We start from the raw sequence: 182898 nt of genomic DNA, 5'->3' as shown, positions 1-182898 counted from the left end.
GGCAAGCCCGCTCCCACAAATTGAGCGCTGAATTCAGGAACTGCGCACTTCTTGTGGGAGCGGGCTTGCCCGCGAAGGGGTGCAAAGCAGCCCCATTGGCCTTAACTGACAAGCATTAGGGTCGGTTGCCGTTCTTCAGGCGATCGTCGATCAAGCATTTCACCGCAAAGCGACGTTCCTTGAGCAGGCGCATATCATCATCTTCGAAATTACCTGCCGAGATGGATTCTGCTGCCAGTATCTGGTTGTCGAGGTCCACATAGGCGTCCAGCAGGCGGTCGAGCTCCTTATCCTGTTGACGGCGCTGCTGCACGATCTCTCGCGGGTAATGAAGATCTTGATAGAGGTCATGTGAAACCGGCATTGGCGCTCTCCTTGAATGGCGCGGGTGGACTTAACTCTTGGAAAGGCGCTGGAGCGGGGAGTTGGCGTACGCCGACAGACGGTAGCCTGAGTCAGGGAAGTGTTCTGTAGAAGCGTCAGGCTAACGGGGCTTACAGCATGAAACAGGACTAACCCGCTGTTTTAAGGAAGTTTTTTTCATAAAGTGCTTCCCACCCGTACAGAAAGTTGGTAAATTGCCGCTCATTCCCGCAACGCAGCTACTCAAGTGGCTTGTCAGGGATGGTTCTCAAGGGTGCCAGCATCCTTCGCAACAGATACAGGGGCGTCGCCAAGCGGTAAGGCAGCAGGTTTTGATCCTGCCATGCGTTGGTTCGAATCCAGCCGCCCCTGCCATTTTTCAAAAATCCCGTCTTTTTCTCTCGCTGGTCTACTCGCGGCGGTTTCGTGTTCCTGTCAGTTTCCTACGGATGTTCCGCGAATCTGCCTACGTCTGTAGCTTTTCAAGGATGACGATATTCTGCAGGATCCATCCGCCGGTTCTTGCAGGCAGCCAAGCGATACGGGTGAGTCCGGGCTGGCGAGCAGCCCGACGCATCGCCAAAAGCATCCCGGTCACGACAGGCTCAGCAGTTCGCTCAATCCCTGGGCCAGCACTTCTGACTTTACCGGCTTCTGGATGACCAGGCTTCCCGGCAGCTCCAGCCCCTGGAATTCCGCATATCCGGTAAGGAATACCACCGGCAAGCGCGGATAGCGCGCGCGCGCTGCCTGCGCCAGCTGCGCGCCAGTAAATTCGGGCATGGCGAAATCGGTAAGTAGCAGGTCGATGTCATCGTCGAGCATGGCCAGCGCCTGTTCGCCGCTGTTCGCCTGCCGAACCTGGTAGCCGTACAGCCGCAGGACTTCGCCGATCATTTCGCGGACCAGGTCATCATCGTCGACCAGCAGCAGTGTGCGATCACCACCGCTCGCCGAGTATGTGTCGATCTGGCTGGTCATCGGCACTTCGGCATTCGGGGCGTTTTTAACGGCCGGCAGATAGACGCTGACCTGGGTACCACGTCCAGGCGCCGTATCGATACGAACACCGCCACCTGACTGCTTTGCGAAGCCGAACACCTGGGCCAGGCCCAGGCCGGAACCTTTGCCGATGTCCTTGGTAGTGAAGAACGGTTCGAAGACCTTGGCCAGCACCTCTTCGCTCATGCCGCAACCGGTATCTCGGATCGACATCACCACATAGTCGCCCGGATCCGGATCCTCGGGGCGACGAGGGCGGGCATTGACCCGAGTATTGCGGGTGGACAGGGTCAGCTGTCCGCCTTCGTTCATGGCATCGCGCGCGTTGATGGCCAGGTTGAGAATGATCATCTCGGTCTGGGTCGGGTCTGTCAGTGCCTGCCAGAGTGCGTCTTCGAGCTCCAGACGCACGGAAATATTGCCGCCCAGGGTTCGACGCAGTAGTTCTTCCAGGCCACTCAAGGTCGTGTTGAGGTTCAGTGGCACAGGCTCCAGACGTTGGCGACGGGAGAAAGCCAGTAGCTGCGCTGTGAGTTTGGCGCCTCGTTCCCCGGCTTCGCGAATGTGCTGCAGGCGCGTTCTCGCCTTTTCGAGATTTTCCCTTTCCAGGTCGCGTTCGAGGAAGCTTGCGCCTGTAAGGATCACGGTCAGCAGGTTGTTGAAGTCATGTGCCACCCCTGCGGTAAGCTGACCCACGGCCTCCAGGCGTTGCATCTGCTGCAGCGCCGCTTCGACACGTTCGCGCTCGGTGATCTGCTCGCGCAGTCGGTTGTTGGCTTCGGCCAGTCCGAGTGCCGCTTCGCGCTCGGTGGTGATATCGCGGGCCACGACGTAGAGCAGGGTATCTTCGGGCACTGCCACCCATGACAACCAGCGCTGCTGGCCGCTGGCATGCTTGATGCGTCCGACGAAGCGAGCGCTGGTGCGACCCATGGCCAGCGCCGCCAGCTCGGCGAGAAAGGAATCCTGGTCCTGTTCGGGCAGCAGTTGCAGCAATGACGTTTGCGCCAGTTGTTCCCGGGTGAACCCCAGTTTGGCTTCCCAGGCCGGGTTGAGCGCAACCGGCGTGAGGTCCTTGTTCAGGACCGCCATCAAGTCCTGGGACAACTCCCAGGCCCTGTCGCGCTCGCGGGTGCGACGCTCCACGCGCTCGCCGAGCATCTCGTTGAGTTGCTTGAGCGCCTGTGTGGCCTGGCGCTGCTGGTGGATGTCCTGCAAAACGCCGGAAAAGCGCACGCAGCGCCCGTCGACCCACTGGCTCTGGCCGCTGCTCAACAACCAGCGCGGCTCCTGGCCTCCCGGTTGCGGGATGCGAAACTCGGACCGGTAGTTGCCATCGCTGCTCGGTACCAGCGCCTGTTCCACCGCTGTCCGGACCTGCGCGACGTCATCGGGATAGATGCCGTCGAAAAACACTTCCATGGACATCTCGATGTCAACCGGCAGCCCGAAAAGCGTCTTGCACCGGTCATCCCAGAGCAGTACATCCTCCACGGGGCGGTAGTCCCAGGTCCCCATGCCCGCGGCATCGATGGCAATTCGGGCGCGTGCCTCGACATCGGCAAGCGCCTGTTCGGCATGCCGCCGTCGCTGACGCTCCTGCACCTCGGTGAGGGCGCGCCTGACGGCCTTGGGCAGCAAGGACAGGTTTTTCTTGAGGATGTAGTCGGTGGCGCCGAGGCGGATCATTTCCACCGCGTGCTCTTCACCATAGACCCCGGACAGGAAGATGAAGGGCACGCCAGGCGCCAAGCGCTGGGCAATGGCCAGCACATCGGTGCCGGAAGAGCCCGGCAAGACGCAGTCGCACAGGATGAGATCGAAGCTGCCGTTGGCCAAGGCATTCTCGGCGCCGACATGGTCGAACACTTGATGGGCATGCACCTGCAGGCCGTTGCGCTCGAGGCGCAACAGGGTCAGTTCGGCATCCATCGAGCTGTCTTCGACGAACAACAGTTTTAGCGGGGTGTGCAACATTGCGCCTCCGTCAGGCAGGGCCTCGACGATTCAGACGCAGGGATCCGGGTGGCGGTTCGTTGAGCACGGCCCAGAACACGCCAAGGTCGGAAATGGCGGTGACGAACTCCTTGAATTCCACCGGCTTGACGACATAGGCGTTGACGCCGAGTTCGTAGGCGCGCAGCAGGTCCGGCTCCTCGCGCGAGGACGTCAGCATGACCGTCGGTATGCTGCGCAGCTCGGGGGTTTCGCGGACCACCTTGAGTACTTGTAGGCCATCGACCTTGGGTAGCTTCAGGTCGAGCAACAGCACGGCCGGGTTGCCGTCGTCGCGGTCGCTGTAAGCGTTGCGGCGCAACAGGTAATCCAGTGCATCGGCGCCATCGCGCAACACGATGACTTCATTGGCCAGCTGGCTGCGTTCGAGCGCGACGAGCGTCAGCTCCAGGTCGCGGGGATTGTCTTCGACCAGCAGGATGGGTTTGAGCATGATGTGTCTGTTTCCTTCAAGTCTTCGAAGGGTGGCGGGGCAGGGCGAAGTGGAACGTGGCGCCATGGTCGATCTGGCCGTCGGCCCACGCGCGCCCATCATGCCGTTCGATGATGCGGCGCACACTGGCCAGGCCTATGCCGGTACCTTCGAAGTCTTCCATTCGGTGCAAACGCTGGAAGACGCCGAAGAGCTTGTCGGCATAGGCCATGTCGAAGCCGACACCATTGTCGCGGATATACAGTTCGATTTCATCCTCATGCTCGAGCGCGCCGATTTCGATTCGCGCCGGATCGCGGCCGCGAGTGTACTTGATGGCGTTGGCGACGAGATTGTGCAGGGCCAGGTTGAGGAACGCAGGATCGGCGATCACCTTGGGCAGCGGTCCGATCTCCCAGATGATTTGCCGATTGGCGTAATCCGGGGCAAGGTCCATCCGCACCGACTCGACCAAGGCACCGAGGTCGACGTCGGACAGGCGCAATGCGGCGCGACCCATTTGCGAGAAGTTCAGCAGATTGTCCACCAGGGTACCCGCGAACCGCGCGGCTTCCTCGATATGACCCAGGAAACGGCGGCCGCGCTCGCTCAGCCCGCCGCCTTCGACTTCGGCCAGCAGTTCGGTATAGCCGGCGATATGCCGCAAGGGCGCGCGCAGGTCGTGGGAAACGCTGTAGGAAAACGCCTCCAGTTCCTTGTTCGAGCGCTGCAGCTCGTCCGCCAGCTGTGCCAGCTCTTCCGCCTTGCGCAGGACGATGCCCAGCACGGCGGTACGTAGCTCCAGCACGCCTTCGATGATCAGCGGGCTCCAGGGAACGCAGAAGCCCCGCACCACTTCCTGCCAGCGTTCGAAGCTGTTGCGTGGGTCGAGCCTGCCTTGTGGCCCGACCTGTTTTTCCGGTCGGCCGGTCCAGGTGACCTCGCGTGTCAGCTCGGGACGGAACCACACCAGGTAATGCGAATGGATCTGCGAAATAGCCACGGCGAGCACTCCGGCGCAATGCGTGCTCAGTTCCGGCAGTTCTTCGATGTCGCGGCGCACATTGTCGGTGTGAAACACGGCGCCGTCGTCGTGCCGCGCCATCCAGTGCACCAAGGCGTTGACCATATAGGCCGGCGGAGTCGCGCCAACCAGTTCGCAACGTTCAGCGGAAATGATCGCCGCGCCCGAGGCACCGGCGAAATCCAGGAGTACTTGTGGCAGGCGCAACAAGCCATCGCTGACGCTGTCCTGGTCGGCCATGGCCGAGAGCATCTGCACGATACGCTGGCGCAGCTGTAGCAAGGCTTGCGTATCGGCATGAGCTTCGCGGGATTCGATCTGCAACGACAGCACGCTGGCCAACAGTTCGCAGGCGGTACGGCTCTGGAAGCTCACTGGGCGAGGCAGATCGTGATGGCATGAAATCAACCCCCAGAGCTGACCGTCGACAACGATCGACAGCGACATGGACGACAACGTACCCATGTTGCGCATGTATTGGAGATGCACTGGCGACACACTGCGCAGGGCGGCAAAGCTCATGTCGAGCGGGCGGCCTGTACGTGGGTTGACGACCGGGATGAGGGGGGAGGGTTCGTAGTCGGCATTCTCGATCACGCGAATGCGATTGATTCGGTACAGTTCACGTGCTTGCTGGGGGATATCCGACGCGGGAAAGCACAGCCCCAGGTACTGCGGGTAGCCGGCATCCGCCGTTTCGGCCAGGACCAACCCATTGCCTTCGGCATCGAAGCGGTACGCCTTGACGCGACCAAAGCCGGTAATGCGTTTGACCTCGTTGACCGAGCGCTGCAGCAGTTCATCGACGCTGGCTGCCTGGTGCATTCTGCTGACGAATGCCCGGATCAGTGGGTAGTAGTCGCTCTGCCCGGTCGTGTGCCGAAAGGGTTCGACTTCCACGAACAATACCTGGTCATGGCGATGGACCAGGACTCGCAACAGTTCACTGCAAGGCGCGCCTTCGCGCAGGCGCACGTCGGCAATATGGAACGGAAAGATTTCTTCATCCGGGAGGTATTGCAGATGCGCGCGCAGGTCGAAGTCTCCCAGGACCAGGGAATCGAACGCGCTGCCCAGCAGCTCTGTAACCGGGATGCCCAGCCAACGCTCGGCATTTTCACTGGCCTGGAGAATGCACAAGTCTGCGTCGTCCAGCGCCAGCAGGAATCCGTGAGGCTGAATACAGCCGGGAATCTGGATCCGCTCTTGGGCGCAGCGTTCTACGGCTTGTTCGAACGCGGTTTCGGCAGTGGTCAAGGGTGTTCTCCAGTTGTATCCATCCCGAGGAAAACGACTGCGTCAGGCACAGGATGTTCCGGGCGTACGGTAACAGATTGTGGTCGTTAATGCCGCCATTTGGCCATCGGAGGAATAGGGCCTGGCAAGTTAGGCCTTAGTCCAGGCTTCTTTTCTCCATTGGGCAGTCAGTTTTCTCGCAACTAGCGGGATGCAATCGCGGTGCGGCAGTGGCTATCAGGTGGAATTCCCTCTGAAGAGGGTGCTTGCGGCAAGCATCGTTCTGGTCGACGGGGCTGGAAAGGAGTTGCCGCTTGGCAATCTTGTCACCCACCAGGAAAGCGGCGCTCGGGCGGTCGTGGGCTGGGACGGATTGACATACCTGGAAAATGTGGTGCCCCTCAACCACCTGCTGGTGGAGGTTGCCGACGCAGGACAGTGTCAGGCCGACTTCGAACTGCCAGAAACCGAAGGCGTCATCCCCTTCCTTTCCCATCACCCGTTGGGGGCCTTCGACTTTGCCCGCAATGGCATCCTCGACCTGCTGGGATTGCTCAACGGCACCACGCCGAAGACCGTACCGCTCTATCTACATACCGCCGCTGGCGGCAACGTTGCCGCCGGCCTCTATCAGGAAACCCTGACCTCGCCTGGGACTGGAATTACTGCGCGGGCATCGGCGCCATCTGCGTGCTGCGCGATGCGAACAGGGCACCGCCACGTTGAACATCAATGTCACCGTGACCAATGATTGCCAGATCACCACGCCCGACAGCGTCTCTGGCCGCGCGGCGGTGGTCGGTAGCTTCAGTACGGTCAATCAGAGCATCAACTTGTCCTGTACCAAGGACAGCAGCTATACCGTGGGTCTGAATGACGGACAGAACGTCCTTGGCGGGCGTCGGCACATGAGTCCGACGCCAATAACTACCTGGTCTACGACATCTTAAAGAGCGTCGGAACCGTGCGCTAGGGCGCCACCGGTAGCGCCCGTCGTGCCAGCAGCGATGCCGATGGGAACCCCGGCGCCGGTACCGGTAGCCGGGTATTCAACTACAACGCAAAGGCCTATGCCGACCAGGCCACGCCCCCGGCGGGGGCTTACCAGGACAGCGTGTTCCTTGATGTGCAGTTCTGACAGGCGGGGCCTTTCTCGATGCGAGTTCTAGCGCAAGGCCCCGGTCATCCCTGCCAGGGTTTCCAGTACGGCCCCGGCCAGTGCCTTCGAGCGCTTGCCCGACCAGCCGGTGACGGCATCGGGTGCATCGTCGTGGTCCTTGAACGGCATCTCCAAAGTCAGCGACAGGCAGTCATGCGTCTCACCGACCGCGTTGCATGCCAATGTCATGTTGGCCTGGCCGGGCTGGTCGCGGGTATAGCCGTAGGTGGTCTGGAAATCCGGCGTGAGGCGGCACAGGGCAGTGCGGAACTGCTCCTCGAGCGCTGCCAGGCGCGGCGTATAGCCAGGGTTGCCCTCGCAGGCGGCAGTGAAGACATGGGGGATCTCTTCGTCGCCATGAACGTCGATGAACGCATCGACCCCGTAACGCTGCATCTGGGTCTGGGCGAAGAACACTTCCGGGCTGGCTTCGACACTGGCGTCCTGCCATGCGCGGTTGAGGTCCTTGCCTTTGAAATTGGTGCGCAGATGGCCATGAAACGCGCCGTCCGGATTCATGTTGGGGATCAGGTACAGATCGGCGCGCGCCAGCAGTTGCCGGATCACCGAATCGTTGCTCTGCAGGCGATCGATGACGCCCTCCATGAACCATTCGGCCATGTGCTCGCCCGGATGCTGCTGGGCAATCAGCCACAGTTTGCGCTTGCCTGGCGCGCCGTCTCCGGCGCGCAGCAGCGCGATGTCGCGGCCCTGCACACTGCGTCCGCTGGCCAGTAGTTCGACGCCTGGCAACTGCAGGGCGCGATCGATGAGCTGGTTATGGCGTGCCCGGGGATAAGGTTCGAAGTAGGCGAACCAGGCCTCGGTTTCACGGGCCTGGATCTCGAAGGACAAGGCTTGACCATTGAACTGACTGGGTACGCGGAACCAATCGTTCCGGTCGTAGGAGGCGACAGCCTGATAGCCGCTCCAGGCATTGCCGTAGGACGACTGGCTGGCGTTGTCCAGGCTGAAGCGGTGAACCTGCCCTGGAGTCAGGCCGCTGACCTTGAAGTAGAACCACTGGAAATGGTCGCTATGGGTATCGGGACGGATCGCCAGGTGGACGCGACAAGGATCGCTGGCATCCAGCACCTGTATATTGCCAGCGTCGAAATCGCAGTCGATGTGAAGAGAGGTCAGCGTCGCGGTCATTGCCAGGCTCCTGCGGCTTTATTGTGTCGCTACTCTACACCGCTTGGCTCACACCCATAACCCAATGGCCAGCAATACCGCGGCGCCAAGGCTGACGGCCACCGAGCAACCGCTCAGCGACAGGGCGGCACGACCCTGACGGTACCAGCCATCGTGTCCCAGCTGCCATGCCGGGGCGAGCAGGCTGCGCCAGCGCAGCTCGATCTCGTGAAACGCTTGCAGGTGCTGGGGCGCGGCATCCAGCCAACGGCGAAAATCGATGCGCTCGCTGGCTGTGACTTCGGGGCTCTGCAAGCGGACATACCAGCGCGCGGCCTGGTCGGCCAGCGCGTCGGCCGACGGTCGAGCGCTGCGCAATACCTGATTGATGCAATGTTCGATACAGGTGGAAGATAGGTCCAGGCGCTTGGCGATGTCGGCAAAGCGCTGTTGGTCAAGACGGTTGAGCAGGAAGACTTGCTGGACTCGACGCGGCAGTCTTGAAAGACCGTGGAGCAGGGCGTCCTGCTGGATGCCGATGTCCGGAGATGAACTGTCTTGATGAGGCAGCGGACGGACCATGTACAAGCTCCTTGCTAGGGTATGGGCGTTTTCCGGGGACATCATCCTTGATGCCGATCAACCTGGACCTAACGAAATTGATTCTCAAGTGCTGATTGAGCAAAATTCTGCAACAACTATTCACCTATCAATAGACGTTTGCTACCATCATGCCATTCCAAGCGGTAATACTTCTTCATTAGCCTGAAGAGTCAAAAAAAGACCCGGCTATAAGCCGGGTCAAAAACCGTGATTAGCCTGATGAGGAGATAATCTGAGAGTCCGACCTAAGGTCTTCAGGTTATCCAGCCGGTCTTGCGACCTGCTGATTGCAATAATAATCGTTATCATTTGACAGTCAAATGATTTTTCATCTCGCCGACGAATATATTGTCGGTGCATCCCTCGGGTTCCCGGCACATGGGGCCTGTGCCGTCATCCGACCATCACGTGATCGCTCTATTTCTGTTGCCGTTGCACCGCTTGCGTGTGCTCGAGCAATGCGCGCGCCATGTTGACCATGTGCATCAAGGCGAACAACAGTTCACGTGAAGAGCCCTGCGCATTGCTTCCGGATTCGAACGCGGTGGTGGCTGCGCAGCGCAGCAGGCTCATGGCATGTTCGCCGGCCTGCTCGGCGCTGACGCCATCGCGCGCCGTCCACAGCAGTTGATCGGGCTCGGTACGAGGCGCGGGCGGGTTGAGGTAGTAATCGAGTGCGCGACGCGCGGCTTCGCTGTCTAAATCCGTTTCTGAATATGTCGATGGTTTCATCCTGTTACCTACGGGTGCTAAGCGGGGAAAAGGGTACGGCTCAATTTTAGTACGTCATGTATTAACTACAATGAAAATAAATACTACAATATGTGTATTGAGCGGCCGTGAGCAGTCCGTATCGTGCCAGCGATGGAAAACTGGATTGCCTTGGTCAAGGCCAAGATGCGTGATCTCGACATCACGCAGGAAAAACTCGCGGAGCGCGTAGGCGTCACTCAAGGTGCAGTCGGTCATTGGCTGCGCAGAGAGCGTCAGCCCAGGCTCGACATGATGAACAGGGTGCTGGCCGAGCTGGGAATGCCCCACCTTCTGGTGCGTTTGCACATCTCCCGAAGGGACCGTGTCGCCGAGCAGGCTGGCGAGTATGAGGCGGAAAATGGTCCTACGCCTATTGAGGAGGATCTCCTACAGTACATATTGTGTTTTCGTTATCCGGTCTTGGCCTGGACAGAGCTGGGCGGTCCCTTGCCCAAGGACAGCATCGTTCAGGAACAGACCGACTACAACGCTCAGGGTAAGGCCTACTGGCTCCGAGTGGAGACCGATGCGATGAATTCGCCGACCGGAGTCAGCGTACCCGAAGGCATGTTGATCCTTGTCGACAACGGTCTGCAGGCTGCCCCTGGCAAGCTGGTGATCGCACGCCAGCCAGGCACGTCCGCGGTATTTCGGCAGTTGGTCGAGGAGGGTGGCCAGCGCTACCTGCGGCCTTTGAATCCGACCTATCCCAAGCTGCTGTGCGTGGAGGGTTGCGAGTTCCTGGGGGTAGTGGTCAGGTCTCACGCGCGGTACTGAAGCGGGGTGCTGGAGGCTGCGCGCTTGTGCCCTCCAGCAAGATCCCGCCCGGCTCACGCTTTCTCCAGCGCCTCCAGTTCGACCAGCGCCGCTCCTTCGCTGACCATGTCGCCTTCCTGGCAGTGCAGCGCCTTTACCTTTCCGGCGTGAGGCGCGCGGATACTGTGTTCCATCTTCATCGCCTCCAGGACCACCAGCGTCGCGCCCGACTCGACGGCCTGGCCCGCTTCCACCAGCACTCTGACGATGCTGCCATTCATGGGCGCCCCGAGATCGTCCTGTTGGCCATGACCGGCCAGCGCAGCCGCAATCGGGTCGAATGCCGTGATTGCGTGCAGTTCGCCCCGCCAACGCAGGTAAAGGGTATCGCCGCGGCGGATGGCCAGGTGCCTGTGACGCACGCCATCCTGCTCATGGATCAACTGGTCACCACACAGGCGAAACCGTGCGGCTGCGTCCTGCTCCAGCGTGATTGCCTGATCATGACCGTTGCAGAGCAGATGGACATGGGTACGTGCGGGCATTCCAAGACGCAGGCCACTGGTGACGGACCAGGGCGAGACAGGGTCCCGCATGTCTTGCACGGGCAGGTGGCTTTGTCGCCAGGCTTGGGCAGCTGCTTGCCAGAAGTCCGATGACAGGTCGCCGACCGGCGGCAGCAGTGAGGCTTGATGTCGGGCGATGAAGCCGGTGTCCAGTTCGGCGGCGGCGAAGGCCGGATGGGCCAGGATACGTCGCAGGAATTTCAGGTTGGTCCTGACACCTCCCACGGCGAACTCATCGAGCATGGCCAGCAGACGCAGGCGGGCCTGCTCGCGGTCCTCGCCCCAGGCGATCAGCTTGCCGAGCATGGGGTCGTAGTAGGGCGAGATGCTGTCGCCTTCGCTGACGCCAGTGTCGACCCGTCGTCCTTCACCCGGCATCGACTCGCGGTACAGCGACAGGGTGCCGGTCGACGGGAGGAACTCGTTGGCCGGATCTTCGGCATACAGACGTACTTCGATGGCGTGCCCACGCAGCGGGACCTGCTCCTGGCTCAGGGGCAGCGCCTCGCCACGCGCGACACGAATCTGCCAGGCCACAAGGTCTAGGCCGGTAATCGCTTCGGTAACCGGGTGCTCGACCTGCAATCGCGTGTTCATCTCCATGAAGAAGAACCCGCCGCGCGAATCGAGAAGAAACTCCACGGTGCCCGCGCCCACATAGCCGATCGCCAGGGCCGCGCGCACTGCCGCCTCGCCCATGGCCTTGCGCAGGTCAGCGCAAAGGCCGGGCGCCGGTGCCTCCTCGACGACCTTTTGGTGGCGACGCTGGATCGAGCAGTCACGTTCGTTGAGGTACAGGCAGTTGCCATGTCCGTCGGCGAACACCTGGATCTCGACATGGCGCGGCTGGAGCACGAACTGTTCCACCAGGATGCGCGCATCGCCAAAAGACGACTTCGCTTCACGCTGCGCCGAAGCCAGTGCTTGCGCCAGTTGGCCCTCGTCCTCCACCACCTTCATGCCCTTGCCGCCACCGCCGGCGCTGGCTTTCAACAGGACTGGGTAGCCGATGCGCCTGGCCGCGGTGCGGAAAGTGTCGTAGTCCTGCGCCTCGCCGTGATAGCCGGACACGACCGGTACCCCGGCTGCCTCCATCAATGCCTTGGCGGCCGATTTGCTACCCATGGCATCGATGGCGCTGGACGGCGGTCCGAGGAAGACCAGCCCGGCCTGCTCCACGGCGCGAGCGAACCCCGCGTTCTCCGAAAGGAAGCCATAGCCAGGATGGATCGCCTGGGCCCCGCTGGCCCTGGCCGCGGCCAGCAACTTGGCGATGTCCAGGTAGCTGTCGGAAGCCTTGGCGCCGCCCAGGTCAACCTGAATATCCGCTTCGCGGCAGTGCCGTGCGTCACGGTCGACAGCGCTGTGCACGGCGACTGTCGTCAGGCCGAGTGCCTTGGCGGTGCGCATGACTCGGCAGGCGATTTCGCCGCGGTTGGCGATCAGGAGCGTGGTCAAGGTCGAATGGTTCATGGGCGCGAGTCCTCGGAGTGGGCAGGGGCTTGCCAGGCCGGGGCGCGTTTTTCCAGAAAGGCGCGCAGCCCTTCCTGGCCCTCGGCACTGACCCTGATGCGGGCAATGGCGGTCTCGCAGTAGTGGCGCAGGGCAGGGGTAAGCTCGCCGTGTCCCACTTCTCGCAGCAATTCCTTGCTGGCTCGCATGGCATACGGGCTGTTCTGCAGCAGGTTGCCCACCCATGCCTCAACCTGGCTCTCCAGGTCGGCGCTGGGGTAGGCCTCGGCGAACAATCCCAGCTCTCGGGCGCGTATGCCGCTGAAACGTTCGGCGGTCAGGGCGTAGCGACGGGCCGCGCGTTCGCCCATGGCTTGGACCACGAAAGGACTTATGACGGCCGGTGCGAGACCAATGCGCACTTCCGACAGGCACAATTGTGCATCCTCGCTGCCGATGGCCATGTCGCAGCAACTGATCAGGCCCAGGGCTCCGCCAAAGGCGGCGCCCTGCACGACGGCCAAGGTGGGGATCTTGAGCCGCGCCAGGTTGTACATCAGCTCGGCCAACTCGCGCGCGTCGTCCAGGTTGGTGTTGTAGTCGAGTTCCGCCGCCTGTTGCATCCAGGCCAGGTCGGCACCGGCGCTGAAGTGTCGACCACGACCGCGCAGCAGCAAGAATCGCAGGGTAGCGTCGTTGTCTACCTGATCGATGGCCAGGATCAGCTCTCGGATCATCTGCGCGTTGAAGGCATTGTTCTTGTCCGCACGGCTCAGCCAGAGGGTGGCGAAACCACGGGGGTCCTTGACCAGTTCAAGGGTGCTGAAGTCGTTCATGGTTACATCCGGAAAATGCCGAAACGGCTTTGTTCGATAGGGGCGTTGAGCGCGGCGGACAACGCCAGGGCAAGCACGTCTCGGGTCTGGGCCGGATCGATGACACCGTCATCCCACAGCCTGGCACTGGAATAGTAAGGGTGGCCCTGGCGTTCGTACTGTTCGAGGATCGGTTGTTTCAGCCTGGCCTCGTCGTCGCTGCCGAAGGCCTGACCGCTGCGTTCGCTCTGCTCGCGCTTGACCTGTACCAGGACGCCGGCGGCCTGCTCGGCACCCATCACGCCGATACGCGCGTTCGGCCACATCCACAGGAACCGTGGGTCGTAGGCGCGGCCGCACATTCCATAATTGCCTGCCCCGAAACTGCCGCCGATGATCACGGTAAATTTCGGGACCTGAGCGCAGGCCACGGCGGTGACCAGTTTGGCGCCATGCTTGGCGATGCCGCCTTCTTCGTATTTCTTGCCGACCATGAAGCCGGTGATGTTCTGCAGGAAGATCAGAGGAATGCCTCGCTGGCAGGCGAGCTCGATGAAATGCGCGCCTTTCTGCGCCGCTTCGGCGAAAAGGATGCCGTTGTTGGCCAGGATTGCCACCGGGTAACCGTGCAAGTGAGCGAAGCCGCACACCAGGGTCGTGCCGAAAAGCGCTTTGAATTCATCGAACACCGAGCCGTCGACCAGCCGGGCGATGACTTCGCGAGCATCGAAAGGCTGTTTGGCATCGGCTGGTACCACCCCATACAGCTCGCCTGCTTCGTATAGCGGGGCGATCGGCGCCTGCTGGCGAAGTTCGCCCAGCTTGCGCCAGTTGAGGTTGGCAACGCAGCGCCGGGCGATGGCCAGGGCATGCTGGTCATCGTCAGCGTAATGGTCGGCTACCCCGCTGATGCGGCAGTGCACGTCGGCGCCGCCCAAGGCTTCGGCGCTGACCACTTCTCCGGTGGCGGCCTTCACCAGCGGCGGACCGGCGAGGAAAATGGTGGCCTGCTCACGAACCATGATCGCTTCGTCGGCCATGGCCGGTACATAGGCGCCGCCAGCCGTGCAGGAGCCCATCACCACGGCGATCTGCGCGATGCCCAGGGCGCTCATGTTGGCCTGGTTGAAAAAGATGCGCCCGAAATGCTCGCGGTCCGGAAAGACTTCGTCCTGACGTGGCAGGTTGGCGCCCCCGGAATCGACCAGATAGATGCACGGCAGGCGGTTCTGCAGCGCAATGGTCTGGGCGCGCAGGTGTTTCTTGACCGTCAATGGGTAATAGGAGCCCCCTTTGACCGTGGCGTCATTGGCCACGATCATGCATTCGACCCCTTCGACCCGACCGATTCCGGCTATCACGCCCGCGGCGGGGACGTCCTCACCGTAGACCTCATGGGCCGCCAGCTGGCCGATCTCAAGAAAAGGCGAGCCTTGATCGAGCAGGCGGCCGATACGCTCGCGGGGCAGCAGTTTGCCCCGTGACACGTGCCGCTCCTGGGCGGCTGACCCACCGCCCTGTCGCACTCGGGCGAGCAGCTCGTGCAAGGCATGCACCTGGGCCATCATGGCCGCGTGATTGCGGGAGAATTCCGCGGACTTGGTGTTCAACTGTGACTTCAAGATCATCGTGATTCCTCACGCGGCAACGGCTGTCAGCCGCCGGATGGATCGGTGTGGAAGGGACGGACAACGCGGGCGGAAAGTTGTGTCCATTCCTGCCCGCAATGCCTCAGCGCGTTTCCTGGAACAGCTCGCGGCCGATAAGCATTCGGCGAATCTCGCTGGTGCCTGCACCGATCTCGTAGAGCTTGGCGTCGCGCAGCAGACGCCCGGCGGGAAACTCGTTGATATAGCCGTTGCCGCCGAGGATCTGGATCGCTTCCAGGGCCATTTGCGTGGCGCGCTCGGCGGTGTGCAGGATGACCCCGGCGGCATCCTTGCGCGTGGTCTCGCCGCGATCGCACGCCTGCGCCACGGCATACAGGTAGGCACGACTGGCGTTGAGCTGGGTGTACATGTCGGCCAGTTTGCCCTGGATCAACTGGAACTCGCCGATGCTCTGGCCGAACTGCTTGCGGTCGTGGACATAGGGCAGGACCAGGTCCATGCAGGCCTGCATGATCCCGGTCGGCCCGCCCGCGAGCACCACGCGCTCGTAATCCAGTCCGCTCATGAGCACTTTCACACCCCCGTCGAGCTGACCGAGGATGTTTTCTTCCGGGACTCGGACGTTGTCGAAATGGAGCTCGCAGGTATTGGAGCCGCGCATGCCCAGCTTGTCGAACTTGGCGCTACGACTGAAACCTTGCCAGTCGCGTTCGACGATGAAGGCGGTGATGCCATGCGCACCCTTGTCCAGATCGGTCTTGGCATAGATCACGTAGGTGCTGGCGTCCGGACCGTTGGTGATCCAGGTCTTGCTGCCGTTGAGCACGAAGTGGTCGCCGCGGCGCTCGGCGCGCAGCTTCATGGAAACCACGTCGGAACCAGCGTTCGGTTCGCTCATGGCGAGCGCGCCGACATGCTCGCCGCTGATCAGCCCAGGCAGGTACTTGCGTTTTTGCGCTTCGGTGCCATTGCGGTTGATCTGGTTGACGCAAAGATTGGAGTGAGCGCCGTAGGACAGCGCGACCGAGGCCGAGCCGCGGCTTATCTCTTCCATGACGACTGCATGCGCCAGATAGCCCAGACCGGCGCCGCCATATTCTTCCGACACCGTGATACCGAGCAGACCCATGTCACCGAGTTTGCGCCACAGATCGGCGGGGAACAGGTTGTCCTGGTCGATCTGCGCCGCGCGCGGCGCTATTTCCTTGGCGACAAAGGCCTGCACCTGTTCACGAAGCATGTCGAGGGTTTCACCCAGGCCGAAATTCAGGGAGGGGTAGTACATTGAGGCACCTTCTTGTTCTTGGTTTTCATGAGGGTGCTGGCACGCCAGCACGGCCCGTTCGATCAGTTACCTTTACGTTAACGTAAACCTGGGTGGGTGGTCTGTCAATGTGGGTTTCGAATAAACATCATGGTTGTGACGTGCTTACCTTGGGTCCCTGAGCTTGCTTTGAATGGCGGTCGATGCAGGGAGCGAACTTCACCAGCAGCCTATCGGGCGGGCGGCACCAGGCTTGCGTTTCGCGAAGGGGTGAAGACGGTCGTACCTGGCTAGTCGCCATGGATGGCGTGGACGAGGCGAGGTACGGTATCGATCCTGTCAGTGCTGAGGTCGATGCCATAGGCCTGGGAGAGTTCTTTGGACAGATCTTCGAGTTCCTGGGAATTCAACAACCGGTTCAATCTCGGTTCATGCTCTACCTGATGTTCGGGCACACCAAATTCCCGAAGCATGCCGAGAATGTGCATGAGAACGGCGGACTGGCTTGTGCCCATGGCCCGAGCTCCTGATGGGAGGAGAGCCTATGGTCGGCAAGATCTTGAAGGTTTGCCACTGACAGAAATATCAGTTTTGAATGCGATTGGGCTGAGCGGTAATTGTCTGCGGCTTTGATTCGGTGGGTGAGTATCCGGGATGTGGTATCGGAATTGGGCGAGGGCCGCCAGGTGCATGGCATTGGTCTTTTAGTGCCCTCAAGATCGAGCGCCGCTTGCGTGGCGCTTCGCGGGTAAACCCGCTCCCACATTTGTTGCAATGTGCCATGGCCTGATAGACCGAGGTCTTAGCCCTTGTTTGTATGGCAAGGATAATGAGGTGCCAACAACAGCCTTGATGCAGACCCCAGCCATGCACCAAGGCTGACAACTCCAATCTCACAGGCCATGGCGCATTGCAACAAATGTGGGAGCGAGTTTACTCGCGAAGCGCCGCTCGCGTGGCGCTTCGCGCGATGCATGTCATGGTATGTGTAGTGTCCTTGAAATCGAGCGCCGCCCGCGCGGCGCTTCGCGGGTAAATCGCATCGGCGAACCGCCGCTCCCACATTTGTTGCACCGTGCCATGGCCTGATAGATCGAGGTCTTAGCCCTTGTTTGTATGGCAAGGATAAGGAGGTGCCAACAACAGCCTTGATGCAGTCCCCAGCCATGCACCTAGGCTGACAACTCCAATCTCGCAGGCCATGGCACGTTGCAACAAATGTGGGAGCGAGTTTACTCGCAAAGCGCCGCGCGGGCGGCGCTCGATCTCAAGGGCCCTACACATGCCATGACATGCACTGCGCGAAGCGCCGCGCGGGCGGCGCTCGATCTCAAGGGCCCTACACATGCCATGACATGCACTGCGCGAAGCGCCGCGCGGGCGGCGCTCGATCTCAAGGGCCCTACACATGCCATGACATGCACCGCGCGAAGCGCCGCGCGGGCGGCGCTCGATCTTGAGGGCAGCGAAGGTCCAGCAGCAGGCCTCGCGATTGTCAGGCAACCGCTTCTATGCGGTCTCGCTCAAGCCTTCACCGGTGGTTCCTCACTGGGCGGATCTCCCACGGTCGGCGGCATCGTCGGCTTCACCGGCAACTCGTCCGGCTCCTCCTTCGGAACGCTGGGTGGCAGGCTCGGATCGTCGATGTTCGGATCCGGTGTTTCCGGGGGCGTCGGGATATTCATGGCCTGGCCTCTCGATGGGAAATGAAACGTCCTGAAAGCATGGACCAGCGCCCCCACCAATCGCTCATTTTTTCTGATTTTTTGAACCCGCGCAGGCAGCTCGGCTCTGACCTCTTACCGTCGCAGTCAAACATCCCTACCGCCTCAGTGAAATGGAGCAAGGTTCGATGTCCCGGAATGAGCCCTTCGAAAGTGTGCCCATGGCCAACGACCATCCAGACCAGGCGATCAGCCTGTCTCAAGCGTTGCTGGCTCCACGTATCGTTATTGAAGACACCCAGCCGGTGCTCGACGGCGGTGCCTACGCCGCCAAGGCTGTCAGCGGGCAGCCCCTGCAGGTCAGCAGCAAGGTCTATGTCGATGGTCACGATCGCCTCGCCGTCATGCTCAACTGGCGCCAGGCGAACAGCCGTCGATGGCACTGCGTGCCAATGGAGCACCTGGGCAACGACCTCTGGCAGGCCGAATTCACCCCAGTAGAGCTAGGGTTGCATGTGTTCGCCATCGAAGCATGGATCGATCCCTTCGCCACGTATTGCTATGACCTCGAGAAGAAATACCATGCCGGTGTCAGCGTGCAACTCGAACTCGAGGAAGGTCGGCTGTTGCTCGGTCAGGGCATGGAGCGCAGCGATGGCCTTTTGCGCGAGCAGTTGCACGATCTCCAGCAACGCTTGCCCGACCAGTCGGTGGAAGAGCAGGTGACGCTCCTGTTGCATCCGGACACCTCGCTACTGATGAGCGAAGCCGAACACCGCAGCTACCTCACGCGTAGCGTCGAACTACCGCTGGACGTGGACCGCGAGCGGGCCCTTTTCGCCAGCTGGTATGAACTGTTTCCCCGTTCGATCACCGATGACCCCGAGCGTCACGGCACCTTCAACGACGTGCATTCGCGATTGCCGATGATCCGCGACATGGGTTTCGATGTGCTCTATTTCCCGCCGATCCATCCTATCGGCACGAGCCACCGCAAGGGACGCAACAATTCGCTGCAGGCCGTACCGGGAGATCCTGGCAGCCCTTACGCGATCGGTAGCCCCGATGGCGGACATGACGCGATCCATCCCCAGCTGGGTACTCGCGAGGATTTCCGCCGACTGGTGGCCGCCGCCGCGTCCTACGGGCTGGAGATCGCGCTCGACTTCGCCATCCAGTGCTCGCAGGACCACCCTTGGCTCAAGGAGCACCCGGGCTGGTTCAGTTGGCGCCCCGACGGGACCATTCGTTATGCCGAAAACCCGCCGAAGAAATACCAGGATATCGTCAACGTCGATTTCTACGCGGCCGATGCAATCCCTTCGCTGTGGCTGGCGTTGCGCGATGTGATCATTGGCTGGGCGGAAGAGGGCGTCAAGACCTTCCGCGTCGATAACCCTCACACCAAGCCACTGCCGTTCTGGCAATGGTTGATCGCCAACGTGCGCAGCCGTTACCCCGATGTCATCTTCCTGGCCGAAGCCTTTACCAAGCCCGCGATGATGGCCCGTCTGGGCAAGGTCGGTTATGCCCAGAGCTACACCTATTTCACCTGGCGCAACACCAAACAGGAACTGAGTACCTATTTCCAGGAGCTCAACCAGCCACCCTGGAGCCAATGCTACCGGCCGAACTTCTTTGTCAACACACCCGACATCAACCCGGCCTTCCTGCATGAGTCAGGTCGCGCCGGGTTCCTCATCCGCGCCGCGCTGGCCACCATGGGCTCGGGGCTGTGGGGGATGTATTCGGGCTTCGAGCTGTGCGAGTCGGCCGCGCTACCGGGCAAGGAAGAATACCTGGACTCGGAGAAGTACGAGATCCGTCCACGTGACTTCACCCAGCCAGGCAACATCATCGCCGAGATCGCCCAGCTCAACCGCATCCGTCGTCAGAACCGCGCCTTGCAGACGCACTTGGGCCTCACCTTCCTCAACTGCTGGAACGACAACATCCTCTACTTTGCCAAGCGCACCGCGGAGCGTGACAACTTCATCCTGGTCGCGGTCAGCCTCGACCCGCACAACGCCCAGGAAGCGCATTTCGAACTGCCGCTGTGGGAGCTTGGGCTGGACGACAATGCCGACACCCTGGGCGAAGACCTGATGAACGGGCATCGCTGGACCTGGCACGGCAAGACCCAATGGATGCGCATCGAGCCCTGGAACCAGCCGTTCGGTATCTGGCGCATCGAAAAAGCCCAGTAGCGAGAACCCACGACACAGGAGTCGCACATGGCCAAGCGTTCACGCCCGGCAGCTTTCATCGATGACCCGCTCTGGTACAAGGACGCGGTGATCTACCAGGTACACGTCAAGTCGTTCTTTGACGCCAACAACGACGGCATCGGTGATTTTTCCGGGCTGATCGCCAAGCTCGACTACATTGCCGATCTGGGTGTGAATACCATCTGGCTGTTGCCGTTCTACCCCTCGCCTCGGCGTGACGATGGCTATGACATCGCCGAGTACAAGGCGGTGCATACCGACTACGGGTCGCTGGCCGACGCCAAGCGATTCATCGCCGAGGCGCACAAGCGTGGCCTGCGGGTGATCACCGAACTGGTCATCAACCACACGTCCGACCAGCACCCCTGGTTTCAGCGCGCCCGGCATGCCAAGCCGGGCAGCAAGGCGCGTGACTTCTATGTATGGTCCGACAGCGACGAAAAGTACGACGGCACTCGCATCATCTTCCTCGACACCGAGAAGTCCAACTGGACCTGGGATCCGGTGGCCGGACAGTACTTCTGGCACCGTTTCTACTCGCATCAGCCAGACCTGAACTTCGACAACCCGCAGGTCATGAAGGCCGTGATCGGGGTGATGCGCTATTGGCTGGACATGGGAGTCGATGGCTTGCGCCTCGATGCCATCCCGTACCTGATCGAACGTGACGGCACCAACAACGAGAACCTGCCCGAGACCCACAAGGTGCTCAAGGCGATCCGCGCGGAAATCGACGCCAACTATCCCGACCGCATGCTTCTGGCCGAAGCCAACCAATGGCCGGAAGACACCCGGCCCTACTTCGGCGAAGGCGAGGGCGATGAATGCCACATGGCGTTCCACTTCCCGCTGATGCCGCGCATGTACATGGCCCTGGCCATGGAAGACCGTTTCCCGATCACCGACATCCTGCGGCAGACGCCTGAAATCCCGGCCAAATGCCAATGGGCGATCTTCCTGCGCAACCACGATGAGCTGACCCTGGAGATGGTCACCGATCGTGAGCGTGACTACCTCTGGAACTACTATGCCGAGGATCGTCGCGCGCGCATCAACCTGGGCATCCGCCGCCGTCTGGCCCCGTTGTTGCAGCGCGACAGGCGGCGCATCGAGTTGCTGACCAGCCTGTTGCTGTCCATGCCGGGCACGCCGACCCTGTACTACGGCGATGAACTGGGCATGGGCGACAACATCTACCTGGGAGACCGCGACGGGGTCCGGACCCCCATGCAGTGGTCGCCGGACCGCAATGGCGGCTTTTCGCGCGCCGAGCCGCAGCGTCTGGTGTTGCCGCCCGTCATGGACCCGTTGTACGGCTACCAGACGATCAACGTCGAAGCCCAGTCCCACGACCCGCACTCGCTGCTCAACTGGAACCGCCGCATGCTCGCGGTCCGTCAGCAGCAGAAGGCGTTCGGTCGCGGCACCATGAAGACGCTGACACCCAGCAACCGGCGCATCCTGGCCTACCTGCGCGAGTACACCGATGCCGATGGCCATACTGAGATCGTCCTCTGTGTCGCCAACGTTTCGCGAGCTGCCCAGGCGGCGGAACTGGACCTGTCGCAGTACGCCGAGATGGTGCCGGTCGAGATGCTCGGCGGCAGTGCCTTCCCGCCCATCGGGCAGTTACCGTTCCTGCTGACCTTGCCGCCCTACGGCTTCTACTGGTTCCTGCTGGCCTCCCGCGAGCGCATGCCGAGCTGGCACAGCGAGCCTTCCGAAAGCTTGCCGGAGCTCACTACCCTGGTGTTGCGCAAGCGCATGGAAGAACTGCTCCAGGCACCCTCGCGCGACATTCTGGAAAACACCATCCTGCCCCAATACCTGCCCAAGCGCCGCTGGTTCGCCGGCAAGGAAGTGGGGATCGACAAAGTGCGCTTGACCTACGGCGTGCGCTTCGGGACAGCGACGAACCCGGTCCTGCTGGCCGAGCTGGAAGTGCAGGGCGGGGGCCAGACAAGTCACTATCAACTGCCGTTCGGCCTGCTCGCCGAAGAGCACATCACTACCGCCTTGCCTCAACAGCTGGCGCTCTCGCGCGTCCGTCGTGGCCCCCAGGTCGGCCTGATCACCGATGGCTTCGTCCTCGAATCGTTCATTCGCGCCGTATTGCGCGGCTGCGTGGACAGGACGCGGCTGCCGATCGGCGATGGAGAGCTGCGCTTCGAGTCCACCGAGCAACTGGCAGCGTTGCAGCTCAACGATGACAGCGAAGTCCGCTACCTCAGCGCCGAGCAGTCCAACAGCTCGGTGGTGGTCGGGGATCGGCTGGTCCTCAAGCTGATCCGTCGGGTCAATCCGGGCGTGCATCCGGAGCTGGAAATGAGCGCCTACCTGACCGCCGCCGGGTTTGCCAATATCTCGCCTCTGCTGGGTTGGGTAAGCCGTGTCGATGGCGCCGATCAGCCGCACCTGCTGATGATCGCCCAAGGTTATCTGAACAACCAGGGCGACGCCTGGGCCTGGACCCAGAATACCCTCGAGCGCGCCATTCGCGACGAGATGGAGCCCCTGACCGTCGAGCCCGAAGCGCATACCGACGCGCTCGAAGAGCTGGCAGGGTTCGCCACACTGCTGGGCCAGCGCCTGGGCGAAATGCACCTGCTGCTGGCGGCGCCGAGCGACGACCCTGCCTTTGCTCCACGCACCAGTGATCTCGAGGACAGCCAACGCTGGAGCGAGCAGGTCGGTGCCGAGCTCGACCACGCATTGAACCTGTTGGCCCAGCACCGCGACACGCTCGATCCCGACAGCCAGGCGCTGGTGGATGACTTGCAGCAACAGCGCGAAGGGCTGGCCAAGCACATCGACAACCTGGCCCGCCAGGCGCAGGGCGGTGTGCTGTTGCGCGTGCACGGCGACCTGCACCTGGGCCAGGTGCTGGTGGTGCAAGGGGATGCCTACCTGATCGATTTCGAGGGCGAACCGTCGCGGCCATTGCAAGAGCGCCGAGCCAAGCACAGTCCCTACAAGGACGTCAGTGGCGTGCTACGCTCCTTCGACTACGCTGCTGCAATGATCTTGCGCAGCGCCTCGGCAGTAGACCTGTCAGAGCCCGCCCGGCAGGCGCGTCAGCGCGTCGCCCGGCAGTATCTGCATCAGTCCCGGCATGCCTTTGTCGAAGCCTATGGCATGGCCACCGCCGCGATGCCGCATGCGTGGGAAGCAACCGAGGGCGAGCGTGCCGCGCTGGAGTTGTTCTGCCTGGAAAAGGCGGCCTATGAAATTCTTTACGAAGCCGAGAATCGGCCGAGCTGGCTGGCCGTGCCCTTGCATGGCCTGCATGGACTGATCAGTACCTGGGGAGAGTCATAGATGAATGCAACCACGCGTGAGAACGGCGAACTACGGCAACGGGACCTGGATGCCCTGGCCCGTGCCGAGCACGCCGACCCATTTGCGGTGCTGGGCCCGCACTCGGACGGAGCGGGTGGACACCTGGTCCGCACCTTTCTACCAGGTGCATTGAGCGCGCGGCTGCTGGCGCGTGACGACGAACGGGTGCTTGCAGAAATGTCCCAAGACAATCTGCCGGGCCTGTTCAGTGGTTCGTTGGACGGTCTCCAGCCCTACCTGCTCCAGATCAACTGGGCAGGCGGCGAGCAGGTTATCGAGGACCCCTACAGTTTCGGCCCTCAGTTGGGCGAGATGGACCTCTACCTGTTCGCCGAAGGCAATCATCGAGACCTGTCGGGGCGCTTCGGTGCCCAACCTTGGGATGTCGATGGCGTTAAGGGAGTGTGCTTTTCCGTCTGGGCGCCCAATGCGCGCAGGGTTTCGGTCGTCGGTGATTTCAACAACTGGGATGGCCGCCGTCATCCGATGCGTCTGCGTCATGACGCCGGCGTCTGGGAAATCTTCATTCCCCGCCTGGGCATTGGTGAAAGCTACAAGTTCGAGGTTCTGGGTCAGCATGGCATTCTCCCGCTCAAGGCCGACCCGCTGGCCCGCGCCACCGAGCTGCCACCCAGCACGGCTTCGAAGGTGGCCGGTCCCCTTGCCCATGAGTGGCAAGACCAGGACTGGATGGGAAAGCGCGAGCATCGCCATGCCGTTAACGCGCCCCTGTCGATCTACGAGTTGCACGCGGGTTCCTGGCAGTGCGAGATGGACGAAGCCGGCGAGGTCGCGCGCTTCTTCAACTGGCGCGAGCTGGCCGACCGGTTGGTGCCTTATGTGCAGCAGCTAGGCTTCACCCATATCGAGCTGCTGCCGATCATGGAGCATCCCTTCGGCGGGTCCTGGGGCTATCAACCGCTCTCCTTGTTCGCGCCTACCTCGCGTTACGGTACGCCTGAAGACTTCGCGGCCTTCATCGACGCCTGTCACCAGGGCGGGATCGGGGTCCTGCTCGACTGGGTCCCGGCGCATTTCCCTACCGACGAGCATGGTCTGGCCCAGTTCGACGGCACGGCCCTGTATGAATATGGCAACCCGCTGGAAGGCTTCCACCAGGATTGGAACACCCTGATCTACAACCTGGGGCGCAACGAGGTGAGTGGCTTCATGCTCGCCTCGGCGCTGCACTGGCTCAAGCATTTCCATATCGATGGGCTGCGCGTCGACGCCGTCGCTTCCATGCTCTACCGCGACTATTCGCGCAAATCCGGCGAATGGGTGCCTAATCGCCATGGCGGTCGAGAGAACCTGGAAGCCATCGATTTCCTGCGCCAGCTCAACGATGTCGTGAACCTTGAAGTACCCGGTGCATTGGTGATCGCCGAAGAGTCCACGGCCTGGCCAGGCGTCAGCCAGCCAACCCAGCAGGCCGGCCTCGGCTTCGACTACAAGTGGAACATGGGCTGGATGCACGACACCCTGCATTACATCCAGAACGACCCCATCCACCGCGCGCATCACCACAACGAACTGAGCTTCGGCCTGATGTATGCCTATTCCGAGCGTTTCATCCTGCCGATCTCCCACGATGAAGTGGTGCATGGCAAGCATTCGCTGATCGACAAGATGCCGGGCGATCGTTGGCAGAAGTTCGCCAACCTGCGTGCCTACCTGACCTTCATGTGGACGCATCCGGGCAAGAAACTGCTGTTCATGGGTTGCGAGTTCGGGCAGTGGCGGGAATGGAATCACGATACCCAGTTGGACTGGTACCTGTTGCAGTACTCCGAGCACCAGGGCGTGCAAAAGCTGATCGGCGACCTCAACGCGCTGTACCGCCAGGTCCCGGCATTACACGAGCAGGACTGCCAGCCGCAAGGCTTCCAGTGGCTGATCGGCGATGATGCGAAGAACAGTGTCTATGCATGGCTGCGATGGAGCGGCACGGGCGAGCCGGTGTTGGTGGTGGCCAACTTCACGCCGGTACCGCGCGAGGGATACCGTATTGGCGTGCCGATCCAAGGACAGTGGCAGGAACTGCTCAATAGCGACGCTCAGGACTATGCCGGTACCAATGTCGGCAACTTCGGTGGCGTGGCGAGCGAAGCGATACCCGCCCATGGACAGCCGTATTCACTCAATCTCAATCTACCGCCGTTGGGCGTGCTAATCATGCAGCCAAAGGCTGTCGAAACCGGTTCGCCGCAATAGCAGTGTCTTTCTCAGGTTCAAGGCATGGGGCGCCTCTCGCGCCCCATCGCACCCTGTGATTACCAGCGCATTCTCACCCCCAGGCTTCCGATCAATCCGTTCAAGTCGTTGTCATCCACGTCGCTGCTGTAATCGGCGCTGACGAATAACGCGACCTTCGGCGTGACCCGTGCCACCAGCCCCAGGCCCAGGTCCACCGTGGTCGAGCTGCGGGAACTGCTGATCTTGTCCACCTGGTCCAGCTTGAGGGTGTCGGCGTAACTGAAGTCGTACCAGACGTTGGTCCGTACGAAGGGCTCCAGTGGCATGCCGCGTACCTCGTAGCGACCCGACAGCCTTGCGCCCACCCGGCCGGTCCAGTTCGGTTGACTGTCAAAGGTCTGCCGCGTATCGGTCAGCGCCTGGGCACCCGGGAAGAATTGCTGGTTGATCAATTGCGCCTGCGGCTCGATGACCCAGTTCGCGCCAAGTCCGATGGGATACCCGCCCTCTACCGAAAAAGTCACCGCATGACCACTGTCCTCCAGACGCTTGCCACTCTCGTCACTGGCATCGTAGCGCGTGCCCATGGCCACTGCGTCGACATGCCAGCCCTGATCGTGGGTCATGCTCCAGTACACGCCCAGGCTCTCGCCAGTGAGCGTGACCCCAAGCCTTTGCTGTTCACCGCGCGATGGGCGCAGCCCGTTGAAGCCGCTTTGCAAAGTGTTCCGGCCCACGAAGACCCCCGCGCGATGGACATTGCCTGCGCTGCTTTCGCGGACGACCAGATCGGGACTGACCTGCAGCTGCTGCCCGGGCGCTTGCAAACGCTCGGGGGAAGGCCCGCCGATGACGCCTGTGTCGGGAAACGAGGCGGACCATTGGCTCGACGTCGGATCAGCCGCGTCTTGCCTACGGCGTTCGCCCAGGCGATCGGAGAAGGCCTCGAGCAACCCCAGGCCAAGACCGCTAGCGTCGGCCGGGTCCAATGACAGCTGTGGCACGAGTGGTTGCTGCAGCGGGAAGGCATAAGTGGCATCGGCTTGTGAATCACGTGCAGTGGCGTGCAGCGGTGCGGTCAGCAGCAATGACGCGGAGACCACGTAGACGACATTTTCCAGGCTCATGGTGGGCAGGGTGTTTTTCACGGGTAGTTCCTCTGGTGGAGTAGCCAATGACCTGGCCTGATGTCACGGGCTCTACAGCACACCGACAGAGGAGCGACCCAAACCAGCACGCCAGCGCAGGTTCGTGCGCAACGACGCGCGCTAGACACGCGCGAAGAGTCTATGCGAGACGTAATTTTCAAGCTAAGGAGAGATGGAAGCGGTCGTCAAGAAGAGGGTGGAGGGCAGGTCTTCTTCCTCTCGCCTGCTAAACCATTGAATAATTGAGTATTAGTGTCTGCTATATCGACTTTCGCTATCAGGGCACTTTCTGCTATGCCGAATCGATGCTAGGGAGGGACGTGGGCAGCCGAGGGCAATAGGGTCCGACAGGGAGTTACCGTCCTGCTAAGCCTGCGCTTGAACGTGTCCCGCGCACGGGACACGTAAGGCCGGAGCTCCTCAGGTTCTTCGCCGGTTCAATCCTCTTCGTGCTGCAGGGCAAACAGCAGGAGCGAACGCCCAGGTACCTCGAACTCCGTCTCGAAGGCCTGCGGCTCGGACTTGCGCAGCTTCGGCTTGTCGGTGTTGACTAGACACTCCCAATGATCCCCTTCAGGCACCGTCGGCAGGGTGAACGGCACCGTGTCATGGTGCGAGTTGACGATCAACAGCAAGGTCGCATCCGAACCCGGCTTGGCGATACCACTGACCTGCGCACGACCGTCCATGACCATGCCCAGGCAGCGACCATTGGGATCTTCCCATTGTTCGACGGTCATCTCGGTGCCATCGGGCGACAGCCAGGTGACGTCCTTGACACCGATCGCCTCGTTGTAGTCCCCGACCAGGAAGCGCGAACGGCGCAAGACCGGATACGTCAGGCGCAGGCGGTTCAGGCGCTTGACGAAGGCCTGCAGTTCCTTGCCTTCGTCATCCACTTCCCAATTGATCCAGCCGATCTCGCTGTCCTGACAGTAGGCATTGTTGTTGCCGTTCTGGGTGCGACTGAACTCGTCGCCGGCGACGATCATCGGCGTACCCTGCGATAGCAGCAGCGTGGCAAAGAAGTTGCGCATCTGACGCATGCGCAAGGCATTGATCTCGGGATCCTCGGTCGGGCCTTCGGCGCCGCAGTTCCAGGAGATGTTATTGCTGGTGCCGTCCTGGTTGTTCTCGTCATTGTCCTCGTTGTGCTTGTCGTTGTACGACACCAGGTCGCGCAACGTGAAGCCATCATGGGCCGTGATGAAGTTCACCGAGGCGTAGGGACGACGACCGCGGTTGTTGAACATGTCACCCGAAGCGGTGATGCGCGCGGCGAAATCGGCCAACTGGCCTTCGTCACCTTTCCAGAACGCTCGCACCGTGTCACGGAAGCGGTCGTTCCATTCGGCCCAACCTGGAGCGAAATTGCCGACCTGGTAGCCGCCCGGCCCGCAGTCCCAGGGTTCGGCGATCAGCTTGACCTGGCTCAGCAATGGGTCCTGGCGGCAAGCGACGAGGAAACTGTGGCGTTCGTCGTAGCCATCGTGATTGCGCCCGAGAATGGTCGCCAGGTCGAAGCGGAAACCGTCCACGTGCATCTCGCCTGCCCAGTAGCGCAGCGAGTCGGTGACCAGTTGCAGCACGCAAGGGTGGCTCAGGTCGAGGGTGTTGCCGGTGCCGGAATCATTGATGTAGTAGCGTTTTTCATCCGGCATCAGGCGATAGTAGGAGGCGTTGTCGATGCCACGCATGGAAAGCGTAGGGCCGAGTTCGTTGCCTTCGGCGGTGTGGTTGTAGACCACATCGAGGATGACCTCCAACCCTGCGTCATGCAGGTGCGCCACCATTTCCTTGAATTCGGCGATCTTGCCGTGCGCCAGATAGCGCGGATGAGGCGCGAAGAAGGCGATGCTGTTGTAGCCCCAATAATTGTTCAGGCCTTTTTCCAGCAGGTGCTGGTCATTGACGAAGGCATGGATCGGCAGCAGCTCGATCGACGACACGCCCAGGTCCTTGATGTGCTTGAGCAGCTCATCGTTCATCAGCCCCGCGAAGGTGCCGCGGTTGGCCTCGGGCACCGCTGGGTGGCGCATGCTGATGCCACGAACGTGGGCCTCGTAGACGATGGTGCGTTCCCACGGGACCTGCACGCGCTGGTCGCGGCCCCAGGTATAGGCCGGGTCGATGACCTTGCACTTGGGCACGAAGGGAGCGCTGTCACGTTCATCGAAGCTGAGGTCGCCGTCCGGGTGGCCGATCGTGTAGCCGAACAGCGCCTCGGACCATTTCAGCTCGCCCACCAATTGCTTGGCGTAAGGATCGATCAGCAGCTTGTTGGGATTGAAGCGGTGACCGTTTTCAGGCTCGTAGGGACCATATACCCGATAACCGTAGATCAGACCCGGATGCGCGTCCGGGAGGTAGCCGTGGTAGATCTCATCGGTATATTCAGGCAACTCGATGCGCTCGATTTCCTTCTCGCCGCTAGGATCGAACAGGCACAGCTCGACCTTCGTGGCGTTGGCCGAAAACAGCGCGAAATTGACACCCAGGCCGTCCCAGGTAGCACCGAGCGGGAAGGGCATGCCTTCGCGAATGCGGGACGGGGCGACTGAACGGGTTTTCTTGGGCGTGCGTGGGCTCATGACAGTCCTCTGATGGCCTGAAACTGATAAAGGTGTTATCTGCAGGAAGGGTTGCCAGTGCCGGGTAGACCGCGACGCCTACTTTGGAACGAGTGGGTCGCTCAAGGTGCCATCGGGGCCTACCAAAGCGCCGATCGACGCTTCTCTGCAAAGGGCAGCTACATGCCGGGAGCTGTGCTCAGGTCGAACCTGTCGCAGACTTCTTGACGGCCCGCGGCTTTTTTGCCTCTGCAGGTTTTTCGGCGGGGCTGGGCACGGCCTTGGTCTGGGCATTGCCCTTGGGCTGGGCCGCGGTCTTGGACGCGGCATCGGCCTTGGGCTTGGCCGCGCTTTTCTTGCGAGGGACAGCCTTGGGCGCCGATGCTTCGGCTTCGGCTAGCTTGCGGGCCATATCCCAGTGCCGCTCTTCTTCACCTTCCGGTTTGCCCTCGGACTCCCATATCTGGTAGGCGAATTCGCGGATACGTTTATCATCGACACTCATCTTGAAGCTCCTGATGTTTAGGCATGTTCAATCAACAGGTTGACCGGAAACTCCGCCAGCAGGCCACTCAGTGCCAGCTCCCTTGTAGAGCTGACCGCGGCGTCGCCAAAAAGTCCCGAACAGTTGGCAGTTGACAGGGTAAACGGCAGAACCACCCGCGTATCTTCCCAGTTCCGGGCCGGGATCAACGGGACCGGACTACTGCCAAGCAAGGTACAGGCCAGACGTGGTGCAACGACAATGGCCCGTTCGCCCTCGCCCAACCGTGCAAAGGCCAGCACCTTGTCAGCGTGACGTCCCTTGACCGTCAGTGGCAGATACGCGCCGCGGCTGAACAGGGCCGGGTGGGCGCCGCGGCAATCCAGGACACGGCTGATCAAGGTCTGCTTGACCCTGCCATCGCGCCAGTGCTGCAGCAGTTCGGCCAAGGAGGTGGAATCGTCCAGCGCTGCCCGCCTGGCAGCGTAGTCGACCGCACGGCGGTTGTCCGGGTCCACCAGGCTGAAATCCCAGAATTCGTTACCTTGGTACAGGTCCGGCACTCCTGGCGCGGTCATGCGCAGCAGGCATTGCACCAAGCCATTGAGCGCGCCGGGGCAGGCAATCAGGCCAGCGGCATCGGCCATCGAATGACGCAACTGGTCGTTTTCGCGATCGAGCAGCAAGCCATCGACGTAGGCGGCGCAGGCCTGCTCGTAGCTCTCGTTGGGTGCGTTCCAGCTGCTGCGCAGCTTGGCTTCGCGCAAGGCTTTCTGCTGCCACTGGCGAATGCGCTCGGCGTACTGGCGCAGGGCGTTGTCATCGTCGGTATCCAGATCCAGCGGCCAACTGCCCAGCAAGGACTGGTAAAGCAGCATTTCGTCGCCAGGACTTGGCGCATGCCCGTCTTCCAGCGTCTGGCGCAGCGGTGCTGCCAGTTCACGCCAATGCTCGACACGACTGGCCAGCCAAGGCGCGCGCTCGCTGAGCACGGCCAGGCGAGCGCGGCAATCTTCCCCGCGCTTGTGGTCATGGGTCGCGGTGGCCAGCAAGCTGTCCGGGAAGTCGCGCAGGCGGCGTTGCGCTTCATTGTGGAACACCTCGGCACCGGCGCTGAAGCGCTCGGCCTCGAAACCTACGTCATTGCGCGACAACAGCCGCGCCGAACGGTAGAAAGCGGTGTCCTCGACAGCCTTGGCCGCGCTCGGCGCGGTGAGTTGCTGGAAGCGTACACAAGCGTGGCGCAATTGCTTGCGTGCCCGGCCTGGGGGCAAGCTACGCCAGCGTTGGCCACCAAGCCAGCGTTGCAGATGGTCGAGCAGGGGCCAGTCGGCTTCACCGAGGGTCTGCCGGGCGCCGCCGAGGGCCTGCTGGAAGAAGCGTTCGTCTTCTGCCGGACGGCCCAGGGCGTTGATGTAGGTGCGATAGACCGGATAGTGCTCGACCAGTGCCTGCAACGCTCGGCGGATCGCGCCCAGGGTCAGGTCGCGGGTCATCAGGTCATTGCGAGCTACCTGGAGCAGGGCCTGGGCCACCGATTCGAAATCTCCGGCCAGGCTGCCATTGAGCACCAGATGGCGTGCCAGTCGGACTTCTTCGTCGAACGCGGGACGTTCGCTGACACGGGTCCATAGCTCGGTCAACGGAACCTCGCCAGCGGGATCATGTTGCAGGAGCGAGACCTGGTTCATGAACTCGTAACCGGTCGTGCCATCCACCATCCAGTCCTGATGCAGGTGCTCGCCCGTGCCGAGGATCTTCTCCACGTAGATCGGGAAGTGTTCAACGGCGGCCTGCGGCGGTCGCGACGACAGCAAGCCTTCGACACGGCGACGCAGTTTGCGGCAATAGCCCCGCGGGTCGGCGAGACCATCGATGTGATCGATCCGCAGGCCATCGATAAGCCCCCGCTCGATGAGTTCGAACAACTTGGCGTGGGTCGCCTCGAACACCGTCGCGCGCTCGACCCGCAGACCGCCCAGCTCGTTGATGTCGAAGAACCGCCGCCAGTTGATATCGTCGGCCGCGGTGCGCCAGCTGGCCAGGCGGTAGGTCTGGCGTTCGAGCAACAGGTGCAAGCGCTTGAAGCCAGCTTCTGTCTGACTGTCGAAGGCCGCCAGGGCCTGGGCGAGGTCTGCCCCGTCGCGCACCGACTGGCGCAGTTGCGCGTGCAGCGGCAGTGCATCGTCGAGTGGGTGTGCTGCGTCCTGCAACGCTGCGAAACGCTGGCCCAGCGCCTGCAAGCGTGGATCTTGCGCGTGTTCGAGGATGCGTGCGTAATCCACCGGGCAGATGGGAAAACGGTGCTCGTAGTGAGCGACCTGCAAGATGCCGTGCTCGTCATCGAACGTCAGGGGGATCTCGCCGTTCTGCAAGGCCAGACCATAGTCCGTGCCCAAGAACGGTAGCAGCAGCTGGCCCGCCAGCAACGGGTCGCTGGAATGCCACTGGATGTCGAAGAATTCCGCGTACGGACTGCGTCTGCCCCAGGCCAGGAGACTCTGCCACCAGGGATTGTCGGCCCCGCCGACGGCCATGTGGTTCGACACGGTATCGACGATCAGGCCCATCCCATGCTGACGCAAGGCGGCCACCAGCCGCTCCAGGGCAGCCTCGCCACCCAGCTCGGGGTTGACTCGGGTGGGATCGACCACGTCATAGCCGTGCCTCGAGCCCGCGCGCGCGCAGAGTACAGGGGATGCATAGAGGTGGCTGATCCCCAGACGGGCGAAATAGGGCACCAGGGGAACAGCGTCATCGAGGGTGAATTCGGAGTGGAATTGCAGGCGTACGGTCGCGGTCAGGGCTTTCATCGGTCACGCTCAAAGGCTTGGTCACGTGCCTGGGCCAGTTGCTCCAGGCGGCGGGCGGCGTCAGGGTCGTCCAACAACTGATTGGCTGGGATCGCGAAACGGCGGCGCCAATTAGGGTGGCCGTCGGTGGTACCCGGCAGATTGGGTTGCTCGTCACAGCCCAGCAGGTCTTCCAGCGGCACCAGCACCAGGGGCGCACGGGTATGGCCGACGTAGCGGATGGCCGCGTCGATCATGGCCTCCTGGCTGTCCAGCGTGCCGTTGTAGTCCTCTTCCAGGGCTTTGCGCAGTCCCTGCCGTTCGACTTCGCGATCGGCACGCCAGCGTTCTTCGACGCTGGCATCGATCAGTTGCAGACGCTGGTTCCAGTCGATGTCACGGTCCTGCAGCCAACCGGCCAATGTCGGCAGGTCATGAGTGCCTGGGGTTGCCAGGGCATCGTCCGGCCATTGGTCAGGGGAGGGGAAGTGGCCGGGCGGATCCTGTTCGAACGGCAGTACCCGCATGCCCAGGATGGCCTTGGCTGAAAGCTTCTCGCGCAGACCGTCAGGCACCGTGCCCAGGTCTTCGCCAAGGACGATGGCGCCATGGCGGACCGATTCCAGCGCCAGCAGACGCAGCATGTCCGGCAATGGGAAGTTGACGTAGGCGCCTTCGCTGGGCTTGCTCCCGCGCGGGATCAGCCACAGGCGCTGCAGGCCCATGACATGGTCGATGCGCAGACCGCCGGCATGGGCAAAGTTGGCTTGCAGCATTTCGATGAAGGCACGGAAACCGTTGCGCCGCAGCCCCTCGGGCGAAAAAGCGCTGATACCCCAGTCCTGGCCCGAGCGATTGAGGATATCGGGCGGCGCCCCAACGGTAAGGCCGGCCAGCAGCTCATCCTGGCGACTCCAGGCCTGGCTGCCCGCGCCGTCGGCGCCCACGGCCAGGTCGGCGATCAGGCCGATGGCCATGCCGCTGCTGCGAGCGGCGTCCTGCACACGTTGCAGGCAGCGTTCGGTCAGCCACTGGCAAAAGGCGTGAAACTCGATCTGCTTGGCGTGCTCGGCGGCAAAACGTTCGACTTCGGGGTTCTCGGGGTCGCGCCATTGCGCAGGCCAGGCGCGCCAATCGGCACCCTTGCCCATTTGCGCGGCTTCGGTCTGGAGAGCTTCGAATCGACAGTGATGTTCCAGGGCCTGGCCGGCCGCCAGACGGTAGCTTTCGAAGTCCGCGCGCTGCGCGTGATCACCGCTGACGAAGTCCTCGTACAGCGCTCGCAACAAGTCCTGGCGCACCGCAGCGGCGCGGGGCCAATCCACCAAGGGCTGGCTGTCCATTTCCTGAAGCGGATTTTCCAGGCCGTGCGCCTCGATGACCAGGCGTACGGCACGGTCTCCCAGAATCACCTCCGGGCTGGCGTAGAGGGTATTGAGCAACAGTCGGCTGGACGGGGAATAGGGGCTGAAATGCTGCTGGTCGATCAGCGACAGCGCATGCATGGGGCTGATAGCCAAGGCATCGGCACCACGTTCGGCGGCGCTGCGGGCCAGTTGCTCCAGTGCCGAACAGTCGCCATACCCGCCGTCACCGGGACGACGCAGGCTGTACAACTGTACGCTCAGGCCCCAGCTGCGCGGGTTCGGCTGCTTCAGGGCGTCGGCCATGCCATAGCATCGGGAGGGCGCCACGGCGAGGATCACAGCCTGCTCACCGATCTGCAGCCTGTGGTAACCGACCGGCACGGGCTCGGCCAGACAGGCCTGGCCATCAAGCGCCACCGCCATTTGTCGACCATCTTCCATTACCAGCTGCACCTGAGTGTTGGCGGCGAAGTAATGCGCCAGCGACAGCGGCTGGCCGACCTCGGCAGTCAGCAAGGGCGGAAGGTGCCGGGCATCATGGGCTTCTTCGAGCGCGGCCAGGCTTTGCTCGATGCTCGCCGAGTCTGCCGCGGGGTAGCCCAGGCCTTCGAGGACCTTGAGCAATACCTCGTCGCTGACTTGCTGCTCGCGACCGTTGGCGTCGACCCAGTCTCGGGAAATGCCGGCCTTTTCGGCCAGACGATACAGCGGGGTTTCGCTCATGGAGCCTCCTGTTGCGCAGGCAGCAAGCTGATCACGCAGCTGTAGGGGGCCAGGGCATCACCGCCAGTGTCTGCATCGGCCGTGACGAACAGACGCAGGTCCCTGGCGGGCAGTCGCGCCGGTTGAGGTTCGGCAGCCAGGTTCAGGTCGATGCGCAGGACCTGACCGTCGCCCAGGCGCCAGCGGGCGCTCAGTGCGTGTTCGCTCAGCACCTCGGCGTCCAGTGCGCGGGTGCCGGGCAGGCGGGGCACCAGGTGTTCCCGGCGCAAGGCCAGCAGCTCCCGATAAAGCGCCTGCCAGGCCTGCGCGTCGTTGCTGTCGGCGGACGGGCGTGAGTTTTCGAAAGTCTCCAGCGCATTGGGGTCCGGGATCCGCTCGCGGCGCTCCGGATCGGCGAAGGCGGCAAAGTGCTTGAACTCTCCGCGACGACCCTCGCGCACGGCGTCGGCCAGTTCATCGTGGAAATCGGTGAAGAACAGGAAAGGTTCCTGACTGCCCTGTTCGTCACCCATGAACAACAGCGGAATCATCGGCGCCATCAGCAGCAGTGCGGTCGCGGCGCGCAGAGCCTGCGGTGGGCAGAGTCGGGTCAGGCGTTCACCGAAAGCTCGGTTGCCGATCTGGTCGTGATTCTGCAGGAACAGCACGAAAGAGGTGGGGGCCAGATGCTCGCTCGGTTCACCGCGTTTCTCGCCATGGCGGTTCTTTTCGCCTTGGAACACGAACCCTTCGCTCAAGCAGCGTGCCAGTTGCTCGATCGGTCGGTCCTTGAAGTCGGCGTAATACCCTTCCGTCTCGCCCGTCAGCAGGACATGCAGCGCATTGTGCCCGTCATCGTTCCATTGAGCGTCGAAGCCCTGTTCGAGCAACGAAGCCTGGTTGTGCTCGTTTTCCAGCACCAACCACACCTGCCGACCGGGCTCGACCGTTTCGCGCACGCGGCGCGCCAGCTCGACGAGAAAGTCAGGCTGATCGATGGCATGCACCGCATCCAGGCGCAAGCCGTCGAAGCGGTAGTCGCACAGCCACATCAGGGCGTTCTGGATGAAGTATTCGCGTACTTCCTCGCGACGGAAATCGATCGCCGCGCCCCAAGGCGTCTGGCGATCCTCGCGGAAGAAATCGCTGGCGTACTGGTGCAGGAAGTTGCCGTCGGGGCCGAAATGGTTGTAGACCACGTCAAGCATGACCATAAGGCCATGACCATGGGCCTGATCGACCAATTCGCAGAGTTGTTCGGGGCTGCCGTAATTGTGCTGGGGCGCGAAAGGCAGGACGCCATCGTAGCCCCAGTTCCGTTCGCCTGGGCATTCGGCCACGGGCATCAGTTCGATGGCCGTGATGCCCAACTCGGCCAGGCGCGGCAGGTATCGTGCAACGCTGGCATAACCTTCCTGTACCCCCACGTGCAGTTCCTGGATCACCGCTTCGTGCCATGGGCGGCCTGTCCAGGCGTTTTGCCATTTGTAAGAGGCGACGTCCACCAGCTCACTTGGACCATGCACGCCTTCGGGTTGAAAGCGGGAGGCCGGATCGGCGACAGGCGGGTGATCATCGACTGCGTACTTGTAATGGCTGCCCGCTTGGCAAGGTGCCGTACCCACGAACCAGCCATCGCCTTGAGCTTCCAGTGCAATCGAATTTTGCTCGAACTCCACGCTCACGCGTCGCGCATCAGGTGCCCAGAGGGCAAAGCGCGCCGACGTGGCGTCCAACAGGTGTGCGCCATGCTTGTGCATTGTCGGCTCCTTGCTCAGTAATGGCTGACCAAGGCCTGCTGTACCAGTTCCTCGTAAAGCCGAGCATAGGGTTCCACGGCTTGGCACCAGTTGAAAGGTTGTGTCATTGCCAGGCAGCGCATGGCATTGAGCAGGTCCTTCTTGCCATAGACATGGAACGCACGGCCGAGCGCCTCGCGATAGCTTTCAAGGGTCGATTCGTTGAAGAGAAAGCCCGTGACACCGTTTTCGATGGTGTCCGCCAAGCCGCCGGTATTACGCGCCACCGGCAGCGAACCGAAGCGCTGCGCGTACATCTGGCTGAGGCCGCAAGGCTCGTAGCGCGAGGGCATGAGCAGGAAATCGCTGCCGGCGAACATGCGACGTGCGTCGGTTTCATTGAAACCGATACGTACACCGACCTGGCCGGGATGGCGCAGCGCCAATTCGCGCATGGCCTGCTCCTCTTCGGGCTCGCCGCGTCCGATGATGGCGATCTGGCCGCCCTGGCTGACGATGTATTCGGCTACACCCAAGGTAAGGTCCAGACCCTTCTGGTAGACCAGGCGCGAAACGACGGCGAACAACGGGCCTTCGGAAGGCGCCAACTGGAACAGTTCACGGACATCCTGAGCGTTACGGGCCTTGCCTTCCCAGTCATTGATGCTGAAGTTGTGACGCAGGTGGGTATCGGTGGCCGCGTCCCAGCTTTCGTCGATGCCGTTGGGAATGCCGCTCAGCAGGCCTTGTTGCGCCTTGCTGTCGAGGAAACCGTCCAGGCCGCAGCCGAACGCCGGCGTAGTGATCTCGCGAGCGTAGGTCGCGCTGACCGTGGTGATATGGCTGGAATAAGCCAGGCCTGCTTTGAGATAGGACAGCTTGCCGTAGAACTCCATGCCCTCCTGCTGAAGCGCATGATCGGGGATGGCCAGCTCCGGGCAGCAGCCACGGCTGTAGACGCCCTGGTAGGCAAGGTTGTGGATGGTAAACAGGGTAGGGGTGCTCAGGCCACGCCAGTGCATGTAGGCCGGCGCCAGGCCAGCGGGCCAGTCATGCGCGTGCACCAGCTCCGGACGCCAGTGGGTCATGCCTTCGCCAGCGGCGATTTCGGCGGCGGCCAGGCCCAGGCGAGCGAAGCGGATATGGTTGTCGGGCCAGTCACGACCGTTGTTGGCACCATAGGGAGTGCCTTCACGCTCGTAGAGTTCGGGGCAGATCAGGACATAGATGACCAGGCCATCGGGCAGGTCCATGCGCCCGATCTTGCAGGGTGGCAACGCCGCATGGCCACCCAGTTCTCCCACCAGATGGATAGGATTGTTGCTCTCCAGTACCTGCGGATAGCCGGGGATCAGCACGCGGACATCGTGCAGGTGGCGCATCGCCCGCGGCAGTGCGGCGGATACGTCGCCCAAGCCCCCGGTCTTGACCAGGTCGGCTATTTCGGAGGTGACGAAAAGGACTTTGCGCTTATTGCGATTCTGCTGGCGCTGGGCGCCGGGTGCCTTGGCTGTCGTCGCGAGCTCGGGCCGAAGCGGCTCGCGGGTGTCCGGGCTGAAAACGTTGGCGTGAGGTTCGACAGCGGCACTGATCATACTTCTCTTCTCCGTCCCTATGTTCGGGTGCTTGCACCCGTTTGCACTACATCGTGTTGGTTCTCTCTATACGTCTTTTCGTCGTGCGCTCCATGCCCCTGGGTCGTGCGCGCACGCACTTCGCGCGACGGCGGTCCGGCCGAAGGCGATTGGACTGATTGGGGTGGGTGGGCCGTGGCGGGTTAAATCCCAATACCGCTGCCTACTTAAATCCTGACCCAAGCGCCTATCAGAAAGTTTCGACTATTTTCTGTCGCGTTTTCCGAACGGTTTGTGGGAAGTGTTTCGAGTGTAGGAGAGAAAGAGATTAAAAGGTGACCCGTTGGTCACTTTCGTTCTGCGGGATGGCGCTATGCCTGACAGGGGCAAAAGGCCGGGCAGGTGCCGGGAGTATCGTCGTGGAAGCCTGTGTCGAGGGTTGTCCAGCCTTTTGTCGCTGAACCCTGAGGCTGTACGCTGGACTAACCTGAAAGCCAGGACCGCCTTGTCATTCACTACATTAAGGAGCATCGGCACATGCAATTGGGAATTGTCGGGCTGGGCCGCATGGGCGGCAACATTGCAAGACGGCTTATGCGCGCCGGGCATCATACGGTGGTGCATGACCGTAATCTTGACGCGGTCACCCTCCTGAGCGGGGAAGGCGCCAGCGGAGTTCACGATCTGGCCGCCCTGGTCCAGCACCTGGACGCCCCTCGCGCTGTCTGGGTGATGCTGCCCGCCGGTGTGCCCACCGAGCAGACCATCGCTCAATTGGCCGATCTGCTCGAACCGGGTGATGTGATCATCGATGGCGGTAATACCTTCTACAAGGATGACATGCGTCGAGCGGCCGTATTGGCCGAACGTGGGCTGCACTATATGGATGTGGGTACCTCGGGCGGCGTGTGGGGACTCGAACGTGGCTACTGCATGATGATCGGCGGGGACGCGCAGGTGTTCCAGCGTATCGAACCCTTGTTCCAGGCACTGGCGCCCGGGGTAGGCGACATCCCTCGCACGCGCGGTCGCACCGGCGAGCCGGGGCGTGCCGAACAGGGCTACATCCATGCTGGCCCGGCCGGCGCCGGACATTACGTCAAGATGGTCCACAACGGCATCGAGTACGGACTGATGCAGGCCTACGCCGAAGGCTTCGACCTGCTGCGCAGCAAGGGCGGCGAAGGCCTGCCGCACGATCAGCGCTTCGACCTGGACCTGGGTGAAGTCGCCGAGGTGTGGCGGCGTGGCAGCGTGGTCACCTCGTGGCTGCTCGACCTCACGGCCGACGCCCTGGTGGAAGATCCGCAACTGGATCTGTTCAGCGGCGCCGTAGGCGATAGCGGTGAAGGTCGTTGGACCATCGATGCCGCCGTGGAGCAATCCGTGCCGGTGCCTGTGCTGTCCAGCGCGCTGTTCGCCCGCTTCCGGTCGCGTCAGCAGCAGGGCACCTACGGTGACAAGCTGCTGTCGGCGATGCGCCTGGGGTTCGGCGGCCATGTCGAGAAACCCGAATGACAGAACACAAGATCCCGACTGCCCCCCCTTGCACCGTATTTCTCTTCGGCGCCAACGGCGACCTGGTCAAGCGCCTGCTCATGCCGGCGCTGTACAACCTCAGTCGCGATGGTCTGCTCGATCGCAACCTACGTATCGTGGGCGTCGACCATAACGCCGCCACCGCGCAAGTGTTCGCCGAGCGTCTGCACGCATTCATGCGCGATCGCGCCGTGGGCGGCGAGGGCGTCAGCCAGACCCTGGACGACAAGGTGTGGGCACGCCTGGCCAAGCGCCTGGATTACCAGACCGGCGATTTCCTCGATCCGGCCACTTATGCGGCCATCGGCAAGCGTATCGCCCAGACAAGCAACGGCAACGCGATCTTCTACCTCGCCACGGCGCCGCGCTTCTTTCCCGAAGTGGTGCAGCGGCTGGGCGAGGCGGGCTTGCTGGATGAGTCCAAGGGCGGCTTTCGTCGGGTCGTGATCGAGAAGCCGTTCGGTACCGACCTGGCCAGCGCCGAAGCCTTGAACGCCTGCCTGTTGCGGGTGATGAGCGAGCGGCAGATCTACCGCATCGACCATTACCTGGGCAAGGAGACAGTACAGAATATCCTGGTCAGTCGCTTCTCCAATGGCCTGTTCGAGGCGTTCTGGAACAACCACTACATTGATCATGTGCAGATCACCGCGGCGGAAACCGTGGGGGTCGAGGGCCGTGGCGCCTTCTATGACGGCACGGGCGCGCTGCGCGACATGGTGCCCAATCATCTGTTCCAGCTACTGGCCATGGTGGCCATGGAGCCACCGGCAGCCTTCGGTGCCGATGCGGTTCGCAGCGAGAAGGCCAAGGTCATCGGCGCCATCCGGCCGTGGTCGCAGAAGATGGCCTTGAAGAACTCCGTACGCGGCCAGTACGCCGTGGGCAAGCAAGGACGCAAGCGGCTCCCGGGCTATCGCGAGGAGGCCAATGTCGAACCGCAAAGCCAGACCGAGACCTACGTGGCGCTCAAGGTCATGGTGGACAACTGGCGCTGGGTCGGCGTGCCGTTCTACCTGCGTACCGGCAAGCGCATGAGCGTACGCGATACCGAGATCGCGATCTGCTTCAAGGCCGCGCCCTATGCCCAGTTCCGCGAGTCGGAAGTGGAGCGGCCCAAGCCCAACTACCTGAAGATCCAGATCCAGCCCAACGAGGGTATGTGGTTCGACCTGCAGGCCAAGCGCCCCGGACCCGAACTGGTCATGGAGGACGTCCAGCTCGGCTTCGCCTACAAGGATTTCTTCAAGATGACGCCGGCCACGGGCTACGAAACCTTGATCTATGACTGCCTCACGGGTGACCAGACCTTGTTCCAGCGGGCCGACAACATCGAAAACGGGTGGCGCGCGGTGCAGCCTTTCCTCGATGCCTGGGCCGCGGGTGGCGAGGTGCACGCCTATCCGGCCGGTGACGATGGCCCGGAGGCAGGCGCCGAACTGCTGACGCGGGACAAACGCGAATGGCACACGCTCGGTTGATCGAATCCAAGGAGATGCAATGCCAGCCCTGATAGAAGACTATTCCCTGCTGGGTAACTGCCGAAGTGCGGGGCTGATCAGCCGCGACGGTTCGCTGGATTGGTTGTGCCTGCCGCGCTTCGATGCTCCGGCGGTATTCGCGGCCTTGCTCGGCAATGAGGAAAACGGACGCTGGCGCCTGGCGCCTAGCGATCCGGTAGAGGAAGTCACCCGGCAGTACCTGGAGGACACACTGGTTCTGCAGACCACGTACGTGACGGCCACCGGCAAGGCTCGCGTCACCGACTGCATGCCGCTGGGCGAACGCAATACCGTGGTGCGTGTAGTCGAGGGTCTGTCCGGAGAGACCAGCTTCGAAATGGACCTGGTGCTGCGGTTCGACTATGGGCGTAGCGTGCCCTGGGTGGAAAAGATCGATCCCTTGACCCTCAGCGCCGTGGCCGGGCCGGATCGGCTCATCCTCCGCAGCAGCGTGGCCAACCACGCACGGGATCACCATACCGTCAGTCGTTTCCGCGTGTGTGCCGGCGAACGCCAGACCTTCAGCCTGTCCCACCAGCCTTCGCACCTTCCGGTCGAGCCGGACTGCGATGCCGATGAGGCACTGGAGCGCACGATCACGCAATGGCAGGTGTTCACCGCGCGCTGTCCCGATGTCGGGCCGTGGTCCGCATTGGTACGACGCTCGCTGATCACGCTCAAGGCCATGACCTATGCGCCTACCGGCGGGATCGTCGCGGCCATCACTACATCGCTGCCGGAACACCTGGGTGGCGAGCGCAACTGGGATTACCGCTATTGCTGGCTGCGCGATGCGACCATGACCCTGCTGGCCTTCATGAACCTGGGCTATTTCGAAGAAGCCGAGGCCTGGCACGAATGGCTGCTGCGTTCGGTGGCTGGCAATCCCGAGCAGATGCAGATCATGTATGGGCTGGCCGGCGAGCGAGACCTGCACGAATATTCGCTGCCCTGGCTGGCCGGGTACGAGCATTCCCAGCCTGTTCGCGTAGGCAACGCCGCCTCGCAGCAACATCAGCTGGACATCTATGGCGAAGTGGCCGACGCCATGAGCCAGGCCATTCGCGGTGGCTTGCCGCGCCATCCGCGCGGCGCCGCCATCGCTCGGCTGATCATGCCGTACCTGGAGCGCATCTGGCACGAGCCGGACGAGGGGATCTGGGAGGTGCGCGGCGGCTGCCAGCAGTTCGTCCACTCGAAGGTGATGGCTTGGGTCGCGTTCGACCGCGCGGCCAGCCTGGCGGAGACCGAGGAAGACCATGAGCGCGCCTGCCACTATCACGAGGTCGCCGAGCGAATACATGAGCAAGTCTGTGCCCAAGGCCTCGACCCACAGGGCAAGCACTTCGTGCAAGCCTACGGCTCGACCGAAATGGACGCCAGCCTGCTGCAGATAGCCCTCACGGGCTTTCTCCCCGCTGACGATCCACGCTTCCTCGCGACCCTGGCTCGGATCGAAGAGCGGTTGCTGCACGAAGGGCTGCTGCTGCGTTACGACACCGACAGCAGTTGCGATGGCCTGGAGCCGGGGGAGGGCACCTTCCTGGTGTGCTCGTTCTGGCTGGCGGACGTCTACGTCCTGCTGGGTCGCCACGATGAAGCACAAACACTGTATGAGCGCCTGGTCGGCCTGTGCAATGACGTAGGGTTGCTGGCGGAGCAGTACGATCCGCGTGGCAAACGCATGCTGGGTAACTTTCCTCAGGCGTTCAGCCATATCGGCATCATCAACACCGCGCTCAATCTGCATCGCGCGCAATGTCCGGTACAGGCCCGCGCGATGGCGTGCGGGCGTAAGGCCACGCCATGAGCGTCCGACCGGGAATCGTCGCCACGACCGGGCGTGCGAGTCCCGGTTTTGGCACAAGTGCGGCGTGGTGGGTGAGTTATAGTCCGGCGCTGTGAACCCACCGACGCAGGAGTGCCCACCGTGTCCGATTACAGCGCGTTCAAGGTCGAGCTGACCGACAACATGGCCCATGTGCAGATAGATCGCCCGGAAAAGCTCAATGCGATGAATGCGGCGTTCTGGCAAGAGATCATCGATATCTTTCGCTGGATCGACGATGAAGATGCCGTGCGCGTGGTGGTCCTGAGCGGCGCCGGTCGACACTTCTCGTCGGGGATCGACCTGATGCTGCTCGCATCGGTGGCCAATCAGCTGGGCAAGGACGTGGGCCGCAACGCTCGCCTGCTGCGCCGGACCATCCTCGGCATGCAGGCCTCCTTCAACGCCGTGGATAGCTGCCGCAAGCCCGTGCTGGCCGCCATCCAGGGTTATTGCATCGGCGGTGCCATCGACCTGATCTGCGCCTGCGACATGCGTTACTGCAGCACCGACGCGCAATTCTCGATCAAGGAAATCGACATGGGCATGGCCGCCGATGTCGGCACGCTGCAACGTTTGCCGCGTATCATCGGTGATGGCATGTTGCGCGAGCTGGCCTATACCGGTCGTACAGTCGAGGCCGTGGAAGCGCTGCGCATCGGCCTGGTCAACCGGGTCTTCGATGACCCTGCCTCCCTGCTGGAGGGCGTCTTTGCCATCGCGACCGACATTGCAGCAAAATCCCCGATCGCTGTGGCGGGCACCAAGCGGATGCTCGACTACATGCGCGATCATCGTATCGATGATGGGCTCGACTACGTGGCTACCTGGAACGCCGCCATGTTGCAGTCCGATGACTTGCGGGTCGCCCTGACGGCCCACATGAGCAAACAGAAACCCGAGTTCGCCGACTGAAGTCTGTGGCGGACGTTTGAAGGAAGTGAAACATGTCTGCACGCTGGACTACCGCAGTTCTGGATCCTCGACAACCGGGTGGCTGGGCGGTCGCTCGCAGCGCCGAGGGGTTCCTGGTCGACGCCAATGGCGCGCTGTTCCCCCGCGACTGGCTCAAGCGCCAGGGGCTGGATGTGCTCTGTGAGCATGGCATCGGACACTTCGATGGCGAGCCGGTGTTCCTGTTGGAGCTGCGTGCTCCGGCCGACGTATCCGGCTGCGGCTGGCGTGGGCTGCGGCAGTTCATGCTCGAAGGCGATTTCGCCATCTACAAAGTGCTTGGCTATGCCGCCCAGATCGGCACCTGGGCGCGCGAGCACCGTTTCTGCGGCAGCTGCGGACAGCCCATGACCCAGGTTCATCTGCAGCGAGCGATGTACTGCCAGCGCTGCGAGCTGCACAGCTATCCGCGTATCTCGCCGAGCATGATCGTGTTGGTGACCCGTGGCGACGATATCCTGCTCGCGCGTTCGCCGCGTTTCGTTACCGGGGTCTACAGTACCCTGGCGGGCTTCGCCGAGCCAGGCGAGTCGGCCGAAGCGTGCCTGATACGTGAAGTGCGCGAGGAAGTCGCTGTCGAGGTCACCAACATCCAGTACGTCGGCAGCCAGTGCTGGCCGTTTCCCCACTCGATGATGCTCGGCTTCCATGCCGAATATGCCGGGGGCGACATCGTCATGCAGCCGGACGAGATCGAGGATGCCCAGTGGTTCAGCGTGCATGACTTGCCGCCCCTGCCAGCGGGATGTTCCATCGCCCGCTACCTGATCGACCTGTACGTGGCCAGGCGTCTAGGCCTGCCCGAACCAGTGCTGCCAGGCTAGGCGTACGGTCAGCGCCAACACGACCGTGATGAACACCGGGCGGATGAACTTGCTGCCGCCACTGATGGCCGTGCGTGCGCCGAAGAACGCGCCGACCATCAGCGACGAGCCCATCGCCAGGCCTACCAGCCAATCCACCTGGCCCGAGAAGATGAACACCGAGAGCGCCGCGGCGTTGCTGACGAAGTTCATGCTGCGCGCCACTCCGCTGGCACGTACCAGATCGATCGGGTAGAGCAGCAAGGTGCTGACCGTCCAGAACGCGCCTGTGCCCGGTCCGGCCACGCCATCGTAGAAGCCCAAGGTAAAGCCCTGAGGGAACTGCCAGGTCTTCTTGATGGGCGCGTCCGCATCCAGCGGTGCCTTTGGCGTGCCGCCGAACAGCAGGTAGATGCCGCACGCGAACACCACCACCGGCAGCATCTTGTTCAGCCATTCGGCGGGCAGGTAGTGGGCGACCACCGCTCCGATGAAGGCTCCGACCAGCGTCCCGAACAGCGCGGGTTTCCACTGCGCCGGATGGAACAGCTTGCGACGGTAGTAGGCGAAGCTTGCGGTGGCAGAGCCGAAGGTGGAGCTCAGCTTGTTGGTCCCCAGCACCAGGTGCGGCGGCATGCCGGCGGTCAGCAGCGCAGGCGTGGTCAGCAAGCCACCGCCGCCGGCGATGGCATCGATGAATCCAGCGACGAAGGCTACCGCGGCGAGGATAAGGAGGGTCAGGGGTTCTACTGAAAGTTCGAAAGGCATGGGCGTTAGGGCTTACCGGCAGGGCGCGAAAGGCGGCGCAGAAGGCTGGGTATGGTAATGCGCGCTGGGGTGGGTTGCCAGCGATAGACGCGGGAAATGGGGAGCGGTAGCACTTGGGATCGAGCCGAGCATTCCTGGAGTGCGCACTGGGCACTGGTCTGCCTTAGTCCCACGCCATTTCTGTGGGAGCGGGTTCACCCGCGAACAATGACGAAGTTCCTGCCGTACACACAGAGATGGCGAGGAAGGGCCTCTTCGCGGGTAAACCCGCTCCCACAGAGAAGGTGGCGGCTTCAGAAGGTCTTATAAGTCGGTCAGGTAAAACTCACGCTATAAGCGCTGTGAGTGCACTTTGACAGGACAGGGCGCAGGTTAATGCGATTCGTTGGTCTCAAGCAGGCGGCAGCGCACAAATCAGGCTGGTTTTTTGGCTGCCTTGCGCTTGCGTGCGGTGCCGCTGTTCGTGCCCGTGCTTTTCGCCTTGCCAGCCGTCCGACGCTTGTTCTTCCAGGGGGCGCCCTTGCCGCCAGCCGGCGCGGGGCCGCTGATGGTCAGTTGCAGGCCGGCACAGCGCTGCACCTGCTTGCTCATCCAGGCCGATTGCTTGGCGACGAACTCGTCCAGGCTCATCTCTCCGTTCTGGACCATGTCCAGGGCCTGCTCCCAGATCGCCGTGGTGCCAGGGTCGGCGATGGCGCGAGGCACGGCATCGATCAGGCTGAACGCGGCAGGCGTGGCGCTCAAGGCCTTGCCTTGCTTGACCAGGTAGGCGCGGTCGAGCAAGCCCTGGATGATGCCCGCGCGAGTCGCCTCGGTACCGATGCCGGTAGTGTCCTTGAGCTTCTGCTTCAGGCGCGGATCGTCCACGAGCTTGGCGACGTTCTTCATCGCCTTGATCAGGTCGCCTTCGGTAAAGGGTTTGGGCGGCTGGGTCCACAGGTCCTTGAGCTGCAGCCCACGCACCGTGCAATCCTGACCTTCGCGCAGCGGCGGCAGGACCTGGGCCGGGGGAGCTTCACGGCCCTTGGCGGGTGTAAGCGCCTCGGGCAGGGCGCGGCGCCAACCAGGCTCGACGATCTGCTTGCCTACCGCGCGCAAGGCATGGCCCGCACAGTCGAAATCGGCCTGGGTGCGGTCGTATTCGTGATTGGGCAGGAACTGCGCCAGGTAACGCGCGCGGATCAGGGTATAGACCGCCTTGTGCTTCGGTGGAAGCCGGGAGGGATCGGCGGCTGCCGCAGTGGGAATGATGCCATGGTGAGCGCCGACCTTGGCGTCGTTCCAGGCCCGTGAGCGACGCTGTGGCTCGAGATGATCGCGCAGGGGCGCGAGGCCGGTGTCCGCCCGCTGCAAGGCAGCAAGAATACCGGGCGCCTCGTTGTGCTGGCTGACGGGCAGGTAGCCACAATCGCTACGTGGGTAGGTGATGAGCTTGTGGGTCTCGTAGAGAGCCTGGGCGATATCCAGGGTTTCCTGGGCGCCAAGGCCCAGCTTCTTCGAGCACAACTCCTGCAGGGTACCGAGATCGAACGGCAGTGGGGCCGCTTCGCGAACGCGCTCGGTGACGACCTTGCATGCGCGCGCCATGCCCGCGCGTTCCATGTCGGCGGCCGCTTGCCGCGCCAAGGTCTGGTTGAGGCAGCGGCCTTGGTCGTCGCAGGCATCGTCCGGCGCGCGCCACTGGGCGTTGAAGACCGTGCCGGCATGCTCCAGCTGAACGTCGATGGCCCAGAACGGTACCGGCACGAAATCGGCGATGCTGCGATCACGATCGACCACCAGGCGCAGGGTCGGCGTCTGTACCCGTCCTACCGGCAGCACACCCTGGTAGCCGGACTGGCGACCGAGCAGGGTGAACAGTCGACTCATGTTCATGCCGATCAGCCAGTCGGCGCGCGATCGACCCAGGGCGGAATGGTACAGGCTGAAGGTCTCGGCCCCGGGACGCAAGCGCGCTAGGGCCTTGCGGATCGAGGCATCGTCCAGCGCGGACAGCCACAACCGCTGGATCGGCCCGCGGTAACGGCAATGTTCCACGAGCTCGCGCGCGATCATCTCGCCTTCACGGTCGGCGTCCGTCGCGATCACCAGTTCGCGGGCTTCGCCCAGCAGGCGCTTGACTGCCTTGTACTGGCTGGCGGTCTTGGGCTTGACGAGCATTTTCCATTGACTGGGAATGATGGGCAGATCGGCCAGCACCCAGCGTTTGTAGCGAGCGTCGTAACTGTCGGGTGGGGCGGTCTCGAGCAGGTGGCCGATGCACCAGGTCACGCAGACATCGGTGCCGCTCCAGCAGCCGTCGCCTTTGCGCGAGGCGCCGAGAACCTTGGCGATGTCCTTGGCTTGTGAGGGTTTTTCGCAGAGAAAGAGGCGCATGGCCGACAACGCTTCATGGGCAGTGATAGGCCCTAGGATGCGCAATGCGCGACGACGAGGCAAGGATTATCTGTATGGATGTACAGTTTTGCCGTGCGCGGAGGTGTCTGGAGGTCCTGGGGGCCGCATGGCGGCCCCAGGGGGTGAGGCGATGAAGCGTGGTCAGTCAGCCTTGCACGAGGTGCGGACCATATCGACATGCGGGATGCCGGCCTCGAGGAATTCCTCGCTGACCACCTTGAAGCCCAGTCGCTCGTAGAACGGCGTGGCGTGCACCTGTGCGCTCAGCATCTGTTGCTGAAAATTGCGCTTCTGCGCTTCGTCGATCACTGCCTGCATCAGCGCGTCGCCGACCTTGAGGCCGCGCCAATCCTTGAGTACCGAGACCCGCCCGATGGTGCCGTCCGACAGCAGGCGGGCGGTACCGACCGGGTAATCGCCTTCCAGGGCGAGGAAGTGCACGGCGTCGTGGTCGTCCGAATCCCACTCCAGCTCGGGCGGCACGCTCTGCTCGGCGATGAACACCGCCTCGCGAATCCGACGGATATCAGCATTGTCTTTCTGCCAGTCGGCCAGGCGGACGCGGATCTTATTCATTGGCGAAACCCAGGCTTCCTTGTTGAACCAGCTGACTGATCAGCATCAGTCCGTCTTCGTCGTTCAGCCACTGCGCAAGGTTCTCGATGTGCAGGGCGTCTGCTGCGCAGATCAGCTTCAACAGCTCGCGCAGGTGGCCTGGAAGCAGTCGGCTCTGGCCGCTGGCGAACAGCAGCAGATTGTCGTCCACCTCGGACCACGCCAGACGCGCGCTCGGGTTGCGGATCAGGATGGCCCCGTTCTCGAGGCTGTCGAGCAGCTCGGCTTCGGTGAGCGCTTCGCCACTGACCAGCTCCGGATAGCGTGGCTCGGTCATGAACTGGCCGAACCAGGTGAGCAGCAGGCGTTCGTCGCCCATGTGCTCGGCCAGCAGGCCCTTGAGCCGGTCCAGGGCTTCGTGCTGGATCTGGTGTGGGTCGCTCACCGGCTGGGCGTCGGCGTCGGTGTAGCGCTCTTCGTCCGGCAGGAACTGGCTGAGGAAGTCGGTGAAGTGGGTCAGTACTTCCGCCGCGCTTGGAGCGCGGAAGCCCACCGAGTAGGTCAGGCAGTCATCTTCAGCCACGCCGTAATGCGCCATGCGTGGTGGCAGGTAGAGCATGTCGCCCGGCTCCAGGGTCCACTGGTCGCTCTGCTCGAAGTCGGCGAGGATGCGCAGGTCGGCGTGCTCGAGCAAAGCGCTGTCGCTGTCGCACATCTGGCCGACCTTCCAGTTGCGCTTGCCATGGCCTTGCAGCAGGAACACGTCATAGTTGTCGAAATGCGGGCCTACGCTACCGCCAGGGGCCGCGAAGCTGACCATCACATCGTCGATGCGCCAGCTTGGCAGGAAGCGAAAATGCTCCAGCAATTCGGCCACTTCGGGGACGAATTGATCGACGGCCTGGACCAGCAGCGTCCAGTCGCGCTCGGGGAGATTAGCGAAGGTGTCTTCGGCGAAGGGACCACGGCGCAGCTCCCATGGACGCTCGCCGTGTTCGAGTACCAGACGCGCCTCGACTTCGTCTTCCAGGGACAGGCCAGCCAGTTCGTCGGCGTCGATGGGGCTTTCGAAGTCAGGGAAGGCCTGGCGCACCAGCAGCGGCTTCTTCTGCCAGTAGTCACGCAGGAATTCACGGGCTGTCAGGCCACCCAGCAGCTGAAGTGGAGTATCTGAATTCATGTTCAACCTATTGAAAAAACGTAGTTTTCATCCGGGAATAAAAACGCCCGGCTCGGCCGGGCGTTATACGCAGGGCATCGATCAGATGCGTTTGGCCTGAGCCGCCGCGTTACCAATGTAGTTGGCTGGAGTCAGCAACTTGAGTTCGGCCTTGGCTTCGGCCGGCATGTCCAGACCGTCGATAAAGGTCTGCAGTGCCTGGGGGCTGATGCCCTTGCCGCGAGTGAGCTCCTTGAGCTTCTCGTAGGGGTTCTCGATGTTGTAGCGGCGCATGACGGTCTGGATCGGCTCGGCCAGGACTTCCCAGCAGGCGTCCAGGTCGGCGGCGATGCGCTGGAGGTTGATTTCCAGCTTGCCGATGCCCTTGAGGCTGGCTTCATAGGCGATGACGCTATGAGCGAAACCGACGCCCAGGTTACGCAGCACGGTCGAGTCGGTCAGGTCGCGCTGCCAGCGCGAGATCGGCAGCTTGCTGGCCAGGTGCTGGAACAGCGCGTTGGCGATCCCCAGGTTGCCTTCGGAGTTCTCGAAGTCGATCGGGTTGACCTTGTGCGGCATGGTCGAGGAGCCGATCTCGCCGGCAACGGTCTTCTGCTTGAAGTAACCGAGGGAGATGTAGCCCCAGATATCGCGATCGAAGTCGATCAGGATGGTGTTGAAGCGGGCGATCGCGTCGAACATCTCGGCGATGTAGTCGTGCGGCTCGATCTGGGTGGTGTAGGGATTGAAGCTCAAGCCCAGCTCGTCTTCGATGAAGGCGCGTGCGTTAGCTTCCCAGTCGATGTCGGAATAGGCCGACAGGTGCGCGTTGTAGTTGCCTACGGCACCGTTGATCTTGCCCAGCAGTGGCACGGCGGCTACCTGGGCGATCTGGCGCTCCAGGCGGTACACGACGTTGGCCAGTTCCTTGCCAAGGGTGGTCGGCGAGGCTGGCTGACCGTGGGTACGCGAGAGCATCGGCACTTCGGCATGCTCGTGGGCCAGGACACGGATGGCCTCGGCGATCTGGCGCATCAGTGGCAGCAGGACGCCGTCGCGGCCGTCGCGCAGCATCAGGGCATGGGACAGGTTGTTGATGTCCTCGCTGGTGCAGGCGAAGTGGATGAACTCGCTGACCTTGGCCAGCTCGGGCAGCTTGGCCGCCTGCTCCTTGAGCAGGTACTCGATCGCCTTGACGTCGTGGTTGGTGGTGCGCTCGATTTCCTTGACGCGCTCGGCATGCTCTAGCTTGAAATCGCTGGCCAGCTCGTCGAGCAGGGCGTTGGCCTCGGCGGAGAAGGCCGGGACTTCGGAAATCTGTGGGTGAGCGGCCAGGCGCTGGAGCCAGCGAACCTCGACCAGGGCACGGAAACGGATCAGGCCGTATTCGCTGAAAATGGGGCGCAAGGCCTGGGTTTTGCCGGCGTAGCGGCCGTCTACAGGGGAAACCGCAGTGAGCGAGGAAAGCTGCATAGGGTGTTCTCGGACAGTCAGGCTTTTGGAAGGGCGCATATCATACATGAAAAACGCGCGCGGGTCGGGTGGCTGACCAAAGGTCCAGCCTGTTGGTCGCTGACATCGGCCGACGCGACCGATGATGGCACAATGCCGCTTTTGTTTCGATTTGTATCCGCGGTCAGGTCCGCATCATGCCGTACAGTTCATTGAGCAACTTGCGCCGGCTGAACACCAGCTGCCAGCGGTGGCCGCCGAGCTGGCGCCACAGGCGCGCCGCGCGAATGCCCGCGAGCAGCAGGGCACGGATCTTGGAAGCATTGTTGGCCTGCTGGAGGAAGCGCATGTCGCCATGCACCTGGATACGCTGGCGCAGCGTACTCAGGGTGTCCTGGTACAGGGCGCCGCTGGAGGCGATGACATTGTCGTGCACCAGGCCGAAATGATCGGCCTGGGATTGGATCTGCGGCAGGCGATTGCCAATGGTCTCCAGGAGGTCGTTGCGCTTGGCCAGCTGACGCTCGAGCCCGAGCATCGACAGGGCATAGCGCAACGGTTCGCGTTGCAGGCTGCTGGGGTCGCGCTCCAGGGCGCCGAGCAGGGCGCGATAGCCGTCGCGCAGATTGAGGTCGTCGCCGCCGAAGACCTCCAGGGTGTCCTTCGGGTCGCGCACCAGCAAAGTGCCGAGCATGCAGCCCAGATCGGTCTCGCTGGCCTGGCCGGTGCGGGCAATCCGGTCGACCAGCACGGCGGCCTGGAAAACACCCCCCAACGCAATCAGCTGTTCTCGAAGGGTGCCGCTCATTGGCGCGGGCTCCAGGGCTCGGCGATCTCGATCACGCCGCCGCCCAGGCAGACCTCGCCGTCATAGAAAACCACCGACTGGCCTGGGGTGACCGCTCGCTGCGGCTCATCGAACACGGCGCGGTAGCCCTCGGCGGTGCGCTCCAGCGTGCAGCCTTGGTCGCTCTGGCGGTAGCGCACCTTGGCGGTGAGGCGGCACGGCGCGGACAGATCGACCGGGTTGACCCAGTAGATTTCGGAGGCCAGCAGCGCGCGCGCGAACAGCCAGGGATGCTCGTTGCCTTGTCCGACCACCAGGACGTTGCGCGCAAGGTCTTTTTCCAGCACATACCACGGTTCGTCGCCCGCATCCTTCAGGCCGCCGATTCCCAGGCCCTGGCGCTGACCGATGGTGTGGTACATCAAGCCGTGGTGGCGGCCGATCACTTCGCCATCGGTGGTCTGGATCTCGCCGGGCTGGGCGGGCAGGTACTGCTTGAGGAAATCGCTGAAGCGGCGTTCGCCGATGAAGCAGATGCCGGTCGAGTCCTTTTTCTTGGCCGTGGCCAGGCCGTGCATCTCGGCGATGGCGCGCACTTCGGGTTTTTCCAGTTCGCCGACCGGGAACAAGGTGCGGGCGATTTCCTTGCCGCCGACCGCATGGAGGAAATAGCTCTGGTCCTTGTTCGGATCCAGTCCCTTGAGCAGTTCGGTGCGACCCTCGCGGTCGCGGCGACGGACGTAGTGGCCGGTGGCGATGAGGTCGGCGCCCAGCGACAGGGCGTAGTCGAGGAAGGCCTTGAACTTGATTTCACGGTTGCAGAGGATGTCCGGGTTCGGCGTGCGGCCGGCCTTGTACTCTTCCAGGAAATGTTCGAAGACGTTGTCCCAGTATTCGGCGGCGAAGTTGGCCGTGTGCAGGGTGATGCCGATGCGGTCGCACACGGCCTGGGCGTCGGCCAGGTCTTCGCGCGCGGTGCAGTATTCGGTGCCGTCGTCTTCTTCCCAGTTCTTCATGAACAAGCCTTCCACCTGGTAGCCCTGCTCCATGAGCAGGAGGGCGGAAACGGAAGAATCCACGCCGCCGGACATGCCGACGATGACGCGGGTCTTTGCAGGATCATGGAGTGCTGGGCTGGACATGGCTACCGGTGTGTATCTGGGGGAAAGGGCCGATTCTATCAGGCCGGGCGGTTGAAGGCTAAGTGCCTGTCAATCACGTAGAAGCTCGAGGCTGTGCAACGGGCCCGCGAGATAATCGTCGATGCAGCGTGGCACCAGTTCGCTACGCCAGCGCGAGGGGTCGACGAACAATTGCTCGCGAGTCAGCCAGAGCGCACGGACGATATCGCTGTCGAGCGCGAGATCGGTATGGTGACGCACCGGGCGAGCGGCGAAGCAGATGCGCTGGTAGGTCACGCCGTTGCTCGGCGCGGTGTACAGATAGATGCCTACCAGGCCGGTCAACTCGACCTCCCAAGCGGTCTCCTCGAGGGTTTCGCGCAGGGCGGCCTGTGCCAGGGTCTCGTCAGGCTCCAGGTGCCCGGCCGGCTGGTTGAATACATGTCGGCCAGCCTTGAATTCCTCGACCATGAGAAAGCGGCCCTGGTCTTCGACGATGGTGGCGACGGTGATGTGAGGTTGCCAGGTCATGTTCGGCTCCTTGAGTGTCCGTGATCCTGTCGGAAGATTTCTTGGGTCATGAAAACGCACGAGCCCCGGTGCGTGGCCGGGGCTCGTGCGTTACCTAAAGCGAACCTTACAGTGCGGAAATCGCGCTGTTGAAGGTCTGGCTCGGGCGCATCACCTTGGCGGTCAGCTCGGCGTTCGGTGCGTAGTAGCCACCGATATCGACCGGCTTGCCCTGGACGGCGTTGAGCTCGGCGACGATGGTCGCTTCGTTCTCGGCCAGGGCCTTGGCCAGCGGTGCGAAGCGCGCCTGCAGGGCGGCATCGTCGTTCTGGGCGGCCAGGGCTTGCGCCCAATACAGGGTCAGGTAGAAGTGGCTGCCGCGGTTGTCGATGTTGCCGACCTTGCGCGATGGCGACTTGTTGCTGTCGAGGAACTTGCCAGTGGCCTGGTCAAGGGTAGCGGCCAGGACCTTGGCGCGCGGGTTGTCGTAAGTCTCCCCCAGGTGCTCCAGGGAAGCGGCCAGGGCAAGGAACTCGCCCAGGGAGTCCCAGCGCAGGAAGTTCTCTTCGACCAGCTGCTGCACATGCTTGGGCGCCGAACCGCCGGCGCCGGTTTCGAACAGGCCACCGCCGTTCATCAGCGGCACGATCGACAGCATCTTGGCGCTGGTGCCCAGCTCCATGATCGGGAACAGGTCGGTAAGGTAGTCGCGCAGCACGTTGCCGGTCACCGAAATGGTGTCCTTGCCTTCACGAATACGGGCCAGCGAGAACTTGATGGCCTCGACCGGCGCCAGGATACGAATGTCCAGGCCGCTGGTGTCGTGATCCTTCAGGTACTTCTGCACCTTCTCGATCATCATGCTGTCGTGGGCACGGGCCGGGTCCAGCCAGAAGACGGCCGGGGTATTGCTCAGGCGGGCACGGTTGACGGCCAGCTTGACCCAGTCCTGGATCGGCGCGTCCTTGGTCTGGCACATGCGGAAGATGTCACCGGCCTCGACGTTCTGCTCCAGCAGCACATTGCCTTTGCTGTCGACTACGCGGACGACGCCATCGGCCTTGATCTGGAAGGTCTTGTCGTGCGAACCGTACTCTTCGGCTTTCTGCGCCATCAGGCCGACGTTCGGCACGCTGCCCATGGTGGTCGGGTCGAAGGCGCCATTGGCCTTGCAGTCCTCGATGACGGCCTGGTAGATGCTGGCATAGCAACGATCAGGGATGATCGCCTTGGCATCCTGCAGTTCGCCCGCGGCGTTCCACATCTTGCCCGAGTCACGGATCATGGCAGGCATCGAGGCGTCGACGATGACGTCGCTCGGTACGTGCAGGTTGGTGATGCCCTTGTCGGAGTTGACCATGGCCAGGGCCGGACGCGTGGCGTACAGGACCTGGATGTCGGCTTCGATCTGTGCCTGCTGTTCGGCTGGCAGGTCCTTGATGCGGGCGTACAGGTCGCCAATGCCATTGTTGGCGTTGAAGCCGACCTGGGCCAGGGCGGCAGCGTGCTTGGCCAGGACGTCCTGGTAGAACGCTTCGACGATGATGCCGAACATGATCGGGTCGGAGACCTTCATCATGGTGGCCTTGAGGTGGACCGACAGCAGCACGCCGGAAGCCTTGGCATCGGCGATCTGCTCGGCGATGAAGACTGCCAGGGCCTTGCGGCTCAGGACGGCGCAGTCGACCACTTCGGCGGCGTTGACGGCGGTTTTCTCTTTCAGGACGGTGGTGGTGCCGTCCTTGCCGACCAGTTCGATGCGCAAGGTGTCGTCGGCTTCGATCAGCGCGGCTTTCTCGCTGCCGTAGAAGTCACCTTCGGCCATGTGCGAGACATGCGAGCGGGAATCGGCTGCCCAGGCGCCCATCTTGTGTGGGTGCTTGCGAGCGTAGTTCTTGACCGACAGCGGGGCGCGGCGGTCGGAGTTGCCTTCGCGCAGGACCGGGTTGACGGCGCTGCCCTTGATGCGGTCGTAGCGGGCGCGGGCTTCTTGCTCGGCGTCGCTGGACGGCGTGTCGGCGTAATCAGGGATGTTGTAGCTCTGGCCTTGCAGTTCCTTGATCGCGGCCTTGAGCTGCGGGACCGAGGCGCTGATGTTCGGCAGCTTGATGATGTTGGCTTCGGGAGTGGTAGCCAGTTGGCCCAGTTCCGCCAGGTGATCGCCTACCTGCTTGTCGGCACCCAACTGCTCGGGGAATGCGGCGAGGATACGGCCAGCGAGGGAAATGTCGCGCGTTTCGACGGCGATGTCAGCCGAAGCGGTGAAGGCTTCGATGATCGGCAGCAGTGAATAGGTGGCGAGAGCCGGAGCTTCGTCGGTGAAGGTATAGATGATCTTGGAACGGGTGGGCATATGCGGGTTAACTCTCTGTTTTGCTGAGCGTGCCCGAAGTCTCGAGGTGCGCAGGGTAGGCGCCACGCCCAGGCGGCGCCATGAGCGAAGGGTCGAGAGGCTACGAGCGGTGATGGTGGATGCATCAGTCGAGCGTCAAGCGGCTGGACTGCGGTAACAGCCCAGACTTTCGTGGCCGGTCGCGGCCGCAGGGCGATCCGGTTTTCCAGCAGGTTCGCCCCGGTGACCTTACAGTCAGCGCAGGAGTATATCAAACCCTTGGTCGTAATCAGCAAGGCTGAGCGATATCGGCCCGTTTCTAAGACCAAAGAAGGGGTGCGAAGCAGCCCCATTGGCCTTAACTGAGCCTATGTTGGGCAAGGCCGACCAAGCGCGAGCAGCCTTGGACGGCCTTTGTCTTTCGGCAGCGGCGACGCGGCGTGTCAAGCCTCGACCGTCCTGCTGGCCGGTGTCGCCTCGGCTGATGACTTTTCGATGGCGCTGGCGATATTCACCGCATGCAGCCCCTTGGGCCCTTGGATGATCTCGAACGTTACCGGCTGCCCCGCCTTGAGCGTCTTGTAGCCGTCCATCTTGATGGCCGAGTAGTGGGCGAAGAGGTCTTCGGTCTTGCCGTCCTCATTGATGAATCCGTAGCCCTTGGCATTGTTGAACCACTTGACTTTACCGCTTGCCATCCTTATGTCCCTCTGCAAAGGACTCCATCACTGGAGTATCATCAACGTCATCCGCAATGAACCTGCGAAAAAATCTGGTTGACTGCGCGGATCTTTATCGCCCACGGTGGGTTCTTATTGGTTGTAACACCGTTTAGCCGATAGTCAAGGTCATGCGGCGGCTGCTTCGACGGCCCGTTTCGCAGGCAACCCACAACCTTAACCTGTCGATATGATGAATTTCTTTCCATGCATGCACACAGCCAGATTCGACTAACATTCAATCAGGATCCTCCGCAGTCGCATGAGGACGACAGTTCCGGTCTGGCCGTGCAGGAAGCCAAACCGATCCTGCAGGCGCCGCCGATGTACAAGGTGGTTTTGTTCAACGATGACTACACACCAATGGATTTCGTCGTCGAAGTGCTCGAGACGTTCTTCAATCTGAACCGCGAGCTGGCGACCAAGATCATGCTGACCGTCCATACCGAGGGACGGGCCGTATGCGGATTGTTTACCCGCGACATTGCCGAGACAAAGGCCATGCAGGTCAATCAATACGCTAGGGAAAGCCAGCATCCGCTACTCTGTGAAATCGAGAAGGACGGTTAATCGCCGACCACTTGGGTATGAGGTGAAGCTATGTTAAACCGCGAGCTCGAAGTCACCCTCAATCTGGCCTTCAAGGAGGCCCGCTCGAAGCGTCATGAGTTCATGACCGTCGAGCATCTGCTCCTGGCACTCCTTGACAATGAGGCGGCTGCAACCGTTCTGCGCGCCTGTGGCGCCAATCTCGATAAGCTCAAGCATGACCTGCAGGAGTTCATCGACTCCACCACGCCATTGATCCCGGTCCATGACGAGGATCGCGAAACCCAGCCGACACTGGGTTTCCAGCGCGTATTGCAGCGCGCCGTTTTCCATGTGCAAAGTTCGGGCAAGCGTGAAGTGACCGGCGCCAACGTACTGGTGGCGATCTTCAGCGAGCAGGAGAGCCAGGCGGTATTCCTGCTCAAGCAGCAAAGCGTGGCGCGCATCGATGTGGTCAACTACATCGCCCACGGCATTTCCAAGGTGCCGGGTCACGGTCCGCAGTCCGATGGCGAGCAGGACATGCAGGACGAGGAGGGTGGCGAAGCCGCTTCCTCGAGCAATCCGCTGGATGCCTATGCCAGCAACCTGAACGAACTGGCCCGCCTGGGGCGTATCGACCCACTCGTGGGGCGCGAGCTTGAAGTCGAGCGCGTCGCCCAGATCCTGGCGCGCCGGCGCAAGAACAACCCCTTGCTGGTCGGTGAGGCGGGGGTGGGCAAGACGGCCATCGCCGAGGGCCTGGCCAAGCGCATCGTCGACGGGCAGGTACCGGATCTGCTGTCCCAGAGCGTGGTCTACTCCCTCGATCTGGGTGCGCTGCTGGCGGGCACCAAGTATCGCGGCGACTTTGAGAAACGCTTCAAGGCGTTGCTTGGCGAGTTGCGCAAGCGTCCCCAGGCGATCCTGTTCATCGACGAGATCCACACCATCATCGGTGCCGGCGCGGCCTCGGGTGGGGTGATGGATGCGTCCAACCTGCTCAAGCCGTTGCTGTCTTCGGGTGATATTCGTTGCATCGGTTCGACCACCTTCCAGGAGTTCCGCGGCATCTTCGAGAAGGACCGAGCCTTGGCGCGGCGTTTCCAGAAGGTCGATGTCAGCGAGCCTTCGGTGGAAGACACCGTGAGTATCCTGCGCGGTCTGAAAGGACGATTCGAGTCACATCACCACATCGAATACAGCGACGAGGCCCTGCGCGCCGCCGCCGAGCTGGCCGCGCGCTACATCAATGATCGGCATATGCCGGACAAGGCCATCGACGTGATCGACGAGGCGGGCGCCTACCAGCGCCTGCAGCCGGAAGGGAATCGCGTCAAGCGCATCGAAGTGGCTCAGGTCGAGGATATCGTCGCCAAGATCGCGCGTATTCCGCCGAAGCACGTCTCGAGCTCGGACAAGGAGCTGCTGCGTAACCTGGAACGTGATCTGAAACTCACCGTCTTCGGTCAGGATCCCGCCATCGATTCGCTGTCGACAGCCATCAAGCTGTCGCGTGCGGGCCTGAAGGCGCCGGACAAGCCTGTCGGTTCCTTCCTGTTCTCCGGCCCGACCGGGGTGGGCAAGACCGAGGTTGCGCGGCAGTTGGCCAAGGCCTTGGGCGTCGAGTTGGTGCGCTTCGACATGTCAGAGTACATGGAGCGTCATACCGTGTCCCGCTTGATCGGCGCGCCGCCTGGCTATGTCGGTTTCGACCAAGGCGGTCTGTTGACCGAGGCCATCACCAAGCAGCCGCACTGCGTATTGCTGCTCGATGAGATCGAAAAGGCTCATCCGGAAGTCTTCAACCTGCTCTTGCAGGTCATGGACCACGGTACCCTGACCGACAACAACGGGCGCAAGGCTGACTTCCGTAACGTGATCCTGATCATGACCACCAACGCCGGTGCCGAAACCGCCGCGCGGGCCTCGATCGGCTTCACTCATCAGGACCACTCGTCGGATGCCATGGAGGTGATTCGCAAGAGCTTCACGCCGGAGTTCCGCAACCGCCTGGACACCATCATCCAGTTTGGCCGCCTCAGCCACGAAGTCATCAAGAGCGTGGTCGACAAGTTCCTCACGGAGCTGCAGGCGCAGTTGGAAGACAAGCGTGTGCAGTTGGAGGTCAGTGACGCGGCACGCAACTGGCTGGGTACCAGTGGCTACGATGCGCAAATGGGTGCGCGGCCGATGGCGCGGCTTATCCAGGACAAGATCAAGCGGCCGTTGGCCGAAGAAATTCTGTTCGGGGAGCTGGCCGATCATGGCGGCCTGGTGCACGTCGATCTGCGCGATGGCGAACTGGTGTTCGACTTCGAGACCACCGCGGAAGTGGCGTAAGCCAGCGGCGCGCCCTGGCGGGTGCGCCGCTCTTTCAAGACATATGAAAAAGCCCGGCGCATTTGGCCGGGCTTTTTCATGACTGGACTTAACGAGCGCGGTAGGTGATACGGCCCTTGCTCAGGTCGTATGGCGTCAGCTCGACGCGGACCTTGTCGCCAGTGAGAATACGGATGTAGTTCTTGCGCATCTTTCCGGAGATATGCGCGGTAACGACGTGCCCGTTTTCCAACTCCACGCGAAACATGGTGTTGGGCAGGGTGTCGACGACAGTGCCTTCCATTTCGAAGCTGTCTTCTTTCGACATGCAGTGTAACCCTCGGTGACCAAAAGACTGGCCCGACACATCAGCGCACCGGGCAAAAAAGTGGCGTGGATTATGCCCGAAAACTGCGGTTCAAGCCAATGCTTTCAGTTGAGGGATACCCAGCGCTGATTGACCAGCAGTTCGATGGGGCGATACTGGGTCTTGTAGTTCATCTTCTTGCAGTTCTTGATCCAGTAGCCGAGGTACACGGCTTCGAGGTCCTGGCGCAACGCCTGGGTGATCTGCCAGAGGATGGCGAAGCGTCCGAGGCTGCGGCGCTCCTCTTGCGGTTCATAGAAGGTGTAGACCGCCGAAAGGCCATTGGGCAGCAGGTCGCAGACGGCCACGGCGAGCAGCCGTCCCTCCAGACGAAACTCGTAGAACCAGCTGAACGGCAGGTCGCGGACCAGGAAGGTAGAGAACTGGTCGCGGCTGGGCGGGTACATGTCGCCGTCCGCGTGGCGTTGCTCGATGTAGCGCCGGTACAGGTCGAAGTACTCTTCCCGGAAGGCGGGCCGAGCGGCAACGACGGTGAGGTCGGCATTGCGCTTGAGGATGCGGCGCTGCTGGCGGTTGGGAATGAAGCGCGCGACCGGGATGCGCGCCGGGACGCAGGCATTGCACTGTTGGCAATGTGGCCGGTAGAGGTGGTCGCCGCTGCGACGAAAGCCCATCTCCGAAAGATCGGCGTAGACATGCACGTCCATCGGCTGGCTGGGATCGAGGAACAGGGTAGTGGCCTGCTCCTCGGGCAGGTAGCTGCACGAATGGGGCTGAGTGGCATAGAACTTCAACCGCGCCAGCTCTGTCATGATCAACCCCTCGGCAAGACTTTGCCTTAAGTGTAAGCCACCTCGGTGAAACTCGCCTAGCGAACCCAGTTGGCGTTGCTGGGCGCGTCGAGATAACGAGCCAGATAGCCGGTAAAGCTGGCCCGGCTGATGGGGCGGGCACCGAAGCTGTGCAGGTGCTCGGTCGGCATCTGGCAGTCGATGAGCACGAAGCCGGCATCGCGCAGGTATTCCACCAGGGTCACGAAGCCGACCTTTGAGGCGTTGTCCGCGCGACTGAACATGGATTCGCCGAAGAACAGGCGACCCATGGCCAGGCCATACAGCCCGCCCACCAGTTCGCCCGCCTGGCGGACCTCGACCGAGTGCGCGATGCCGCGTCGGTGCAGTTCGCAGTAGGCAGCCTGCATCTTGTCGGTGATCCAGGTGCCGTCGGCATAGCCCCGCGGCGCGGCGCAGGCGGCGATCACGGCCGGGAAGTCGGTGTCGAAGCTGACCTGATAGCGGCCCTGGCGTCGCAACTTGGCCAGCGAGCGAGACTGGTGCAGCTCTTCGGGGAACAGCACCGTGCGCGGGTCGGGTGCCCACCACAGGATCGGCTGTCCATCCTGATACCAAGGGAAGCAGCCATGCCGATAGGCCTGCACCAGGCGGTCGGGGCCAAGGTCGCCGCCCACGGCGAGCAGGCCGTTGGGTTCATGCAAGGCCTTTTCCAGTGGAGGGAATGTCAAGGAGTCGCGGCTCAACCAGGTCAGCATCGTTTTTCGCGGCGGGGGAGGGGAGAGCTTCAGGATGGCTTGGCCGGCGAGGAAGGTCAAATGCTGGCATGCGCGAAAACCCCGCGCGGCCGCGCAGACACGAGCCGCGAGTGCCGGTCGGCGTCTGCCGAAGCGCAACTTGGCAGCCCTCCTGCTGTCATACCTGTGCAAAAACACAGCATAAGCCTTTGTCACGAAAGAAAATGCATGCTCAAATTGCACCCTATTGCTTCTTTACCCCGTTTTCGTCCCGTGGGCGTATCGCCATGGCGGCAACGGGCACTAATGTTAAAAGTAGTGATTCATTGACTGGTCACCTGGGTCGATCACTCGTGGACGCGCAGCAAGCGCAGGAATAGACGCGTTTTGAAGAAATCCACCGCAACCCCGCCACCCCTGCCCGTGCCGCTGTGGCGCCAGCATCTGCATTACCGCCTCAAGGAAGGCGCACTGATCGCCGTCGGCGCCCTGTGCCTGTACCTCTGGATGGCGCTGCTGACCTACGACACGGCCGATCCGGGCTTCACCCACACCAGCAACGTGGACCAGGTGCAGAACGCCGCTGGCCGCGCCGGCGCCTATTTCGCCGACATCCTGTTCATGGTGCTGGGTTACTTCGCCTACATCTTCCCATTGCTGCTGGCCATCAAGACCTGGCAGATTTTCCGCGAGCGCCACCAGCCCTGGCAGTGGAGCGGCTGGCTGTTCTCCTGGCGCCTGATCGGCTTGGTGTTCCTGGTGCTGTCGGGCGCGGCGCTGGCGCACATCCACTTCCATCCCTCGGCGAGCCTGCCGTTCTCGGCGGGCGGTGCCCTGGGCGAAAGCCTCGGGGACCTGGCGCGCAGCATGCTGAACGTGCAGGGCAGTACCCTGATGTTCATTGCCCTGTTCCTGTTCGGCCTGACGGTGTTCACCGACCTGTCCTGGTTCAAGGTGATGGACCTGACCGGCAAGATTACCCTCGACCTGTTCGAGTGGGTGCAGGGCGCGGCCAATCGCTGGTGGGAGGCCCGCAACGAGCGCAAGCGCCTGGTGGCGCAGTTGCGTGAGGTGGACGAGCCGGTCAGGGCGCCTGCGATGCCTGAAAAGCGCGAGCCGGCCAAGGCGCGCGAGCGTATGGTCGAGCCTGTACTGGCTTCCGTCGCTCCCGTTTCTGCTGTTCCAGCTCCTGTTCCTGTTCCTGTTCCAGCTCCCGTTGCCACGCTTGCCAAACCCATGGTCGAGCGCGAGCAGAAGGCCGCTCCCGTGATCATGCCGCCGGCCAGCAAAGCTCCTGAACCGGTCGCTCAGGTGGTCAGGCAGAAGCCGGCCCCGGTATTCGTCGACAGCGCCGTGGAAGGTACCATGCCGCCCATTTCCATCCTCGACCCGGCCGAAGAGAAGAAGATCGAGTACTCGCCCGAGTCCCTGGCCAGTGTCGGCAACCTGCTGGAAATCAAGCTCAAGGAGTTCGGCGTCGAGGTGTCGGTGGATTCGATCCATCCGGGCCCGGTCATCACTCGCTACGAGATCCAGCCAGCCGCGGGCGTCAAGGTCAGTCGTATCGCCAACCTGGCCAAGGACCTCGCTCGTTCCCTGGCGGTGACCAGCGTGCGCGTGGTCGAGGTGATCCCTGGCAAGACCACGGTGGGTATCGAGATCCCCAACGAAAATCGGCAGATCGTGCGCTTCAGCGAAGTGTTGTCCTCGCCTCAGTTCGACGATGCCAAGTCGCCGGTCGCGCTCGCCCTGGGTCATGACATTGGCGGCAAGCCTGTGATCACCGACCTGGCCAAGATGCCGCACCTGTTGGTGGCCGGTACCACCGGCTCGGGCAAGTCGGTGGGTGTCAACGCGATGATCCTGTCGATCCTGTTCAAGTCCGGCCCGCAAGACGCGCGACTGATCATGATCGACCCGAAGATGCTCGAGTTGTCGATCTACGAAGGCATTCCCCACCTGCTGTGCCCCGTGGTCACGGACATGAAGGACGCCGCCAACGCCCTGCGCTGGAGTGTTGCCGAGATGGAGCGGCGCTACAAGCTCATGGCGGCGATGGGCGTACGGAACCTGGCGGGCTTCAACCGCAAGATCAAGGATGCCGAAGAGGCGGGAGAGGTGATCCATGATCCACTGTTCCGCCGTGAAAGCATGGATGACGTGCCGCCCACGCTGAATACCCTGCCGACCATCGTGGTGGTGGTGGACGAATTCGCCGACATGATGATGATCGTCGGCAAGAAGGTCGAAGAGTTGATCGCCCGTATCGCCCAGAAGGCGCGGGCGGCGGGCATCCATCTGATCCTCGCGACCCAGCGCCCGTCGGTCGACGTGATCACCGGCCTGATCAAGGCCAACATTCCGACGCGCATGGCGTTCCAGGTGTCGAGCAAGATCGACTCGCGGACCATCATCGACCAGGGCGGCGCCGAGCAATTGCTTGGCCACGGCGACATGCTGTACATGCCACCGGGCACCAGCCTGCCGATCCGGGTACACGGTGCCTTCGTTTCCGACGACGAGGTTCACCGTGTCGTCGAGGCCTGGAAGATGCGTGGCGCGCCGGACTACAACGACGACATTCTCAACGGTGTCGAGGAAGCCGGTAGCGGCTTCGAAGGCGGCGGTGGCGGCGGTGGCGATGGCGATGATTCGGAAACCGACGCACTGTACGACGAGGCCGTGCAATTCGTGCTGGAGAGCCGTCGTGCTTCCATCTCGGCGGTGCAGCGCAAGCTGAAGATCGGCTACAACCGTGCCGCGCGGATGATCGAGGCCATGGAAATGGCGGGTGTGGTCACGCCCATGAACACCAACGGTTCGCGGGAAGTGATTGCGCCGGGTGGCCCGCGCGATTGATGATCACCTTGCCGGGCGGTCGACGCGCCGCCCGGTTCATTCACTGTTCAACGAGGACTCCCATGCGCGCGATTCGCATGCTGTTGGTTTCTGCCCTGGCCCTGGCCATCCTGCCTGCCCAGGCCGATGATAAAGACGTGGCGCGCCTGACCCAGTTGCTGGAAAAGTCGCAGACCCTGACCGCTCGATTCTCCCAGTTGACCCTGGATGCAAGCGGCACCAGCCTGCAAGAGACCAGCGGCCAGATGTCGGTCAAGCGTCCAGGCCTGTTCTATTGGCACACCGATGCTCCACAGGAGCAGGTAGTAGTGTCCGACGGCCAGAAAGTCACGCTCTGGGATCCGGACCTCGAACAGGCCACGGTCAAGAAGCTCGATGTGCGCCTGAACCAGACGCCGGCGTTGCTGCTGTCGGGCGATGTATCGAAGATCAGCCAGAGCTTCGATATCGTGTCCAAGGAGCAGGGCGAAGTCATGGACTTCACCTTGAAACCCAAGACCAAGGACACCTTGTTCGACTCGCTGCGCATCTCGTTCCGCCGTGGCCTGATCAACGATATGCAACTGGTCGACGGCGTTGGCCAGCGCACCAATATCCTGTTCAATGGGGTGAAGGCCAACGAGGCGATTCCGGCGAGCAAATTCCAGTTCAAGATCCCGGAAGGCGCCGACGTCATCCAGGAATAAGTTGCCATCAGAGAATCCGTCATGGACCTGTTTCAAAGCGAACCTGTCGCCCAGCCCCTGGCCGCCCGCCTGCGTCCCTCCAACCTGGACGAATATGTCGGGCAAGAGCACCTGTTGGCGCGTGGCAAACCGCTGCGCGAGGCGCTTGAGCAGGGTGCGCTGCACTCCATGATCTTCTGGGGGCCGCCCGGGGTGGGCAAGACCACCCTGGCGCGGTTGCTGGCCCAGTTCTGCGATGCTCATTTCGAGACGGTCTCGGCGGTCTTGGCCGGGGTCAAGGAGATTCGCCACGCGGTCGAAGTGGCCAAGCAGCAGGCCGGGCAGTATGGCCGTCGGACGATTCTGTTCGTCGACGAGGTCCACCGTTTCAACAAGTCGCAGCAGGACGCCTTCCTGCCCTATGTGGAAGACGGCACGCTGCTGTTCATCGGGGCGACCACCGAGAACCCCTCCTTCGAGCTGAACAACGCACTGCTATCGCGGGCGCGGGTATACGTGCTCAAGAGCCTGGATGAATCCGCCCTGCGCAAGCTGGTCGACCGCGCCCTGAGCGAAGAGCGGGGTCTGGGCAAGCGACAGTTGCGGGTGGGCGACGAGGCCTTTGGGATGTTGATGGCGGCGGCCGATGGCGATGGCCGACGGATGCTGAACTTTCTCGAGAACGCAGCTGACCTGGCCGAGGACGGCACGGAAATCGATGTCGAGCTGTTACAGAGCCTGCTGGGCGATAGCCGCAGGCGCTTCGACAAGGGCGGCGAGGCGTTCTACGACCAGATCTCGGCGTTGCACAAGTCCGTGCGTGGTTCCAACCCCGACGGTGCGCTGTATTGGTACGCGCGCATGCTGGACGGCGGCTGCGACCCGCTCTACATCGCCCGGCGCGTGGTGCGCATGGCCAGCGAGGACATCGGCAACGCCGACCCTCGGGCGCTGAGCCTGTGCCTGGCGGCCTGGGACGTGCAGGAACGTCTGGGGAGCCCGGAAGGCGAACTGGCCGTGGCGCAAGCCATTACCTACCTGGCCTGCGCGCCGAAGAGCAACGCCGTCTACACAGCCTTCAAGGCAGCCGTGCGCGAGGCGGCCGAGCATGGCTCGCTGGAAGTCCCGCTGCACCTGCGCAATGCGCCGACCAAGCTGATGAAGCAGTTGGGCTATGGCGATGAGTACCGTTATGCGCATGACGAGCCCGAGGGTTATGCCGCGGGTGAGGATTATTTCCCGCAGGAGCTCGAGCCCCGGCCTTACTATCAGCCGGTGCCGCGAGGCCTGGAGCTCAAGATCGGCGAAAAGCTGCGTCACCTGGCCGAGTTGGATCGTAGTAGCCCCAAGCAGCGGAGAAAACCTTGATCGGACTGATCCTATCCGTCAGTGTGGCGGGTGTCGCAGGGACCCTGCTGCGTTTTGCGACCGGCCAGTGGGTGACTACCCACTGGCCGAGGCATTTCTATCTCGCGACCCTGGCGGTCAACCTGCTGGGTTGCCTGATCATCGGCATGCTATATGGACTGTTTCTCGTCAAGCCGTCGGTGCCGATCGAAGTGCGCGCCGGGCTGCTCGTCGGCTTTGTCGGCGGCTTGACCACGTTTTCATCCTTTTCGCTGGACACGGTGCGCCTGCTCGAAAGCGGCCAGGCACCCCTGGCCTTCGGGTATGCTGCCGCCAGCGTCCTTGGCGGGCTGCTTGCAACCTGGGCCGGCCTTTATCTGACCAAATTCTGAACACAACGAGAGAACGATATGCTCGATTCCAAACTGTTACGCGGCCAACTTCAGGAAGTGGCGGACCGCCTGGCCTCCCGTGGCTTCAGCCTGGATGTCGCGCGCATCGAATCCCTGGAAGAGCGCCGCAAGGCGGTGCAGACCCGCACCGAGAAATTGCAGGCCGAGCGTAACGCTCGCTCCAAGTCCATCGGCCAGGCCAAGGCCAAGGGCGAAGACATCGCGCCGCTGATGGCTGACGTCGATCGCATGGCTGGCGAACTGGCTGCCGGCAAGACCGAACTGGACGGTATCCAGGCCGAAATGGATGCCATCGTCCTGGGTATTCCCAACCTGCCGGACGCCAGCGTGCCGGTGGGTGCCGATGAAGACGGCAACGTCGAAGTACGTCGTTGGGGCACGCCGCCCCAGTTCGATTTCGAGGTCAAGGATCACGTCGCGCTGGGCGAAGCCAGCGGTGGCCTGGACTTCGAGACCGCGGCCAAGCTCTCCGGTGCACGCTTCGCCGTGTTGCGTGGTCCTGTCGCTCGGCTGCACCGTGCGTTGGCGCAGTTCATGATCAACCTGCACACCGGCGAGCATGGTTACGAAGAGACCTACACCCCGTACCTGGTGCAGGCGCCGGCCCTGCAGGGCACCGGCCAGCTGCCCAAGTTCGAGGAAGACCTGTTCAAGATCACCCGCGAAGGCGAAGCCGACTTCTACCTGATTCCGACCGCCGAAGTCTCCCTGACCAACATCGTGTCCGGCGAGATCCTCGATGCCAAGGCCTTGCCGATCAAGCTCGTCGCGCACACCCCGTGCTTCCGTAGCGAGGCCGGTGCCTCGGGTCGCGATACCCGTGGCATGATCCGCCAGCATCAGTTCGACAAGGTCGAGATGGTGCAGGTCGTCGAGCCTTCCAAGTCCATGGAAGCGCTGGAAGGCCTGACCGCCAATGCCGAGCGCGTTCTTCAGGCGCTCGAGCTGCCGTATCGAGTCCTGGCGCTGTGCACTGGCGACATGGGTTTCAGCGCGGTCAAGACCTACGACCTGGAAGTCTGGGTGCCCAGCCAGGACAAGTACCGCGAGATCAGCTCGTGCTCCAACTGTGGCGACTTCCAGGCCCGTCGCATGCAAGCGCGCTGGCGCAATCCCGAGACCGGCAAGCCGGAACTGGTGCACACCCTCAATGGCTCGGGCCTGGCGGTGGGTCGGACCCTGGTCGCGGTCCTCGAGAACTACCAGCAGGCCGATGGTTCGATCCGTGTGCCTGAAGTGCTCAAGCCCTACATGGGTGGCCTCGAGGTCATCCGCTAAATGGATTACCTGCCGCTGTTCCACAAGCTGCAGGGCAACCGCGTGCTGGTTGTCGGTGGTGGCGAAATCGCCTTGCGCAAGGCTCGCCTGCTGGCCGATGCCGGCGCGGCGTTGCGGGTCGTCGCGCCGGAGGTCGACGGCCAGCTTTCGGCTTTGGCGCATGCGTGCGGCGGCGAGGTCTTGATGCGAGGCTATCGATCAGCCGACCTCGACGGTTGCCGGCTGGTGATCGCCGCTACCGATGACGCCGGGCTCAACGCCCAGGTCTCGGCCGATGCGCAACAGCGCAGCCTGCCCGTCAATGTGGTGGATGCGCCCGCGCTGTGCACGGTGATCTTCCCGGCCATCGTCGATCGCTCGCCGCTGGTCGTGGCGGTTTCCAGTGGCGGCGATGCGCCGGTGCTGGCGCGTTTGATCCGCGCCAAGCTCGAAGCCTGGATTCCTTCCGCCTATGGCGAACTGGCCGGTCTGGCCGCGCGTTTTCGCCACCAGGTGAAAAAGCTCTATCCGGACGTCAATCAGCGCCGTGGATTCTGGGAAGAAGTCTTCCAGGGGCCTATCGCCGAACGCCAGCTGGCCGGACAGGGCGCCGAAGCCGAACGCCTGCTGCAGGCCAAGGTGGACGGTGCCCCGGCGCAGCAGGGCGGCGAAGTGTATCTGGTCGGCGCGGGTCCCGGTGATCCGGACCTGCTGACGTTTCGCGCGCTGCGCCTGATGCAACAGGCCGACGTGGTGCTCTACGACCGCTTGGTAGCTCCGGCGATCATCGAGATGTGTCGACGCGATGCCGAGCGGTTGTATGTGGGCAAGCGTCGTTCCGAACACGCCGTGCCGCAGGAGCAGATCAACCGGCTGCTGGTCGATCTGGCCCGTGAGGGCAAGCGCGTGCTGCGACTCAAAGGCGGAGATCCCTTCATCTTCGGTCGCGGTGGCGAGGAAATCGAAGAACTGGCCGAGCATGGGATTCCCTTCCAGGTGGTGCCGGGTATCACCGCGGCCAGCGGCTGTTCCGCCTACGGTGGCATTCCGTTGACGCATCGTGACTATGCGCAATCGGTACGTTTCGTCACCGGACATCTCAAGGACGGTACCTGCAACTTGCCTTGGAACGATTTGGTCGCACCGGCGCAGACCCTGGTGTTCTACATGGGTCTGGTCGGCTTGCCGACCATCTGCGCCGAGTTGATTCGCCACGGTCGCGCGCCTGCCACCCCGGCTGCCCTGGTGCAGCAGGGGACGACGCGCAACCAGCGGGTGTTCACCGGTACCCTGGCGGATCTGCCCGCGCTGGTCGCCCAGCACGAAGTGCATGCGCCAACCTTGGTGATAGTCGGGGAAGTGGTGCAGTTGCGTGAAAAGCTGGCGTGGTTCGAAGGCAGTCAATGAAGCCTGAGCGGGCCTTGTCCAGGCCCGCTCGCGCGGTCACTCTCCCGTCTTGTGCCAGATACCGCGACCCGTCATACGCTCCCGGTCGTGAGGCAGGCCGAAGTCCTGCTCAGGACCCTTGGGCACGATGCCGTTCGGGTTGATAGTCTTGTGGCTCAGGTAATAGTGGTTCTGGATATGCTCCAGGTTCACCGTCTGCGCGATGCCCGGCCACTGGTACAGTTCGCGTAGCCAGTTGGAGAGGTTCGGGTAGTCGGCGATGCGCCGCAAGTTGCACTTGAAGTGCCCGAAGTAGACGGCGTCGAAGCGCACCAGCGTGGTGAAGAGGCGCACGTCGGCCTCGGTCAGATATTCCCCCGCCAGATAGCGCTGGCCATCCAATAGCTGCTCCAAGCGATCCAGCTCGGCGAATACTTCGTCGAAGGCTTGTTCATAGGCATGCTGCGCGGTGGCGAAGCCTGCCCGGTAGACGCCATTGTTGACCGCCGGGTAGATCCGTTCATTGAGCTGATCGATCACCGGTCGCAGGGGCTCCGGGTAAAGGTCCAGGCGATTGCCGGTAATGCCGTCGAACGCATGGTTGAAAATGCGGATGATCTCGGACGATTCATTGTTGACGATGCGCTGCTCCTGTTTGTCCCAAAGCACCGGCACGGTGACGCGGCCCGTGTATGTCGGGTCATCCTTGGTATAGCGCTGGTGCAGATAGGTTAGACCGTCCAGCTTGTCGCCGGTCGATCCCTGCTGCGCGTCGAAGGTCCAGCCATGTTCACCCATCAGCCAGCTGACGACCGAAACGTCGATCAGCGGCTCGAGACCCTTGAGGGCGCGCAGGATAAGCGTGCGGTGGGCCCAGGGGCAGGCAAGCGAGACATAGAGGTGGTAACGCCCGGCTTCGGCGGCGGGCAGCTGATCGCGACGCTGGGCATTTTCTCGTTGGAAGGTGCCGTCCTTGCTGTTCTCGTACCACTGGTCATGCCAGCGACCTTCGATCAATAAGCCCATATCGTGCTCCTCGAAACCTGTCGTTTGTCATTGGAGCCCAGTGTAGGGTTTATCGTTCGAAGAACTAGCGCAAAGACTGCGCCCTCATTATCGAATCCATTGATGTTTCAACGGTCATTCCAGAAGGTTTGAGCTGTCTGGAAAGCGTGTTCGCGGTCCTGTCCAAGACCTCTCAACGCCAGGGCCATGGTCGCCAGTACCGCCAGTTCGCCGTAGCTGTCCGCCGCCTCACGATTCCACACCGCCAGCAACTGCCGAGGATCCAGGTTGGCCGGCTTGACATGACGCTGGGCGCTGAGCGCTGGCCATTCCTCATCCCAGGCTTCGCCATCCGCCGCGCCATACAGGTGACTGATGACATCCGGGTTGACCTCGATCTCGCCGCCGTCACCCTTGACCACAATCACGCGGTCGCCCAACAGGCGGCTGGCTTCGCGGTGCACGGCCTGGTAGCCAGGGTGGAAGATGCTCTGCAGGCCGCACTTGGCGGACAAGGGGTTGAGTACCCGCGCCAGGGAATGGATCGGCGAACGCAGGCCCAGCGTGTTACGCAGGTCGATCATTCGCTGCAAACCCGGAGCCCAGTCCTGCAGTGGGAAGAATGCCAGGTGTCGGGTATCCAGGGCTTGCTCGACAGCAGGGAAGTCCCGGCACAGCGGGATCTGCAACAGATCGAGCACTTGTTCGGTGTAGAGACGGCCGGCCGTATGGGCGCCACCGCCGTGCATGAGGATCCGCACACCATTGGCTGCCAGGCACTTTGCCGCCAGCAGGTACCAGGGCAGGTGACGTTTCTTGCCTGCGTAGGTGGGCCAGTCCAGGTCGACCGAGATGGCCGGTGCCTTCAGGTGAGCACGCAGCGCCTCGGTGAAGCCTGCCAGCTCTTCGGGGCTTTCCTCCTTGTGCCGCAACAGCATGAGGAAGGCGCCAAGCTGGGTGTCCTCGACCTTTTCTTCCAGCAGCAAGGTCATGGCCGCCCGGGCCTCTTCGCGGTTCAGTCCGCGGGCACCGCGCTTGCCTTTTCCAAGGATGCGCACGAACTCGGCGAAGGGATGTTCGGGCGGGGTTTCCAAGGTCAGGGGAGCTGGCGTCGGCATGCTGTACTCGGTCATATGCAGTTGGTCGGCTTGGGCAAGCCCGCCAGCTTGGCGGCGAGCTTGGCGGGAGTGCCATTGAACAGGCGGTTCAAGTGCGGGCTGTTGCCTTTTTCGGGGCCTAGCCTCAGCGCGGTGTACTTGATCAGTGGCCGTGTGGCGGGTGCGAGCTGGTATTGCGCATAAAAGTCACGCAGCACGTCCAGGATCTCCCAGTGATCCGAGGTCAGCAACAGTTGTTCGCGCTGGGCCAAGGCCTCGGCCACCTCTGGCGACCAGTCGTTCAAGTCGACCAGGAAGCCATCCTTGTCCAGTGCGATGGATCGATCATCGACAGTCAGGTCGTTCATAGCCAGCTGTTGACCTTGTCATGATGGAGCGAGAGCTCGACGAAGGCCGGATAATCCACGGCCTTGGCCAGGCCGCCATCGATGGCGCGTGCCTGCAGGTCCTCTTTCAGGGCGAACAGACGCCCCTCCAGGTTCATGGCCTGCAGGTCGCGTAGCGGCTCGCTGCCAGGGCGCAAGGCATAGACCGCATCGCCGCAGAGCAGTAGCGCATCCTCGATGCCGAGTAGCCGCAGGCAGCTGGCAAGACGGTTGTCCGCGAAGGGGGAGTGGGCAATTACATGCAGTGTGGTCATCAGAGCGTTATCACTTCGTCGAAACGGGCAATCAAGGCCCTCAGGGCTGGGGCGTCGAGCGGTTCGGCCGGCAGCGCCAGGTGGCACAAGTCAAGACCGCGCGCGGCGAGGCTGTGTGCGCAGACGAACAGTTCATCTACGCCGAACATTGGCAGCGCCTGCAGATTGGCGGCGAGATTCTTCTGCTCGAGTACTGCAGGCTGTTGCTCGGCTTGCAGCTGGAATACGCCATCGTCGAGGAACAGCATGCCCAGCGGTAGATCGAATGCACCGCCCGCCAAGGCAATGTCCAGCGCTTCGCGGGCGGACGGCCCTTTCCAAGGTGCCTGGCGGCTGATGATCAGCAGGGATCTGGCCATTTCAATCTCCTCCGAAGCAGACCAGGCGGTCAGCCAGTTGCGCGGCTTCGTGCAATTGACCCAGGCCCGACAACGCCCAGGGCGCCGGCAGGTTAGCCGCGGGACGTTGATAGCGCCTGGACTCCTCGTCATCGAGCACGCCACGGCGCAACGCCGCCGCAATGCAGACCACGGCATCGAGGCCCTGCTCGCTGATGAAGGCTCGCCATCGAGCCGCGACGTCCAGCTCATCCTGCGGCGCGACTACATTGGCCGAGGCACTGTGCACGCCATCCTGGTAGAAGAATAACCGGCTGATCTCGTGCCCACCGGCCAACGCCGCCTCGGCAAAACGCAAGGCGCGACGGGAGGAGGGCGCATGGGGCGGAGAAAAGACCGCAATCGCGAATTTCATGAAAGGCTCTTTTGGGGAACTGTGGTCATGATAAAGCAAAAAACCCGCACCTGTCGGCGCGGGCTTTCGGGGCGCTCGGCAGACATGCGCCGAGCATGAGGCGCGGGCGTCAGGCCGTGCGTGGCTCGCTGTCTGGCAGGAACCAATTCAATACCACCGCGCAGATGCCGCCGGTGGCGACACCGGATTCGAGCACGTTGCGCAAGGCGGCAGGCATGTGGGCAAGGAACTCCGGCACCTGCGCCACGCCCAGGCCAAGGGCAAGGGACACGGCAATGATCAGCAGGGCGCGGCGATCCAGACGCGTGCTGGCCAGGATGTTGATGCCGGAGGCCGCTACCGCGCCGAACATGACCATGGCCGCGCCGCCGAGCACTGGTTCGGGCACCGCTTGAATCACGCCTGCGACACTAGGAAACAGGCCCAACAGCACCAGCATGGCCGCGATCCAGATGCCGATATGGCGGCTGGCGATGCCGGTCAGCTGGATGACTCCGTTGTTCTGCGCGAAGATCGAGCTCGGGAAGGTGTTGAAGATCCCCGCCAGAAGCGAATTGGCGCCGTTGACCAGTACGCCACCCTTGATGCGCTGCATCCACACCGGGCCTTCGACTGGCTGCCGCGACACCTTGCTGGTGGCGGTGACGTCGCCGATGGCTTCCAGCGACGTGACCAGGTAGATCACCAGCATCGGGATGAACAGGGCCCAGGAGAAGCCCAGGCCAAAGTGAAACGGCATCGGCACCTGGAACAGCGCGGCCTCATGCATGCCCGTGAAGTTCAGACGGCCAAGGTAGCCTGCCAGCGCGTAGCCGACCGCCAAAGCGATCACGATCGCGCAACTGCGCATCCATACGACCGGAATACGGTTGAGCACCACGATGATCGCCAGCACCACACCCGACAGCAACAGGTTCTCGCCATTGGCGAAAGTGCCATTACCCATCGCACTGAAGCCCCCGCCCATGCTGATCAAGCCGACCTTGATCAGGGTCAGGCCGATCATCAGCACCACGATGCCGGTCACCAGGGGGGTGATCAGTCGTTTGATGAACGGCAGGATGCGCGACACGCCCATCTCCACGAACGAACCCGCGATCACGACACCGAAAATCGCCGCCATCACCCCTTCCACCGGTGTGCCTTGCTTGACCATCAGCGCCCCGCCGGCGATCAGCGGCCCGACGAAGTTGAAGCTGGTGCCCTGCACGATCAGCAGGCCGGCGCCGAAAGGCCCGAAACGACGGCACTGCACGAAGGTGGCGATGCCCGAAATCACCAGGGACATGGAGACGATCAGATTGGTGTCTCGTGTGGAAACGCCCAATGCCTGACAGATCAACAGGCCAGGCGTAACGATGGGCACGATGATCGCCAGCAGGTGTTGCAAGGCCGCGAGCATTCCGATCAGTGGGCGCGGCTTGTCCTCGAGGCCGAGGACCAGTTCATTGGTAGACGCACTCGCGTCTGGCCCGTGTTCTATCGAACTCATGGGTAAGGCTGCCCCGGAAGAAAAGGAGCGCATTCTACGGGTCGGAGCCGGATTGGGGTAGGGGAATGAGCAGGAAGGCATCGGTGCGTTGTTTCAACCTGTAGTGCGGCCTGTCGCTGATTGCGCCCATATCGCGGTAGCCAGCCAGGCATCCAGTCCAGGCGCCCACAAAAAAGCCCGCCGAAGCGGGCTTTTCATCATCACTCTGGAGATCAGTCGTCTCGACCCATCAGGCCGAACAGTTGCAGCAGGCTGATGAAGAGGTTGTAGATCGACACATACAGGCTGATGGTCGCCATGATGTAGTTGCGCTCACCACCATGAATGATCGCGCTGGTCTGGAACAGGATGCAGACCGAGGAGAACAGCACGAAGCCGGCACTGATCGCCAGTTGCAGGCCGCTGATCTGGAAGAAGAAGCTTGCCACCACGGCGCCCAGCAGGACGAAGAAACCTGCGGTGATGAAGCCGCTGAGGAAGCTCATGTCCTTGCGGCTGATCAGCACGTAGGCCGACAGGCCACCGAACACCAGCGCCGTCATGGCGAAGGCCGAGCTGACCACTTCCGCGCCGCCGCTCATGCCGAGGTAGCGGTTGAGGATCGGCCCGAGGATGAAGCCCATGAAGCCGGTGAGGGCGAAGGTCGAGACCAGGCCCCAGACCGAATCACGCAGCTTGGCGGTCAGGAAGAACAGCCCGTAGAAGCCGATGAGCACGACGAAAACGTTCGGGTAGCCGACCCGCATCTGCTGTGCGACAAAGGCCATGACACCGCTGAAGGCAAGGGTGAGTGCCAGCAGGCTGTAGGTGTTGCGCAGGACCTTGCTGACCTCCCGCTGCTCGACCTGCTGGCCGTGTTGAACGGCGTAATCCTGTTCGCGCATGGCGAGACTCCTGTGGTTTTGAAACGTCTGAATGCAAGGATCATAGCAGAGCACCTGCAACCGGCGACATAGAGAGTTTGACAGCGTGTTTCATTACGGTATTATGGCCGCCGCAAAACGAGGAAGCGTGGCCGAGTGGTTTAAGGCAACGGTCTTGAAAACCGTCGATGGGCAACTATCCTAGAGTTCGAATCTCTACGCTTCCGCCATATTCAAAGCCCTGATTATTCAGGGCTTTTTGCGTTTTGGAGATCTAAAAAGCTGCCTTGGAAACAGCGTCGCGAATACGCTGATCCAAAAGCGCTTCACTATTCGCCTTCTGTTGGTTTCGCTCATAAAGCCGGTCTACTGGCAAGCCATCGCTCGACAAGGCCGTTCTTGCCGTAGCTAGTATCCGGCTGCATTCCCCTGTCTCCTCGATCTCTCCTTTCCCCACGCAACGTGATTGCGTGCCAGCCACCTGTCGCGCCACTTTCGTACCGTTCCGAACAGCGTGAACAGGGCCACGGTCATCTCTACAGGTGCGAACGCGAGCGCAGAAGCACGAGCAGCGCCAAGTCCCTGTAATGCCGTCCCGTGTGGAGACTTCTAATGAGCGACCTTCCAATAGCACGTCCAGCGGTGACCCCGCAGCCTTTCCAGCCTTCCTTTGAGCAAGTCCCCGATGATGAGGCCCAGACCAGCAAGGAGCTGATGGAAACACTCCATGCCATCATGGAAAAGACATTCAAGGATAACGGCCATGCTTACCGGGGCGTCCACGCCAAGGCGCATGGCCTGCTGCGCGGGCAAGTGACAGTATTCGATGACCTGCCTCCGGTGTTGGCTCAAGGTGCGTTCGCCAAACCTGGGATCTTGCCCGTATACCTGCGTTTCTCGACCAACCCAGGTGACATTCTGAACGACAAAGTGTCCACGCCCAGGGGACTCGCGATCAAGATTGTTGGTGTCGAAGGGTCTCGCTTGCCTGGCAGTGAAGGGGCGACCACTCAAGATTTCGTCATGGTCAACGCCAAGGCTTTTACCTCGGCGACACCAAAGGCATTCCTGAAGACCCTCAAGTTGCTGGCCAAGACCACTGACAGGGCACCGAGAACGAAGCAGGTAATTTCGACGATGCTGCGTGGCGCCGAGGCGGCCCTTGAAGCCGTTGGAGGAGAAAGCAGTACGCTGAAAAACCTCGGCGGGCACCCGCAGACGCATATCCTCGGTGAAAGCTTCACCACCGTGGTGCCCGTTCTGTACGGTCCCTATTACGCAAAACTGGCAATGATCCCGGTCTCTCCATCCCTCACGGCGCTGACTGACAGGCATGTCGACCTACAGGACGATCCGGATGGGCTGCGCGCTGCCGTAGCCGAGTATTTTGCCCGGCAGGGGGGTACATGGGAGTTGCGTGTCCAGCTTGCAACGGACATCGAGAAAATGCCGATCGAAGACGCCTCCACGCCTTGGCCGGAAGATCTCAGTCCCTATGTCACCGTCGCCCGGATCGATGTCGAAGTGCAGGCGTCCTGGGATCAGGAGAAAGCCAGGGAAATCGACGACGCAATGGCGTTCAGTCCATGGCATGGTTTAGCGGCCCACAGGCCGCTGGGCGGAATCATGCGTGTGCGCAAACCTACCTACGAGATGTCTGTGGGCTATCGAGCGAACCATAATGGCTGCCCGATTCATGAACCTGGGCAGTGATATCAAGATAATTACTTAAGGCCATCTATCAGTCGCCTTTTTGAAAATTTGAACCGCCATCGCCTTTCTCCTGACTCAAGCACGTAAGCATGAAAAATTCATCTTCCGAGCCTGTCCGATGGAGGCAATACAATGATCAAACCCAATCGGGTATTTGTACTTTCCGTGCTGTGCGCAGCGATAGCGCTTGGTGGATGCGCTCGAGATCCTGAGAAACGCTCAGTGTCGGAGCTTGCCGTGAGCGGCACCAAGAGCATGCTGCGCACCGACGCCGATATGCAGAAGGTGCTGAACAAGTTCGCGAGCTTCGATGCCAAGGCCATCGAAAAGACCACGCCTGCCGAGGCCCGCCAGCAGCCCACCATGGCCGATGCGGTCAAAGGGGTGCTGGCCGATCAGGAGCGCGACAGCACACCCACGGCATTGGTGCCAGGCGTCACCAGCCGTGAGACCACCGTGCCCGGAGCCGCGGGGGCGATGCCCGCAACCGTCTATACGCCCGAAGGCACAGGCCCCTTCCCGGTCATCCTGTATTTCCACGGTGGCGGCTGGGTGATCGCCGATCGCACAGTATATGACGGCGGCGCTCGTGGACTGGCCAAGCAGGCCAATGCGGTCGTCGTGTCCGTGGATTATCGCCGTGCCCCGGAGAACAAGTTCCCCGCTGCCCACGACGACGCGCTGGCGGCTTATCGTTGGCTGACCAGCAACGCCGGCAAAGTGAACGGGGACCCCACGCGCTTTGCCTTGGCGGGCGAAAGCGCGGGCGGCAACCTGGCCGTCGCTACTGCCATCGCTGCGAACAAAGCGGGGCTGACGGCGCCCAAGCACGTGCTGTCTGTGTACCCCGTGGCCCAATCGAGCACCGAGACCGAATCCTACTTGCACTACGCCGATGCCATGCCGCTGAATCGCCCGATGATGCTGTGGTTCATCGCGCAAGTCACCAGTGGCGCAGCCGATGTCAAGGATCCACGTATCGATCTGGTGCATGCGGATCTTCAAGGGCTTGCCCCGGTCACCCTTATCAACGCCGAGATCGATCCATTGCGCGACGATGGCGCTCAACTTGAGCAGGCGTTGAAGAACTCGGGCGTAAGCGTGGAACGCAAGCTTTACTCTGGCGTCACTCATGAGTTCTTCGGTACCGCTGCCGTCGTGAAGAAAGCCCAGGAGGCGCAGGAGTACGCTGGCCAGCGCCTCAAGGCGAGTTTCGCAAAGTAAGCAGCTGACCATCAGGCGCCGCGCTCGTGTGAGCGTGGTTCTTCATGGCTTGTTGGAGCCTATGAATGGGGAAACCGCACCGGACGTCGAGCGTTCGCCGTCCGGTGCGGCTTCCCGGCTCGCTTCAGCTCGCGTCGTGTGAAGACAGCCTGATCGGATGGACAAAGCGATTATTCACCGACACCGCTTTCTATCGAGCGCCGGGGTCCAGAGGTCTTTTCTGCACCGCGGGCAGCATGCTCCTTGCTCTTTTTCGATAGAGACTGGAAAACCGCATCCAGTACAACAATACAGTGCCGAGGTGGGCATGAGCTTGTACTCGGGACGGTGCTCGGGCGGCAAGACGGACAGCCCCGGTCGGACCTCATCGTTATCATAGAAAAGCAGGCTGACGTCGCCGTCGGTTTCCAGAATCGCCAAGCGAATCTGTCCCAGATGTTCCACCCCCTGCTGGCGAAGCTCCATGAATAGCTCGTTGGAGGAAATATTCAGTTTTCCCAAGGAGCGAAGTTCATATAGGCCATCTTGGATAACAGTGATGGGCAGACCGTCTATCCACGCCTCGACTCGCTTGCTGCGCGTCATGAGAAATACGATGAAACGGTACAGCAACAGTAACGTAAGAAAGACCATCGCCACAGGTAGCAATGGTACATCGTGGTAGAAAGACACATCACCCGCGGCCGAGCCTAGTGTGAGAATCACGACCAGTTCAAATAGGGAAAGTTGCCTGATGCCCCGTCGCCCACTGGACTTCAAGAACAAGAAAACAGCTGCAAACGCAAAACTTGCACGGAAGATGACTTCCCAAAGAAACGACAATGGAAATTCGTCTATCAATATGCGATGCCAGTCAAAGGTGGACATATTTTAGCCTGAGTCCTTCTGGTGTGTTCGAATCGGCCGCTTCCCGTGCGACCCCCTCTAACGATTGCGCTCCGATCTTGGCCGGGCACGGCATTGCTCCCGGATTCCCAGCGCTATCACGCTAGAACCCAGGAAGTAGGTCTATACCTACACCAATGATTCGGCGTATGCCACGGTTATATGGTGACGGCGAAGCGGGGAGTTGGCGCAGGCGTTGCCATGAAGAGGAGCGAGCCTGATATGGACAGGATGTATGCATTTGTCGATGAGTCGGGCGATCAGACCGCAGGCACCGCGAAACGTGGAAGCTCGCGTTTCTTCGTCGCGTGCACGCTACTCGTGACCGAACGTGATCTGAACAGCGCCTACGAACGCGCCGAGGCGCTACGCCAGCGGCATTTTCAAAAGGGTACGATCAGATCCAATCGGATTCGGGCCAAAGACGCCGAGCGGCGTATGCGCATTCTGGCTGAACTGGCAGAGCTTCCACTGAAACTTTATTTTACCGTCGTCGATAGGTCGCGTGTGCATCAGGATGGAGGTCTGCGGCTGGAAACCCCGTTCATCGAGCACATCAACGGATTGCTGTACGAACGTCTATTGCGCGATTGCCGTAATCTGCAGTTGATCGTTGGCGAGCACAGCGGGGTGCAATTCCAGGACAGTCTGAGAGCCCGCATTCAGGCGCGATACGACGATGATCTGTTTGGTGACGATCATGCGTTTCAGGTGAAACCCGATCAGGACGATGTCCTGATACAAGTCGCGAACTTTTTTGCCGGGTCGGTCGCCCAGGTCTACGAGGAGAAGGCGGGGGAGCCGGTGCGCCGGCTCTACGAGAGCATCCTGCGTGACCAGACACTTGGCCTTCTGGAGTGGCCTCCCAGGTACAAATCGCTGCTTCCTCCGCCCTTGGACGAGGCCGGATACGCCGATTATCAGGTCCATCAGGAAGCCTTGCGACAAGCCGATCGATTCATCGAGCGGGTGGGCAAGCACCCGGACGAGGACGAGCGCCTGCAGCTCTGCATCCTGGACTACCTGAGGTTTCAGAGCGAGTTCGTGACTCAGGATTACATCGCTACCGGCGAGATAACCAGCCACCTCGCAGCTCGCGGATTTGGCGAACTGAACGAGCAGAAGATCCGCTCGAACGGCATTGCGAAGCTTCGCGATGCCGATGTGATCATTACCAGCGCCGCCAAGGGCTACAAGATTCCCCAGACCCGAGCGGACATCAATGACTTCCTGGGTCTGGCTTCCGGCGTGATCGTTCCGCTCCTGGATCGCATCAGGAAGGCTCGGGATGTCTACAGGCAGAGCAGTGGAGGAGGGTACGACATCGTGAAAGCGGCCAATCTCCCCGCTCTGGAAAAGTTGCTCGCGTCCCTCGAAGCGTTCGCCGATGACGGATCGAGCAGGCACTGACTCGTTCAGTACTGTTTGTGCCGGATAGGTATATTTCTATGCTTGAACTGGTGGTATCCGGTGTAAGGCAGCATGACGGTATCGGCGATACCGCTTAAACCCATGTCCAGCACAATGGTCGGAGCTGCCCAGTGCGCACCTGACCTAGGCGGCCCATCCAGGTTGCAGAATTGGTAGGCCACACCGCTGTATGCACGTGGGAGGGTGTGGCAATTGCTATGCCAGAGGGCCAGGTCGTCTATCGCGCCGGCAGCATCGCTGGTCGTCCTTCGTCCCGCAGCCGGTCAGTGATACCGACAGCATGGCCGCAATCCCTCGCTTCATCCTCGTGACCCTTGTCTGTTCCGGCTCGCCGAATGCGAGCCCGTTAGCGTAAATGCATCCGAATTCTCTGGCTTAGAGCTCGAAGAGTCTGGCGCTGGCGAATACTCGAAAGCGGCGCGGCGCTGACACCTGAGCGCGTCCGGCCGTCCAACTTAGCGTCAGCAAGCTGATGGAAAATGGGTATATGCATTTTCGATATAATCAAGTTACATAAAGTTACTTTTAGAAATAACTCAAGTTGATCATTATCTGCCTGCCCATAGGCGAACTAGAGCGCCTTGTCCTTTTCCATGGATGACAGGAGCAATGAATGAATAACCTCAAGGCTGCCTTGGAGGTGCGGTGGCAGCCGGTGCCAGGAGAGCTGCTCGACCTGGGTCGCGTTTTTCGTGAGCCGCTGGGCCAGTCCCGACTGCAGCGTGCGCCCAAACCTGTACTCGGTAGACGTCAAGCCGTGCTGCTGGGGGCGGTTGCCCTGGTTTTGCATGGTGCGGTGATCTATTGGGTCAGTCAGGCGCCGACGCCTGTATTGCCCATCGTGCCGCCCGAAGTACCACCGATGACCATCGAGTTTTCCCAACCGGCACCGCCTGTCGTGGAAACGCCACCGCCGCCGCCCGAGCCGATCGCGCAACCGGTCGTGGAGCCACCGCCGCCAGTGGAGGATGAGCTGGCCACCAAGCCGCCACCGCCGCCCAAGCCCAAACCCCAACCCAAGCCTAAGCCCGTGGTGAAGGAGACGCCCAAGCCTGTGGCCAAACCGGTCGAACAGCCGCCAGCGCCGCCTCAGCCCGTTGCGCCACCGGCGCCGCCGGCACCCAAGCCGATCACGCCAGCGTCGGCGAGTGCGGGGTACTTGCATAACCCGGCGCCGCAATACCCGTCACTGGCCCTGCGTCGTGGCTGGGAAGGCACGGTGCTCCTGCGTGTGCATGTATTGGCCAGCGGCAAGCCGAGCGAGATCCAGATTCAGAAAAGCAGTGGTCGCACGCAGCTCGATGAAGCAGCCCTGAACGCCGTCAAGCGCTGGAGCTTCGCACCCGCCAAGCAGGGAAACGACCCGATCGATGGCTGGGTCAGCGTGCCGATCGATTTCAAGCTGAAGTAACACACCTGTTTCGCCATATACCGCGGGCTACCTGACAAAAGGCGCATCGCAACACCAAACGCCTTGCTACAGAGAGCCACGCCATGAACCTTCTCTCAGATTCTCCTTTCGCCTCCGTCGAGCACTCGGTCATCTGGCTGCTCATCCTGTTTTCCGTCGCGACCTGGGCCCTGGCCCTGCTCAAGGGTGTGCAGTTCGCCCGTCTGAAAGCGCAGGATCGGCGATTCCACAAGCAATTCTGGGCCGCCTCGAGCCTCGACTCGGCGGCCCATCTGGCCCAGGAACAGCCAGGCGCCGCCGCGCGCGTCGCCCAATCGGGTTACGCCGCTATTCAGGTCAATGAAAACGCCCATGTCGACCTGAGCCAGGCAATCAACCATCAGGACCGCCTGGAGCGCGCCTTGCGCCAGCAGATCGTGCGTGAGCGCCGCTCGCTGGAAACCGGCCTGGCGGTCCTGGCAAGTATCGGCAGCACGTCGCCCTTCATCGGTCTGTTCGGCACCGTGTGGGGCATCATGTCCGCCCTCAAGGGCATCAGCGCGGCCGGTTCCGCCAGCCTGGAAACCGTCGCCGGGCCTATCGGCGCGGCCCTGGTCGCCACGGGTGTCGGTATTGCCGTCGCGGTGCCGGCGGTGCTGGTCTACAACTACTTCCTGCGTCGCCTGAAGCTGACCGCAGCTGACCTGGACGACTTCGCCCATGACTTCTACAGCCTGGCGCAGAAGCATTCGTTCCGTGTGCTGCAACATCCCGTCCTGGCCAAGAGCGGTGCGTCCGCGGCGGGCCATAAAGTGAAGGAGGCATCCTGACATGGCCTTCTCGACCCAAGACAGCGACGAAGTGCTCAGCGAGATCAACGTGACGCCGCTGGTGGATGTGATGCTGGTGTTGTTGGTGGTCTTCATCGTCACCGCGCCGCTGCTGACCAACTCGATCCCGATCAACCTGCCCAAGACCGAAGCCGTAGCCCCCGCCGAGCAGAAGGATCCGCTGGTGGTCAGCATCGATGGCCAAGGCAAGCTGTTCATCAACAAGGACGAGATCCAGCCGGACCTGCTGCAGACCAACCTCCAGGCTGCCAGGGAGAAGGATCCCGAAGTCCGTGTCCAGCTCCAGGCCGACGATGGCGTGAACTACGGAGAAGTCGCCAGGGCCATGGCGTCCATTGAAAAAGCGGGCATCACCAAGTTGGCCGTGATCACTGCCAAGTAGGCTGGCGCCCACCGTTCCGACAGGTGCGGTGGGCGGCTGGCTATCGAAGACGGATTTGGCGAGCGGTCGTCCCGCCCAGGATTTCGGCACGGCCTGCGATCGGGCTGAACATTCACCCCGTCGCGCCTCTCCAACGAAGGACAACTTGTCCCTTGAAGGAGCCGACAATGAATCCCGAGACCGAAGGCACGGAAGAGCAGGGCCCCAACCGGATACCCTACGTGAACGATCCCGGAAAGCGACCACCGGGCGCACCTGTCCCCGACCCGGACTTGGAGGACGAGTCCTATCAAAGCGACGCCCCGCAGGTGGGCACCCTCGAAGAGCCCCCGAAATCCTGAACAGGTAGGCATGCTGGGTAGTCTGGCATGCCGATCCCAGCAGTGGCGGCATCCGCAGACCACGGCTACCTCAGCTCGCAAACGCCAATCCGGCCGAGACAAGCAACAGCAACCCCATTGCCTGATTGAAGCGGCGCATCTGCGTGGGAGAGCGGCACCAGCGCGCGGCCCCTCTGCCAAGCAATGCCCACGTCGTCATGCAGGGGATCGACACAGCGAAGAAGATCAGCGAAAGCCACAAGATACGCGTCACACGATCGGCATCGCTGCCTGCGAAGACCGTCAGGACCGCGAGCGCCATCATCCAGGTCTTCGGATTCACCAACTGAAGCAGTGCTGCCCCTGCCAGTCCAATTCTTGGTCCGGTGTCACGCCGATCGGCCTCGATTCCCTGCGCCGGGGCACTGAAGATCTTCCATGCCAGCCATATCAACCAGGCGATCCCGACCCAAGACATGATCCGCTGAACCTGCCCATGACGTGCGAGCGTCTCGCCCATGCCCGTGCCGACCAGCAGCACGATTGATGCCGCGGCGGCACAGGCACCGATGATGATGGGAAAGGTCGCAGGCACGCCCCAGCGTGAACTGTGGGTCAGAACCAGGATGTTGGTAGGACCGGGCGTGATGGACGCCACGAAGGCAAAGAGTATGAAGGCTGACAGCTGGTCCATGAGCGACTCTGCAGGAATGATCGGAAAAGCGATCATGTCCGGCTGGACGACCCTCGGTCTGGAACAATTGAGCAGAGCGTACGGTAATGCGCGGGTGTCATGCGGTAGGCGCGCCGAAACCAGCGTCCCAGGTGGCTCTGGTCGGCAAAGCCCAGCGCCGTTGCAACGGTGGCAGCCGCTGCGCCGCTTGCCAGCAGGCGTCGGGCTTTCGCCAGGCGCAGCTGGATGAGATAGGCATGAGGAGCCAGGCCGAAGGCTGCCTTGAAGGCACGGGATAGTCGATGCCGGTCGACGCCGCAGATGCTTGCTAGGTCGGTCAGTGCGATGTCTTCATGCAGATGACCATGCAGGTACTCGCGAGCACGTTGCGCGACCAGAGGAAGGCGGGGGTCGGGGTCGATGCGTTTGCGCCAGTGCAGATGCTGTGTCAGTTGCCCTAGCAGGGCGTCCAGCGCAGTGTCCCGAAGCATCCGTATCTCTTCTCCATGCAGACTGGCGAATGCATAGGCAATGGCCGACGCCAATGGCCGATCGGCAGCCAGCGTTCTGTCAAAGCCCAGTTGTCGCTGGTTGGACGCCTCTTCGAACAATGACCGTAGTTCTCGCTCCAGCCAGTCCGGGGCCAGGTATAACGTGCGGTAAGTGAAACCATGCGCCTGGGGCGCGTTTCCATCGTGCAGCTCGCCCGGCTCCAGCAGGAATACGCAGCCAGGCGTGCTGTCGTGTCGTTGGCGTCGACAGTTGAACTGCTGCACCCCTTGCTCGGTGATGCCTACCAGGTAACTGTCGTGCCAGTGGGGGTCATAGGCATGACCTTCGAAATGGGCGTGGATGGTTTCGATACCCGATGCAGCATCCTGCTTCAGGTCGATCCAGTCGGATTCGCGCATGCTGGTTCTTCCTGCAAGGGTAATGTGAGCCAATGATGATGGATCGATGGCGGGAACTGCTCTGATCCTGCTGGAGAGGAGCGAGCCAGTACCGTGACCGAGATCGACCACCCGTGAGCGCAGGGCGCTCTCGAAAGCTTCGACAGTCTACCCAAAGCCCTTAGGGATGCCCATTGTCGGGCAAATGGTGCCGGCAAGGAGATGAATCAGGCGCTAGGCCTTGGTGGCCAGCCGCATGCGCAGGCGGGATCCGGCGTACAGTACCAGCCCGAGTGCGAGCAGCGCCCCCGCGCGTATCCAGGTCTGCGCATCCTGCTGGCTCATCAGTACCAGGCACGAGAGGATGGCGAGCACGGGTACCCAGGAGGGAACGCGAAAGTGTGCCTCGCTCACGGTGTCGCGCCGCAGCACGAGCACGGCGAGATTGGTGCTGAGAAACACCACCAGCAAGAGCAATACGACAGTCTGTGCCAGCACCGCCAGAGAACCGGTAAGCGTAAGAACGATCGCCACCAATGTGGTGACCGTGATCGCCACCCAAGGGGTGCGGCGAACGCTCAAGACCTTGCCCAAGGCCTCGGGCAGCAAACCGGCATGGGCCATTCCGTAGGCCAGTCGGCTTGCCATGATCATCGTCAGAAGTGCTCCATTGGCCACGGCCACCAAGGCGATCAGCGCGAACAGTCGAGGTGGGATGTTCAATCCCGAGGCTTTGACGACCTCCAGCAGCGGAGCGGAGGAGGTAACCAGACGTTCGACCGGCACCACTGACGCAGCGGCCACGCCGACCGCCATGTAGATGGCACCGGCGATGAGCAATGCGCCGAACAGCGCCTTGGGATAGGTGCGGCGTACATCCCTGACTTCTTCGGCAAGGTTTGCCGAGGTTTCGAATCCCACGAATGAATAGAACGCCAGCAGCGCGGCGCCCAGTACCCCGACCACCGGGTTCACGCCGGGCTTGAACTCCAGCGCGCGACCAGGGTTCGCCTCGCCGGTGCCAAAGAACCAGGCCGCGGCGACGACAACCAGGACAAGACCCGTCAGCTCGATGACTGTCATGACGATGTTCGCCCCAAGCGACTCCTTGATACCCCTGGCATTTATCAGCCCGATGACGATCAGGAAGACGAGCGCGGCCACGTGCGCGGGGACGTCGACGAAGAGCGCGAGGTAATCTCCCGCGAACGCCAGCGACAAGCCCGCGGCGCTCGTCACGCCGGCGGCCAGCATGCTGAACCCCACCAGGAAAGACACCAGTGGCGATCTGAAGGCCTTGGCGGCAAAGACAGCGGAGCCTCCCGCGTGCGGGTACTTGGTCACAAGCTCCGCATAGGATCCGGCAGTCAGCATGGCGAAGAACAGCGCCAGCAGCAACGGTACCCAGATCGCGCCACCCACTTCGCCAGCGATGGTGCCGACCAGAGCGTAGACACCCGCGCCCAGCACATCCCCCAGGATGAACAGCACCAGCATGGACGTGGTGACGACTCGTTTGAGCGGGAGGGGGGACGAGATTTCCATGGGCTTGACCTGCCGAGCGTGAAGATAGGAGTGATGCGAATGTCGGAAAATGAGATCGACGAGGGATGGAGTGCTGGCTGTTTACAATAGTTCAGCGCAAGCGCGCCGGGCGTTCGAGAAGAACCAGGACAGGTTGGTGGCGGGCCGAGCGCGAGCTCGGCCACGCCGCAACCTAACGACTCATGCTTGATGTGATGTTCAGGTCGAAGGCACCGCGTCCATGTCGTTGCCCACTGGTTGCGCAATGGTGGTGGACCCCGGCGTCAGGATGATCTTGCGGCAATCCTGCTGTTTCTTGTCGAAGATCTTGTACCCCTCGGCTGCGTCCTCGAGCCCCATGCGATGGGTAATGATGGCCTCGGGGGCCAGCTTCCCGGCTTCGATGAACTCCAGCAATTCAGGCAGGTACTTCTGTACATGGGTCTGGCCCATGCGGAACGTAAGGCCCTTGTCGAACGCGTCGCCGAACAGGAAGCCGTGGATGAAGCCCGCATAGACGCCCGGTACGCTGACCACGCCACCACGGCGTACCGCCGCGATGCACTGGCGCAATGCCTTGCCACTGCTGCCTTCGAGCTTCAGCGCGGCTAGCACCGTTTCTGTAGTGCTGCCCTTGGCTTCGAAGCCCACCGCATCGATCACGCCGTCGACACCGCGCTTTCCCGGGGTCTGCTGGATGATGGTGTCGGCCGGGTCATCGTCCTCATCGAAGTTGATCGGAATCACGCCATAGGTTTTCTGCGCATAGGCGAGGCGGTAAGGATGATGGTCGACCATGAAGATCCGCTCGGCGCCAAGCATCTGCGCCACCGCCGCGCAGAGCAGCCCGACAGGTCCGGCCCCGTAGATAGCCACGCTCGAACCGCTCTTGATCTCGGCGTTCAGCACGGCCTGGTAGGCGGTGGGCAGGATGTCCGACAGGAACAGCACCTTTTCATCGGCCAAGGTGCCCGGCACCTTGAACGGGCCAGTGTTGGCCTTGGGCACGCGCACGTATTCGGCCTGACCACCCGGAACACCACCATACAGATGGCTGAACCCGAAAAGCGCGGCCCCTGGCGGAATGGATTTCTTGTTCAGGATGGCGCCGCGCCCCGTGTTCGTGGTCTCGCAGGCCGCGTACAGGTCCTGCTGACAGAAGAAACAGCTACCGCAGGCAATGACAAACGGGATAACCACGCGGTCCCCCTTGCTCACGGCGGTGACAGCGCTGCCTGTCTCTTCGACGATACCCATGAACTCGTGCCCGAAGATATCGCCACTTTCGACGGTGGGGATCTTGCCGCGATACAGATGCAGGTCGGATCCGCAGATAGCGGTGGCGGTCACCCTCAGGATGATGTCGTCGCTATCTTGCACGGTAGGGTCGGGGACGTTGTCCACTCTGACATCGTGGGCGCCGTGGTAGGTAAGGGCTCTCATGGTTTCCACCTTCTTGATGAGGAATGTAATCAGGAGAGAGATCATTGCCGAAGGAAGTTCAAAGATAGCAGGGAGAAGGTGTCGGGCGGTGCGGGAAATGGCGGTGACGGCGGCGCTTACGTTGAGCCGATTCATATGGCACTGAACTGCAAGGAAGCATGACTGCCAAAGGGACATCGACAGGAGAACATGAACATGACCGAAGAAAAGAAAGAAGAGCGCAAGCCGGACAATGTTCCAGCGCATTCGACCGAGCAGGAGCGCGAGCGATTGAAAGATCGCAACAAGGACGGCATTCCGCCTGGCGCGGAGTAGGGCACGGTGCGGTTGCCGCCGGACAGGCGAGGCACGGAATATTCCACGCTTCAAGAGCGCCAAGCCTGGCGGCAAGCGGCAATGGGATGGATTCTTCTATTCGGGCGTCACGCATCCCCTGAATGAAAACACCGCGAATGCATGGCCCTCGAACATGAAGGTTGCAACCTCTCGCATGCCCATTTTCAAGTGGGCGTGCATGGAGGCCTCATTGTCCTTGCGGATGAACAGGATACCTTCGCGGCCTGGCTCCAGTCGGCACAAGTGTTCGAACATTGCTTGGGCCAGACCGTGCCCTCGCTCTTCCTCGATCACGCATATCGGCCCATAGATGTAAGCGTCCGGCGAGCCGGGATAGGCCTTGAGCATGGCGTTGACCAAGGGGTAGTCGGCATTCATGTAGCGGGTCGCGGTCAATAGGAAGCCGGCCACGCGTCTGTCCCGACGCGCCACGATCAGGGGCATTTCCCGCATCATCGTCAAGATGCGCTCGGGTGGCAGACTTGAAGCGAGCAGACCGCCGCGATCTACCTGGTTCATGGCTTGCAACTCGAGAATGCCGTCCAGATCCATTTCGTTGGCTTTGGTGACAACCGGCTTATCGTGCGTCATCGTCTACATCCCAGGATTCGCTAAAGGGCTGGGTTGATCTAATAGGTCTATAGCACATCGAAGCAGCGCCCCGACCATGGGCGCGGCGTTAAGCTCGTCCTGCGAGCTGTCGAAGATTCGCAGATGCCTCAACCTGTCACCGCCCAAGATCTCGGCATCGACCTGCAGGCCGGTGGCGAAGGCGCGCTGTTCAAATGGATGCTCGCCAGTTTCCTCATGGGCAAGCGCATTCGCGCCGCCACTGCCGTGAACGCAAACCGCGTCATGGTCGATCGATACCGGCATGATACGCCGCGCTCGCTGGTCAAGTGTACCCATCGAGAGCTTGTACGCATGCTCGGCGAAGGTGGCTATGCCCGTTATGACGAGTCCACCGCAAGGCGCCTGCGCGCGCTCGTGGCCAAGCTTGAAAACGAAATATGGCGGAACGCTCGGCGCAATGAAAGAGGCCAGCAGCGACCTTGAAGACTTCGTGCAACGACTGATGGAATTCGAAGGTATCGGTCCGAAGACCGCCGAGATCTTCATGCGCGAGGCACCCGTTGTCCCGCGATAGAACGCTTGCCCGAATCCGCTGCCGGATCCCTGGCTGGCGGCATCGTGCCCGAAGACGCGGGCCTATCATTCGGCCTAGGGATGCGTATTGGCTGTCGTGCCTATCCGTTCATCCTTTGCTGTGGTTGGGAGAGCTCGGTGGCCTGGCGATGCCACGCGGTCCCGCAATACCCCAGATGATCAGCCCTACCAATGGCAGGATGAAGATCAACAGCGTCCACGCCACTTTGGTTCCGGAGCTTTTGGTACTACGCCACACGCTGTTCAATGCCCATAGATCCAGGGCAATGACGACCACGGCTGCGGCAAGCCAGAAGAATGAAGTTTCCATGTAGCGCCTCCTCAAACGATCAAGACGGAAGATCGACGATGCCCCTATGCGGCCTCTCGCTGAAAGCGTCGGTACCGTGTGCTGTCCCATGGAAAAGTGTGCGGTCGTTCCAGTAGCGACCGATTGGCCAGGGATATTCAAGAGAGGTTGCGCGCGCCAGGTAAGTTCAAAGTAAACGCTACCCCCGGTCCTGACCGTTCGGCGGAGAACATTGATCTCAGAGGCACCAAGATTCCAGCCCGAAACTCCCAATTCGGTAGGCACTGCAATTTTTCCGTGAAATCAATGCTTGCGTAACCCGGTCTGGGCAAGACAGAGGCGCGAGGTTATCAGGACAATGCTGGAACCTGACGGCGACCCTGTTGCAGTAGAAGACCCGGGACGCGATTGTTCAGGGCAAAGATGAACGCACAGCAATTCTTTTTGACGGGAGGCGTTATGGTCGGTTCACGCAAGAAAGACAAGGTTGAGCTGCTTCCAAACGGGGATCGCTTTCTGCTCTCGGCCCTGGCAGGGTTCGAGGTGGACTCTCGCCAGGCGTGTCGAGCGCTGAGAGTGTCGATAGCGATGAATGTATTTGGTGTCGGTAGCTTGCTGCCCAATGAACTGCCCGCCGAGCGACCGACTATGGATCGCCGTGGGGCCGCCGATGCTCGAGCAGTGGGTTGAAGTGCGCGAGCCGGCCTTCTGGCCTGGAAAGAAAGGTCGAGCGGCCCGTTGCCCTGCACTAGAGCGATAGTGCAGTCGGCCTATTATGCGTTGTCGGCTAGTCTTGTCTGCCAGATGAACAAGGTATTCGCGTGGGTCATTAGCGCGGCAGATGTAACTAGTCATGTAATTCATTACTTCCTCTCTTATAAGATTTCTGATCCTGCCGACGTGCTCCTGAAACTCTTCGTCTTCACCTGTTCGTCTCGCGGGACATACAGGAAGTGCAAGTGTCGGAAAGACGTTCAACTATTATCCCGCACGGTGCTATGATCCTGTCACGCATTCAATCAACCCCAAAGGAAACGAACATGTCGCGTTTGGCAGAATTTCGCCAGCTTGAGCAACAACTAGCCACTCAGCTCGCCGAGCTGGAAACCCTGAAAGGCAGTTCCGAACTCAAAGCGGAAATCGAATTCGAGAGCAAATTGCGCACCTTGTTGGAAAAGTACGGCTTCAGCCTCCGGGACATCATCAATATTCTCGACCCGCAATCGAGCGCTCGGTCCTCGGCTCCCGCCGCGCCGCAAAAAGCGACCCGCAAGGCGCGTGAAGTCAAGGTCTACAAGAACCCTCATAATGGTGAAACCATCGAAACCAAGGGTGGCAATCACCGCCTTTTGAAAGAGTGGAAAGCGCAGCACGGCGGTGACGAAGTAGAGTCCTGGGTCACCCGATAAGCAGATGGCGCGCCTCGGCCATCGAACGAGGCGCGAGATCGAACATTGCCTGTCTTTGCCGGAATTCAACCGTGGTTTCGGCTGCTTTACTTGAGGCTCTCGAAATCTTCGGCCCCGAGCATTTTATCGTAAAACTTTTGCAATCGACCGATCGTCCCTTTGTCTGAACGTTGTTCCCCGCGTTATCACCAATAGCAACATGCACTTGGCCTGATGGGGTAGCGATGACTGATCTTGAGCATTTCCGGTCCACGTGTATTCAACTGCTTGCTGTCCTGGATGCTGAAACCACCAGGCTGATGCAGCTCGTCTGCGCTCGTACCACCAGTGGTTATATCTGGGACGAAGCTGTCCGGCGTCAGCGTGACGCCTACTCCGCCTGGCTCGATTATCTGAATGAGCCGGTACCCGGCGCATGTGTCTATCCTGCCAGCCCCACGGCGGCTCCCACGGAATCAGGTCACGGCGAGCGGCATCTCTATCTCGCATGGCATAACCCTTCACGCTGATTCGCGAACCTGTTCACGACCGGGCGGCTCTCGACTGCTCGATGGACCAGTCTTATGTGAGTTCGGGTGCAAATGCAGCCTGGACCATGACACCAAGGTTCCCACGCGATATTGAACCCAAGCAGCGCTGCCATGCTCGTAAAGAGAACAATCACCTGCGGAGAACGATGATGAACAAAGATACCGGCGCCACCCCCAGCCAGCAGCATTCTCCTGGAGAGGTGCCGCGTGACAACGACGCCCTGCGGCCAGCCCCTGGGGAAAAGGAAGACGGCAATACTACCGCCCAGCGCACGGGCAAGCGGGAAGGTGAGGCCGAGCAGGGGCGCAAGATTCCTGAGTGATTCCGGCCGCGAAACGTGCGCGTAGGCCACCTTGCGCCAGATGCCTTTCGAATCAGGGCGCAATCGAGGCAAGGACTTCGGCGGTGGTTGCTATCCGTGCGTAATCCAGGGCCAGGTTGGCCAATGACAAGGCGTGCACGTCCTCGGCCCGCCAGAGGCGACCACGGTGATCGCGTTGGTCGAAGGTGTAGCACGCATCCTCCACGACTTGGGTATCGAAACCCAGGTTTCCAGCCGATCGCGCCGTCGACTCCACCGAATTATTGGTGATAAGGCCAGCGATCACCAATCGCGGTATGCCGCGGACATGCAGCCAGCGCTGCAGGCCAGTGTTGGCAAAGGCATCGGGAACGTTCTTTTCGAACACCACTTCGTTCGCCAGAGGCATGAACGCCGGTTGGAACTCGCATCCTGCTTGCCCAGGCGAGAAAACCGAGTCGGCCATGCGCGAGACATGCCGGACATGTACCACTGGATGACTGGCCAGGCGCCAGGCCGCGAGGAGTTCGCCCATGCGTAGCTCTGCTTCGGGATTGTTGCGGGGGCCCAACCGTGGATGGTTGATGCCGACCTGCATGTCGATAAGCAGTAGAGCGATGTTGGTTGCGACCTGATTCATGATGGGGGCCGGGTTCTCGATCTGGAAATGGGTGTCATGTGCCTTCCGATGCAACCTGTCAGCAGCCATGGCGTGGCTTGATCAAGGCTGTGCCGTACCTGTCATTGATCCTCGGGCTTATCTGATCTGCTTTTTTACCGCCAACCTGAATCTGTAACCATATCAGCCGAGAATCGACAATACCCATCAAGCCTGGCCATTTTCCAAGGTGGCAAAGGCATGCCGTTTCGCCAATAGAGTGGAGAATATCTGATGGGCAAGCTTACGTTGTTTCTGGGTGGCTTTCTGCTATTGACTATCTTTATCGGCTTGTTGGGGACTATTCCCCCCAGCTGATTCCTACCCTTCGGAGGCTGAGATCATTGCGATTCGCGTGAAGAATTCTGACAGGGAAACTGTCCACAGAAAACGTGGGTAGGTCTGTGGATAAATTGCTGGAGGCCATAATTACAAAGGCCTCTGTCACTTTGAGCAGAAATTGAACAGAGCCTGCAGGCACTCATTCCACTCGCATCACCCTGCGTACCGATGCGGCTCCGCTTGTTCGACGCGGTTGCGACCCTTGGCCTTTGCACGATAGAGCGCCCTGTCGGCGCTTGCCAGCAGGGCATCCAGGCTTGGCGAGGCGCTGCCCGTGGCGCAACCGGCCAGGCCTATGCTGACGGTGATCTGCAGGCGCTGCTCGACTTGGGTGATACACAGATCCTGTACGGCCCTGCGCAGTCGCTCGGCGGTGAACGTGGCCTGTTCCGGTGGCAAGCCTGGCAGCACCACGACAAACTCCTCGCCGCCCAGCCGGCCAAGCAAGTCGCCTGTGTGCAGCTGAGCCTGGAGGCCGTGGGCACACTGGCGCAGCACCTGGTCGCCGATCGCATGCCCGTGCAGATCATTGATCGTCTTGAAGTGATCGATATCCAGCATCAACAACGTCAATGGCAACGCAGGGCTGGTTTGTTCTCGGTTTTCCAGCAAGGCATTGGCCTGCTGGGTGAGAGCCCTGCGCGACAAGGCGCCGGTGAGGTGATCGATCGCGGCGCGATGGGTCAGGCGCGCGAGAAGACTCCGATTCGCGTGACTGACGCAGGCCACCATCAACGGACCCAGCACCAGCATGGCGATGCCCAGGCGCGCCGACGTCAGCGTCGTCGTGCCGAGTTCGCTCTGCACGATGCTGAAATGCATGAGGTTCTGTGCCAGGGCGACGATCAGCGCGCTGCCGGTCATCAAGCTCAACAGGGCTACCAGGAAAGGGGAGTAGACCAGCGCGCACCACAGTAGCGCGGCAATGGGGAAGGCGATAGCGCCGGGTCCGCCGAAGGCTATGCTCAAGGTCAACGAGGCCACCAGGACCAGTAGCGGAGCCACGCCGATCGGGCGACTGCTGCCGCGCCAAAGGGCCGCGGGCGAGGGTACGGTGAGCAGTACAGGGAGGACCAGCATCCCGGTGGAGAACTGTTCGCTGAACCAGGACAGCCAGGTCGAGCGCAGCGATGCGTTGAACCAGGGCGCCGCCATCACACAGGCCAGGCTGGCGGCCACCGCCGCGCCGACAGTGCAGGCTCCGAGCAGGCGCAGGACACCCTGAGGCGTGCGTAACCTGCGGTGAGCCCGGGCTTGTCGCGAGAGAATCTGCCAGAACGTTAACACTGCGCCCAAGTTGCACAGGTTGACCCAAAGCGCCGGCTGCCAGGCACTGCCGCAGGCGACATCCGCGGCAAGCATGGCCACGAATATCACACCGAAGCCGCTGCTCGTCGCCTGGCGCGGATAGCGCAGGAGTATCCCTGTCAGTACCGCGTTGACTGGCCAGAACATGGACAGCGATTCGATCGGCCGTGCCAGGATGCCGATCAGGGTCAAGCCGAACGTCAAGGCAAACAGAATGAAATGAGGTACCAAACGCGAAGAAGCTGCAAACACCATGGGCGTGACCGACTAGCGGAGACAGGATCCAGGCCAACGACCGTAGTCCCTGGGACGATGTGATGCCAGTGTGTGCAACCGGGTAATTGATGTCAATTGGATATTAACGTGCTGCTATCCCCAGATATCATGCTCTTTTCAGGGATTTCATGCTGCGTTGGGAGGGGCTAGAGGCCGTAGTACCAAGGGACCATCACCACGGTCACCAGCATGACCAGTAGCGTGAACGGCACTCCGACTTTGACGAAATCGGCGAAGCGATACTGGCCGGGCCCCAGCACCAGGGTATTGACAGGCGACGACACGGGCGTCATGAACGCAGCCGACGCCGCAAGGGCGACGGTCATGGCAAAGGGGTAAGGGGACAGGCCGAGTTGGGTGGCGGTGCTGATCGCCACGGGCGCCATGAGTACCGCCGTGGCGGTGTTGGAAATGAACAGCCCGATCACTGCGGTAAGGGCGAACAGGCACGCCAGCATGACGCGAGGGTCGGCCGCGCCGAGCGTGCCGACCAGTGCGTCGACGACGAGGTCGATGCCGCCGGTCTTCTGCAAGGCCAAGGCGAAAGGCAGCATGCCGACGATCAGTATCAGGCTCGGCCAGTGGATGGCACGGTAGGCGCTGTTCATGTCGACGCACCGTCCCGCGCCCATCAACAGGCAGCCAATCAAGGCGGCGATGACGTTGGGCACCGCGCCGCTGACCATCAGCCCGACCATCACCGCCAAGCTGACCAGGGCATAAGGCGCACGCGCGCGCGCAGGCGCCACTTGGTCGATTTCTGCCGGCAGGCTCAATACAAGGAAGTCGCGAGGCCTGCCTTGCAACTGGCGTACGGCCTTCCAAGGCCCGACGACCAGCAGGGTGTCGCCCATGCGCAATGTTTCTTCCACCAGCTGCTCGTCGATGGCGTGCTGGTCACGGCGCAGTCCCACCACGTTCAGGCCGAACCGGCTACGGAACGCGAGCTCCAGGATGCTCTTGCCGATCAGCTGAGAGCCGGGTGGCAACGAGATCTCCGCCATGCCCAGCTCTTGTGACTGGTCGATGAAATAGGCCGCCTTGAAGGGCAGCGGTTCCAGGTGCATGGTCTGGCACAGGCCGCGCAGGTCGTCGTGATTGGCAAAAAGGTCCAGCAGCAATATATCGCCGTGCTGCAGGATGCTGTTCGAGTCGGCGGTCATCACGCGGGTGATCAACTTGTGCTGGCGTTCGATGCCGATGACGTTGGCGCCGTGTCGAGTACGTAGGGCGAGCTCACCCAGGGTATGGCCGATCAAGGGAGAGTCGGGGTGCACGCGCAGGCGGCGCTCGCGACCGCTGAGCTTGTAGTCCTGCACCAGGTCCAGCAGGGTGCGTCGAGTCTCGAGGCTGCCATCCTTGCGTACTTCACCTTTGAGCCAGTGGCGGGTCAGCAACATATAGCCGATACCCAAGGCCAGCACGGTCAGGCCGAACGGGGTAAAGCTGAAGAAGCCGAAGCCGGGCTCGCCATGGCGCATGAGCTCACTGTGCACCACGACATTGGGTGGAGTGGCGACCAGGCTGAGCATGCCGCTGATCAGCCCGGCAACGCTCAGGGGCATCATCAGGCGGCTCGGAGACACGCCCTGGCGTGCCGCGATGCTCAAGACCACGGGGATGAAGATGGCGACCACACCGGTCGAGCTCATAACCGAACCCAGCCCGGCAACCGCCAACATGAGCAGGATTAAAAGCCGTGCCTCGCTATGGCCGGCGCGGTCGCTCATCCATTCGCCGATCCGATAGGCAATGCCGGTGCGGACCAAGCCTTCACCCATCACGAACAGGGCCGCTATCAGCACCACGTTGGGGTCGCTGAACCCGGCCAGGGCCTGGTTGACGTCGAGGATGCCGGACACTGGCAGGACTACCATCACCAATAACGCAACGACGTCCATGCGCGGGCGATTGATGACGAACAGGATAATGACGGTAGCCAGCAGGCCGAGGACCCAGAGCAGTTCATGGTTCATCGCGGGGGTGATCCTTCACAAGGAGTGGCACGTACAGTGTGCCAGGGTGCAATGGGAAGGTATTGATGTATCGCGGTTGTCTGGGGGATGAATGTTGGGGGTTGGCCATCAGAGACATTTGGGCAGTCCCGATGGCCAGGCATTACAGGTCGAGAGGCAGACCTGTCAGCGGTGATGACGGTGGCGACGTTTCTTCTTGCCGCCACCGTCGTTATCGCCCAGATGATTGCCGATGGCGCCACCGGCGGCACCACCCAGGCCGGCGCCTACCGTCGAGCCGGTAGAGCCGCCCAGCCTGCCACCGATCAGCGACCCGCCTGCCGAACCCAGGCCGCCGCCCAAGGCGGCTTCGGTACGATTGCCCTTGCGCGCGCCAACGGCGCTGCCCGCGGCACCCCCGACGCCGGCACCGATAGCCGCACCGGTGCTGCCGCCGATCTGTTGACCGACAACGTTGCCCAGAACGCCACCCAGGCCGCCGCCAATGGCAGTGGTACCGTCACCGGCCAATGCGCCCTGGCAGATCAGCAGGCCTAGCGCGAGAGAAGGCAGAGTCAAACGCATGATGTAACCTCGAACGAATCATCAGGTAGAAGTGCCGCAAGTCAGGCGGCAGGTAAGAATGGTGTGCTCAGCGGTAGCCGCGGTCGTTGTAGCGACGCTCATCGTCACCGCGGTCCTGGCGGTGGTGACGCTTCTGGCGATGCTCTTTACGATCATTGTCGCGCCAGCCATCGTCACGGTGGTGATTGCTGTGGCAGCCAGCGAGCAATAGCACTGTGGCGATCAGAGGGATACAGGCGAGGCGGGTCATCATGATATAGGTCCTTGATCCGCATAGGTTTACGGGGTACCACCTAAGACCGGGAATTCTCCTTTTTGTTTCAGTCGTGTAGGAAAAATCGTGATGCGCCAGTGCTGTTCCCAAGTTGTGAGTCAGGGCGCCGAGGCTTGGTCAGAGGGTGAGCGACGTGAACTGTCTCGCCACTCGAGAAGACAGCATGATCTCGGTAGTGAGCGTTGATCGATGTTGGCGAAAGACGGCATGTGCTCGGAAAGCCGAGAGTGCATAGGGCTTTGAAGGAGGGAATATCGGTAGTGCGGGCCAGGCAGCCGAGCGACGAAGCCTGATTTTGATCGTGCCTTCAGGGGCGCCCTGGCAGGCAGGCCCTGGGCCGCAATGCGGTGAACGAGTCACCGCTTGCCGCTTCGGCGGGTGTCAGGATTCGGGCTTGATCTCCAGAATCACCCCATTGGTGATCTGCACCAGCACATATTGGTGACCCATGCGTACCCACTGGCTCACCCCTTCCTCGGGCGCAGGCGTCAACCCCTTGGCTTTCCAGTCAGCGACGACCAGTTCATCGCGCTTGTACTGGTCAGGTGCCTTGTCGCCGACCTTCAGCTCGCGATTATGAGCCTCCGGGCCTTCGACCTTTGCTTCGTCGGCATGGGCAGTCGTCGCCACCATGGGAAGGCAGGCAAACGTGGTGCTCAAGAGTACTGCGGACAGAACATTGCGGTAGTTCATGTAAATCTCCTTCGGCGGGGCGTACCTGTCTGGGACAACGCGCCTGGCCAGAGAATTCACTCGTACTGCTGGCGAATGCTAGAGTCGGCTTCTTTTTGCTCCGAGGGTGCAACATGCGAGTAATTCTGGCGATGGCTGCAACGGTGTTGCTGACCGGATGTGTGTCATCCACCATGGAGGCGACCCGCAGTGGCTCGCCGAGCGCGCAGATGGATTCGCGCAAGAGCGCGGAGCTGATAGCGCAGTGCGTACAGTTCAGTTGGCAGGACGAGGCAGTGTTCGGAGTCGATGCCAGCGGCTATCTGGAATCGCGCGAGCAAGGCGGATTCACCGTGCATTCCCGCGACGCCGAATCCTTTGTCGATATCGTTCCCAAGTCTGCGGGTACCCGAGTGGATTACTACGCGCAGAAGAACGACAGCATGGCCCTGCGCCGCAAGGCCGCTGCCGCTACCTGTCTTTGAAGACGCGAAGGGCGTCGTTCGGGGAAGGGCTGTCCGACCCTTCATCTATGCCAGGTAACCCCCATCGACATTGAGCGCAATGCCAGTGGTGTAGCTGGAGGCATCGCTGGCCAAGTACAGCACCGCGCCGGCCATTTCCTTGGGATCGGCCACGCGCTTGAGCGGGATCTGTTGCAAGGCGACATCGAGGATGGCTTGGTTCTTTACCAGCGCGGCGGCGAAGCGGGTATCGGTAAGGCCCGGTAGCAAGGCATTGCAGCGAATGCCGAACGCCGCGCATTCATTGGCGAACACCTTGGTCATGTTGATGACCGCCGCCTTGGTCATCGAATAGATCCCCTGGAATGCGCCCGGCGACACGCCATTGATCGATGCCACATTGATGATGCTGCCGCCACCGTGCTCGCGCATCAGCTTGCCGGCTTCCACCGACATGAAGAAGTAGCCGCGGATATTGACGTCGACCGTCTTCTGGAACGCGCCAGGGTCGGTGTCCAGCACATTGCAGAACTGTGGGTTTGTTGCCGCATTGTTGACCAGAATATCGAGGCGGCCGAATTGCTCGCCAATGGCTGCGAAAGTCTTCTGGATCTGGTCCAGCTCGCCGATGTGACAGGCGATGGCGGTCGCCTGGCCGCCCGCCGCGACGATGGCGTCGGCCACCTGCTGGCAGCCCTCGAGCTTGCGACTGGATACGATCACATGAGCCCCTTGCTGGGCCAGCAGGTGGGCGATAGCTTCACCGATGCCACGGCTGGCGCCGGAAACGAAGGCGATCTTGCCATCGAGGTCGAACAGGGAGGTCTTGGGCATGGCATTTACCTTGAGGGCTGTCATCAGAGGCTGGACTTGTCGATCACTTGCAGGGTCATGTGCTCCAGCAAGCGGTTCATGTGGATGAACTGGGCGAAGCGTTTGTCCTGGGTCTGGCCGTGGAAGTAGCGGTAATAGATCTGCTGGACGATGACGGCCAGGCGAAACAGGCCGTGGCAATAGTAGAAGTCCAGGTTGTCGATGGTGATACCTGCGCGCTCGGCATAGTAGTCGGCGAACTCGCGGCGGCTGAGCATGCCGGGCGCATTGCTCGGCTGGCGGCGCATCAACTGTACCGGCGCCGGATCATCGGCCTCGATCCAGTAGGCGAGGCTGTTGCCCAGATCCATGAGCGGGTCACCCAGGGTTGCCATCTCCCAGTCCAGCACACCGATGATGCGCATGGGGTTTTCGGCGTCGAGGATGACGTTGTCGAACCGATAGTCGTTGTGCACGATGCCGGAGCGTGGGTGGTCGGCGGGCATTTTTTCACGGAGCCAGTCGATCACTCCCTGCCAGCGTGGCGCATCCGGGGTCAGCGCTTTCTCGTAGCGCGCGCTCCAGCCTTCGACCTGGCGCCGTACGTAGCCTTCGGGCTTGCCCAATTCGCCCAGGCCGCAGGCCTGGTAGTCGATCCGGTGCAGTTCTACAAGACGATCGATGAAGCTTTTGCACAGGGCATTGGTGCGCTGGGAGTCAAAGCCCAGTTGCGCGGGAATGTCCGAGCGCAGAATGATGCCCTTGACCCGCTCCATGACGTAGAACTCGCTGCCTATCAACGACTCGTCGGTGCAGTGCACATACGCCTTGGGGCAGTAGGGAAAGCCGCTGTTGAGTCGACTCAGGATGCGGTACTCGCGACCCATGTCATGCGCCGACTTGGCTTTCTGCCCGAAAGGCGGGCGCCGCAGCACCAGCTCCTGGGTCGGATAGCTGACCAGATAGGTCAGGTTCGAGGCACCACCGGGGAACTGGCTGATCGTCGGCTGCCCGACCAGGTGGGGCAGGTGAGTCTTGAGATAACCGTCAATGACCGCTGCATCGAGTTCTTCGCCCGGACGGACCTGAATGGAGGGATCGGTAAGCGTCATGCGATTTCCTTTGTGGCCGGCGGCAGGGAGCGTTGATTAATCTAGTTCTCGGTCGAGCCTGGAACAAGCGTACCAGCGGCTGTATAGGCGTGGGTGTTGCCGGTCGATCACTGCATCTGATGGTCGGCAAGCCCCGCCGATCATTTGGCGAGCTTCCCTGCACAGGGCTGCTCGCGGATAATTACGAACATTCTTTCAGCAGCTTGTGAGTCGGTATGAGTGATTCGGTAGTCGGCCCCGACCAGCCCGAGGTCGAGGTGGTGCGCAAGTCGCGCAAGAACAACCCGGAAAAGACCCGGGAAGACATTCTCCAGGCCGCCATCAGCGAGTTCGTCCAGCAAGGGCTCGCTGGTGCCCGAGTAGATGCCATCGCTGAACGCATGGCCACCTCCAAGCGCATGATCTATTACTATTTCGGCAGCAAGGAGCAGCTCTACGTCGAATGCCTGGTCAAGCTTTACGGCGATATCCGCAAGACCGAACACAGTCTCGATCTGGAGTCGCTGCCGGCTGACCAGGCTATCCGACGGCTGGTGGAATTCACGTTCGATCACCATGATCGGAATGTGGATTTCGTGCGTATCGTCAGCAACGAGAACATCCATTACGGGGAATATGTGAAGCAGTCCCCGCTCATCCGGGAAATGAGCAGCATGATTCTCGACGGCCTGGCCAAGACCTTGCGCCGAGGCGAGGCGCAGGGCTTGTTCCGGCCCGGGATCGAAGTGATGGACCTGCACATGCTGATGAGCTCCTTCTGCTTCTACCGGGTATCCAATCGTCATACCTTCGGCGAGATCTTCCAGGTAGACCTCTCCGACGAGCAGATCAAGCAACGGCACAAGCAGATGATCTGCGAGACGGTACTGCGGTACATCCAGGCCTGAGGTTTGCAGCGGGCAAAAAAAACCGAAGCGGATCAGGCTTCGGTTGATTCACCGCCAGGGTGAGGATCAGGCGGGGAAGAGCTCGCTGAGCTTCATCGACAGCATCATGTCGCCTTCGACGCGCAGCTTGCCGCCCATGAAGGCCTGCATGCCGTCGGTCTCGCCGCTGACGATGCCCTTCAGGGTCTCGCTGTCCAGTACCAGCGTACAGTTGGCGTCAGGGTTCTCGCCTTCCTGCAGCTCACAGGTGCCATCCTTGACGATCAGCGCGTAGTGCTTGTCTTCATCGGTGATATTGAAGCCGTACACCAGGTCCAGGCCGGCGGCGGCGGACGGGTTGAACTTCTCTTGCATCTTCTTGACGGCATCGGCTACGGAGGTCATGGGCATTCCTTATTCAGTGGTTGTTCAGGCCCCACAAGGGGTAAAGCGGCCGGGCTCATCGATAGGTGACAAGCTCCGGCATCCTCAACAGCTGTACATGGGTCTGGCTGTTGAAGGAAGCCAGCGCCACGTCGCGGCCACGAAACTTCAATTGGCTGAGCGACGTGTTGATGATCTGCCAGTTGAAGGCAAAGGCCTGGCTGGGAGTGATCCCGGTGACCAGGTGAAGCAGGGCGGCAATGGTGCCACCGGACGTAAAGAGAGCGACGTTATCGTCACCGGCGGCGCCGTCCAATATGCGCTGCAGGCCACCATCCACGCGCGCGACGAAAGAGCTCCAGCTTTCCAGGCCGTCATCTGCATGCTTGCCGTCGTGCCACCGCCTTACCATGAGAGCGAACAGGCGCTGGAATTCGCTGCGATTGTGCGAAGCATTGCGGAGGATATGCATGATTTCGGGCTCGTCCGGCAGCAGCCCGGGAGCCAGCGCGCGGATCATGCCCTCGGCATCGAACTCATTGAACGCCGGATCGACCTCGAGCGGCGCGACCGCGTGCCCTGCGGCATGCAGGCAGCCCAGCGCCAGCCGTGCGGTGTCCTGTTGGCGACGCAGGCTGCCGGACAGACAGCGATCGAGTGTCACGCCCAGCTCGGCCAAGTGGCGGCCAAGCGTTTCACTCTGGCGAATGCCGATGGGCGAGAGCACGTCGTAATCGGCGGCACCAAACGAGGCTTGGCCATGTCGGATCAGATAGATGCTGCCCACGTCGCTCGCTCGCCTGGAATTCGGATTGCTGGGAGGTTAGGACGAGGCCGACAGGCTGTCAACGGAAAAACATACAAGCGTTTGAAAAGGTCGTTTGAACTGCGTTTCCGAGATTTGCCTGCTCTGGCAGCGTTGCGGGCGCACCGGTATGCTGCATCAGTTTCGCGTCGTGACGACGCAGGTCTATCAAGGAGTCAACGTGGAGTTTCTTGCAGAATACGCAAGCTTTCTCGCCAAAACCGCTACCCTGGTCATCGCCTTGCTGGTGGTTCTTTCGGCCATCGCCGGCTTGCGTGGCAAAGGCCGTCGCAAGGCTGGCGGACAATTGCAGGTCATCCGTCTCAACGACTTCTACAAGGAGTTGCGTGAACGCCTCGAGGGTGGGTTGCTCGACAAGGCCCAGCTCAAGACCCTGCGCAAGCAACAGGCCAAGGCGGACAAGCAGGGCAAGAAGAAAAAGAGCGAAGAAAAGAGCCGTGTGTTCGTCCTCGATTTCGATGGCGATATCAAGGCATCGGCAACCGAAAGCCTGCGCAACGAGATCACCGCGCTGCTGACGATCGCCACTGCCCGCGACGAAGTGGTGCTGCGGCTGGAGAGCGGAGGCGGGTTGGTGCACAGCTACGGGCTGGCCGCGTCTCAGCTGGCGCGCATCCGCCAGGCCGGCATCCCATTGACCGTGTGCATCGACAAGGTTGCCGCCAGTGGCGGCTACATGATGGCGTGCATCGGCCAGAAAATCGTCAGCGCCCCCTTCGCCGTCCTTGGCTCGATCGGAGTGGTCGCGCAGTTGCCCAACGTCAATCGGCTGCTCAAGAAGCACGACATCGATTTCGAAGTGCTGACCGCGGGCGAGTACAAGCGCACGCTGACGGTCTTTGGCGAGAATACCGAGAAGGGCAGGGAAAAGTTCCAGGAAGACCTGGAGGTGACTCACCAGCTGTTCAAGGACTTCGTGACCCGTTACCGCCCGCAACTGCACATGGACGAAGTCGCTACCGGTGAAGTCTGGCTCGGCGTGGCGGCTCTCAACCTGCAGTTGGTCGATGAGCTTGGCACCAGCGACGAGTACCTGAGCAACCGGGCCCGTGAAGCCAATCTGTTCCATCTGCATTTCGCCGAACGCAGGAGCCTGCAGGAGCGAATCGGCATGGCTGCCAGTGGCGCTGTCGAGAATACCCTGGTCGGGCTGTGGAGCAAATTCAGCCGCATGCGCTAACGCCTTGAACCCCTTGAAGAATTTTATGATCAAGGGGTTGCAAGGCATGTCGAATGCGGACATAATGGCGTCCATCGAAACGCAGCGAACTTTCAAAAAGTCCTGTGATTTCAAGGAGATAGCAAGGCAGTAGGCAGCTGTTTCCGACCTTTGAGGCCGAGTAGCAAAGTGGTTATGCTCCGGATTGCAAATCCGTCTACGCCGGTTCGATTCCGACCTCGGCCTCCATTATTCGAAAGCCCCGCAGATTAACGTCTGCGGGGTTTTTCTTTTGAGCGCAGAAAAGCCTGGAGTTCCGAAACTTTTAGGCAGGAGTTTCGAACTGGCGGGGGCATTGTCCGGCGCCGTGTGAGCGGCCGAGTGAGCACGAGCAGCGTCGACGCGGCGAGAACCGCTGCTATCCAGGGCCTCGGTATCGCGATGATGCATATTGGGATGTTCTCCCTCAGTTGCGCGACGGCTCTCTGGTTGGAATCGAACTGGCGGATGGAGGCATGGAAGAGCTGTCAGTATGGGCTGTCACTCCATCGCGCCGGTATGTCCCGGCACGAGTGAAAGTGTTCCTTCAGAGGCTCGAGGCGGAAATGGCCGAGCGGGGTCGGGAAGGCGCAAGGCCTGCGTGAGCGTTCGCTTCCTGCCCTTCGCGGGCCGCCGCCGCGCACCTACTCCACAGCCTCGGCCACCCCCTGATCCTCACCCAGAAACCCACCACTCTGGTGCTGCCACAGTCGCGCGTATATGCCGTTCTTCGCGAGCAGTTCGGTGTGGGTACCTTGTTCGATGATACGTCCGTCATCCATGACAATGAGCCGATCCATGGCCGCGATCGTGGACAGCCGATGGGCGATGGCGATGACGGTCTTGCCCTGCATCATTTCATCGAGACTTTCTTGGATGGCGACTTCGACTTCCGAATCCAGGGCGCTGGTAGCTTCGTCAAGCAGCAGAATTGGGGCGTTCTTCAGCATCACCCGAGCAATGGCGATGCGTTGGCGCTGGCCGCCCGAAAGCTTGATGCCGCGCTCACCCACCAAGGTGTCGTAGCCGCTATGGCCCTGTCGGTCGCTCAGCTGGCTGATGAAACCGTCGGCCTGGGCATTGGCCGCGGCAGTGCGAATCTGCGCGTCGGTCGCATCGGGCCGGCCGTAGGCGATGTTGTCGCGAATGGAGCGGTGCAGCAGGGAGGTATCCTGAGTGACCATGCCGATGGCGCTGCGCAGGCTGTCTTGCGTTACGTGGGCGATGTTTTGCCCATCGATGCGAATCTCGCCGCTGTCCACGTCGTAGAAACGCAGCAGCAGATTGATCAGCGTGGATTTGCCAGCACCGGAACGGCCCACCAGGCCGATTTTTTCGCCTGGGCGGATGTTCAGGCTCAGTCCGTCGAGCACCTGGCGTTCGCCATTGTAGTTGAAGCTCACATTGTCGAAGGTCACTGCGCCGCCAGAGGTCTCCAGCACGCGCGCGTTCGGCGCGTCCTGTACCTTGGGGCCACTTGTCAAGGTGGCCATGCCATCCTGCACGGTGCCGATGTTTTCGAACAGCGACGTCATTTGCCACATGATCCAGTGCGACATGCCATTGATGCGCAACGCCATGGCGGTAATCGCGGCCACGGCACCCGTGCCGACTTCGCCTTGGTGCCACAGCCAGAGCGCATAGCCGCCCGCTCCAAGGATCAGGACGACCACCAGCGCCTGGTTGACGATCTCGAACTGGCTGACCAGACGCATCTGGCGAAAGCCGGTCTGCTTGAAATCTTCCATGGCCGCGCGGGCGAAGTGTGCTTCGCGTTTGGAGTGCGAGAACAGCTTCACCGTGGTGATGTTGGTGTAGGCGTCCGAAATGCGCCCGGTCATCGACGACCGTGCATGAGCCTGTTCCTGGCCGACTTTCCCCAGGCGCGGCACGAAGTACAGCATGGCCAGCCCGAACAATGCGACCCAGGCAAGGAAGGGCAGCATCAGTTTCAGGGCGAAGCCGCCGGCCAGTGCGATGATCGCGATGAAATACACCCCGATCCCAGGTGCGATCTCGATGACTGTGAACAGCACTTCGCGCACGGCGAGCGCGGTCTGCATCACCTTGGTGGTGACGCGGCCGGAAAACTCATCGGAAAAGAATGAAAGGCTTTGCCGCAGCATCAGCCGATGAAAGTCCCAGCGCAGCCGCAGCGGCAGATTGATCGCCAATATCTGGTGTTGAACCATGGTGCGCAGCGCTACCAGCCCAATGCTGGTGAAGAGCACGATGCCGATACCCCACAGTACGCGACTTTCCTGCCCGTTCGCATCGCCGCCCGCCTGCCAGGTTGAGAGCAGGTCCACGACCTGCCCAAGAAAGGAAAACAGCCAGGCTTCGTAAATCGACACGCTGGCGCTAAGCAATGCAAGCGCGAGGATATAGCCGCGGGCTCCGCGTGTGCAGGCCCACAGGAATCGTACGAGGCCGACAGGTGGTGGTGGGGCCTCGTCGGGCGGGAAGGGGTCGAGCAATCGTTCAAACGCACGAAGCATAGTGCTCTCCGAAATGGTCACGTCAGGGAGATTCTGCCATTTAACGATCGCCTTGAGGGTTTTGTAGGTGGAGGGTGGTGACTTGCCCGCCGCGCGCTGTATCAGCCACGGGGGGGCAGATCGAATGGCTCGGTGAGGCGCGGATTGCCTTACGAAATCGAAATCACGACTTTGCCGAAAGCACCTCGTGCCAGATGCTCGTAAGCCTGGCGTGCTGCTTCGAAGGAATAGGTTCGGTCGATCACCGGACGTATTGCGTGCTCATTCAAAAAGGCATTCATACGGTCGAAAGAGGAGCGAGGCGCGACCGCGATTCCGCGAATGGTGGTCTGGCGGAAGATCAGTGGCATCAAGCCGAGGGTGGTGGTCTGCCCGGTAAGAAAGCCGATCTGCGCAATGCGACCCGCTGCCTTGGTGGCGGCGATGGATTGGTTCAGGCCTTCACCGCCGGCGACGTCCAGCAGCAGGTCAACGCCCTTGCCATCGGTCAGCTTCAGCACTTCTTCTTCCCAGCGTGGGAAGGTGCGGTAGTTCACGCCTGCTACGGCGCCGAGCTCTTCACCGCCTCCAGGTTGGCGTCGCTGCTGGACGTTACGATCACCTTCGCGCCCAGTGCGGTTGCCAACTGCACGGCAAAGATCGATACCCCGCCGGTGCCTTGTACAAGCACCGTTTGTCCAGGCTGGATCTGGCCGTAATCCACCACTGAGTACCAGGCTGTCAGGGCGGCGATGGGCAAGGTCGCCGCTTCTTCGTCCGACATGTTGTCCGGCACGCGCACCGCGCTTTCTTCATGAATGATCATGTATTCGGCCAGGCCACCCGGCAAGGGCATGCCGAAGCAGTGATCCGGTTCGTCAGGTCCAGGCTCACCGTCGAGCCAGCGCGAATACAGGTGCGAGTTGACTCGCTCACTCACCTTGAATCGCGTGACACCTTCACCGACGGCGACGATTGTGCCTGCTGCGTCGCTAACCGGAATCAGCGGCTTGGGCACCAGGTGCGGTTCATAGATGCCGTCCACAATCGCCTTGTCGCGGAAATTGAGGGAAACGGCGCCGACCTTTATCAGCAGTTCACCAGCTTCAGGCTGCGAGGTGGCCGTATCGCCAAGGACGAGGTTGTCGAGTCCGAAATCTTTCAGTAGCCATGCGTTCATGCGCCAAGCCCCCGGCATTACGCTCGACCGTCGCCTGGCCGACGGTTCACTGGTCGAAGTGTTGCGGCGCTTCCGCCCACGGCCTCGACCCGTTTCGGTTCTGTATCCGAGCCGATCGCATGTAGCACCGCAGATCCATGTTTTCGTCGATTGGGTGCGTGAGCAGTTTCCCGCGATTTACAGTCGTTGGTTGCAATAGCGGGAAGGAGAGGGCTGCCATTGCGGTCGCCTCGACAAGCTCTGCATGACGAGAGCTGGAGTAATCCGGTTACCTGAACCAGTCATGATGTACCTGGATTGAAGCTGTCCTGCAAAAAAAGAAAACCCGCCAGGGGGGGCGGGTTCAAGAACGTATCGAAGCCATGTCAGTCTGCCAAACCGTTTGTCAGAATTTTGTGAAGAGGATGTGGTGGGTTTGTCCTTGATCTCTCCCGCATGGTCGGCCGAGAGGTTGACTGAAGTTCTACCAACCATCCATTACGGGCTCGAAAAAGAAGCCCGCTTGAAAGCGGGCTGAAAGTTTGAAGGGAGGATGGCCAGGCTAACGGGTCATCGGTTAAGCGAGCGTTAATTCATCCCGGCATTGACCTGCTGAAGCTATGGGCCTATACAGGCGAGCTTTGACTGGAGAGCCTGCATGTGCGACGACGATATCCCCGAACCCGAGCACGATCACCTGCTCGATCACGAGTTTCTCTACGCCGACAGGGAGAGCGAAGCGGATGCTCAGCCGTTCGACGATCTGCTTGAAGAGGGCGAGGAGTCACTGGATGATCCGGACGAACGAGATCATCCAGCATGGCAGGACGACTACGACGACTGATGCAATCGGCGCGTCTCAGCCGCGATCGAGCGAATAGCGCCCCGCGCCGGTCACGGCGAGCAACAGCATGCCGCCGACGATACTCATGTTCTTGAAGAACTGGGTCAGGTTGGCGCTGCGCTCCGGTTCCGCCATGTTCCAGAACGGGTGCCCGATCAGCGCGGTGCCTATCACGAACAGCGCAAACAGAAAGGCCAATGGGCGGGTATAGAAGCCCAGGATCAGCGCCATGGCGACGAAGAACTCCATGATCACTGCTATCGCCGCCGCAAGGGTTGGCGCTGGAGCCCCCAAAGAGGCCATGTAGCCCACCGTGCCTTCGAAACCGGTCAGCTTGCTCCAGCCGGAAATCAGGAACAGGATCATCAGCAGAACGCGGGCGAGCAGGAGGATGGCGTCGCGTTGACCTACGAACAAGGTATGACGCATGACGATGCTCCAGTGGCGGGCTCAATTCCACTCTAGCAGGTACATCAGGGTTTGGCCGCAGAAGCGAGTGCTCCATGATCCGTTGACAGCCGCTGGCTTGAGCGCTGTGCGCTGGGTAGTCAGGCTGGATCAGGCGAAAAGGAAAGGTTCCAGGAAGTGGTGCCCCGAGCCGGACTCGAACCGGCACACCTTGCGGCGGCGCATTTTAAGTGCGATGTGTCTACCAATTTCACCATCAGGGCACGATGGAAGGCCGGAATTAGACACGAAAAACCGGCGATAATCAACATCTTAAGGCATAGATAGACGAGTCCCAGCCGCTTGTTCGCTACCTCGTCGAGCTCTGGTCCAGTGGTATTTCATTCACGCAAGCGACGGTGTTTCCGGAAAGAGCAACCGCTTCCTTCACGCCAGGGCGCCAACTCATGCAAGCTGGACAAGCTTCATATCTTCCAGGCCCAGCGTCAGGGTAAGATGATCTCGGCAATCTCGCGTAGCTCACTGGCGGTGGCCCGCGGACCGGTTACCTGACTCGTGATGACCTCGGGATCGGCGTCGTGGACCGAGTGCTGCAGATAACGCGCGTGCGCATGGAGGGCTCTGGAAATGCTGGCGAGCTCACTGGCGGTACGTTTCAAGTCGTCTTGGAGGTCTTGCATGCGACGGCTGTCGGCGGGCATTTACGATCCTCGGGCGCCATGGGACGGACCTGCCGCTCGACGATAGGGCAATCCGCCGCGTGCTGGCACCGGATCACTGGTGGATTTGTCATATTCATGGAATGCTGTCCTATCGCCTCCATCAGGTGGCATTGAATCGGAGCAGTACGATCGTCGTCGCACAGTCATCGCTTGCGGCGCTTTTGGCTAAGCTCTATCGGTTGTTGAGGTACCCTGGAGCTTCCATGCCTGTCCCAGACCGCTCTGATCTACCTGTCATGTACCCCAGCCGCTATGAGCAACTGGTTCAGGCAGTTGTCGATTACGCTATCTACATGCTCGACCCCTCTGGGCGCGTGGTGTCCTGGAACGCCGGCGCCGAGCGGATCAAGGGTTATAAAGCCGACGAAGTGATCGGTCAGCACTTTTCCTTGTTCTTCACCGAGCATGACTGCGTTCAGAATCGTCCTAAACGACTGCTCCAGCAGGCTTTGGAAAAAGGTGTCGCCCAGGACGAAGGCTGGCGTATGCGCAAGGACGGAACACAGTTCTGGGCACTGGCCGCGCTGGATGTGGTGCGCGACGAGCATGGCGAGATCATCGGCCTGGCCAAGGTTACCCGCGATATTACCGATCGCCGCGATTCGGCCATGCAGCTGGATGCCATGCGCGCCCAGCTGTTCCAGGCGCAAAAGCTCGAAGCGCTCGGTCAGCTCACCGGCGGGCTGGCCCATGACTTCAACAACCTGCTGACCATCATCATCAGTTCCGCGCGGCTGGCGCTCGACAGTCAGGATTCGAAACGGGTCCCCCGCCTGCTGGAGCACATTCTTGACGCGGGGCAGCGGGGCACCCAGCTTACCCAGCAATTGCTCAGCTTCGCCCGGCACAAGCAGTTGAACGTCGCACAGATCTCGCCGGCGAGCCTTATCGACTCCACTCGCGGTTTGATCGAACATGCATTGCCTCACCACATCGTCGTCGAAGAGCATATCCAGCCCGACCTGCCGTTGATCGAGGTGGATGCCGGACAGTTGCAGATGGTCCTGCTCAATCTGGTCTTCAATGCCCGGGACGCCATCGGAGCCCATGGACGCATCAGCCTCGAAGTGGGTTGTGGCGAAATCGCGGGCGAGATCGACGATCTGCATGGCGAGTTCGTGCATTTCAATGTTCGCGATACCGGACAAGGCATAGATCCTCAGGTCCTGCCGCGGATCTTCGAACCTTTTTTCACCACCAAGTCGTTCGGCAAGGGAACCGGCCTGGGATTGAGTCAGGTCTATGGTTTCGCGAAACAGAGCAATGGGGCCATTCATGTGAGCAGTACGCCTGGTGAGGGAACCTGCATGAGCCTCTACCTGCCGACATGGCATCCAGTGACAGCAGCGGACACTATGGGGAACAGTGATGGTTGAAACACTCAAGCGTCTGGTCACGGGAATCGACGGGCTCGATAAACTGCTCAAGGGCGGTCTGGTGGCGGGCGCCTCATATATCGTCCAAGGGCATCCGGGCTCTGGGAAGACCATCCTGGCCAATCAGATGGCCTGCCATCACGTCATGCAGGGTGGTCGTGTGTTGGTGGCAACGCTACTCAGCGAGTCCCACGAGCGTCTTTTCCAGTACCTCTCTACCCTGGATTTCTTCGATCCTGCATTGGTCGGCAACCAGATCCAGTTCGTCAGTGCCTTCGATACCCTGGAGCGGGACGGCCTTGGTGAAGTGGTCAGGGTCCTGCGTCGCGAGATTGCTCGCCACAAAGCCAGTCTGTTGATCGTCGATGGTTTGCTCAATGCACGATCCCAGGCTGGAACCAGCCTGGATACCAAGAAGTTCATCTCCGAGCTGCACGGACATGCGGCTTTCGCCGGCTGTACGGTCGTGTTGCTGACCAGTTCCAGGCTTGAGGAGGGCAGCCCAGAACACACCATGGTCGATGGAGTGATCGAGCTGAGCGAAAGGCTGGTGGAGGGCCGCGCGGTGCGGCAGATGCAGTTGCGCAAGACGCGAGGTAGCGGGTCCCTTTCAGGCATTCATGAATGCATGATCACCGAGTCCGGCATGCAGGTCTATCCACGTCTCGAGTCGCTTTACAGTCATCCCAGCCATCCGGGTACCGCGACACAAGGTCGGGTACCCAGCGGGATCGCTTCGCTCGATCAAGCGCTTGGCGGCGGGCTTCCGGCTGGCGCGGTGAGCCTGGTCATGGGCCCCTCGGGGATCGGCAAGACTTCGCTGGGTCTCAGCTTCCTGTCTGCTTCCACGCCTGCCGAACCCGGGCTGCTGTTCGGCTTCTACGAAACGCCGGCGCGCTTGCGTCTCAAGGCCGCCGCGCTGGGGCACGACTTCGCGGCGCTGGAGGATGCCGGTGCCTTGCACCTGTGCTGGCAGCCTCCTACCGAAGGCTTGCTCGATCAGGTAGGCGCGCGGCTGCTGGACATCGTCGCGCGCCTGGGCATCAAGCGAGTGCTGCTCGACAGCCTCGGGGCGTTCAGTCGTTTGAGCAACAACCCCGCGCGGTTGAACGCGTTCTTTCGCGCCATTACCGGCGAACTGCGCGCGCGCCATGTGGATGTCCTGCTGACCTGGGAAATGCGCGACATTTTCGGATCGGAAATCAACGCGCCGGCACCGGACCTGTCGAGTATCGTCGACAACCTCTGGTTGATGCGATTCGTCGAGCTGGATTGCAAGCTCAGGCGCGTATTTTCGATCCTCAAGGTACGGGACAGCGATTACGATCCGGCCTTGCACGAGGTTCTGATCGGTAAGCAAGGTATGACCTTGCACAAAACATTTGCCGGTGCCAGTGGCGTCCTGACCGGTACACCCGTACCGGCAGGAGACGGATGATGGGGTAGGTAGCGAGACGATGAGCACCATACTGATCGTCGACGACGAGTACTTGATTGCCGATATTCTGGGATTCGCCCTGGAAGACGAAGGGTATCTGGTAGAGAAGGCGAGCAACGGTCGCAAAGCGCTGGAGGCCTTGCAGGACAAGCGTGTCGAGTTGGTGATCACCGACTACATGATGCCCGTGCTCAATGGCGAGGAGCTGCTCAAGGCGATCCGCGAGGAAATGAAATTACCCGACCTGCCTGTCATCCTCATGAGTGGGGCGCAGGCAAGTCTGGGGCGGATATCTCCGCAAATGTTCGCCGCTGTCTTCGACAAGCCCTTCGACATGGATGAGATGATAGCCAAGGTGCGTGAATTGCTGACGACCTGAGGTAACTGTCTGGTGGATGAACCTACGATGGGCTCACGTTCTTCCGTACGGCCTGAAGCAATCGGGCTTATTGCGGGCCTTCCGTCTTTTCCGGCGCGGCATTGCCTGCCTGGATGCGTTTGAAAATTTCTTCCCGATGGACCTGGACATCTTTTGGTGCATCGATGCCGATCCTCACTTGCATCCCTTTGACGCCCAGAATGGTGACTTTGATGTCATCGTTAATGACGATGCTTTCGCCAACCTTGCGGGTGAGTATCAGCATGTAATTCTCCTTGGTGGTGAAAAGTGCCGTGTCGTCTATGACAGACACGAGCGGGAGTGCCCCTTGGCCTTGTCCCTGTTCCTTCTAATTAAAGACGCTTTCGGCGGTAAGTAATTCCCCCGCAGATAAATCTGTTGCCTGTATTTATGCGCAGGTCCTGGCAGAATCTAGTGCAAGAGCCTGTCAGTGAAGGTGTTCGGGTGCCAAGGATAAGGGGCCGTGGCACAGATGGGAAATTTCTCTACATCATGAAGGGAATAGAGCGCGTCAATCATGCCGCCGCCGCTTCCAGCGCTTGCAGGAATACCAGCAGTGTCACTTCCTCCGGCTCGAGCCCTTTGCGGGCACGCACCTTGGGAAGCTCGGCCAGACGCCCGAGGATGTAATGTTCCAGTACCGCCGGGTGGATGTAGCAACGTCGGCATACCGCCGGTGTATTGCCCAGACGCCGAGCCACGTCCTTGACGATGCTCGCGATCTGGCGCTTGGCCTCGGTTTCCGGTGTCCAGGCCAGAGGGCGCAACAGATGCAGGGCCAGGGCGCTACCGCCCCAGGTGCGATAGTCCTTGGCGGTAAAATCGGCACCGGTCAGTTCGTGCAGGAACTGATTGATATCCCCTGAGCCGATGCTGTGCCGCTCACCATTCTCGTCCAGGTATTGGAACAGCTCCTGGCCAGGGAGCTCCAGGCAACGCTTGAGGATCCCCGCCAGGCGCCGGTCGCGGACGGCCACATCATGCTCGACGCCCCGCTTGCCTCGGAAATGAAAGCGGATGGTGCTGCCCTGAACCTTCACGTGGCGTGTGCGTAACGTGGTCAGCCCGTAGGATTGGTTATCGCGCAGGTACTGCTGGTTGCCGATCCGGATCAATGTGCTGTCGAGCAGGCTGATCACCAGGGCCATGACCTTCTCGCGGTCCAGTCCGGGACGCGAAAGATGGCCGTCGATCTGGCGCCGCAGCTTGGGCAGGGCCTTGGCGAAGGCCAGCATTCGCCCGTACTTGTGCGCATCACGCAGCTCTCGCCATTGCGTATGGTAGCGGTACTGCTTGCGGCCCCTCGCATCGCGGCCCGTTGCCTGCAGATGGCCCTGGGGATCCCTGCAGATCCATACATCGGTGTAGGCGGGCGGGATGACCAGCGCCGCGATACGCGCCAGGGTTTCGCTGTCCTTGACCCTGTCGCCGTCGGCATCCAGATAGATGAAACGGTCGCGCCAGCGACGTCGGCTCAGGCCAGGTTGGGTATCGTCCACATAGTGCAGGGTAGGGGGTAGAACGCAGTCGAGCATGGTAGTGATCCGTTGACCGGGAACCTGATCAATGGACAGCACTCATGCATGGCAGTGCCATCATTCAACCTAGCAGCGCCACCGACTTGATCTGCGCCCAGAGCGCCTGGCCTGGCTGCAATCCCAGTTGATCGGCCGAATAGCGGGTGATACGCGCGAGCAACGGGTTGCCGCTGACCTCCAGGCTGATCAGTACATGCGCCGGATTGTGCGCGGCGCGGCATGCCTTCACGCGTACCGGCAGGCGGTTGAGTATGCTCGATGCACAATCCTGGGTAAGACTCAGGCTGACGTCGCGCGCCTGCACCTTGACCCGCAAGGTACTGCCAGGCGGTCTGGTTGGATGAGCAATGCGCAACAACGGACCGCCTCCGGGCAACTGCAGGTCGAGCAGCTGATAGTGGGCATCGTATCCACGCACCGCGCACTCCAATACCACGCCTGCATCCTCGCCTTGGGCCAGGCTCAGGTCCAGGCGCGCCAGGGTATCGCCGATCGGCCCGCTGGCCATCGCCTTGCCTTCTTCGAGCAAGACCAGATGATCGGCCAGTCGCGCCACTTCATCCAGGGCATGACTCACATAGATCACTGGCACGTCCAGCTCATCGTGCAGGCGCTCCAGGTAAGGCAGGATTTCGCGTTTGCGCGAACTGTCCAAGGCTGCCAGCGGCTCGTCCATCAGCAACAGGCGTGGACTGCTCAGCAGCGCGCGGGCGATACCGACACGCTGCGCCTCGCCGCCGGACAGCGTTGCCGGGCGACGTTCCAGCAGGTGGCCGATACCCAGTAACTGGCAGGCCTGTTCCACGTCGACCTTGCGCTCGCGGGGGGCTACCCGGCGCCAACCGAACTCGAGGTTGCCGCGCACGCTCAAGTGCGGGAACAGGCTGGCTTCCTGGAAGACATAGCCCACCGGACGCAAGTGCGGCGGCAGGAAGTAGCCGCTCGCGCTGTCTTCCCAAACCACGCCGTCGACCTCGACGAACGCCTGGCTGGCCCGTTCCAGCCCGGCAAGGCAGCGCAGGCATGAAGTCTTGCCCGACCCGGAATGGCCGAACAGCGCGCTGATACCTCGGCCCGGCAGGTGCAGATCCACATCCAGAGTGAAAGCGTCGCGTGTCAGCTTCAGGCGTGCACGTAGAGGGGTCATGTCAACTCCAGCCAGTCTTGCCGCGTCGACCGGCATAGAGCACAAGCAGCACCAGGAACGAGAAGAGCAACATCGACCCGGCCAGCCAGTGGGCCTGGGTATAGGCCATGGCCTCGACATGATCGAAGATCTGTACCGAGACCACGCGAGTCTTGTCAGGAATGTTGCCGCCGATCATCAACACCACGCCGAATTCGCCTACGGTATGGGCAAAACCCAGAATGCTGGCAGTGACGAACCCCGGACGGGCCAAGGGCAGTACCACATGCACGAACGTGTCCCAAGGACTGGCGCGCAAGGTAGCGGCGACCTCCAGTGGACGCTGCCCCATCGCATCGAAAGCGTTCTGCAATGGTTGGACCACGAAGGGCATGGAGTAGACCACCGAGCCGATCACCAGTCCGGTAAAACTGAACACCACGGTCCCCAGGCCCATGGCCTGGGTGGCTTGCCCGATCCAGCCATGGGGTCCCAGGGCTATCAACAGGTAGAAACCGATCACCGTCGGCGGCAGTACCAGGGGCAGGGCGATCACTGCCCCCACCGGGCCACGCCACCAGGAGCGCGTACGCGCCAGCCACCAGGCGATAGGTGTGCCCACGATCAGCAGGATTACCGTCGTGAGGCTCGCCAGTTTGAGGGTAAGCCAGATGGCCCCTAGGTCACTGGCGTCGAGCGGCATCAGATTTCGTAACCGTAGGACTTGATCACAGCAGCCGCCTTCGGCCCCTTGAGGTAGTCGACCAGGGCCTTGGCCGCAGGGTTGTCCTTGCCCTTCTCGAGAATCACCGCATCCTGGCGGATAGGCTCATGCATCCGGGCCGGGACGATCCAGGCCGAACCGCTCTGCACCTGGCCATCCTTGTAGATCTGCGAAAGCGCGACAAAGCCCAACTCGGCATTGCCGGTGGAGACGAACTGGAACGCCTGGGTGATGTTCTGCCCCTGGACGATTTTCGGCTGCGTGACTTCGCTCAACTGCAGCTTGTCCAGCACCTGGGTGGCAGCCAGGCCATAGGGAGCGGTCTGCGGATTGGCGATCGACAGGTGCTTGTAGGTGTCGCCCTTGAGTACCTGGCCCTGATCATCGACATAGCCAGCCTTGGGCGACCACAGCGCGAGCGTGCCGATGGCGTAAGTGAAGCGCGATCCCGGGACGATGGCCTTTTCTTCCTCGAGCTTGGCTGGCGTGCTGTCATCGGCGGCGAGGAACACCTCGAAAGGCGCGCCATTCCTGATCTGGGCATAGAACTGTCCAGTCGCGCCGTAGGAGGCCACCAGGGTATGCCCGGTATCCTTCTCGAAATCCTTGGCGATGGCCTGGATAGGCGCGGTGAAGTTGGCCGCCACGGCAACCTGGACTTCGTCGGCCCAGGCGAGGTTGCAGGTCATCGAGGTGGCCAAGGCACAGCCAACCAGATGGGATAGACGAAGACGCATGCGCAGCTCCTTGAAAGGGGTCGTTATGTCGTCGACTATATAGCGATACCCCGCTTCCATGGAAGGGGATTTGCCTGGCGGTTGGCCGTGACCTGCGGGCAGGGAAGCCGTTGCGCTTTTCGCCAGCCGGGCGCGATCGCCTTATCGGCGGATCACGCCGAGCGCTCTCTCGGCCAACTGCCGGGTCAGCTCGCCAGCCGACAGGTGCCGGCACAGGCGCAGACCTTGCCCTGACCACAGATTGCTGAAGTCGGCGCTACGCTGCGGTTCGCTGATGGCCCGCAAGGGCATCAGCGCGCCACCGGCCAGGGGGAAGCGCGGCGCAAAATCGCTCATGGGCCCCAGCTCGCGCATGATGCGATTGTTGATACCGCGCGCAGGGCGCCCGGTGAACAGGTTGGTCAGTGCCGTATCGCTGGCCGATGCGGTGTCGAGGGCCTGGCGGTGCGCTGGCGAGACCTTGGCTTCAGGTGTGAACAGATAGGCGGTGCCGATCTGTGCCGCCGACGCGCCCAAGGTCAGCGCCGCCGCCAGGCCACGGTGATCGCCTATCCCGCCGGCGGCGATGACCGGGATTGTCACCGCGTCCACTATCTGTGGCACCAGGGCGAATGTACCGATCTGGGTGGTGATGTCTTCGGTGAGGAACATTCCGCGATGGCCACCCGCCTCGTAACCCATGGCAATGACTGCGTCACAACCGTGCGCTTGCAACCAGATCGCTTCCTCGACGGTAGTGGCGCTGGAGAGCACCTTGGCGCCGGTAGCTTTCACTCGTTGCAGCAGCTGCGCTTGCGGCAGTCCGAAATGAAAGCTCACCACCTCCGGGCGCAAGGTTTCCACCCACCGACAGCTCCTTTCGTCGAACGGAGCCCGGTCGGATATCGGCGTGGGCGCGCCGAAATCGACGCCCAGTTCGTGATAGTAGGGTTGCAGTGCCTGCTTCCAGCGCCTCTCGCGTTCAGGGTCGGGCGGCGGCGGACGGTGGCAGAAAAAGTTGAGGTTCAGAGGCCCATGGCATGCCTTACGGAACGTTTCGATTTCCGCGCGTACCTGTTCTTCGCCCAGCATGGCACAGGGCAGGGCGCCAAGGCCGCCGGCATTGCCGACCGCGATGGCCATGGCCGAACCGCTCGCGCCTGCCATCGGCGCCTGGAGAATGGGCAGCTCGACCCCTAGAAGATCGAGGATACGACGGTCTGGCCAGGCGCTCATGCGGGCTCCTTGCGTATCGAACAGGTTACAAGGCTTTGCTGACGTGGATCTCGGTGATGTCGTCGGCCTCATCGCCATGGATCTTGCGCAATGCTTCCAGCGCCTGTTCCTGCGAGGCGTCGGGCAGATAGGCGAAATCCCAGCGGCGCGAGCCGTCGAGCTTGTACTTGATCACATACTTGATGGTCTGGGTCATGGTGCCTTTATCTCAGCGCAGACGAGGAGCGACGAATGATCTTGATCGTATGGGTGAAGGTCGGCTTGCTCACCGCCGACAGGGCGCGCGGGCCGACCGTATCGATGGTGATGTTCCAGAAGCCGGTGCTGGGCACGGTGATCTTTGCCGGGAAATCGACGAACGCGCCACCATGGTAAGTGTGCCGACCGCCGTTCTTGAAGCTGCGGAAGTTGGCGTCGTTCATCAGGCGGATGTTGCAGCGCTGGGAGCAGTGGATGACGACGATGTCATCCTCGTTGAGGTGCTCGCGCTGGTGTACGAATTTCATGAGGGTCTCCGCATAGGAAATGTTCGGCAAAGAAGAAAGATTATCACGATTGTCAGGGTAGACTGGCGTCCATGGCGCCCGGCGGAGGTTAAATCTGCCAGTCAAGGGAGCAAATCGGTCTAAGCATAGTCAAAGAACTTTTTCGATAGCATAGGGGAATGAGAATGAAGTGGCTGGTTGCGGCGGCAGCGGTGACGTTGGGGGGATGTGTCAGTGTGTCTGAGCTCGAGCGCTCACACGAAACGATGGATGTCATTTCCGGCAAGACGCCGGAAGAGTATGCCGATTGCGTGAAACAGAGGCTTTCCAAGACCCGCGAAACGCTCGAGCAAGAGCAGCGCGGAGACGGCGTGCGCCTGATCGTGCCACAGAAGCTGGCCGCAGGCCCGGCGGCTCTGTTTGATATCGACAAGCGTGGAAGCGGCAGCAGCATCAAGGTGTATGAGCGTCTCAATAATTTCCCGTTGCGCCTGAGTGACGTCCGTACGGCCGCGACCGAGTGCATCTCAGGTTCTTGACCTAACTCAGTAAATGAGCCACTAGCGGGAAATTTTCCATCTTCTTGTCTTATTCGGCGTTGTTCCGAGTAGGCGGATAGCCCTACTATCCGCAGGCTTATTACCACCAGGTCTAAGCTTATAACAAGGAAATGGAGTTTCGTGATGAATCTATTTGGCCGCTTTTTGATCAGCAGCCTGTTGATCGGGACGTGGCCGACGGTGTATGCCGCCGACGGCCAAAAAATCTTCGCCCAAGGTGGGCAGGACCCCGCGGCCATGGCTTGCCTTGGCTGCCACGGGGCTGACGGCAAAGGTGTAGCTGCCGCCGGGTTCCCGCGCTTGGCAGGTTTGCCGGCCGGCTACCTGAGCAAGCAGTTGGCGGATTTTCGCAGCGGCAGTCGCCAGCATGCGATCATGGAGCCCTTGGCCAAGGCCATGAGCGAGGAGGAAATCCAGGCTGTCAGCATCTTGCTGGCTGGCATGCCTGCCGATCCTGCCCCAAGCGTGCGGCGGCAGCAGATGAGCAGCGATCCCGCCGAGAAAATGGCTCTCTACGGTGACTGGGACCGGCAGATACCAGGCTGTGTGCAATGCCACGGCCCTGGCGGCGGTGGCGTTGGTGAGCATTTCCCACCCTTGGCCGGACAACCAGCGTCCTACCTCATGGCACAGCTCAACGCCTGGCGCGACGGCAGCCGCAGCAATGACCCGAACCAGTTGATGATCGGCGTGGCCAAGTCCATGACCGATGCCGAAGTCAAGGCGCTCGCCGACTACTTTGCCAATCTCGTCAGCCAGGAGGTCACACGATGAAGCGTCTGATTCCCGTCCTTATGGTTCTTGGTTTGGGCAATGCCTACGCCGCAAAGATCGCCATGCAAGATCAGTCTCAGCTCAAGGTGCCCGGCAGCCAGGCTGCTCCCGTGTTCGTCGCGCCGGCCGAAAGCGAACTGCCCGACAATGCCTTCGGCCAGATGGTCCGCGATGGCTACGCGTTGTTCGTCGATACCCGCCGACTCATGCCTGAAGCGGTCGGCAACGGAATGAATTGCAGCAACTGTCATCTTGACCAAGGGCGCATGGCTCATTCCGCGCCACTATGGGGCGCATATCCGATGTACCCGGCCTATCGCAAGAAAAATGACAAGGTGAATACCTTTGCCGAGCGCATCCAGGGCTGTTTCCAGTTCAGCATGAACGGCAAGCCACCGGCTGCTGATAGTGCGCAGATGACTGCCTTGTCGGTCTATTCCTACTGGCTCGCGAACAAGGCGCCGATCGGCGTCGAGGCTCCTGGCCGTGGCTACCCTGAAGTGCCGCAGCCAGCGGGCGGCTATGACTTCAAACGCGGTCATCAGCTCTACCGGACGCAATGCGCGATCTGCCATGGCGAGCAGGGGGAAGGACAGAAGATAGCCGACGACTATGTCATGCCGCCGCTGTGGGGCAAGGACTCTTATAACTGGGGAGCCGGCATGCACCGGATCAACACCGCAGCGTCGTTCATCAAGCACAACATGCCTTTGGGCAAGCCCGGTAGCCTGACTGACCAGCAGGCCTGGGACGTCGCCGCCTGGATCAACCGCCACGAACGACCCCAGGACCCGCGTCTGGTGGACGGCTCGATCGAAAGGACGCGGCTGAAGTTCCACGCCAATGATGGCGTCAATCTCTATGGGCACGAGATCAATGGTGTGCTGATCGGCAAGGGTGTGGATTAGGGGGCCATTCGTCCGCAAACGTAGCCCGTTCTGCAGTATGTTCGATGGTCATAATGTTCATGGTTCCCAGGAACTATCTACACTGGGTTCTCTCTATCATGGGATCGGCCAGGCCGGGACGGGGCATTGTAAGGTAGCCTCCGCCTGATTAGACTGCGCCGAGACTACATGCCAAGCCCCACTGTTAAGGACGAATATGATCAAGAAATGCTTGTTCCCGGCTGCCGGTTACGGCACTCGCTTCCTGCCTGCTACCAAAGCCATGCCCAAGGAAATGCTGCCGGTGGTCAACAAGCCACTGATCCAGTATGGCGTCGAAGAAGCGCTGGATGCCGGGCTCAATGGCATCTCCATCGTCACGGGTCGTGGCAAGCGTGCATTGGAAGACCACTTCGATATCAGCTATGAACTGGAAACCCAGATCAAGGGGACGGACAAGGAGAAATACCTGGTCGGCATCCGTCGTCTGCTCGATGAGTGCACATTCTCCTACACCCGCCAGACCGAGATGAAAGGTCTGGGCCATGCGATTCTCAGCGGTCGTCCGCTGATCGGCGACGAGCCGTTCGCTGTGGTGCTGGCCGACGACCTCTGCGTAAACCCGGACGGCGACGGCGTACTGACCCAGATGGTCAAGCTGTACAACCAGTTCCGCTGCTCGATCGTGGCCATCCAGGAAGTCGATCCGCAGGAAACCAACAAGTACGGCGTGATTGCCGGCGAGATGATCCGCGACGATATCTACCGGGTTCACAGCATGGTCGAGAAGCCTAAGCCCGAAGACGCGCCATCGAACATGGCGATCATCGGTCGCTACATCCTGACTCCGGACATCTTCGATATCATCGAAAACACCGAGCCGGGCAAGGGTGGCGAGATCCAGATCACCGACGCCCTGATGAAGCAGGCGCAGAATGGCTGCGTGCTGGCTTACAAGTTCAAGGGCAAGCGTTTCGACTGCGGTGGCGCCGAAGGCTACATCGATGCGACCAACTTCTGCTTCGAAACCTACTACAAGACTGGCAAGGCCTTCTGAGGCCCACGCTGCCAGGCGCGCCCGCCTTGCGAGCGCGCCTTGTCGCAGCGTGAAACTTGCAGCTTGCAGTCAAAAAGGCCACCCTCGGGTGGCTTTTTTTGTGAGGAGTCCATTGTGGCCTACGATTTTGATCTTTTCGTGATTGGTGCCGGCTCCGGCGGCGTGCGTGCCGCGCGTTTCGCGGCGGGGTTCGGTGCGAAAGTGGCGGTGGCCGAGAGCCGCTACCTGGGCGGTACCTGCGTCAACGTCGGCTGCGTGCCGAAGAAACTCCTGGTCTATGGCGCCCATGTGGCCGACGAACTGGAGCAGGCTCAGGGCTTCGGCTGGACATTGGGAGAGAGCCACTTCGACTGGGGGACGCTCATTGCCAACAAGAACCGCGAGATCGAGCGCCTGAACGGCATCTATCACAATCTCCTGGTCAATAGCGGCGTCACCCTGCTGCAGGGACATGCGCGCATCACCGCCGCACACGAGGTCGAAGTCGATGGGCAGCGCTACAGCGCCGAGCGCATCCTCATCGCCGTCGGCGGCTGGCCGCAGATTCCTGACATCCCGGGCAAGGAGCTGGCCATCAGCTCCAATGAAGCGTTCTATCTCAAGGAACTGCCACGCCGCATCCTGGTGGTCGGCGGCGGCTATATCGCCGTGGAGTTCGCCGGTATCTTCCAGGGCCTGGGCGCAACCACCAGCCTGCTTTACCGAGGCGACCTGTTCCTGCGCGGTTTCGACGGTTCGGTACGCACCCATCTGAAGGAAGAACTGGAAAAGCGTGGCCTGGACCTGCAATTCAACAGCGACATCCAGCGCATCGACCGTCAGGACGACGGCAGCCTCAAGGCCACCCTCAAGGAAGGTCGTGAGCTGCTCGCCGATTGCATCTTCTATGCAACCGGTCGCCGACCGATGCTGGACGATCTGGGCCTGGAGAACACCGGCGTGGAGCTCGACGAGCGCGGCTACATCCGTGTCGATGATCAGTACCAGACGACCGAACCCTCGATCCTGGCGATCGGCGATGTGATTGGCCGCGTACAACTCACCCCGGTCGCCTTGGCCGAAGGCATGGCCGTTGCCCGGCGTCTGTTCAAGCCCGAGCAATATCGCCCGGTCGATTACCAGAACATACCGACTGCGGTGTTCAGCCAGCCGCCGATCGGCACCGTCGGCCTTACCGAGGAAGAGGCAGTCAAGGCCGGGCACGAGGTGCAGATCTTCGAGAGCCGTTTCCGACCCATGAAACTGACCCTGACACAGGTTCAGGAAAAGACCCTGATGAAGCTCGTGGTCGATGCCGAGACCGATCGCGTACTGGGCTGCCACATGGTCGGCCCCGACGCTGGCGAGATCGTTCAGGGCCTGGGCATCGCTCTCAAGGCCGGTGCCACCAAGCAGCAGTTTGACGAGACCATCGGTGTGCATCCGACGGCCGCCGAAGAGTTCGTCACGATGCGTACCCCGACGCGCTGAGCTCACTGACGAATCGGTCGATCACACGGGGGTGGCGCTCAGGCTGCTCCCGTCTCTTCAGTTCAAACCCTTCTATCAACCTCCGCTCCCTATAGCCAAAACCAATTACAAGCATGAGCTTTGCCAATGAGCCTTATGGGACCACCTTGGGTAGGATTCACTCCGTCAACGAATTTCATACCCCTGAAGGAGCGTCTCGCATGCCTATCATCAACAGCCAGGTCAAACCGTTCAACGCTACTGCCTACCACAACGGCGAATTCGTCGAAGTGTCCGAAGCCGACCTCAAGGGCAAATGGGCCGTCGTGTTCTTCTACCCGGCCGACTTCACCTTCGTCTGCCCGACCGAACTGGGCGACCTGGCCGACAACTACGAAGAGTTCAAGAAAATCGGCGTGGAAATCTACGGTGTGTCGACCGACACCCATTTCACTCACAAGGCCTGGCACGACACTTCGGAAACCATCGGCAAGATCAAGTACCCGCTGATCGGTGATCCGACTCACGTGATCTCGCGCAACTTCGACGTGCTGATCGAAGAAGCCGGCCTGGCCGATCGCGGTACCTTCGTGATCAACCCTGAAGGTCAGATCAAGATCGTCGAAATCAACGATGGCGGTGTAGGTCGTGACGCCAGCGAGCTGCTGCGCAAGGTCAAGGCTGCCCAGTACGTTGCCGCTCACCCAGGCGAAGTCTGCCCGGCCAAGTGGAAGGAAGGCGAGGCCACCCTGGCTCCTTCGCTGGACCTGGTCGGCAAGATCTAAGACCGTGCGTCAGCCGCGGGCGGTGAGCAGCCGCCATACCTGAGTTGTTCACTGCCCCGCAAAAACGCCCGGGCATACCTGCCTGGGCGTTTTCATTTCAAGGTTCGAAAAAAGGAATCGCCCGTATGTTGGACGCCACGCTTAAATCGCAACTCAAAGCCTACCTGGAGCGGGTTACCCAGCCGATCGAGATCGTTGCTTCCCTCGACGACGGCGCGAAATCCCGAGAAATGCACGACCTGCTGGTGGAAATCGCCGGCTTGTCGCACCAGATTTCCCTGCGCGTGGACGGTGATGACGCACGTCGTCCATCGTTCTCGATCGATCGCCCAGGCGCCGCGCTGGAGGGCAAAGGCATCGACCTGCGCTTCGCCGGCATTCCCATGGGCCATGAATTCACTTCCCTGGTCCTGGCGCTCCTGCAGGTGGGTGGCCATCCCTCCAAGGCCAGTGCTGAAATCATCGAGCAGATCCAGTCGCTCGAAGGTGAGTTCCGGTTCGAAACCTACTTCTCGTTGTCCTGCCAGAACTGCCCGGACGTGGTCCAGGCCTTGAATCTGATGGCCGTGCTCAACCCGAACGTTCGCCATGTGGCCATCGACGGGGCACTGTTCCAGGACGAAGTCGAAGCACGCAAGGTCATGGCCGTACCGAGCATCTACCTCAATGGCGAAGTCTTCGGTCAGGGCCGCATGGGCCTGGAGGAAATTCTCGGCAAGATCGACACCAGTGCCGGTTCGCGTCAGGCCGAGAAGATCAACGCCAAGGATGCTTTCGATGTACTGGTGGTCGGTGGCGGCCCGGCGGGCGCGGCCGCGGCCATCTACGCCGCGCGCAAAGGCATCCGTACCGGCGTCGCGGCCGAGCGCTTCGGTGGCCAGGTCCTCGACACCATGGCGATCGAAAACTTCATCTCCGTGCAGGAGACCGAAGGCCCGAAGCTTGCGGCAGCGCTCGAAGAGCACGTCAAGCAATACGATGTCGACATCATGAACCTGCAACGTGGCGAGGTCTTGATCCCCGGCACCGAAGGTGGCCTGCACGAAGTACGCCTGGCCAGTGGCGCCTCGCTGAAGGCCAAGACCGTGATCCTGGCGACCGGTGCCCGCTGGCGCGAGATGAATGTCCCGGGCGAGCAGCACTACCGCAGCCGCGGCGTAGCCTACTGCCCGCACTGTGACGGTCCGCTGTTCAAGGGCAAGCGTGTGGCGGTGATCGGCGGCGGCAACTCTGGCGTGGAAGCGGCCATCGACCTGGCGGGTATCGTTGCCCATGTCACGCTGATCGAGTTCGACAGCCAGCTGCGTGCCGATGCCGTCCTGCAACGCAAGCTGCACAGCCTTCCCAATGTGAAGGTAATCACCAGTGCCCTGACCACCGAAGTGCTGGGCGATGGCGAGAAGGTCAGCGGCCTGCGCTACAAGGACCGCGCCAGTGACGAGTTGCATGATCTGTCGCTCGAAGGCATCTTCGTGCAGATTGGTCTGCTGCCCAATACCGACTGGTTGAAAGGTACGGTCGAGCTGTCCCCGCGTGGCGAGATCATCGTTGACGCCAAGGGCCAGACCAACATCCCTGGCGTCTTCGCCGCCGGTGACGTGACCACCGTGCCTTACAAGCAAATCGTCATTGCGGTGGGCGAGGGTGCCAAAGCTTCCCTGTCTGCCTTCGATCACCTGATCCGGACCTCTGCGCCGGCATGATCGAACCCAGGATCACCGCGTGACCTGCGCGGCGATCCTGGACGGCGTCGAGACAGATGCGAATAGTCGGGGCCGGACAGTGGGGATGACACTCACCTGTCCGGTTCCGCGCATCTGCATGCATTGTCCGCACGACCACTGCGATGCGTCCTGTCTATAGTAAGGAAAGGTGTCGTTTCGGAGCGCGTCAGCATGATCCTGATCAGTCGTGAACCCTGGTGGCTGCTACCGCCCAAGCCTGGACAGCGAGAGCAGGACTTGCATTGGGGCTACCTGGAAATCTACGCCGACGGCAGTGCCCGGTTCGTCGACCAGCGCCCTGGCGAGCAGGAGCTGGCCGCGCGCAAGAGCTGCCGCAATTTCCCCGATGAAAAGGCGCCGTGAATCAGCCTTCCAGCTCGGCCAGGCGCGCTTCCAGCGCGGCGATCCGTGCCTCCAGCGCCTCGAATCGTTCCTCCGCCACGTTGCTGGTATTGCTGCGTTCACTGCCTCCCTGCTGACGTGCGGCAAGGATCGTCTCGATTTCAGCCGGATCTCCCAATGCATGGGTATAGCGGTCTTCACGTTGGCCGGACTGGCGTGGCAGGTGGATCGCCAGATCTCGCGAGACGAGACGCTCCAACTGATGCTGGATCTGCTCGGCATCCTCGAAGTCGTGCAGGCGATTGCTGCGCGTCAAAAGCTCATTGATGGTCTGCGGTCCACGCAGGAACATCAGACCGAGCAAGGTCAATTGCGCCGGGACCAGCTCCAGGGCCTTGTCGACCCGGTGCTCCCAGCGGTCCGCGCGGCTGCCCATCTGCAGTCGCGCCATCCCTTGGCCTTCCAGGCTCCGCAGGGCCTGACCGACTTGGCCCTGAGTCAGGTTCATCACCGGTTCACGGCTGGTCTTCTGATTGCAGGCCAGGACCAGGGCATTGAGTGTCAGTGGGTAGCTTTCAGGGCCGGTGGCCTGTTTTTCGATCAGCGAGCCGAGGATACGGATCTCGATGCTGTTCAAGCGTCCTTCGCTAGCAGTTTCGTGTTCGGACATGGCCCTGTCTCATGGCATGGAGAAGCCCCTAATCTAGGGGGCTCCCCAGGTAAAGACAAGCGACGTCAGGCACTCGTGCGTATCTCGCCCTCGCAGGCGGCGGCAGTGAAGAGCACGTCGGTGGACGAGTTCAACGCGGTTTCCGCCGAATCCTGCACCACGCCGATGATGAAGCCGACCGCTACCACCTGCATGGCGATCTCGCTAGGGATGCCGAACAGGCTGCAGGCCAGGGGGATCAACAGCAGCGAGCCACCCGCTACGCCCGAGGCGCCACAGGCACAGATCGCAGCCACCATGCTCAACAATACGGCGGTCGGCAAGTCCACGGGAATGTTCAAGGTGTGCACGGCCGCCAAGGCCAGCACGGTGATGGTGATCGCCGCGCCGGCCATATTGATCGTCGCGCCCAGCGGGATGGAAACCGAATAGGTGTCCTCATGCAGCCCCAGCTTTTCGGCCAGGGCCAGGTTGACCGGGATGTTGGCGGCCGAACTGCGAGTGAAGAAGGCCGTGATGCCGCTCTCGCGCAGGCACAACAGCACGAGTGGGTAGGGGTTGCGGCGGATCTTCCAGAAGACGATCAGCGGGTTGACCACCAAGGCGACGAACGCCATGCAGCCAAGCAGGACCGCCAGCAGGTGCAGGTAGCCAAGCAAGGCGTCCAGGCCGGACTGCGCCAAAGTCGATGCGACCAGGCCGAAGATACCGAGCGGCGCGAAGCGGATGACCACGCGCACGATCAGGGTGACGCCGTTGGACAGGTCATCGACCACGCTGCGTGTAGTCTCGCCTGCCTTGCGCAGAGCGATCCCAAGGCCGATGGCCCAGGTCAGGACACCAATGAAGTTGGCATTCATCAACGCATTGATCGGGTTGTCCACGGCACTGAGCAACAGGTTCTGCAGTACCTCGGCAATGCCCCCGGGTGGGCTCAGGGAGGCCTCCATGGTGCTCAGTACCAGGACCGATGGGAACGCCATACTGGCCACTACGGCGACCACCGCGGCAGCAAAGGTGCCTAACAGGTAGAGCCAGAGGATAGGGCGAATGTGGGTTTCCTGTCCGTGGCGGTGGTTGGCGATCGATGCCATGACCAGCACGAACACCAGTACTGGCGCGACCGCCTTGAGGGCGGTAACGAACACCTTGCCGAGGAACGCCAGGTCCAGGGCCACGCTTGGCGCGAGCAATGCCAGGACGATACCGGCGATCAGGCCGATGACGATCTGGGTCACCAGGCTGGTGCGATTGAGCAGACGAAGCACAGGAGTCATGGCGCAGGGAGTCTCTATTATTAAAAGGCCGCGACTTTATCACAGAGCTTTCTGTGCAGGTCCCATGGGTTGCCCGAGCGGCTTGCGCGACATCTCGTCAGGGAAGGCCAATGTATCCACGCGCAGGCCAACGGCTTACCAGTTGAACAGTTCCTTGCGCGCGCCTTCCGTGATCGCCACGATCCCTGGATGCTTGACTTTGCGCTCCACCGAGATGGCATAGAATGACTCGTTCACCGCTTCGGTCTGCCCGATCAACCGCACGCCATATTGCCGACACACTTCATCGGCAATGACGCTGGGCGCGACGAAAATCCCGCTACCCGATTGGCCAAACGCCTGCATGAGCGCACTGTCATCGAATTCACCGATGATCCGCGGTTGGACCTGTTGCTCCGCCAGCCAGCGCAGCAGTCGACTGCGCACGACGGTTTCCTGGCCCGGGATGAGCATCGGTGCATCGTGCAGGCAGGCAGGGAAGGGGCGGTCATGGCGGCGGGCGAGGGCTGGCGTGGCGAAGAAGCTCAAACCGCATTCGCCAAGTTTCTGGCTATAGCCCTTGATGTCCAGATGGCTTGGCATGGGGCTGTCGGAGATCACCAGGTCCAGACGCTGGATCGCCAGATCCGCCAGCAAGCGCTCGAGCTTGTCTTCCCGGCAACTGAGACGCATGACATTGTCCACTTCCATGGTGGGTGCCAGCAGACGGTAGACGATGGACTTGGGTACTACGTCGGCTACCCCTACCCGGAACAGTATCTGCTGTTCTTCCGGGCGAGCCCTGAGCATCGCCTCGAGTTCGCTGCCGATCTGAAACATCTGCTCGGCATAGGCAAGGGTCTGCCGACCGCTCTCGGTCAGCTCCAGTTGTCGGCCGACGCGCTGGAACAGCTCTATCCCGTAGGTCTGCTCGAACAGGCTGATCTGCCCGCTGATGGTCTGTGGCGTGAGGTTCAGCTGTTCGCTGGCGCGCACGATACTACCGGTCTTGGCCACGACCCAGAAGTAATGCAGTTGACGATAGTTGAGCACAGGTCACCGCCGATTCGTCAAAACCGAAGTATACCCCATGAAAATACGAATTTTCCTGATGTGTCCTCATCTCTAGAATGCCGTCCATCAGGCGCGGTACAGGCGCTGTCGTACAAAAGACAAGTGAGGGATCCATGCTTCAATTGAAATCTATCGGTACACCCCTGGTACTGGTGCTGGCGTTGGTCGCCATGACGGGCTGCGACCAGGCCGAGAAATCCGCTCAACAGATGCTCGACCAGGCCGCTCAATCGGCCAAGCAGGCCATCGATCAGACCAACGAAGCGGCCCAGCAGGCCCTGAACGATGCACTCGGAGCAGGCGGCGAAAAGTCGAACGCGGCCGATGAAAGCAAGACTCAGGACATCTGACCTCTTACCGACTGCAGGATTGATTCATGGAATATTTGCTGGAACTCGCTGCGAGCCCGACCGCCTGGGTTGCTCTGGCTACCTTGGTAGCCATGGAAATCGTCCTGGGCATCGATAACCTGATTTTCATTTCCATTCTGACCAACAAGCTGCCGGAAGCCTATCGCTCCAAGGCACGACGTATCGGTATCAGCATGGCCCTGGTCATGCGCCTGGCATTGCTCAGCACCGTGGCCTGGATCGTGCAGCTGACCGAGCCGGTCATCGATGTCTTCGGCCACGCTTTCTCGTGGAAGGACATGATCCTGATCGCCGGTGGTCTGTTCCTGCTGTGGAAGGCGACCAAGGAGATCCATGAGAGCGTCGATTCCCGTGGCGCCAAGGAAGAAGCCAAGCTGGGTTCGACCGTTACCATCGGCTTCGCTGCCGCCATCGGGCAGATACTGCTGTTGGACATCGTGTTCTCCATCGACAGCATCATTACCGCCGTGGGCATGACCGAGCACTTGCCGATCATGATCATCGCCGTGATCAGTGCCGTGATCGTCATGCTGGTCGCCGCCGATCCGCTGGCCAAGTTCATCAACGACAATCCGACCGTGGTCATGCTGGCGCTGGGCTTCCTGATCATGATCGGCATGACGCTCATCGCCGAAGGCTTTGGCGCTCATGTGCCCAAGGGCTACGTCTACGCGGCCATGGCCTTCTCGACCGCGATCGAAGTGCTCAACATCATGTCGCGTCGTGCCAGGGAAAGGCGCGAGGCGCTCTGAAACGCTCCGCCCTCGAGCTGCAAGCGCGTACCGGTATTCCCGGCCCGCACTTGCAGCTTTTTTGCTTTCCTAGACTCTGGCGTGGTGGCGTTGCGCGGGCGTGGAAGTATCTGGGGTTGCCTCGGATGGCAGCTGATGGGAACGATGGCGCCGATGGACGATGCGCAGAACGCCCCAGAGCATGGCCGCTGCGATGCTAAGCCACATACCTACCAACATGAGGATTGTCGTTGTCAGGTTCATGGTGCCTCTCTCCGCGCAGCAGGCGCCGGACTTGGTGTCCGGGTACCTCTTGAGTCTAGCGCGTTGTCCATGACGATCCAGCGAACACAGGTCGATGGCCCGCGCGATAGGCTGCGACGATGGCGCGAGCTGTACCCCGGCGCGTCGGCAGCCTATGATCGGTGCCCGTGTCCGGGCAGTGCCTGTCTGGCGTCGATACGAGCGAGTGTCCATGTTGCACCTTTTCCCCACGTCTTGCGTTCGCGCTCGGCGCCTGCTGGCTGCCAGTCTCCTCGCTGGCTTGGCTGGATGTGCCAGTCAGCCCCCCGTATCACCGAAAGGTCTGCCTCAGCGGGTCGAGATCAGCAGCGTGCCGTTCTATCGCGGTCATGCCAATCACGGCGGGGCCATGGCGCTGGCGGCTATGCTTTCGCAGCAAGGGGTACGCATCACGCCAGGTTTGCTCGACAAGCCGCTGGGCCTGCCCGAGGCCGCTGATGACTTGGAGGTCGGTATCCCCCGCGTTGCGCGGGATTACGGCATGGTGGTGTATTCCCTCGACAAGCGTCTGCAGGCCTTGCTGACCCAGGTTGCTGCCGGCAATCCGGTATTGGTGCGCTACCGCGACGGCGCGGCGTTCTGGGGAGAGTCGCGTTACGCGGTGATGATCGGCTATGACGCCTACGAGCAGCGCGTGCTGCTGCGCTCGGGCATGAACCGGCGCCAGCGCATGGCGTTCGACGACTTCAACTCGGCTTGGGAAAAGGAGGGCAACTGGGCGGTCCTGGTACAGCCACCGCGGCATTTGCCGGCCCAGGTAGACCGGCAGCGCTGGTTGCGCGCCGCCGAGGAGCTCGCCGGGGCGGGCCAGGAATTGGCAGCGCGTCAGGCGGTCAGTGCGCTGGAGCAATGACCGACCGCCTTTCACGCATCAGATGCCCAGGCGGTCGCGCAAGCTGTAATACCAGGCGCCCAGGGCGCTGAACGGTACGCGCATCATCTGTCCGCCTGGGAAAGGGTAGTGCGGCAGTTCGGCGAAGGCATCGAAGCGTTCGGCCTGGCCGCGCAGGGCCTCGGCCAATACCTTGCCCGCCAGGTGGGTATAGGTGACGCCGTGACCGCTGCAACCCTGAGAGTAATAGATGTTGTCGCCGATGCGACCTACCTGCGGCAAGCGCGACAGCGTCAGCAGGAAGTTGCCGGTCCAGGCGAAGTCGATCTTGACGTTCTTGAGCTGCGGGAACGCCTTGAGCATTTTTGGCCGGATGATCGCTTCGATGTTGGATGGATCGCGCGCGCCATAGACCACGCCGCCACCGAAAATCAGGCGCTTGTCGCTGGTCAGTCGGTAGTAGTCGAGCAGGTAGTTGCAGTCCTCGACGCAATAATCCTGGGGCAGCAGCGTTCGCGCCAGTTCCTCGCCCAGCGGTTCGGTGGTGATCACCTGCGTGCCGCATGGCATGGACTTGGCGGCCAGCTCGGGGACCAGGTTGCCGAGGTAGGCGTTACCAGCAACGATGATGAACTTGGCGCGCACCTTGCCTTGCGGCGTATGGACCACGGGGCTGGCGCCACGCTCGATGCGGACGGCAGGTGACTGCTCATAGATAGTGCCACCCAGTGATTCCACGGCAGCGGCTTCGCCCAGCGCCAGGTTCAGCGGATGGATATGGCCGCCGCTCATGTCGAGCATGCCGCCTACGTAGCTGTCGCACGCCACCACTTCGCGGATGCGTCGCTCGTCCATCAGCTCCAGCTGCGTATGGCCGTAGCGTTCCCACAAGCGCTTCTGCGATTCCAGGTGACCCATCTGCCGCGGTGTCAGCGCAGCGAAGACACCACCGTCCTTGAGGTCGCACTGGATGTTGTAGCGCGCTACACGATCGCGGATGATGCGGCCGCCTTCGAATGCCATCTGACCGAGCAACTGTGCCTGGGCAGGGCCCACGGTACGTTCGATCACATCGATGTCGCGGCTATAGCTGTTGACGATCTGGCCACCGTTGCGGCCCGATGCGCCGAAGCCCACTTTGGCGGCTTCGAGAACGGTCACCTTGAAGCCATTCTCCAGCAGGAAGAGGGCGCTCGAAAGGCCGGTATAGCCTGCGCCGATGACGCACACGTCAGTTTCCACCTCGCCCTGCAGCGCTGGACGTGCCGGTACCGGATTGGCCGACGCGGCGTAGTAGGACTGGGGGTAAGGGGTATTGGCCATGCTTGCGAACCTCTGTTTTATATTTTTAACGAATGTAGCGATGCTATCAATAATAATAAACACCCGCTAGTCGTTCGTTGAAAATGCCTTCCACGAGCGAGGCCCGGCGATTTCGATAAATATTTTTAGATTCAGTGGGTTAGCGCGAAAAAAACAGTTGACAGCATTTTTGGAATGCGTAGAATTGCCGCCACACGACAGGCACATAGCTCAGTTGGTTAGAGCACCACCTTGACATGGTGGGGGTCGTTGGTTCGAGTCCAATTGTGCCTACCAAATCCGAGAAGGGGCGATCTGAAAAGATCGCCCTTTTTTGCATCCCAGCTTCGCGGCATGGGTTGTGACTCAAGTTGCAGGCGGCCCGCAAGCCGATGCAATCGTGTGGTCCGATGTTCTGACCTTGGCGCGCACCGCTGCGCAAAGTTTTTGATTCTTTTGAAGAAAACCGCTTTACAGGGTGTGCTTTCCTCCGTAATATGCGCACCACACGACAGGCACATAGCTCAGTTGGTTAGAGCACCACCTTGACATGGTGGGGGTCGTTGGTTCGAGTCCAATTGTGCCTACCAAATCCGAGAGGGGCGATCTGAAAAGATCGCCCTTTTTGCATTTTCAGCCCGTGCTCTTATGTCGCGTGTGGCGCGCGACGGCCTTGATCGATGCGCTTCAGCCCCTTCTGGCAACCCGATCATGGTCCCGGGCACCCCTCTCCTCATGCTAGAATTCGCCCCTCGAAATCAGGAGGTAGGCACGTGCGCAAAGTGGCGGTGGTAATGGCGATGCTGGTACTGGTCGGCTGTGAGAACGAGGTCGAAGGTGTCCACAAACAGGTTGCCGAGCACCTGCAGAATCCCGAGACAGCCAAGTTTGCCAACGTTCGATTCGATACCCAGGGCTCGATCTGCGGCCAAGTGCGAGGCAAGGACGATGACGGCAAGTACGAGCCGTATCGTAGCTATGTGGCACTCAAGCACGACGGCCAATACCAGGTCATCATCGACGCGACCGGCAATGACCTGCGTCTTCGCGAAGCCTGTGGTGGCGCCGAGCTGCAGCGCCGCGCCGAAGCCGTTGCCGACCAGCCTGCGCCAGCCGGATGGGACGTGGAGGTGATCCAGGGCCCGAATATGGGCGCCGTCAGCGACATGACCGCGCGCCTTATTGAAAAAGGCATTCCTTCATCGGTGGAATACCGTGACAACAAGCCTGTGGTATTGATGGGGCCATTCCCCACCAAGGCCGAGGCCGAGGCGCGCAAGGCCGATGTCATGGCCCGGCAAGGTACGGACTCCATTGTCATCCAGCATGGCGTTGCGCGTTGAGCTGATGAATGCCGTTTCGCCGGGGCGACGCTTCACTCAAGCGAGCCGTCGCGGCAGCTCGTCTTGTGCATGAATCTCATTCACTGCCTATCTGCGTAACATCTGGCCATGATGTTGATGTCAAAGGACATTTACCCGGCTATGATGTGGAGAGCGAACGCTGGAGCAGGAGAGCCGAATGTCTACACTGGAGCGGGCTATTGCAGTGGCTACCAAGGCTCACGAAGGACAGTACGACAAAGGCGGCGCGGCCTATATTCAGCATCCCCTGCGGGTGATGATGCGGGTCTCGACGCCGGAGCAGCGGATTGTCGCCGTATTGCACGATGTGCTGGAAGATACGCCAACGACCCTGGCCGACCTGGCGCGAGCGGGGTTCAACCTGAAGATTCTGGCCGCCTTGTTGGCCTTGAGTCGCAAGCGCGAAGAGAGCTACGAGGATTTCGTCGTCCGCGTGGGCGATGACCCCCTGGCACGAATCGTGAAGCTGGCGGATCTGGCCGACAACAGCGACATGGCGCGCATCGCCATACCGGGTCCGGCGGACATGGCCAGGTTGGCCAGGTACCATCAGGCCAGGGCCTACCTGCAGGCGCTGGCCTGATAGTCAGCCGCAGGCCTTGAGATCGACGGGTCCGACAAACTCATTGCCGCGGCCCATGATGCAGGCTACCCGCTGGTTGCGTTGCCGCTCCCAGACCTGAGGTGGATAGGTCTTGTCCCAAGCGCTGTACAGCTGTCGATCCTGCTTGGAAAGTCGCAGGTTGTACTGTTTGCTCATGTAGAAGTAAGTTCTGGCGATCATCCCGCGGATCGATGGGCGAGGCATGACTTTCCTGGCCTTGAAATCGACCTGCGTCAAGCAGCTGCCATATTGTCCCTGCTTCTCGGGCAGCCAGCCAAAACCATAGTTGCTACGATCGCCGTTGACTTCACCGATACTGGGTACCAGGTTGTGCAGATCGGCTTCAGCGCGTTTGTACGTTTCATCAGTGCGGGTGCAGTTCTTGCGCCCGCCATTCTGCCAGCACTGACGTTGGTGACCGATCTGCCAAGCCGGAACGATGTGCTCCCATTCGATGCGTGAAGCGCGTTGGGCATTCTTGCGCGGTACGTAGCCACACCCTTTCAGGTCGACCTTGTTGCCGTTGTACTTGCAGCCGCAATAGAACTCGGTCGATTGCGGGGCGTACAGGCGCCAGGCGACTTTCTTGGCTTCGCTGAATGTGCGCGGGGCATCGGCGTGGGCGAGGGAGGTGGTGAGTAGCAGGCAGGCGGCAGCAAAAAACGACACTCTCATGCGGGGTCAATCTTCCTTCGGCACGGTCCAGAAAATCTGCACACCGCCATCGTCGCGGTGGGCGAGGGTGACGTTGTCGTTCTCACTGATTTCTTCGAGCAGGGTTTCCCAGTCTTCGGGCGACTCGCTGTCCAGGCGGAAGATCAAGGCGGCGCGGCTGCGCTGGGCGGTGGGGCTGTTGATGATCTTCTGGATGCGCACACCCAATTGTTCATAACGGCTTGGCGTTACTGCGGGGAGACTGGCCACGCGGCTTTTCCTTGTTTTGCTGTATGCGCGTACAGTATTTCACTGTAGGGTTTTTCGCAACAGCTTGTAAGGTGCTGAAAGATGCTTTGTGGCGGACGTCGGTAAGACTTGGTATCAGGCAGAGTCGTGATGCCGGAAGCAAAGCGGTTACAAAGCCTTGCTTCCGTAGGTTGCAATTGAGTTCAAAACCTCCGGTTTACATCTCGAAAATCATATTGATCGATCATTCATAGCGCTGCAGGGAGCCAGGACGCCTAGCGTTCTAGCTCACTTGCTCAAGGATCAGTATTCCCAGAAGATCCGCTGCAGCTCCTTGCTGTCCTGGGTCTTGGTCATCGCGACCATCGCCAGGATTCTCGCTTTCTGCGGATTCAGGTCGTGCGCCACCACCCAGTCATTCTTGTCGTCAGGCTGCTCGGCATTGCGCAGCACGAAACCACCCTGGTTGACGTGAGATGAACGAATGATCTGCACGCCGTTCTTGCGCAGCTCCTGCAGGGCAGGGACCACCCGCGACGATACCGAGCCATTGCCGGTACCAGCATGGATCAGTGCCTTGGCGCCGTTCTGAGCCAGCGCCTTGTAGGCGGTATCGGTCACGTTGCCGTAGCCGTAGGCAATGTCCACTTGTGGCAAGCTGCTGATCTGCTTGATGTCGAACTCGGAGTTTACGGTGTGGCGCTTGGCCGGCAGGCGGAACCAATAGGATTTACCTTCCACGACCATGCCCATGGGGCCCCAGGCGCTTTTGAAGGCTTCAGTCTTGATGTTGACCGACTTGCTCACGTCACGGCCAGACTGGATCTCGTCATTCATGGTCACCAGCACACCCTTGCCACGTGACTGATTGTCGCTCGCCACCGCCACGGCGTTGTACAGATTGAGCATGCCGTCCGCAGACATGGCGGTGCCCGGGCGCATGGAGCCAACCACGACGATCGGCTTGTCGGTCTTTTCCACCAGGTTGAGGAAGTAGGCGGTCTCTTCCAGGGTGTCGGTGCCATGAGTGATGACGATGCCATCGACATCAGGGCTCTCAGCCAGCTCGGCCACGCGCTTGCCCAATTGCAGCAGGTTTTCGTTGCTGATGCTCTCGGAAGCGATCTGCATCACCTGTTCGCCGCGAACGTTGGCCAGGTCGGCCAGTTCCGGCACGCCCGCTATCAGTTTGTCGACGCCAACCTTGGCGGCTTGGTAGGTCGCGCTGTTGGCAGTGCTGGCGCCCGCGCCGGCGATGGTCCCGCCAGTGGCAAGGATCACCACATTGGCCAGCTTCCGTTGTTGTTCGGCTTCCTTGGCGCTGACGCTCATTGGCAAAATGAGCAGGAAAGCAAGCGCACTGGGCGCTAAGGTGTTCAGAGTGGTTTTGATCATTATTCTTTTCTCTTCCTGGTGAGATTCGCTATATCGCCTGATGAGCAGGCAGTTTTCGTACCAGCATTTTCCTATTTGTCGTCAATTGCGAGTATCCCGCAAACGCGGGGCGTATCCTATCGAGGCGGATGGCTACAGGCTTGGTTGCATTCGGGATGTCGAACAAGACCAGAAAAAATGTTCGGAATGCCGTGAAGTTTTTCAGATCATTCCGACGCATGCTGTCGGATAGTTCTTAAAGGCTCGGCTTTGACGACGTCCAGTCCCGTTTCCATGGTAGCCAGCAGTAAAGGTTTGCGATCCGATAAGAATCACAGTCCTCCGCCATTGCCCACGGTCGGTCAGTCGATGCGCGAGCCGGAACAATTGACGCCGAGCTGCCACTGTCGCGTACCGCTTCACCACTGGGTACACATCCCGAACAACGTCATCGCGCCGAAGATCATCCTGCGCGGGTTAACTGACCCGCGTCCCGGCCTGTTCAGTGAGTATCGCTGAGAACGTTTCAGGCGCGGTAAAGCTCTGCAGGGCTCTGCATGGAATGCAGGATCAGCGATGGGCATTCGTCTCAATCGCGCCCGATGCTCCGATCTGCTCAGCGGGCGGCTGTCGCCCCTGCAAGAGACGCATGCGGGGCATAACGCTCCAGAACCTGCTGGACGAAATTACGTGCCGCGTCCCTGCCGCGGTCGCGAACCAGGAGGTCGACGGCAATCAGCAATAGTTCTTCTGGAGTTCCTGGACTATAGGCGCTCTGACCTTCAGCCCATTTGACCTTGATGTCGGCGTCGATGCTGTGGGTGCTCATGGATGATTCTCGCTGCAGGCCGGTACGGAAAATGCGGACGCTTGGCCTTGGTATTCGAAGGGCGGACGTCTCGTGATCCACTTATTACAGTAAATCATGACTTTACGTAAGTGACCCTGCGAGTTAGGCATAAGAAATCCTGACATACAAACCAATCGCGCGAATGCAAAATCCGGTCACGATTGGCTTTTCCCTCTGCGCTGGGATTCAGGCAGACTTGATCGGTTTTGCAACGAACTGTTGGTGCAACTGTCGCATGAGGCAGTTCCCGTGATCGATAGGAGGATTCATGTTCCGTACCCGTGCTTCTCTGGCAACCTTGCTGGTAGCTGCAGTCCTGGCAGGTTGCAGCACTGGCGGCAAGTCGAGCGATAGCGACAACGCTCCGGCGGCCCCGGACGCCAGTGATGGCCGCTGCGAATCCAGTGGCGCCGATTTCACCCTGGGAAAAGTGGCCAGTGCCGAATTGCTCGAGCAGGCGCGCAAGGCCAGTGGCTCCCAGGTCGCGCGTATTCTCAAGCCTCATGATGTCATGACCTTGGAATACCGCTCCGAGCGGCTGAACTTGAACGTCGATGAAAAAGGTGTGGTGACGCGCGTCAACTGCGGTTGAGCGTCTTTCTGCGTCTGGTGTGGCTTCGTCGAGATTGATAGAGGAGGGCGCTACTTCTCGATAGCGCTTTCGCTTGATGAGGGCGCCACCAGTGGCTGTCAGACGACCTGTTCGAGACAGCGCATTTGTTCAGCCCACAAAAAAACCCGCCACGAAGGCGGGTTTTTTTGTAGCTACGCCCGAATTACTCCGGACGAACCTGTGCAGCCTGCATGCCCTTCTGGCCGCGCTCGGCAACGAAGGAAACGGTCTGGCCTTCTTTCAGGCTTTTGAAGCCGTCGGATTCGATGGCCTTGAAGTGAACGAACAGGTCGTCGCCGCCGCCTTGAGGAGTGATGAAGCCGAAGCCTTTTTCATCGTTGAACCACTTGACGGTGCCGGTTTGGCGATTGGACATGGGTGAATCTCCAGAAACATGATGTTTTTTCAAAGGTGCGATGTTGCCGAGGCCACAGGGTGCACAAGCAACATCATAGTCTAATTTTGCGCAGCAAGCGCCAATTACATTCACAGAATACTGATTCAGCGCAAATTAAGGCTGATCAGCCCCCTCCGCAAGGGTGCTATTTCGGCTTGCAGGCCTCTTGTACCGCGGCCTGCGCGCGTTGCATCAGTTTAGCGTCAACGCCATCCTTGCTGTCGAGTTCTTGTATCTCCTGGGTACTAAAATTCTTTTCGATGGCCTTGGCGCCACATTCGCAGTGCGATTTTGCCTCACTGGCGCTGAGGCCCTGGCCAGTGGCCACCTGCTGGCATTGCTGCATGTAGGTGCCTTTCTTGCCTTCTGGCCACGGGCCAGCGTTCGCCACCATCGGCAGCATCAGGGCACCAACAGCGCTCAGGGCGAGAAGAGACTGAAGTCGCATAACCACACACTCCTTGGGTTAGGGCTCGTAAAGAGTAGGATGCTTCAAAAACTCTGAGGGGAAATCTCCCTGACAAGTTCATCCTCTGTCCGCATTTTCCAAATATTTCTGCCTGCCGTCGAAAGCGGCGTGCTAGCATGCCCGGCTTGCAATTGACCGTTGGTCGCTTGCACCCATTTTCTTTCTTCCAGTCACTCTGGTTCGTCCCTGGTAAGCCGAAAGGCTTCTGCCACTGTGAGGCAGGCTTTCCCAACGGAAAGACACGGCGGATCTTGTACTGGCTCATCCCAACCCACGTGACCTTTGGTAGGGGTCACCACTAGGAGAGGAGGCGCCATGCCCATCATTACTCTTCCCGATGGCAGTCAACGCTCGTTCGACAAGGCCGTCACCGTTGCCGAAGTCGCCGCATCCATCGGCGCGGGTCTCGCCAAGGCCACCCTGGCCGGCAAGGTCGATGGCAAGCTGGTCGACGCGTGCGACCTGATCGAGAACGATGCCACCCTGCAGATCATCACACCCAAGGATGAAGAGGGGCTGGAGATTATCCGTCACTCGTGCGCCCACCTGATCGGCCACGCGGTCAAGCAGCTCTATCCGACCGCCAAGATGGTCATCGGCCCGGTGATCGATGAAGGCTTCTATTACGACATCGCCTATGAGCGTCCTTTTACTCCCGAGGACCTCTCCGCGATCGAGCAGCGCATGCAGCAGCTGATCGAGAAGGATTACGACGTCATCAAGAAAGTGACGCCGCGCGCCGAGGTCATCGGCGTGTTCCGGGAGCGTGGCGAAGACTACAAGCTGCGTCTGGTCGAGGACATGCCTGATGAGACGGCCATGGGCTTGTACTATCACGAAGAGTACGTCGACATGTGCCGTGGTCCGCACGTGCCGAACACGCGCTTCCTCAAGGCATTCAAGCTGACCAAGCTGTCCGGCGCCTACTGGCGCGGCGATGCCAAGAACGAGCAATTGCAGCGTGTCTACGGCACCGCCTGGGCTGACAAGAAGCAGCTGGCCGCCTATATCCAGCGTATCGAGGAAGCCGAAAAGCGCGATCACCGCAAGATCGGCAAGCAGCTCGACCTGTTCCACCTGCAGGAAGAAGCGCCAGGCATGGTCTTCTGGCATCCTAACGGTTGGACGGTCTACCAGGTGCTCGAGCAGTACATGCGCACTGTGCAGCGCGTGAATGGCTACCTCGAGATCAAGACCCCGCAGGTCGTCGACCGGATCCTGTGGGAGCGCTCGGGTCACTGGTCCAACTACGCCGAAAACATGTTCACCACCTCGTCGGAAAGCCGCGATTATGCGGTCAAGCCGATGAACTGCCCTTGTCACGTGCAAGTATTCAACCAAGGGCTGAAGTCATATCGCGACCTGCCGCTGCGCCTGGCCGAATTCGGTGCCTGCCACCGCAACGAGCCGTCCGGCGCCCTGCACGGCATCATGCGTGTGCGCGGTTTCGTACAGGACGATGCGCACATCTTCTGCACCGAAGATCAGGTAAAGAAAGAGGCCGCCGATTTCATCAAGCTGACCCTTGATGTCTATAAGGACTTCGGCTTCAGCGACATCGCCATGAAGCTCTCGACCCGTCCGGCAAAGCGCGTAGGCTCCGAAGAGCTATGGGATCGTGCCGAGGGCGCGCTCGCCGATGCCTTGAACGAATCTGGCCTGGAGTGGGAATACCAGCCGGGCGAGGGGGCGTTCTACGGTCCGAAGATCGAGTTCACCTTGCGTGACTGCCTCGGTCGCAGCTGGCAGTGTGGTACCCTGCAATACGATCCAAACCTGCCCGAGCGCCTCGACGCGAGCTACATCGCCGAAGATAACGCCCGCAAGCGCCCAGTGATGCTGCATCGTGCCATCCTTGGATCGTTCGAGCGTTTCATCGGCATGCTGATCGAGCACTACGCCGGTGTTTTCCCGGCCTGGCTGGCGCCGACCCAGGCGGTGATCATGAATATCACCGACAAACAGGCTGATTTTGCTCAGGAAGTGGAAAAAACTCTCACTTCCAGCGGATTCCGTGCCAAGACCGACTTGAGAAATGAGAAGATCGGCTTTAAAATCCGCGAGCATACTTTGCTCAAGGTCCCGTACCTTTTGGTTATAGGGGATCGTGAAGTCGAAACGCAAACCGTCGCTGTGCGAACGCGCGAAGGTGCTGACCTGGGCTCCATGCCCGTCGCCCAATTCGCTGAATTCCTCGCTCATGCGGTTTCCCGGCGTGGTCGCCAAGAATCGGAGTAATTACTATTAAGCGTGAAATGAGAAACGATAAACGAACTGCACCGAAGGCCCCGATCAACGAGAATATCTCGGCACGCGAGGTTCGGTTAATTGGCGCTGATGGCGAGCAGGTTGGCATCGTCTCGATTGATGAAGCGCTTCGAATCGCTGAAGAAGCGAAGCTGGATCTGGTAGAGATTTCTGCTGACGCCCTACCTCCTGTCTGTAAAGTCATGGACTACGGCAAGCACCTCTTCGAGAAGAAGAAGCAGGCCAACGAGGCCAAAAAGAATCAGAAGCAGATCCAGATCAAAGAAATCAAGTTTCGTCCAGGGACGGAGGAAGGGGATTACCAGGTAAAACTACGCAACCTGGTACGTTTCCTAAGTGAAGGGGACAAGGCCAAGATCTCTCTGAGATTCCGTGGTCGTGAGATGGCCCACCAGGAGCTGGGCATGGAGCTGTTGAAGCGGGTTGAAGGTGACCTGATCGAATACGGCACCGTCGAGCAGCATCCGAAGATGGAAGGACGCCAGCTTATGATGGTCATCGCCCCCAAAAAGAAGAAATAACCACCAGGGCACGGCAGGCCTTGCGGTTATGTTTATCCATCCAATGCGGAGTTCCGAACATGCCAAAAATGAAAACCAAGAGCGGTGCTGCGAAGCGTTTCCTGAAAACAGCTTCCGGTTTCAAGCACAAGCACGCTTTCAAGAGCCACATCCTGACCAAAATGTCGACCAAGCGTAAGCGTCAATTGCGTGGTAGCAGCTTGCTGCACCCGTCCGACGTGGCAAAAGTCGCGCGCATGCTGCGCGTTCGTTAATTCTGGTCAAAGATAGAGGAAATTACTCATGGCTCGTGTAAAGCGTGGCGTCATCGCCCGTAAGCGTCACAAAAAGATTCTGAAACTGGCTAAAGGTTACTACGGTGCGCGCTCGCGCGTATTCCGCGTAGCCAAGCAGGCTGTCATCAAGGCCGGTCAATACGCCTACCGTGACCGTCGTCAGAAGAAGCGTCAGTTCCGCGCACTGTGGATCGCTCGTATCAACGCCGGTGCTCGCATCAACGGTCTGTCCTACAGCCGTCTGATCGCTGGCCTGAAAAAGGCTTCGATCGAAATCGACCGCAAGGTTCTGGCCGATCTGGCAGTGAACGAAAAAGCGGCGTTTGCTGCGATTGTCGAGAAAGCTAAAGCCGTCCTGGCTTAAGTACCCGCGACAATCACCCGGCGACGTTTGCGGCGTCGGGTGTTAAACGTCATCGATAGGGGAAGAGCCTGTAAGCTCTTCCCCTATTTTGTATCTGGAGTCTGTACATGGAAAACCTGGACGCGTTGGTCTCCCAAGCCCTTGAGGCCGTAGAGCGCGCTGAAGACATCAATGCCCTGGAACAGATCCGGGTTCAATTTCTCGGCAAGAAAGGCGAGCTGACCCAGGTGATGAAGACCCTGGGCAACCTGCCGGCCGAAGAGCGGCCAAAGGTTGGCGCGCTGATCAACGACGCCAAGGAGCGCGTCACCCTGGTGCTCAACGCACGCAAGGCCGCCTTCGAAGAAGCGGAGCTCAGCGCTCGCCTGGCCGCCGAATGCATTGATGTGACCCTGCCAGGCCGTGGCCAGACCACCGGTGGCCTGCACCCGATTACCCGTACCCTTGAGCGCATCGAACAGTTCTTCACCCACATCGGCTACGGCATCGCCGAAGGCCCTGAGGTCGAGGACGACTACCACAACTTCGAAGCCCTCAACATCCCTGGCCACCATCCGGCCCGAGCGATGCACGACACATTCTATTTCAATGCCAACATGCTGCTGCGCACCCATACCTCGCCGGTGCAGGTGCGGACCATGGAGTCCAGCCAGCCGCCGATTCGCATTGTCTGCCCAGGCCGCGTCTACCGCTGCGACTCGGATATCACCCATTCACCGATGTTCCATCAGGTCGAAGGCCTGCTGGTTGACCGCGATATCAACTTCGCCGACCTCAAGGGCACCATCGAGGAATTCCTCCGTGTGTTCTTCGAGAAAGAGTTGGCAGTGCGTTTCCGTCCTTCGTTCTTCCCGTTCACCGAGCCGTCCGCCGAAGTCGACATTCAGTGCGTGATGTGCAGCGGCAAGGGCTGCCGCGTGTGCAAGCAGACCGGCTGGCTCGAAGTGATGGGCTGCGGCATGGTTCATCCGAACGTGCTGCGCATGTCCGGTATCGACCCCGAAGAGTTCCAGGGCTTCGCCTTCGGCATGGGCGCCGAGCGCCTGGCCATGCTCCGTTATGGCGTCAACGATTTGCGTCTGTTCTTCGACAACGACCTGCGGTTCCTGGCGCAATTCCGCTAGACCGCACCTTGACGCAATTTTCAGGAGAACAGCATGAAATTCAGTGAACAGTGGCTGCGTGGTTGGGTCAACCCGCAAGTCTCCCGTGACGAGCTCGTTGCTCGTCTGTCCATGGCCGGCCTCGAAGTCGACAGCGTCACTCCGGCCGCTGGCGAGTTCAGCGGCATCGTCGTTGGCGAAGTGCTGAGCACCGAGCAGCACCCGGACGCCGACAAGTTGCGTGTCTGCCAGGTCAGTAACGGCAGCGAGACCTTCCAGGTCGTATGCGGTGCCCCCAACGTACGTCCCGGCTTGAAGATCCCCTTTGCCATGATCGGCGCTCAACTGCCTGGCGACTTCAAGATCAAGAAGGCCAAGCTGCGCGGTGTCGAGTCTAACGGTATGCTCTGCTCGGCAGCCGAGCTGCAGATCAGCGAAGAGAACGATGGCCTGCTCGAACTCGCTTCCGATGCTCCTGTCGGTGAGGACGTGCGCGTCTATCTCAGCCTGGACGATGCCAGTATCGAAGTCGACCTGACCCCGAACCGTGGCGATTGCCTGTCTTTGGCCGGTCTGGCCCGAGAGGTGGGCGCGCTCTACGATGTACCGGTCACCCGTCCACAGGTGCCGGCCGTAGCTGCGGCCCACGATGAAGTCCGTCCGGTCGATGTGAGCGCGCCAGCCGCCTGCCCGCGTTACCTGGGCCGGGTCATCCGCAACGTCGACCTGTCCAAGCCATCCCCGCTGTGGATGGTCGAGCGCCTGCGCCGCGCCGATGTACGCAGCATCGACGCCGCTGTCGATATCACCAACTACGTGATGCTCGAGCTCGGCCAACCGATGCACGCCTTCGATCTCGCCGAAATCAACGGCGGCATTCGCGTGCGCATGGCAGAAGAAGGCGAAAAGCTGGTGCTGCTCGACGGTCAGGAGGTGGCCCTGCGTGCTGACACGCTGGTCATCGCCGATCATTCCCGCGCCTTGGCCATCGCTGGCGTCATGGGTGGCGAGCACAGTGGCGTGTCCGACAAGACTCGCGACATCTTCCTCGAAAGCGCATTCTTCGAGCCTATTTCCGTAGCCGGCAAGGCCCGTTCCTACGGCCTGCACACCGATGCTTCGCACCGCTTCGAGCGCGGCGTGGACTCGCAACTGGCGCGTGAAGCCATGGAGCGTGCTACCGCACTGATGCTCGATATCGTCGGCGGTGAAGCCGGGCCGATCATCGAAGCCGTCAGCGAGCAGCATTTGCCAGAGGTCGCACCGATTACCTTGCGCGCCGAACGCATCAGCCAGATGCTCGGCATGGACATGGAGAAGACAGTCGTCGAGCAATTGCTCAACGCCTTGGGCCTGACCACCAGCGCCAGCGGGGAAGGGCAATGGACTGTAGAAGTTCCTAGCCACCGCTTCGACATCAGCATCGAAGTAGACCTGATCGAAGAGCTTGCCCGCCTGTACGGTTACAACCGCCTGCCGGTACGCTACCCGCAAGCCCGCTTGGCCCCCCAGGCCAAGTCCGAAACCCGTGGCGAGCTGCCGAATCTGCGTCGTCTGCTGGTCGCCCGCGGTTACCAGGAAGCTATCACCTACAGCTTCATCGACGCGAAGCTGTTCGAGCTGTTCAGCCCTGGCGTCGAGCCTTTGCTGCTGGCCAATCCGATCTCCAGCGACATGGCCGCCATGCGCGCCTCCCTGTGGCCAGGTCTGGTCAAGGCACTGCAGCACAACCTCAATCGCCAGCAGGATCGCGTACGCCTCTTCGAAAGCGGCCAACGCTTCGTTGGCAAGCTCGGTGACCTCCAGCAGCAACCAATGCTTGCCGGCGTCGTCTGCGGCAGCCGCCTGCCGGAAGGCTGGGCAAACGGGCGCGAGGGCATCGACTTCTTCGACGTCAAGGCCGACGTCGAAGCGGTGCTTGGCTACGCTGGCGCGTTGGACGAATTCAAGTTCGTCGCCGGCAAGCACCCAGCCCTGCACCCGGGCCAGACCGCCCGCATCGAGCGTGGCGGACGCGAAGTCGGCTATCTCGGCGCGCTCCACCCCGAGCTCGCCAAGACCCTCGACTTGGACCGTCCAGTATTTGTCTTTGAGCTGGTACTGGGTGAGGTCGTCGAAGGTAGTCTGCCGGCCTTCAGCGAACTGTCCAGGTTCCCTGAAACCAGGCGTGACCTGGCCTTGATCGCAGGTCGTGATGTGGCTTCGAGCGCGGTGCTCGAGGTAATCCGAGAGCACGCGGGTGAATGGCTCAAGGACCTCAGACTGTTTGATGTCTATGCAGGTAAAGGTATTGATCCGGATAGAAAAAGCCTCGCGGTCGGCTTGACCTGGCAGCATCCATCGCGCACTCTTAACGACGATGAGGTGAACGCCACCCTGCAGACTATCCTCACCTCGCTCGAACAAAGGTTGAACACCACGTTAAGGAAATAGCGTATGGGTGCTCTGACGAAAGCTGAGATGGCCGAAAGGCTCTATGAAGAGCTAGGCTTGAACAAGCGTGAGGCCAAGGAACTGGTAGAGCTGTTCTTTGAAGAGATCCGGCACGCGCTTGAAGACAACGAGCAGGTCAAATTGTCCGGATTCGGCAATTTCGACCTGCGGGACAAACGCCAGCGACCGGGTCGCAACCCCAAGACAGGGGAAGAGATCCCGATCACTGCACGCCGTGTCGTCACCTTTCGTCCAGGGCAGAAGTTGAAGGCCCGGGTTGAGGCCTATGCTGGAACCAAGCCATAACGACGAGTTGCCGCCCATACCCGGCAAACGTTACTTCACCATTGGTGAAGTGAGTGAGCTCTGTGCCGTAAAACCGCATGTGCTCCGTTATTGGGAGCAGGAGTTCCCCCAGCTCAATCCGGTCAAGCGTCGCGGTAACCGACGGTATTATCAGCGCCAAGACGTGCTGATGATCCGCCAGATTCGCGCGCTGCTGTATGACCAAGGCTTCACCATCGGTGGTGCGCGATTGCGCATGTCCAGTGAAGAAGCCAAGGAAGACTCTACCCAGTACAGGCAACTGATCCGGCAGATGATTGTCGAGTTGGAAGATGTGCTGGTAGTGCTGAAGAAAGCCTGAGCCGACGAATGGAAGTTTTTTTGAAAAAAAGCTTCCATCTATCAAAAGGTTAGGGTACATTCTTCATCGTTCTCGGCAGCATTGGGAACATGCTTCAAGCCCAGTCGGGGCGTAGCGCAGCCCGGTAGCGCACTTGCATGGGGTGCAAGGGGTCGAGTGTTCGAATCACTCCGTCCCGACCATATATTCCTGAGTAAAATCAGACACTTAAGCCGGTTATCTAAACCGGCTTTTTTGTGCGTGCGCAAAACATGCGCAAAACCCGCGCAAAACTATCCGGCGATATCGCCGATATCTAGGTCCGCTTCCACCTCGGACCAGATCACTTCTTCATGTCCCTTCTGGTAGTTTCTGGTCATGCCTTCAGTGGTATGTCCGGCAATCTTCTGGCCGTCTTTCCCTGCCCGTTTGTAGAGGTGAAGGGAGAGGGCGCGCACCTCATGAAACCCTGGCATTTCCTCCTCTTTGAGGTCGATGTAACAGCGAGCGGCATCCCTCGCATCTTTGAAGGCACGCGTGAGAAAGCGCTCGTCCACCTTCGTCCAGTGATCTTTCCCTTTGCGTTTCTTCTTCCGCTCCGGCCGCCTGTGCACCAGGTAGGGCGAGAGGATGTCGTCTCGACACCGGGCCAGCACGTCATTGAGCTGGTCGGTAATCTTGATCTTCAGCCAGCCGGCATCCGATGCCTTCTCCGTTTTGTTCTGCACCACGTACAGAAACCCGTCCCGCGCATCCTCAAACTTCATGTCCAGGATGTCTCCGCGCCGCTGCGCAGTGATCAACGCGAGATCGATCGCGTTTTGCAGCCAGCGCGGTGACTTTTCCCGAATAGCCTTGAGCCCTTCCACGGTGTGGCGCTTGCGCTGCTTCTTCTCGATCTTGGGGATGGTGCTGGCGGCAGGGTTGTCTGGGCACAGGCCTTTGGCCGCCGCGTGGTTGAACACATCGATCAGGATCGCCCGGGCCTGGTTGCTGGCGCGGGCGGTGAGCGGCTCCAGAAACTCTGCAACCATCCTGATCGTCACCTGGTCAAGCGGGCGGTCACCGAGAACGGCTCTGACCTGCTTGAACCTGACCGCGTAGAGATCGAGCGTAGCCTTGGCCAACTCCCGCGGTGGGAGCACGTCTTTCTCATAGGTATCGAGGAATTCGGAAACGGTAACAGACGTCTCCCCGAGGACTATGGCTACCAGGTCGCCGCCCCGGAGGAAGGTGGTATTCAGCTGGCATGCAGCGTCGATCGCTTTGCCTCGATCGGCACCAAACTGAAACCACTTTCCGTCCGTGGGGCGCCGGTAGCGGTAGGTGCCCCGGCGCGCATCGAAGTACAGATTTATGGGCAAGCCTTTGTTGGCTTTGTTCCTTGGTCGAGGAACCATCACGCAGCTCCTTTCAGCACCATGTCGACCAGTGCGTTCCCGGTGGTCCGTTGGTAGGCGGCCCAGTCAACGTACCAGATATTGCCGATGCGCTCGCCTGGCAGTTTGCGGTCTCGCAGGTAGTTGCGGATTGCCTGGGAGCACAACGGCGTACCATTCTCTCCCCACTTTCGACGCTGGAACTCGCTGATCTTGATCAGTTCTTTCTTCATGATGATCTCCACGCCGCCGGCGGCGGCAGCTTGGTGTTAGGCGGGAACCTTATCGAGTGCCGTATCGGCGACCTTGAGGGCGGCCTGGGCATCGTTGACGTAGGCAGGATCGAAGCCGCCGGCGTAGTGGATGACACGCTGGCAGGCGTCCAGCTCTTTACGCGCCAGGCGCAGCGCGTGGATCAGCTCATCTTGGAGCTCACCCTCGGCCCGGCCGATATCCCAGAAGCGCTGCCCCCAGTGCCCAACTGGTGGTGGGTTGCCGTCCTGCTTGCCGCACACCATGGCGCCCACGGCGGCATCGCAGATCAGGTCCTTGTAAATGTTGTTGCCGTCGATACTAAGGCCGGCGCGTCGGCGCAACGTGCTCACAATCTCGTCGACGCTGGTGCTGCCCTCTTTCAGGACAATGTCTTGCTCTGGCTCGCCGGGGATGTAAATCACCAGGGCAAGCTTGGCTTCCGGCTTGAGATGACTGCTGATCTTCACCAGCGCGTCGTTGGCGACATCGTGGAACCGGTTTATTGCAGACATAGGTCATCCTCACCCGCGCATGTCGGCGGGCTTGAGTTGTAGTGAAGCGATAGAGGGAGAGGCGTGTGCTAGCCGCGGCAGATGCTCAGCCAGCCAGTAATGAGCCACCAGAAATCTTGAGACACCATGAATCCGAAGCCGGCGCAGAAGCCGACGAGCAGAGCGGTTCGGGCGGTCTTCATCGCGGCCCCCTGTAGATCAGATAGGCCATGTAGGCGAGGGCGATCATAGGAGGTGCCCTCCGGCTTCCAACAGGCCGTCGCGATCTTCGCGCAGCCGATTGTTCTCGGCCTTGAGCTGGTCACGCTCCCGGATCAATGTCTTGATGGCGGTCGAGATATTGGGGTGGCCAAGCTTGATGGTGATTGCCTGGGCCTCATCGAACAGAGCCACCTTCTGGTCGCGCTCCTCGGCCGCCCGCCGGGCCAGTTCTTTTTCGCGGATCTTGAGGCAGCGCTTGCAGGTAACGTAGCGCCAGTCGTTGGTGAGCTGATCGTCGTCCATCACGCCATCGGTACCGCAATGCACATCCTCTGGCGGATCCTGATCGGCCTCGGTGCCGCCGTCCCACTCATACATGTGAACAGCGAGCCTGCTCATGGCATCAGCTCCTTCGGCACATGGACGGTATCTGTCTTCACTTCAATCAGGTCGGTCATGGCTTCACCGCCCTCAGTGTGCCTCGATCAATCTCTGGAAGCCCCTGAGCTGTGGCCTCAAGTACTGCGCGTGTTGCTTCGGTGCCGATATCGGCGCACATCGTCCCGGCAGCTGCAGCAATGAAGCCAGCGTATACTTGGCCCTTTTCACGATAACCGCCGAACCTATCAAGCCTTGTAGCCTCGTCGAAGGTCGGGGACAGCAGCAGCCACAGGTCTTTCCCATATTCCAATGCTTTCGTCACAGCTCATACCTCTCATCAATCCAGCGCCCAGGCGCCAGTGCGGGTGTAGGTTGGTTGTCTTGCTGTTCGTGCGGAGAGAGCTGGCGCTCGTTGCCGGCCTGGAGTTGGCTGTCGGGGATGCAGCTGATTCCGCCAACGTATCCGGTGTTGATCGTGTAGCAGGTGACTCCCCGCTTATCGTCGCGAGTCACCTGTATGTATTTACTCAGCTGTTCAGCACTAGCATTGGCGCCGGTGGCCAGCAGCAGGAGGCAGAGGGCGAGGCGGGTCATGCGGTAATTCCTCCGACAGAGATGGGTGTAAGCTCTGCCTTCAGGCGTTCTTTGATTGCCAGGGCATCTGCCTGGGCCTCTTCAATGTGTTCGTGGTAACCGCCGTAGTGGATTTTGTTCTGGCGCCGGACCTGGACGTACCAGCGGTTCTTCCGGCCATCCCAGTACACCCCGCTGACACCGCTTACGCCTCGGCCGACTCGCTCAACACTGGGCGGTCTCTTGCAGGCCTGGTTTTCCTTTGGAGTGAGGAGCCTGAGGTTTTCCCATCGGTTGTCACCTGGATTTCCGTTGATGTGGTCAACGTGGATGCCGATCGGTGGCCAGCTACCAGTCATGTAGAGAAACGCCAGCCGGTGGGCAAGCCGTTTCTGGCGGTACACTGAGACCCTAACGTAGCCGTCTGGAGTGAAAGAGCAGGACCTTCGACCACGGTACTTGATCAGGTGGAAAAATCCGGTTTCAGGGTCGTACGTTACGACTTTCTTGAGGAGTGCCTGGGTTAGGTCTTTGGAATCCATGTGCGCACGACTCCTTGCCGCCATATCGCGGCAGTGAATAGAGGGGAGAGGGGTTACAGCAGATTCAGCGCTTAGGCGGATGCACCGGGCAGGGCCAGCGCAGGGAGCCGTCGCCGGATGGGCAGGTGCAGATCATGGATTGCGGGCCAGGGCGGCGCGGGCCTGCCAACCATCCCACTCGGTCTTTGCAGGCTGCACCAGGTACTGCCCTTTAGGTCCGCGCTCAAGTTCGAACGTATGCACGGCATTCGGGTAACGCTTCTTGAACGTCCTTTCGAAGTCAGCGCGCTCATCCTGCTCAACCGGCGCGCTCGGCTCTGCGCTGGCGGATAGAACGCCATTGGCCTTCCCACGAAGTTTGTCGATGGCATCCCACCACTTTTCTCCGTACCGATGGACGAGCCGAGCATGACTGTCGTGCCCGGTCATGATGTACATGAGCTCGTCGGTTTCACGCAGCAGCACATCGCGCTCGGCCAGCTGGGCTCGCAGGGTCCTGCATTCAGCGATCCAGTGGTCACGCTGCTTTTCAGTTTGCTGGTTCAGTGCTTCCAGCGACTTGACGTGCCTATTGTGCAGCCGCTCAGCCTCGGCCATCTGAGCGGTCAGCTCAGCGACAACTGCGGCCTTCGTGTCGCGGTCAGCCTCTGCGTCACGCCTCAACCGCCACTGCTCGGCACGCTCGTTTTCGATGCGCTCAACCTCGCCAGGATCGGCGTGGGTGCATTTTTGATCACACATTGGCTTCACTCCAGTCTGGGGCCTTTGCCTTTCTGTTTTTGCCAGTCACGATGTCCCTGATTGTTTCATCGCTCACGCCGTATTTCTTTCCGAGTTGACGGCATCCAACTACTCGATACCTGTAGGATGCGCGAATCTCAGCGACCTGTTCGTCGGTGAGGGCTACCTTCTGGCCGTGAACGCGCCCCTTTACAGCCATGTCGCATGCGTTCTGTGCTCGGGTTCCAGCTTTCAGGTGCTTAGGGTTCACGCACTTCGTATTGTCACACTGGTGCATAACGTTCTCTGGGTAGAACCCATTATTCAGGTAGAACTGAACTCGATGGGCGCGAGCCTGCTTCCCCTGGAAGTACATCTGTCCATATCGATACCCAGATAGGGCGAAAGGCCATAGCACGCAGTCATCTGTTTCTGGAGCACCCATGAGGAATTGAATGCATTTATTCGCCATGCGATTCCCCTTCGTTAAGCTTGGCAATTTCGTCAAGGCAGGCGTTCCAGCCTTCCGCCTTATGAACCCCGCCAGGCTCAACCCAGTACTGGGTGGGGTCTTTGCGCTCAGGAAGTGCCACCGGATCGCCCTGAGGCTGCTCGGTCGACTTGGGTGCAGCTCGCAGCATCGCACGCCACTGGCTGTCGGGACTTTCGCCTATGCCTTCTTCGTATCGATCGTGCGCCTCGTGGAATGCTTCGCGCATCTCGGGCGTGAGCTCACGCGGCACGCTGATCATTTCGTTGTTGCTCATTCGGTTCCATCCTCCACAGCTGTGTAAGTGATCTGGAAGGCCAGGCGGCTCCCATCTTCGAAGTAGAAGGTCTTGCGGGTATCGCTCACGTCGCGGCTTGTGAAGCAAGCAATTGACGCCCGGTAGGGGTCGCTTGACCGGCGGATGCTCTGGGCGATGTTGAGGTGCGGCACATCGACGGTTCGGTGCTGGATATTCATGCTGCCTCCCCGAGGCGCTTCACCTCGGCAATGACATCGTTTACCCCGTTGCAGAAGGCTGCAGGCCGGCCAACCGTCCCGCGCTCCAGGTAGTTGACGAGCTGGCGGTAGCGATCGCCCTTTCCGGACAGTTCGCGCAGCGCTCTGATTGAGTCGAGGGCCCATTGACGGCCTTCGCGGTAGAGGATCTGGCACATAGGGATACCTCTCGACCCGGTGACCGGGTCCTTCGTGGTTAGGCGGCCTTCGCGTCATCGGGCCGGTACTCGGTCCAGCCGATCTTTGGCATCTTCGTTTTCGGATTGAGTACCGGCTTGCCCTTGGCATCGGTGACCACGCACTTCGCCCGGATCCGCAGGTCGCGACAGTTGCCAGCTTTCCGGGCGAGATCGATGAACTGCTGCGCGTACTGAGGTGCGTCGAAGAAATGACTCAGCTGCTTCACCTTGTCACTGCTCATGATCTTGGCGGCATGCTGTTCGACAGCTTCATTCCACTCGGTGGGCGTTAGCTCCAGGGGGGGGGGCAGCCCGGCTTGGGGTTTGGCTTGGTGGTCTTGGTGCGCTTTCTGGCCTCGGCCAGGGCGACATCGGCGGTCATGCCGAAGACGGCGAACGTGCTCATGGCAATCTCCATTGCAGGCGCCGCCCTCCGTAGCCGGATGCGGCATGGTGGCAATTGGGTTGAAGAAGATTTAGTCGTTGAGTAGGATGGGATATTGGCTTGCGGCTTGTGTCGCATGCCTACAGCGTTGGGTTCATAGTGAACTGCAACCTAAAGCTAACCGAAGTCCTGGCCGTCCTAGCCGATCTGGTAACGCTGTACCTTCCAATCGCTCCATTCATTGCTGTATTTGACCTGGGGGTTGCTATGACGATTATGACAATGCTGAACTGGTGCGAGGCGGTTACTGCGGGGTCTGAAAGGACTGGCCAGGCATTCGAGCTTTAGTTTGTGGCGAGCTACCAATAGGCCGCCCGGGGAAATCTGATTTGCCCAAGACCCGCACCAATTTGAAAAAAGACTGATTTTTCAGTCTTTTTTTTTCGTCGCCGATTACGTTTTCTAACTAGCTGATGCTCAAGCCGAAATGATCGCGACGCAGGTGTTGACCATGGTGCCGGAGGTCTTGAAGGACGCGTCAGGCAGGTTGACGATGTTGCCGCTGCGCGCTGATACGATGCCCCTGAAGTCCCGGGATAGGGCGTCCTCTCGGAAGATAACACCCGTAGGCATGATCGCCACCAGAAGCCCCCGCGGCCGGAGGAACTTTAGAGCGTGCAGCACGTGGTGAATATCGCTGCGCTTCTTGTCGAACGGCGGGTTCATCACGACGCGGTCATAGATCGGTTCTGGCTCAATGCTGAGGAAGTCGGCGCACCGTACAGAGCGGAAGGGCAATTGCTCCAGGTGGTTAGCGTTGTACGGCAGAAGCTCGACGCAATCTACCTCAAGGCCGGCGATGGCCAGGGCTCTGGCAATGGCGCCTCGGCCCGCAGAAGGCTCTAGGGCAGACATTCCCTTGCCCAGCTGCGCGAGCTCCAGTAGCCGATCAACCACAGGGCCAGGCGTTGGGAAGAAGCCAAGGTCCTTCGGTACCGCGATCTCGCCGGTGAGGATGATGTTTTCGATCGCATCGGCGGCGTCATCAGCAAACAGATGCGCTTTAGCCTTGGTATTCCATTTGCCTCCGGCCGCCTTCAGGACCTTGTCCAGGCGGGCATACAAGTTTCGATCCAGCTGGCCGCTGGTGATGAATAGCTTGTTGCCATCGGTGCGGGAAGCGCTGAGCGCCGCCATGACTTCGGTGTCAACCTTCATGTGTTTCTCCTGGATGCGCGAGGCCCTGCCAGGGTCGCGGCATGGTGGCAATTTGGTTTGAGATGGGGTATTACGGGTGACCGGCATGGGGCGGGGCACAACAGGGGTAAGCTATGGGTAAACCGATTGGGTTGTCAGGACGATGCGGGTTTGCCCTTCTTGCGGTGACCGTTATGGGCTTGCCGGTTGCCGTCTTCTCCGGCGCAATTGGTCTGCCGGTCTTCCTGTCGGTTGGCGCGCTTTGGTTAGTCGTGTCTGCCGCGATGATATTTGGCCATGACATTACCGAGATCACCATCTGGAAGGCCTCGATAAAGCGGGATGCGACAGCCGCCATGCTTGCTAGGGAGGAAGTTGAAAAAATCCGCGATCAACTACGCAGAGTCTCTGCAGTTACTGTCGAGAATTCATACATAACGTCTGGAGAAATCCTGCTGTTGATCAAGCACCTAATGGGGGAAAATAATTTGGATGTCGCTAAGAACAGTCCTGGTATGAAGCGACTGTTCAGCAATATGAACGAAATTTGGTCATTTGTTGAGCCTGATCCAGTCAAGGCAGAACTGCTTAGAAAAAAGGTCAGGCAAGACCTTGGAATGACGGATTTATGATCTCATCCCCCGGATCCTGCTGAATCATCAGCATGCTCTTCCGATCGAAGGCTAGCGCCATGCTTCGTCATACCTCGCACCTGCGTGGCGCCATCCTTCGTGCGGAGCTTCGCATTTGATGGGGCTCATCGCTTCTGGTACGTCTTGGTCAGGTCGCCGTTGACGACAGAGCTGCGGCGCAGCACCAAGTTGGCTAACGCAGCGCGGTCTTTCTGGCTGTGGCTGGCTTGGGTGAACAGTCCGAAATAGCTGTTACGTCTACTTCTTTGGCTTCGGACTGGCTTTAAGCGGTGTGGTCAGTGCCTTTTCGACACTCCAGCCGAGCCGCAGACGCATACTCAGAGCATTGGCGGTAATCCCGATTTCGGCAGCCCAGTCGACCACGTTTTTAGTGGCGCCGTTATGCTCCAGCAGCACGCAGTGGGTGCGGTTCTTGTTCTGAGCTGCCTGAGTGACCCACCTGCAGTTCCCGGGCTCGTATCCCTTGTGGTTCTCGATTCTATCCAGCGTCATGGACCGATCAGGGCATTCGCCCATGTCTTCACGGAAGTTGGCGAAGTCGTGCCAACGGCCGCAGACCTTCACCCCGCGCGCGCCGTAATACTTGTAGTTGCCGCAGGTCGGCGTATTGCAGCGCTGCATCATCGACTTCCAGCGCAAGTAGGTCAGAGTCCCGCAACCGCCGTGCTTGGTGCGCATGATGCTTTCCTTTCTAGTAAGTCAGGTGTGGTCGCTTTGTCCTGTGTGGAATTGGCCCGGGCGATGAGCATCAGCACGTCGATGCATTCATCGATCACCCGCTTACCGAGGGACTGCTTCAAGTCTCGCGGGATATTGCGGGTGAGGTTTGTGGCCATCTGCAGCAAGCCGAGCGAAGCTTTGTAGATTTGCAGGTCCATGTGCATTGCCATTGCGGCGATCCTCCTGGAGCAACCGGCCGCAAGCGGCCGGATTGAATAAGTGAATTAATCAATAAGCGACCTGCGGACGGGGCGGACGCGGAGCTCGTTGTCCTTGCCGCCGTAGCCCTGAGTGCCAGCAACGAAGACCATGTTGAATGCGTAGCTGGCGGAGCGCTGCGAAGATGACCAGTAGTAGCGCGGCTGGAAGGCCTCTGGCTCGCCTTCAGCGAAGCCCGCTACCTGCGTCCTGGCTGGCGACTCTTCGGTGTACAGCAAGCCCGCCGGCAGGCTGTTGGGGTTATCGCCGTCACGGTTCCATGCATAGTTCTCGCGGCTGGTCGGCTTGAAGTGCCGGTACTGCAGCTCCTGCACGTCGCGCGCCGGGATGGCCCAGTCTGTGAAGCCGCCGATATCCAGGGTCAGGACCTTCTGTGCGAGCTCGCTACCGGATGCGGCCATCGCTTCCGTGTTGGCGCGGCTGTCGGTGAAGCTGTCGGCGCCGTCAATCTTCACGCCGTACTCACCCCATTCGCCGACCAGCTCATGCTCGCCGCCTGAGGTGATGTTGGCGTAGCGCTGGCCGTGCTCGACGGTGACGCCGGAGAAGAAGCCGCCACCGAAGGGCTGACCTATCTCGGGAAGTGCAACGGGTACCGATTTCTCTACTGCGCTCATGTGCTGCTCCTTTCTGAAGGCAACAAAAAAGGCGCCTGGGCGCCCTGGAATGGATGAATGAAGGATTAAATGAACAACCTGCGGACGGGGCGGACGCGGAGCTCGTAGCCCTTGCCGCAGCTGTACTGATAGCCATCATCGAAGAGCATGGTGAATGCGTAGCTGGCGGAGCGCTGCGAAGATGACCAGTAGTAGCAATCCTGCGCGAACACCTCGGAGCAGTTCACCCAGCAGTGATAAAGCTCAGCGGCGGCCGGCAGATAGAAGTCGTCATGCCCGTCGGCAGAGAACTCATAAGCGGACTTGGCTGCTGGGTGTTCGCCCTTGATCAGCTTCAGCGTGTTGTGTCGCCCATCGGTCTTGCTGGTGGCTTCCGACTCGCTGCCTCGACCACCCCATGCATGGTCACCGATGTCCTTGGACGCGATGATCAGGTAGTGCTCTGGTACATCGCCGCGCGCCGGAACCAGCCCGCCATTTATGCCGCCTTCACCGGGCCAGACCTGGCCCACTTCTGGGGTGTTGGTTGGCGCTTCGGCTGTTGTGACCCCTCCTGCGGCGATCGCGGCACCGAGCATTGCGAGGCCAGGAATTGTGGCCTTCGGCGCTGCATGGATATTCAGGGTGAGGTTCTTGATGCTGATGCTAGGTGTCTGCATGGTGGTTCCCCAGTGGATCATTTGGCGTCGAAGGTGCCCAGTGCCAGCTTGGCAGCGTCGGCCACTTTGGATTCAAGGACCGATTTAAACTCTTGGGCGATGGCCTCGCGCTGCGCCTCTTCACCGAGCCAGCGCAGCTTGAGCACCGGTTGTGCGCCGCTGGTGATGACCGACATGCGCAGGCGGATTACCTGCTCGCTCAGGCCCTCGAAGGGGATGACCTTGAAGTCCAGCCAGGCTGGCAAGGTCTCCTTGCTGCTGGCCTCGATCGCGTCCATGGTGCTACGGCTGGCGCGGGTCTCGCCTACAGCGTGGTCGCTTTCGGACGAAGCCTTAACGGTGATGGTGCGTACCGCAGCGATGGCCTTGGCGATCGACATGCTGGCGCCGTTCTCGTCGGTCGCGGTCAGGTGCTGGTTCCAGTCCTCGATCCAGTCGCTCATCGCCTTCTGGGCCAGGCTCTGGCCGCACACGGCTTGCACTGCGGCGAAGGCTGCCGAGGCTTTCAGGCGCAGCACGGCGCGATCATCGGCGTGACCTGGCTCAGCTGGCGTGCCGATGTTGAACAGCACGATGCAGCTCATGGCGTCCTGGTCGATGAAGCCTCGAGCGTATGGCGCCGAGCGCTCGACCACATAGGCGCCGAAGTCGGCCAGCGAATGCGTGGAGTAGGTGCCACGGAAGCGGCTGCGCCCGAGTTGGAACCGCTCCAGGTCCACGATCTTGGCGCCTTCCGGAACGATGACTGTCGGGGCGTCGGTTTCGAGGGGTTTGGCAGCGGCCGCCAGGGCCTGGTCGCCGATGTGCTGAAGAGCTTCTTTGCTGAGGGACATGCGAGATTCCTTGCGGGTTAGGAGCGTGGGTGGATTGGGGCTTGGTCGCGGGTGAAGAGCTGGTCATGCTTTTCGGGGAAGAGGGAGATATTGCCGCCGGTACCGACGTACATCGGCGTGTCGAGGCTGGTGTTCTCGCTGCGGGTACCGCGCTTGGTCGGCACCTTGTAATCGAGCTTGTGCTTGATCTTCACCTGGTGGGAGTCGCCGATCTGGCTGAAGTCCAGGGTGATGGTGAGCTTGCCGGCCTTGCCGTGGTCGACGACGCCCGCGGCTACTTCCGAGAGGGCATGGCCGATCTGGCTGGCGAATGCGCCGCCATTGAACTCCTGCAGGAACTCGGTGGTATCGGTTGGGGTTGGCATTGCTGCGTCTCCTGGGGAACGATGCCGCTGGGCGGCAGATTGATGTGCTGCTGGCGCCGACCGTGGCGCGCGCGGTTGAACGTTCGTTTCATGCGGGCCTGCGCCACTTGGGAAAATCGATGTCGTGTTGCTTCGCCAGCTTGCTCAGCTGCTGATGGCTGATGCCGAGCAGCTTGGCGACGGCGTCTCGACTGAGACTGGTGTGGGCGTAGGTGCGGATCTTGTCGACGAGTTCGGCGCGGGCCTTTGTCCTGGCCTGGCGTTTGATGTCGCGTTCAGCCTTCTGCTTGGTGTTCACCCTGAACAGGAACCCATGCTGCTTGCTGAGGTGATGCAGCGTCGTCCGGCTGACGCCCAGCTGCGCGCAGGCTTCGCTCAGGGTCATGGTCTTGGCAGCCTGGCGCGCCTGATCGAGCAGCTTCCTGTCGATCTGTGCCGCTTGCGGCTGTGGTGCTGGATATGAGCGGAGGTTCGGCTCGCGCGGTACGGACCCGGCGCCGGTGCACTGCTGGATCTGCCCGCCCTCGGCCAGGAACCGAGCCACACTTGCGCCCAGGTCACGTCGCGCCTGCTCATGTTGATCTGGAATGTTTTCGCCGATCATTGCCGCCCGATCAGCTTGCGCCCGGCAGCCGCCTCCATTGCCTGGACAAAATGCTGAGCTGCGACGTAGCTGCCGCAAAAACCGCAGGTCTTGCCGGTGGTCCTGTCGATGATGTGCCACATCCTGCCTTTGGTTACCGCCTGGAAGCGGGGGCCAGGGGCGGGCGCCGGACGGCCGATCTTCGCGTAGAAGTCGGCGGTGGCCAGGATGGTTCGTTCGCGCAGGACGGCCAGGCCGTCCACGCGCTGCTGCATGGCTGGGTGCATGGTGGTTTCCTCAGGGGTCAGGCGTGGAGCTCGAAGGCCTCGGCCTTGCGAACGACTTGGGTTTGGGCGTAGCGGCGCTCAGGGGAGCGGCGATCGCGACGCATCGGGTCGTTGATATCGATTGCCGAATGCATGGCTATGAGGCCCGCCAGGGCGATGCACAGCGGATTGATGATCTGCCGCTTCAAGGCTTCAGCAACTAAGGAGGCACGGCGGGAGGCCTCAAGCTTGAACATCGCCGCGGCAACGCGCTTTTCGACTGTGCCCTCTGTGATGCCGAGCAGCCTGGCGATTTCCTTGCTGGTGAAGCCTTGAGCAACGTTGAGCACACATTGCAGTTCTCGAGGCGCAAGACCTCGGCCTAGATGGCCAATCCATGCCCCGCTGGTGATCGTTTCCATGATGTTGTCTCGGTTGACTGCATTGGTCAGGCGCCGGACACCAGTGACCAAGCTGGGCGTGAAAAGCCAGCCCGGCGCCTGCCGATGCAGTCGTAGTTGAGGGGGTAGATGGGTGCAGGCGCCCGGCGCTGCCCGGGAAGCATCTGGACTGACCGGGCAGGTCCCGGATTCGCCTGCGCGCCGGTAAGCCCCGACTTCTCACCACTACGCAGGTGACGCGTTCCCGATATGCTGAGGCTTCCACACACTCAGCAAGGAAATCAGCATGGATATCAAAGCAACCTGTAAGGCGTGCGGAAGCGACAAGCTTGTTATTCCGGAGGAGGGAGAGTCGGACCAGATGGTTCGGTGCTCAGACTGCAGCGCCTTGCTTGGAAGCAAGCAGGATATTCAACAGGGACTTCGGGAGGCCGCAGCAGAACAGGCCAGAAAGATGAAAGAGGAGCTATCAAAAAGCCTCTCTAAACTTGGCTTCAAGCGCCGGTAGGCTTAACAGCGTCTTCGGCGCAGAGCTGGAGGCGCTTTACAATGGCATCGCACGCAGCGGTTACAATACCGCTCACCAGGGCCTGAATTTCTTCATCGTCTGCTTCAGGCATCTCTACCTTTACTGTCAGCCCATCGCTGCCACCTACTTCTTTCTCGGATTTTTCAAGTTTGTTGACAGGAAGGTCGCCGAAACATCCTTGAGCAGCTTCAAGCCGTATGGCGTGCTCGGCGTCTCGAACAGCGCTTTGCGCCGAGTACAGCACATCCTCCGCCTCGAGGGTTTGCGCCTTCAGCTCCCCTATTCGCATCGCCGCTTGCGCCTGGATTTTTAAGGCTGAAGATAGGCGCTCAAATAGTTGATTTAGTTGAGTCATTATTGATCTCCGATTGATTTCCCATTTGGCCATCGCTGAAAGCCCATCAGCGAAAGCGGCTATCGAAAACGCGCCTCTAGCTCGTCGTGCACTGCTTGAAGTTGCGCGATCAGCTCCAGGCGCTCAGCGCCTGACAGCACGTGAGCCGCGTAGAGCAAGCCATCGAGAAGCGGGCTCCTTTGGAGCTCCATGATTTTGGTACCGGCTTCGCGTACCGTCAGGCAGACGGTCTTGGTTGCGGGGGTGACCATCCTGCCTCCTATTGATTTCTGGATGGCCCCGTTGCCAGGGCTATCCTCTACTGCTGGGTACGCAGCTCAGATCGTGGTACCCATCCGGAGCTGGTCTTGACCATGCAACCTACGAAGGCCGCAAAGCGCGTCTCCCGCTCGGTCTGCGTGCCATACCAGGAGCACAAGCCCCAGTCGACTGCGCGAAGGATCAGCCAGAGCAGGGCAGCAACCAGGGCGATTGCGAACATGCCGGCCATGGTTGCTTTCTTGGCTGACGCTCGCATTACAGGTAGTCCTTGAGACTCAAGCCCATCAGCTTGGCCGCCTTCTCCAGCACAGCCATTTCCTTGTCGTCGATGTCTCCCGACGCTTCGGCGATGGTCAGCATGACGTTGATGACGGTTGCGGCTTCTTCCGGCGAGTGCGCCAGGTCCTTTAGCTCCTTCTCGGCATTCATGCGCAGGATGCGATGGCCTCCGTCATGGAAGTCTTTCTCGGCGCGATCCATGGTGTTGGATAGCTCAGGACCGAAGCCTTTCAATTGCGGGGTGTTGGCGATGAGCTTCTCGGTTTTCTTCAACTCATCTTCACTGATGTCGCCATCAGCTGCGGCAACGTAGAAGGCGCCGTAGACGATCGCCTGCATCAGGTCGCGGTTTTGCACCACCTGCATTGCAGCGCGGGCTTCACGACCTTTCTTGCCGAATATCTTTCCAAACATGGGTGTTGCTCCGGTGGGTTGATTTCCCGGATGCCCCTCGGGGGAAGGGCATCGAGGAAATCGGTTCAAGCAGCCTCGGTGGCAGCTGCCTCGGCCTTGATCCGCTGGTGGATCTCTTCGCGGTGCACCGCCACGTTCGATGGCGCCTCGACGCCAAGACGAATCTGGCCTCCCTTGATGCCCAGGACGGTTACCCGGATTTCATCGTTGATCACGATCGTTTCGCCTACCTTGCGGGTGAGTATCAGCATGGTCCTGCTCCTTGGTTGGTTTCCCGTCTGGCCCGCGGTGGCAGGTCAATCGGTGATATCTGTATCAGTCCAATCCGGTTTCTGATGGCGCCCTCATCACCAGATCAGCCATCCGCTCGAAGGTCGCAGCGAGTTGGCCGCGCCGTTCCTGCGACTTGGGAAGCCAGAAGGTAACCGCGCTGCGGTCGTCGTCTTCAGGCGGGTGGTGCAGCCTGTCGCTGCTGTGCAGGATCAGCTGCACTGCGCTGTAGGTCAGGCCGGTGTTCGATCTCTTCTGGATCTCGACCACCTCAGTGGTCAGCTCTTGGCTGTAAACATTGATTCGCATGGTGTCGCTCCTATGGATTCCCAAAGCACCCGGTCTCCCAGGTGCTTCAGTGAATATCTGGTCTAGCTGCACCGTATGCCGGGCTTCCCCACCTCTGCCCGTCGTCGCACATTTCGTGTTCGATGCTCTTACGGGTGGCAATGCAGCTTTGCGTCCTCGCGATATGGCGAGTCCGGCAGGTATCCAGTGCCTGCATGGGCGGCGGCTTAGCTTTTTCCGACCCAGGTAATGGCCTGGGTGCGTCGCGGTGGTCACGTCTGATTGTGTAAAGAGCGGTGGCCTTGCGGCCTGAGGCGCCAGGCGTCTCGTTGAGTCTAGTAAACAACACGTTTATAAACTCGTCAACACAATTTGTTTATTAGGTTTATGGCTTGAGAAAATCGGGGGCGCCGTACTAAATCGCAGGCGCAAAAAAAAGCCCGCACGGTGGCGGGCTTGGAGGGCTGTTTAGACTGAGTTACTAGATGTCGTCGCACATGCTCATGGACGAGGTGCGTAGGGCAGAGTCAGAGATCTTTGCAATGCGGCGCATGCACTGGTCATAAGCAGAGGCGGCGGGTTCAGCCACTGTTGCTGGTGCTGGCAAGGTCTCTATAGGTTTGGAGGAGAGGGCGTTTACCACCTCGTTAGAATTCAGCACCTCGCCCAAAGCGTCGGTTCCTGCGGCAATGACATTGGTAACCTGGCCGCTGTTCTTCGCAGTCTTGGAGGCTAGCTCTTTCCCATGCTCGTCGAGTACAGACGCTGTAATGTCGTAATCGAAGCGGACCTTCATGTAAGCGTCCATCTTCCATTCCCGCAACTTGAGCACCAAGAGCTTCTGTCCTGGGTTCGCGCTGGTAGCGGCGTATGAGACGACAGTATTGACGCCAGACTTGGCAAGGGCACTCCGTACAGCCTCCTGTATATCAGCTGAGAGCGGACTGCCTGATAACGTATTCACGTTGAAAGGGTTGTAGTAGAGGCCTCTAATCCGCCCAACAAAGGTCGAGTTCTTGCCGGATCTAGAGACGTAGGGTCGCTCGTCAACGACGCTAAGTTCGATAGGTTTATCGGATCTGACGGCTAGGTAGGGGCTCGACTGGCGGTAGTCGATCTTCTGGCCAAAAGCGCACCCACCAAGAGCTGAGAAAACGCAAAGGACTGCAAAAGCGCGGAGAAGCAGCATAGGGAAGTTCCGTTTCATTACTGAGCCGGTGATTCTACCCTGCCGTCAACGCGCATCCCATCAAATCCAGGCTATGTGACAGCAGTCACCAGAGGACAGATGACCAGAACACGCGGCCCAGGATCAGGATCTCTTTATCGATCATATCTTCGCCCGAATATTCCTCATCTGGATGCTCTTCGCGATTGTAGCTGCGCATGCGAATTCCGCCCCCTGGGAGACGATAGAGCGTCTTGACCCGAAGCTGACCGCCATGGTCGAGAGCATACATTTTGCCGTCAACGACAGTGGTGCTGCCCTTGTCGACGCCCACAACGCTACCGTCGGGGAGGACTGGCTCCATGCTGTTCCCGCTGACCGCTACGCATATGGCCTCGCTGGGCTGCACGTTCTGCTTGCGCAGAGTTTGCTTCCCGAATCGGAGTTTTCTGGTCGCTGATTGCTCAACCGCTGTGCGGCCCTGTCCAGCCGACAACTCCACTTCCTTGAGGAACGGCACATATACCTCGTCATCATCCAATGGGGTGTTGTCATCCCATGGAGCGAGAGGCCCGATATATGACGCATTGGACTCGATTGTAACAGGATCGGCAGTGCGATCCCCTTCACCGGTGCTCAACCACTCTGGACGCACCTTTAGCTGGCGCGCGACCGGAAGGAGCTGGCGCGAGGGGATACCTCGACTGAACCAGTTATTCAAATTTTGAGTAGTGATCCCGAAAGATCGCGCGGCTTCCGTGGGCGTGAGCTGGAAATCTTCCAGCAATTTGCGCAGACGGTCGCCTGAATTTTCATTAGTCATAAACACAAAGTTTACCGGGCTTGCGCTGTTTATTAAATAAACGTATCGTTGACGCATGTTTATTCGCCGACGGCGGACTGTTTATGAATCCCACACCTCTCGAGCGCGCAATCCTGGCTGCCAGCTCCGGCAAAGCCCTTGCTCAGATCTTGGGCGTGACCCCTATGGCGGTCTCCTACTGGAAAGTCAGAGGTGTTCCCGCTCGCCATGTACTTCCAATCGAGAAAGCTACTGGCGTCTCGCGCCATGAGCTTCGCCCCGATCTCTACCCGCTCGTAGCTTGACCATTACCAGCATTACGGTGCGCTGAGTGGAGGAGGCATGGGACAGATCGCGCAAATTCGCACACCGCGTCTACGGCTCAGGTTCGTGCCGCTCAACCTGAACAAATTATCAACCAAATGGCGTTGCGCCAGTAGTCAGCCTTTCCTGCTGTTCATTCGTCCAGTACCCGAATCGCAGGCATAAAAAAACCGCCTGGCAGGGCGGTTTCTTCAACAACTTCAACGAGGTCGATTATGCACAGAGCAGTCGATGCAATCAATACCCAGGTGGGAGCGCCAGCTTTGAGCGGATCACCAGCACTCGCGGGTCAGGTGATGTCTTCGCGTGAGATCGCCGACCTGACCGGAAAGCGCCATGACAACGTCAAGGCCGACATCCGTAGCTTGCTTGCCGAGCTCAAGAGAGATGTCCTGACTTTTCAGGGCATCTATTTGGACGGCATGAACCGTCAGCAAACTGAATATCTACTCGACCGTGAGCACACGGACTGCCTTCTGACTGGCTACAGCGCTGGAATGCGAATGGCTGTGATCAAGCGCTGGCGCGAACTGGAGGAGGGCAATGGGAGGGTGATTGCGACCCTGCCTGATTTCTCCAGTCCTGCAGTCGCCGCCCGTGCTTGGGCTGAGCAATACGAGCGCCAGCAAGCAGCCAGCCAAGCCTTGGCTATCGCCGCACCGAAGGCAGCCTTCGTCGACCAATACGTTCAAGCGTCCGGCTCCATGAGCTTCCGCCAGGTGGCCAAGCTACTCAAGGCCAACGAACGCCAATTCCGACAGATGCTGCTGGACAAGGGCGTCATGTACTACCTCGGCGGCGTCCTGACCCCGTGCAGCCAGCACCAGGCCGCGAAGCGCTTCGAACTCAAAACCGGTACCAGTGACACCAATGGTCATGCGTATGCACAAGCGCGGTTCACGGCCAAGGGCGTGCAGTGGGTCGCTGGCGTTTGGGCTTCCTACCAGCTGGAGCAAAGCAATTGAGCACGATCATCATGAGTGCCTGCTGGCCCTTGGAAGGCATGAGCCCTGCGCAGAAGGCTGTCCTGATCTCCTTGGCCGATAACGCCAACGATGAGGGTGTTTGCTGGCCTTCCGTTGCCACGATCGGTGTACGCACCTGCCTGTCAGAGCGCGCCGTCCGTAATGCTCTGCGCTGGCTGGAAGAGTCGGGGCTGTTGACCAGCAATCAGCGTTTCGGCCGCTCTACCTGGTACTCGGTCACCCCGGCACGATATGCCCCCGGCAGCAAATGCCCCCCGGCACCAGATGCCCCATCACCCCGGCAGGATATGCCGGATACCCCGGCACCAGGTGCCCCCAGAACCGTAAGGGAACCGTCAGGTGAACCGTCACCTACTGGCAACCGCGTTCCGCGATCGCCGTCATGCCCGGTTCAGGACATCGTGGATTTGTTCAACCGACTGCTCACACCTGCACTGCCAACCGTGGTTCTGGTATCCGAGGCTCGGAAGAAACAACTCCGCGCTCGATGGAACCAGAGTGATGTTCACCAGAGCCTTGATTTCTGGACCGAGTACTTCGGCGCCGTCGCTCAGTCGGAATTCCTGATGGGTCGTGCTGCTGGGAAAAATGGCGGTGCGCCTTTCCGAGCCACCTTCGACTGGCTGATTGCCCCAGCCAACTTCGTGAAGGTCGTGGAGGGCAATTACAATGCGTGAACCCTACAACGCCGAAGCCGAACACGGCCTGCTGGGCGCGATGCTCCAGCGTCCTGAACTGATCGACACGCTGTCCGATGACCTGGCTCCGGAGTCGTTCTACTTCGCTGAGAACGCCGAGGTTTATCGCGGCATCATGGAGCTGCGTGCCGCTGGTCGCCCAGTAGACCTGCTGACCGTGTCCGACCACATCGGCATGCTGAGCAACGGCGACCTCGCACTCGGTCATTGCGGCTCCCTGGTTGCCAACACCCCAAGCGTGGCGAACGCCGGCGGCTATGCGCGGATCGTCCGGGAGAGGGCGATTGAGCGGGCCCTGTATGACTTGAGCACCCAAACACTCGAGATCGCCCAGGGTGCTGGCGACGTCCAAGCGAAGATCGCAGCCGTCCAGGCCGCAGCCATGGCAATCGACTCCGGCTGTGACGGTGACGAGGTGGTCAAAGCTGGCGACCTGATGGCTGACCAGCTGGAAGTGTGGCAGGAGCGACATGACCGCCATGTCCGGGGCGAGACCTTGATCGGCCTTTCCACTGGCCTGGATGACTTGGACGAGAAGCTGGGCGGCCTGCAGCCCGAGCAACTGATCATCGTTGCTGGGCGGCCTGCTATGGGCAAGACCACTCTCGCCATGGGTTTCGTCATTGATGCCGCGGTTCGCCAGCGTAAGTCAGCCCTCGTCGTGAGCCTTGAGATGAGCAAGGGGCAGTTGCTCGACCGCGCAATAGCTTCCGAGGGGCGTATTCCTCTCAACCTGATCAAGAACGGCGCGGCATGCCAGTCCCATGGCATGGAACTCGGCTTAGCGACGCAGAAGATCCAGCAGGCGAATCTGTTCATTGCTGACCGTGCTGGCGCCACTGTTGGCCGCATCCGCTCCATGGCTCGCCGCCACAAGATGCGTTACGGCCTGGACCTGCTGATGGTCGACTACCTGCAGCTGATGGAAGGCGACGGAGGCAACCGGACTGAGGAAGTCAGCAGCATTAGCCGTGGTTGCAAGCTGCTGGCGCGCGAACTGGGTATCCCGGTTGTGCTCTTGAGCCAGCTGTCCCGCAAGTGCGAAGAGCGCCCGAATAAGCGCCCCGTCCCATCTGACCTCCGCGAATCCGGTGCCATTGAGCAGGACGCCGACGTGATCCTCTTCGTTTACCGCGACGAAGTTTACAACGAGAACACCGACCAGAAGGGCATCGCCGAGATCATCGTGGGCAAAGGCCGTGACGTGGAGACCGGTACCGTCCGCGCTGCCTTCCTGGGTCAGTACAACCGATTCGAGAACCTGGCTGCTGGCTGGAAACCTGAACCCGTCGAGCAGCCGGTCAAGGTCGCGAACCTGGCTTCGCGCTATGCCAGCAAAGGGAGGCACTGATGAGCAATATCGCCCAAATCCGCGAAGCCATGGCTATGGCCCAGGCCTTCACCAAGCACCGCGTTCTGTTTGTACCCATGCCGGTCACCAGCGAAGAAGACCATCATCAGCTTCTGGGTCAGGCCCAGCAGCGCCTGGACATCCTGGCCGCTCAGGCCGAAGCCGAGGAGCAGCACTGATGGACACCAACAAGATGCGCGAAATGCGAGAAGCCTTCGAGCGCACGAATGCCCGAGACCACCGCCGCCAGCCCCCGAAGGGCAACAACTACATCGACCCGATGGCCCAGTCTGACTGGGAGTCGTTCCAGAAGGGCTGGAAGGCCTCTCGCGAGTCTCTGGTGGTGGAACTGCCCGAGACCAGCAAGCCCGCCGCTGAAGACGATGTGCGCTGGCATAGCGTGCGTAACCAGACCCTTGCCGCCTGCAAGCGGGCTATTGAGGCCCAAGGTCTGAAGGTGGTGCCATGAAACGAGTATGGACAGTCCACGTCCCAGGCTACCGCCCGTTCTCGATGGTGCTGATGGAGGGGCCGCAAGACAAGGCCGGCGCGCAGCGTGAGGCGAAATTGATCTGGCCAGCATGCGAGGTGAAATCATGAGCACGCTCGACAATTTTTCCGACGATGAACTGCTCGAAGAGCTTGTCCGTAGGCGCAACGGAGCCAAGAGCAACCGCAAGCCAGCAAGGTGGTGCGAGGAGTGCTTGAACTTCCGTACATGGAGCGGCTGCGGCGAAGTGCCCGCCGACTACAACCCTTGTTCCAAGCAGCACCAGATGGATTTCCACACGCCAACAGCATGGCAATCGCCAGAGTGTTTCGGCCACTACCGAACCATCTGCATAGACCGACAGGAGTGCCCGCAATGAGCCATCAATTCAGGCCGGGCGACCTGGCGCTGACCCTTGTCGATGACGTGGAAATCCCTGCCTACAGCGTAGTGACTATCGAATCGCGCCTTCTGAAAGGGCAGGAGCTTATGGATTCAGATGCTTTTGCATTCCTCGCCCCGTCGGATGGCTGGTTTGTGACTCACCCGGCGATTGAGGACGAGCTTGCGTATGGAGAAAAGGAGTTGATGCCTTTGCGTGGCGACTTCGAGCCCGAGCAGCAGAAAGCCAAGGAGGCCTGTCATGGTTAATTCCACCGTGTTGATCGAGCGCCTGGTTGTCGCAGAGGACGAAATCAATGCCCTCAAGCGCAGCCTGGCTATCAGCGAGGCGAAGCTCCAGGCGGCTGCGCAGGACCTTTCCAGCATGCGCGGCTCCTGCAAGGCCATGGGCGATGAGCTCCGCAAGGTACGCGCACGCAACGGCACGCTGACCCGGGCGCTGGCCTGGGTTGCCCGCGAGTTGGACCTGAGCCTGGTAGGCAAGCCCGATTGGCTGTTGAGCACGCTGCAAGGCGTGATTCAACGAGACCAGAAGGCGAAGCAGAAAGGAGCCCGCGCATGAAGCAATCGAAACTGACCAGGGCCGCCCGCGGCCGGGAATGCCAAGTGCGGATCCCGGGCGTCTGCAATGGCAACCCTGAAACCACCGTGCTGGCGCATTACCGCATGGCCGGCACCTGTGGCATGGGCAGCAAACCGAATGACCTGCAGGGTGCCTGGGCCTGCAGTGCTTGCCACGACGCCTGCGACGGCCGCAGCGCAGCAGTCAGCCGCGCCGAAGCACGCCAATACCACGCCGAGGGCGTCATGCGCACTCAGGCTTTGCTCATCAATGAAGGCGTCATCGGCGCCAAAGGAGTTGCAGCATGAACTGGGAAACCGCTGGGTACGTTCTTCTGGCCGCTATGGTCGTCTGCTCGAGCTTCTGCCTGATCCGTGGCGCGATCATCGCCAATATCCGCAAGCGCGCCGAAGGCAAGAGGTAATCCACCATGCCAGCTACCGCCCGCGCGTACGCGGCGCCTCGCAAGCGCGCTACACCCATCGACCGGGAAGGCCAGGAACAGGCAGCGCTGATGCGTGAACTGGAGCTGCGCTTTCCGGCTGTCGCCAAGCTGATCTACCACGTACCCAATGGTGGTCATCGGATGAAGGCGGTAGCTGCCAAGCTCAAGGCGCAGGGCGTTAAAGCTGGTGTGCCTGACCTGGTGTTGCCCATGGCGCGCGGTGGGTATTTCGGCCTGTATATCGAATTCAAGGCTGCACCGCCGTTCGATGCTGCCGTGTCCGCCAGTCAGCACGGCTTCATTCAGGCGCTGAACACCCAAGGTTACCTGGCCGTAGTCTGCCGCGGGCAGCTTGACGCTATGGAGGCGGTGCAGGCCTACCTGCAGCTGCCGCAGACGGTGGCAGCATGACCCTTACCATCTCGTTTTCCGACGCCGAGCTGCGCCGAAGGGCCAGCGATGTGTCCTGTGTACTCATGCGTGACCCGCGTCACCCTGGTCTGTACTTCCGCTTTACCGAGGATCGCCCACGCGGGACCTGGAGTCTGGTGGTGCGCAAGAAGTGGAACCGGATCGGTGCCTACCCCGATCTGTCGGTCAAGGCTGTTCTGGCCGCGTTGCCTGAAACTCGTCAGCGTCTGGCGACCGATCCCCATGCCAGCGCCGCGCTCTCGCCGTGGGCGACCCTGGGCGAGCTGCTGACCTGGTACAGCGACAGGATGAGCCGCGATCGGCACCTGTCGGCCAAGCGCAAGGCCACGGCCAAGTCGGCGATTGCCTGCCACCTGATCCCGCGCGTTGGCGGCCTGGCCTTCGCTGACGTGCGCCACGGCACGCTGGACACCCAGTTGATGTGGCCGCTGCAGGAGACTCTGTCGCTGGAGTTCGTGCGTCTGATCTTCGCGCTGCTGGTGGTGGCCTGCCGGCAGGCGCATACCCTGGGCATGATCCCGAGCAACCCCATGGCAGGCATCAAATTCAGCGACTTTTCCAAGACCAAGATCAAGGTAAAGCCGGCACGCCTGCGCGGCGTCCAGGTGGAGGCGTTACTCGGGCGTTTGGCCGAAGCCATGGAACGCCGGCCAGCCCACGCCATGTTGGCCCTGATGATGCTGTGTCATGGCTCGCGTGTCGGCGAAACCCGGATGGCGCTGTGGTCGCATATCAGCCTGGCCGAACGCACCTGGCACCTGCCGGCCGCCCACACGAAGACGCGGGTTGAGCACACCCTGCCACTGACCGATCAGGTGTGCGCGCTGCTGACACGCTACCGCGCCCGCCAGGCCGCCACGGGGTACACCGGGCAGTACCTGTTCCCGGCGCGCAACGGCAAGGGCATGACCGAGGGCCAGGCCGCCGCTGTGTTCACCCAGCTGGGGGAGGGCGAGTGGACCAGCCACGACCTGCGCAAGCTGGCCCGTACCGGCTGGGCAGACCTGGGCATCGACTTCCTGATCGGTGAAATGCTGATCAACCATGCCATGGCCCGCACAGTGCAGGCCTACATCCACACCACGGTGGAGGAGCGCAAGCGCGTGGCATTGGAGAAGTGGCACGCCCATTTAGACGCCAAGGGGTTTGCTGCCATTCATGGGTTGGAGGAAGGCAGAAACAAAGACTCCAGCAATACGCCAGAGGCCGCGCCGGACAAGGGCTGCGCGGCCACCACTGAATCAACCATAGGCGAGGATTCGAAATGAGAAATCCGGGGAAGTCCCAGTGGCCTGCGGTCCTGGTCATCGGTGGGAGTGGCATTCATGAAGGCATTCGAGGCGGGATACCCGGGCTGGTGATCATTGACGAGTTCTATGACATCACGTCGGAGCTCGCTGGCGAGAAGCGACAGCCGCCGCGTCCCTGGCTGCGAGCCAATAAGGGGCGTCGAGCAGAATGAAGAAGAGTCACGGCCCAGCGCTCAAGAAAGAAAAGGTCGTCCTGACGCAGTGCTATGAATGCCGAGGGAAGTCGGTGATCAAGGGTGTCTTCTATGAGCTGCCCTGTGGCCGCTGCAATGCCTCCGGCTGGGTGTCGGCCGTTACCGGTGAGGCGCTGCCGGTGGAAGAACTTGTCACCCAGCTGAGTCTGCGGCTCCAGGAAGCCGAGCGGCATATCGAACAGTTGAAGGCGCTCCAGGGTGTTGGTCCTGGTGCGCAATACGAGCAGAACAACCGCCGCGGCGCCGGCGGCACGAACTACACAGGGGATTAATCAATGAGCATGTACAAAGACGTGATGAGCACCCTGGTGCGAGTGCTGGCAGCAGACAACATAGACAACAGCACCAAGCAGTCTTGGCAAAAGCTGATCGACGCCGATCTGCGCCAGGGCGGTAACGGCAGCACGCTCTCGGTACGCGACAAGTTTGACTACGATTGCTGCCTCTATGCGTTGCTGCACCGCCAGCTTGGTAGGGCTCAGTGGGACGTGCTGGTCGCCAAGTACTCCACCCATAAAGCCAACAAGGTCGCAGCTATCGGTCGCTTGGTCAGCCGCACGACCTCGCCAGCGCCACAGCTCTTCGTCTATAAGGCCCTGACTGCCTGGGCAATCCCTAAACTGAAAGGCATCCAAACACGCAAGCGCTCGACGGACATGATCGTGCTGCGAGCGGAGTTCTACGACATGAACACCTGGGATACAGAGGGCAAGCCCGAGTCCACCCGCCGACGCTGGAAGACCGGCATCGTTAAGCTTATGGAAAAGCTTGAAGAGGAAGCAGTGATCCATGCGACCGAGATCTTCGACCGCGAGCAGATCTTTATCGACGCCGCTTGACGTAGTGGCGGAATGATCATAAATTAGCCCCATCATGTCGATCTTGCGCATTATGAGAGACGACAAAGAAAAGCCCTGCCTTCGAGCGGGGCTTTTTCGTTTATGCAGATGAATGCGCAGGCTGATGCGCCTCAGCGGTCGAGGACTGTGCCGGGATCAGCACCGGTCATCTGCGCCTATTCAGGGCCTCGCTACTCAGCGGGGCCTCATCGTTTTCGGCTCCCCACACCCATTGCCCCAAGCTGGGAGTGCAGAGGCAGCCGGATCTATCAATCTCCCCTCGGGGGAGCAACCCGGATGTCCCGCATGAAAGTAGCCGGCCCAATCGAGATGACTCGCGATCAGCTGTCCGCAGTACTTGAGTATTCTGAGGAATCCGGCGAACTGCGCTGGAAGCCCAGACCAGACTACGAATTCAGTAGCCTGGGCGCAGCCAAATCATGGAATTCCCGCTACGCCGGTAAGCTGGCAGGGAGCAAGCTTCACAAGCCCGGCGGCATCTCCTATATGCAAGTTTCATTGGGTCGCAAGACATTGAAAGCGCATAGGCTTATTTGGATTTTGGTTCACGGATCCATCGATGAATCCCTGATGATCGACCACGTGAACGGCAATGGCCTGGATAACCGACTTGTGAATCTCAGGCTGGTTACCCCAAGAGACAATTCCAAGAATCGCTCTGTCCGCAGTCGTAACCGATCTGGAGTGGTAGGCGTTTACTGGAATAGCCATGAGCAAAAGTGGCATGCGCGAATTCAAATCAACGGCGTCCGCAAGAGCATTGGCCAGTACGACAGTCTCGAAGACGCTAAACAGGCTCGAAGGGCTCACCAAGCCGCCCAGGATTACCATCCATTGCATGGTCTCTCGCGCGAAGCTCGGGCGCTGTCCAACTGACGCCCTCCATGAGGCGAGAATGAAAATGCCTGAGAAAAATCCTGACGTATGGGCGCAGCTCTGGCTCCTTCTAAGTACGCCACTCTGGCAGGGCGCAATCATGGCCATCACAGTCTCCTTACTTCGCATCATGTGGGACGCGAAAGAAACCAGTAAGCGTCGAATCATCTTCGAATCGCTGATCTGCGGATCTCTGAGCCTGGTTGCGTCGAGCCTGATCGAGTGGATGACCTGGCCGCCGAGCCTGTCGGTAGCCGCCGGTGGCACGATCGGATTCCTTGGCGTGACAGCCATTCGCGAACTGGTGACCCGCTTCCTGGGCCGCAAGGTAGATGCCGCATGAAAGCCTTTGCCGCTGCACTGCTCATCGCGCTGGTGGGGATCCTGCTCATCGGTATCCAGCAATACCGTGTGATTGCCCTTCAAGGCCAAGTCACCGTATCAGCCAAGGCTGTGAAGGAAGCGACCGAGGCCAACGCCGAGAGCCAGGCCACGATCACCACCCTGCGTGCCGAAGCCAAGCGCAATGCCGACTACTTGGCCGACCTGAACAAGCGCCTGAAAGCCAGCGAATCCAAAGCCCGGCAAGCGAGGAAGAACTTTGAAGACCTCAAACGCAACAGCAAGCCTGTTCGTGACTGGGCTGCTCAGCCTCTTCCTGACGGCCTGCGCGGGAAGCCCGCAGCCAGCACCGGCAAAGACAACGGCGGTAAGGATCGAGCCCCCTGAGATGGTCCCGTGTGAGCGGATCAGCGACAGCGACGAAGACCTGGCCTTGAACGGTGACCTCTGGGCGCTGAAGGATCGGGCCATCAACCTGCTCGACACTTGCGCCGATCAAGTCGACGCGCAGATCCAGCGCAGTAAGAGCAAGTAGGTGCGCAACAAATCAATCGGCGCTGATTGTTGGAGCAAAGCGAGGGTTTCACATGGCTGAAGGTGCAAAGCAAATCGCCCCCTATCAGTTGGACTACACATGCGATGAGTGCGGCTCTGGATCGATGAGGCCTACCGGCATCGCGCTCATGTCATATCCAGCCCAGTATCCGCACCGGTGCAACGCGTGCGATGCGCCTATGACCTTTCTGAAGCAGTACCCGTGCATTGAGTCGCGAGACGCGCCACAAAATCAATAAGTGCCATTTCGTGGCGCGATCATCCCGAGGAAACCCTTGATGGATAACCAGCATAAGAAGATCACCGGCTACCGCGACCTGACCCAGTCCGAAATCGACGGCATGAACTCGATCAAGGCTTTGGAAGCGGACGCGGGCGAGTTGTTCAAGCAGATCAGCAAGATCGAGGGCGTCGACCCACGGCTCTTGGCTTTGGCCAAGACGAACTTGCAGCAGGGCTTTATGTGGTTCGTCCGTTCGATCGCCAAGCCTGCTGATCCATTCAGCTGATGGAACGCCGAGACGACTCGCCGCAGTTGGCCCGAAACAACCAGGCCCCGCCTTTCCGCAATCCGCCGCCCGTATTGGAGCCCACGATGAATCTGCCGCGAAGCATCTTGGTAATCACCAGCAATATCGCTTTGTCCGAAACGCAGCTCGCCACAAGCAAGGCAATGGCGCAGGCCGTCGCCGAAAAGATCGGCGCGGAGGTTCTGATGCTCGGCACCGGTCAGCATGCTTACCTGATTGGCACAGAGCGGACCGAGTTTAAAGCGACATCGGATAGCCGTCTCATGACCGCCACCCAAGGCGAGACGATGAGCTTCATGCTCGATCCGCTTGAGCAAGCTATTGATCAAGCCGCCCGGCTGCTCCCTGAGACTACTGGCGAGTTGGCCGTGAGGCTGAGTCGCCATCTAGATACGCTGCTGGCTGAGCAGCTCAAGCGAGTAACTGCTCATGAGTAGCAGCAAAGCTGAAGCCGAATACTTCAGCCGGGAGCATGTCCACATCGCTGGTGACGGGCGCGGCCCACGTCTCGCTTTCATTGATGGCATCGAATGCAACTATGTTTGCTACGCCGACACTGTGCTGGGCATTGCCGTAGTTGCCGTACAGCCTTTTCAGGTCATGCCTGGCACTGACTACATCGATCAGATCGTGCTCATGGGTGATGTCCGGATCGAGTTCAAGGAGTCCAATGATGAATGATAAAGCCGAGTACTACGTCATGAAGGGCATGGTCAGCGAGATGTCGCCCGGAGAGCAGGCCGAGGTCAAGAAGGCTGAGGAAGATGTGATCGCTATCGCCAAGCAGTCAGACACAGCTATGGTCAGCGCCGTAATGGCGATGATTCGCCTTACGCTGGAGAAGTAACCATGTCCAGGCTCAAGGCGTTGAAGCCTCGCATGCAAGAGGCTGAAGGAAGGCAGTATGCAGCGCCGGTTTCCCCTGAGGCCGAAAAGGGCTGGGGTTCTGGCCGCGGCGGTCGACCCTGGCGTCGTAAACGTGAGTCGATCCTGGTGCGTGACAAGTACACATGCCAAGCGTGCGGCATTGTCACGATCGACCTCGAGGTCGACCACATCGTCAACATCGCCCAAGGCGGTACCGACGACGACGCCAACCTCCAGGCGCTATGCGTTCCCTGTCACCAGGCCAAGAGCGCTACCGAGTCTGCCCAAGGGTCTGGCCGGGTTCGCTGATCGTCAGCGATGCACCAAAGAGGTGCGATGCCCCTTTTGTAGCACGTCAGACCCCCAGGGTGGGTCGAAACCGTGGCGCCTTCCGCCTCGGACACCGCCCCCGAACGCACGCAGAGATTTTTTCCCTCACTCAGGAAAAGTTAAATGGCATTAACCGACAAAAAGCGCCGGTTTGCTGACGCTCTTTTGTCTGGGGCCAGCAAATCTCAAGCAGCGATCGATGCTGGATACAGCGTCAAGACCGCGCCGCAGGCTGGCTCCAAGCTTTTCAAAGACCCAGACGTGGCCACTTATATGCATCGGTGTACTGCTCTGGGCTCCGATCAGCCAAAAGTTAAGTCTGAGGTTAAAAAAGTTAACCCGGAAGAGAGTCCAGCCGATGACCAACCGTTGTTCGATAGCAGGGCGCTACTAGAGCGAATAGCTCGGGATAATGAGAAGCTAAACCCGGAGCTGGCCGCAAAGATAGCCCTTGGACTTATGCCTTACGATCACGCCAAGAAGGGCGAGAAGGGGAAGAAGGAACAAGTGCAAGAGGCTGCCGAGCAGGTAGCGTCTGGCAGGTTTGGCTTACGCAGGCCGGGGCAGCTTAGGGCGGTGAAATGATAAGATGACGAAGCCCCAGGGGAGTGCAATCCCGCCGGGGCTTCTAACCAAGCCAACCTGTTTGAGAGGTCGTCATGGCTGTCTGCGATTCTACATCCCTCGTAAAGCAGTGCTCTACCTGCGAGCACGTAAAACCCGCCACAACTGATTACTTCCACGCAAATAAAGGCGGGAAGTATGGCCTGCGCGGAAGGTGCCGAGAGTGCCATAAGGCTGCTGTCCGTGAGGCAATAAAAAAGCCGGACATAGCTGCCAACCGAAAGCGTCTGAATCAGAGCTATGTCGCCAGTGGGCGATATGCGGAAATGAAGCGGGATTGGCGCAATCGTAATCTGGACAAGGCCCGGGCATCGACAGCGGCGTGGAAGGTCCGGAACCCGGAAAAGACCAAGGAAACAGACAGGATTTGGCGTGATGCGAACAGGGATAAGGTCCGGGCGAAGCAGCGTAGGTCAGACGCGAAGATACAGAGCAGCCCGATACACGTCTTGAATAAGCGAGTCAAAGCGCGAATCCGCGGAATGCTTCGCGGCACCTACGAGCCAGGAGCCATAGGTGAATTCCTTGGCTTCACAAAAGCTGAGCTAGTTGCACATATAGAGCGTCAATTCACCAAAGGCATGACCTGGGAGCGCTTAGTTACCGGGGAGATTCATATCGACCACATCATTCCTGTTGCGGCCTTCAACATCAAAGAGATCGGCGATGCGGAGTTCCGTGCCTGCTGGTCGTTGAGCAATTTGCGGCCGCTGTGGGAGATGGACAATTGGAAGAAACAGAAAAAGGTACTGACGCTCCTTTAGATTGGACAACGTCTTGCAAAGACTGGGAGTCGCGCATTGTCGATCGAGAGTCGATCATGCCGCTGACCCCTATATTCCAAGATCAGGCTGACGACGCGCTCGACGTGTTCTGCAACCTGAGGATGGTTGACGCGACCGGCAGTCCTTTGATGGGGGATACCTGCCAGCCGTGGGTGCTGGATCTAGTTGCGGTACTGTTTGGATCCTACGATCAGGAAGCCAGGCGCCGCCTGATCACCAATTACTTTTTGATGGTTAGCAAGAAAAACGGCAAGAGCACCATCGCAGCCGGCATTATGCTGACCGCGCTCATCTTGAATGTTAGGGCGTCCGGCGAATTCATCATTCTTGCTCCCACCAAAGAAGCGGCGGACAACGCCTACAAGCCGATCCGCGACATGATCAAGGCCGACGAGGATCTTGAGGCTCGCTTTCATGAGAACGAGTGGCAGCGCACCGTCACTGACAGGCTGAATCAGGCAACGCTGAAGGTGGTCGCCGCCGACAGTGCGACGGTCACCGGCAAAAAGGCGATCGGCGTATTCATCGACGAACTGCACGAGTTCGGGAAGCAGGCCAAGTCCGCAAATATGCTCACTGAGGCCACTGGCGGTCTGGCTTCGAGGCCTGAAGGGTTCGTGTTCTATTGCACCACTCAATCTGCCGCGCCTCCCGCGGGCGTCTTCAAGGCAAAACTCGACTATGCGCGCGCCGTGCGGGACGGACGAATCACCGATAAGCGGTTCCTTCCGATCATTTACGAGTTTCCGAAATGGATGATCGAAAAAGACCTGCATAAGGATCTGTCGAATGCCTACGTCACCAACCCGAACTGGGGCGTTTCAGTCGACGAGCAGGTGATCGAGCAGAAGTACCAAGAGGCTCAGGAGGCGGGCGAGGAGGCGATACGCGACTTTCTCGCAAAGCACATGAATGTCGAGATCGGGCTGGCGTTGATGTCCAGTCGCTGGGCTGGTGCTGATTTCTGGGAGGCAGCCGCCGAGCCCGTATTGACGCTCGACACGCTGATTGCAAGATCCGAGGTCATCGACGTCGGCATCGATGGCGGCGGCTTAGACGATCTGCTCGGGTTTGCAGCAGTAGGGCGCGACAAGCGCACCCGAGATTGGCTGGTATGGACGCACGCCTGGGCGCACCCATCGGTACTGGAGCGCCGGAAGGCGGAAGCCCCGCGCTTCCATGACTTCGAAAAGGACGGTGATCTGACGCTTTCCAAGCGAATCGGCGACGACGTGACCGATGTAGCTGACCTGGTCGACCAAATTGAAGAGGCGGGCTTGCTCGACAAGGTTGGCGTCGACCCGGTGGGTATTGGGGCCATCTACGACGCCATGATCGAGCGCGAAATACCGCCGGAAAAGATCGTGGCGATCAGTCAGGGCTGGAAGCTCGGCGGGGCAATCAAGACTGCCGAGCGCAAGCTGGCAGAAGGCGGCCTCAAGCACGGCGGTCAACCCATGATGGCCTGGTGTGTCGGCAACGCCAAGGTCGAGCCGCGTGCCAACTCAATCCTCATTACCAAGCAAGCCAGCGGCTCGGCAAAGATCGACCCATTGATGGCTCTCTTTAACGCAGTGACCTTGATATCGCTTAACCCAGAAAGCCGGGGGAATGACGATTTCATGGCCGCTATTCGGAACCCGATCATCGTATGAACCCACTGCACCTTTTTATCGCTATCGCGCTGTGCGGGTTCGCTGTGGCTGTTGGTGGGGTATATGTCCTGCTCGGTCTGGGCTGGGCACTCCTGGCCGGCGGTGCCGCGCTACTCATCATCGCTGGATTCATCCGAAAGGGGCTAATCAGTGACTAGATCCTTGTCGGTAGTACTGGGGCGCGCCGCCAGTAAGCCCCGTGCTTCGCTTGGAGAGTGGATCGGTAAATCCATCAAGTTGAGCGACGGAGGCTTCTGGGGACAGTTCCTGGGTAGCCAATCCAGTTCTGGCAAACGCGTCACCATCGAAAACGCGATGCAGCTCTCGGCCGTATGGTCCTGTGTACGAATCATCTCGACATCCGTCGCAGGACTACCGATGGGCGTCTACCGGCGCGAGCCGGATGGTAGTCGGAAAGACGCTCGAGACTTCGGGCTTTACGACATCGTGCATACCAGTCCCAACGAAGATATGACCGCGTTCCAGTTCTGGCAGGCGATGGTCGCTTCAATGCTGCTGCGCGGGAACGCGTTCGCGGAGATTCACCGTAGCGGGTCACGCATCGTGGCTTTGGACTTCCTCTTGCCTGGGCGAGTGGATCTTGATCTGGATGACGACGGCAGGGTCACTTACTGGTTTCGACCACGCAAAGGGGCCCGTCGACAGATCGAACGGCAAAACATGCTGCACATCCCGGCGTTCAGCCTCGATGGACGCGTGGGGCTTTCTGCGATCCGCTACGGTGCTGACGTTTTCGGCGCGGCCATGTCCGCAGACGATGCAGCAAATGGCACCTTCAAGAACGGCTTGCTGCCTGCAGTTGCCTTCAAGGTTGACCGTGTTCTCAAGCCGGAGCAGCGCGATGAGTTTCGCGACTACGTGAAGCAGGTATCCGGTGCACTCAATGCCGGGCGTTCGCCGGTCCTGGAGCAGGGCATCAGTCCAGAGTCGATCGGGATCAATCCAGTAGATGCTCAATTGCTGGAATCCCGTGCGTACAGCGTCGAGGAAGTATGCAGATGGTTTGGCGTGCCGCCGTGGATGGTGGGTAAGACGGACGCTGGCAGCAACTGGGGTACCGGCCTCGAGCAGCAGATGATTGCTTTCCTGACCTTCAGCATCAGCTCCATCACCAACCAGATTCAACAATGCGTGAACAAACGGTTGTTGACGGCGGTAGAGCGACAAACGTACTACGGCGAATTCTCACTGGAAGCCTTCCTAAAGGCTGACACAGCGGGCCGGTCAGCCTGGTACAGCCAGATGACCCAGAACGGGATCATGACGCGCGATGAATGCCGAGTGAAAGAAAACCTGCCGCGTCATGGCGGCAATGCTGGCGTGCTTACCGTGCAGGCCAACCTAACCCCTATCGATAAGCTGGGGGAATCCACCGATGGCCAGGCCGCGCAGGCCGCTTTGAAAAACTGGCTCGGCCAGCAGGAGTAACCATGCAGCTAAACGTCAAGGCACGCAGCTTCAACTGCGAGCTGAGCCCGCGCGCGCTCGATCTCTGGAATCCAGACCTGCGTGCAGCGCTCGAGTCCGGTACCGATACCATCACCATGTACGGGATCATCGGTGAGGACTGGTACGGCGAGGGCGTTACCCTCAAGCGGGTAGACGCTGCGCTTCGGGCGATCGGCGACAAACCGGTCACCGTCTATATCAACTCGCCTGGCGGCGATATGTTCGAAGGCATCGCGATCTACAACCGCCTGCTCGAGCATTCGCAGGAGGTCACCACGAAGGTGCTCGGCTTGGCCGCCTCTGCTGCCTCCGTCATCGCCATGGCCGGAGCCAAGCGCGAGGTGGCCAAGACAGCCTTCCTGATGATCCACAACTGCTGGACCTACTCCGCTGGCAACCGACACGCGATCCGCGAGCTCGCCGACACGATGGAAGAGTTCGACCGCGCCATGATCAGTCTCTACGCGGACACCAGCGGTCAGGACGAGGCGGCGGTAGAGAAGATGCTCGACGCCGAGACCTACATGAACGGCGCTAACGCTGTCGAGAAGGGCTTCGCTACCGGCCTGATTTCCTCTTCCGAAGTAGAGCAGGCCCCGAACGGGGAGGGCGCCCAGGCGCATTCAGCCCGCAAGTTGGACGCGGCCCTGGCCAAATCCGGCATGCCCCGCAGCGAGCGCCGCAAACTCATTTCTGAAATCAAGACCGGTACGCCTAGCGCTGCCGGCGGGGATACGCCGTGCGCTGTTCCGACCGATAAGCCCCGCGCTGTCGCTCCTGATGTTTCAGCCTCCTTGTCCGAGGCGACCGCAATCCTCAATTCCATCAAAGGACTTTCGCGATGAGCGACAATTACGAAAAGCAGTACACCGAGCTGAGCGCCACCCTCAAAGGTATCGGCGACCAGATCAAGAGCCAGGCTGAATCGGTCGAAAAGCAAATCAAGACCTCCGGCGAGATGAGCGCCGAGACCCGCGTTAAGGTCGATGAGCTGCTAACCAAGCAGGGCGAAATCTCGGCCCGCCTGACGGAGACTGAGCAGAAGCTGGTCAATGCCAGCCGTGACCGGTCACAGCCCGATCGTCAGCCATCCGTGGGGGAGATCGTTTCCGCTTCCAAGGAAATGGAGGGCGTAGACTCTTCCTTCCGCGGCTCCCGCCGCATCTCGGTACCGCGCGCTGCCATCACTTCGGCTACTGGCTCCGGTGGCGATCTGGTCCCGGCTGAGCGCCTTTATGGCGTCCAGGCCGCGCCCGAGCGACGCCTGACCATTCGTGATCTCATCGCACCGGGCCAGACCGGAAGCAATTCGGTTGAATACGTGCAGGAAAGCGGTTTCACGAACAACGCTGCGCCCGTGGCGGAAAAGGGCGCCAAGCCGTACTCCGACATCACGTTCAAGCTCGAGAATGCTCCGGTCCGAACGCTGGCGCATCTGTTCAAGGCCAGCCGCCAGATATTGGACGACGCTCCGGCATTGAGAAGTTTCATCGACGCGCGCGGTCGCTACGGTTTGAAGCTTGCCGAGGAAAGTCAGTTGCTCTTCGGCAACGGCGCCGGCGCCAATATCGGCGGTATCGTGCCGGCAGCACAGCTTTATGCTGCTCCTGGCGGCGTCACCGTAACAGGAGAGCAGCGTATTGACCGTCTCCGTCTGGCGCTGCTGCAAGCTGAGTTGGCCGAATTCCCCTCGGACGGCATCGTACTCAACCCGATCGACTGGGCCTTGATCGAGCTGCTCAAGGATGCGAACGGCCGCTACCTGATTGGCCAGCCACAGGGTGACACCCAGCCCATGCTGTGGCGCCGTCCAGTCGTGCCGACCCAGGCCATGCCGCAGGATGACTTCTTGGTCGGCTCCTTCGCTCTCGGCGCACAGATCTTCGATCGGATGGACGTCGAGATCCTGATCTCTACCGAAAACGACAAGGACTTCGAAAACAACATGGTCACCGTGCGTGCAGAGCAGCGCCTGGCGCTGGCGGTGTATCGCGGCGAGGCCTTCGTAACCGGTCCGCTGACCGGCGAATAAGTCCTTCTTCCTACTACTGGCGCCTATCCAGGGCGCCGAACCGGAGTACGCCCCATGACAGCCTCCACACGGAAACAGGAAAAACCAGCTCAGCCACCGACTTCATTGGCCTCTGACGTTGTCTCTGCGCAGGACAGTACCAGCGCGGACGTTGCGCCGCCATCCGTGCTGGATGGAGCGTTTTCGCCGAGCGACGAGACTTCAATTCCGGAAGCAGCCTCCCCAGATGACCCCAATCCGGTGGAGGTAGATGTGTACCCTCTGCGCACCTATCAGGACGCCGGCGAGCTTAAGCGCCGGGGTGGGCCGGCTTATAGCGCGCCAAGACTTCATGCCAAGCAGCTGATCGCCGCTGGCCTGGCCACTGACAAAAAACCGAAGGCCTGACATGAACGCTATTCCTACGGATGTGGCCATGCAGCACGTACGCGCCGAGGAATATGACCGCGAGCACGTCGAGCTTCTTCTGGCGGCTGCCGAAGACAGTGCAGCTCAGTTCATGAATCGGCGCTTCTACGCAGACGCAGAAACAATGGCGGAAGCGGTCCTGGCTGGCGAGGCGGGAGATGATCCCATCCTCATCAACCCATCGGTGAAGGCAGCCTGCCTGCTCATTCTGGGAAGCCTTTATGGCAACCGGGAGGACGTGGTGGTCGGCACTATTTCCAGTGAGCTGCCTATGGGCTCTCGTTCACTGCTGACGCCTTATCGCGTTGGCTGGGGGGTCTGATGCGTGCGGGTCCCTTGCGGCACCGGTGCTCGGTGCAAGAACACCAGCGTGCGGACGATGGCATGGGCGGCGGGGCATTGACCTGGATAGAGCTACGCCAAATCTGGGCCGAAATCACGATGCCGTCAGGCCGCACCGCCGTCGTTGCACAGCAGGTCACCGCGCTCGTTACTGCTGAGATCCGCTGTCGACCCGCTGATGACTTGGTGCCCGGCTTGCGCTTGGTTCATGGCGCTTCGACCTACCTGATCGAGGCCGCACTTCCCGATAACGAGCGCAGCATGCTGCGACTTCTGTGCTCAAGCGTCCCAAATCCTTGAGGAATCCATCATGAAAATGATTGCAAAAGCCCGTCTGTCCGGCCCTTTCGGCGTGAAAGAGCGCGGCGAAGAGTTCACGGTCGACGCAAAGACCGGGGCCGAACTGATCGATCGCCGAGTGGCCGAAGAAGCGACCGCAACCCAGCCCACCAAGGCATCCAAGTCTACCGACGAGAAAGCCTGATCATGGCTCGCCGGTCCCGCTCCCAGGGCGATTACAAGCTACGGGGACTACTCAGGCGAATCGGCAACCAAATGGAGAGCGATCTCCGTCCGGCGATGGTCGAGGCCGCCAATTTGGTGCTGGCCACCCAGCAGGAGCTCATCCCTCGCGACACGGGTGATGCCGAGAACGCACTCGAGGCATTTGTCTCGAAGTCTGGTCTCGACGCGGAAA

At 60.8% G+C, this 182898-nt stretch carries 206 protein-coding genes, 7 tRNA genes and 6 pseudogenes (1 of these 219 only partly in view); 105 read left to right on the top strand and 114 right to left on the bottom strand.

The annotated features are described in order from the left end of the window. Nucleotides 1–115 precede the first annotated feature (115 nt). The gene (locus tag G7009_RS02445; protein WP_181128357.1) at nucleotides 116–364 is read right to left on the bottom strand and encodes a hypothetical protein; all 249 of its coding nucleotides are present in this window, start codon (nucleotides 362–364) and stop codon (nucleotides 116–118) included. Between the two features lie 299 nt (nucleotides 365–663). Here G7009_RS02445 and G7009_RS02440 point away from each other — a divergent pair. Beyond that, nucleotides 664–738 (top strand) — tRNA-Gln (locus tag G7009_RS02440). A gap of 219 nt (nucleotides 739–957) precedes the next feature. On the opposite strand, the gene G7009_RS02435 is transcribed toward G7009_RS02440, so the two are convergent. The 3 genes from G7009_RS02435 to G7009_RS02425 are packed head-to-tail and all read right to left on the bottom strand — an operon-like array spanning nucleotide 958 to nucleotide 6074. After that, complete coding sequence (locus tag G7009_RS02435; RefSeq protein ID WP_181128356.1) at nucleotides 958–3342, bottom strand: response regulator; 2385 nt, start codon at nucleotides 3340–3342, stop codon at nucleotides 958–960. A 10-nt stretch (nucleotides 3343–3352) separates the two neighbouring features. Next, the gene (locus tag G7009_RS02430; RefSeq protein ID WP_181128355.1) at nucleotides 3353–3814 is read right to left on the bottom strand and encodes a response regulator; all 462 of its coding nucleotides are present in this window, start codon (nucleotides 3812–3814) and stop codon (nucleotides 3353–3355) included. A 16-nt stretch (nucleotides 3815–3830) separates the two neighbouring features. Next, nucleotides 3831–6074 carry an ATP-binding protein gene (locus tag G7009_RS02425; RefSeq protein WP_181128354.1) on the bottom strand — a complete coding sequence of 748 codons (2244 nt, stop codon included), beginning with the start codon at nucleotides 6072–6074 and terminating at the stop codon, nucleotides 3831–3833. Nucleotides 6075–6264: 190 nt separating this feature from the next. On the opposite strand from G7009_RS02425, the pseudogene G7009_RS27605 reads away from it, so the two are divergent. Beyond that, nucleotides 6265–6459: pseudogene (locus tag G7009_RS27605) on the top strand (hypothetical protein); the annotation flags it as partial. 102 nt (nucleotides 6460–6561) lie between these two features. Then, nucleotides 6562–7191 (top strand): annotated as a pseudogene (locus G7009_RS02420) (Csu type fimbrial protein); the annotation flags it as partial. A 27-nt stretch (nucleotides 7192–7218) separates the two neighbouring features. On the opposite strand, the gene G7009_RS02415 reads toward G7009_RS02420, so the two are convergent. Beyond that, nucleotides 7219–8367: a M14 family metallopeptidase gene (locus G7009_RS02415; protein WP_181128353.1), complete on the bottom strand. Its 1149-nt coding sequence runs from the start codon at nucleotides 8365–8367 to the stop codon at nucleotides 7219–7221. A gap of 48 nt (nucleotides 8368–8415) precedes the next feature. After that, nucleotides 8416–8928, bottom strand: coding sequence for a DUF4880 domain-containing protein (locus tag G7009_RS02410; RefSeq protein ID WP_181128352.1), 513 nt, complete (start codon nucleotides 8926–8928; stop codon nucleotides 8416–8418). Here G7009_RS02410 and G7009_RS02405 point away from each other — a divergent pair. Beyond that, a complete protein-coding gene (locus G7009_RS02405; protein WP_181128351.1) occupies nucleotides 8927–9115 on the top strand; it encodes a hypothetical protein in 189 nt (62 codons plus the stop codon). The two genes, G7009_RS02410 and G7009_RS02405, sit on opposite strands and share 2 nt — an antisense overlap. 251 nt (nucleotides 9116–9366) lie before the next feature. Here G7009_RS02405 and G7009_RS02400 read toward each other — a convergent pair whose 3' ends face one another. Further along, on the bottom strand, nucleotides 9367–9681 hold the full coding sequence (locus G7009_RS02400) for a DUF6124 family protein (protein WP_181128350.1): 315 nt from the start codon (nucleotides 9679–9681) through the stop codon (nucleotides 9367–9369). A 132-nt stretch (nucleotides 9682–9813) separates the two neighbouring features. On the opposite strand from G7009_RS02400, the gene G7009_RS02395 reads away from it, so the two are divergent. Further along, on the top strand, nucleotides 9814–10479 hold the full coding sequence (locus G7009_RS02395; protein WP_258197839.1) for a LexA family protein: 666 nt from the start codon (nucleotides 9814–9816) through the stop codon (nucleotides 10477–10479). 53 nt (nucleotides 10480–10532) lie between these two features. Here G7009_RS02395 and G7009_RS02390 read toward each other — a convergent pair whose 3' ends face one another. From G7009_RS02390 to G7009_RS02365, 6 genes are all read right to left on the bottom strand, one after another. Then, nucleotides 10533–12497: an acetyl/propionyl/methylcrotonyl-CoA carboxylase subunit alpha gene (locus G7009_RS02390; protein WP_181128349.1), complete on the bottom strand. Its 1965-nt coding sequence runs from the start codon at nucleotides 12495–12497 to the stop codon at nucleotides 10533–10535. Next, nucleotides 12494–13312: a gamma-carboxygeranoyl-CoA hydratase gene (locus tag G7009_RS02385; RefSeq protein WP_181128348.1), complete on the bottom strand. Its 819-nt coding sequence runs from the start codon at nucleotides 13310–13312 to the stop codon at nucleotides 12494–12496. The genes G7009_RS02390 and G7009_RS02385 overlap by 4 nt, the downstream gene beginning before the upstream one ends. Nucleotides 13313–13314: 2 nt before the next feature. Continuing rightward, the gene (locus G7009_RS02380) at nucleotides 13315–14919 is read right to left on the bottom strand and encodes a carboxyl transferase domain-containing protein (RefSeq protein WP_181128347.1); all 1605 of its coding nucleotides are present in this window, start codon (nucleotides 14917–14919) and stop codon (nucleotides 13315–13317) included. 103 nt (nucleotides 14920–15022) lie between these two features. After that, complete coding sequence (locus G7009_RS02375; protein WP_181128346.1) at nucleotides 15023–16186, bottom strand: isovaleryl-CoA dehydrogenase; 1164 nt, start codon at nucleotides 16184–16186, stop codon at nucleotides 15023–15025. A 269-nt stretch (nucleotides 16187–16455) separates the two neighbouring features. Then, a complete protein-coding gene (locus G7009_RS02370; RefSeq protein WP_181128345.1) occupies nucleotides 16456–16680 on the bottom strand; it encodes a hypothetical protein in 225 nt (74 codons plus the stop codon). Nucleotides 16681–17688: 1008 nt separating this feature from the next. Then, nucleotides 17689–17850 (bottom strand): hypothetical protein, encoded by a 162-nt coding sequence (locus tag G7009_RS02365; protein WP_181128344.1) that lies wholly within the window; start codon nucleotides 17848–17850, stop codon nucleotides 17689–17691. Nucleotides 17851–18017: 167 nt separating this feature from the next. On the opposite strand from G7009_RS02365, the gene G7009_RS02360 reads away from it, so the two are divergent. Genes G7009_RS02360 through glgB form a run of 3 tightly spaced genes read left to right on the top strand, consistent with a single transcriptional unit; the run spans nucleotide 18018 to nucleotide 25610 of the window. Further along, nucleotides 18018–20036 carry an alpha-1,4-glucan--maltose-1-phosphate maltosyltransferase gene (locus G7009_RS02360; RefSeq protein ID WP_181128343.1) on the top strand — a complete coding sequence of 673 codons (2019 nt, stop codon included), beginning with the start codon at nucleotides 18018–18020 and terminating at the stop codon, nucleotides 20034–20036. A 27-nt stretch (nucleotides 20037–20063) separates the two neighbouring features. Continuing rightward, complete coding sequence (treS, locus tag G7009_RS02355; protein ID WP_181128342.1) at nucleotides 20064–23375, top strand: maltose alpha-D-glucosyltransferase; 3312 nt, start codon at nucleotides 20064–20066, stop codon at nucleotides 23373–23375. Next, complete coding sequence (gene glgB / locus G7009_RS02350) at nucleotides 23376–25610, top strand: 1,4-alpha-glucan branching protein GlgB (RefSeq protein WP_181128341.1); 2235 nt, start codon at nucleotides 23376–23378, stop codon at nucleotides 25608–25610. Between the two features lie 59 nt (nucleotides 25611–25669). Here glgB and G7009_RS02345 read toward each other — a convergent pair whose 3' ends face one another. From G7009_RS02345 to glgA, 7 genes are all read right to left on the bottom strand, one after another. Further along, entirely contained in the window at nucleotides 25670–26740 is a 1071-nt protein-coding gene (locus tag G7009_RS02345) for an autotransporter domain-containing protein (RefSeq protein WP_181128340.1), read from the bottom strand. Nucleotides 26741–27177: 437 nt separating this feature from the next. Continuing rightward, nucleotides 27178–29331: a glycogen debranching protein GlgX gene (glgX, locus tag G7009_RS02340; protein WP_181128339.1), complete on the bottom strand. Its 2154-nt coding sequence runs from the start codon at nucleotides 29329–29331 to the stop codon at nucleotides 27178–27180. 178 nt (nucleotides 29332–29509) lie between these two features. Further along, entirely contained in the window at nucleotides 29510–29815 is a 306-nt protein-coding gene (locus G7009_RS02335; protein WP_181128338.1) for a DUF2934 domain-containing protein, read from the bottom strand. 17 nt (nucleotides 29816–29832) lie between these two features. Beyond that, nucleotides 29833–32607, bottom strand: coding sequence for a malto-oligosyltrehalose synthase (locus G7009_RS02330; protein ID WP_181128337.1), 2775 nt, complete (start codon nucleotides 32605–32607; stop codon nucleotides 29833–29835). Then, the gene (gene malQ, locus G7009_RS02325) at nucleotides 32604–34676 is read right to left on the bottom strand and encodes a 4-alpha-glucanotransferase (protein WP_181128336.1); all 2073 of its coding nucleotides are present in this window, start codon (nucleotides 34674–34676) and stop codon (nucleotides 32604–32606) included. The genes G7009_RS02330 and malQ overlap by 4 nt, the downstream gene beginning before the upstream one ends. Continuing rightward, on the bottom strand, nucleotides 34673–36415 hold the full coding sequence (gene treZ, locus G7009_RS02320) for a malto-oligosyltrehalose trehalohydrolase (protein WP_181128335.1): 1743 nt from the start codon (nucleotides 36413–36415) through the stop codon (nucleotides 34673–34675). The genes malQ and treZ overlap by 4 nt, the downstream gene beginning before the upstream one ends. 14 nt (nucleotides 36416–36429) lie before the next feature. Then, complete coding sequence (glgA, locus tag G7009_RS02315; protein WP_181128334.1) at nucleotides 36430–37989, bottom strand: glycogen synthase GlgA; 1560 nt, start codon at nucleotides 37987–37989, stop codon at nucleotides 36430–36432. A gap of 498 nt (nucleotides 37990–38487) precedes the next feature. On the opposite strand from glgA, the gene gnd reads away from it, so the two are divergent. The 5 genes from gnd to nudC all read left to right on the top strand — a co-directional run bounded on the left by gnd (nucleotide 38488) and on the right by nudC (nucleotide 44615). Continuing rightward, nucleotides 38488–39486, top strand: coding sequence for a phosphogluconate dehydrogenase (NAD(+)-dependent, decarboxylating) (gene gnd / locus G7009_RS02310; RefSeq protein ID WP_308813302.1), 999 nt, complete (start codon nucleotides 38488–38490; stop codon nucleotides 39484–39486). Further along, nucleotides 39483–40988, top strand: coding sequence for a glucose-6-phosphate dehydrogenase (zwf, locus tag G7009_RS02305; protein WP_181128332.1), 1506 nt, complete (start codon nucleotides 39483–39485; stop codon nucleotides 40986–40988). Before gnd ends, zwf begins: the two co-directional genes overlap by 4 nt. A 19-nt stretch (nucleotides 40989–41007) precedes the next feature. Next, the gene (locus G7009_RS02300; RefSeq protein ID WP_181128331.1) at nucleotides 41008–42819 is read left to right on the top strand and encodes a glycoside hydrolase family 15 protein; all 1812 of its coding nucleotides are present in this window, start codon (nucleotides 41008–41010) and stop codon (nucleotides 42817–42819) included. A gap of 120 nt (nucleotides 42820–42939) precedes the next feature. After that, nucleotides 42940–43752, top strand: a complete 813-nt coding sequence (locus tag G7009_RS02295; protein ID WP_181128330.1) for a crotonase/enoyl-CoA hydratase family protein — start codon at nucleotides 42940–42942, stop codon at nucleotides 43750–43752. A gap of 32 nt (nucleotides 43753–43784) precedes the next feature. Then, nucleotides 43785–44615 (top strand): NAD(+) diphosphatase, encoded by an 831-nt coding sequence (gene nudC / locus G7009_RS02290; protein ID WP_181128329.1) that lies wholly within the window; start codon nucleotides 43785–43787, stop codon nucleotides 44613–44615. Here the strand turns inward: nudC and G7009_RS02285 are convergent. The 10 genes from G7009_RS02285 to cspD all read right to left on the bottom strand — a co-directional run bounded on the left by G7009_RS02285 (nucleotide 44583) and on the right by cspD (nucleotide 56373). Further along, a complete protein-coding gene (locus G7009_RS02285) occupies nucleotides 44583–45362 on the bottom strand; it encodes a TSUP family transporter (RefSeq protein WP_181128328.1) in 780 nt (259 codons plus the stop codon). The two genes, nudC and G7009_RS02285, sit on opposite strands and share 33 nt — an antisense overlap. Before the next feature lie 414 nt (nucleotides 45363–45776). Further along, nucleotides 45777–47738, bottom strand: a complete 1962-nt coding sequence (locus G7009_RS02280) for a DNA topoisomerase III (RefSeq protein WP_181128390.1) — start codon at nucleotides 47736–47738, stop codon at nucleotides 45777–45779. 162 nt (nucleotides 47739–47900) lie between these two features. Next, nucleotides 47901–48335: a GNAT family N-acetyltransferase gene (locus G7009_RS02275; protein WP_181128327.1), complete on the bottom strand. Its 435-nt coding sequence runs from the start codon at nucleotides 48333–48335 to the stop codon at nucleotides 47901–47903. After that, on the bottom strand, nucleotides 48328–49494 hold the full coding sequence (locus G7009_RS02270) for a ribosomal protein uL16 3-hydroxylase (protein ID WP_181128326.1): 1167 nt from the start codon (nucleotides 49492–49494) through the stop codon (nucleotides 48328–48330). The genes G7009_RS02275 and G7009_RS02270 overlap by 8 nt, the downstream gene beginning before the upstream one ends. A gap of 81 nt (nucleotides 49495–49575) precedes the next feature. Then, a complete protein-coding gene (gene purB / locus G7009_RS02265; protein ID WP_181128325.1) occupies nucleotides 49576–50946 on the bottom strand; it encodes an adenylosuccinate lyase in 1371 nt (456 codons plus the stop codon). Nucleotides 50947–51109: 163 nt separating this feature from the next. Continuing rightward, nucleotides 51110–51733: a high frequency lysogenization protein HflD gene (gene hflD, locus G7009_RS02260; RefSeq protein WP_181128324.1), complete on the bottom strand. Its 624-nt coding sequence runs from the start codon at nucleotides 51731–51733 to the stop codon at nucleotides 51110–51112. After that, nucleotides 51730–52854 carry a tRNA 2-thiouridine(34) synthase MnmA gene (mnmA, locus tag G7009_RS02255; protein WP_181128323.1) on the bottom strand — a complete coding sequence of 375 codons (1125 nt, stop codon included), beginning with the start codon at nucleotides 52852–52854 and terminating at the stop codon, nucleotides 51730–51732. Before mnmA ends, hflD begins: the two co-directional genes overlap by 4 nt. Nucleotides 52855–52923: 69 nt before the next feature. After that, nucleotides 52924–53364, bottom strand: coding sequence for an NUDIX hydrolase (locus tag G7009_RS02250; protein ID WP_181128322.1), 441 nt, complete (start codon nucleotides 53362–53364; stop codon nucleotides 52924–52926). A gap of 106 nt (nucleotides 53365–53470) precedes the next feature. After that, nucleotides 53471–55696 carry an NADP-dependent isocitrate dehydrogenase gene (locus G7009_RS02245; protein WP_181128321.1) on the bottom strand — a complete coding sequence of 742 codons (2226 nt, stop codon included), beginning with the start codon at nucleotides 55694–55696 and terminating at the stop codon, nucleotides 53471–53473. Between the two features lie 422 nt (nucleotides 55697–56118). Then, nucleotides 56119–56373, bottom strand: a complete 255-nt coding sequence (gene cspD / locus G7009_RS02240) for a cold shock domain-containing protein CspD (protein ID WP_181128320.1) — start codon at nucleotides 56371–56373, stop codon at nucleotides 56119–56121. Nucleotides 56374–56601: 228 nt separating this feature from the next. Here cspD and clpS point away from each other — a divergent pair, with 228 nt between their 5' ends. Both clpS and clpA read left to right on the top strand, forming a co-directional pair. Further along, nucleotides 56602–56964 (top strand): ATP-dependent Clp protease adapter ClpS, encoded by a 363-nt coding sequence (gene clpS / locus G7009_RS02235; protein ID WP_181128319.1) that lies wholly within the window; start codon nucleotides 56602–56604, stop codon nucleotides 56962–56964. Between the two features lie 30 nt (nucleotides 56965–56994). Next, the gene (gene clpA, locus G7009_RS02230) at nucleotides 56995–59265 is read left to right on the top strand and encodes an ATP-dependent Clp protease ATP-binding subunit ClpA (RefSeq protein ID WP_181128318.1); all 2271 of its coding nucleotides are present in this window, start codon (nucleotides 56995–56997) and stop codon (nucleotides 59263–59265) included. 88 nt (nucleotides 59266–59353) lie between these two features. On the opposite strand, the gene infA is transcribed toward clpA, so the two are convergent. The 3 genes from infA to aat form a co-directional block, all read right to left on the bottom strand. Continuing rightward, nucleotides 59354–59572, bottom strand: a complete 219-nt coding sequence (gene infA, locus G7009_RS02225) for a translation initiation factor IF-1 (protein WP_002553999.1) — start codon at nucleotides 59570–59572, stop codon at nucleotides 59354–59356. A 104-nt stretch (nucleotides 59573–59676) separates the two neighbouring features. Further along, nucleotides 59677–60384 (bottom strand): arginyltransferase, encoded by a 708-nt coding sequence (locus tag G7009_RS02220; protein WP_181128317.1) that lies wholly within the window; start codon nucleotides 60382–60384, stop codon nucleotides 59677–59679. Nucleotides 60385–60440: 56 nt separating this feature from the next. Continuing rightward, complete coding sequence (aat, locus tag G7009_RS02215; protein ID WP_181128316.1) at nucleotides 60441–61121, bottom strand: leucyl/phenylalanyl-tRNA--protein transferase; 681 nt, start codon at nucleotides 61119–61121, stop codon at nucleotides 60441–60443. A 366-nt stretch (nucleotides 61122–61487) separates the two neighbouring features. On the opposite strand from aat, the gene G7009_RS02210 reads away from it, so the two are divergent. The 6 genes from G7009_RS02210 (at nucleotide 61488) to cysG (ending at nucleotide 69048) form a co-directional block, all read left to right on the top strand. After that, complete coding sequence (locus G7009_RS02210; RefSeq protein WP_181128315.1) at nucleotides 61488–63959, top strand: DNA translocase FtsK; 2472 nt, start codon at nucleotides 61488–61490, stop codon at nucleotides 63957–63959. 62 nt (nucleotides 63960–64021) lie between these two features. Then, nucleotides 64022–64645: an outer membrane lipoprotein chaperone LolA gene (lolA, locus tag G7009_RS02205; RefSeq protein ID WP_181128314.1), complete on the top strand. Its 624-nt coding sequence runs from the start codon at nucleotides 64022–64024 to the stop codon at nucleotides 64643–64645. Nucleotides 64646–64666: 21 nt separating this feature from the next. Next, entirely contained in the window at nucleotides 64667–65992 is a 1326-nt protein-coding gene (locus G7009_RS02200) for a replication-associated recombination protein A (protein WP_181128313.1), read from the top strand. After that, the gene (crcB, locus tag G7009_RS02195; RefSeq protein ID WP_181128312.1) at nucleotides 65989–66363 is read left to right on the top strand and encodes a fluoride efflux transporter CrcB; all 375 of its coding nucleotides are present in this window, start codon (nucleotides 65989–65991) and stop codon (nucleotides 66361–66363) included. The genes G7009_RS02200 and crcB overlap by 4 nt, the downstream gene beginning before the upstream one ends. An 18-nt stretch (nucleotides 66364–66381) precedes the next feature. Next, nucleotides 66382–67662 (top strand): serine--tRNA ligase, encoded by a 1281-nt coding sequence (serS, locus tag G7009_RS02190; protein ID WP_181128311.1) that lies wholly within the window; start codon nucleotides 66382–66384, stop codon nucleotides 67660–67662. Next, complete coding sequence (gene cysG / locus G7009_RS02185) at nucleotides 67663–69048, top strand: siroheme synthase CysG (RefSeq protein ID WP_181128310.1); 1386 nt, start codon at nucleotides 67663–67665, stop codon at nucleotides 69046–69048. A gap of 36 nt (nucleotides 69049–69084) precedes the next feature. On the opposite strand, the gene G7009_RS02180 is transcribed toward cysG, so the two are convergent. The 8 genes from G7009_RS02180 to G7009_RS02145 form a co-directional block, all read right to left on the bottom strand. After that, complete coding sequence (locus tag G7009_RS02180) at nucleotides 69085–70053, bottom strand: glutathione S-transferase family protein (protein WP_181128309.1); 969 nt, start codon at nucleotides 70051–70053, stop codon at nucleotides 69085–69087. 107 nt (nucleotides 70054–70160) lie between these two features. Further along, a complete protein-coding gene (locus G7009_RS02175; protein ID WP_181128308.1) occupies nucleotides 70161–71150 on the bottom strand; it encodes a glycosyl transferase family protein in 990 nt (329 codons plus the stop codon). 11 nt (nucleotides 71151–71161) lie between these two features. Further along, complete coding sequence (locus G7009_RS02170; RefSeq protein WP_181128307.1) at nucleotides 71162–71497, bottom strand: TusE/DsrC/DsvC family sulfur relay protein; 336 nt, start codon at nucleotides 71495–71497, stop codon at nucleotides 71162–71164. Beyond that, on the bottom strand, nucleotides 71494–71790 hold the full coding sequence (gene tusB, locus G7009_RS02165) for a sulfurtransferase complex subunit TusB (protein WP_181128306.1): 297 nt from the start codon (nucleotides 71788–71790) through the stop codon (nucleotides 71494–71496). Before tusB ends, G7009_RS02170 begins: the two co-directional genes overlap by 4 nt. Beyond that, nucleotides 71790–72149, bottom strand: a complete 360-nt coding sequence (tusC, locus tag G7009_RS02160; protein ID WP_181128305.1) for a sulfurtransferase complex subunit TusC — start codon at nucleotides 72147–72149, stop codon at nucleotides 71790–71792. The genes tusB and tusC overlap by 1 nt, the downstream gene beginning before the upstream one ends. Before the next feature lies 1 nt (nucleotide 72150). After that, nucleotides 72151–72543 (bottom strand): sulfurtransferase complex subunit TusD, encoded by a 393-nt coding sequence (tusD, locus tag G7009_RS02155; RefSeq protein ID WP_181128304.1) that lies wholly within the window; start codon nucleotides 72541–72543, stop codon nucleotides 72151–72153. A gap of 109 nt (nucleotides 72544–72652) precedes the next feature. After that, nucleotides 72653–74035, bottom strand: a complete 1383-nt coding sequence (locus G7009_RS02150) for a nucleobase:cation symporter-2 family protein (RefSeq protein ID WP_181128303.1) — start codon at nucleotides 74033–74035, stop codon at nucleotides 72653–72655. Between the two features lie 212 nt (nucleotides 74036–74247). Then, nucleotides 74248–74919 carry a Bax inhibitor-1/YccA family protein gene (locus G7009_RS02145; protein ID WP_181128302.1) on the bottom strand — a complete coding sequence of 224 codons (672 nt, stop codon included), beginning with the start codon at nucleotides 74917–74919 and terminating at the stop codon, nucleotides 74248–74250. Nucleotides 74920–75040: 121 nt separating this feature from the next. On the opposite strand from G7009_RS02145, the gene G7009_RS02140 reads away from it, so the two are divergent. The 3 genes from G7009_RS02140 to G7009_RS02130 all read left to right on the top strand — a co-directional run bounded on the left by G7009_RS02140 (nucleotide 75041) and on the right by G7009_RS02130 (nucleotide 77835). Continuing rightward, nucleotides 75041–75128 (top strand) — tRNA-Ser (locus G7009_RS02140). A 382-nt stretch (nucleotides 75129–75510) separates the two neighbouring features. Beyond that, the gene (locus tag G7009_RS02135) at nucleotides 75511–76611 is read left to right on the top strand and encodes a catalase family protein (RefSeq protein WP_181128301.1); all 1101 of its coding nucleotides are present in this window, start codon (nucleotides 75511–75513) and stop codon (nucleotides 76609–76611) included. 237 nt (nucleotides 76612–76848) lie between these two features. Beyond that, the gene (locus G7009_RS02130; protein WP_308813299.1) at nucleotides 76849–77835 is read left to right on the top strand and encodes an alpha/beta hydrolase; all 987 of its coding nucleotides are present in this window, start codon (nucleotides 76849–76851) and stop codon (nucleotides 77833–77835) included. A gap of 174 nt (nucleotides 77836–78009) precedes the next feature. Here G7009_RS02130 and G7009_RS02125 read toward each other — a convergent pair whose 3' ends face one another. After that, nucleotides 78010–78702 (bottom strand): DUF421 domain-containing protein, encoded by a 693-nt coding sequence (locus tag G7009_RS02125; protein WP_181128299.1) that lies wholly within the window; start codon nucleotides 78700–78702, stop codon nucleotides 78010–78012. A 219-nt stretch (nucleotides 78703–78921) separates the two neighbouring features. Between G7009_RS02125 and G7009_RS02120 the strand changes: the two genes are divergently transcribed. Beyond that, complete coding sequence (locus G7009_RS02120; protein ID WP_258197838.1) at nucleotides 78922–80130, top strand: DUF3800 domain-containing protein; 1209 nt, start codon at nucleotides 78922–78924, stop codon at nucleotides 80128–80130. A gap of 5 nt (nucleotides 80131–80135) precedes the next feature. Here the strand turns inward: G7009_RS02120 and G7009_RS27985 are convergent, their stop codons facing one another. Then, nucleotides 80136–80312: a YceK/YidQ family lipoprotein gene (locus G7009_RS27985; RefSeq protein WP_308813298.1), complete on the bottom strand. Its 177-nt coding sequence runs from the start codon at nucleotides 80310–80312 to the stop codon at nucleotides 80136–80138. A 452-nt stretch (nucleotides 80313–80764) separates the two neighbouring features. Between G7009_RS27985 and G7009_RS02110 the strand changes: the two genes are divergently transcribed. The 4 genes from G7009_RS02110 (at nucleotide 80765) to G7009_RS02095 (ending at nucleotide 83115) form a co-directional block, all read left to right on the top strand. After that, nucleotides 80765–81562, top strand: coding sequence for an energy transducer TonB (locus tag G7009_RS02110; RefSeq protein WP_181128298.1), 798 nt, complete (start codon nucleotides 80765–80767; stop codon nucleotides 81560–81562). An 83-nt stretch (nucleotides 81563–81645) separates the two neighbouring features. After that, entirely contained in the window at nucleotides 81646–82371 is a 726-nt protein-coding gene (locus G7009_RS02105) for a MotA/TolQ/ExbB proton channel family protein (protein ID WP_181128297.1), read from the top strand. Between the two features lies 1 nt (nucleotide 82372). Further along, a complete protein-coding gene (locus tag G7009_RS02100; RefSeq protein ID WP_181128296.1) occupies nucleotides 82373–82774 on the top strand; it encodes an ExbD/TolR family protein in 402 nt (133 codons plus the stop codon). A gap of 167 nt (nucleotides 82775–82941) precedes the next feature. Further along, nucleotides 82942–83115 (top strand): hypothetical protein, encoded by a 174-nt coding sequence (locus tag G7009_RS02095; RefSeq protein WP_181128295.1) that lies wholly within the window; start codon nucleotides 82942–82944, stop codon nucleotides 83113–83115. Nucleotides 83116–83185: 70 nt separating this feature from the next. Here G7009_RS02095 and G7009_RS02090 read toward each other — a convergent pair whose 3' ends face one another. From G7009_RS02090 to G7009_RS02070, 5 genes are all read right to left on the bottom strand, one after another. Next, entirely contained in the window at nucleotides 83186–83788 is a 603-nt protein-coding gene (locus G7009_RS02090; RefSeq protein WP_181128294.1) for a LysE family translocator, read from the bottom strand. A gap of 32 nt (nucleotides 83789–83820) precedes the next feature. Continuing rightward, nucleotides 83821–84678, bottom strand: coding sequence for an AraC family transcriptional regulator (locus G7009_RS02085; protein WP_181128293.1), 858 nt, complete (start codon nucleotides 84676–84678; stop codon nucleotides 83821–83823). Between the two features lie 213 nt (nucleotides 84679–84891). Beyond that, nucleotides 84892–86202 carry an APC family permease gene (locus G7009_RS02080; RefSeq protein WP_258197837.1) on the bottom strand — a complete coding sequence of 437 codons (1311 nt, stop codon included), beginning with the start codon at nucleotides 86200–86202 and terminating at the stop codon, nucleotides 84892–84894. Between the two features lie 198 nt (nucleotides 86203–86400). Continuing rightward, entirely contained in the window at nucleotides 86401–87624 is a 1224-nt protein-coding gene (locus tag G7009_RS02075; RefSeq protein ID WP_181128292.1) for a zinc-dependent alcohol dehydrogenase, read from the bottom strand. Nucleotides 87625–88035: 411 nt separating this feature from the next. After that, complete coding sequence (locus G7009_RS02070; protein WP_181128291.1) at nucleotides 88036–88551, bottom strand: GNAT family N-acetyltransferase; 516 nt, start codon at nucleotides 88549–88551, stop codon at nucleotides 88036–88038. A 123-nt stretch (nucleotides 88552–88674) separates the two neighbouring features. On the opposite strand from G7009_RS02070, the pseudogene G7009_RS02065 reads away from it, so the two are divergent. Continuing rightward, nucleotides 88675–89107 (top strand): annotated as a pseudogene (locus G7009_RS02065) (DNA methylase). A gap of 108 nt (nucleotides 89108–89215) precedes the next feature. Here G7009_RS02065 and G7009_RS02060 read toward each other — a convergent pair. Further along, entirely contained in the window at nucleotides 89216–89437 is a 222-nt protein-coding gene (locus tag G7009_RS02060) for a PLD nuclease N-terminal domain-containing protein (RefSeq protein WP_181128290.1), read from the bottom strand. A 1019-nt stretch (nucleotides 89438–90456) separates the two neighbouring features. Here G7009_RS02060 and G7009_RS02055 point away from each other — a divergent pair. The 3 genes from G7009_RS02055 to G7009_RS02045 all read left to right on the top strand — a co-directional run bounded on the left by G7009_RS02055 (nucleotide 90457) and on the right by G7009_RS02045 (nucleotide 91678). Beyond that, nucleotides 90457–90825, top strand: a complete 369-nt coding sequence (locus tag G7009_RS02055; RefSeq protein ID WP_181128289.1) for a histone-like nucleoid-structuring protein, MvaT/MvaU family — start codon at nucleotides 90457–90459, stop codon at nucleotides 90823–90825. A 224-nt stretch (nucleotides 90826–91049) separates the two neighbouring features. Then, a complete protein-coding gene (locus G7009_RS02050; protein WP_181128288.1) occupies nucleotides 91050–91334 on the top strand; it encodes a hypothetical protein in 285 nt (94 codons plus the stop codon). 170 nt (nucleotides 91335–91504) lie between these two features. After that, entirely contained in the window at nucleotides 91505–91678 is a 174-nt protein-coding gene (locus tag G7009_RS02045) for a hypothetical protein (RefSeq protein WP_181128287.1), read from the top strand. A 52-nt stretch (nucleotides 91679–91730) separates the two neighbouring features. Here the strand turns inward: G7009_RS02045 and G7009_RS02040 are convergent, their stop codons facing one another. The 6 genes from G7009_RS02040 to G7009_RS02015 form a co-directional block, all read right to left on the bottom strand. Beyond that, the gene (locus G7009_RS02040; RefSeq protein ID WP_181128286.1) at nucleotides 91731–92297 is read right to left on the bottom strand and encodes a cysteine hydrolase family protein; all 567 of its coding nucleotides are present in this window, start codon (nucleotides 92295–92297) and stop codon (nucleotides 91731–91733) included. 513 nt (nucleotides 92298–92810) lie between these two features. Further along, nucleotides 92811–94220, bottom strand: a complete 1410-nt coding sequence (locus tag G7009_RS02035; RefSeq protein WP_181128285.1) for a GGDEF domain-containing protein — start codon at nucleotides 94218–94220, stop codon at nucleotides 92811–92813. Between the two features lie 167 nt (nucleotides 94221–94387). Further along, the gene (locus G7009_RS02030) at nucleotides 94388–96217 is read right to left on the bottom strand and encodes an SLC13 family permease (RefSeq protein ID WP_181128284.1); all 1830 of its coding nucleotides are present in this window, start codon (nucleotides 96215–96217) and stop codon (nucleotides 94388–94390) included. 165 nt (nucleotides 96218–96382) lie between these two features. Then, entirely contained in the window at nucleotides 96383–96781 is a 399-nt protein-coding gene (locus G7009_RS02025; RefSeq protein ID WP_181128283.1) for a glycine zipper domain-containing protein, read from the bottom strand. 67 nt (nucleotides 96782–96848) lie between these two features. Then, the gene (locus G7009_RS02020) at nucleotides 96849–97034 is read right to left on the bottom strand and encodes a hypothetical protein (RefSeq protein ID WP_375139522.1); all 186 of its coding nucleotides are present in this window, start codon (nucleotides 97032–97034) and stop codon (nucleotides 96849–96851) included. Between the two features lie 402 nt (nucleotides 97035–97436). Further along, on the bottom strand, nucleotides 97437–97688 hold the full coding sequence (locus tag G7009_RS02015; protein WP_375139527.1) for an RcnB family protein: 252 nt from the start codon (nucleotides 97686–97688) through the stop codon (nucleotides 97437–97439). A 173-nt stretch (nucleotides 97689–97861) separates the two neighbouring features. On the opposite strand from G7009_RS02015, the gene G7009_RS02010 reads away from it, so the two are divergent. Next, nucleotides 97862–98212, top strand: a complete 351-nt coding sequence (locus tag G7009_RS02010) for a hypothetical protein (protein ID WP_181128281.1) — start codon at nucleotides 97862–97864, stop codon at nucleotides 98210–98212. Nucleotides 98213–98257: 45 nt separating this feature from the next. Here G7009_RS02010 and G7009_RS02005 read toward each other — a convergent pair whose 3' ends face one another. Both G7009_RS02005 and G7009_RS02000 read right to left on the bottom strand, forming a co-directional pair. Beyond that, complete coding sequence (locus tag G7009_RS02005) at nucleotides 98258–99025, bottom strand: SDR family oxidoreductase (RefSeq protein WP_308813297.1); 768 nt, start codon at nucleotides 99023–99025, stop codon at nucleotides 98258–98260. 23 nt (nucleotides 99026–99048) lie between these two features. Continuing rightward, entirely contained in the window at nucleotides 99049–100116 is a 1068-nt protein-coding gene (locus tag G7009_RS02000) for a phosphotransferase family protein (RefSeq protein ID WP_181128279.1), read from the bottom strand. Nucleotides 100117–100331: 215 nt separating this feature from the next. Between G7009_RS02000 and G7009_RS01995 the strand changes: the two genes are divergently transcribed. Further along, nucleotides 100332–101003, top strand: coding sequence for a TetR/AcrR family transcriptional regulator (locus G7009_RS01995; protein ID WP_181128278.1), 672 nt, complete (start codon nucleotides 100332–100334; stop codon nucleotides 101001–101003). 66 nt (nucleotides 101004–101069) lie between these two features. Here G7009_RS01995 and G7009_RS01990 read toward each other — a convergent pair whose 3' ends face one another. Continuing rightward, entirely contained in the window at nucleotides 101070–101387 is a 318-nt protein-coding gene (locus G7009_RS01990; protein ID WP_181128277.1) for an SCP2 sterol-binding domain-containing protein, read from the bottom strand. 55 nt (nucleotides 101388–101442) lie between these two features. Next, nucleotides 101443–102153 (bottom strand): histidine phosphatase family protein, encoded by a 711-nt coding sequence (locus G7009_RS01985; protein WP_181128276.1) that lies wholly within the window; start codon nucleotides 102151–102153, stop codon nucleotides 101443–101445. 199 nt (nucleotides 102154–102352) lie between these two features. Between G7009_RS01985 and sohB the strand changes: the two genes are divergently transcribed. Together sohB and G7009_RS01975 are read left to right on the top strand one after the other, a co-directional pair. Then, the gene (gene sohB, locus G7009_RS01980) at nucleotides 102353–103372 is read left to right on the top strand and encodes a protease SohB (protein ID WP_181128275.1); all 1020 of its coding nucleotides are present in this window, start codon (nucleotides 102353–102355) and stop codon (nucleotides 103370–103372) included. A 154-nt stretch (nucleotides 103373–103526) separates the two neighbouring features. After that, a tRNA-Cys gene (locus G7009_RS01975) sits at nucleotides 103527–103600 on the top strand. A gap of 434 nt (nucleotides 103601–104034) precedes the next feature. On the opposite strand, the gene G7009_RS01970 is transcribed toward G7009_RS01975, so the two are convergent. Beyond that, nucleotides 104035–105888: an ABC transporter ATP-binding protein gene (locus G7009_RS01970; RefSeq protein WP_181128274.1), complete on the bottom strand. Its 1854-nt coding sequence runs from the start codon at nucleotides 105886–105888 to the stop codon at nucleotides 104035–104037. A gap of 149 nt (nucleotides 105889–106037) precedes the next feature. Then, nucleotides 106038–107047, bottom strand: a pseudogene (locus G7009_RS01965) (zinc-dependent alcohol dehydrogenase family protein). A 4-nt stretch (nucleotides 107048–107051) separates the two neighbouring features. Between G7009_RS01965 and G7009_RS27600 the strand changes: the two are divergent. Continuing rightward, nucleotides 107052–107246 (top strand): annotated as a pseudogene (locus G7009_RS27600) (LysR family transcriptional regulator); the annotation flags it as partial. A gap of 438 nt (nucleotides 107247–107684) precedes the next feature. Continuing rightward, nucleotides 107685–107870: a hypothetical protein gene (locus tag G7009_RS01960; protein WP_181128273.1), complete on the top strand. Its 186-nt coding sequence runs from the start codon at nucleotides 107685–107687 to the stop codon at nucleotides 107868–107870. Between the two features lie 15 nt (nucleotides 107871–107885). Here the strand turns inward: G7009_RS01960 and G7009_RS01955 are convergent, their stop codons facing one another. The 3 genes from G7009_RS01955 to G7009_RS01945 form a co-directional block, all read right to left on the bottom strand. After that, nucleotides 107886–108299 (bottom strand): DoxX family protein, encoded by a 414-nt coding sequence (locus G7009_RS01955; RefSeq protein WP_181128272.1) that lies wholly within the window; start codon nucleotides 108297–108299, stop codon nucleotides 107886–107888. 157 nt (nucleotides 108300–108456) lie between these two features. Next, nucleotides 108457–108541: transfer RNA gene (locus G7009_RS01950), tRNA-Leu, on the bottom strand. A gap of 222 nt (nucleotides 108542–108763) precedes the next feature. Beyond that, nucleotides 108764–108979, bottom strand: coding sequence for a hypothetical protein (locus G7009_RS01945; protein WP_181128271.1), 216 nt, complete (start codon nucleotides 108977–108979; stop codon nucleotides 108764–108766). A gap of 224 nt (nucleotides 108980–109203) precedes the next feature. Between G7009_RS01945 and G7009_RS01940 the strand changes: the two genes are divergently transcribed. Genes G7009_RS01940 through G7009_RS01930 form a run of 3 tightly spaced genes read left to right on the top strand, consistent with a single transcriptional unit; the run spans nucleotide 109204 to nucleotide 112193 of the window. Next, entirely contained in the window at nucleotides 109204–110376 is a 1173-nt protein-coding gene (locus G7009_RS01940) for a two-component system sensor histidine kinase NtrB (protein ID WP_258197836.1), read from the top strand. After that, nucleotides 110369–111814: an ATPase domain-containing protein gene (locus tag G7009_RS01935; protein WP_181128270.1), complete on the top strand. Its 1446-nt coding sequence runs from the start codon at nucleotides 110369–110371 to the stop codon at nucleotides 111812–111814. The genes G7009_RS01940 and G7009_RS01935 overlap by 8 nt, the downstream gene beginning before the upstream one ends. A 19-nt stretch (nucleotides 111815–111833) precedes the next feature. Continuing rightward, a complete protein-coding gene (locus G7009_RS01930) occupies nucleotides 111834–112193 on the top strand; it encodes a response regulator (RefSeq protein WP_181128269.1) in 360 nt (119 codons plus the stop codon). A gap of 67 nt (nucleotides 112194–112260) precedes the next feature. Here G7009_RS01930 and csrA (G7009_RS01925) read toward each other — a convergent pair whose 3' ends face one another. From csrA (G7009_RS01925) to G7009_RS01890, 8 genes are all read right to left on the bottom strand, one after another. After that, nucleotides 112261–112458: a carbon storage regulator CsrA gene (gene csrA / locus G7009_RS01925; protein ID WP_181128268.1), complete on the bottom strand. Its 198-nt coding sequence runs from the start codon at nucleotides 112456–112458 to the stop codon at nucleotides 112261–112263. Nucleotides 112459–112729: 271 nt separating this feature from the next. Further along, nucleotides 112730–113749: a DNA topoisomerase IB gene (locus tag G7009_RS01920; protein ID WP_181128267.1), complete on the bottom strand. Its 1020-nt coding sequence runs from the start codon at nucleotides 113747–113749 to the stop codon at nucleotides 112730–112732. A gap of 64 nt (nucleotides 113750–113813) precedes the next feature. After that, nucleotides 113814–114899 carry a molybdenum ABC transporter ATP-binding protein gene (modC, locus tag G7009_RS01915; protein WP_181128266.1) on the bottom strand — a complete coding sequence of 362 codons (1086 nt, stop codon included), beginning with the start codon at nucleotides 114897–114899 and terminating at the stop codon, nucleotides 113814–113816. 1 nt (nucleotide 114900) lies between these two features. Beyond that, a complete protein-coding gene (gene modB / locus G7009_RS01910; RefSeq protein ID WP_181128265.1) occupies nucleotides 114901–115581 on the bottom strand; it encodes a molybdate ABC transporter permease subunit in 681 nt (226 codons plus the stop codon). Further along, nucleotides 115581–116339 (bottom strand): molybdate ABC transporter substrate-binding protein, encoded by a 759-nt coding sequence (gene modA / locus G7009_RS01905; protein ID WP_181128264.1) that lies wholly within the window; start codon nucleotides 116337–116339, stop codon nucleotides 115581–115583. Before modA ends, modB begins: the two co-directional genes overlap by 1 nt. Before the next feature lie 141 nt (nucleotides 116340–116480). After that, nucleotides 116481–117554 carry an NAD(P)H-dependent flavin oxidoreductase gene (locus G7009_RS01900; protein WP_181128263.1) on the bottom strand — a complete coding sequence of 358 codons (1074 nt, stop codon included), beginning with the start codon at nucleotides 117552–117554 and terminating at the stop codon, nucleotides 116481–116483. A gap of 25 nt (nucleotides 117555–117579) precedes the next feature. Then, the gene (locus tag G7009_RS01895; RefSeq protein ID WP_181128262.1) at nucleotides 117580–117750 is read right to left on the bottom strand and encodes a hypothetical protein; all 171 of its coding nucleotides are present in this window, start codon (nucleotides 117748–117750) and stop codon (nucleotides 117580–117582) included. Nucleotides 117751–117757: 7 nt separating this feature from the next. Beyond that, a complete protein-coding gene (locus tag G7009_RS01890) occupies nucleotides 117758–118060 on the bottom strand; it encodes a DUF1883 domain-containing protein (protein WP_181128261.1) in 303 nt (100 codons plus the stop codon). A 164-nt stretch (nucleotides 118061–118224) separates the two neighbouring features. On the opposite strand from G7009_RS01890, the gene G7009_RS01885 reads away from it, so the two are divergent. The 8 genes from G7009_RS01885 to G7009_RS01850 all read left to right on the top strand — a co-directional run bounded on the left by G7009_RS01885 (nucleotide 118225) and on the right by G7009_RS01850 (nucleotide 125638). Continuing rightward, nucleotides 118225–118578, top strand: coding sequence for a hypothetical protein (locus G7009_RS01885; protein ID WP_181128260.1), 354 nt, complete (start codon nucleotides 118225–118227; stop codon nucleotides 118576–118578). Between the two features lie 144 nt (nucleotides 118579–118722). Continuing rightward, the gene (locus G7009_RS01880) at nucleotides 118723–119373 is read left to right on the top strand and encodes a c-type cytochrome (protein WP_181128259.1); all 651 of its coding nucleotides are present in this window, start codon (nucleotides 118723–118725) and stop codon (nucleotides 119371–119373) included. Then, nucleotides 119370–120281 carry a c-type cytochrome gene (locus tag G7009_RS01875; RefSeq protein WP_181128258.1) on the top strand — a complete coding sequence of 304 codons (912 nt, stop codon included), beginning with the start codon at nucleotides 119370–119372 and terminating at the stop codon, nucleotides 120279–120281. The genes G7009_RS01880 and G7009_RS01875 overlap by 4 nt, the downstream gene beginning before the upstream one ends. Nucleotides 120282–120477: 196 nt before the next feature. After that, nucleotides 120478–121317: a UTP--glucose-1-phosphate uridylyltransferase GalU gene (gene galU, locus G7009_RS01870; RefSeq protein ID WP_181128257.1), complete on the top strand. Its 840-nt coding sequence runs from the start codon at nucleotides 120478–120480 to the stop codon at nucleotides 121315–121317. Nucleotides 121318–121431: 114 nt separating this feature from the next. Next, entirely contained in the window at nucleotides 121432–122787 is a 1356-nt protein-coding gene (gorA, locus tag G7009_RS01865; RefSeq protein WP_181128256.1) for a glutathione-disulfide reductase, read from the top strand. Nucleotides 122788–122987: 200 nt separating this feature from the next. Beyond that, nucleotides 122988–123551 (top strand): alkyl hydroperoxide reductase subunit C, encoded by a 564-nt coding sequence (gene ahpC / locus G7009_RS01860; protein WP_181128255.1) that lies wholly within the window; start codon nucleotides 122988–122990, stop codon nucleotides 123549–123551. A gap of 125 nt (nucleotides 123552–123676) precedes the next feature. Next, nucleotides 123677–125254: an alkyl hydroperoxide reductase subunit F gene (gene ahpF, locus G7009_RS01855; RefSeq protein ID WP_181128254.1), complete on the top strand. Its 1578-nt coding sequence runs from the start codon at nucleotides 123677–123679 to the stop codon at nucleotides 125252–125254. A gap of 192 nt (nucleotides 125255–125446) precedes the next feature. Next, entirely contained in the window at nucleotides 125447–125638 is a 192-nt protein-coding gene (locus tag G7009_RS01850) for a hypothetical protein (protein WP_181128253.1), read from the top strand. 1 nt (nucleotide 125639) lies between these two features. Here the strand turns inward: G7009_RS01850 and G7009_RS01845 are convergent, their stop codons facing one another. The 3 genes from G7009_RS01845 to nhaR form a co-directional block, all read right to left on the bottom strand. Continuing rightward, complete coding sequence (locus tag G7009_RS01845; RefSeq protein WP_181128252.1) at nucleotides 125640–126287, bottom strand: YceH family protein; 648 nt, start codon at nucleotides 126285–126287, stop codon at nucleotides 125640–125642. A 65-nt stretch (nucleotides 126288–126352) separates the two neighbouring features. Further along, nucleotides 126353–127564 carry a serine/threonine transporter SstT gene (gene sstT, locus G7009_RS01840; protein ID WP_181128251.1) on the bottom strand — a complete coding sequence of 404 codons (1212 nt, stop codon included), beginning with the start codon at nucleotides 127562–127564 and terminating at the stop codon, nucleotides 126353–126355. A gap of 135 nt (nucleotides 127565–127699) precedes the next feature. Then, the gene (gene nhaR / locus G7009_RS01835; RefSeq protein WP_181128250.1) at nucleotides 127700–128596 is read right to left on the bottom strand and encodes a transcriptional activator NhaR; all 897 of its coding nucleotides are present in this window, start codon (nucleotides 128594–128596) and stop codon (nucleotides 127700–127702) included. Between the two features lie 134 nt (nucleotides 128597–128730). On the opposite strand from nhaR, the gene G7009_RS01830 reads away from it, so the two are divergent. The 3 genes from G7009_RS01830 (at nucleotide 128731) to G7009_RS01820 (ending at nucleotide 130875) form a co-directional block, all read left to right on the top strand. Continuing rightward, nucleotides 128731–128967: a hypothetical protein gene (locus G7009_RS01830; protein ID WP_181128249.1), complete on the top strand. Its 237-nt coding sequence runs from the start codon at nucleotides 128731–128733 to the stop codon at nucleotides 128965–128967. 26 nt (nucleotides 128968–128993) lie between these two features. Beyond that, a complete protein-coding gene (locus G7009_RS01825) occupies nucleotides 128994–129740 on the top strand; it encodes a TerC family protein (protein ID WP_181128248.1) in 747 nt (248 codons plus the stop codon). A 397-nt stretch (nucleotides 129741–130137) separates the two neighbouring features. Next, nucleotides 130138–130875, top strand: coding sequence for a peptidase C39 family protein (locus tag G7009_RS01820; protein ID WP_181128385.1), 738 nt, complete (start codon nucleotides 130138–130140; stop codon nucleotides 130873–130875). Between the two features lie 18 nt (nucleotides 130876–130893). Here the strand turns inward: G7009_RS01820 and G7009_RS01815 are convergent, their stop codons facing one another. Then, nucleotides 130894–132177 (bottom strand): NAD(P)/FAD-dependent oxidoreductase, encoded by a 1284-nt coding sequence (locus tag G7009_RS01815; protein WP_181128247.1) that lies wholly within the window; start codon nucleotides 132175–132177, stop codon nucleotides 130894–130896. Between the two features lie 199 nt (nucleotides 132178–132376). Between G7009_RS01815 and G7009_RS01810 the strand changes: the two genes are divergently transcribed. The 4 genes from G7009_RS01810 to G7009_RS01795 all read left to right on the top strand — a co-directional run bounded on the left by G7009_RS01810 (nucleotide 132377) and on the right by G7009_RS01795 (nucleotide 134103). Further along, a tRNA-Val gene (locus G7009_RS01810) sits at nucleotides 132377–132453 on the top strand. Nucleotides 132454–132669: 216 nt separating this feature from the next. After that, a tRNA-Val gene (locus G7009_RS01805) sits at nucleotides 132670–132746 on the top strand. Nucleotides 132747–132929: 183 nt separating this feature from the next. Beyond that, nucleotides 132930–133499 (top strand): SPOR domain-containing protein, encoded by a 570-nt coding sequence (locus tag G7009_RS01800; protein ID WP_181128246.1) that lies wholly within the window; start codon nucleotides 132930–132932, stop codon nucleotides 133497–133499. Between the two features lie 178 nt (nucleotides 133500–133677). Further along, the gene (locus G7009_RS01795) at nucleotides 133678–134103 is read left to right on the top strand and encodes a bifunctional (p)ppGpp synthetase/guanosine-3',5'-bis(diphosphate) 3'-pyrophosphohydrolase (protein WP_181128245.1); all 426 of its coding nucleotides are present in this window, start codon (nucleotides 133678–133680) and stop codon (nucleotides 134101–134103) included. Nucleotides 134104–134106: 3 nt separating this feature from the next. Here the strand turns inward: G7009_RS01795 and G7009_RS01790 are convergent, their stop codons facing one another. From G7009_RS01790 to G7009_RS01780, 3 genes are all read right to left on the bottom strand, one after another. Then, nucleotides 134107–134799 (bottom strand): endonuclease, encoded by a 693-nt coding sequence (locus G7009_RS01790; protein ID WP_181128244.1) that lies wholly within the window; start codon nucleotides 134797–134799, stop codon nucleotides 134107–134109. A 6-nt stretch (nucleotides 134800–134805) separates the two neighbouring features. Next, entirely contained in the window at nucleotides 134806–135048 is a 243-nt protein-coding gene (locus G7009_RS01785) for a DUF1654 domain-containing protein (protein WP_181128243.1), read from the bottom strand. Between the two features lie 282 nt (nucleotides 135049–135330). Then, nucleotides 135331–136359, bottom strand: coding sequence for an asparaginase (locus G7009_RS01780; RefSeq protein ID WP_375139526.1), 1029 nt, complete (start codon nucleotides 136357–136359; stop codon nucleotides 135331–135333). A 411-nt stretch (nucleotides 136360–136770) separates the two neighbouring features. Here G7009_RS01780 and G7009_RS01775 point away from each other — a divergent pair, with 411 nt between their 5' ends. After that, entirely contained in the window at nucleotides 136771–136920 is a 150-nt protein-coding gene (locus G7009_RS01775) for a hypothetical protein (RefSeq protein ID WP_181128242.1), read from the top strand. Between the two features lie 97 nt (nucleotides 136921–137017). Here the strand turns inward: G7009_RS01775 and G7009_RS01770 are convergent, their stop codons facing one another. After that, nucleotides 137018–137230 (bottom strand): hypothetical protein, encoded by a 213-nt coding sequence (locus tag G7009_RS01770; protein ID WP_181128241.1) that lies wholly within the window; start codon nucleotides 137228–137230, stop codon nucleotides 137018–137020. 289 nt (nucleotides 137231–137519) lie between these two features. On the opposite strand from G7009_RS01770, the gene G7009_RS01765 reads away from it, so the two are divergent. After that, nucleotides 137520–137843 carry an I78 family peptidase inhibitor gene (locus tag G7009_RS01765; protein ID WP_181128240.1) on the top strand — a complete coding sequence of 108 codons (324 nt, stop codon included), beginning with the start codon at nucleotides 137520–137522 and terminating at the stop codon, nucleotides 137841–137843. 184 nt (nucleotides 137844–138027) lie between these two features. Here the strand turns inward: G7009_RS01765 and G7009_RS01760 are convergent, their stop codons facing one another. Beyond that, nucleotides 138028–138240, bottom strand: a complete 213-nt coding sequence (locus G7009_RS01760; protein ID WP_012273095.1) for a cold-shock protein — start codon at nucleotides 138238–138240, stop codon at nucleotides 138028–138030. 166 nt (nucleotides 138241–138406) lie between these two features. After that, complete coding sequence (locus G7009_RS01755; protein WP_181128239.1) at nucleotides 138407–138709, bottom strand: hypothetical protein; 303 nt, start codon at nucleotides 138707–138709, stop codon at nucleotides 138407–138409. A gap of 336 nt (nucleotides 138710–139045) precedes the next feature. On the opposite strand from G7009_RS01755, the gene thrS reads away from it, so the two are divergent. The 9 genes from thrS (at nucleotide 139046) to G7009_RS01710 (ending at nucleotide 146522) form a co-directional block, all read left to right on the top strand. Continuing rightward, nucleotides 139046–140968, top strand: a complete 1923-nt coding sequence (gene thrS / locus G7009_RS01750; RefSeq protein ID WP_181128238.1) for a threonine--tRNA ligase — start codon at nucleotides 139046–139048, stop codon at nucleotides 140966–140968. After that, entirely contained in the window at nucleotides 140968–141519 is a 552-nt protein-coding gene (infC, locus tag G7009_RS01745) for a translation initiation factor IF-3 (protein ID WP_181128383.1), read from the top strand. Before thrS ends, infC begins: the two co-directional genes overlap by 1 nt. A gap of 59 nt (nucleotides 141520–141578) precedes the next feature. Continuing rightward, nucleotides 141579–141773, top strand: a complete 195-nt coding sequence (rpmI, locus tag G7009_RS01740) for a 50S ribosomal protein L35 (RefSeq protein ID WP_008100408.1) — start codon at nucleotides 141579–141581, stop codon at nucleotides 141771–141773. 28 nt (nucleotides 141774–141801) lie between these two features. After that, on the top strand, nucleotides 141802–142158 hold the full coding sequence (rplT, locus tag G7009_RS01735) for a 50S ribosomal protein L20 (protein ID WP_095159233.1): 357 nt from the start codon (nucleotides 141802–141804) through the stop codon (nucleotides 142156–142158). A gap of 107 nt (nucleotides 142159–142265) precedes the next feature. Further along, on the top strand, nucleotides 142266–143282 hold the full coding sequence (gene pheS, locus G7009_RS01730) for a phenylalanine--tRNA ligase subunit alpha (RefSeq protein WP_181128237.1): 1017 nt from the start codon (nucleotides 142266–142268) through the stop codon (nucleotides 143280–143282). 33 nt (nucleotides 143283–143315) lie between these two features. After that, complete coding sequence (gene pheT, locus G7009_RS01725; protein WP_181128236.1) at nucleotides 143316–145694, top strand: phenylalanine--tRNA ligase subunit beta; 2379 nt, start codon at nucleotides 143316–143318, stop codon at nucleotides 145692–145694. 3 nt (nucleotides 145695–145697) lie between these two features. Next, complete coding sequence (gene ihfA / locus G7009_RS01720; RefSeq protein WP_009394049.1) at nucleotides 145698–146000, top strand: integration host factor subunit alpha; 303 nt, start codon at nucleotides 145698–145700, stop codon at nucleotides 145998–146000. After that, on the top strand, nucleotides 145981–146340 hold the full coding sequence (locus G7009_RS01715; RefSeq protein ID WP_181128235.1) for a MerR family transcriptional regulator: 360 nt from the start codon (nucleotides 145981–145983) through the stop codon (nucleotides 146338–146340). Before ihfA ends, G7009_RS01715 begins: the two co-directional genes overlap by 20 nt. A gap of 105 nt (nucleotides 146341–146445) precedes the next feature. Next, nucleotides 146446–146522: transfer RNA gene (locus tag G7009_RS01710), tRNA-Pro, on the top strand. Nucleotides 146523–146612: 90 nt separating this feature from the next. On the opposite strand, the gene G7009_RS01705 is transcribed toward G7009_RS01710, so the two are convergent. The 14 genes from G7009_RS01705 to G7009_RS01640 form a co-directional block, all read right to left on the bottom strand. Then, entirely contained in the window at nucleotides 146613–147719 is a 1107-nt protein-coding gene (locus tag G7009_RS01705; protein WP_181128234.1) for a phage integrase Arm DNA-binding domain-containing protein, read from the bottom strand. After that, complete coding sequence (locus G7009_RS01700; protein ID WP_181128233.1) at nucleotides 147719–147931, bottom strand: hypothetical protein; 213 nt, start codon at nucleotides 147929–147931, stop codon at nucleotides 147719–147721. The genes G7009_RS01705 and G7009_RS01700 overlap by 1 nt, the downstream gene beginning before the upstream one ends. 36 nt (nucleotides 147932–147967) lie before the next feature. Further along, nucleotides 147968–148465 (bottom strand): hypothetical protein, encoded by a 498-nt coding sequence (locus tag G7009_RS01695; RefSeq protein ID WP_181128232.1) that lies wholly within the window; start codon nucleotides 148463–148465, stop codon nucleotides 147968–147970. A gap of 225 nt (nucleotides 148466–148690) precedes the next feature. After that, nucleotides 148691–149065: a hypothetical protein gene (locus G7009_RS01690; RefSeq protein WP_181128231.1), complete on the bottom strand. Its 375-nt coding sequence runs from the start codon at nucleotides 149063–149065 to the stop codon at nucleotides 148691–148693. A gap of 55 nt (nucleotides 149066–149120) precedes the next feature. Further along, nucleotides 149121–149369 carry a hypothetical protein gene (locus tag G7009_RS01685; protein WP_181128230.1) on the bottom strand — a complete coding sequence of 83 codons (249 nt, stop codon included), beginning with the start codon at nucleotides 149367–149369 and terminating at the stop codon, nucleotides 149121–149123. After that, nucleotides 149366–149641 (bottom strand): hypothetical protein, encoded by a 276-nt coding sequence (locus tag G7009_RS01680; protein WP_181128229.1) that lies wholly within the window; start codon nucleotides 149639–149641, stop codon nucleotides 149366–149368. Before G7009_RS01680 ends, G7009_RS01685 begins: the two co-directional genes overlap by 4 nt. Further along, nucleotides 149638–150162, bottom strand: coding sequence for an HNH endonuclease (locus G7009_RS01675; protein WP_181128228.1), 525 nt, complete (start codon nucleotides 150160–150162; stop codon nucleotides 149638–149640). Before G7009_RS01675 ends, G7009_RS01680 begins: the two co-directional genes overlap by 4 nt. Nucleotides 150163–150294: 132 nt before the next feature. Beyond that, complete coding sequence (locus G7009_RS01670; RefSeq protein ID WP_181128227.1) at nucleotides 150295–150903, bottom strand: hypothetical protein; 609 nt, start codon at nucleotides 150901–150903, stop codon at nucleotides 150295–150297. After that, nucleotides 150896–151354, bottom strand: a complete 459-nt coding sequence (locus G7009_RS01665; protein WP_181128226.1) for an HNH endonuclease — start codon at nucleotides 151352–151354, stop codon at nucleotides 150896–150898. Before G7009_RS01665 ends, G7009_RS01670 begins: the two co-directional genes overlap by 8 nt. Beyond that, complete coding sequence (locus tag G7009_RS01660) at nucleotides 151344–151649, bottom strand: hypothetical protein (protein ID WP_181128225.1); 306 nt, start codon at nucleotides 151647–151649, stop codon at nucleotides 151344–151346. The genes G7009_RS01665 and G7009_RS01660 overlap by 11 nt, the downstream gene beginning before the upstream one ends. Then, on the bottom strand, nucleotides 151646–151849 hold the full coding sequence (locus G7009_RS01655; protein WP_181128224.1) for a hypothetical protein: 204 nt from the start codon (nucleotides 151847–151849) through the stop codon (nucleotides 151646–151648). The genes G7009_RS01660 and G7009_RS01655 overlap by 4 nt, the downstream gene beginning before the upstream one ends. After that, nucleotides 151846–152046 (bottom strand): hypothetical protein, encoded by a 201-nt coding sequence (locus G7009_RS01650; protein WP_181128223.1) that lies wholly within the window; start codon nucleotides 152044–152046, stop codon nucleotides 151846–151848. Before G7009_RS01650 ends, G7009_RS01655 begins: the two co-directional genes overlap by 4 nt. 38 nt (nucleotides 152047–152084) lie before the next feature. After that, the gene (locus tag G7009_RS27595; RefSeq protein WP_258197834.1) at nucleotides 152085–152309 is read right to left on the bottom strand and encodes a hypothetical protein; all 225 of its coding nucleotides are present in this window, start codon (nucleotides 152307–152309) and stop codon (nucleotides 152085–152087) included. 620 nt (nucleotides 152310–152929) lie between these two features. Further along, a complete protein-coding gene (locus tag G7009_RS01640) occupies nucleotides 152930–153670 on the bottom strand; it encodes a class I SAM-dependent methyltransferase (protein ID WP_181128222.1) in 741 nt (246 codons plus the stop codon). Between the two features lie 113 nt (nucleotides 153671–153783). On the opposite strand from G7009_RS01640, the gene G7009_RS01635 reads away from it, so the two are divergent. After that, a complete protein-coding gene (locus G7009_RS01635; RefSeq protein ID WP_181128221.1) occupies nucleotides 153784–154281 on the top strand; it encodes a hypothetical protein in 498 nt (165 codons plus the stop codon). Between the two features lie 125 nt (nucleotides 154282–154406). On the opposite strand, the pseudogene G7009_RS27590 reads toward G7009_RS01635, so the two are convergent. From G7009_RS27590 to G7009_RS01590, 10 genes and pseudogenes are all read right to left on the bottom strand, one after another. After that, nucleotides 154407–154541: pseudogene (locus G7009_RS27590) on the bottom strand (reverse transcriptase); the annotation flags it as partial. Continuing rightward, the gene (locus G7009_RS01630; RefSeq protein ID WP_181128220.1) at nucleotides 154540–154980 is read right to left on the bottom strand and encodes a hypothetical protein; all 441 of its coding nucleotides are present in this window, start codon (nucleotides 154978–154980) and stop codon (nucleotides 154540–154542) included. The gene G7009_RS01630 and the pseudogene G7009_RS27590, both read right to left, overlap by 2 nt. Beyond that, a complete protein-coding gene (locus G7009_RS01625) occupies nucleotides 154947–155192 on the bottom strand; it encodes a hypothetical protein (protein WP_258197833.1) in 246 nt (81 codons plus the stop codon). Before G7009_RS01625 ends, G7009_RS01630 begins: the two co-directional genes overlap by 34 nt. Before the next feature lie 54 nt (nucleotides 155193–155246). Continuing rightward, a complete protein-coding gene (locus tag G7009_RS01620; RefSeq protein WP_181128219.1) occupies nucleotides 155247–155858 on the bottom strand; it encodes a DUF1566 domain-containing protein in 612 nt (203 codons plus the stop codon). 65 nt (nucleotides 155859–155923) lie between these two features. Then, nucleotides 155924–156538 (bottom strand): DUF1566 domain-containing protein, encoded by a 615-nt coding sequence (locus G7009_RS01615; RefSeq protein ID WP_308813296.1) that lies wholly within the window; start codon nucleotides 156536–156538, stop codon nucleotides 155924–155926. After that, a complete protein-coding gene (locus G7009_RS01610; protein WP_181128218.1) occupies nucleotides 156535–157350 on the bottom strand; it encodes a DUF2303 family protein in 816 nt (271 codons plus the stop codon). Before G7009_RS01610 ends, G7009_RS01615 begins: the two co-directional genes overlap by 4 nt. A 17-nt stretch (nucleotides 157351–157367) precedes the next feature. Next, nucleotides 157368–157715 carry a hypothetical protein gene (locus G7009_RS01605; RefSeq protein WP_181128217.1) on the bottom strand — a complete coding sequence of 116 codons (348 nt, stop codon included), beginning with the start codon at nucleotides 157713–157715 and terminating at the stop codon, nucleotides 157368–157370. An 88-nt stretch (nucleotides 157716–157803) separates the two neighbouring features. Continuing rightward, nucleotides 157804–158319 carry a hypothetical protein gene (locus G7009_RS01600; RefSeq protein WP_181128216.1) on the bottom strand — a complete coding sequence of 172 codons (516 nt, stop codon included), beginning with the start codon at nucleotides 158317–158319 and terminating at the stop codon, nucleotides 157804–157806. Continuing rightward, nucleotides 158316–158585 (bottom strand): hypothetical protein, encoded by a 270-nt coding sequence (locus G7009_RS01595; RefSeq protein WP_181128215.1) that lies wholly within the window; start codon nucleotides 158583–158585, stop codon nucleotides 158316–158318. Before G7009_RS01595 ends, G7009_RS01600 begins: the two co-directional genes overlap by 4 nt. A gap of 17 nt (nucleotides 158586–158602) precedes the next feature. Beyond that, on the bottom strand, nucleotides 158603–158986 hold the full coding sequence (locus tag G7009_RS01590) for a response regulator transcription factor (RefSeq protein WP_181128214.1): 384 nt from the start codon (nucleotides 158984–158986) through the stop codon (nucleotides 158603–158605). A 265-nt stretch (nucleotides 158987–159251) separates the two neighbouring features. Between G7009_RS01590 and G7009_RS01585 the strand changes: the two genes are divergently transcribed. Next, nucleotides 159252–159473 carry an ECs_2282 family putative zinc-binding protein gene (locus tag G7009_RS01585; protein ID WP_181128213.1) on the top strand — a complete coding sequence of 74 codons (222 nt, stop codon included), beginning with the start codon at nucleotides 159252–159254 and terminating at the stop codon, nucleotides 159471–159473. Here G7009_RS01585 and G7009_RS01580 read toward each other — a convergent pair. From G7009_RS01580 to G7009_RS01545, 8 genes are all read right to left on the bottom strand, one after another. Next, nucleotides 159460–159849: a hypothetical protein gene (locus G7009_RS01580; protein WP_181128212.1), complete on the bottom strand. Its 390-nt coding sequence runs from the start codon at nucleotides 159847–159849 to the stop codon at nucleotides 159460–159462. The two genes, G7009_RS01585 and G7009_RS01580, sit on opposite strands and share 14 nt — an antisense overlap. A gap of 59 nt (nucleotides 159850–159908) precedes the next feature. Next, complete coding sequence (locus tag G7009_RS01575; protein ID WP_181128211.1) at nucleotides 159909–160100, bottom strand: hypothetical protein; 192 nt, start codon at nucleotides 160098–160100, stop codon at nucleotides 159909–159911. 47 nt (nucleotides 160101–160147) lie between these two features. Continuing rightward, nucleotides 160148–160366 (bottom strand): hypothetical protein, encoded by a 219-nt coding sequence (locus G7009_RS01570; RefSeq protein WP_181128393.1) that lies wholly within the window; start codon nucleotides 160364–160366, stop codon nucleotides 160148–160150. Further along, nucleotides 160366–160803 carry a tellurite resistance TerB family protein gene (locus G7009_RS01565; protein WP_181128210.1) on the bottom strand — a complete coding sequence of 146 codons (438 nt, stop codon included), beginning with the start codon at nucleotides 160801–160803 and terminating at the stop codon, nucleotides 160366–160368. Before G7009_RS01565 ends, G7009_RS01570 begins: the two co-directional genes overlap by 1 nt. Nucleotides 160804–160868: 65 nt before the next feature. Then, nucleotides 160869–161054 (bottom strand): carbon storage regulator CsrA, encoded by a 186-nt coding sequence (gene csrA / locus G7009_RS01560; RefSeq protein WP_181128209.1) that lies wholly within the window; start codon nucleotides 161052–161054, stop codon nucleotides 160869–160871. Nucleotides 161055–161118: 64 nt separating this feature from the next. Then, entirely contained in the window at nucleotides 161119–161382 is a 264-nt protein-coding gene (locus tag G7009_RS01555; protein ID WP_181128208.1) for a hypothetical protein, read from the bottom strand. A gap of 460 nt (nucleotides 161383–161842) precedes the next feature. After that, complete coding sequence (locus G7009_RS01550; protein ID WP_181128207.1) at nucleotides 161843–162550, bottom strand: hypothetical protein; 708 nt, start codon at nucleotides 162548–162550, stop codon at nucleotides 161843–161845. An 85-nt stretch (nucleotides 162551–162635) separates the two neighbouring features. Next, nucleotides 162636–163352: a S24 family peptidase gene (locus G7009_RS01545; RefSeq protein ID WP_181128381.1), complete on the bottom strand. Its 717-nt coding sequence runs from the start codon at nucleotides 163350–163352 to the stop codon at nucleotides 162636–162638. Nucleotides 163353–163435: 83 nt separating this feature from the next. On the opposite strand from G7009_RS01545, the gene G7009_RS01540 reads away from it, so the two are divergent. The 35 genes from G7009_RS01540 to G7009_RS01375 all read left to right on the top strand — a co-directional run. Further along, nucleotides 163436–163636, top strand: coding sequence for a transcriptional regulator (locus G7009_RS01540; RefSeq protein ID WP_181128206.1), 201 nt, complete (start codon nucleotides 163436–163438; stop codon nucleotides 163634–163636). A 234-nt stretch (nucleotides 163637–163870) separates the two neighbouring features. Beyond that, a complete protein-coding gene (locus G7009_RS01535; RefSeq protein ID WP_181128205.1) occupies nucleotides 163871–164620 on the top strand; it encodes a phage antirepressor KilAC domain-containing protein in 750 nt (249 codons plus the stop codon). After that, nucleotides 164617–165318, top strand: a complete 702-nt coding sequence (locus G7009_RS01530) for a helix-turn-helix domain-containing protein (protein WP_258197831.1) — start codon at nucleotides 164617–164619, stop codon at nucleotides 165316–165318. Before G7009_RS01535 ends, G7009_RS01530 begins: the two co-directional genes overlap by 4 nt. Next, the gene (gene dnaB, locus G7009_RS01525) at nucleotides 165311–166690 is read left to right on the top strand and encodes a replicative DNA helicase (RefSeq protein WP_181128204.1); all 1380 of its coding nucleotides are present in this window, start codon (nucleotides 165311–165313) and stop codon (nucleotides 166688–166690) included. Before G7009_RS01530 ends, dnaB begins: the two co-directional genes overlap by 8 nt. Then, nucleotides 166690–166869 carry a DUF1382 family protein gene (locus tag G7009_RS01520; protein WP_181128203.1) on the top strand — a complete coding sequence of 60 codons (180 nt, stop codon included), beginning with the start codon at nucleotides 166690–166692 and terminating at the stop codon, nucleotides 166867–166869. The genes dnaB and G7009_RS01520 overlap by 1 nt, the downstream gene beginning before the upstream one ends. Further along, nucleotides 166869–167159, top strand: coding sequence for a hypothetical protein (locus G7009_RS01515; protein ID WP_181128202.1), 291 nt, complete (start codon nucleotides 166869–166871; stop codon nucleotides 167157–167159). The genes G7009_RS01520 and G7009_RS01515 overlap by 1 nt, the downstream gene beginning before the upstream one ends. Continuing rightward, nucleotides 167156–167290, top strand: coding sequence for a hypothetical protein (locus G7009_RS27585; protein WP_258197830.1), 135 nt, complete (start codon nucleotides 167156–167158; stop codon nucleotides 167288–167290). The genes G7009_RS01515 and G7009_RS27585 overlap by 4 nt, the downstream gene beginning before the upstream one ends. Then, nucleotides 167287–167559, top strand: a complete 273-nt coding sequence (locus G7009_RS01510; RefSeq protein WP_181128201.1) for a hypothetical protein — start codon at nucleotides 167287–167289, stop codon at nucleotides 167557–167559. The genes G7009_RS27585 and G7009_RS01510 overlap by 4 nt, the downstream gene beginning before the upstream one ends. Then, the gene (locus G7009_RS01505) at nucleotides 167556–167831 is read left to right on the top strand and encodes a hypothetical protein (protein WP_181128392.1); all 276 of its coding nucleotides are present in this window, start codon (nucleotides 167556–167558) and stop codon (nucleotides 167829–167831) included. Before G7009_RS01510 ends, G7009_RS01505 begins: the two co-directional genes overlap by 4 nt. Then, nucleotides 167824–168144, top strand: a complete 321-nt coding sequence (locus G7009_RS01500; RefSeq protein ID WP_181128200.1) for a hypothetical protein — start codon at nucleotides 167824–167826, stop codon at nucleotides 168142–168144. Before G7009_RS01505 ends, G7009_RS01500 begins: the two co-directional genes overlap by 8 nt. After that, complete coding sequence (locus G7009_RS01495) at nucleotides 168141–168452, top strand: DUF1364 domain-containing protein (RefSeq protein ID WP_181128199.1); 312 nt, start codon at nucleotides 168141–168143, stop codon at nucleotides 168450–168452. The genes G7009_RS01500 and G7009_RS01495 overlap by 4 nt, the downstream gene beginning before the upstream one ends. A gap of 122 nt (nucleotides 168453–168574) precedes the next feature. Further along, nucleotides 168575–169000 carry a VRR-NUC domain-containing protein gene (locus G7009_RS01490; RefSeq protein ID WP_181128198.1) on the top strand — a complete coding sequence of 142 codons (426 nt, stop codon included), beginning with the start codon at nucleotides 168575–168577 and terminating at the stop codon, nucleotides 168998–169000. After that, on the top strand, nucleotides 168997–170289 hold the full coding sequence (locus tag G7009_RS01485) for a tyrosine-type recombinase/integrase (RefSeq protein ID WP_181128197.1): 1293 nt from the start codon (nucleotides 168997–168999) through the stop codon (nucleotides 170287–170289). The genes G7009_RS01490 and G7009_RS01485 overlap by 4 nt, the downstream gene beginning before the upstream one ends. A gap of 190 nt (nucleotides 170290–170479) precedes the next feature. Then, a complete protein-coding gene (locus G7009_RS01480) occupies nucleotides 170480–170797 on the top strand; it encodes a hypothetical protein (RefSeq protein ID WP_181128196.1) in 318 nt (105 codons plus the stop codon). Nucleotides 170798–170800: 3 nt separating this feature from the next. Next, nucleotides 170801–171364: a hypothetical protein gene (locus tag G7009_RS01475; RefSeq protein ID WP_181128195.1), complete on the top strand. Its 564-nt coding sequence runs from the start codon at nucleotides 170801–170803 to the stop codon at nucleotides 171362–171364. Nucleotides 171365–171670: 306 nt separating this feature from the next. Further along, entirely contained in the window at nucleotides 171671–172261 is a 591-nt protein-coding gene (locus G7009_RS01470) for an HNH endonuclease (protein ID WP_181128194.1), read from the top strand. A 25-nt stretch (nucleotides 172262–172286) separates the two neighbouring features. Next, the gene (locus G7009_RS01465; RefSeq protein ID WP_181128379.1) at nucleotides 172287–172604 is read left to right on the top strand and encodes a phage holin, lambda family; all 318 of its coding nucleotides are present in this window, start codon (nucleotides 172287–172289) and stop codon (nucleotides 172602–172604) included. Next, the gene (locus G7009_RS01460; protein ID WP_181128193.1) at nucleotides 172601–172990 is read left to right on the top strand and encodes a hypothetical protein; all 390 of its coding nucleotides are present in this window, start codon (nucleotides 172601–172603) and stop codon (nucleotides 172988–172990) included. Before G7009_RS01465 ends, G7009_RS01460 begins: the two co-directional genes overlap by 4 nt. Nucleotide 172991: 1 nt before the next feature. Then, the gene (locus G7009_RS01455) at nucleotides 172992–173138 is read left to right on the top strand and encodes a hypothetical protein (RefSeq protein WP_181128192.1); all 147 of its coding nucleotides are present in this window, start codon (nucleotides 172992–172994) and stop codon (nucleotides 173136–173138) included. 298 nt (nucleotides 173139–173436) lie between these two features. Beyond that, the gene (locus tag G7009_RS01450; RefSeq protein WP_181128191.1) at nucleotides 173437–173667 is read left to right on the top strand and encodes an Acb2/Tad1 domain-containing protein; all 231 of its coding nucleotides are present in this window, start codon (nucleotides 173437–173439) and stop codon (nucleotides 173665–173667) included. Between the two features lie 86 nt (nucleotides 173668–173753). Further along, nucleotides 173754–174125 carry a hypothetical protein gene (locus G7009_RS01445; RefSeq protein ID WP_181128190.1) on the top strand — a complete coding sequence of 124 codons (372 nt, stop codon included), beginning with the start codon at nucleotides 173754–173756 and terminating at the stop codon, nucleotides 174123–174125. Next, nucleotides 174118–174369 carry a hypothetical protein gene (locus G7009_RS01440; RefSeq protein WP_181128189.1) on the top strand — a complete coding sequence of 84 codons (252 nt, stop codon included), beginning with the start codon at nucleotides 174118–174120 and terminating at the stop codon, nucleotides 174367–174369. The genes G7009_RS01445 and G7009_RS01440 overlap by 8 nt, the downstream gene beginning before the upstream one ends. Next, nucleotides 174362–174535, top strand: coding sequence for a hypothetical protein (locus G7009_RS01435; protein WP_181128188.1), 174 nt, complete (start codon nucleotides 174362–174364; stop codon nucleotides 174533–174535). Before G7009_RS01440 ends, G7009_RS01435 begins: the two co-directional genes overlap by 8 nt. A 2-nt stretch (nucleotides 174536–174537) precedes the next feature. Then, entirely contained in the window at nucleotides 174538–174864 is a 327-nt protein-coding gene (locus G7009_RS01430; protein WP_258197829.1) for an HNH endonuclease, read from the top strand. A 144-nt stretch (nucleotides 174865–175008) separates the two neighbouring features. Beyond that, the gene (locus tag G7009_RS01425; RefSeq protein WP_181128187.1) at nucleotides 175009–175470 is read left to right on the top strand and encodes a terminase small subunit; all 462 of its coding nucleotides are present in this window, start codon (nucleotides 175009–175011) and stop codon (nucleotides 175468–175470) included. A 74-nt stretch (nucleotides 175471–175544) separates the two neighbouring features. Further along, the gene (locus tag G7009_RS01420) at nucleotides 175545–176273 is read left to right on the top strand and encodes a hypothetical protein (RefSeq protein WP_181128186.1); all 729 of its coding nucleotides are present in this window, start codon (nucleotides 175545–175547) and stop codon (nucleotides 176271–176273) included. A gap of 56 nt (nucleotides 176274–176329) precedes the next feature. Beyond that, nucleotides 176330–177949: a terminase large subunit gene (locus tag G7009_RS01415; protein ID WP_181128185.1), complete on the top strand. Its 1620-nt coding sequence runs from the start codon at nucleotides 176330–176332 to the stop codon at nucleotides 177947–177949. 150 nt (nucleotides 177950–178099) lie between these two features. Continuing rightward, nucleotides 178100–179398 (top strand): phage portal protein, encoded by a 1299-nt coding sequence (locus tag G7009_RS01410; RefSeq protein WP_181128184.1) that lies wholly within the window; start codon nucleotides 178100–178102, stop codon nucleotides 179396–179398. Nucleotides 179399–179400: 2 nt separating this feature from the next. Beyond that, nucleotides 179401–180264 carry a head maturation protease, ClpP-related gene (locus G7009_RS01405; RefSeq protein WP_181128183.1) on the top strand — a complete coding sequence of 288 codons (864 nt, stop codon included), beginning with the start codon at nucleotides 179401–179403 and terminating at the stop codon, nucleotides 180262–180264. Next, on the top strand, nucleotides 180261–181451 hold the full coding sequence (locus G7009_RS01400) for a phage major capsid protein (protein ID WP_181128182.1): 1191 nt from the start codon (nucleotides 180261–180263) through the stop codon (nucleotides 181449–181451). Before G7009_RS01405 ends, G7009_RS01400 begins: the two co-directional genes overlap by 4 nt. A gap of 54 nt (nucleotides 181452–181505) precedes the next feature. Further along, the gene (locus tag G7009_RS01395; RefSeq protein WP_181128181.1) at nucleotides 181506–181838 is read left to right on the top strand and encodes a hypothetical protein; all 333 of its coding nucleotides are present in this window, start codon (nucleotides 181506–181508) and stop codon (nucleotides 181836–181838) included. A gap of 1 nt (nucleotide 181839) precedes the next feature. Continuing rightward, complete coding sequence (locus G7009_RS01390) at nucleotides 181840–182181, top strand: head-tail connector protein (protein ID WP_181128180.1); 342 nt, start codon at nucleotides 181840–181842, stop codon at nucleotides 182179–182181. Further along, entirely contained in the window at nucleotides 182181–182501 is a 321-nt protein-coding gene (locus G7009_RS01385) for a head-tail adaptor protein (protein WP_181128179.1), read from the top strand. The genes G7009_RS01390 and G7009_RS01385 overlap by 1 nt, the downstream gene beginning before the upstream one ends. Before the next feature lie 10 nt (nucleotides 182502–182511). Continuing rightward, nucleotides 182512–182685: a hypothetical protein gene (locus tag G7009_RS01380; RefSeq protein WP_181128178.1), complete on the top strand. Its 174-nt coding sequence runs from the start codon at nucleotides 182512–182514 to the stop codon at nucleotides 182683–182685. A gap of 2 nt (nucleotides 182686–182687) precedes the next feature. Beyond that, a protein-coding gene (locus G7009_RS01375; RefSeq protein ID WP_181128177.1) for an HK97-gp10 family putative phage morphogenesis protein crosses the window boundary here: on the top strand, nucleotides 182688–182898 show its beginning. The gene runs 218 nt beyond the window's last position; 211 of the gene's 429 nt are visible here — the first part of the coding sequence; the start codon lies at nucleotides 182688–182690; the stop codon falls past the right edge of the window.

It is taken from the genome of Pseudomonas capeferrum (genome assembly GCF_013523055.1).
In the GTDB taxonomy this organism is placed as follows: domain Bacteria; phylum Pseudomonadota; class Gammaproteobacteria; order Pseudomonadales; family Pseudomonadaceae; genus Aquipseudomonas; species Aquipseudomonas capeferrum_A.
Note: the sequence above shows the minus strand (reverse complement) of the source record. Positions and strands in the feature narration are given on the sequence as shown.

Excerpts from the sequence above, each read along its gene's own strand:
- G7009_RS02445 (WP_181128357.1), bottom strand. The coding sequence starts at position 364 with ATGCCGGTTTCACATGACCTCTATCAAGATCTTCATTACCCGCGAGAG.
- G7009_RS02435 (WP_181128356.1), bottom strand. The coding sequence starts at position 3,342 with ATGTTGCACACCCCGCTAAAACTGTTGTTCGTCGAAGACAGCTCGATG.
- G7009_RS02430 (WP_181128355.1), bottom strand. The coding sequence starts at position 3,814 with ATGCTCAAACCCATCCTGCTGGTCGAAGACAATCCCCGCGACCTGGAG.
- G7009_RS02415 (WP_181128353.1), bottom strand. The coding sequence starts at position 8,367 with ATGACCGCGACGCTGACCTCTCTTCACATCGACTGCGATTTCGACGCT.
- G7009_RS02405 (WP_181128351.1), top strand. The coding sequence starts at position 8,927 with ATGTACAAGCTCCTTGCTAGGGTATGGGCGTTTTCCGGGGACATCATC.
- G7009_RS02410 (WP_181128352.1), bottom strand. The coding sequence starts at position 8,928 with ATGGTCCGTCCGCTGCCTCATCAAGACAGTTCATCTCCGGACATCGGC.
- G7009_RS02400 (WP_181128350.1), bottom strand. The coding sequence starts at position 9,681 with ATGAAACCATCGACATATTCAGAAACGGATTTAGACAGCGAAGCCGCG.
- G7009_RS02395 (WP_258197839.1), top strand. The coding sequence starts at position 9,814 with ATGGAAAACTGGATTGCCTTGGTCAAGGCCAAGATGCGTGATCTCGAC.
- G7009_RS02390 (WP_181128349.1), bottom strand. The coding sequence starts at position 12,497 with ATGAACCATTCGACCTTGACCACGCTCCTGATCGCCAACCGCGGCGAA.
- G7009_RS02385 (WP_181128348.1), bottom strand. The coding sequence starts at position 13,312 with ATGAACGACTTCAGCACCCTTGAACTGGTCAAGGACCCCCGTGGTTTC.
- G7009_RS02380 (WP_181128347.1), bottom strand. The coding sequence starts at position 14,919 with ATGATCTTGAAGTCACAGTTGAACACCAAGTCCGCGGAATTCTCCCGC.
- G7009_RS02375 (WP_181128346.1), bottom strand. The coding sequence starts at position 16,186 with ATGTACTACCCCTCCCTGAATTTCGGCCTGGGTGAAACCCTCGACATG.
- G7009_RS02370 (WP_181128345.1), bottom strand. The coding sequence starts at position 16,680 with ATGGGCACAAGCCAGTCCGCCGTTCTCATGCACATTCTCGGCATGCTT.
- G7009_RS02365 (WP_181128344.1), bottom strand. The coding sequence starts at position 17,850 with ATGAATATCCCGACGCCCCCGGAAACACCGGATCCGAACATCGACGAT.
- G7009_RS02360 (WP_181128343.1), top strand. The coding sequence starts at position 18,018 with ATGTCCCGGAATGAGCCCTTCGAAAGTGTGCCCATGGCCAACGACCAT.
- treS (WP_181128342.1), top strand. The coding sequence starts at position 20,064 with ATGGCCAAGCGTTCACGCCCGGCAGCTTTCATCGATGACCCGCTCTGG.
- glgB (WP_181128341.1), top strand. The coding sequence starts at position 23,376 with ATGAATGCAACCACGCGTGAGAACGGCGAACTACGGCAACGGGACCTG.
- glgX (WP_181128339.1), bottom strand. The coding sequence starts at position 29,331 with ATGAGCCCACGCACGCCCAAGAAAACCCGTTCAGTCGCCCCGTCCCGC.
- G7009_RS02335 (WP_181128338.1), bottom strand. The coding sequence starts at position 29,815 with ATGAGTGTCGATGATAAACGTATCCGCGAATTCGCCTACCAGATATGG.
- G7009_RS02330 (WP_181128337.1), bottom strand. The coding sequence starts at position 32,607 with ATGAAAGCCCTGACCGCGACCGTACGCCTGCAATTCCACTCCGAATTC.
- malQ (WP_181128336.1), bottom strand. The coding sequence starts at position 34,676 with ATGAGCGAAACCCCGCTGTATCGTCTGGCCGAAAAGGCCGGCATTTCC.
- treZ (WP_181128335.1), bottom strand. The coding sequence starts at position 36,415 with ATGCACAAGCATGGCGCACACCTGTTGGACGCCACGTCGGCGCGCTTT.
- glgA (WP_181128334.1), bottom strand. The coding sequence starts at position 37,989 with ATGATCAGTGCCGCTGTCGAACCTCACGCCAACGTTTTCAGCCCGGAC.
- zwf (WP_181128332.1), top strand. The coding sequence starts at position 39,483 with ATGACAGAACACAAGATCCCGACTGCCCCCCCTTGCACCGTATTTCTC.
- G7009_RS02300 (WP_181128331.1), top strand. The coding sequence starts at position 41,008 with ATGCCAGCCCTGATAGAAGACTATTCCCTGCTGGGTAACTGCCGAAGT.
- nudC (WP_181128329.1), top strand. The coding sequence starts at position 43,785 with ATGTCTGCACGCTGGACTACCGCAGTTCTGGATCCTCGACAACCGGGT.
- G7009_RS02285 (WP_181128328.1), bottom strand. The coding sequence starts at position 45,362 with ATGCCTTTCGAACTTTCAGTAGAACCCCTGACCCTCCTTATCCTCGCC.
- G7009_RS02280 (WP_181128390.1), bottom strand. The coding sequence starts at position 47,738 with ATGCGCCTCTTTCTCTGCGAAAAACCCTCACAAGCCAAGGACATCGCC.
- G7009_RS02275 (WP_181128327.1), bottom strand. The coding sequence starts at position 48,335 with ATGAATAAGATCCGCGTCCGCCTGGCCGACTGGCAGAAAGACAATGCT.
- G7009_RS02270 (WP_181128326.1), bottom strand. The coding sequence starts at position 49,494 with ATGAATTCAGATACTCCACTTCAGCTGCTGGGTGGCCTGACAGCCCGT.
- purB (WP_181128325.1), bottom strand. The coding sequence starts at position 50,946 with ATGCAGCTTTCCTCGCTCACTGCGGTTTCCCCTGTAGACGGCCGCTAC.
- hflD (WP_181128324.1), bottom strand. The coding sequence starts at position 51,733 with ATGAGCGGCACCCTTCGAGAACAGCTGATTGCGTTGGGGGGTGTTTTC.
- mnmA (WP_181128323.1), bottom strand. The coding sequence starts at position 52,854 with ATGTCCAGCCCAGCACTCCATGATCCTGCAAAGACCCGCGTCATCGTC.
- G7009_RS02250 (WP_181128322.1), bottom strand. The coding sequence starts at position 53,364 with ATGACCTGGCAACCTCACATCACCGTCGCCACCATCGTCGAAGACCAG.
- G7009_RS02245 (WP_181128321.1), bottom strand. The coding sequence starts at position 55,696 with ATGCCCACCCGTTCCAAGATCATCTATACCTTCACCGACGAAGCTCCG.
- cspD (WP_181128320.1), bottom strand. The coding sequence starts at position 56,373 with ATGGCAAGCGGTAAAGTCAAGTGGTTCAACAATGCCAAGGGCTACGGA.
- clpS (WP_181128319.1), top strand. The coding sequence starts at position 56,602 with ATGCATGCACACAGCCAGATTCGACTAACATTCAATCAGGATCCTCCG.
- clpA (WP_181128318.1), top strand. The coding sequence starts at position 56,995 with ATGTTAAACCGCGAGCTCGAAGTCACCCTCAATCTGGCCTTCAAGGAG.
- infA (WP_002553999.1), bottom strand. The coding sequence starts at position 59,572 with ATGTCGAAAGAAGACAGCTTCGAAATGGAAGGCACTGTCGTCGACACC.
- G7009_RS02220 (WP_181128317.1), bottom strand. The coding sequence starts at position 60,384 with ATGACAGAGCTGGCGCGGTTGAAGTTCTATGCCACTCAGCCCCATTCG.
- aat (WP_181128316.1), bottom strand. The coding sequence starts at position 61,121 with ATGCTGACCTGGTTGAGCCGCGACTCCTTGACATTCCCTCCACTGGAA.
- lolA (WP_181128314.1), top strand. The coding sequence starts at position 64,022 with ATGCGCGCGATTCGCATGCTGTTGGTTTCTGCCCTGGCCCTGGCCATC.
- G7009_RS02200 (WP_181128313.1), top strand. The coding sequence starts at position 64,667 with ATGGACCTGTTTCAAAGCGAACCTGTCGCCCAGCCCCTGGCCGCCCGC.
- serS (WP_181128311.1), top strand. The coding sequence starts at position 66,382 with ATGCTCGATTCCAAACTGTTACGCGGCCAACTTCAGGAAGTGGCGGAC.
- cysG (WP_181128310.1), top strand. The coding sequence starts at position 67,663 with ATGGATTACCTGCCGCTGTTCCACAAGCTGCAGGGCAACCGCGTGCTG.
- G7009_RS02180 (WP_181128309.1), bottom strand. The coding sequence starts at position 70,053 with ATGGGCTTATTGATCGAAGGTCGCTGGCATGACCAGTGGTACGAGAAC.
- G7009_RS02175 (WP_181128308.1), bottom strand. The coding sequence starts at position 71,150 with ATGCCGACGCCAGCTCCCCTGACCTTGGAAACCCCGCCCGAACATCCC.
- G7009_RS02170 (WP_181128307.1), bottom strand. The coding sequence starts at position 71,497 with ATGAACGACCTGACTGTCGATGATCGATCCATCGCACTGGACAAGGAT.
- tusB (WP_181128306.1), bottom strand. The coding sequence starts at position 71,790 with ATGACCACACTGCATGTAATTGCCCACTCCCCCTTCGCGGACAACCGT.
- tusC (WP_181128305.1), bottom strand. The coding sequence starts at position 72,149 with ATGGCCAGATCCCTGCTGATCATCAGCCGCCAGGCACCTTGGAAAGGG.
- tusD (WP_181128304.1), bottom strand. The coding sequence starts at position 72,543 with ATGAAATTCGCGATTGCGGTCTTTTCTCCGCCCCATGCGCCCTCCTCC.
- G7009_RS02150 (WP_181128303.1), bottom strand. The coding sequence starts at position 74,035 with ATGAGTTCGATAGAACACGGGCCAGACGCGAGTGCGTCTACCAATGAA.
- G7009_RS02145 (WP_181128302.1), bottom strand. The coding sequence starts at position 74,919 with ATGCGCGAACAGGATTACGCCGTTCAACACGGCCAGCAGGTCGAGCAG.
- G7009_RS02135 (WP_181128301.1), top strand. The coding sequence starts at position 75,511 with ATGAGCGACCTTCCAATAGCACGTCCAGCGGTGACCCCGCAGCCTTTC.
- G7009_RS02125 (WP_181128299.1), bottom strand. The coding sequence starts at position 78,702 with ATGTCCACCTTTGACTGGCATCGCATATTGATAGACGAATTTCCATTG.
- G7009_RS02120 (WP_258197838.1), top strand. The coding sequence starts at position 78,922 with ATGAAGAGGAGCGAGCCTGATATGGACAGGATGTATGCATTTGTCGAT.
- G7009_RS02110 (WP_181128298.1), top strand. The coding sequence starts at position 80,765 with ATGAATAACCTCAAGGCTGCCTTGGAGGTGCGGTGGCAGCCGGTGCCA.
- G7009_RS02105 (WP_181128297.1), top strand. The coding sequence starts at position 81,646 with ATGAACCTTCTCTCAGATTCTCCTTTCGCCTCCGTCGAGCACTCGGTC.
- G7009_RS02100 (WP_181128296.1), top strand. The coding sequence starts at position 82,373 with ATGGCCTTCTCGACCCAAGACAGCGACGAAGTGCTCAGCGAGATCAAC.
- G7009_RS02095 (WP_181128295.1), top strand. The coding sequence starts at position 82,942 with ATGAATCCCGAGACCGAAGGCACGGAAGAGCAGGGCCCCAACCGGATA.
- G7009_RS02090 (WP_181128294.1), bottom strand. The coding sequence starts at position 83,788 with ATGGACCAGCTGTCAGCCTTCATACTCTTTGCCTTCGTGGCGTCCATC.
- G7009_RS02085 (WP_181128293.1), bottom strand. The coding sequence starts at position 84,678 with ATGCGCGAATCCGACTGGATCGACCTGAAGCAGGATGCTGCATCGGGT.
- G7009_RS02080 (WP_258197837.1), bottom strand. The coding sequence starts at position 86,202 with ATGGAAATCTCGTCCCCCCTCCCGCTCAAACGAGTCGTCACCACGTCC.
- G7009_RS02075 (WP_181128292.1), bottom strand. The coding sequence starts at position 87,624 with ATGAGAGCCCTTACCTACCACGGCGCCCACGATGTCAGAGTGGACAAC.
- G7009_RS02070 (WP_181128291.1), bottom strand. The coding sequence starts at position 88,551 with ATGACGCACGATAAGCCGGTTGTCACCAAAGCCAACGAAATGGATCTG.
- G7009_RS02060 (WP_181128290.1), bottom strand. The coding sequence starts at position 89,437 with ATGGAAACTTCATTCTTCTGGCTTGCCGCAGCCGTGGTCGTCATTGCC.
- G7009_RS02055 (WP_181128289.1), top strand. The coding sequence starts at position 90,457 with ATGTCGCGTTTGGCAGAATTTCGCCAGCTTGAGCAACAACTAGCCACT.
- G7009_RS02050 (WP_181128288.1), top strand. The coding sequence starts at position 91,050 with ATGACTGATCTTGAGCATTTCCGGTCCACGTGTATTCAACTGCTTGCT.
- G7009_RS02045 (WP_181128287.1), top strand. The coding sequence starts at position 91,505 with ATGAACAAAGATACCGGCGCCACCCCCAGCCAGCAGCATTCTCCTGGA.
- G7009_RS02040 (WP_181128286.1), bottom strand. The coding sequence starts at position 92,297 with ATGAATCAGGTCGCAACCAACATCGCTCTACTGCTTATCGACATGCAG.
- G7009_RS02035 (WP_181128285.1), bottom strand. The coding sequence starts at position 94,220 with ATGGTGTTTGCAGCTTCTTCGCGTTTGGTACCTCATTTCATTCTGTTT.
- G7009_RS02030 (WP_181128284.1), bottom strand. The coding sequence starts at position 96,217 with ATGAACCATGAACTGCTCTGGGTCCTCGGCCTGCTGGCTACCGTCATT.
- G7009_RS02025 (WP_181128283.1), bottom strand. The coding sequence starts at position 96,781 with ATGCGTTTGACTCTGCCTTCTCTCGCGCTAGGCCTGCTGATCTGCCAG.
- G7009_RS02020 (WP_375139522.1), bottom strand. The coding sequence starts at position 97,034 with ATGATGACCCGCCTCGCCTGTATCCCTCTGATCGCCACAGTGCTATTG.
- G7009_RS02015 (WP_375139527.1), bottom strand. The coding sequence starts at position 97,688 with ATGGTGGCGACGACTGCCCATGCCGACGAAGCAAAGGTCGAAGGCCCG.
- G7009_RS02010 (WP_181128281.1), top strand. The coding sequence starts at position 97,862 with ATGCGAGTAATTCTGGCGATGGCTGCAACGGTGTTGCTGACCGGATGT.
- G7009_RS02005 (WP_308813297.1), bottom strand. The coding sequence starts at position 99,025 with ATGCCCAAGACCTCCCTGTTCGACCTCGATGGCAAGATCGCCTTCGTT.
- G7009_RS02000 (WP_181128279.1), bottom strand. The coding sequence starts at position 100,116 with ATGACGCTTACCGATCCCTCCATTCAGGTCCGTCCGGGCGAAGAACTC.
- G7009_RS01995 (WP_181128278.1), top strand. The coding sequence starts at position 100,332 with ATGAGTGATTCGGTAGTCGGCCCCGACCAGCCCGAGGTCGAGGTGGTG.
- G7009_RS01990 (WP_181128277.1), bottom strand. The coding sequence starts at position 101,387 with ATGACCTCCGTAGCCGATGCCGTCAAGAAGATGCAAGAGAAGTTCAAC.
- G7009_RS01970 (WP_181128274.1), bottom strand. The coding sequence starts at position 105,888 with ATGCTTCGTGCGTTTGAACGATTGCTCGACCCCTTCCCGCCCGACGAG.
- G7009_RS01960 (WP_181128273.1), top strand. The coding sequence starts at position 107,685 with ATGTGCGACGACGATATCCCCGAACCCGAGCACGATCACCTGCTCGAT.
- G7009_RS01955 (WP_181128272.1), bottom strand. The coding sequence starts at position 108,299 with ATGCGTCATACCTTGTTCGTAGGTCAACGCGACGCCATCCTCCTGCTC.
- G7009_RS01945 (WP_181128271.1), bottom strand. The coding sequence starts at position 108,979 with ATGCCCGCCGACAGCCGTCGCATGCAAGACCTCCAAGACGACTTGAAA.
- G7009_RS01940 (WP_258197836.1), top strand. The coding sequence starts at position 109,204 with ATGCCTGTCCCAGACCGCTCTGATCTACCTGTCATGTACCCCAGCCGC.
- G7009_RS01935 (WP_181128270.1), top strand. The coding sequence starts at position 110,369 with ATGGTTGAAACACTCAAGCGTCTGGTCACGGGAATCGACGGGCTCGAT.
- G7009_RS01930 (WP_181128269.1), top strand. The coding sequence starts at position 111,834 with ATGAGCACCATACTGATCGTCGACGACGAGTACTTGATTGCCGATATT.
- csrA (WP_181128268.1), bottom strand. The coding sequence starts at position 112,458 with ATGCTGATACTCACCCGCAAGGTTGGCGAAAGCATCGTCATTAACGAT.
- G7009_RS01920 (WP_181128267.1), bottom strand. The coding sequence starts at position 113,749 with ATGCTCGACTGCGTTCTACCCCCTACCCTGCACTATGTGGACGATACC.
- modC (WP_181128266.1), bottom strand. The coding sequence starts at position 114,899 with ATGACCCCTCTACGTGCACGCCTGAAGCTGACACGCGACGCTTTCACT.
- modB (WP_181128265.1), bottom strand. The coding sequence starts at position 115,581 with ATGCCGCTCGACGCCAGTGACCTAGGGGCCATCTGGCTTACCCTCAAA.
- modA (WP_181128264.1), bottom strand. The coding sequence starts at position 116,339 with ATGCGTCTTCGTCTATCCCATCTGGTTGGCTGTGCCTTGGCCACCTCG.
- G7009_RS01900 (WP_181128263.1), bottom strand. The coding sequence starts at position 117,554 with ATGAGCGCCTGGCCAGACCGTCGTATCCTCGATCTTCTAGGGGTCGAG.
- G7009_RS01895 (WP_181128262.1), bottom strand. The coding sequence starts at position 117,750 with ATGACCCAGACCATCAAGTATGTGATCAAGTACAAGCTCGACGGCTCG.
- G7009_RS01890 (WP_181128261.1), bottom strand. The coding sequence starts at position 118,060 with ATGAAATTCGTACACCAGCGCGAGCACCTCAACGAGGATGACATCGTC.
- G7009_RS01885 (WP_181128260.1), top strand. The coding sequence starts at position 118,225 with ATGAAGTGGCTGGTTGCGGCGGCAGCGGTGACGTTGGGGGGATGTGTC.
- G7009_RS01880 (WP_181128259.1), top strand. The coding sequence starts at position 118,723 with ATGAATCTATTTGGCCGCTTTTTGATCAGCAGCCTGTTGATCGGGACG.
- G7009_RS01875 (WP_181128258.1), top strand. The coding sequence starts at position 119,370 with ATGAAGCGTCTGATTCCCGTCCTTATGGTTCTTGGTTTGGGCAATGCC.
- galU (WP_181128257.1), top strand. The coding sequence starts at position 120,478 with ATGATCAAGAAATGCTTGTTCCCGGCTGCCGGTTACGGCACTCGCTTC.
- ahpC (WP_181128255.1), top strand. The coding sequence starts at position 122,988 with ATGCCTATCATCAACAGCCAGGTCAAACCGTTCAACGCTACTGCCTAC.
- ahpF (WP_181128254.1), top strand. The coding sequence starts at position 123,677 with ATGTTGGACGCCACGCTTAAATCGCAACTCAAAGCCTACCTGGAGCGG.
- G7009_RS01850 (WP_181128253.1), top strand. The coding sequence starts at position 125,447 with ATGATCCTGATCAGTCGTGAACCCTGGTGGCTGCTACCGCCCAAGCCT.
- G7009_RS01845 (WP_181128252.1), bottom strand. The coding sequence starts at position 126,287 with ATGTCCGAACACGAAACTGCTAGCGAAGGACGCTTGAACAGCATCGAG.
- sstT (WP_181128251.1), bottom strand. The coding sequence starts at position 127,564 with ATGACTCCTGTGCTTCGTCTGCTCAATCGCACCAGCCTGGTGACCCAG.
- G7009_RS01830 (WP_181128249.1), top strand. The coding sequence starts at position 128,731 with ATGCTTCAATTGAAATCTATCGGTACACCCCTGGTACTGGTGCTGGCG.
- G7009_RS01825 (WP_181128248.1), top strand. The coding sequence starts at position 128,994 with ATGGAATATTTGCTGGAACTCGCTGCGAGCCCGACCGCCTGGGTTGCT.
- G7009_RS01820 (WP_181128385.1), top strand. The coding sequence starts at position 130,138 with ATGATCGGTGCCCGTGTCCGGGCAGTGCCTGTCTGGCGTCGATACGAG.
- G7009_RS01815 (WP_181128247.1), bottom strand. The coding sequence starts at position 132,177 with ATGGCCAATACCCCTTACCCCCAGTCCTACTACGCCGCGTCGGCCAAT.
- G7009_RS01795 (WP_181128245.1), top strand. The coding sequence starts at position 133,678 with ATGTCTACACTGGAGCGGGCTATTGCAGTGGCTACCAAGGCTCACGAA.
- G7009_RS01790 (WP_181128244.1), bottom strand. The coding sequence starts at position 134,799 with ATGAGAGTGTCGTTTTTTGCTGCCGCCTGCCTGCTACTCACCACCTCC.
- G7009_RS01780 (WP_375139526.1), bottom strand. The coding sequence starts at position 136,359 with ATGAGCGTCAGCGCCAAGGAAGCCGAACAACAACGGAAGCTGGCCAAT.
- G7009_RS01775 (WP_181128242.1), top strand. The coding sequence starts at position 136,771 with ATGCGCGAGCCGGAACAATTGACGCCGAGCTGCCACTGTCGCGTACCG.
- G7009_RS01770 (WP_181128241.1), bottom strand. The coding sequence starts at position 137,230 with ATGAGCACCCACAGCATCGACGCCGACATCAAGGTCAAATGGGCTGAA.
- G7009_RS01765 (WP_181128240.1), top strand. The coding sequence starts at position 137,520 with ATGTTCCGTACCCGTGCTTCTCTGGCAACCTTGCTGGTAGCTGCAGTC.
- G7009_RS01760 (WP_012273095.1), bottom strand. The coding sequence starts at position 138,240 with ATGTCCAATCGCCAAACCGGCACCGTCAAGTGGTTCAACGATGAAAAA.
- G7009_RS01755 (WP_181128239.1), bottom strand. The coding sequence starts at position 138,709 with ATGCGACTTCAGTCTCTTCTCGCCCTGAGCGCTGTTGGTGCCCTGATG.
- thrS (WP_181128238.1), top strand. The coding sequence starts at position 139,046 with ATGCCCATCATTACTCTTCCCGATGGCAGTCAACGCTCGTTCGACAAG.
- rpmI (WP_008100408.1), top strand. The coding sequence starts at position 141,579 with ATGCCAAAAATGAAAACCAAGAGCGGTGCTGCGAAGCGTTTCCTGAAA.
- rplT (WP_095159233.1), top strand. The coding sequence starts at position 141,802 with ATGGCTCGTGTAAAGCGTGGCGTCATCGCCCGTAAGCGTCACAAAAAG.
- pheS (WP_181128237.1), top strand. The coding sequence starts at position 142,266 with ATGGAAAACCTGGACGCGTTGGTCTCCCAAGCCCTTGAGGCCGTAGAG.
- pheT (WP_181128236.1), top strand. The coding sequence starts at position 143,316 with ATGAAATTCAGTGAACAGTGGCTGCGTGGTTGGGTCAACCCGCAAGTC.
- ihfA (WP_009394049.1), top strand. The coding sequence starts at position 145,698 with ATGGGTGCTCTGACGAAAGCTGAGATGGCCGAAAGGCTCTATGAAGAG.
- G7009_RS01715 (WP_181128235.1), top strand. The coding sequence starts at position 145,981 with ATGCTGGAACCAAGCCATAACGACGAGTTGCCGCCCATACCCGGCAAA.
- G7009_RS01705 (WP_181128234.1), bottom strand. The coding sequence starts at position 147,719 with ATGGTTCCTCGACCAAGGAACAAAGCCAACAAAGGCTTGCCCATAAAT.
- G7009_RS01700 (WP_181128233.1), bottom strand. The coding sequence starts at position 147,931 with ATGAAGAAAGAACTGATCAAGATCAGCGAGTTCCAGCGTCGAAAGTGG.
- G7009_RS01695 (WP_181128232.1), bottom strand. The coding sequence starts at position 148,465 with ATGTCTGCAATAAACCGGTTCCACGATGTCGCCAACGACGCGCTGGTG.
- G7009_RS01690 (WP_181128231.1), bottom strand. The coding sequence starts at position 149,065 with ATGAGCAGGCTCGCTGTTCACATGTATGAGTGGGACGGCGGCACCGAG.
- G7009_RS01680 (WP_181128229.1), bottom strand. The coding sequence starts at position 149,641 with ATGACCCGCCTCGCCCTCTGCCTCCTGCTGCTGGCCACCGGCGCCAAT.
- G7009_RS01675 (WP_181128228.1), bottom strand. The coding sequence starts at position 150,162 with ATGGATTCCAAAGACCTAACCCAGGCACTCCTCAAGAAAGTCGTAACG.
- G7009_RS01670 (WP_181128227.1), bottom strand. The coding sequence starts at position 150,903 with ATGTGTGATCAAAAATGCACCCACGCCGATCCTGGCGAGGTTGAGCGC.
- G7009_RS01665 (WP_181128226.1), bottom strand. The coding sequence starts at position 151,354 with ATGGCGAATAAATGCATTCAATTCCTCATGGGTGCTCCAGAAACAGAT.
- G7009_RS01660 (WP_181128225.1), bottom strand. The coding sequence starts at position 151,649 with ATGAGCAACAACGAAATGATCAGCGTGCCGCGTGAGCTCACGCCCGAG.
- G7009_RS01655 (WP_181128224.1), bottom strand. The coding sequence starts at position 151,849 with ATGAATATCCAGCACCGAACCGTCGATGTGCCGCACCTCAACATCGCC.
- G7009_RS01650 (WP_181128223.1), bottom strand. The coding sequence starts at position 152,046 with ATGTGCCAGATCCTCTACCGCGAAGGCCGTCAATGGGCCCTCGACTCA.
- G7009_RS27595 (WP_258197834.1), bottom strand. The coding sequence starts at position 152,309 with ATGAGCAGTGACAAGGTGAAGCAGCTGAGTCATTTCTTCGACGCACCT.
- G7009_RS01640 (WP_181128222.1), bottom strand. The coding sequence starts at position 153,670 with ATGAAGGTTGACACCGAAGTCATGGCGGCGCTCAGCGCTTCCCGCACC.
- G7009_RS01635 (WP_181128221.1), top strand. The coding sequence starts at position 153,784 with ATGGGTAAACCGATTGGGTTGTCAGGACGATGCGGGTTTGCCCTTCTT.
- G7009_RS01630 (WP_181128220.1), bottom strand. The coding sequence starts at position 154,980 with ATGCGCACCAAGCACGGCGGTTGCGGGACTCTGACCTACTTGCGCTGG.
- G7009_RS01625 (WP_258197833.1), bottom strand. The coding sequence starts at position 155,192 with ATGGCAATGCACATGGACCTGCAAATCTACAAAGCTTCGCTCGGCTTG.
- G7009_RS01620 (WP_181128219.1), bottom strand. The coding sequence starts at position 155,858 with ATGAGCGCAGTAGAGAAATCGGTACCCGTTGCACTTCCCGAGATAGGT.
- G7009_RS01615 (WP_308813296.1), bottom strand. The coding sequence starts at position 156,538 with ATGATCCACTGGGGAACCACCATGCAGACACCTAGCATCAGCATCAAG.
- G7009_RS01610 (WP_181128218.1), bottom strand. The coding sequence starts at position 157,350 with ATGTCCCTCAGCAAAGAAGCTCTTCAGCACATCGGCGACCAGGCCCTG.
- G7009_RS01605 (WP_181128217.1), bottom strand. The coding sequence starts at position 157,715 with ATGCCAACCCCAACCGATACCACCGAGTTCCTGCAGGAGTTCAATGGC.
- G7009_RS01600 (WP_181128216.1), bottom strand. The coding sequence starts at position 158,319 with ATGATCGGCGAAAACATTCCAGATCAACATGAGCAGGCGCGACGTGAC.
- G7009_RS01595 (WP_181128215.1), bottom strand. The coding sequence starts at position 158,585 with ATGCACCCAGCCATGCAGCAGCGCGTGGACGGCCTGGCCGTCCTGCGC.
- G7009_RS01590 (WP_181128214.1), bottom strand. The coding sequence starts at position 158,986 with ATGGAAACGATCACCAGCGGGGCATGGATTGGCCATCTAGGCCGAGGT.
- G7009_RS01585 (WP_181128213.1), top strand. The coding sequence starts at position 159,252 with ATGGATATCAAAGCAACCTGTAAGGCGTGCGGAAGCGACAAGCTTGTT.
- G7009_RS01580 (WP_181128212.1), bottom strand. The coding sequence starts at position 159,849 with ATGACTCAACTAAATCAACTATTTGAGCGCCTATCTTCAGCCTTAAAA.
- G7009_RS01575 (WP_181128211.1), bottom strand. The coding sequence starts at position 160,100 with ATGGTCACCCCCGCAACCAAGACCGTCTGCCTGACGGTACGCGAAGCC.
- G7009_RS01570 (WP_181128393.1), bottom strand. The coding sequence starts at position 160,366 with ATGCGAGCGTCAGCCAAGAAAGCAACCATGGCCGGCATGTTCGCAATC.
- G7009_RS01565 (WP_181128210.1), bottom strand. The coding sequence starts at position 160,803 with ATGTTTGGAAAGATATTCGGCAAGAAAGGTCGTGAAGCCCGCGCTGCA.
- csrA (WP_181128209.1), bottom strand. The coding sequence starts at position 161,054 with ATGCTGATACTCACCCGCAAGGTAGGCGAAACGATCGTGATCAACGAT.
- G7009_RS01555 (WP_181128208.1), bottom strand. The coding sequence starts at position 161,382 with ATGCGAATCAATGTTTACAGCCAAGAGCTGACCACTGAGGTGGTCGAG.
- G7009_RS01550 (WP_181128207.1), bottom strand. The coding sequence starts at position 162,550 with ATGCTGCTTCTCCGCGCTTTTGCAGTCCTTTGCGTTTTCTCAGCTCTT.
- G7009_RS01545 (WP_181128381.1), bottom strand. The coding sequence starts at position 163,352 with ATGACTAATGAAAATTCAGGCGACCGTCTGCGCAAATTGCTGGAAGAT.
- G7009_RS01540 (WP_181128206.1), top strand. The coding sequence starts at position 163,436 with ATGAATCCCACACCTCTCGAGCGCGCAATCCTGGCTGCCAGCTCCGGC.
- G7009_RS01535 (WP_181128205.1), top strand. The coding sequence starts at position 163,871 with ATGCACAGAGCAGTCGATGCAATCAATACCCAGGTGGGAGCGCCAGCT.
- dnaB (WP_181128204.1), top strand. The coding sequence starts at position 165,311 with ATGCGTGAACCCTACAACGCCGAAGCCGAACACGGCCTGCTGGGCGCG.
- G7009_RS01520 (WP_181128203.1), top strand. The coding sequence starts at position 166,690 with ATGAGCAATATCGCCCAAATCCGCGAAGCCATGGCTATGGCCCAGGCC.
- G7009_RS01515 (WP_181128202.1), top strand. The coding sequence starts at position 166,869 with ATGGACACCAACAAGATGCGCGAAATGCGAGAAGCCTTCGAGCGCACG.
- G7009_RS27585 (WP_258197830.1), top strand. The coding sequence starts at position 167,156 with ATGAAACGAGTATGGACAGTCCACGTCCCAGGCTACCGCCCGTTCTCG.
- G7009_RS01510 (WP_181128201.1), top strand. The coding sequence starts at position 167,287 with ATGAGCACGCTCGACAATTTTTCCGACGATGAACTGCTCGAAGAGCTT.
- G7009_RS01505 (WP_181128392.1), top strand. The coding sequence starts at position 167,556 with ATGAGCCATCAATTCAGGCCGGGCGACCTGGCGCTGACCCTTGTCGAT.
- G7009_RS01500 (WP_181128200.1), top strand. The coding sequence starts at position 167,824 with ATGGTTAATTCCACCGTGTTGATCGAGCGCCTGGTTGTCGCAGAGGAC.
- G7009_RS01495 (WP_181128199.1), top strand. The coding sequence starts at position 168,141 with ATGAAGCAATCGAAACTGACCAGGGCCGCCCGCGGCCGGGAATGCCAA.
- G7009_RS01490 (WP_181128198.1), top strand. The coding sequence starts at position 168,575 with ATGCCAGCTACCGCCCGCGCGTACGCGGCGCCTCGCAAGCGCGCTACA.
- G7009_RS01485 (WP_181128197.1), top strand. The coding sequence starts at position 168,997 with ATGACCCTTACCATCTCGTTTTCCGACGCCGAGCTGCGCCGAAGGGCC.
- G7009_RS01480 (WP_181128196.1), top strand. The coding sequence starts at position 170,480 with ATGAAGAAGAGTCACGGCCCAGCGCTCAAGAAAGAAAAGGTCGTCCTG.
- G7009_RS01475 (WP_181128195.1), top strand. The coding sequence starts at position 170,801 with ATGAGCATGTACAAAGACGTGATGAGCACCCTGGTGCGAGTGCTGGCA.
- G7009_RS01470 (WP_181128194.1), top strand. The coding sequence starts at position 171,671 with ATGAAAGTAGCCGGCCCAATCGAGATGACTCGCGATCAGCTGTCCGCA.
- G7009_RS01465 (WP_181128379.1), top strand. The coding sequence starts at position 172,287 with ATGCCTGAGAAAAATCCTGACGTATGGGCGCAGCTCTGGCTCCTTCTA.
- G7009_RS01460 (WP_181128193.1), top strand. The coding sequence starts at position 172,601 with ATGAAAGCCTTTGCCGCTGCACTGCTCATCGCGCTGGTGGGGATCCTG.
- G7009_RS01455 (WP_181128192.1), top strand. The coding sequence starts at position 172,992 with ATGGTCCCGTGTGAGCGGATCAGCGACAGCGACGAAGACCTGGCCTTG.
- G7009_RS01450 (WP_181128191.1), top strand. The coding sequence starts at position 173,437 with ATGGATAACCAGCATAAGAAGATCACCGGCTACCGCGACCTGACCCAG.
- G7009_RS01445 (WP_181128190.1), top strand. The coding sequence starts at position 173,754 with ATGAATCTGCCGCGAAGCATCTTGGTAATCACCAGCAATATCGCTTTG.
- G7009_RS01440 (WP_181128189.1), top strand. The coding sequence starts at position 174,118 with ATGAGTAGCAGCAAAGCTGAAGCCGAATACTTCAGCCGGGAGCATGTC.
- G7009_RS01435 (WP_181128188.1), top strand. The coding sequence starts at position 174,362 with ATGAATGATAAAGCCGAGTACTACGTCATGAAGGGCATGGTCAGCGAG.
- G7009_RS01430 (WP_258197829.1), top strand. The coding sequence starts at position 174,538 with ATGTCCAGGCTCAAGGCGTTGAAGCCTCGCATGCAAGAGGCTGAAGGA.
- G7009_RS01425 (WP_181128187.1), top strand. The coding sequence starts at position 175,009 with ATGGCATTAACCGACAAAAAGCGCCGGTTTGCTGACGCTCTTTTGTCT.
- G7009_RS01420 (WP_181128186.1), top strand. The coding sequence starts at position 175,545 with ATGGCTGTCTGCGATTCTACATCCCTCGTAAAGCAGTGCTCTACCTGC.
- G7009_RS01415 (WP_181128185.1), top strand. The coding sequence starts at position 176,330 with ATGCCGCTGACCCCTATATTCCAAGATCAGGCTGACGACGCGCTCGAC.
- G7009_RS01405 (WP_181128183.1), top strand. The coding sequence starts at position 179,401 with ATGCAGCTAAACGTCAAGGCACGCAGCTTCAACTGCGAGCTGAGCCCG.
- G7009_RS01400 (WP_181128182.1), top strand. The coding sequence starts at position 180,261 with ATGAGCGACAATTACGAAAAGCAGTACACCGAGCTGAGCGCCACCCTC.
- G7009_RS01395 (WP_181128181.1), top strand. The coding sequence starts at position 181,506 with ATGACAGCCTCCACACGGAAACAGGAAAAACCAGCTCAGCCACCGACT.
- G7009_RS01390 (WP_181128180.1), top strand. The coding sequence starts at position 181,840 with ATGAACGCTATTCCTACGGATGTGGCCATGCAGCACGTACGCGCCGAG.
- G7009_RS01385 (WP_181128179.1), top strand. The coding sequence starts at position 182,181 with ATGCGTGCGGGTCCCTTGCGGCACCGGTGCTCGGTGCAAGAACACCAG.
- G7009_RS01380 (WP_181128178.1), top strand. The coding sequence starts at position 182,512 with ATGAAAATGATTGCAAAAGCCCGTCTGTCCGGCCCTTTCGGCGTGAAA.